This window comes from Micrococcales bacterium, from assembly GCA_016703125.1.
GTDB lineage: Bacteria > Actinomycetota > Actinomycetes > S36-B12 > UBA10799 > JADKAV01.
In genome coordinates this window covers 1-213,858 of record JADJCR010000006.1, presented here as the reverse complement: position 1 = coordinate 213,858, position 213,858 = coordinate 1, and the positions used below count along the sequence as shown (strand labels likewise).

198 protein-coding genes, 2 tRNA genes, 2 rRNA genes and 13 pseudogenes are annotated in these 213,858 nt (G+C 68.2%); 154 read left to right on the top strand and 61 right to left on the bottom strand.

Annotation, left to right across the window (positions count from 1 at the left end; genetic code table 11):
- The 4 genes from IPG68_11775 to IPG68_11760 form a co-directional block, all read left to right on the top strand.
- A 23S ribosomal RNA gene (locus IPG68_11775) occupies nt 1-423 on the top strand; the annotation flags it as partial.
- A 72-nt stretch (nt 424-495) separates the two neighbouring features.
- Nucleotides 496-612: ribosomal RNA gene (gene rrf, locus IPG68_11770) — 5S ribosomal RNA — on the top strand.
- A 413-nt stretch (nt 613-1,025) separates the two neighbouring features.
- The gene (locus tag IPG68_11765; GenBank protein ID MBK6763891.1) at nt 1,026-1,676 is read left to right on the top strand and encodes a hypothetical protein; all 651 of its coding nucleotides are present in this window, start codon (nt 1,026-1,028) and stop codon (nt 1,674-1,676) included.
- A complete protein-coding gene (locus IPG68_11760) occupies nt 1,673-2,542 on the top strand; it encodes an HAD-IIA family hydrolase (GenBank protein MBK6763890.1) in 870 nt (289 codons plus the stop codon). Before IPG68_11765 ends, IPG68_11760 begins: the two co-directional genes overlap by 4 nt.
- Here the strand turns inward: IPG68_11760 and IPG68_11755 are convergent.
- Nucleotides 2,516-2,854 carry an SCP2 sterol-binding domain-containing protein gene (locus tag IPG68_11755; GenBank protein ID MBK6763889.1) on the bottom strand — a complete coding sequence of 113 codons (339 nt, stop codon included), beginning with the start codon at nt 2,852-2,854 and terminating at the stop codon, nt 2,516-2,518. The genes IPG68_11760 and IPG68_11755 overlap by 27 nt on opposite strands.
- A 123-nt stretch (nt 2,855-2,977) precedes the next feature.
- Here IPG68_11755 and IPG68_11750 point away from each other — a divergent pair, with 123 nt between their 5' ends.
- The 18 genes and pseudogenes from IPG68_11750 to IPG68_11665 all read left to right on the top strand — a co-directional run bounded on the left by IPG68_11750 (nt 2,978) and on the right by IPG68_11665 (nt 19,094).
- Complete coding sequence (locus IPG68_11750) at nt 2,978-3,646, top strand: hypothetical protein (GenBank protein MBK6763888.1); 669 nt, start codon at nt 2,978-2,980, stop codon at nt 3,644-3,646.
- Nucleotides 3,646-3,795, top strand: coding sequence for a hypothetical protein (locus IPG68_11745; protein MBK6763887.1), 150 nt, complete (start codon nt 3,646-3,648; stop codon nt 3,793-3,795). The genes IPG68_11750 and IPG68_11745 overlap by 1 nt, the downstream gene beginning before the upstream one ends.
- Nucleotides 3,770-4,549: a TlyA family RNA methyltransferase gene (locus IPG68_11740; GenBank protein ID MBK6763886.1), complete on the top strand. Its 780-nt coding sequence runs from the start codon at nt 3,770-3,772 to the stop codon at nt 4,547-4,549. Before IPG68_11745 ends, IPG68_11740 begins: the two co-directional genes overlap by 26 nt.
- Nucleotides 4,546-5,337: an NAD kinase gene (locus tag IPG68_11735; protein ID MBK6763885.1), complete on the top strand. Its 792-nt coding sequence runs from the start codon at nt 4,546-4,548 to the stop codon at nt 5,335-5,337. Before IPG68_11740 ends, IPG68_11735 begins: the two co-directional genes overlap by 4 nt.
- Nucleotides 5,334-6,984: pseudogene (recN, locus tag IPG68_11730) on the top strand (DNA repair protein RecN). Before IPG68_11735 ends, recN begins: the two are co-directional and overlap by 4 nt.
- A 113-nt stretch (nt 6,985-7,097) precedes the next feature.
- Nucleotides 7,098-8,737 (top strand): annotated as a pseudogene (locus tag IPG68_11725) (CTP synthase).
- Entirely contained in the window at nt 8,730-9,419 is a 690-nt protein-coding gene (locus IPG68_11720) for an NUDIX hydrolase (GenBank protein ID MBK6763884.1), read from the top strand. Before IPG68_11725 ends, IPG68_11720 begins: the two are co-directional and overlap by 8 nt.
- Nucleotides 9,419-10,534 (top strand): alanine dehydrogenase, encoded by a 1,116-nt coding sequence (ald, locus tag IPG68_11715; protein ID MBK6763883.1) that lies wholly within the window; start codon nt 9,419-9,421, stop codon nt 10,532-10,534. The genes IPG68_11720 and ald overlap by 1 nt, the downstream gene beginning before the upstream one ends.
- Nucleotides 10,535-11,446, top strand: a complete 912-nt coding sequence (locus IPG68_11710; protein ID MBK6763882.1) for a site-specific tyrosine recombinase XerD — start codon at nt 10,535-10,537, stop codon at nt 11,444-11,446.
- Between the two features lie 272 nt (nt 11,447-11,718).
- Complete coding sequence (locus IPG68_11705) at nt 11,719-12,423, top strand: segregation/condensation protein A (GenBank protein MBK6763881.1); 705 nt, start codon at nt 11,719-11,721, stop codon at nt 12,421-12,423.
- A 109-nt stretch (nt 12,424-12,532) separates the two neighbouring features.
- The gene (locus tag IPG68_11700; GenBank protein MBK6763880.1) at nt 12,533-13,030 is read left to right on the top strand and encodes an SMC-Scp complex subunit ScpB; all 498 of its coding nucleotides are present in this window, start codon (nt 12,533-12,535) and stop codon (nt 13,028-13,030) included.
- Nucleotides 13,031-13,753, top strand: a complete 723-nt coding sequence (locus IPG68_11695) for an rRNA pseudouridine synthase (GenBank protein ID MBK6763879.1) — start codon at nt 13,031-13,033, stop codon at nt 13,751-13,753.
- A gap of 10 nt (nt 13,754-13,763) precedes the next feature.
- Nucleotides 13,764-14,129 carry a chorismate mutase gene (aroH, locus tag IPG68_11690; GenBank protein ID MBK6763878.1) on the top strand — a complete coding sequence of 122 codons (366 nt, stop codon included), beginning with the start codon at nt 13,764-13,766 and terminating at the stop codon, nt 14,127-14,129.
- Nucleotides 14,122-15,174, top strand: a complete 1,053-nt coding sequence (locus IPG68_11685; protein MBK6763877.1) for a prephenate dehydrogenase — start codon at nt 14,122-14,124, stop codon at nt 15,172-15,174. Before aroH ends, IPG68_11685 begins: the two co-directional genes overlap by 8 nt.
- A gap of 100 nt (nt 15,175-15,274) precedes the next feature.
- On the top strand, nt 15,275-15,940 hold the full coding sequence (locus IPG68_11680) for a (d)CMP kinase (GenBank protein MBK6763876.1): 666 nt from the start codon (nt 15,275-15,277) through the stop codon (nt 15,938-15,940).
- The gene (gene der / locus IPG68_11675; protein ID MBK6763875.1) at nt 15,937-17,391 is read left to right on the top strand and encodes a ribosome biogenesis GTPase Der; all 1,455 of its coding nucleotides are present in this window, start codon (nt 15,937-15,939) and stop codon (nt 17,389-17,391) included. Before IPG68_11680 ends, der begins: the two co-directional genes overlap by 4 nt.
- Before the next feature lie 456 nt (nt 17,392-17,847).
- A tRNA-Pro gene (locus IPG68_11670) sits at nt 17,848-17,921 on the top strand.
- 615 nt (nt 17,922-18,536) lie between these two features.
- On the top strand, nt 18,537-19,094 hold the full coding sequence (locus tag IPG68_11665; GenBank protein MBK6763874.1) for a hypothetical protein: 558 nt from the start codon (nt 18,537-18,539) through the stop codon (nt 19,092-19,094).
- Between the two features lie 135 nt (nt 19,095-19,229).
- Here IPG68_11665 and IPG68_11660 read toward each other — a convergent pair.
- Nucleotides 19,230-20,524: pseudogene (locus IPG68_11660) on the bottom strand (IS1380 family transposase).
- Between the two features lie 172 nt (nt 20,525-20,696).
- Between IPG68_11660 and IPG68_11655 the strand changes: the two are divergent.
- Complete coding sequence (locus tag IPG68_11655; protein MBK6763873.1) at nt 20,697-21,059, top strand: methyltransferase domain-containing protein; 363 nt, start codon at nt 20,697-20,699, stop codon at nt 21,057-21,059.
- A 247-nt stretch (nt 21,060-21,306) separates the two neighbouring features.
- Here IPG68_11655 and IPG68_11650 read toward each other — a convergent pair whose 3' ends face one another.
- A complete protein-coding gene (locus IPG68_11650; protein MBK6763872.1) occupies nt 21,307-21,696 on the bottom strand; it encodes a Uma2 family endonuclease in 390 nt (129 codons plus the stop codon).
- 83 nt (nt 21,697-21,779) lie between these two features.
- Between IPG68_11650 and IPG68_11645 the strand changes: the two genes are divergently transcribed.
- From IPG68_11645 to IPG68_11615, 7 genes are all read left to right on the top strand, one after another.
- Nucleotides 21,780-22,307 carry a heme-binding protein gene (locus IPG68_11645; protein MBK6763871.1) on the top strand — a complete coding sequence of 176 codons (528 nt, stop codon included), beginning with the start codon at nt 21,780-21,782 and terminating at the stop codon, nt 22,305-22,307.
- 32 nt (nt 22,308-22,339) lie between these two features.
- Nucleotides 22,340-24,064, top strand: coding sequence for an ABC-F family ATP-binding cassette domain-containing protein (locus IPG68_11640; GenBank protein MBK6763870.1), 1,725 nt, complete (start codon nt 22,340-22,342; stop codon nt 24,062-24,064).
- 690 nt (nt 24,065-24,754) lie between these two features.
- Nucleotides 24,755-25,408 carry an electron transfer flavoprotein subunit alpha gene (locus IPG68_11635; GenBank protein ID MBK6763869.1) on the top strand — a complete coding sequence of 218 codons (654 nt, stop codon included), beginning with the start codon at nt 24,755-24,757 and terminating at the stop codon, nt 25,406-25,408.
- The gene (locus tag IPG68_11630; GenBank protein MBK6763868.1) at nt 25,405-26,406 is read left to right on the top strand and encodes a 4Fe-4S dicluster domain-containing protein; all 1,002 of its coding nucleotides are present in this window, start codon (nt 25,405-25,407) and stop codon (nt 26,404-26,406) included. Before IPG68_11635 ends, IPG68_11630 begins: the two co-directional genes overlap by 4 nt.
- Before the next feature lie 88 nt (nt 26,407-26,494).
- Nucleotides 26,495-27,304 carry an isocitrate lyase/phosphoenolpyruvate mutase family protein gene (locus IPG68_11625; GenBank protein ID MBK6763867.1) on the top strand — a complete coding sequence of 270 codons (810 nt, stop codon included), beginning with the start codon at nt 26,495-26,497 and terminating at the stop codon, nt 27,302-27,304.
- A 75-nt stretch (nt 27,305-27,379) separates the two neighbouring features.
- Nucleotides 27,380-29,497: a beta-lactamase family protein gene (locus IPG68_11620; GenBank protein ID MBK6763866.1), complete on the top strand. Its 2,118-nt coding sequence runs from the start codon at nt 27,380-27,382 to the stop codon at nt 29,495-29,497.
- Between the two features lie 260 nt (nt 29,498-29,757).
- Nucleotides 29,758-30,315: a hypothetical protein gene (locus tag IPG68_11615; GenBank protein ID MBK6763865.1), complete on the top strand. Its 558-nt coding sequence runs from the start codon at nt 29,758-29,760 to the stop codon at nt 30,313-30,315.
- A gap of 402 nt (nt 30,316-30,717) precedes the next feature.
- On the opposite strand, the gene IPG68_11610 is transcribed toward IPG68_11615, so the two are convergent.
- Nucleotides 30,718-31,953 (bottom strand): DUF222 domain-containing protein, encoded by a 1,236-nt coding sequence (locus tag IPG68_11610; GenBank protein ID MBK6763864.1) that lies wholly within the window; start codon nt 31,951-31,953, stop codon nt 30,718-30,720.
- Nucleotides 31,954-32,269: 316 nt separating this feature from the next.
- Entirely contained in the window at nt 32,270-33,160 is an 891-nt protein-coding gene (locus IPG68_11605; protein ID MBK6763863.1) for a helix-turn-helix domain-containing protein, read from the bottom strand.
- Nucleotides 33,161-33,260: 100 nt separating this feature from the next.
- On the opposite strand from IPG68_11605, the gene IPG68_11600 reads away from it, so the two are divergent.
- Nucleotides 33,261-34,310 carry an alcohol dehydrogenase catalytic domain-containing protein gene (locus tag IPG68_11600; GenBank protein ID MBK6763862.1) on the top strand — a complete coding sequence of 350 codons (1,050 nt, stop codon included), beginning with the start codon at nt 33,261-33,263 and terminating at the stop codon, nt 34,308-34,310.
- Nucleotides 34,307-35,197, top strand: a complete 891-nt coding sequence (locus IPG68_11595; protein ID MBK6763861.1) for an aldo/keto reductase — start codon at nt 34,307-34,309, stop codon at nt 35,195-35,197. The genes IPG68_11600 and IPG68_11595 overlap by 4 nt, the downstream gene beginning before the upstream one ends.
- 193 nt (nt 35,198-35,390) lie before the next feature.
- Here the strand turns inward: IPG68_11595 and IPG68_11590 are convergent, their stop codons facing one another.
- Complete coding sequence (locus tag IPG68_11590) at nt 35,391-35,531, bottom strand: hypothetical protein (GenBank protein ID MBK6763860.1); 141 nt, start codon at nt 35,529-35,531, stop codon at nt 35,391-35,393.
- A 347-nt stretch (nt 35,532-35,878) separates the two neighbouring features.
- Here IPG68_11590 and IPG68_11585 point away from each other — a divergent pair, with 347 nt between their 5' ends.
- Nucleotides 35,879-36,241, top strand: a complete 363-nt coding sequence (locus tag IPG68_11585; GenBank protein ID MBK6763859.1) for a 1-acyl-sn-glycerol-3-phosphate acyltransferase — start codon at nt 35,879-35,881, stop codon at nt 36,239-36,241.
- Here the strand turns inward: IPG68_11585 and IPG68_11580 are convergent.
- Nucleotides 36,238-37,560, bottom strand: coding sequence for an amidohydrolase (locus IPG68_11580; GenBank protein ID MBK6763858.1), 1,323 nt, complete (start codon nt 37,558-37,560; stop codon nt 36,238-36,240). The genes IPG68_11585 and IPG68_11580 overlap by 4 nt on opposite strands.
- Nucleotides 37,561-37,759: 199 nt before the next feature.
- Between IPG68_11580 and IPG68_11575 the strand changes: the two genes are divergently transcribed.
- Nucleotides 37,760-38,248: a hypothetical protein gene (locus IPG68_11575; protein MBK6763857.1), complete on the top strand. Its 489-nt coding sequence runs from the start codon at nt 37,760-37,762 to the stop codon at nt 38,246-38,248.
- A gap of 6 nt (nt 38,249-38,254) precedes the next feature.
- Here the strand turns inward: IPG68_11575 and IPG68_11570 are convergent, their stop codons facing one another.
- Together IPG68_11570 and IPG68_11565 are read right to left on the bottom strand one after the other, a co-directional pair.
- Nucleotides 38,255-38,614 (bottom strand): hypothetical protein, encoded by a 360-nt coding sequence (locus IPG68_11570; GenBank protein ID MBK6763856.1) that lies wholly within the window; start codon nt 38,612-38,614, stop codon nt 38,255-38,257.
- A 78-nt stretch (nt 38,615-38,692) separates the two neighbouring features.
- Complete coding sequence (locus tag IPG68_11565) at nt 38,693-39,349, bottom strand: hypothetical protein (protein ID MBK6763855.1); 657 nt, start codon at nt 39,347-39,349, stop codon at nt 38,693-38,695.
- A gap of 95 nt (nt 39,350-39,444) precedes the next feature.
- On the opposite strand from IPG68_11565, the gene IPG68_11560 reads away from it, so the two are divergent.
- Complete coding sequence (locus tag IPG68_11560) at nt 39,445-39,672, top strand: ribbon-helix-helix protein, CopG family (protein MBK6763854.1); 228 nt, start codon at nt 39,445-39,447, stop codon at nt 39,670-39,672.
- A pseudogene (locus tag IPG68_11555) lies at nt 39,669-40,034 on the top strand (type II toxin-antitoxin system VapC family toxin). The gene IPG68_11560 and the pseudogene IPG68_11555 overlap by 4 nt, the downstream one beginning before the upstream one ends.
- A gap of 41 nt (nt 40,035-40,075) precedes the next feature.
- On the opposite strand, the gene IPG68_11550 reads toward IPG68_11555, so the two are convergent.
- Nucleotides 40,076-40,912 carry an alpha/beta fold hydrolase gene (locus IPG68_11550; protein MBK6763853.1) on the bottom strand — a complete coding sequence of 279 codons (837 nt, stop codon included), beginning with the start codon at nt 40,910-40,912 and terminating at the stop codon, nt 40,076-40,078.
- A 96-nt stretch (nt 40,913-41,008) separates the two neighbouring features.
- Between IPG68_11550 and IPG68_11545 the strand changes: the two genes are divergently transcribed.
- The 3 genes from IPG68_11545 (at nt 41,009) to IPG68_11535 (ending at nt 45,420) form a co-directional block, all read left to right on the top strand.
- Nucleotides 41,009-41,614 (top strand): TetR/AcrR family transcriptional regulator, encoded by a 606-nt coding sequence (locus IPG68_11545; GenBank protein MBK6763852.1) that lies wholly within the window; start codon nt 41,009-41,011, stop codon nt 41,612-41,614.
- An 86-nt stretch (nt 41,615-41,700) separates the two neighbouring features.
- Nucleotides 41,701-43,788, top strand: a complete 2,088-nt coding sequence (locus tag IPG68_11540; GenBank protein ID MBK6763851.1) for a beta-lactamase family protein — start codon at nt 41,701-41,703, stop codon at nt 43,786-43,788.
- A 147-nt stretch (nt 43,789-43,935) separates the two neighbouring features.
- Nucleotides 43,936-45,420, top strand: coding sequence for an alpha/beta fold hydrolase (locus IPG68_11535; GenBank protein ID MBK6763850.1), 1,485 nt, complete (start codon nt 43,936-43,938; stop codon nt 45,418-45,420).
- 25 nt (nt 45,421-45,445) lie between these two features.
- Here the strand turns inward: IPG68_11535 and IPG68_11530 are convergent, their stop codons facing one another.
- On the bottom strand, nt 45,446-46,621 hold the full coding sequence (locus IPG68_11530; protein MBK6763849.1) for a M23 family metallopeptidase: 1,176 nt from the start codon (nt 46,619-46,621) through the stop codon (nt 45,446-45,448).
- 182 nt (nt 46,622-46,803) lie between these two features.
- Between IPG68_11530 and IPG68_11525 the strand changes: the two genes are divergently transcribed.
- The 3 genes from IPG68_11525 (at nt 46,804) to IPG68_11515 (ending at nt 48,619) form a co-directional block, all read left to right on the top strand.
- On the top strand, nt 46,804-47,028 hold the full coding sequence (locus IPG68_11525) for a hypothetical protein (protein MBK6763848.1): 225 nt from the start codon (nt 46,804-46,806) through the stop codon (nt 47,026-47,028).
- Nucleotides 47,025-48,005 (top strand): alpha/beta hydrolase, encoded by a 981-nt coding sequence (locus IPG68_11520; GenBank protein ID MBK6763847.1) that lies wholly within the window; start codon nt 47,025-47,027, stop codon nt 48,003-48,005. Before IPG68_11525 ends, IPG68_11520 begins: the two co-directional genes overlap by 4 nt.
- A 68-nt stretch (nt 48,006-48,073) precedes the next feature.
- Nucleotides 48,074-48,619 (top strand): dihydrofolate reductase family protein, encoded by a 546-nt coding sequence (locus IPG68_11515; protein MBK6763846.1) that lies wholly within the window; start codon nt 48,074-48,076, stop codon nt 48,617-48,619.
- Nucleotides 48,620-48,720: 101 nt separating this feature from the next.
- Here the strand turns inward: IPG68_11515 and IPG68_11510 are convergent, their stop codons facing one another.
- Complete coding sequence (locus tag IPG68_11510; GenBank protein ID MBK6763845.1) at nt 48,721-49,734, bottom strand: NAD(P)-dependent alcohol dehydrogenase; 1,014 nt, start codon at nt 49,732-49,734, stop codon at nt 48,721-48,723.
- Nucleotides 49,735-49,820: 86 nt separating this feature from the next.
- Here IPG68_11510 and IPG68_11505 point away from each other — a divergent pair, with 86 nt between their 5' ends.
- A complete protein-coding gene (locus IPG68_11505) occupies nt 49,821-50,474 on the top strand; it encodes a GAP family protein (protein ID MBK6763844.1) in 654 nt (217 codons plus the stop codon).
- Nucleotides 50,475-50,509: 35 nt separating this feature from the next.
- On the opposite strand, the gene IPG68_11500 is transcribed toward IPG68_11505, so the two are convergent.
- A complete protein-coding gene (locus tag IPG68_11500; protein MBK6763843.1) occupies nt 50,510-52,018 on the bottom strand; it encodes a GGDEF domain-containing protein in 1,509 nt (502 codons plus the stop codon).
- Between the two features lie 131 nt (nt 52,019-52,149).
- On the opposite strand from IPG68_11500, the gene IPG68_11495 reads away from it, so the two are divergent.
- Both IPG68_11495 and IPG68_11490 read left to right on the top strand, forming a co-directional pair.
- Nucleotides 52,150-52,362, top strand: coding sequence for a hypothetical protein (locus tag IPG68_11495; protein ID MBK6763842.1), 213 nt, complete (start codon nt 52,150-52,152; stop codon nt 52,360-52,362).
- A complete protein-coding gene (locus tag IPG68_11490) occupies nt 52,338-53,021 on the top strand; it encodes a hypothetical protein (protein MBK6763841.1) in 684 nt (227 codons plus the stop codon). The genes IPG68_11495 and IPG68_11490 overlap by 25 nt, the downstream gene beginning before the upstream one ends.
- Here the strand turns inward: IPG68_11490 and IPG68_11485 are convergent, their stop codons facing one another.
- The 6 genes from IPG68_11485 to IPG68_11460 form a co-directional block, all read right to left on the bottom strand.
- On the bottom strand, nt 53,022-53,456 hold the full coding sequence (locus tag IPG68_11485) for a hypothetical protein (GenBank protein MBK6763840.1): 435 nt from the start codon (nt 53,454-53,456) through the stop codon (nt 53,022-53,024). It abuts the gene before it with no gap.
- A gap of 101 nt (nt 53,457-53,557) precedes the next feature.
- The gene (locus tag IPG68_11480) at nt 53,558-53,830 is read right to left on the bottom strand and encodes an ankyrin repeat domain-containing protein (GenBank protein MBK6763839.1); all 273 of its coding nucleotides are present in this window, start codon (nt 53,828-53,830) and stop codon (nt 53,558-53,560) included.
- A 43-nt stretch (nt 53,831-53,873) separates the two neighbouring features.
- Nucleotides 53,874-54,428, bottom strand: a complete 555-nt coding sequence (locus IPG68_11475; protein ID MBK6763838.1) for an SWIM zinc finger family protein — start codon at nt 54,426-54,428, stop codon at nt 53,874-53,876.
- Nucleotides 54,425-54,703, bottom strand: a complete 279-nt coding sequence (locus IPG68_11470) for a hypothetical protein (GenBank protein ID MBK6763837.1) — start codon at nt 54,701-54,703, stop codon at nt 54,425-54,427. The genes IPG68_11475 and IPG68_11470 overlap by 4 nt, the downstream gene beginning before the upstream one ends.
- A gap of 5 nt (nt 54,704-54,708) precedes the next feature.
- A complete protein-coding gene (locus IPG68_11465) occupies nt 54,709-55,851 on the bottom strand; it encodes a hypothetical protein (GenBank protein MBK6763836.1) in 1,143 nt (380 codons plus the stop codon).
- Entirely contained in the window at nt 55,803-56,999 is a 1,197-nt protein-coding gene (locus IPG68_11460) for a hypothetical protein (protein MBK6763835.1), read from the bottom strand. The genes IPG68_11465 and IPG68_11460 overlap by 49 nt, the downstream gene beginning before the upstream one ends.
- Before the next feature lie 304 nt (nt 57,000-57,303).
- Between IPG68_11460 and IPG68_11455 the strand changes: the two genes are divergently transcribed.
- The 3 genes and pseudogenes from IPG68_11455 (at nt 57,304) to IPG68_11445 (ending at nt 59,812) form a co-directional block, all read left to right on the top strand.
- On the top strand, nt 57,304-58,746 hold the full coding sequence (locus IPG68_11455) for a glycosyltransferase family 2 protein (GenBank protein ID MBK6763834.1): 1,443 nt from the start codon (nt 57,304-57,306) through the stop codon (nt 58,744-58,746).
- A 4-nt stretch (nt 58,747-58,750) separates the two neighbouring features.
- Nucleotides 58,751-58,948: pseudogene (locus tag IPG68_11450) on the top strand (hypothetical protein).
- Between the two features lie 153 nt (nt 58,949-59,101).
- Complete coding sequence (locus tag IPG68_11445) at nt 59,102-59,812, top strand: hemerythrin domain-containing protein (protein MBK6763833.1); 711 nt, start codon at nt 59,102-59,104, stop codon at nt 59,810-59,812.
- On the opposite strand, the gene IPG68_11440 is transcribed toward IPG68_11445, so the two are convergent.
- Nucleotides 59,767-62,211 (bottom strand): AAA family ATPase, encoded by a 2,445-nt coding sequence (locus IPG68_11440; protein MBK6763832.1) that lies wholly within the window; start codon nt 62,209-62,211, stop codon nt 59,767-59,769. The genes IPG68_11445 and IPG68_11440 overlap by 46 nt on opposite strands.
- Complete coding sequence (locus tag IPG68_11435; protein ID MBK6763831.1) at nt 62,159-63,094, bottom strand: winged helix-turn-helix domain-containing protein; 936 nt, start codon at nt 63,092-63,094, stop codon at nt 62,159-62,161. The genes IPG68_11440 and IPG68_11435 overlap by 53 nt, the downstream gene beginning before the upstream one ends.
- A 66-nt stretch (nt 63,095-63,160) precedes the next feature.
- Here IPG68_11435 and IPG68_11430 point away from each other — a divergent pair, with 66 nt between their 5' ends.
- Nucleotides 63,161-63,640, top strand: coding sequence for a hypothetical protein (locus tag IPG68_11430; GenBank protein MBK6763830.1), 480 nt, complete (start codon nt 63,161-63,163; stop codon nt 63,638-63,640).
- Here IPG68_11430 and IPG68_11425 read toward each other — a convergent pair.
- A complete protein-coding gene (locus IPG68_11425; GenBank protein ID MBK6763829.1) occupies nt 63,598-64,278 on the bottom strand; it encodes a response regulator transcription factor in 681 nt (226 codons plus the stop codon). The genes IPG68_11430 and IPG68_11425 overlap by 43 nt on opposite strands.
- Complete coding sequence (locus IPG68_11420; protein ID MBK6763828.1) at nt 64,275-65,477, bottom strand: hypothetical protein; 1,203 nt, start codon at nt 65,475-65,477, stop codon at nt 64,275-64,277. Before IPG68_11420 ends, IPG68_11425 begins: the two co-directional genes overlap by 4 nt.
- Nucleotides 65,478-65,623: 146 nt before the next feature.
- On the opposite strand from IPG68_11420, the gene IPG68_11415 reads away from it, so the two are divergent.
- Both IPG68_11415 and IPG68_11410 read left to right on the top strand, forming a co-directional pair.
- Nucleotides 65,624-65,947 (top strand): hypothetical protein, encoded by a 324-nt coding sequence (locus IPG68_11415; GenBank protein MBK6763827.1) that lies wholly within the window; start codon nt 65,624-65,626, stop codon nt 65,945-65,947.
- Nucleotides 65,948-66,326: 379 nt separating this feature from the next.
- On the top strand, nt 66,327-67,145 hold the full coding sequence (locus tag IPG68_11410; protein ID MBK6763826.1) for an alpha/beta hydrolase: 819 nt from the start codon (nt 66,327-66,329) through the stop codon (nt 67,143-67,145).
- Nucleotides 67,146-67,157: 12 nt separating this feature from the next.
- On the opposite strand, the gene IPG68_11405 is transcribed toward IPG68_11410, so the two are convergent.
- The 7 genes from IPG68_11405 to IPG68_11375 all read right to left on the bottom strand — a co-directional run bounded on the left by IPG68_11405 (nt 67,158) and on the right by IPG68_11375 (nt 73,892).
- Complete coding sequence (locus tag IPG68_11405; GenBank protein ID MBK6763825.1) at nt 67,158-67,712, bottom strand: hypothetical protein; 555 nt, start codon at nt 67,710-67,712, stop codon at nt 67,158-67,160.
- Nucleotides 67,712-68,380 carry a hypothetical protein gene (locus tag IPG68_11400; protein MBK6763824.1) on the bottom strand — a complete coding sequence of 223 codons (669 nt, stop codon included), beginning with the start codon at nt 68,378-68,380 and terminating at the stop codon, nt 67,712-67,714. Before IPG68_11400 ends, IPG68_11405 begins: the two co-directional genes overlap by 1 nt.
- Nucleotides 68,381-68,388: 8 nt before the next feature.
- Nucleotides 68,389-69,741 (bottom strand): multicopper oxidase family protein, encoded by a 1,353-nt coding sequence (locus IPG68_11395; GenBank protein ID MBK6763823.1) that lies wholly within the window; start codon nt 69,739-69,741, stop codon nt 68,389-68,391.
- Nucleotides 69,742-69,918: 177 nt separating this feature from the next.
- Nucleotides 69,919-70,398: a hypothetical protein gene (locus IPG68_11390; protein ID MBK6763822.1), complete on the bottom strand. Its 480-nt coding sequence runs from the start codon at nt 70,396-70,398 to the stop codon at nt 69,919-69,921.
- 270 nt (nt 70,399-70,668) lie between these two features.
- Nucleotides 70,669-71,322 carry a response regulator transcription factor gene (locus IPG68_11385; protein ID MBK6763821.1) on the bottom strand — a complete coding sequence of 218 codons (654 nt, stop codon included), beginning with the start codon at nt 71,320-71,322 and terminating at the stop codon, nt 70,669-70,671.
- A complete protein-coding gene (locus IPG68_11380; protein ID MBK6763820.1) occupies nt 71,319-73,478 on the bottom strand; it encodes a hypothetical protein in 2,160 nt (719 codons plus the stop codon). Before IPG68_11380 ends, IPG68_11385 begins: the two co-directional genes overlap by 4 nt.
- 174 nt (nt 73,479-73,652) lie before the next feature.
- Entirely contained in the window at nt 73,653-73,892 is a 240-nt protein-coding gene (locus IPG68_11375) for a DUF2892 domain-containing protein (protein MBK6763819.1), read from the bottom strand.
- Nucleotides 73,893-73,955: 63 nt separating this feature from the next.
- On the opposite strand from IPG68_11375, the gene IPG68_11370 reads away from it, so the two are divergent.
- Both IPG68_11370 and IPG68_11365 read left to right on the top strand, forming a co-directional pair.
- Nucleotides 73,956-75,164 carry an aminotransferase class I/II-fold pyridoxal phosphate-dependent enzyme gene (locus IPG68_11370; protein MBK6763818.1) on the top strand — a complete coding sequence of 403 codons (1,209 nt, stop codon included), beginning with the start codon at nt 73,956-73,958 and terminating at the stop codon, nt 75,162-75,164.
- A gap of 94 nt (nt 75,165-75,258) precedes the next feature.
- Nucleotides 75,259-75,672, top strand: coding sequence for a peptidoglycan-binding protein (locus IPG68_11365; protein ID MBK6763817.1), 414 nt, complete (start codon nt 75,259-75,261; stop codon nt 75,670-75,672).
- Between the two features lie 186 nt (nt 75,673-75,858).
- Here the strand turns inward: IPG68_11365 and IPG68_11360 are convergent, their stop codons facing one another.
- The 4 genes from IPG68_11360 to IPG68_11345 form a co-directional block, all read right to left on the bottom strand.
- Nucleotides 75,859-76,233, bottom strand: a complete 375-nt coding sequence (locus IPG68_11360) for a hypothetical protein (protein MBK6763816.1) — start codon at nt 76,231-76,233, stop codon at nt 75,859-75,861.
- A gap of 615 nt (nt 76,234-76,848) precedes the next feature.
- Complete coding sequence (locus tag IPG68_11355) at nt 76,849-77,328, bottom strand: cupin domain-containing protein (protein ID MBK6763815.1); 480 nt, start codon at nt 77,326-77,328, stop codon at nt 76,849-76,851.
- A 216-nt stretch (nt 77,329-77,544) separates the two neighbouring features.
- Nucleotides 77,545-77,985: an SHOCT domain-containing protein gene (locus tag IPG68_11350; protein MBK6763814.1), complete on the bottom strand. Its 441-nt coding sequence runs from the start codon at nt 77,983-77,985 to the stop codon at nt 77,545-77,547.
- A gap of 254 nt (nt 77,986-78,239) precedes the next feature.
- On the bottom strand, nt 78,240-79,499 hold the full coding sequence (locus IPG68_11345) for an AAA family ATPase (GenBank protein ID MBK6763813.1): 1,260 nt from the start codon (nt 79,497-79,499) through the stop codon (nt 78,240-78,242).
- A 419-nt stretch (nt 79,500-79,918) separates the two neighbouring features.
- Here IPG68_11345 and IPG68_11340 point away from each other — a divergent pair, with 419 nt between their 5' ends.
- The 4 genes and pseudogenes from IPG68_11340 to IPG68_11325 all read left to right on the top strand — a co-directional run bounded on the left by IPG68_11340 (nt 79,919) and on the right by IPG68_11325 (nt 82,985).
- Nucleotides 79,919-80,749: an alpha/beta hydrolase gene (locus IPG68_11340; GenBank protein MBK6763812.1), complete on the top strand. Its 831-nt coding sequence runs from the start codon at nt 79,919-79,921 to the stop codon at nt 80,747-80,749.
- Between the two features lie 3 nt (nt 80,750-80,752).
- The gene (locus tag IPG68_11335) at nt 80,753-81,595 is read left to right on the top strand and encodes an alpha/beta hydrolase (GenBank protein MBK6763811.1); all 843 of its coding nucleotides are present in this window, start codon (nt 80,753-80,755) and stop codon (nt 81,593-81,595) included.
- 79 nt (nt 81,596-81,674) lie between these two features.
- A pseudogene (locus tag IPG68_11330) lies at nt 81,675-82,509 on the top strand (SDR family oxidoreductase).
- Between the two features lie 5 nt (nt 82,510-82,514).
- Nucleotides 82,515-82,985 (top strand): CYTH domain-containing protein, encoded by a 471-nt coding sequence (locus tag IPG68_11325; GenBank protein MBK6763810.1) that lies wholly within the window; start codon nt 82,515-82,517, stop codon nt 82,983-82,985.
- A gap of 64 nt (nt 82,986-83,049) precedes the next feature.
- Here IPG68_11325 and IPG68_11320 read toward each other — a convergent pair whose 3' ends face one another.
- Nucleotides 83,050-84,708: an anion permease gene (locus IPG68_11320; protein ID MBK6763809.1), complete on the bottom strand. Its 1,659-nt coding sequence runs from the start codon at nt 84,706-84,708 to the stop codon at nt 83,050-83,052.
- A gap of 386 nt (nt 84,709-85,094) precedes the next feature.
- Between IPG68_11320 and IPG68_11315 the strand changes: the two genes are divergently transcribed.
- Complete coding sequence (locus IPG68_11315) at nt 85,095-85,379, top strand: hypothetical protein (GenBank protein ID MBK6763808.1); 285 nt, start codon at nt 85,095-85,097, stop codon at nt 85,377-85,379.
- On the opposite strand, the gene IPG68_11310 is transcribed toward IPG68_11315, so the two are convergent.
- The 5 genes from IPG68_11310 to IPG68_11290 all read right to left on the bottom strand — a co-directional run bounded on the left by IPG68_11310 (nt 85,380) and on the right by IPG68_11290 (nt 90,417).
- Nucleotides 85,380-86,180: an ABC transporter permease gene (locus IPG68_11310; GenBank protein MBK6763807.1), complete on the bottom strand. Its 801-nt coding sequence runs from the start codon at nt 86,178-86,180 to the stop codon at nt 85,380-85,382.
- A 7-nt stretch (nt 86,181-86,187) separates the two neighbouring features.
- Nucleotides 86,188-86,964 (bottom strand): ABC transporter permease, encoded by a 777-nt coding sequence (locus IPG68_11305; protein MBK6763806.1) that lies wholly within the window; start codon nt 86,962-86,964, stop codon nt 86,188-86,190.
- Between the two features lie 169 nt (nt 86,965-87,133).
- A complete protein-coding gene (locus IPG68_11300) occupies nt 87,134-88,333 on the bottom strand; it encodes an extracellular solute-binding protein (GenBank protein ID MBK6763805.1) in 1,200 nt (399 codons plus the stop codon).
- Between the two features lie 12 nt (nt 88,334-88,345).
- Complete coding sequence (locus IPG68_11295; protein MBK6763804.1) at nt 88,346-89,566, bottom strand: ABC transporter ATP-binding protein; 1,221 nt, start codon at nt 89,564-89,566, stop codon at nt 88,346-88,348.
- Between the two features lie 197 nt (nt 89,567-89,763).
- The gene (locus IPG68_11290; protein ID MBK6763803.1) at nt 89,764-90,417 is read right to left on the bottom strand and encodes a DsbA family oxidoreductase; all 654 of its coding nucleotides are present in this window, start codon (nt 90,415-90,417) and stop codon (nt 89,764-89,766) included.
- An 86-nt stretch (nt 90,418-90,503) separates the two neighbouring features.
- Between IPG68_11290 and IPG68_11285 the strand changes: the two genes are divergently transcribed.
- The 3 genes from IPG68_11285 to IPG68_11275 all read left to right on the top strand — a co-directional run bounded on the left by IPG68_11285 (nt 90,504) and on the right by IPG68_11275 (nt 94,637).
- On the top strand, nt 90,504-92,132 hold the full coding sequence (locus IPG68_11285; protein MBK6763802.1) for a hypothetical protein: 1,629 nt from the start codon (nt 90,504-90,506) through the stop codon (nt 92,130-92,132).
- Nucleotides 92,133-92,506: 374 nt separating this feature from the next.
- Nucleotides 92,507-93,841, top strand: coding sequence for an FAD-dependent oxidoreductase (locus IPG68_11280; protein ID MBK6763801.1), 1,335 nt, complete (start codon nt 92,507-92,509; stop codon nt 93,839-93,841).
- Between the two features lie 37 nt (nt 93,842-93,878).
- Nucleotides 93,879-94,637 carry an SGNH/GDSL hydrolase family protein gene (locus IPG68_11275; protein MBK6763800.1) on the top strand — a complete coding sequence of 253 codons (759 nt, stop codon included), beginning with the start codon at nt 93,879-93,881 and terminating at the stop codon, nt 94,635-94,637.
- A gap of 7 nt (nt 94,638-94,644) precedes the next feature.
- Here IPG68_11275 and IPG68_11270 read toward each other — a convergent pair whose 3' ends face one another.
- Both IPG68_11270 and IPG68_11265 read right to left on the bottom strand, forming a co-directional pair.
- Entirely contained in the window at nt 94,645-95,394 is a 750-nt protein-coding gene (locus IPG68_11270) for an aquaporin family protein (GenBank protein MBK6763799.1), read from the bottom strand.
- Between the two features lie 34 nt (nt 95,395-95,428).
- On the bottom strand, nt 95,429-96,058 hold the full coding sequence (locus tag IPG68_11265) for a hypothetical protein (protein ID MBK6763798.1): 630 nt from the start codon (nt 96,056-96,058) through the stop codon (nt 95,429-95,431).
- Nucleotides 96,059-96,098: 40 nt separating this feature from the next.
- Between IPG68_11265 and IPG68_11260 the strand changes: the two genes are divergently transcribed.
- Both IPG68_11260 and IPG68_11255 read left to right on the top strand, forming a co-directional pair.
- Nucleotides 96,099-96,428: a cupin domain-containing protein gene (locus IPG68_11260; GenBank protein ID MBK6763797.1), complete on the top strand. Its 330-nt coding sequence runs from the start codon at nt 96,099-96,101 to the stop codon at nt 96,426-96,428.
- Complete coding sequence (locus tag IPG68_11255) at nt 96,392-97,138, top strand: hypothetical protein (protein ID MBK6763796.1); 747 nt, start codon at nt 96,392-96,394, stop codon at nt 97,136-97,138. Before IPG68_11260 ends, IPG68_11255 begins: the two co-directional genes overlap by 37 nt.
- 316 nt (nt 97,139-97,454) lie before the next feature.
- Here IPG68_11255 and IPG68_11250 read toward each other — a convergent pair whose 3' ends face one another.
- Nucleotides 97,455-98,396, bottom strand: coding sequence for a YihY/virulence factor BrkB family protein (locus tag IPG68_11250; protein ID MBK6763795.1), 942 nt, complete (start codon nt 98,394-98,396; stop codon nt 97,455-97,457).
- 81 nt (nt 98,397-98,477) lie between these two features.
- On the opposite strand from IPG68_11250, the gene IPG68_11245 reads away from it, so the two are divergent.
- From IPG68_11245 to IPG68_11225, 5 genes are all read left to right on the top strand, one after another.
- Nucleotides 98,478-98,789, top strand: coding sequence for a hypothetical protein (locus IPG68_11245; protein ID MBK6763794.1), 312 nt, complete (start codon nt 98,478-98,480; stop codon nt 98,787-98,789).
- A gap of 12 nt (nt 98,790-98,801) precedes the next feature.
- Entirely contained in the window at nt 98,802-99,965 is a 1,164-nt protein-coding gene (locus IPG68_11240; GenBank protein MBK6763793.1) for a monooxygenase, read from the top strand.
- A gap of 21 nt (nt 99,966-99,986) precedes the next feature.
- On the top strand, nt 99,987-101,381 hold the full coding sequence (locus tag IPG68_11235; protein ID MBK6763792.1) for an amidase: 1,395 nt from the start codon (nt 99,987-99,989) through the stop codon (nt 101,379-101,381).
- A 25-nt stretch (nt 101,382-101,406) separates the two neighbouring features.
- Nucleotides 101,407-102,930, top strand: a complete 1,524-nt coding sequence (locus tag IPG68_11230) for a DUF1298 domain-containing protein (protein MBK6763791.1) — start codon at nt 101,407-101,409, stop codon at nt 102,928-102,930.
- 89 nt (nt 102,931-103,019) lie between these two features.
- Complete coding sequence (locus tag IPG68_11225) at nt 103,020-104,069, top strand: TerC family protein (protein MBK6763790.1); 1,050 nt, start codon at nt 103,020-103,022, stop codon at nt 104,067-104,069.
- Between the two features lie 7 nt (nt 104,070-104,076).
- On the opposite strand, the gene IPG68_11220 is transcribed toward IPG68_11225, so the two are convergent.
- Together IPG68_11220 and IPG68_11215 are read right to left on the bottom strand one after the other, a co-directional pair.
- Nucleotides 104,077-104,382 (bottom strand): AzlD domain-containing protein, encoded by a 306-nt coding sequence (locus IPG68_11220; GenBank protein ID MBK6763789.1) that lies wholly within the window; start codon nt 104,380-104,382, stop codon nt 104,077-104,079.
- Complete coding sequence (locus IPG68_11215; protein MBK6763788.1) at nt 104,379-105,050, bottom strand: AzlC family ABC transporter permease; 672 nt, start codon at nt 105,048-105,050, stop codon at nt 104,379-104,381. Before IPG68_11215 ends, IPG68_11220 begins: the two co-directional genes overlap by 4 nt.
- 84 nt (nt 105,051-105,134) lie before the next feature.
- Between IPG68_11215 and IPG68_11210 the strand changes: the two genes are divergently transcribed.
- The 13 genes from IPG68_11210 (at nt 105,135) to IPG68_11150 (ending at nt 116,586) form a co-directional block, all read left to right on the top strand.
- A complete protein-coding gene (locus IPG68_11210) occupies nt 105,135-106,217 on the top strand; it encodes a hypothetical protein (protein ID MBK6763787.1) in 1,083 nt (360 codons plus the stop codon).
- An 80-nt stretch (nt 106,218-106,297) separates the two neighbouring features.
- Nucleotides 106,298-106,969 (top strand): hypothetical protein, encoded by a 672-nt coding sequence (locus tag IPG68_11205; GenBank protein MBK6763786.1) that lies wholly within the window; start codon nt 106,298-106,300, stop codon nt 106,967-106,969.
- Nucleotides 106,970-106,978: 9 nt separating this feature from the next.
- Nucleotides 106,979-107,563 carry a CDP-alcohol phosphatidyltransferase family protein gene (locus tag IPG68_11200; GenBank protein ID MBK6763785.1) on the top strand — a complete coding sequence of 195 codons (585 nt, stop codon included), beginning with the start codon at nt 106,979-106,981 and terminating at the stop codon, nt 107,561-107,563.
- Nucleotides 107,560-108,366 carry a DUF881 domain-containing protein gene (locus IPG68_11195; GenBank protein MBK6763784.1) on the top strand — a complete coding sequence of 269 codons (807 nt, stop codon included), beginning with the start codon at nt 107,560-107,562 and terminating at the stop codon, nt 108,364-108,366. The genes IPG68_11200 and IPG68_11195 overlap by 4 nt, the downstream gene beginning before the upstream one ends.
- Complete coding sequence (locus IPG68_11190) at nt 108,363-108,695, top strand: small basic family protein (GenBank protein MBK6763783.1); 333 nt, start codon at nt 108,363-108,365, stop codon at nt 108,693-108,695. The genes IPG68_11195 and IPG68_11190 overlap by 4 nt, the downstream gene beginning before the upstream one ends.
- Nucleotides 108,692-109,357, top strand: a complete 666-nt coding sequence (locus IPG68_11185; protein MBK6763782.1) for a DUF881 domain-containing protein — start codon at nt 108,692-108,694, stop codon at nt 109,355-109,357. The genes IPG68_11190 and IPG68_11185 overlap by 4 nt, the downstream gene beginning before the upstream one ends.
- A 10-nt stretch (nt 109,358-109,367) precedes the next feature.
- The gene (gcvH, locus tag IPG68_11180; protein MBK6763781.1) at nt 109,368-109,751 is read left to right on the top strand and encodes a glycine cleavage system protein GcvH; all 384 of its coding nucleotides are present in this window, start codon (nt 109,368-109,370) and stop codon (nt 109,749-109,751) included.
- A gap of 60 nt (nt 109,752-109,811) precedes the next feature.
- The gene (locus IPG68_11175) at nt 109,812-110,297 is read left to right on the top strand and encodes an FHA domain-containing protein (GenBank protein ID MBK6763780.1); all 486 of its coding nucleotides are present in this window, start codon (nt 109,812-109,814) and stop codon (nt 110,295-110,297) included.
- On the top strand, nt 110,294-110,968 hold the full coding sequence (locus tag IPG68_11170; protein ID MBK6763779.1) for a MerR family transcriptional regulator: 675 nt from the start codon (nt 110,294-110,296) through the stop codon (nt 110,966-110,968). Before IPG68_11175 ends, IPG68_11170 begins: the two co-directional genes overlap by 4 nt.
- A gap of 56 nt (nt 110,969-111,024) precedes the next feature.
- Entirely contained in the window at nt 111,025-111,519 is a 495-nt protein-coding gene (locus IPG68_11165; GenBank protein MBK6763778.1) for a bifunctional nuclease family protein, read from the top strand.
- A gap of 133 nt (nt 111,520-111,652) precedes the next feature.
- On the top strand, nt 111,653-112,216 hold the full coding sequence (locus IPG68_11160; protein MBK6763777.1) for a MerR family transcriptional regulator: 564 nt from the start codon (nt 111,653-111,655) through the stop codon (nt 112,214-112,216).
- Nucleotides 112,149-115,007 (top strand): aminomethyl-transferring glycine dehydrogenase, encoded by a 2,859-nt coding sequence (gene gcvP, locus IPG68_11155; protein ID MBK6763776.1) that lies wholly within the window; start codon nt 112,149-112,151, stop codon nt 115,005-115,007. Before IPG68_11160 ends, gcvP begins: the two co-directional genes overlap by 68 nt.
- Before the next feature lie 25 nt (nt 115,008-115,032).
- A complete protein-coding gene (locus IPG68_11150) occupies nt 115,033-116,586 on the top strand; it encodes a cation:proton antiporter (protein ID MBK6763775.1) in 1,554 nt (517 codons plus the stop codon).
- Between the two features lie 10 nt (nt 116,587-116,596).
- Here the strand turns inward: IPG68_11150 and IPG68_11145 are convergent, their stop codons facing one another.
- Nucleotides 116,597-117,079 carry a hypothetical protein gene (locus IPG68_11145; GenBank protein MBK6763774.1) on the bottom strand — a complete coding sequence of 161 codons (483 nt, stop codon included), beginning with the start codon at nt 117,077-117,079 and terminating at the stop codon, nt 116,597-116,599.
- 51 nt (nt 117,080-117,130) lie between these two features.
- On the opposite strand from IPG68_11145, the gene IPG68_11140 reads away from it, so the two are divergent.
- The 18 genes and pseudogenes from IPG68_11140 to IPG68_11055 all read left to right on the top strand — a co-directional run bounded on the left by IPG68_11140 (nt 117,131) and on the right by IPG68_11055 (nt 136,209).
- On the top strand, nt 117,131-117,583 hold the full coding sequence (locus tag IPG68_11140; protein MBK6763773.1) for a DUF4442 domain-containing protein: 453 nt from the start codon (nt 117,131-117,133) through the stop codon (nt 117,581-117,583).
- Between the two features lie 120 nt (nt 117,584-117,703).
- Entirely contained in the window at nt 117,704-119,617 is a 1,914-nt protein-coding gene (locus IPG68_11135) for a threonine--tRNA ligase (GenBank protein ID MBK6763772.1), read from the top strand.
- Entirely contained in the window at nt 119,617-120,132 is a 516-nt protein-coding gene (locus IPG68_11130; GenBank protein MBK6763771.1) for an HIT domain-containing protein, read from the top strand. The genes IPG68_11135 and IPG68_11130 overlap by 1 nt, the downstream gene beginning before the upstream one ends.
- A gap of 936 nt (nt 120,133-121,068) precedes the next feature.
- A complete protein-coding gene (locus IPG68_11125) occupies nt 121,069-121,671 on the top strand; it encodes a CDP-alcohol phosphatidyltransferase family protein (GenBank protein MBK6763770.1) in 603 nt (200 codons plus the stop codon).
- Nucleotides 121,668-122,597: a phosphatidylinositol mannoside acyltransferase gene (locus tag IPG68_11120; GenBank protein MBK6763769.1), complete on the top strand. Its 930-nt coding sequence runs from the start codon at nt 121,668-121,670 to the stop codon at nt 122,595-122,597. The genes IPG68_11125 and IPG68_11120 overlap by 4 nt, the downstream gene beginning before the upstream one ends.
- Nucleotides 122,594-123,768 (top strand): annotated as a pseudogene (locus IPG68_11115) (glycosyltransferase family 4 protein). Before IPG68_11120 ends, IPG68_11115 begins: the two are co-directional and overlap by 4 nt.
- The gene (locus tag IPG68_11110; GenBank protein MBK6763768.1) at nt 123,768-124,325 is read left to right on the top strand and encodes a hypothetical protein; all 558 of its coding nucleotides are present in this window, start codon (nt 123,768-123,770) and stop codon (nt 124,323-124,325) included. Before IPG68_11115 ends, IPG68_11110 begins: the two are co-directional and overlap by 1 nt.
- 49 nt (nt 124,326-124,374) lie before the next feature.
- Nucleotides 124,375-125,271: a pyridoxal 5'-phosphate synthase lyase subunit PdxS gene (gene pdxS / locus IPG68_11105; protein MBK6763767.1), complete on the top strand. Its 897-nt coding sequence runs from the start codon at nt 124,375-124,377 to the stop codon at nt 125,269-125,271.
- On the top strand, nt 125,265-125,870 hold the full coding sequence (pdxT, locus tag IPG68_11100; GenBank protein ID MBK6763766.1) for a pyridoxal 5'-phosphate synthase glutaminase subunit PdxT: 606 nt from the start codon (nt 125,265-125,267) through the stop codon (nt 125,868-125,870). Before pdxS ends, pdxT begins: the two co-directional genes overlap by 7 nt.
- Nucleotides 125,867-126,619, top strand: coding sequence for a YebC/PmpR family DNA-binding transcriptional regulator (locus tag IPG68_11095; GenBank protein ID MBK6763765.1), 753 nt, complete (start codon nt 125,867-125,869; stop codon nt 126,617-126,619). Before pdxT ends, IPG68_11095 begins: the two co-directional genes overlap by 4 nt.
- Before the next feature lie 216 nt (nt 126,620-126,835).
- Nucleotides 126,836-128,470 carry a DUF1298 domain-containing protein gene (locus IPG68_11090; protein ID MBK6763764.1) on the top strand — a complete coding sequence of 545 codons (1,635 nt, stop codon included), beginning with the start codon at nt 126,836-126,838 and terminating at the stop codon, nt 128,468-128,470.
- A gap of 93 nt (nt 128,471-128,563) precedes the next feature.
- Nucleotides 128,564-129,058: a crossover junction endodeoxyribonuclease RuvC gene (gene ruvC / locus IPG68_11085; GenBank protein ID MBK6763763.1), complete on the top strand. Its 495-nt coding sequence runs from the start codon at nt 128,564-128,566 to the stop codon at nt 129,056-129,058.
- Complete coding sequence (ruvA, locus tag IPG68_11080; protein ID MBK6763762.1) at nt 129,055-129,666, top strand: Holliday junction branch migration protein RuvA; 612 nt, start codon at nt 129,055-129,057, stop codon at nt 129,664-129,666. Before ruvC ends, ruvA begins: the two co-directional genes overlap by 4 nt.
- Nucleotides 129,663-130,708, top strand: a pseudogene (ruvB, locus tag IPG68_11075) (Holliday junction branch migration DNA helicase RuvB). The gene ruvA and the pseudogene ruvB overlap by 4 nt, the downstream one beginning before the upstream one ends.
- Nucleotides 130,709-130,721: 13 nt before the next feature.
- On the top strand, nt 130,722-130,985 hold the full coding sequence (locus IPG68_11070; GenBank protein ID MBK6763761.1) for a preprotein translocase subunit YajC: 264 nt from the start codon (nt 130,722-130,724) through the stop codon (nt 130,983-130,985).
- 3 nt (nt 130,986-130,988) lie between these two features.
- Entirely contained in the window at nt 130,989-132,704 is a 1,716-nt protein-coding gene (gene secD, locus IPG68_11065) for a protein translocase subunit SecD (GenBank protein MBK6763760.1), read from the top strand.
- Nucleotides 132,704-133,839: pseudogene (gene secF, locus IPG68_11060) on the top strand (protein translocase subunit SecF). The gene secD and the pseudogene secF overlap by 1 nt, the downstream one beginning before the upstream one ends.
- A 300-nt stretch (nt 133,840-134,139) precedes the next feature.
- Nucleotides 134,140-136,209 carry a bifunctional (p)ppGpp synthetase/guanosine-3',5'-bis(diphosphate) 3'-pyrophosphohydrolase gene (locus tag IPG68_11055; GenBank protein ID MBK6763759.1) on the top strand — a complete coding sequence of 690 codons (2,070 nt, stop codon included), beginning with the start codon at nt 134,140-134,142 and terminating at the stop codon, nt 136,207-136,209.
- Nucleotides 136,210-136,216: 7 nt separating this feature from the next.
- Here the strand turns inward: IPG68_11055 and IPG68_11050 are convergent, their stop codons facing one another.
- Nucleotides 136,217-137,482, bottom strand: coding sequence for a DUF349 domain-containing protein (locus IPG68_11050; GenBank protein MBK6763758.1), 1,266 nt, complete (start codon nt 137,480-137,482; stop codon nt 136,217-136,219).
- Between the two features lie 7 nt (nt 137,483-137,489).
- A complete protein-coding gene (locus tag IPG68_11045) occupies nt 137,490-138,320 on the bottom strand; it encodes a peptidylprolyl isomerase (protein MBK6763757.1) in 831 nt (276 codons plus the stop codon).
- 105 nt (nt 138,321-138,425) lie between these two features.
- On the opposite strand from IPG68_11045, the gene IPG68_11040 reads away from it, so the two are divergent.
- The 14 genes and pseudogenes from IPG68_11040 to IPG68_10975 all read left to right on the top strand — a co-directional run bounded on the left by IPG68_11040 (nt 138,426) and on the right by IPG68_10975 (nt 154,929).
- Nucleotides 138,426-139,142 carry an MBL fold metallo-hydrolase gene (locus IPG68_11040; protein MBK6763756.1) on the top strand — a complete coding sequence of 239 codons (717 nt, stop codon included), beginning with the start codon at nt 138,426-138,428 and terminating at the stop codon, nt 139,140-139,142.
- Nucleotides 139,139-140,394: pseudogene (locus IPG68_11035) on the top strand (histidine--tRNA ligase). The gene IPG68_11040 and the pseudogene IPG68_11035 overlap by 4 nt, the downstream one beginning before the upstream one ends.
- 1 nt (nt 140,395) lies before the next feature.
- On the top strand, nt 140,396-142,138 hold the full coding sequence (gene aspS, locus IPG68_11030) for an aspartate--tRNA ligase (GenBank protein ID MBK6763755.1): 1,743 nt from the start codon (nt 140,396-140,398) through the stop codon (nt 142,136-142,138).
- Nucleotides 142,138-143,432: pseudogene (locus IPG68_11025) on the top strand (replication-associated recombination protein A). The gene aspS and the pseudogene IPG68_11025 overlap by 1 nt, the downstream one beginning before the upstream one ends.
- Before the next feature lie 87 nt (nt 143,433-143,519).
- Nucleotides 143,520-143,774 (top strand): hypothetical protein, encoded by a 255-nt coding sequence (locus IPG68_11020; protein MBK6763754.1) that lies wholly within the window; start codon nt 143,520-143,522, stop codon nt 143,772-143,774.
- Nucleotides 143,775-143,783: 9 nt separating this feature from the next.
- Nucleotides 143,784-146,443, top strand: a pseudogene (gene alaS, locus IPG68_11015) (alanine--tRNA ligase).
- A complete protein-coding gene (ruvX, locus tag IPG68_11010) occupies nt 146,443-146,901 on the top strand; it encodes a Holliday junction resolvase RuvX (protein ID MBK6763753.1) in 459 nt (152 codons plus the stop codon). The pseudogene alaS and the gene ruvX overlap by 1 nt, the downstream one beginning before the upstream one ends.
- A complete protein-coding gene (mltG, locus tag IPG68_11005; protein MBK6763752.1) occupies nt 146,898-147,998 on the top strand; it encodes an endolytic transglycosylase MltG in 1,101 nt (366 codons plus the stop codon). Before ruvX ends, mltG begins: the two co-directional genes overlap by 4 nt.
- On the top strand, nt 147,995-148,798 hold the full coding sequence (locus IPG68_11000) for a shikimate dehydrogenase (protein MBK6763751.1): 804 nt from the start codon (nt 147,995-147,997) through the stop codon (nt 148,796-148,798). The genes mltG and IPG68_11000 overlap by 4 nt, the downstream gene beginning before the upstream one ends.
- Nucleotides 148,799-148,848: 50 nt before the next feature.
- Nucleotides 148,849-149,853, top strand: a complete 1,005-nt coding sequence (locus IPG68_10995; GenBank protein MBK6763750.1) for a roadblock/LC7 domain-containing protein — start codon at nt 148,849-148,851, stop codon at nt 149,851-149,853.
- Between the two features lie 6 nt (nt 149,854-149,859).
- Nucleotides 149,860-150,729 carry a hypothetical protein gene (locus tag IPG68_10990; GenBank protein MBK6763749.1) on the top strand — a complete coding sequence of 290 codons (870 nt, stop codon included), beginning with the start codon at nt 149,860-149,862 and terminating at the stop codon, nt 150,727-150,729.
- Nucleotides 150,726-152,390: a Flp pilus assembly complex ATPase component TadA gene (gene tadA / locus IPG68_10985; GenBank protein ID MBK6763748.1), complete on the top strand. Its 1,665-nt coding sequence runs from the start codon at nt 150,726-150,728 to the stop codon at nt 152,388-152,390. The genes IPG68_10990 and tadA overlap by 4 nt, the downstream gene beginning before the upstream one ends.
- 170 nt (nt 152,391-152,560) lie before the next feature.
- Complete coding sequence (locus IPG68_10980) at nt 152,561-153,712, top strand: type IV pilus twitching motility protein PilT (protein ID MBK6763747.1); 1,152 nt, start codon at nt 152,561-152,563, stop codon at nt 153,710-153,712.
- The gene (locus tag IPG68_10975) at nt 153,709-154,929 is read left to right on the top strand and encodes a type II secretion system F family protein (GenBank protein ID MBK6763746.1); all 1,221 of its coding nucleotides are present in this window, start codon (nt 153,709-153,711) and stop codon (nt 154,927-154,929) included. The genes IPG68_10980 and IPG68_10975 overlap by 4 nt, the downstream gene beginning before the upstream one ends.
- A gap of 9 nt (nt 154,930-154,938) precedes the next feature.
- Here the strand turns inward: IPG68_10975 and IPG68_10970 are convergent, their stop codons facing one another.
- Entirely contained in the window at nt 154,939-156,168 is a 1,230-nt protein-coding gene (locus IPG68_10970) for a DUF222 domain-containing protein (protein MBK6763745.1), read from the bottom strand.
- Between the two features lie 106 nt (nt 156,169-156,274).
- Between IPG68_10970 and IPG68_10965 the strand changes: the two genes are divergently transcribed.
- From IPG68_10965 to nusB, 17 genes are all read left to right on the top strand, one after another.
- Nucleotides 156,275-156,943 carry a histidine phosphatase family protein gene (locus tag IPG68_10965; GenBank protein MBK6763744.1) on the top strand — a complete coding sequence of 223 codons (669 nt, stop codon included), beginning with the start codon at nt 156,275-156,277 and terminating at the stop codon, nt 156,941-156,943.
- 184 nt (nt 156,944-157,127) lie between these two features.
- Nucleotides 157,128-157,532 (top strand): prepilin-type N-terminal cleavage/methylation domain-containing protein, encoded by a 405-nt coding sequence (locus IPG68_10960; protein ID MBK6763743.1) that lies wholly within the window; start codon nt 157,128-157,130, stop codon nt 157,530-157,532.
- Nucleotides 157,533-157,625: 93 nt separating this feature from the next.
- Nucleotides 157,626-158,945, top strand: a complete 1,320-nt coding sequence (locus tag IPG68_10955) for a prepilin-type N-terminal cleavage/methylation domain-containing protein (GenBank protein MBK6763742.1) — start codon at nt 157,626-157,628, stop codon at nt 158,943-158,945.
- Nucleotides 158,942-159,652, top strand: coding sequence for a prepilin-type N-terminal cleavage/methylation domain-containing protein (locus IPG68_10950; protein MBK6763741.1), 711 nt, complete (start codon nt 158,942-158,944; stop codon nt 159,650-159,652). The genes IPG68_10955 and IPG68_10950 overlap by 4 nt, the downstream gene beginning before the upstream one ends.
- A gap of 10 nt (nt 159,653-159,662) precedes the next feature.
- Nucleotides 159,663-161,783, top strand: a complete 2,121-nt coding sequence (locus IPG68_10945) for a hypothetical protein (protein ID MBK6763740.1) — start codon at nt 159,663-159,665, stop codon at nt 161,781-161,783.
- Nucleotides 161,784-161,832: 49 nt separating this feature from the next.
- Nucleotides 161,833-162,600 carry a prepilin peptidase gene (locus tag IPG68_10940; GenBank protein ID MBK6763739.1) on the top strand — a complete coding sequence of 256 codons (768 nt, stop codon included), beginning with the start codon at nt 161,833-161,835 and terminating at the stop codon, nt 162,598-162,600.
- Between the two features lie 70 nt (nt 162,601-162,670).
- Nucleotides 162,671-163,714, top strand: a complete 1,044-nt coding sequence (pilM, locus tag IPG68_10935; GenBank protein MBK6763738.1) for a pilus assembly protein PilM — start codon at nt 162,671-162,673, stop codon at nt 163,712-163,714.
- The gene (locus tag IPG68_10930) at nt 163,711-164,472 is read left to right on the top strand and encodes a PilN domain-containing protein (protein MBK6763737.1); all 762 of its coding nucleotides are present in this window, start codon (nt 163,711-163,713) and stop codon (nt 164,470-164,472) included. Before pilM ends, IPG68_10930 begins: the two co-directional genes overlap by 4 nt.
- A complete protein-coding gene (locus IPG68_10925; GenBank protein MBK6763736.1) occupies nt 164,469-165,176 on the top strand; it encodes a hypothetical protein in 708 nt (235 codons plus the stop codon). The genes IPG68_10930 and IPG68_10925 overlap by 4 nt, the downstream gene beginning before the upstream one ends.
- Nucleotides 165,177-165,178: 2 nt before the next feature.
- Nucleotides 165,179-165,862 carry a hypothetical protein gene (locus tag IPG68_10920; GenBank protein ID MBK6763735.1) on the top strand — a complete coding sequence of 228 codons (684 nt, stop codon included), beginning with the start codon at nt 165,179-165,181 and terminating at the stop codon, nt 165,860-165,862.
- Between the two features lie 49 nt (nt 165,863-165,911).
- A complete protein-coding gene (aroC, locus tag IPG68_10915; GenBank protein ID MBK6763734.1) occupies nt 165,912-167,081 on the top strand; it encodes a chorismate synthase in 1,170 nt (389 codons plus the stop codon).
- A complete protein-coding gene (locus tag IPG68_10910) occupies nt 167,078-167,581 on the top strand; it encodes a shikimate kinase (GenBank protein ID MBK6763733.1) in 504 nt (167 codons plus the stop codon). Before aroC ends, IPG68_10910 begins: the two co-directional genes overlap by 4 nt.
- Nucleotides 167,578-168,651: a 3-dehydroquinate synthase gene (locus IPG68_10905; protein ID MBK6763732.1), complete on the top strand. Its 1,074-nt coding sequence runs from the start codon at nt 167,578-167,580 to the stop codon at nt 168,649-168,651. Before IPG68_10910 ends, IPG68_10905 begins: the two co-directional genes overlap by 4 nt.
- Entirely contained in the window at nt 168,648-169,082 is a 435-nt protein-coding gene (aroQ, locus tag IPG68_10900; GenBank protein ID MBK6763731.1) for a type II 3-dehydroquinate dehydratase, read from the top strand. The genes IPG68_10905 and aroQ overlap by 4 nt, the downstream gene beginning before the upstream one ends.
- Nucleotides 169,082-170,161: an aminopeptidase P family protein gene (locus IPG68_10895; GenBank protein MBK6763730.1), complete on the top strand. Its 1,080-nt coding sequence runs from the start codon at nt 169,082-169,084 to the stop codon at nt 170,159-170,161. The genes aroQ and IPG68_10895 overlap by 1 nt, the downstream gene beginning before the upstream one ends.
- Nucleotides 170,162-170,172: 11 nt before the next feature.
- Nucleotides 170,173-170,736 (top strand): elongation factor P, encoded by a 564-nt coding sequence (efp, locus tag IPG68_10890; protein ID MBK6763729.1) that lies wholly within the window; start codon nt 170,173-170,175, stop codon nt 170,734-170,736.
- Nucleotides 170,736-171,149, top strand: coding sequence for a transcription antitermination factor NusB (gene nusB / locus IPG68_10885; protein ID MBK6763728.1), 414 nt, complete (start codon nt 170,736-170,738; stop codon nt 171,147-171,149). The genes efp and nusB overlap by 1 nt, the downstream gene beginning before the upstream one ends.
- 14 nt (nt 171,150-171,163) lie before the next feature.
- On the opposite strand, the gene IPG68_10880 is transcribed toward nusB, so the two are convergent.
- A tRNA-Leu gene (locus tag IPG68_10880) sits at nt 171,164-171,237 on the bottom strand.
- Nucleotides 171,238-171,297: 60 nt separating this feature from the next.
- Here IPG68_10880 and IPG68_10875 point away from each other — a divergent pair.
- Both IPG68_10875 and IPG68_10870 read left to right on the top strand, forming a co-directional pair.
- The gene (locus IPG68_10875) at nt 171,298-171,876 is read left to right on the top strand and encodes a response regulator (protein ID MBK6763727.1); all 579 of its coding nucleotides are present in this window, start codon (nt 171,298-171,300) and stop codon (nt 171,874-171,876) included.
- A gap of 123 nt (nt 171,877-171,999) precedes the next feature.
- Entirely contained in the window at nt 172,000-173,286 is a 1,287-nt protein-coding gene (locus tag IPG68_10870; protein MBK6763726.1) for an ABC transporter substrate-binding protein, read from the top strand.
- Nucleotides 173,287-173,458: 172 nt separating this feature from the next.
- Here the strand turns inward: IPG68_10870 and IPG68_10865 are convergent, their stop codons facing one another.
- The 4 genes from IPG68_10865 to IPG68_10850 are packed head-to-tail and all read right to left on the bottom strand — an operon-like array spanning nt 173,459 to nt 177,356.
- Complete coding sequence (locus IPG68_10865; GenBank protein MBK6763725.1) at nt 173,459-174,229, bottom strand: ABC transporter ATP-binding protein; 771 nt, start codon at nt 174,227-174,229, stop codon at nt 173,459-173,461.
- Entirely contained in the window at nt 174,229-175,113 is an 885-nt protein-coding gene (locus tag IPG68_10860; protein ID MBK6763724.1) for an ABC transporter ATP-binding protein, read from the bottom strand. Before IPG68_10860 ends, IPG68_10865 begins: the two co-directional genes overlap by 1 nt.
- Nucleotides 175,103-176,086, bottom strand: coding sequence for a branched-chain amino acid ABC transporter permease (locus IPG68_10855; protein MBK6763723.1), 984 nt, complete (start codon nt 176,084-176,086; stop codon nt 175,103-175,105). Before IPG68_10855 ends, IPG68_10860 begins: the two co-directional genes overlap by 11 nt.
- 4 nt (nt 176,087-176,090) lie before the next feature.
- Complete coding sequence (locus IPG68_10850) at nt 176,091-177,356, bottom strand: branched-chain amino acid ABC transporter permease (GenBank protein ID MBK6763722.1); 1,266 nt, start codon at nt 177,354-177,356, stop codon at nt 176,091-176,093.
- Between the two features lie 183 nt (nt 177,357-177,539).
- Between IPG68_10850 and IPG68_10845 the strand changes: the two genes are divergently transcribed.
- Nucleotides 177,540-178,112 carry a GNAT family N-acetyltransferase gene (locus tag IPG68_10845; protein ID MBK6763721.1) on the top strand — a complete coding sequence of 191 codons (573 nt, stop codon included), beginning with the start codon at nt 177,540-177,542 and terminating at the stop codon, nt 178,110-178,112.
- Here the strand turns inward: IPG68_10845 and IPG68_10840 are convergent.
- A complete protein-coding gene (locus tag IPG68_10840; GenBank protein MBK6763720.1) occupies nt 178,081-178,452 on the bottom strand; it encodes a hotdog fold thioesterase in 372 nt (123 codons plus the stop codon). The genes IPG68_10845 and IPG68_10840 overlap by 32 nt on opposite strands.
- A 121-nt stretch (nt 178,453-178,573) precedes the next feature.
- Between IPG68_10840 and polA the strand changes: the two genes are divergently transcribed.
- Nucleotides 178,574-181,216, top strand: coding sequence for a DNA polymerase I (polA, locus tag IPG68_10835; GenBank protein ID MBK6763719.1), 2,643 nt, complete (start codon nt 178,574-178,576; stop codon nt 181,214-181,216).
- On the opposite strand, the gene IPG68_10830 is transcribed toward polA, so the two are convergent.
- A complete protein-coding gene (locus IPG68_10830) occupies nt 181,202-182,446 on the bottom strand; it encodes a hypothetical protein (GenBank protein MBK6763718.1) in 1,245 nt (414 codons plus the stop codon). The genes polA and IPG68_10830 overlap by 15 nt on opposite strands.
- A 28-nt stretch (nt 182,447-182,474) precedes the next feature.
- Between IPG68_10830 and IPG68_10825 the strand changes: the two genes are divergently transcribed.
- From IPG68_10825 to IPG68_10815, 3 genes are all read left to right on the top strand, one after another.
- Nucleotides 182,475-183,845 (top strand): hypothetical protein, encoded by a 1,371-nt coding sequence (locus tag IPG68_10825; protein MBK6763717.1) that lies wholly within the window; start codon nt 182,475-182,477, stop codon nt 183,843-183,845.
- Complete coding sequence (locus IPG68_10820) at nt 183,839-184,174, top strand: hypothetical protein (GenBank protein MBK6763716.1); 336 nt, start codon at nt 183,839-183,841, stop codon at nt 184,172-184,174. The genes IPG68_10825 and IPG68_10820 overlap by 7 nt, the downstream gene beginning before the upstream one ends.
- A 563-nt stretch (nt 184,175-184,737) precedes the next feature.
- Nucleotides 184,738-184,878: a DUF2613 family protein gene (locus IPG68_10815; GenBank protein ID MBK6763715.1), complete on the top strand. Its 141-nt coding sequence runs from the start codon at nt 184,738-184,740 to the stop codon at nt 184,876-184,878.
- Nucleotides 184,879-185,038: 160 nt separating this feature from the next.
- Here IPG68_10815 and IPG68_10810 read toward each other — a convergent pair whose 3' ends face one another.
- Complete coding sequence (locus tag IPG68_10810; protein MBK6763714.1) at nt 185,039-186,064, bottom strand: glycosyltransferase family 4 protein; 1,026 nt, start codon at nt 186,062-186,064, stop codon at nt 185,039-185,041.
- A gap of 130 nt (nt 186,065-186,194) precedes the next feature.
- Here IPG68_10810 and IPG68_10805 point away from each other — a divergent pair, with 130 nt between their 5' ends.
- From IPG68_10805 to IPG68_10775, 7 genes are all read left to right on the top strand, one after another.
- Nucleotides 186,195-186,914, top strand: a complete 720-nt coding sequence (locus tag IPG68_10805; GenBank protein ID MBK6763713.1) for a class I SAM-dependent methyltransferase — start codon at nt 186,195-186,197, stop codon at nt 186,912-186,914.
- Entirely contained in the window at nt 186,911-190,993 is a 4,083-nt protein-coding gene (locus IPG68_10800; protein MBK6763712.1) for a DUF3367 domain-containing protein, read from the top strand. Before IPG68_10805 ends, IPG68_10800 begins: the two co-directional genes overlap by 4 nt.
- Before the next feature lie 1,251 nt (nt 190,994-192,244).
- Nucleotides 192,245-193,306 (top strand): DUF3068 domain-containing protein, encoded by a 1,062-nt coding sequence (locus tag IPG68_10795; GenBank protein ID MBK6763711.1) that lies wholly within the window; start codon nt 192,245-192,247, stop codon nt 193,304-193,306.
- A gap of 174 nt (nt 193,307-193,480) precedes the next feature.
- Nucleotides 193,481-194,953, top strand: coding sequence for a 30S ribosomal protein S1 (gene rpsA, locus IPG68_10790; GenBank protein MBK6763710.1), 1,473 nt, complete (start codon nt 193,481-193,483; stop codon nt 194,951-194,953).
- A 151-nt stretch (nt 194,954-195,104) separates the two neighbouring features.
- Entirely contained in the window at nt 195,105-196,868 is a 1,764-nt protein-coding gene (locus tag IPG68_10785; GenBank protein MBK6763709.1) for a hypothetical protein, read from the top strand.
- Entirely contained in the window at nt 196,865-198,727 is a 1,863-nt protein-coding gene (locus tag IPG68_10780) for an acyltransferase family protein (protein MBK6763708.1), read from the top strand. Before IPG68_10785 ends, IPG68_10780 begins: the two co-directional genes overlap by 4 nt.
- 93 nt (nt 198,728-198,820) lie before the next feature.
- Nucleotides 198,821-199,825, top strand: a complete 1,005-nt coding sequence (locus tag IPG68_10775; GenBank protein ID MBK6763707.1) for an acyltransferase — start codon at nt 198,821-198,823, stop codon at nt 199,823-199,825.
- Here IPG68_10775 and IPG68_10770 read toward each other — a convergent pair.
- Entirely contained in the window at nt 199,776-200,366 is a 591-nt protein-coding gene (locus IPG68_10770; GenBank protein ID MBK6763706.1) for a dephospho-CoA kinase, read from the bottom strand. The two genes, IPG68_10775 and IPG68_10770, sit on opposite strands and share 50 nt — an antisense overlap.
- Nucleotides 200,367-200,424: 58 nt before the next feature.
- Here IPG68_10770 and IPG68_10765 point away from each other — a divergent pair, with 58 nt between their 5' ends.
- The 4 genes from IPG68_10765 to IPG68_10750 are packed head-to-tail and all read left to right on the top strand — an operon-like array spanning nt 200,425 to nt 204,918.
- Nucleotides 200,425-201,132, top strand: coding sequence for a molybdopterin-dependent oxidoreductase (locus IPG68_10765; protein ID MBK6763705.1), 708 nt, complete (start codon nt 200,425-200,427; stop codon nt 201,130-201,132).
- A complete protein-coding gene (locus IPG68_10760) occupies nt 201,104-201,823 on the top strand; it encodes a cytochrome b/b6 domain-containing protein (protein MBK6763704.1) in 720 nt (239 codons plus the stop codon). The genes IPG68_10765 and IPG68_10760 overlap by 29 nt, the downstream gene beginning before the upstream one ends.
- Nucleotides 201,824-201,832: 9 nt before the next feature.
- Entirely contained in the window at nt 201,833-203,935 is a 2,103-nt protein-coding gene (gene uvrB / locus IPG68_10755) for an excinuclease ABC subunit UvrB (protein ID MBK6763703.1), read from the top strand.
- Entirely contained in the window at nt 203,932-204,918 is a 987-nt protein-coding gene (locus IPG68_10750) for a TerC/Alx family metal homeostasis membrane protein (protein ID MBK6763702.1), read from the top strand. Before uvrB ends, IPG68_10750 begins: the two co-directional genes overlap by 4 nt.
- A 129-nt stretch (nt 204,919-205,047) precedes the next feature.
- Here the strand turns inward: IPG68_10750 and IPG68_10745 are convergent, their stop codons facing one another.
- The gene (locus IPG68_10745) at nt 205,048-205,701 is read right to left on the bottom strand and encodes an MBL fold metallo-hydrolase (protein MBK6763701.1); all 654 of its coding nucleotides are present in this window, start codon (nt 205,699-205,701) and stop codon (nt 205,048-205,050) included.
- Nucleotides 205,702-205,710: 9 nt separating this feature from the next.
- Nucleotides 205,711-206,415 carry a DUF1275 domain-containing protein gene (locus tag IPG68_10740; GenBank protein ID MBK6763700.1) on the bottom strand — a complete coding sequence of 235 codons (705 nt, stop codon included), beginning with the start codon at nt 206,413-206,415 and terminating at the stop codon, nt 205,711-205,713.
- A 165-nt stretch (nt 206,416-206,580) separates the two neighbouring features.
- Here IPG68_10740 and uvrA point away from each other — a divergent pair, with 165 nt between their 5' ends.
- From uvrA to IPG68_10725, 3 genes are all read left to right on the top strand, one after another.
- A complete protein-coding gene (uvrA, locus tag IPG68_10735; protein MBK6763699.1) occupies nt 206,581-209,418 on the top strand; it encodes an excinuclease ABC subunit UvrA in 2,838 nt (945 codons plus the stop codon).
- A 69-nt stretch (nt 209,419-209,487) separates the two neighbouring features.
- Nucleotides 209,488-209,925, top strand: coding sequence for a Rieske (2Fe-2S) protein (locus tag IPG68_10730; protein ID MBK6763698.1), 438 nt, complete (start codon nt 209,488-209,490; stop codon nt 209,923-209,925).
- A gap of 10 nt (nt 209,926-209,935) precedes the next feature.
- Complete coding sequence (locus IPG68_10725; GenBank protein MBK6763697.1) at nt 209,936-210,574, top strand: hypothetical protein; 639 nt, start codon at nt 209,936-209,938, stop codon at nt 210,572-210,574.
- A 15-nt stretch (nt 210,575-210,589) separates the two neighbouring features.
- Here the strand turns inward: IPG68_10725 and IPG68_10720 are convergent, their stop codons facing one another.
- Nucleotides 210,590-211,162, bottom strand: coding sequence for a hypothetical protein (locus tag IPG68_10720; GenBank protein ID MBK6763696.1), 573 nt, complete (start codon nt 211,160-211,162; stop codon nt 210,590-210,592).
- Nucleotides 211,163-211,198: 36 nt separating this feature from the next.
- Here IPG68_10720 and uvrC point away from each other — a divergent pair.
- From uvrC to IPG68_10705, 3 genes and pseudogenes are all read left to right on the top strand, one after another.
- Nucleotides 211,199-213,114 (top strand): annotated as a pseudogene (gene uvrC / locus IPG68_10715) (excinuclease ABC subunit UvrC).
- Nucleotides 213,111-213,332, top strand: a complete 222-nt coding sequence (locus IPG68_10710) for a hypothetical protein (GenBank protein MBK6763695.1) — start codon at nt 213,111-213,113, stop codon at nt 213,330-213,332. Before uvrC ends, IPG68_10710 begins: the two are co-directional and overlap by 4 nt.
- Nucleotides 213,293-213,858, top strand: a 566-nt coding sequence (locus IPG68_10705) for an RNase adaptor protein RapZ (protein ID MBK6763694.1), incomplete at its 3' end; no start/stop codon positions are given. The genes IPG68_10710 and IPG68_10705, both read left to right, overlap by 40 nt.

Genomic DNA, 213,858 nt, shown 5'->3' with positions numbered 1-213,858 from the left:
TATCGACGGGATGGTTTGGCACCTCGATGTCGGCTCGTCGCATCCTGGGGCTGGAGTCGGTCCCAAGGGTTGGGCTGTTCGCCCATTAAAGCGGCACGCGAGCTGGGTTTAGAACGTCGTGAGACAGTTCGGTCCCTATCCGCCGCGCGCTAGGGAGTCTTGAGAAGGGCTGTCCCTGTACGAGGGACCGGGATGGACGAACCTCTGGTATGCCAGTTGTTCCGCCAGGAGCATGGCTGGTTAGCTACGTTCGGAAGTGATAACCGCTGAAAGCATCTAAGCGGGAAGCACGCTTCAAGATGAGGGCTCCCACAGGGTTGACCTGGTAAGGCCCCCAGCTAGACGACTGGGTTGATAGGCCGGAAGTGGAAGCACGGTGACGTGTGGAGCTGACCGGTACTAATAGGCCGAGGACTTGACTCACATATATTTCTGCACGCGTTCACTATGCGGTTCCCGAGATACGGTCGGGAACGATTGATATCTCCATAGAGTTTCGGCGGCAATAGCGAAGGGGAAACGCCCGGTCCCATTCCGAACCCGGAAGCTAAGCCCTTCTGCGCCGATGGTACTGCCCTGGTGACGGGGTGGGAGAGTAGGACGCCGCCGGACATTCTTTCCGATGGGGGGCCGTAAGGCCCCCCATCGATGTATTTGTGGAGGTTCACATGGCCCATGAGTCCGGTAGAGACCGGCGTCCGCCCCGTGCTGGCGGGCCCCCCGCTGGGACTAGGCGCGGAACGCCCCGCCCGGGTCCGCCCAAGGGGCGCGGGAAACCTGATCCGAAGGGCGCCCGCAACCCCCCGCCTGATGACAAAGGTGAATGGAAGCGCGGTCCCAAAGGCGACCGCAAATCCGGTCCCACGGGTGACCGGAAGCCTGATGACAAAGGTGAATGGAAGCGCGGTCCCAAAGGCGACCGGAAGCCGGCAGATTCCCGGTGGAAAGGCCCCAAGTCTCAGCCTGAACGTAAGGGTCGGCCTTCGCGCGAGCCGGTTGACCCGGAACGTGACACCTCCAACGACGTGGCATGGCCCGAGGAGATCTTCGAGCTCGAACTCGACCCGGAACTCTATGCCGAACTCGAATCCTTCGGCGGGCGCACGTCGACCCTGTCCAAGCACCTGCTCAGCGTCCAGGTCCTGGCCGAGAGCGATCCGGAGGCGGCCTACCAGCACGCACTGCGCCTGCGCACCCGGATCCCGCGCTCGGCCCTGACCCGACAGACCGCATGCATCGCGGCGTACCGCGCAGGGCACTACAAGGAGGCGGTGAAGGAGGAGGCGGCCTACCGCCGCATCAGCGGTGCCTTCGACCTCGTGCCGATCGCCGCGGACAGCGAGCGGGGACTCGGCCGCCCGCAACGCGCTCTGGACATGGTGACGCAGTTCGAGTCGGAGAAGCTGGACGCGGACACCCGCACGGAATTGTTCATTGTGGCCGGGGGTGCGCGACGGGACCTCAAGGACGACGACGCCGCCCGCGTGCTTCTGCAGAAGGCGGTCCGCGCGGCCAAGTCGCCCATTGCGATGGCCCGCTCCCGTTTTGCCCTCGGCGACCTGCTCGCTGACCAGGGGGATGTGGAGCAGGCCCGTAAGTGGCTGCAGAACGCCATGGACATCGACGAGGAAGGGTCCTGGACAGACGCGGCGGGGCGACTCCAGAGTCTGGCATGACCTACGACTGTCTGTTCGTCGACCTCGACGGCGTGGTGTACCGCGGCCGGGAGGCCGTGCCGCACGCGGTGCCCGCCCTGTCGGCATTCGGCGCCCAGGTGTTGTACGTGACGAACAACGCCAGCCGCACCCCACAGGCCGTCGCCGAACAGCTGGCCGGCTATGGCCTGCGAGTCGCTGCAGAAGACGTCGTCACGTCCGCTCAGGCGGCAGCGGCACACCTCGCGACGCTCGTACCCGCCGGAGCCCGGGTGCTCGTCACCGGTGGGGAGGGCCTCGTGCAAGCCGTCACCGCGCAGGGTCTGCGGATCGTGCAGTCGGCGGACGAGGCTGACGCGGTCGTGCAGGGGTTCTCGCCGAGACTGGCGTGGAGGGACCTGGCCGAGGCCTCCTACGCGGTGGCCCGTGGCGTGGCGTGGGTGGCATCCAACTCCGACATGTCGGTGCCGACCGCCCGCGGTATCGCGCCTGGTAACGGGACATTCGTGGCCGCTGTGGCCTCGGCCACCGGTCGCGCACCCATAGTCACCGGCAAGCCGCACGAGCCGATCATGCAGCTGGCGCGGTCGCGTGCTCATTGCGAGCGACCCCTGGTGATCGGCGACCGCCTGGACACCGACATCGCAGCGGCCAACGCCGCAGGGATGGACTCGCTGCTGGTCCTGACCGGTGTGAGTACGTGGCAGGAATTGTTGGTCCTGCCCGTGGCTGACCTGCCGACCCGCGCCGCCCCCGACCTGCGGGTACTCAGCGGTTACACGGACAGACAGACTGACCTGCTGGACGAGTTGCTGGTGCGCCGGCGTGATGGGCAGGACGTGGGACCGACAGTCCAGGCATTACATCAGTTTGCGAAGCCGCAGTAGATCTCGCAGGCTGGCGTTGAGTCGCAGGCGACCGGTCGCCCAGGCGTGGGAGAAGGCCAACCGCTTGTCGGTCAGGTCCAAGAGGTCATCGCTGTTCATGGTCAGGCGGATGTTCGCCTTGGGGACGCGGCCCTGTTCGATGTCAATGAGTTGACCGTCGTGCAGGCGGCCGTGGAAGCTCACGTCGAGGTCTAGCAGCGTGAGTTCGACGGTACGGTCCGGGATGCTGTCCCGGCGTTCTTCATGCGGGTACTCGTCGAGGCGTGCGGCGAGGACGGCCAGTGCCGCCTCGCACTGCTCGACGGACGCCATCTGCACGCTCCCTGAAGTCCTGGCCACTTGAGTGACGCTACCTGGCGGGTCATGTCCCTACGGGGATTGACATGACCGCTGAAGTAGCGTTGATGTTATCGCCGACATGGAAGGCCAGACATCGTGAAAGAGACGCTGCGCAGTTACATGCAGCTGGCGGCCGGTCTGCTGGAGTCCGCATCCGAGCGTGCCAAGGAGTCAGCCTCCGACTTGGTCAACCAGGGGGTGGAGGCCGGAACGAAGGGCCCGGAGGTGGTCTCCTCGCAGGTGCAGGGCATCGCGGAGGACCTGATCGAGCAGGGCCGGACCAACCGGGAGTTGATGATCGGACTCGTCCGCACCGAGGTGGAGCGGGCAGTGGGTCGTATGGGATTCGTGCGCGAGGAGGAACTCGCCGCCGTCCGCAAGCACGTGGAGCGCCTCGAGCGCCAACTGAACCAGCGCGGTGACCAGGCGTCGGCCGCGGCCAACCTGGCCGTCTCGACGGCGACCTCGGCCGTGCCGGTGGCGACCAAGGCCGCCGGGCAGGCGGCTGCCATGGCCACCGACACCGCCGTGAAGGCTTCCCGGGTGGCGGCTGGCACCGCCCGGACCGCAGCACGTTCGGCTTCGAAGGCCGCTGCGCCCCGGGTCGCGCAGGAACCGCCGGCGCCCGCGCCCGCGGAGAGGGCCCCGGCCAAGAAGGTGCCGGTGAAGAAGGCGCCAGTCAAGAAGGCGCCAGTCAAGAAGGCACCTGTGAAGAAGCCGCCGGCGAAGAGAACGGCAGCCAAGAAGACCCCGGAAGGCCCCTGATGGTGGACATCGATCGCGTGAACGAGATGGTCGGGCAGGCCGAACAGGCCGAACAGGCCGACCGCTACTCCCGGCTCGTCGACATCCACGACGCGCTGCGGGTGGCCCTGGCTGAGACTGACGGTGACGCGTCGGCGACTGGACGCTGAACTCGTCCGTCGCGATCTGGCGCGGTCACGACAGCACGCGTCCGAACTCATCGCCGGTGGCCGGGTGCGGGTCAACCGCATGGTCGCGACCAAACCCGCGACCCAGGTCGAGGACTCCGCACCGATAGTCGTCGACGCGGGGGAGTCCACATACGTGTCGCGGGGTGCACACAAACTGCTCGGGCCCCTGGCCGCGTTCGGACTGCAGGTGCGTGGCCGGGAGGCCTTGGACGCCGGTGCCTCCACCGGGGGGTTCACCCAAGTTCTTCTGGAAGCCGGCGTCAACCACGTGGTGGCCGTGGACGTCGGGTACGGCCAGTTGGCGTGGAGCCTGCAGCGGGACCCCCGGGTCACCGTCCTCGACCGCACCAACGTCCGGCATCTGACTGGCGAACACCTGCCCTACGCCCCGGATCTCGTCGTGGCGGACCTGAGTTTCATCTCCTTGACCAAGGTGCTCCCGGCCCTCTCGCAGATCTGTGCGCCGGATGCCGACTTCGTGGTGCTCGTGAAACCGCAGTTCGAGGTGGGGAAAGGCCATGTCGGCAAGGGCGGGGTGGTCCGAGATCCGGCCCTTCACGGCGACGCCGTGCGGCGGGTGGCTAGTGCTGCGGCCGAACTGGGATACGGCGTGGCCGGGCTGTGCCGCAGCCCGTTGCCCGGTCCGAGTGGCAACATCGAGTTCGTGATGTGGTTGCGGCGCGGGGCGCCGGCGGTGGAGGACGCCGCCGTGGAGGAAGTGGTGACGCCATGACTGTGCCGGAGAAGGTGCTGCTGGTCGTGCACCCGGGCCGTCCTGCGGCACTGCAGATGGCCGCGCAGTGCGCGGCGGGCCTGCAGGTGCGGGGAGTCAAAGTGGTCGCGCTGCCCGAGGCCCCCGACGGCCTGGATGTGCCCCGCAGCGAAGTGGCCGACCCCGTCGACCTGGTGGTCGTGTTCGGCGGGGACGGCAGCATCTTGCGGGGCTCGGAGATCGCACGCACCCACGACGTACCCCTGCTTGGGGTGAATCTGGGGCACGTGGGTTTCTTGGCCGAGCTCGACGAGGAAGAGGCGGGCGGCATCGTCGACCACATCGTGGCGGGGAACTTCGTGATCCAGGAGCGCATGACCCTGGACGTCAGCGTCCTGCGGGAAGGGGCGCTGATCGCCTCCTCGTGGGCCCTGAACGAGGCGAGTATCGAGAAAGCGGCCCCCGAACGGATGATCCAGGTCGTGGCGGAGGTCGACGGCCGGCCCTTGAGCGAATGGGGTTGCGACGGTGTTCTGTTCGCCACCCCGACCGGTTCGACGGGCTATGCGTGGTCGGCAGGCGGCCCGGTGGTCTGGCCCACGGTGGAGGCGATGCTGCTGGTACCGGTGTCCGCACACGCCTTGTTCGCCCGGCCCATGGTGGTGTCGTCGTCCACCGCGCTGGCGCTGGAGGTGCTGCCCGGTTCCCCGTCGGCGGTGCTGTGGTGCGACGGCCGCCGGCTGGTCCCGCTGGAACCCGGTGACCGCGTCGAGCCCGTGCAGGGGTGGAGCGGGCGGGGCCGCCCGTGATCGTCGAGTTGCGCATCGAGCACCTGGGCGTGATCGCCTCGGCGACGGTGCGGCCCGGCCCGGGTTTCACCGCACTCACCGGGGAGACCGGGGCCGGCAAGACCATGGTCCTCAGTGCACTGGAGATGCTGCTCGGTGGTCGCGTCGACTCCGCCATCGCGGAGGACGCCAGCATCCAGGGGCTGTGGGAGGTGCCCGCGGGCAGCCCCGCGGTGCAGATGATCCGGGATGCCGGTGGCGCCGTTGACGACGGCGAGTTGCTCCTGGGGCGCACCGCCACGAACGGTCGTTTGCGCGCGTTCGCCGGTGGGCGCATGGTGCCAGCGACCCTGCTGGCCGAGATCGGCGAGCACCTGGTCACGATCCATGGTCAGACCAGCCAGCAGCGCTTGCGGAATCCCAGCGCACAACGGCGTGCGCTTGATCGCTATGGCGGCCCCGATCATCTGCATCTGCTGGCCGAGCACCGGGCGGCGTTCCGGGACTGGCAGCGCGTGGCGGATGCGCTGCAGGCCGCGCGGTCGGGCCAGCAGCAGAACCATCAGCGGATGCTCTTCCTGCAATCCGCCCTCGAGGAGATCGAACGGGCGGACCCGCAGCCGGGGGAGACCGAGGCGCTGCGCACCGAGCACAACCGACTGGCCAACCTCGCCGACCTCACCGCGGCCACGGCGGCCGCCGGGCAGGCTGTGCTTGGCGACGACACGGGGGAGTCACCGGGAGCCGCCCATCTGCTGCACCTAGCGGCCCGCGACCTCGCGGGTTTCGACGACCCCGAGTTCGCAGCCCTGCACGAACGGCTGGTGTCCCTGGCCGAGGAGGTCTCTGAGGCGGGCCGCCAGATCTCAGGGCTCGGCGACCAGCTGGCCGACGAGCCCGGCCGCCTCGAGTGGCTCAACCAGCGGCTCCACGAGCTGTCCGTGCTGCACTCGCGCTACGGGCCCGACGACGTCGCGGTTCTGCAATGGGCCAAGGAGGCCGCCGCCGAACTCGTGGCATTGGGCGGGCAACGACCTCGAAGCCTTGGCCGACCAGGAGGCAAGGCTCAGGCGGCTGCTGGACAAGGCGACCTCGGCATTGAGCGCCTCCCGGCGCGCGCTGGCCGAACGTCTGGCCCACGAGGCCACAGCGGAGCTGCAGCAGTTGGCGATGCCCAACGCGGTCCTTGCGGTGAGGGTGGGCGATGCCGAACAGGGTCCCGAGGGTGCCGACGACGTCGCCTTCCTGCTGGCTGCCCATCCCGGCGCCACGCCCGCTCCCATCGGCAAGGCGGCATCTGGCGGTGAACTCAGCCGGATCATGCTCGCGCTGGAGGTGGTGCTGGCCGACACCGATGCCGTCGGGACGTTCGTGTTCGACGAGGTGGACGCCGGTGTCGGGGGCGCCGCAGCGACGGCGATCGGCCGGCGCCTGGCCGCCCTGGCCCAGCACGCCCAGGTCATCGTGGTGACGCATATGCCACAGGTCGCCGCGTTCGCCGACACCCACCTGTGGGTACACAAGCAGCAGGATCGCGAGATCACGGTGTCGGACGTGCGCGAGTTGGCCGAGGAAGAACGGGTCGTGGAGATCGCCCGGATGCTGGCCGGGCACGAGGACTCACGGCACGCGCAGGAGCACGCCAGGGAACTGCTCGCCCGGGCGTGATCGTCGGGGGGCGCCCCCAACGTGGCGGCCGTGCGTCGGATCCGGGGCGGCAACCAACAAACCTTGCGAGTGTCTGCCCGGCATGGGCCGGTGAGCCGGTAGTCTGGTCACCCGTGGATAGCCCGGGTTCTGCCGTACACGTATTCGTCACCGGAGGCGTCGCCTCCTCGCTCGGCAAGGGGCTGACCGCCTCATCGCTGGGCCAGTTGCTCACTGCCAGGGGCCTGCGGGTCACCATGCAGAAACTCGACCCGTACCTCAACGTCGATCCGGGGACCATGAACCCCTTCCAGCACGGCGAGGTGTTCGTCACCGACGACGGCGCGGAGACCGACCTGGACATCGGTCACTACGAGCGCTTCCTCGATCGAAACCTCGCCAGCATCGCCAACGTCACCACCGGGCAGGTGTACTCCACCGTCATCGCCAAGGAGCGCCGCGGCGAGTACCTCGGGGACACCGTGCAGGTCATCCCGCACATCACCAACGAGATCAAGTCGCGGATCCGGGCCATGGCCACGCCGGACGTCGACGTGGTCATCACGGAGATCGGCGGCACCGTCGGCGACATCGAGTCGCTGCCATTCCTGGAGGCGGCCCGGCAGGTCCGCCATGACCTCGGCCGCGACCGCTCCTTCTTCCTGCACGTGTCGCTGCTGCCGTACCTCGGGCCGTCGGGGAGTTGAAGACCAAGCCCACCCAGCACTCGGTGGCCGCCCTGCGCAGCATCGGTATCCAGCCCGACGCGCTGGTGCTGCGCGCCGATCGGCAGGTGCCGGACAACATCAAGCGCAAGGTGTCGCTGATGTGCGACGTGGATCAGGAAGCGGTCGTCGCCGCCGTCGACGCGCCGAGCATCTACGACATCCCGCGGGTTCTGCACTCCGAGGGGCTCGACGCCTACGTCGTGCGCAGGCTCGGGCTGCCCTTCCGGGATGTCGACTGGACCTCGTGGGGCGGGCTGCTGGAGCGCGTGCACAACCCCGCACACTCCGTGGAGATCGCCTTGGTCGGCAAGTACGTGGACCTGCCCGATGCGTACCTGTCGGTGACGGAGGCGCTGCGGTCCGGTGGGTTCGGCGAGAACAGTGCGGTGCGGATCCGCTGGGTGGCCTCCGACGACTGCGCTACCGAAGAGGGCGCGAAGCAGGCACTCGGCGACGTGGACGCGGTGTGCGTCCCCGGTGGGTTCGGCGTGCGGGGGATCGAAGGCAAACTCGGCGCGATCCGCTACGCGCGCGAGAACAAGATCCCCACGTTGGGGCTGTGCCTGGGACTGCAGTGCATGGTCATCGAGTTCGCCCGCGACGTGGCCGACATGACGGACGCGAACTCCGAGGAGTTCGACGCCGAGACCACACACCCGGTGGTGTCCACGATGACCGACCAGGCGGAGGTGGTCAGTGGCGAGCGGGACATGGGTGGGACGATGCGGCTGGGGCTGTACCCCGCGCAGCTCACCCCGGGCAGTGTGGTGGCGCGGGCCTACGGCGAACTGGCCGTCGATGAGCGACACCGCCACCGGTACGAGGTCAACAACGCCTTCCGGGAACCGCTTGCCGAGGCGGGACTGGTGTTCAGCGGCACCTCGCCGGACGGCCGGCTGGTGGAATTCGTCGAACTGCCCGAGGACGTCCACCCGTACTTCGTGGCCACGCAGGCTCACCCGGAGTTCCGCTCCCGCCCGACCCGGCCGCATCCGCTGTTCTCGGGGCTGGTGCGCGCGGCGCTGCGCCGGCAAGCCGATGGATGAGGTCTGGCACGGCGCGGTCCAGGACGGGTTCGAGGACCATGAGGTGGTTGCCAGCACGACGCGGTTCGGCGGGGCGGTCTGGGACGTGCGCTCCGACGAGGTGCGCATCGGCGACCACACAGTCACTCGGGACTTGGTCGTCCACCCTGGCGCGGTGGGGATCATCGCCCTCGATGAGCACGACCGGCTGCTGCTGATCCGGCAGTACCGGCACCCGGTCGGCGCCTACCTTTTCGAACCCCCGGCCGGGCTGCTCGACACGCACAGGGAATCCGCCCTGGAATGTGCCCGCCGCGAACTCGTGGAAGAGGCTGGGCTCACGGCGGGTGTGTGGCATGTGCTCATCGACTTCCTCAACTCCCCGGGCGGGACCAGCGAGACTTTCCGCTGCTACCTGGCCCGTGATCTCGACCGGCATCCCGAGGGCCGGGCGCACACCGGCGAGGCGGAGGAGGCGCACCTGCCGCAGGCATGGGTCGACCTCGATGAGGCCGTGCGACTGGTCCTGGCCGGGCGGATCCAGAACCCCACAGCGACCAACGGCATCCTGGCCGCGGCCGCTGCGCGCGCCCGGGGGTGGGCTGATCTTCGCCCTGCTGAGGCGCCCTGGCCTGTGCGAGACTGGGTCGAATCGCTGGGAAACGTGCGCACACCGCAGGTGGGGCGCGGAACGGATGGCTGATGCGTATAGGTGTTCCGTCTGAGGTCAAGCAGCAGGAGTACCGGGTGGCCATCACCCCCGCCGGGGTCCAAGAACTCCTGCGACACGGGCACAGCGTGGTCGTCCAGGCCGGGGCCGGTCGGGGGTCCTCGCTGCCGGACGAGGAGTTCGAGGCGGCGGGTGCCAGCATTCTTCCCACTGCGGCACAGGTGTGGGGCGCGGCGGACATGGTGGTGAAGGTCAAGGAACCGATGCCCAGCGAGTACGGGTTCCTGCGCGACGACCTGGTGCTGTTCACCTATCTGCATCTGGCCGCCTCCCGGGAGTGCACCCAGGCCCTGCTCGACAGCGGCACCACAGCCATTGCCTACGAGACGGTGGAACTGCCCGATCGCAGCCTGCCGCTGCTGGCGCCGATGTCGGAAGTCGCCGGCCGGCTTGCCCCGCAGGTGGGGGCGCAAGCGCTGCTGAAGGCAAACGGTGGGCGTGGGGTGTTGCTCGGCGGTACCCCGGGGGTCCACGCCGGGAAGGTCGTCGTGATCGGAGCCGGTGTGGCAGGGCAGAACGCCGCGGCGATTGCGCTGGGCATGCAGGCGGAGGTGTTGCTGCTTGACCGCGACGTCGCCCGACTGCGCGACGTCGACGCGATCTACCAGGGGCACATGCAGACGGTGGCGTCCAACCAGTACGAGATCGAACGCTGCGTGCTGGACGCGGACCTGGTCATCGGGGCGGTCCTCATCCATGGCGCGAAGGCGCCGCGCTTGATCAGCAACGAACTGGTGTCGCGCATGAAGCTGGGATCGGTGCTCGTGGACATCTCGATCGACCAGGGCGGGTGTTTCGACGACTCCCGTCCCACCACCCACGCGGACCCGACGTACGGGGTGCACAACAGCCTGTTCTACTGCGTGGCCAACATGCCCGGGGCCGTGCCCCACACCTCGACCTGGGCGTTGACCAATGTCACGCTGCCGTACCTGCTGGACCTGGCCGACTTCGGCTGGGAACAGGCGTGCCGGGATGACCACGCACTCGCGCTGGGCCTGAACACCCACGCCGGTGCAATCACATACCAGGCCGTGGCCGATGCGTTCGGCCTGCCGAGTGTGTCGTTGGAATCCGTGCTCGGCTGAGTGGTGGTTGCGGTCCGGGAGGGGATCGACGCCTACCTCGAGCACGTCATCGTGGAGCGGGGCCTGTCCGTCAACACCGTGGCCGCCTATCGGCGCGACCTGGACCGGTTCGCGGTGTGGCTCGACCAGGTGGGCATCGACGATCTCGCTCGCGTGACCGGAGGGCAACTCGGCGATTTCGTGACATGGGCATCGCGGGACGCAGCCCTGAGCGCCTCGTCGGTGCGCCGCACGGTGAGCAGTGTGCGGGGCCTGTTCAAGTACCTGGGGGCGGAGGGCGAACTGCCCGTCGACCCGACCGAGGACCTGGCCTCCCCGAGCATCCCGATGCGGCTGCCGAAGGCGCTGACGGTGTCGGACACGGTGTCCATGGTCGAGTCGTGCGACCCCACCACGGTGCCGGGCATCCGGGACCGTGCGCTGTTGGAGTTCCTGTACGGCAGCGGTGCGCGTATCAGCGAGGCGGTCGATCTGACCCCCGATGCGCTGGATCTGGAGGACCGCTCGGTGTTGCTGCGGGGCAAGGGCGGCAAGCAGCGGCGGGTCCCGATCGGGTCCTACGCCGCAGACGCGCTGGAGGGGTATTTCGTGCGTTCGCGGCCGGCGCTGGTGGCCAAGCGAACGTCTGTGCCGCGGGAGGTGTTCCTCAACCTGCGCGGTGGCCGGTTGTCCCGGCAAAGTGCCTACGCCATCGTCACGGCGGCTGCGAGACGGGCCGGGGTGCCGGACGTGTCGCCGCACACTCTGCGGCACTCGTTCGCGACGCATCTGCTGGAGGGCGGCGCGGATGTCCGGGTGGTCCAGGAGTTGCTGGGGCACGCTTCCGTGACCACGACGCAGATCTACACGAAGGTCACGATCGACCGGCTGCGGGAGGTGTACGCGGAGTCGCATCCGCGGGCGCTGCGGTGACGGGTAGCCGGGCCGAGTGCCGGGTCGTTGTGACGAAGGTACGGCGCGCCCTGGCCGAATGCGACGATGGTGGCCGGTCGAGGGCCGGCGGACCGCGCACCTTCGTCGCAAAGCGGGCCTGTGGCCTGCACTTTCGTCGCAACAGCGGCGGTGTGTGGCTACCGGGAGTTCGTCACGCAGCGGGTTACGGTGGCGTGGTGACCGCAGCGCCCCTGCACGAGGAGCCCACGGGCTTCGCTGTGCATCTGGAGGAGTTCTCCGGGCCGTTCGACATGCTGCTGCAACTGATCTCCAAGCACAAGCTCGAGGTCACCGAACTGTCCCTGAGCACGGTCACCGACGAGTTCCTGCGGTACATCCGCCAGCAGGGTCAGTCGTGGGACCTCGAGGAGACCAGCCACTTCCTGGTCGTGGCCGCGACGCTGCTGGATCTGAAGGTCGTGAAGCTGCTCCCCGGCGCTGAGTTGGAGGACGAGGAGGATCTCGCCCTGCTCGAGGCGCGGGACCTGCTGTTCGCCCGCCTGATGCAGTACCGGGCGTACAAGGACGTCTCCGCGATCTTCGCGCAGATGATGGCCGACGCCCCCACGATGCTGCCGCGCACGGTGGGGCTGGACCCGGACCTGCACGGCCTGCTTCCCGATGTGGTGCTGGGCCTGGGCCCCGACGCGTTCGCCGCGCTGGGTGCGGTGGCGCTGACGCCGAAACCCGTGCCGCAGGTCTCGACCGACCACGTGCACGCCCCAGCGGTCAGCGTGGCGGAACAGAAGCAGATTCTGTACGACCGGCTGGAGGTCAGCCGTCGGGCGACGTTCCGCGACCTGATCGAGGACGCCGACAACCGGATGATCGTGGTGGGCCGGTTCCTGGCCCTGCTTGAGCTCTTCCGCGACGGCACCGTCCGCTTCGAGCAGGAGAAGGCCTTGGCCGAGTTGACCATCGTGTGGGAGGACGACAGTGACCCATCGGGTGATTGATCTCACGGACCGGCTCGGTCCACAGGCCTCGGAGGTCGAGCCCCATGATCTCGGCGCGCCTTCGCTGGCCGCTGCCGTGGAGGCGCTGCTGCTGATCGCCGACGAGCCGATGTCCGCCGAGGATCTCGGGGTGGCGCTCGACACCCCGCCTGACGAGATCACGGCCACCGTCGAAGGGCTGCTCAGCGAGTACGCGACGTCCGGTCGCGGTTTCACGATCCGCCGGGAGTCCGCAGGATGGCGTTTCGTGACCGCCGCCGAATGCTCGGAACTGGTGAGCCGCTACGTCAAGGACGGCCAGTCCGCGCGCTTGTCGCAGGCAGCGATGGAGACCCTGGCGGTGGTGGCCTACCGGCAGCCGGTGTCGCGCAGTTGGGTCAGCGCGATCCGCGCGGTGAACGTCGACGGGGTCATGAAGACGCTGGTCACCCGCGGGCTGATCACCGAGGTGGGGCACGACGCGGAGAGCGGTGCGGTCCTGTACGCCACCACCGAGTACTTCCTGCAGCGACTCGGGATCGCCTCGCTGGACGAACTGCCGCCGGTCGCCGACTACTTGCCGGACCTGACCGACCTGGATTCACCGGAACTCACCGGCGAGATCTGAGTGGACGGCGAGCGACTGCAGAAGGTCCTCGCCGCCGCCGGCGTCGGCAGTCGCCGGGTGTGCGACCAGCTCATCGCCGACGGGCGGGTCACTGTCGGCGGCCGGGTGGCGGTGCTCGGGACGCGGGTCGACCCGCAGACTGCCGTGATCCATGTGGACGGCACCCGGATCCCCACCCGCAGCGAGATCCTGGTCCTGGCCTTGCACAAACCGCGCGGCGTCACGTCGGCGATGAGTGATCCCGGCGGCCGTCCGTGCGTCGGGGACTACGTCGCGGACCGCCCGGAACGGGTCTTCCATGTAGGGCGTCTCGACGTGGACACCGAGGGCCTGCTGCTGCTCACCAACGACGGGGAACTTGCCAACCGCATCGCCCACCCCTCGCACGGGGTGTCGAAGACCTATGTGGCCACCGTTGAGGGCCGGGTGGACGCGGGTCTGCGGGCGCGACTGCGCAAGCCAGTGGACCTCGACGACGGACCCGTGACGGTCGACCAGTGCCGGATCGTGGCCGCTGCCGACGACCGCAGCGTCGTGGAGGTCAGCCTGCACGAGGGGCGCAACCGCATCGTCCGGCGACTGTTCGACACCCTCGGCCATCCCGTGCAACGACTGGTGCGCACCCAGGTCGGCCCGGTGCGTTTGCGCGGCCAGGCCGCGGGGCAGATGCGCGAGTTGGATGGGAAGGAACCGCAGCGTTTGTACCCCGAGGTCGGCTTGTAGTCTTCGTTTTGTGGCTGTACGAGCGGTGCGCGGAGCGACCCAGGTGTCCGCCGATGCGCGCGAACCGATCATGGACGCGGTCGGGGAGTTGGTCACGCAGATGCTGGCTGCCAATGCGGTGGATCCGGCGGACGTGATCAGTGTGATCCTCACCTCGACCCCTGATCTTGTGTCGTGCTACCCGGCCACCGCCGCCCGCCTGGCGGGGCTGGAGGACGTGCCCCTGCTGTCGGCCACCGAGGTGGCGGTACCGGACGCGATGCCACGGGTGGTGCGCGTGATGGCACACGTCGACTCGGACCTGACCCGCGCCCAGATCCAGCACGTGTACCTGCGTGGCACCGAGAGCCTGCGGCGAGACACCGCCGATGACTGAGATCCTCATCCGGGGTGCCGGCCTGCTGGGCACCTCGCTGGGTCTGGCACTGTCCCAGACCGGAGCGGTCGTCCACTTGGAGGACCTGGATCCGAAGACCGTGCGCACCGCCGAGGCGATGGGCGCCGGATCGGGGCAGCCCTGTGCCGACCCGCGCACCGTGTTCATCGCGGTCCCGCCGGACCAGATTGCGGCCGAGGTGGATGCCGCGTTGCGCCGGTTCCCGCGAGCCACGGTCTCCGACGTGGGCAGCGTCAAGTCCGAACCGATCGCGGCCCTGCGCGACAGTGGCGCGGACCTCAGCCGCTATGTGGGTGGGCACCCGATGGCTGGCCGTGAGATCTCCGGCGCGGCGGCCGGTCGCGGCGACCTGTTCGAGGACCGGCCCTGGATCCTCACCCCGATCGCCGAGACCGATGCCACGCGGCTGGCGGAGATCACGGGGTTCGCCGAGAGCCTGCACGCCGTGGTGCGCATGATGGACCCTGACGAGCACGACCGCGCAGTGGCTTTGTGCTCGCACGCCCCGCAGGTCGTCGCTTCCCTGCTGGCCGGTCAATTGCTCGGGGCCTCCGCCGCCGATGTCAGCGTCGCCGGGCCCGGGGTGCGGGACACCACGCGGATCGCGGCCAGCGACCCGGTGCTGTGGGCGCAGATCCTGCTGGCCAACGCCGACCACGTCGAGGTGTACCTCGACCAGTTCGCGGCCGACGTCGAGCAGTTCCGGGCGGCGCTGCTGAAACGCGACGCCGTGGGTGTGCGGGACCTGCTGGACAAAGGGGTGGCCGGTCGTGGCCGCCTGCCGGGGAAGCACGGTGGCGAGGCCGCGGACATGGCCACGGTGTCGGTAGTCATCGAGGACGCCCCCGGCCAGTTGGCGGCGCTGTTCGTGCGAGCCGGGCACGCGGATGTCAACCTCGAGGACGTTCGCATCGAGCACACGCTGGGCCGCCTTCGAGCCATCGCGCACCTGGTGGTGCGCCCGCACAGCGAGCAGCGGTTGCGCGAGTCGCTGACGGCCGGTGGGTGGCGGCTGCGGGGTTGAGGTGTCCGGGAGTGTCAGTACACCGACTCCCCGGTGTACCTTCCTCTCCCGCCTTCGGTCGCTGACCCCGCGGGCGTGACCCACAGGTAGGCTCGCAGATATGCCCGTTGTCATCGTCGCCATCGACGGTCCGTCCGGCTCCGGCAAGTCCAGTGTCTCCAAGGGCGTCGCCAGTCGGCTCGGGTACGACTACCTCGACACCGGCGCGATGTACCGGGCCGTCACGTGGTGGGCGCTGGACAACGGGATCGTGGAGGCGGACGTCCCCGGCCGGCTCAAGCAGTGCGTGCTCACCAGCGGCACCGATCCGCTCGCCCCGACCATCGCCGTCAACGGCGTCGACGTCTCTGAGGCCATCCGCACACCGGAGGTCACCGCTGCGGTAAGTCGCTTCAGCGCGATCCCCGAGGTGCGCACAGCGCTGGTCGGCATGCAGCAGAAGGTCGCGCGTGACGCGGCCAGTGGTCTGGTGGCCGAGGGCCGGGACCTGGGCACGGTGGTCTTCCCGCAGGCGGACCTGAAGCTTTACCTCACCGCGGACGTGGCAGCTCGGGCACAGCGGCGGGCCGCCGAGGACGCGCAGCGCGGGCACGACGCCGATGTGGCCCTGACCCACGAGTCGCTGGCCGCACGTGATGCCGCGGACAGTGGTCGCGCGGTGTCCCCGTTGCAGATCGCTGAGGACGCGGTGGAGGTCGACGCCACGGACATGACCTTGCCCGAGGTCATCGACCACGTCACGTCGCTGGTACAGGAGCGCACATGAGTGAGCAGATGCCCGGCGATGAGGTGTACGTCGACGACATCGCCGGCGACGACACTGACGTTGAGGCGCTGACCGAAGCCGCCCAGGAGATCGCCGAGCGCGAGTACGCCGAGGTCGAGGTCGTCGAACCGGTGCAGCCGATGCTGCCGGTCGTGGCGATCATCGGGCGGCCCAACGTCGGCAAGTCGACCTTGGTCAACCGGATCATCGGGCGCCGGGAGGCGGTCGTCCAGGATGTGCCCGGAGTGACCCGCGACCGCGTCCGCTATGAGGCGGAGTGGAGCGGCCACGACTTCCAGCTCATCGACACGGGTGGATGGGAGCACGACGCCGTCGGCATGCGTGCGGACATCGCGGCCCAGGCCGAACGCGCGGTGGACGAGGCCGACGTGGTCGTGTTCGTCGTGGACGCCAAGGTGGGCGCGACGGATGCTGACGAACGCGTCGTGCCGATCCTGCGCCAGGCGAAGAAGCCGGTGCTGCTCGCCGCGAACAAGGTGGACGACGCGGGGACCGAGTCCGATGCTTCCTCTCTGTGGTCCTTGGGCTTGGGGGAGCCGTTCCCGGTGTCGGCACTGCACGGACGGGGCAGCGGTGACCTGCTGGACGAGATCGTCGCACGGCTTCCGGAGGAGGGGTCGGGGCAAATCGTCCGCGGCCCTCGCCGGGTCGCCATCGTCGGCCGCCCGAACGTGGGCAAATCCTCGCTGCTCAACAAGGTCGCCGGCCACCAGCGTTCCGTGGTGGACAGCGTCGCCGGGACAACCGTGGACCCTGTGGACGAGGTCGTGACCATCGGCGGGCAGGAGTGGCTGTTCGTCGACACTGCGGGCATCCGCCGGCGGGTCAAGGAGGCCAGCGGCCACGAGTACTACGCATCGATCCGCACGCAGCGAGCCATCGAGCGGGCCGAGGTCGCGCTGGTGGTCATCGACGCCAGCGAGCCGATCTCCGAGCAGGACATCCGGATCGTGCAGATGGTCGTCGACGCGGGGCGGGCGCTGGTCATCGCCTTCTCCAAATGGGACCTCATGGACGACGAGCGCCGCCGGGAACTGACCCGCGAGAAGGACCTGGACCTCGTCGGTGTGCCATGGGCTGAGACGATCAACATCTCCGGGCTGACCGGCCGGGGCGTCGACCGGATCGGCAAGCACCTGCAGCGTGCCCTGGATTCCTGGCAGACGCGGGTGTCGACAGGGCGCCTGAACTCGTTCCTGGCGGATCTAGTCGCGTCACATCCGCACCCGGTGCGCGGCGGCCGGCAGCCGCGGATCCTGTTCGGCACCCAGGCGGCAGTGCAACCGCCGACGTTCGCGATGTTCACGACGGGCTTCCTGGAGCACGGCTACCGGCGGTACCTGGAGCGGCGGTTGCGCGAGGAATTCGGGTTCGTGGGGACGCCGATGCGGATCAACCTGCGCATCCGGGAGAAGCGCAGGCGGCGGTGACGGTCGTGTAGCTTCGCGGATCGCTCGACCCCTGCGCCGTTGCGAGCCCTTGTCGGTTACCCGCCAGCGATCCGCGGCAATCGGTACCGTTCGTAAGCGGCAAGGTGGATCGCATGCAGGCCACCGACTGCGGCGACTGGGAGCAAATAGTTGCTGAGATGCCATCGATGATGAAGAAGTCGCCAATCTCGTCGGGGTGGATATTCTGCGTCTGCGACGACAGGTTGAGAGATGGACCTTCCAGGTGTGCCCCACCCGCACCTTCGTCGTCTTCACCTGAACTCGGCGGATACCCGGGAGGGGCGTGGTGGGAAGCAGTCTCGTGGGGGGGAGGTGACGCGATCGGGTGGTCACGACGCCGGTTTCACGCCGGTGCGGACGTGGAGTCCTCGCGGGGGTCCCACAAATTCGCGTCCGGCTCATGGGTATTCTTTGGGAGCACGCGTTCGCGTGTGGCGGGCTGTAGCGCAGCTTGGTAGCGCACCTGACTGGGGGTCAGGGGGTCGCAGGTTCAAATCCTGTCAGCCCGACGCGCAAGAGGACCCGGGAAACTTCCCGGGTCCTCTTGCGCGTTCGTGATTGCACTGCGGGATTTGGGAGACCGCTCGCCGGAGGCGAGTGGTCGGTTCCTTTCAGCCCGACAAGTGAGGCCTCTGTCGGGAGGACATTCTGTTGAGGGGCTTCGTCGGTGAGGCACGTGGAGTGGACCCACTGTTTGATGTCACAGGGCACACCGGGTACCTATCTGAACCTGCAGGTTCTCAGGAACTCCTCGTCACCGGAGATTGACGGTCACGGGCAGTGCGTATCCGCATAGAGCGGCACATCGCCGATGAGCAGGTACCTGCTCCACCGAACTACCCCTCGCCCCGCAACCGTTCCAATGACTGCGTCAGGGTGATCGCGTGGCCAGCAACTGGCGATCTGCGCTGATGAGTGTGCATCCATGCTCGCGGGCGGCCGCTGCGAATGCGGCGTCGTCGAGGCGACTCCGGCTGGATCCCTGGCCATTCCGGGGAGCATGGTCGCCACAGTTCCGCCGCACGAACCCCAGGTCGCATGAGTGCCGTCGGGCCTCCAGGGGCCTGGTCTCCCCGTACGATGCCAGGGTGCAGTTGCCTGGCCATGGCAGGGCGGGAGGTGTGATGAAGTTCCGCGGCGTACTGGTGGCCGCAGCCGCGGCAGCAGTGGCAGCCGGGGTCGGGCAGCGCATGGCCCGCGGACGAACCGGGCGCGCTGCTGTTGAGTTGCCCGGCACACCGGCGATCATGCCTCTCCTCGCGTGTCCCCGCTGCCACGGGTCCCTGACCCAGGACGCCGGGGGACAAGCATTCGCGTGCCCGGTGTGCTCACGTACCTATCCCGTGGACGACGGGATCGTGCACTTCATCGAGTCAGCCGAGATGAGCGGTCAGAACCGCCGGTTCGCCCACCTCTACGACTGGTTCTCCTGGGTCTACACCCCGTCCATGAGAGTGTCCTTCGCGTTCATCGGCATGACCGAGCGGACGGGCCGCAAACAGGTGCTCGACCGGCTCACGCCCCGCAACGGTCGGGTGCTCGAGGTCTCCGTCGGATCCGGCCCCAACCTGCCGTACCTGCTGGATCGCGCCGATGTCGCAGAGGTCCACGGCCTGGACATCTCGATCGGACAACTCAGGCGCTGCCGCTCCTTAGCCTCGATCCACCGTTCAGTTCCGTGAGCCGGGTGTCTGAGGCTTGATCGGTGGTGATGCCCCGGGTTCTGGCTGGTGGGCGTGGCGGATCTGCCGGTCTTCACCGGCCTTTCCTCGGAGGTACCTTCCATGCTCGATGGGGTAGTGGCTTGAGTGCTGGGGTCAGGTGGTCATGACCGCGGTCCAGACCCTTTGCCAGTGGGGCCGCCAGGTCCAGTCCCGAGGCAGCCGCAGCCTGAGCCGACGCGCGGAGCGGGCGATGCGTGCTGGCAGGTTGATGATCCGGGTCCGGATAGTCGCGGTGGTCGCCTTGACCAGGGTGCCGCCGGCGAGCACGCCGAGGGTGCGGGTGAGGTTGAACGCGATCGCCGCGCAGACCAGCCAGGCGGCGTTGGCCGCGAACTTCCCTGACGGCAGGTGCGCCAGCGCGGAGCCCTTGAGATCGGCGATGACCTGCTCGATGATCGCGTGCCCGCGGTGGGTCGACTCGGCCTGCACGAGCGGGGCGGTGCTGTTGGTGAACAGGGCGTGGAACCGGTAGGCGGGAAACAGCGGATCCTGCAACTTGCGCAGGTTGCGTTCCGGGATCCGGCGCACGATCAGCCGGGCCATCACGTGCTTGGCCGCCGGCCGGGACGCGAACGCGGTGAACGGGATCTCGGCGATCTCCGCGGCCGAGATCAGCTCGCCGGTGTCGGGGTCCGGGATCGCCCACGGGTACTCGATCCGGGTCCACGCGGCATCATCAATCGTGGCGATCGCCGCACGCACCCGCCGGTTCAGTGGCATCCCCACGCTGAACTGGGCACCGGCCGTGGACACCGCCTGCAGGATCGCGCTGGAGCAGTAGGCGGAGTCCGCGCGCACCAGAATCTCCCCGCCGCCTCCGCAGCGGCGGGCGGTGGCGATCGCATCTCGGAGCATCCGCACCGCGCCGTGCGCGGAGGGGGCAGCGCCGCGGCGCAGCCGGGTCGCGGCGATCACCGGCGCGGCGTCCGGGGTGCTGATGGTGGCCAGTTGGGCGTTGAGCCCGCGGATCTTGGTGTAGCCGAATTCCGCGCCCTGCTTACCCGGTCCGTAAACCCCTTGACGGTGTCATCGATATCGATCAGGCAACCGGTGCCGATGCCGGGCAGTAGCGGCGCCACCTGCGCGAGTCCGGTCAGGGTCCGGGAGGCGACCGCGTCCAACTGCCGGACGTGCCCGAACGTGAACCCGCGCAGGAACGTGCCCAGCGTCGACGGGGCCCGCACCCCGGTGAACACCCGTGCCGCCCCGGCGCGGCGCAGCACGTCCAGGTCGTCGATGCTGTCCGCCCCGGCGGCCATCCCCGCCACCAGGCTCATCACCTTCGCCCCCGCGTTGGACCCGGCCGTCACATGCTCGTCGGCCAGGTCGGGAAGGCCGACCTTCTCGGCCAAACGCAGCGCCGGGACCAGACCGGCCGACACGACCAGATTCGGTTCATCGAACGACGCCGAACACCGCGCGGGTGTGAGACAGTTGCATCTACGAGATGCCCCTCTCCTTGTGGAATTGGAAGCGTAAGAATCCCATTCTCCCCAGCAGCGGGCATTTCTACGTCACCGCGCCGCATACCCAGCAAGATCACCGGTGGATTGAGGCTTAGTGCGGCGACACGGTTGGTTCGTCCCGCTGTACCTGGCGGCAGCCGAGTCCCTGCCGTTCCGGAACGACTGCTTCGACACAGTCCTGCACGTCGGGGGAATCAACTACTTCAACGACAAGGCCCGCGCGATCGCGGAGATGGTCCGGGTGGCCAAACCGGGTGCTCACATCGTGATCGTCGACGAGAAGGAGCGGGCGGCGAGGGCCTACGAGCGCACGTTGCCCGGCTTCAAGGGGTCCTTCGCCACAGATCGCCCGGCGGTGAACGCCCCGGTCGACGCGGTGCCGCCCGGCATGGACAACATCGTGCTCTCGGACTTGTGGCGGGGCTGGTTCTACTGCCTCGAGTTCGACAAGCCTTAACCGACGGGTGGACCAGCCCGTTCCCCGCTAATCGCTGAGTCGCCCCGTGTGCCACCGACCACCAGCAGCGGCTGACGGACGTCTGGGTCCAGTCGCGATCAGCCATACGCCAACCTCGACGGGATCACCCCCACATCGAACGGCCTACTGATCCTGGGCACCTCGTGATCACGCGTAGGCGGTCTGCTCGTACTGTCCGTGAACCAACTCCAAGGACGGCGACCGCGCGCTCGCTGGGATCAGCTAGTCAGTAGTGGGCAACACCGGACTCCTCGTAGAGGCTGCGTTTGGGCCCCTCGTCCAGCCACGCGGTGGACGGTGACCGGACCTCCACGACGAGCAGTGGTGCCGCCTGCAGATCTCGTTCGGTGAACGCGGTCCGCGGGGCTACGACGATGTCGGGTTCGACGACGTGGGGACCGATCACGACGTCATAAGGAGCCATCACCGCCTTCAGGTCGGTGCCCTCTGTCGCTGCGTGCAACGTCCTGGCCAGAGCGAAGGCGAAGTCCTGATGGGCCATCCCTGGGGAGGGTGCTATTACGCACGCCTCATCGATGAGTTCGTGTCGCAGGCAGTCGTCAGGCAGGGCGTCGAAGTCAGCCTGGGTGAGCGTCTTGCTGGCCATGAAAGCCATTGGTGCCGCCTTCGTTTTCACCCCGTCCAGTCCCGGCTGCTGCCCCGCGCCAGTCGGCGTACCGTGGGGAAGGGGTGATACCCATGACCGAACAGCAACCGTACGAGGTGCTCAAGCAGTACGCGGGATTCGAACTGCGGCGCTACCCCGAGCACCTTGTCGCCGAGGTGGACGTCACCGGACCGTTCGGCGTGGCGGGCAACCTCGCCTTCCCCCGACTCGCTCGCTACATCGGCGGGCACAACCGGGCCTCGCGCAAAGTCGCAATGACCGCGCCGGTGGTTCAGGAACAAGACCCCAGAAGCGGGGTGTTCGTCGTCGGTTTCGTGATGCCCTCCGACCTCGCAGCAGACGATGTGCCCGAGCCTGAGGACACCTCCGTACGGACACGGTTGGTGCCTGCGCAGACCGCCGCCGCGTTGACATTCTCAGGCCGCTGGTCACGAAGCTCTTACGAAGCGCGAACCAAGGAACTGCTCAACCTGGTGGCCCGGGCAGGACTGACAGTGGCGGGCCGGCCTCGCTACGCCCGGTTCGACCCGCCATGGACACCGTGGTTCCTGCGCAGGAACGAAGTGGTCATCCCGGTCAGGAACCCGGCCGGGACCTGACCGGTGAGGGCACTGAGCTCTACCGTGGGTCCGTGGGCCACATCGACGTATCCGGCGTTCGCTACGAGTTGCCGGATGGCCGGGTGCTGCTTGACGACGTCTCCTTCCGGGTGGGCGACGGGCAGAAGGTCGCGCTCGTCGGGGCCAACGGTTCGGGCAAGACGACGCTCCTGCGCATCATCACCGGTGACGTCGGCGCCCACGACGGTGCAATCGCCCGTTCCGGCGGACTCGGGGTGATGCGGCAATTCGTCGGTCAGGGCGTGGTGGACGAGCAGATCGCGGACCCCACGGTGGCGGATCTGTTGCTCTCGGTGGCTCCGCCGCGCGTGCGTGGCGCTGCCCGCGCCATCGAGCGGTGCGAGTTGGCTCTGATGGAAACAGACGACAACGCGACCCAGATGAAGTACGCCGAGGCACTGGCGGAGTACGCCGAAGCCGGCGGCTACGACGCCGAGGTGACCTGGGATGTCTGCACGATATCTGCGCTGGGGATGCCGTACGAGAGGGTCAAGTACCGTGCGCTGGCCACGCTGTCCGGCGGGGAGCAGAAGCGGCTGGTGCTGGAGTACCTGCTCGCCGGCCCGGACGAGGTGCTGTTGCTCGACGAACCTGACAACTACCTCGACGTGCCCGGGAAGGTCTGGCTGGAGCGGCGCATCAGGGAGTCGGACAAGACGATCCTGTTCATCTCCCACGATCGGGAGTTACTCGCCAACACCGCAACTCGGGTCGTCACAGTGGAACTCGGCGCGGCGGGTAACAGGGTCTGGACGCATCCGGGCGGCTACGCCACGTACCACGATGCGCGGCGGGACCGGTTCGCCAGACTGGACGAACTGCGCCGGCGCTGGGACGAGGAGCACCAGAAGCTCAAGACGCTGGTGACCACCCTGCGGCAGAAGGCCTCCTACAACGACGGGCTGGCCAGCCGCTACCAGGCGGCCCAGACCCGGCTGCGGAAGTTCGAGGAGGCCGGCCCGCCCACCGAACAGCCGCGGGAGCAACGGGTCACCATGCGTCTGACCGGAGGGCGCACCGGCAAGCGGGCGCTGGTCTGCGAGCACCTCGAACTACGGCTTCCGGACGCGGACTTGATGCGTCCCTTCGACCTCGAGGTCTGGTACGGCGAGCGGGTGGCCGTCCTGGGTTCCAACGGTTCCGGCAAGTCCCATTTCCTCCGCTTGCTCGCCGCGGGAGGCTCGGAGCCCGACCTCGAGCACTCGCCAGTCAGTGACACCGACATCGCCCCCGTGACGCACACCGGCATCGCCCGACTCGGCGCTCGGGTGCGACCCGGATGGTTCGTGCAGACCCACGAGCACCCCGAACTTGCGGGACAGACCCTGCTGCAGATCCTGCATCGCGGTGATCGTACCCCCGATGGCCGCGGGCGCTCCGGGATGGGTCGCGAGCAGGCCACCCGCGTCCTCGACAGATACGAGCTCGCCCACGCCGCCGAGCAGAGCTTCGATGCGCTCTCCGGCGGTCAGCAGGCGCGGTTCCAGATCCTGCTGCTGGAACTGTCCGGTGCCACGATGCTGCTGCTCGACGAGCCCACAGACAACCTCGATGTGGAGTCGGCGGAAGCCTTGGAGGAGGGCCTGGCCGCGTTCGAGGGCACTGTGCTCGCGGTGACGCACGATCGATGGTTCGCCCGCGGGTTCGACCGGGTTCTGGTGTTCGGCGCTGACGGTGTGGTCTACGAGTCCGATGAGCCTGTATGGGATGAGCAGCGGGTGCAGCGTGCGCGGTGAGAGGCACGTGCGTTGATCCCCATGAGAGTCTGTTCATCGGTGGGAAGCGACCATGATGCGAACTGTGAGAACAAGCGTGGACATCCCGCCGCGTCACCAGCCACTGTCGGCCACGTCGGCTGACCTCATTGTTCGGAGCCGGCCATCCATTGGGGAGCCTGGCACGATCTCGACCGACCCGATCAGCGGTCCTCCGACGCTGGCCTTGGGGCGTCGCATGACGTCCGAAGACCTAGCAGAGGCGCTGCACGACGAATGAGCCGCGCCCACCTGGCGTCGCCTGGCCCAGACTGCTGAGGGGCGCACTCTGCATTTGGTCGCTGCGTAAGCGTGGGACGGAGCGACCGAGGCCCGCTCTGCCGCCCGATTGGGCAGATGAGACTCGCGCAACGCGGGTGTGTTCCGCGCTACCTGGGAGAGATCCCGTTACCCGGGAGCGAAACGGAGCGGTTGGATCTCTAACCGTTGTACGTGTCTCTCCCAGGTCCGGCAGGACGTCGGCTTCTCCGATAGTCGTGCACCGCGGTCTCGCGGACCCTCCAACGAGGGCATGGATTCGTTAGACTCGGCAGTGACGGTGGAGGACAAGGAGGTCCGTCCATCAGGGCAGTCGTCATCTACAAGTGGGCTCGCGATGCATCCGCGGCAATTGTTCGCGCGGACGGCGCGGTGGAGTGGCGTAACGCCAAGATGACGCCCGGTGAGGATGATCCCGCGGCTCTGAGTGCGGCCAAGTCGATCGCCGAGGCTTCCGGCGGTGAGGTCGTCGGGCTGACTATCGGCGACGGCGACGCCAGTTGGGCATTGGCCCGGGGAGTGCAGCAGGCGTTCTCCATCACCGGCGCTGTGAGCCTGCCCGACAACGCGGCCACGGCCGCCATCCTTGCCGCAGCGGTGGGCCGGATCGGTGGCGTCGACGTGGTAGTGATCGGCGACTCGAAGCAGGACCCCGGCGTCGGACCCGCGTTGGCCGGTCTGCTCGGCTGGCCCGCCGTAATGGCACTCGTCAGCGCCACCGCCGAGGACGGGCGCGTTGCTGCGATCCGTCGGGTCGGTGCCAAGCAGGAGACGTTCAGTATTGCCCCGCCGGTGGTCCTCGGGGTGGCCGCCGAGTCCGACCTGGAGACCACGCCCGGGATGAAGGAACTGCTCGCTGCCCGCAAGCGGCCCCTGACCCAACTGACAGTGGCCGATCTCGGTATCGACATCGCCCATGCCGTGACGAGTCGCGGCACGCAGAAGCCCGATGTCACGCCGGCCAGGGTCTTCGAGGGTGAACCCGCAGTGGTCGCAGAACAACTGCTCTCCGCTCTGCGTGCCGAGGGAGTGCTATCAGGACGATGAGGGCGGACACCTGGGTCTTCGCGACCGACGAGAGGCAGTGGGCCGGCATGCTCGCCGCAGTCGACGGGCTGGGGGGCCGGGTGACTGCCGCCGTGGTGGGGTCTCGCGAGTTGGCCGATGCCGTGGCGGCCACGGGGCCTGACGCGGTGCTATGGGTCGAACCGCCGCCGGATGCTCCCGCTGAGGCGTTCGCGCCCGCGCTTGCCGCGGCGGCGGAGCAGGCGCGCCCCCGAGTGCTGGTCAGCACGGCCGACCCGGCCGCCCGCGCGCTGCTCGGGTCGGCGTGCGGCCGCCTCGGAGCCGCCCTGATACCGGGGATGATCGACATGGCGGCGCAGGGGGACGAGGTGATCGTGCGGCGCTGGGCCATCGGCGGGGAGGTGGCTGAGACGTACGCCGTCGCCGGCCCGATCGCAGCCGTCTTCGCCGGTGAGGACGTCGAGTCCGCGCCAGGCCGTGCTGCCGAGGTGGCGACCCTCGATGTGCCGCCCACCGACATGTCGGTCGTGCGCAGTGTCCCGACCACGGTCGCCACGGGGGTGAACGACGCGGCGCGCGTGGTGGCGTTCGGGCGGGGAGTGCAAGCGAAGGGCGACATGGCCCTCATCGAGCGACTGGCCGCTGCGCTCGGTGCCGAGGTCGCCTGCTCTATGCCCATCGCCGACGACCTGCACTGGATGGACAAGGCCCGCTACATCGGCCGTTCCGGCCAGCACATCGCTCCTGCGCTGTATCTCGCCATCGGCATCGCGGGGGCCCCACAGCACATGGAGGGCGTGCGCGACGCCCGGATCGTGGTCGCGATCAACAACGACCCCGGAGCGCCCGTCTTCCGGCTGTGCCCCGCACATGTATACACGGAGGAGCCCGACGGAACGCTCTCCGTGGCCCACGCGGCCTGCATGGAGTGCGGCACCTGCCTGGCGGTGGCGGCTCCCGGATCGCTCACCTGGCACTATCCCCGGGGCGGATTCGGAGTCGCGTTCCGGGAAGGCTGATGCTCCAGGCCCCAGGTTCTCGCTCAACACCTTGGTGGCTGGATCGGACTAGACTGCAAGCCCCGGGGGCGCGGCGACGAGGTGTGACATGAACGTCCATGACGATCCGGTGGTTGCGTTCCACCGCCTGCACTTCTCGGGATGCTTCGTGATGCCGAACCCGTGGGACGTGGGGAGTGCTCGGGCCTTGGAGCAGATGGGCTTCAAGGCGTTGGCCACGACGAGTGCCGGCTTCGCGTGGACGCTGGGTCGCACCGACAACCACCAGGTCACACTCGATCAGGCACTCGAGCATCTGCGCGCCGTCGCCGGAGCCGTGCAGGTGCCGGTGAACGCTGACTTCGAAGGCGGTTTCGCGGTGGATCCGACACACGTCGCGGCGAATGTGAAACTGGCGGCGCAGACAGGGATCGCCGGGCTCTCCATCGAAGACTCATCGGGCGACGAGGCTGACCCGCTCTTCGAGTTCGAGCTGGCTGTGGAAAGGGTTGCCGCCGCGCGGCGGGCGATCGACGAGAGCGGCACCGGGATCGTTCTCACCGGCCGGTCCGAGGGGTTCGTCTGCGGGCGCCCCGACATTGACGAGACGATCAGAAGGCTGCGCGCGTACGCCGAAGCGGGCGCCGACTGCCTCTACGCTCCGCGGATCGACAAACTCGAGCACGTCGCCGCGATCGTCTCCGCGGTGGCACCCAAGCCGGTGAATCTATTGATCAATTCTCCGTTCACGGATGTCGCGGAGGCGGCGGAACTGGGCGTCCGGCGGATCAGCGTGGGGGGCACGCTCGCGCGAACCGCATGGGATGGATTCCTGAAGGCGGCGAGGGAGATCGCCGATCAGGGGACGTTCACGCAGTTCGAACACCTACCCAACGTCGACGCGCTTCTTGGCCGCTGACGGATTGGGACGGACCGCCCTGCCGGCGGCCGCACACTCCACGACACCGTCACGGCCTCGTCTAGGGTCAAGGACATGCGCGCAGCCCTGCGTGACATGAAGGGGCTGACGAAGATGCACAAGATCCTCATTTCAGCGATCGCCACCGCGACCCTGCTCGGGGGGGTGCCCGCGGCCCAGGCCTCGGAGATCGCGAAGAAGCAACCTGCACCCACATTCACGACGACGATCAAAGAGGGTCGCAAGGCGGTCCGGGCAGCACTCAAGCAGACCAAGTCGACCTCGGCGTCCGTGGCGCTGGTTTCGAACGGCAAGGTGGTGTGGAGCCAGACCTTCGGCCGCGTCAACACTGCGGGTAAGAAGCCGTCGCCGACGACCATGTACGGCGTCGGGTCGGTGAGCAAGACCGTGACTGCGATGGCGGTCATGCAGTTGGTGGACGCCGGCAAGGTCTCCCTCGACGCCCCAGTGGTGCGCTACATCCCGGACTTCTCGATGAAGTCGCCGCAGTACCGACAGATCACTGTTCGGATGCTGCTCAACCATTCCGCCGGGCTGCCCGGCACCGACTACGCCAATGGGATCAGTTACCGGCCGATATCCAGTTATGTCGACGGCGTCCTGTCCGGCTTGCGTACCTCGCGGTTGAAGACCACGCCGGGCGCGATGAACGTGTACTGCAACGACTGCTTCACCTTGGCCGGCGTGGTCGTCGAGCGGGTCTCGGGGATGCCGTTGCCGGACTACGTGGCGAAGAACATCTTCAAACCGCTGGGCATGAAGCACTCGGTCTACCCGACCTCGTTGCCGTTGTCGGGGACCGCCGCGCCCGTCATCGAAGGGGGGAAGAAGCAGCCGTTCCAGGTCACCAACATCCTCGCCTCCGGAGGCCTCCTTTCGACACCCAACGACATGGCCCGACTGGCCATGGTCTTCACCGGCCAAGGGGTTGTGGGCGGCAAGCGCATCCTCTCCAGTGCGGCCGTGGAGCAGATGGCGGTGGATCAGACGACCACCACCTTGGAAGCGGCGCCGCCGAGCGCCTTCCGCTACGGCCTCGGCTGGGACACCGTCCAGGATCCCGCGTTGAAGTCGGCCGGTGTCCGTGGTTGGACCAAGGGCGGCGACCTCGTTGATTACCACGCCGGTTTCGTGATCGCCCCCGATCAGGGACTGGCAGCCATTGTCGGGGGGGCCGGCACCACGTTCAGCTCGTCCAGCGCTGAGGCCATCGCGCAGACCGTGCTGCTCAACGCCCTGGTCGAGACCGGCGCCATCAAGAAGATGCCGAAGCAGCTCGGCGGCGAGCCCGCCAAGGACAAACCGACGCCGAAGCAGGTCAAGAGGATGACGGCGGTCTACCTGGCCCAGGGCGCGAGCCTCAAGGTGACCGAGGGCAAGAACAGGTCGCTGCGGCTCTCACTGCTTGCCGACGGCGAGTGGGTGCGGCAGCCGGGCCGTCTCGTGCGGCGGGCAGACGGCGCATTCTGGTCCACCGAGGTCCCCGGACGATCGATCAGATCGGTCAGGGCCTGGGATCGCACCTACTTGGTGATGCGTAGCATCGGCGGAACCGGGACTTTCCGCACCGATCACACTCTCGGCCAGCGCACCCGGTCGGCGGGGTCGCTGCCCGCCGCTTGGAGCCAACGGGTGGGCCAGAGATGGTTGCTGTCCAACGAGGATCCGAGTTCTGTGAACTGGACACTCTCGGAGCCCGGGGTGAAGATCACGGCAGTGCCTGGCCTGTCGGGCTACCTCGTGGCTGAAGGTGCGCTCATCGCGTCCGTCCCCTTCGCCGCCACGGCCAGCGACAGCCTCGGCTCGATGTTCCTCGAGATCCCGTTGCTGTCGGGAAGGGACCTGTACGACTTCGACTTCTCGAAGCGTGACGGCGAGGAGTACCTCACGTTCAGCAGTAGTGTTCTGCGGCCCGCCGCGACGGTCCCCAGCCTCGTTGCCGGCAGCAATGCGATCGCCATCGGCTCGCAGGGGTACGTCGAGTGGTACAAGGTCCCCAACGCCTCGAATGTGACCGTCTCGGGCCAGAGCAACTGGAAGCTCTTCGACGACAAGCTGTCGCTGCTCGACTCCGGCGGGGCAGAAACGGCAACCAAGCAGGCGCCCGCAGGGGCGTACATTGCGGTCTTCGGTCCGGCAGGGAGCACCGCGACTGTGGTGGTCGGTTCATAGGAGAACCACGTGAAGTGCTCCACATGACGGGAGGCGACGTCCCGCGGTGCGCGGACGACCAGGTGCTCGTAGCCCCGCTGCTCGATCGCCCTCAAGGGATCCTCCTTCCGGACTCCGCACTCAAACGGTAGCGCTCCTGTCCTTCGCGAAGGGCGCACCGGCCGAGTCCGTCCCCGCCCTGCCGGAGGGGATGCGGAGGGCCTGCGAGGCATCCTGACGGAACGCCCGGATCGTTCACCCGGACGGGCCGGGTGGTTGGCGTGCACAGGCCCCCCGGACTGCTGATGGCCCTCGCTGCCGGCCTCGCGGTGGAGGACCAGCGACGTGGGCATCGCGGGCGCAGCAGGCACTATCGCCGTGTTCGTCATCGTGAGCAAGAAGACTCCGAGCAGCCCGAGCACGACCGCGGCGACTCTGGTGTTGTTCCGCTGCAGCCACTCGCGGGCGTACCCAGCGAGTGCAGGCTGCGATCGATCCCGGATGTCGACGGCACGACGGCCACGGCCTACGGGCACCCGCTGCTGCACATGGGCCGGACCGACCCCTTCGCGACGAACGCCTGGATCGACGGGATCTGGGCCATCAACTACGAGCCGTCGACATACGGCTGCCGGGCGCCTCCGCCAGGGGCGGTCCGCCACAGGCGGGGCGGAACCCCTGATGGTGTTGATCAGGCCGACGGCAAGGCCGTGTTCGAGGTACCCGTGCCGGTCGTCATCCCCGCGAACGCCGTTCTGGATGCCGGACTCTCCGTCACCTGCGGCTACGACGCCGACGGCAACGCGATCCAGGCTCGGCGCCCACGGACTTCGTGGTGAGCGGGTCGGTGTTCCCCAGCACGGTCGCCGGGATGTTCTCCTTCGACGTGTCGGTGGTTTCCTCTGGGGAGTCCGGTGGCCTTATGGCTGTACTCCCCAGGGGTTCCTAACGGCCAGCAAGTCACGGTCGAGGCGCAGACGGCCGGAACGGGACCGTGGACGTGCATCGGGAGCGCACCCATCGCCACGGGCGGCGACGGGGAGAACGGTCGGCTGTGGGCGCGCCACATCGACAACTGCCTGGCCGTCACCGAGGATCCCGACTGCCTGCCCACGCGTCCCACAGTCATCGAGGCTGGCTCAGGCTTCACGCGCGCCCACCCGAACCTCGGTCGTACGACGATGGTCCGTCGCACTGGTCTCGCAGCGGGTTGCGGGCACAGTGCACATTTGGCCGGGCTGTCAGGCCCGGACTCCTGCTGGGGGTCCGCGGTTGACGTGGAGTTGGGGGATCCCGGCCGGGGTCATGGTGATTGTGAACCGGCCGTGGTGCAGGTCGTGGTGGCATCTGGAGCACAGGAGCACAAGATTTGACAGGTCCGTCAAACCACCGTGACGCCAGTGCAGGATGTGGTGGGCTTCGCAGAACCGGGGTGTGCGCCCGCAGCGTACGCAGCCGCGGTCGCGGGCGATCAGCGCCGCCCACTGCGACACTGTGGCGCGGCGTTTGGTGCGGCCCATCGCCAGCGGCACGAACCCGCCCGTGGTCTTCGTCCCGAAGATGATGGTGCACACCATGGTGCAGGTGAGCAGGTCGAAGGAGTCGGCGGTGATCGGGCTGCCGTCGGTGAGCACCGCCCGCTGGGCATCGGGCAGGTCGTCGGCGTCGATCAGCACCGACAACCCAGAGGTGCCCAGCGGGCTGCGGTTGGCCCCGGCCGCCGCGGCCATGGCCGCCAGGGCGTCCGCGCGGCGCTGCGGCAGCGTCTCGGTGGCGTCGACACCGGCATCCCGGGCAGCGCTGAACTGAGCCAGCAGCTCGGCCAGCCGGGCCCCTTCCACATCGTCGAGTAGCCCGGACAGCCGCCACATCCCCGACGGCCGGGCAGACAGGCGCACACACCGGCGGGAGCGCTGCTCGGCGTGCGACAACTGCCCGTGGGTGCCGTCCTCGGCATCAGCGATGACCTGCAGCACGTGTCGGGTCTCCCGCGGGTCGGTGGCCGCGGCCAGCCCGACCGCCGCCGCCACAGTCTCCGCGCGCTGTTTGAGGCCCTGCGTGGTCGCCAAGACCACCGACACGTGCTGGCCGGACACCCGGCCCTGCTCGAACGCCTGCGCCAACTCCGGGAACGACCGCAACTCCACGGCGGTCTGCACGAGCGCCGACCCCGCCTGCACCGTGGCGCCGGTCGCCGCGGCCACCAACGTGCCCGTGGTGCCCGCGCCCAGCACCCGGGAATCCTTCTGCACATCAGCCACCTGGCCACCGAACTCAGGTAGGACTGCAACCGGTTGGTCAACACCGCCAGCGTCGCCATCGCCCCCCGCCCGCTCCTCCGCGCACAACACCTCCGGATCCGGCAGGTCATCGATCAGCGCGGCGATGCCATCGAGGGCCGCAGGATGCACGGTCGGCAACTTCGACCGGATCCGCGCCCGCCGCGACGCCCCCCGCGACACCTCGAAGAACCCCATCCCACCTCCCCTCACCTGACCCCACGCTACGAGCAGGGTGCAACAAGGTCGGAGGCCCGAAAGCAGGCCTGGGGACAACCGCCACAGGGTGGATCCTCCCGCCAGTACTGCAGGATCCCGCCGAAGACAAGCACGCCGCCACCGTGGTCGATGAGTCAGCGAGCGGGACTAGCCACCCCGGCGTGGGTCAAGTTTGAACTGAATCATTTGACCGAGTGGACGCTTCGTTTCAACGTACGGCGCGGCTCGGTGTCCCGGGCCCGCCGCGGGTCAGAAGCATCTGAACGGCTACCTCGATCATCTCCGGCGGCCTGGGCTACCTGGTCTCCGCTGCTTCGGTGGGGAGGTTCTCCTGCGACGCCGCCCATGAGCCGAGCAGTCTGAGGCCGTCCGCCGTCGGCGTACCGGTGGCGGCGGTGTAGACGTTCAAATGCAGCCCGGGCTCGGAGGGCAACTCCATCGATTCGAAATCGAGGTCGAGCTGACCGACGACGGGGTGGCGCAGGCGCTTGCGGCCGCTGCGGTGGAACTGGACGTCGTGTGAGGCCCACCGCTGCCGGAACAACTCGGAACCGGTGGAGAGCTCGCCGACGAGCAGAATGAGGTCTTGGTCGTGCGGGTTGCGGCCTGCCTCCAGCCGCAGCATCGCCGCAGCGTCGTTGGCGATGCGGTCGTAGTCGACGAAGAACTCCCGGGCTTCGTCGGGCTGCAGGTACACAAACCTGGTGGTATTCGCCGGGCGGCGGGGGTCGGCCAGGACGGGGGAGTACAGCGCCCTGGCCAACTGGTTCATCGCCAGAATGTCGTGCCTGCCGTTGCGCACCCAGGCGGGGGCGTCGGTCATCGCATCCAGCACCTGCTGGATCGCCGGACGGACACGGTGCGGCGGGGTGCGCTTCCGGCGGCTGGAACTGGGACCGCTCTCCCGGGCCAGCGCGAAGAGGTGGGTCCGCTCGGCCTCGTCGAGCTTGAGCGCGTTCGCGAGCGCGTCGAGGACGCTCTCGGAGGCGCCGGCGAGGCTGCCACGCTCCATGCGCACGTAGTAGTCGACCGAGACGCCGGCGAGCATCGCGACCTCCTCGCGGCGCAGCCCCTTCACGCGGCGGTTCCCGCCGTACGCCGGGAGGCCCGCCTGCTCAGGGGTGATCCGTGCGCGCCGCGTGCTGAGGAACTCGCGAATCTCGCTGCGAAGGTCGATGCCGGCCATGACTCCACCGTAGGCGTCGGAGCCAAAGGGAGGGAGGCACTCGCAGTACCGGTCACGACAGGCACTCCCGCCGATGCGGCCGGGGGCGTTTGATGAAGGCATGCGAGCCACCTACATCTACGGCGCGGGCGACGTCCGCGTGATAGAAGCCCCCGATCCGACCATCCAGCAGCCCACCGACGCGCTGGTGCGCGTGGTGCGGGCGTGTGTCTGCGGCAGCGACCTGCACCCCTACCACTCCATGCCGAGCTCGACCGACGGCTCCCCCATCGGCCACGAGTTCATCGGCGTTGTCGAGGAGGCAGGCGCCGAAGTCACAACGCTGAGGGCAGGCGACTTCGTGATCGCCCCGTTCGCGGTCTCCTGCGGCAGTTGCGAGTTCTGCCGTGCCGGCCTGCAAACCTCTTGTGCCAACGGCGGCTTCTGGAACGACCCCCGCGTCGGTAGCGCTGGCGGCCAGGCCGAGGCGGTCCGCGTCCCGCTGGCCGACGGCACGCTGGTCAAGGTCCCTGGCGTGGACGCCGAAACCGACGAGGCGCGGCTGGCGAGCCTGCTCACCCTCTCCGACGTCTACGGCACCGGGTGGCACGCCGCCGTGCGCGGCGGAGTGACCGAGGGCAGCACCGTCACCGTCATCGGAGACGGCGCCGTCGGCCTGCTCGCTGTGCTGTCGGCGAAGCAACGCGGCGCGCAGCGGATCGTGCTCATGGGCCGCCACCAGGTGCGCACTGACCTCGGCCGCGAGTACGGAGCCACCGACGTGGTCGCCGAGCGCGGTGAGGAAGGCATCGCAGCCGTACGGGAGCTGACTGGGGGCGGCAGCCAGATCGTGCTCGAGGCGGTCGGGCACATGCCTGCGTACACCCAAGCCGTCGGGATCGTCCGGCCCGGCGGTGTCATCAGCCGCGTTGGCGTCCCGCAGTACGACGAGGCACCGGTCGGGTTCGGCAGCCTCTTCGGCCACAACATCACCCTGACCGGAGGGCCCGCCCCGGTCCGTGCCTACATCGAACAACTGCTGCCCGCCGTTCTCGATGGCACCGTCGATCCCGGCAAGGTCTTCGACCGCACTGTCGGCCTGGATGACACCCCGAAGGGCTATGCGGCAATGGATGACCGCACCGCCCTGAAGGTTCTGGTGCAGCCATGAGCGCGAACGTTCCCCTGCTGACGCTGAACAACGGCGTGCAGATCCCGGCGCTCGGGTTCGGCGTGTTCCAGACCCCCGCGGAGCAGACCATCGAAGCCGTGGAGGCGGCCCTCGCCACCGGCTACCGGCACATCGACACCGCAGCCGCGTATGGCAACGAGCGGGAGGTGGGCGGGGCGATCCGTCGCTCGGGTCTCGACCGCTCGGAGGTGTTCGTCGAGACCAAGGTTTGGATCACCGACTACGGCTACGACCGGACGCTGCACGCATTCGACAAGAGCGCGGGCAAATTGGGCATCGACCAGATCGACCTGCTGATCCTGCACCAGGCCCTGCCAGACGAGTTCGAACTCACCATCGGCGCCTACCGGGCGCTGGAGCAGTTGCTGACCGACGGCAAGGTGCGCGCGATCGGCGTCAGCAACTTCATGCCCGACCATCTGTCCCAGCTGATGGACGTGACGTCGATCGTGCCGGCGGTCAACCAGATCGAGGTGCACCCCTACTTCCGGCAGTCCGAGCTTCTCGCGGTCAACACCGAGCTTGGGATCCTGTCCCAGGCATGGTCGCCCATCGGCGGAATCACCTTCTACCGCGACGGCTCCCACGCAAGCACCCTGGAGAACCCGGTGATCGGTGAGATCGCGGCCGCTCACGACAAGACGCCGGCCCAGGTGATGTTGCGCTGGCACCTGCAGCAGGGCCGGCAGGCCATCCCGAAATCGGTCACGCCCTCGCGGATCGCGGAGAACTTCGACGTCTTCGGCTTCGAGCTCACCGCCGATCAGCTCGCTGCGATCGACGCCCTGGACACAGGCGTCCGCGGCGGGCCCGAGCCGGAGCAGATCACCCGGGCGGCGTTCGGCCGCGACATCCCCGAGGCCTGAGGAGCGAGTCGTGGAGATCGACCCACGCCGCCCGACCGGAAGAATCCAACACAAGACAGGAGAGCGCGTATGAACAGGCGCATGCTCGGAGCCGACCTGGAGGTGTCGGCGATCGGGCTGGGGTGCATGGGCATGAGTTCGAGCTTCCCGCCCTTCCGTGCTCCTTCGCGTGACCGGCGTCCGTTGGTCACACCTAGTCCCGACAGAACTCGTTTCCCTCCGGGTCGGCCATGACGATGTGCCCCGCCTGCAGCGGAGGGGCAGGCTCGAGGCGCTGGAGGCGAGCGGCGCCGAGAGCGACGAGCCGGTCGGCTTCCGCTTCGAGTGCGGTAATGCGCTCAGCGACCCAGGAGATCAACCAGTCCCTGGGGCTTCGTCGTGATCAGTTCGGCTCTGCTGTTCCCCGTAGCCGTGGTCATCTGGGCGGTCACCGCGCCGTTCGACCGGCGCCGGCGCGCGCTGCACCTGTTCACCTGCTTCTGGGCGTCGCTGTACGCGTGGCTGAATCCCGCCTGGCGGGTGACGATCCACGGCCGCGACCTCATCGAGCGCGACGCCAACGCACGTGCACGTGGCCAATCACCTGTCGTTGCTGGACATCCTGGTTCTGTTCAGGCTGTTCACCGACTTCAAATGGGTGTCCAAGGCCGAGATCTTCAAGGTCCCGGGTGTCGGCTGAACATGCTGCTGAACGACTACATCCCGTTGCAGCGGGGCAACCGGGACAGTGTCGTCCAGATGATGGAGCAGATTGAGCAGGCGCTCGCACAGGGGAGTTCGCTCATGATGTTCCCCGAAGGAACTCGCTCCGCCACCGGCGAGTTGAAGGCGCGCAAGACCCGAGCCTTCGAGCTTGCCGTGGCAGCGCAGGTGCCGATCGTCCCGATCGCGATCGAGGGCACCAACAACGCGTTGCCCAAGCATGGGTTCGTACGGCGTGGCCGCCACGACATCACGGTGACGGTCTGTGCCGCCGTTCGAACCTGGGACCTCCGTGGAATCGGCCACGGAGACGGCACCCGGATCGCGGAGGTTGTTGGCTAGTCACGCCGCCCGCGGACCCGTGCCGCGGCGGCGCGGCCCTGCGCAAGGATCTCCTCCTCGCCAGGAACACGGCGGCCGGCCATCAGCACCCGGCCGTCGCAGATGACGGTGTCGATGACGCTCGAGTCGGCCGCATACACCAAGTTGGACTCCAGGTTGTGATCCGCGACCAGGCTCGGTTGGTCCAGGTCGATAAGGAGCGCATCGGCCAGCCGTCCCTCAGCGATCTCGCCGCCGTCGATCCCGAAGGCGCGCGCGCCGGCGACGGTGGCCATCGCGAACATCTCGTGATCGGGGGCCTCGGTCGGCGACCCGGAACGGATCTTGGCCGACAGCGATGCCAGTTTCATCTCGGTGAGCATCGACAGGGAGTTGTTGCTGGAAGCGCCGTCGGTGCCCAGTGTCAGACGGATGCCCGCAGCACGCGCGGCGGCGTGGTCGAACTGGCCGCTGCACAGCTTCATGTTCGACGTCGGCAGGTGCGCGATGACCGCGTCGCGTTCAGCCAGGATGCCCCGATCCGCATCCGCCAGGTGCACGCAGTGCGCCAGGATGCTGTGCGCGCCGGTGACCCCGAGGTCGTCCAGATATGCGACCGGGGACCGGCCGGTCTGCGCGAGGCAGTCCGCGTTCTCCTTGCGGGTCTCGCTCACATGGATGTGCAGCAACCGGCCCGACTCCGCCGCAGCCTCGGCCGCTGCGCGCAGCATCGCCTCCGGCACCGCGTACACCGAGTGGGGTGCCTCGCAGAGCTGGATCCGGTCCGGCAGATCAGGTGCGAGCTCCAGGAGTTCGGCGTTGCTGCGCTCGCTACGCGGGTTGCGCGTCCCTTCAGGGCCGGACAGGTAGAGCATGCCGATCGCTGCCCGCACACCCATCTCGTCGGCAGCCCGGGCAGTAGCGGGTTGATCCCAGTACATGTCATTGAAGAAGACGGTCCCCGACTTGATCATCTCGAGGATCGCGACCCGGCTGCCCGCGTAGATGTCGTCTGCCGTCAGTCGCGCCTCCGCCGGCCAGATGTGCTCGGTCAACCACTCGGCTAGTTCCACGTCGTCGGCGTAGCCGCGCAGCAGGGTCATGGCCGCGTGCGTGTGGGAGTTGTAGAACGGCGCAACGATAGCCTTCCGGCCGTGACACCGGATCACGTGGTCGAAGTCGCCGGTCTGCTGCCGGCCGATGGACTCGAAGCGGTTGCCCGCGATGACCACGTCGGTCCTGCGGCCGCCCAGGAGCACGTCGCTGATGAGCAGTCGAGTTCTCACCGCAGTCTGCTTCCGCGTGGCACTGTTGTCGACGCGGTGAGGTTCGCACGGCATGAGCGCACTCCGCCAAGAGGTCCCTGCATGTACCACTGTTCGGACCGCCGGATCGGTGCCGCGCAGTCCTCGGAGCGGTCGTCAGACACACAGCGATGGTAGGCGATCCGCGACGGCCTTGCCGTATGGCACCGGCCCGACGGGGTAGCCTTGAAGAAGGGTTCGGAGGGGACACCCGCGTGGTCGGAAGGAGTCGTCGATGACGATCGAATACCCCTATGGGACGACGGAGCGAATCCTGTCGGTCATCCCGAACGTGACTCTGAGGGCCGGTTTCCTGGGGGTGAAGAGCCGCCAGCACTCCCTGGTGATCACCAACAACCGCATCCTGTTCGCGCGCATCACAGTCGATCGGATGAAGGAACTGTCCGACCAGGCGCGCGGCGAGGCCAAGGATGAGGGCAAAGGGCGAATGGGGCAGTTGATGGCCAACCCGCACGTCTACGACAGACTCGTCCAGCGCTACCTTCAGACGGGACCGGACGGGGTGCTCGCGGACAACGCCGCGAACTTCGCAGTCGACCGGGCCACCGTGTCCAAGGTGAGAGTGAAGACAACCGCCGGGCCCGAGGGTGGTGTCGGATCGGACATGTTGATCCTCAAGACGACCGGCAAGACCTACAAGATCACGCTGGGCGGCTCCAAAGCCGCAGCAAGGCAGGCCCTCGAGTCCGCCGGACTGATGTAGACGCCGTCAGTTTGCGCTCACAGAGGGCAACTGGATCGGGGGGAGCGTCGGGAACGGCATTTGCCCGATCCATCGCTTCTTGAACGTCACGATCGCCTCGTCCTTCGCGCAGCGAACCGTCTCGATCTGTTTGTTGTTCGTGATGGGGTAGTAGCCGCAACTGAAACCCTTCGACGGCCCTGTGCGCTTCCAGCCCTTGGCGACTTTGCGCGCTGTCGCGCAACTCGTGTTGTCGGCCTTCAGTTTGGTGATCTTCTGCTTGGGAACCCCATCGCAGGCTTTGGGAGCGGCCGACGCCGGCGCGGGCAGTGCAGTGGCGGCGACGACAAGGGTGGCGGTGAACGCGAGGGACAGCAGTGGCTTCATGGCGCAATGGTTCCATGCCGGTGCTGGGTGCCGAACGAATCCCCGCTGGAACCCGAGCCGGAATGGGTTCTCAGAGTGTCACTGCACCGAGCCCACGCGCTGCACGCTGAACGCCCAGGAGGCCACCGACACGCTGCCGGATGCGCCACCATCCAGGAACTGCTTGGTGTACACGCGCAGCGTGTGTTCGCCGGCGGGCAGATCCGCCAGAGTCCCGAAGAGTGTCAACTCACGCGTTGTCGGCCCCCCCGGGCTGGAGACGCTGCTGCCGAACCCGCTGCCCCTGAGGGGTTGGCCGTCGATCGCCAGCGCCCAGTTCGTGCCGCAGTTGTACGTGGGGCTGTCCGGGCCGTCGCAGGTGATCGTGATGCTCACGGAGGTGGAGGCGAGGACCGGCCCGGACTCCGGCACCGTGAACGTCTGGGGGTAGCCGGCGACCGTGTAGCCAGTGAGGTCGGGGGTGTTCTGCGTGCTCGTCGGACCGGCCGTGCCGGCAGCGGCCCAACTCGGGCCAGCTGCGCCCCGCTCGCCCGTGTCGCCCTTGGGGCCCTGCGGACCCGGTGCGTTCAGCTTGCTCCGCAGGGGCTTGGACAGGTCCTTCGCCTTGATGGTGCCGTTCTTGATGTCCTTGCTCGTGATGAGGCGGGCAGCGGTCGCCGTGCCAGCACTGGCAAGGAGCAGGCCGATGATGAACGCGATGACGGCGGTGCGCCGACGGGCGAGGAATGCGGCCATGGAGGACCTCCCAAATCGATGTACCGCCATTGTCCGCCGAGGCAGCGCATTCACGGCCCTGGACCCAGTCACTACACACTGACTAACATGAGCATATGAGCCACAGATTGCAGGTCCTCATCCCAGAGGAGCTGGATCTGGCACTGGCTCAGGCCGCAGCGCGTGAACGTGTCTCCAAGGGGGAGTTCGTGAGAAGTGCCATCGAGGCCGCGCTAGCACAGCGCATCGCCGACGCGGACCCCGTGGCCACGCTGGCAGGGATCAACGCACCCACCGCGGACATCGAGCAGATGGTCGCCGAGATCGACGCGCGGTACGGATGAAGGTCTTCGTCGATTCGAACATCCCTATGTACGCGGCCGGGGCGCCTCATCCGCACAAGGATCCTTGCCTGCGGTTCCTGGGCCGCGTCCAGCGCGGCGAGATCCACGCGGTGACCAGCACGGAGGTTCTGCAGGAGATCTTGCACCGCTACCACCGGCTTGGCCTGCCGGAGGTAGCCGGCACGGTGTATGCCCTGATGGTCCAGCTCTGCGCCGAGGTCCTGCCCGTCACCCTCGCCGACACCGACAGGTGCCTGGACCTCCTGCGCGAGCACGGCGGATCCGTGCGGGACGCGCTGCACGCGGCGGTCATGCGCACCAACGAGATGGAGGTGGTGGCCACGTACGACATGGGGTTTCGATGCGTACGGGGTTCGGTTCTGGTCCCTCGACTAGCCCCCGCTCAGTCGACGCGGGCGGCTCCTGCAGGATGGATTGCCCAGAACTCGCGCACGCAGCCGCTGAACTCGGCGGGTGCTTCTAGCGGCACGAGATACGCGGCACGGTCGATCACGTGGCTGGATCCGCGCGGGAGCAGGGCCGCGGCCGCCCGCACCTGCTCCGGTGACCAGTCCGGGTGGTCCGAACCGGTGATGAACAGAGTGGGCACCTGCACCTCGGGAAGCAGGGGAGTGAGGTCGGGTCGTCTGAGGGAGATGGAGACCACGGCATTGGCCATGCCATGTCGATCAGCGCGCATGAACGAGTCCCGGACGAGGTCGGCAGCGGGCGTGTCCTCGGCACGGGTCGATTCGGAGAGCAGGGCCTCGACCACAGCGTTGGTGAGGTAACCGACGGGGCCGAGGAGCCAGTAGACGGCAACCATCGCTTGGGTGCTCAACCTGCCGGACAGCGGGTACGGGTGGACCGGGGTCCCGGCCGTGACCAGGGTTCGGATCCGGTCCGGATGGCTCGCCGCGAACACGATCCCGACGTGGCCTCCCCACGCGTTGCCGACCCAGTCAACAGGGCCCTGGACACCGATCATGTCGAGGATCTCCAGCGCGGCCTCGGCGCAGTCCAGTATCGAGTAGCGATGGCCGGCGTCGCCGCTCCCGCCATGGCCGGGTCCCCTCACATTGATGAGCCGCCGGTCCCGCGAAAGGTAGGGGACGACGCGCTCCCAACTGCGTTCGTCGACGAACAGGCTGTGCCAGAGCAGGGCGGCCGGAAGGTGGTCGCCAGCGTCCTGCACGTCCACTCGCAGCGTGCCCACCCGGGTCGGTACGAGCTGTGACATCGGAGCCTCCAGTGGTTTGACGGCCGGCGTCCCCGACATTACGATGAACGCAATATTCAGTCAATAGACCATTCAGTCAATTAGTAGGGGAGAGGGATGGCGCGGAGGCCGTATTCGATGACGGTGCGGGCTGCCCGGGCCGCAGGCACCCGCGAGCGAATCGTGGACGCAGCCCTGGCCAGTTACCGCGAGCGCGGTATCGGTGCCACGAGCCTGCAGACTGTCGCCCGCCGGGCCGATGTGTCGCCCGCGACGATCCTGAATCATTTCGGAACGGCCGAGGAACTCGCTCGCGTTGTGGTGTCGCGCCTGACCGAGGACATCCGGATTCCCGACGACCGCGAGTGGACCGAGTCCGGGCATGCCCCGCGGGTGCGGCGCCTGGTCCGGGAGGTGTTCGCGTTCTACGACCGCAGCACGCCGTGGTTCGAGGTCTTCCGGTACGAGATGGACAACCAGGCGCTGCGCGACGGGCAAGCGAACTTCTGGGAGGCGGTCGGTGCGTTGTACACGCGGGTCCTGGGTCCGGCGCTGGCCGACGATCGTGTGCGCAGCGCGGTATTCGGACTCACGCACCCGGTCACGCTGAACACGTTGCGTCAGGCCGGCCTGTCGCTCGACGATGCCTCGGCGCTGGTGGCCGAGACTGTCTTGCGGCTTGTCGCGCCAGGCACCGACAATGGACCGAGCCTGTGGTCCTGATCGCGGCCAGACCGGGCATCACCACCCTGCGTCGCTTAGGGTCGATCTCGTGCACGCAGCCCTGCGTGACGTGAGGGGCTGACGAAATGCGCATCACCAAGATCCTGCTGGCCACCGTCGCCACCGCGACGGTCCTTGGCGGCGTGCCCGCCGTCCAGGCCTCGGAAACCGCGAGCAAGCAACCGGCTCCGACGTTCACCACGACGATCAAGGAGGGCCGCAAGGCGGTCCGGTCCGCGCTCAAGCAGACGAGCGCAACCTCGGCGTCGGTGGCGCTGGTCGCCAACGGCAAGGTGGTGTGGCGCCAGACCTTCGGGCGCGGCAACACCGCCGGCAAGAAACCCTCTCCCAAAGCCATGTACGGGGTCGGATCCGTGGGCAAGACGGTCACCGCGATCGCCGTCATGCAGTTGGTCGACGCCGGTAAGGTCTCCCTCGACGCACCTGTGGTCCGCTATATCCCGGACTTCAGCATGGCGTCGCCGCAGTACCGGCAGATCACCGTCCGGATGCTGCTCAACCATTCCGCCGGGCTGCCCGGCACGGACTATGCCGACGGGGTCACCTACAAGCCCGTAGGTTCCTACGTCGACCGAGTCCTGCGCGGCCTGCGGGATTCACGGTTGAAGACCACACCGGGTGCCATGAACGTGTACTGCAACGACTGCTTCACGCTGGCGGGACTGGTGGTGGAGCGGGTCTCCGGCGTGCCGTACGCGGACTACGTCGCCAAGAACATCCTGAAACCGTTGGGCATGGAGAACTCGGTCTATCTGACCTCGACGCCGCTGCCCCGCAATGTCGCTCCGGTCATCCAGAAGGGGAAGGTCGATCCGCTCCAGGTCCCCAACATCCTTGCTGCGGGCGGCATGCTGTCCACCTCTGACGACATGGCCCGGCTGGCCATGATCTTCACCGGAGACGGTGTCGTCGGGGGCAAGCGCATCCTGTCGAGTTCCGCTGTGCAGCAGATGGGCACCGATCAGACGACCACGACCCTGCGGGCCGCGCCGCCGAGTGCCTTCCGCTACGGGCTCGGTTGGGACTCCGTCGAGGACCCCGCGCTGAAGTCCGTCGGGGTCCGCGGCTGGACCAAGGGCGGCGATCTGGTCCAGTACCACGCCGCCTTCATGGTCGCGCCGGACCACGGGCTGGCGGTGGTTGTCGAGGGCGCCGGACTGACCTTCAGTTCGGGCAGTGCAGAGACCATCGGGGCGACCGTACTGCTCAATGCCCTGGTCGAAACCGGTGCGGTCAAGCAGATGCCCAAGCCGATCTCCACCGACAAGCCCGCCAAGGACAAGCCGACACCGAAGCAGGTCAAGCGGGTAACCGGGATGTACCTGGCGCAGAACGTGGCCGTCAAGGTGACCGAGGGCAAGGGTCGATCGTTACGGTTCTCGCTGCTGTCCGACGGCACGTGGGAGCGTCAACCAGGTCGGTACGTGCGACGGGCCGGGGGAGCCTTCTGGGCCACGAAGAACCCGGGTCAGTCGATCAGGTTGGTCAAGGCCTGGGATCGCACCTACCTTGTGTCACGCGCGATCGGGGGAACGGGGACGTTCCGCGCCCAGGCGACCATCGGCCAGCGCGTGCGGCCGGGGGGATCGTTGTCGCCGGTCTGGCGCAATCGTGTGGGCAGCCAGTGGCTGCTGGCCAACGAGGATCCGAGTTCGATCTTCTGGAGCTTCGGCGGTCCGCCTTCCGTCGAGATCGCAGACATTCCAGGCCTGTCCGGCTACCTCCTGGCCCGGGGGGCGCTCGTCGACTCGGTGCCGTTCGATGCCATGGCCAGCGACAGCTTCGGATCGATGTTCGTCGAGGTTCCGCTGATGACGGGGCGGGACATGTACGACTTCGAGTTCTCACAGCATGACGGGCAGGAGTACCTGAGGTTCAGCAGCAGCCTCCTGCAATCGGCTGCGACTGTGACCAGCCTCTCCGCCGGCAGCAATGCGGTCACCGTCGGCGCAGAAGGTCATGTCGAGTGGCGCCGGGTCCCCAGTGACTCGAACGTGACCGTCTCCGGCCAAGGCGAGTGGAAACTCTACGACGAGAAGTTGTCGCTGCTGGAGTCCGGTGCGGGAGCCACGGCGACCACCGAGGCGCCGGCAGGGTCCTACCTGGCGGTCTTCGGTCCAGCGGGGAGCAAGCCCACTGTCGTGGTGCAGTAGGGCCGGGTTCCGGAGACTATCCGCGGTGTCGCCGCGCGGGTAGTGTGGGGGATCCGCTGTGAAGGGATGCTCCTCATGACCACAGTGCGGCCGACGTCCCTTGTTCGGTGGCGGCTTGGCCTTGCCTCCGTTCTGGCGGTGGCGCTGGTGGCCGCGACTCTGATCGGTGGTGTTGCGGCCGGCAGCGTGCCGGACTCGCCGTCTCCAGCGATGTCCATCACTTGGCGCAGTTGCGGGGAGCGACTTGAATGCGCCCGGATTCGCGTTCCGCTGGACTGGGATCGGCCCCGTGGACGCACGATCAGCCTGAAGGTAATCCGCCATCTCGCCAGCCGTCCCGACCAGCGACTCGGCTCGATGTTCATCAACCCGGGTGGGCCGGGGAGTTCGGGCGTCGGACTGGTGAAGGGCGCGGGCGACGATCTGGACGGCTGGGGGGATGGCCGGTTCGACGTGGTCAGCTGGGATCCCCGCGGCACCAACGCCAGCACGCCGGTGCGCTGCTTCCGCAACGAGAGGAGCGCGGCGAGGTTCTGGGCAGGTGTTTCCATCCCCACGACCACGGCGCAGTCCCGGTCGTTCCGGCGCAAGACCGCCTCGCTGGCGCGCCGGTGCGGACAGGTCAGTGGTTGGCTGCTGCCCCACATCTCGACTGCGGACACCGCGCGTGATCTCGACCACCTCCGTGGCCTAGTCGGCGATCGTGAACTGACCTACGTGGGACTTTCCTACGGCACCTTCTTGGGGCAGACCTACGCCAACATGTATCCGGGGAGGGTCAGGGCGATGCTGCTCGACGGCATTGTCGACCCCGTGCCGTACGTCCGCAACGCGGAGGCGCGTGCCGCGAGCAGTGTGAGCGGAGCCGATGAGGTCTTCGCGAAGTTCCTCGACCTGTGTCGGCGAGCCGGTCCTGACCGCTGTGCGCTCGCAGGTAGGGCCCGCCCGCCTGCGAAGCTCGTGCACCGACTGTTCCAGCGGGCACGGCGCTCACCGGTTCCGGCCCCCGACGCCAGCCCGCCCGGGGTTCTGAGTGAGGGCGACCTGTTGCTGTCGCAGTTCGAACCGCTGCGCAATCCGGCCCTGTGGCCTGCGAACGCGGCGGCGCTGAGCGCGGCGCTGAGCGGCGACGCGTCAGCCCTCCACATCGGAGCCAGCCCGTTCCTCACTCCTGCAGGCTGGGCAGGCGCGTCAACGTCCGCGGCGATCCAGTGCGCCGATGCCCCGGCGAGCAAGGGGTTGGGGGCGTGGCCGCAGGTGATCGGACGCCTCAACCGGATCAGCCACATGCAGGGCAGGGTGAACGGCTGGTGGCTCTGGGCGCCCTGCGCTGCATGGCCGGTTGCCGGACAGGACAACTACCGCGGGCCGTGGAACGCCTCGACCAAGAACCCCATCCTGCTGATCGGCACCCGGTACGACCCCAATACGCCCTACCACAACGCGGTGCGTGCCCAGCGCCGTCTGGGTAATGCCGTGTTGCTCACACATGACGGCTACGGCCACGTCAGCTATCAGGATTTGAGCGAGTGCGTCGAGCGGGCGCGCGTGGAGTATCTGGTGGATCTGATCACGCCGCAGCCGGGCTCGGTGTGCACGCCGGACCAGCGGCCTTTCGCATCTTCCGGCTAGCGGTCCGCGGGTCAGGCCGGGCTTGTCAGCGGAAGGACACGACGTCGAGTCCGGTGAAGCCCTGATCACGGCGATCGCCCGCCCCTGATCGATCGAACAGTACCGGCGTACCCTCCCGGTCGGCGTCGATGAACGCCTCCAGAGAAGGTGCCCGTCCGTCGAAACGGAACCGGTGCACGACGAACGGCAACCCATCCGCGTCGAGCAGGGACGGCCGACTCATCAACTGGAAATGCAGGTGGGGGCCGGTCGTGGCACCGGAGTTCCCGAGCCTTCCCAGGACCTGCCCCGCCTTGATCCGTTGGCCGGGACGCACCCGCACTGTCCCCGGCTTGATGTGGGCATACGCCGCGTACACGCCGCGAGCGAGTCTGATGATCACGTGGTTGCCGTCTGCCGCCGCCAAGCTGACGGGTTCCGGAGCATTCGGGATCTGGTCGGGATAGCGATCGACGGCCGCCACGACCGTCCCGTCACCGACGGCCAGGAGGGGCTGACCGTAGTTGAAGTAACTGGAGTTGCGCGAGGGGTTGCCGCGCCCCGAGACGCCGCTGCGATCGAGTTGGGCCGAGAAGTCGACGGCGAATCGCTGACCCAGTTCCAGACGGCCGTTGACCGGCTGCAAGGCCCGCCGGTGGCCGCCGACGATCGCTACCCACCTCTTCCCGCGCAGCGGCGGTGCGATGACCCTCGCCGCATTTGGTGCGACCTCGACGCTCTTCGAGGTGTCCGTCACCTTGGGGCCCACAGGCAGACCCTCCGGAAGGGACACCGTAAGGCGCTGCTTCACGCGTGTGGGAAGCGAACTGCGCCTGCGAAACGTCAGATCGATCCAGACCGGCACGACTGCGTGTGACTCCAGCATCCGAGTGGTCGTGGCGTCCGCCCATCCCATCGCGGATTCCAGTGCCTTTCCGGACAGCCGCCGCACAAGGTGGCCGCCGCCGTCGAGCACCTCGACCGAGTTCACCTCAACGGCCAGCGGGCTGGCATTCATCAGCAGGACTTCGTACTGAAGATGGACGCGTCCGTCGTCGCCCTCGAACCAGCGTGGCTGTGCCTGCACCTTCTGGATCACCGGGGTGAACTTCTGGGCACTACGGGTCACGGAGAGGTCCGCCTCACCAAGGGCGGGTCCTGCCACGAGCCCCGCGCCCACCGTCAGAGCGACAAGCGCGCTCAGGACGCCGCGGGTGACCATTCGGTCATCGTGGCACAGGACAAGGACCGTAGCGACCTCCTGCGCGGGGTGACTACTGTGGCCCCCTGAGGGCTGCGTGGCAACTCTCGCGACGGATTGGAGATGCCGTGGCGGCTTCACGAAGTCGGAAGGCAGAGCGCCATGGCCGTGCTCGTCGCAGCAGGGTCAGCACTGCTGGTCGCGTGCTCGGGCAGCACCAGTCCCACGTCCTCGGCAAGTTCGCAGGCAGCCACCGCCGACCCCGCATGGTTGCGCCGATCGAGAAGGTCGCGCGTGAGGCGATGAGCAAGCATCACCTCCGGGCGCTCATCGTGCAGGTCACGAAGGACGGGCAGAAGGCGCTCACCACCGCACTCGCCCCCGACCAGGCGCTGGCTGCGTCACCGAGTGAAGGGTCGGAGAGGTGACCGGGCGCGGGATGCCCACAATGGCCGGATCGGCGTTGCTGGCGTGCGCAATCGTGACAGGCGGACTGGTGGCGCCGGCAGCCGCCGAACTGCGCGCCGGTGAGGCCGTGGCAACGACGACCCTGCACGGCCACAAGGTCGGTGCCTTCGCCAAACGGGTCGTGATCCCGGGTGGGCGCAAGATGTTCCTGCGCTGCCGCGGCACTGGGAGCCCCACGGTGGTGCTGGAGGCTGGCACCGGTGACCTCGGAGCGATCTGGAGCATGGCGCCCCTCGGGCCGGGTCGAGCGGTGTTCCCCGCGGTCGCCCGGTTCACCCGCGTGTGCACGTACGACCGCCCAGGCACGTACCTGCTGCCCAACCGGCGCAGTCGCAGCGACCCGGTCGCGATGCCGCGCAGCGCGCGTGACATCGTCGGCGATCTGCGCACGCTGCTGCGCTCCGCCGATGTGCCAGGACCATACGTGCTGGTCGGGCATTCGTACGGCGGTATGGTCGCCCGCCTCTACGCGACCACCTATCCACGCGCAACTGCCGGCCTGGTGTCGGTCGATGCCCAGAACGAGGACTTCGTCGCCGCGTACAAGGACTTCCTGACGCCCGAGCAGTACTTGGCCGCTGTGCTGAACCCCGGGCCGCCGCCCGGCCTCGAGGACTACTCAGCACTTGAGCGACTCAGCCTCGAGACCAGCGCCGCACAGGTACAGCAGGCGCAGGCGGACACCCCGCTGCGGCGGATGCCGGTCGTGGTTCTGTCCCACTCCCGGGATCTTCCGAACCCGTTCGGGTTCCCACCTGACTGGCCCGTCGCTGAACTGGAGCGCGCGTTCCAGGACTCCCAGGACATGCTGGCCGAACTCGTCCCGGGCGCCCGCCACGTGGTCGCGACCAAGAGCGGGCACTACATCCAGCTCGAGCAACCACGGCTGGTGACCCGCGCCATCCGCGAGGTGGTCCGGGCTGCCCGCAGCCGCTGAGCGCGTCGGCTTGATTCGTCGCTGCATGTACTAAGCCCACAGGGCGGCACCCAGCGTAGGCTCCCGGCATGCGGCCCCTTCGGTACTCCATCAACATCACCCTCGACGGATGCTGTGACCACCGCACGGTCATCCCCGATGAGCAGTTGCACGTCCGTGCGATGGAGAAGCTCGTGCAGGCCGACGCGCTGATCTTCGGCAGGGTGACCTACCAGATGATGGAGCAGGCTTGGCGCCTCCCGCAGCAGAGTCCAATGCCGACATGGACGGACCCCTTCGCCCGTACGATCGACGCCGCGAAGAAGTACGTCGTGTCGAGCACCTTGAACAGCGTCGACTGGAACGCCGAACTCATCCGAGGCGACCTGCGCAGTGCCATCGTCGATCTCAAGCGGGAGCCCGGTGAGGGACTGTACGTGGGCGGGGTGATGCTGCCGATGGCATTGGCGGAAATGGGGTTGATCGATGAGTACGAGTTCGTGGTGCATCCCGTGCTTGTGGGGCATGGTCCGTCCTTGTTCGCCGGGCTGTCGAAGCGTGTGGATCTGAAGCCGGTGGGCAGGCTGGACTACGACTCAGGAGCTGTGGCGCTGCGGTACGTGCCCGCGACCTGAGCTGTCGACGGGCGCACGCGATCGGCGGCGTTGGAGTTCGTTCACCGCGTTGGACAACATACGTGTGTTCTCCAACCCGGCGGAAACGTCGCGGCCAGTGCTCACACAGTGAGGATCACGCGGCCCTTCGCTGCCCCCGTGGCCAGGTAGTCGAGGGCATCAACGGCCCGTTCCAAGGCGAAGACCCGCTCGTCGACCACCGGGCGGATCCTGTGGTGGGCCAGGAGGTCGACGAGGGTTGCCCAGTTCTCATCCCGGGAGTGGCCGCTGCGGATGCCGGGAAGTTGCTTCACGACCGGGGAAGCGGCCATGAGCGGCAGCACCCGCCCCAGGCTGCCGAGCACGCGGTGACCCGAGCGGCCGTAATGGTCGTGACCGATGAACACGAAGGTGCCATCCGGCTCCAGCGCTCGCCGGACCTGCCGGAACGAAGCCTGCGACACGATGTCGAACACCATGTCGTAGCGAACGCCCATGCCGGTGAAGTCCTGCTCCGTGTAGTCGATGACGTGATCGGCACCGAGTTCGCGCAGCAGGTCGAGTTTCTTGGGGGCATCGACGGCGGTGACCTCCGCACCGAACACCTTCGCGAGTTGCACAGCCCACACCCCGACCGCGCCGCCTGCTCCGTTGACCAGGACCCGCTGACCGGCGCTGACCCGGCCCTGGTCGCGCAGGTTCATCAGGGCGATGAGGGCGGCGGTGGGAACGGCCGCTGCCTCCTGGAATGACAGGTGGTCCGGGATCGGCGCCAGCAGGGATGCGTCGACGGCCGCGTACTCGGCGAACGTCCCGGCGTTGCTCCACTGGTTGTTGCCAGTGACCTCGCCGAAGACCCGGTCGCCGGGCGCCACCCGGCCCACCCCGGCGCCTACCTGGACCACCTCGCCGGCCAGGTCCGTGCCGGGCACGGTTTGCCTGGGTGCCCGGACTCCTGCCCCCATGAGCCGCAGGACGTACGGGATCCCGTTGACTGCATGCCACACGTCGGCGTGCACCGAGGTGGCCCGCACCCGCACGAGCACATGCCCGCTGCCGACGGCCGGTCGCGGGACCTCCCGGACGCCGAGCACCTCGCGGTAGGGGCCGTAGCGGTCTTGGACGATGGCGCGCACTGTGTCCTCCTCCGGTGCTGTGTCACAGACCCTACGCCGCGGACGCTTGGCAGGACTGGGTGGGACTGGCGCCCCACAATGGCCGGGTGGCGACTTTGATCATGGAGATCCTGCCCTTCGCTATCGGGGTGTTCGCGTCGCCGTTGCCCGTCATCATGGCCGTCGTCTTCCTGTTCACGCCGCGTCCGCGCCCGACGTCGGTGACGTACGTCGTGACCTGGGTGCTGGGCGTCACGGCGGCGACGGTGGTCTTCGCGCTGCTCGCGGGGCTGATCGATGACCAGGAGCAGACCCGCGGGTGGGCGGCTTGGCTACGGGTCGCGCTGGGCGCGGTGCTGGTGCTGATGGCCGTGAAGATGTGGTCGGGTCGGGGTGCGCAGTCAACTCCCCGCTGGCTGGCGGCGATCATGGACGCCGGGCCGCGGGAGGCCGTCAGGTTCGGCGTGCTGATGTCGGCGGCCAACCCCAAGGAACTTCTGATGGCCCTTGCCGCCGGGCTGGCGGTGGGGACCAGCGATGTGGGGATCGCCGGCTCCGCAGGCGCCATCGTCGTGTTCGTCGGCGTGGGTGCTGCCAGTGTGGTGGCACCGCTGGTCGTGTTCCTCGTGGGTGGCGACGGCACTCTGGAGCGGCTGAGCACCGCACGTGAGTGGCTGCAGCGGAACAACGCCGCAGTGGCCGCGGTCGTGCTGGCGTTGATAGGGCTGTTCCTGCTCGTCGGCGGGCTGGCCAAGTTGTAGACCGGGCGCGCTGGAGGAGGCGTCCACGTTGCGCGCTAGGCCTCCACCTCCAGCCGATCGGGCTGGTGTGCCACAACGCGGTCGCGGCCGCTGGACTTCGCCGTGTACAGCGCCTGATCGGCGCGCTGGAGGGTCTGGACGATGGGCTCGTCGGGTGCACGTTCGGCACACCCGATGGAGACGGTCTGGCCGACCGGAGTCGCCGCGCGCAGGCGGTCAAGCACAGGTCGTGCGTCGTCCAGCTGAAATCCAGGCATGAGAGCCGCGAACTCCTCACCGCCATAGCGGGCGAGCAGTGCAGGTGGTGCCAGGCATGCGGCCCATACCGGGGCGCAGGCAATCAACAAGTTGTCGCCCTCGGGGTGCCCGTGGCGGTCGTTGTATGCCTTGAAGTGGTCGAGGTCGAGCATTGCCACGGTCAGCGGTATGCCTTGCTCCGCACTGCGATCGGCAGCACGACCGAGGGCGAAGTCCCAGGTACGCCGGTTGGGCAGGCCGGTGAGCCCATCCCTGCGCGCCAGGTCCGACAGCAGGGCGGATTGCTGCTCGACCATCGAGATCAGAATCAACGACCCCCACAGGATCAGCAGGATGACGGCGATGGATGCCACAGCCAGCAGGCGCGCCCCCGATCCGACCTCGCTCCACACCGAGTAGGCGAGCAGTGACGGTGCCGTCAACGCAGCCACCGCCAGACCGATGAGACGGGCCTTGGTGCGATGTGTGCTCCGGGCGCGCCTGGCGATGCCAGCGGCTCCCCGGGCCGTGGCAGCTGCGGCGATCAGCAGGTTGGATGCCAAGTACAAGACGTCCACCCAGGATGGGGCGGACTCCACCACGCCCTGCGCGACGAGGCTCTGGAAGACCAGGTCCGCTGTCAGCGTCAAGGCGATCGCGACAGCCACCAGGCTCAGCGCCAGATTCATGCGCTCCACGTCGATCAGCAGGCGGATCATCACCGAAAGCGCGACCACGTCGAGCAGGGGGTAGGCGACGGCCATGGCCGTGGACAGATCGTATACCCCGCTGTCGTTCAGCATCGGCACGACGACCACGGTGGCCACCAAGCACGCCGCGGCGAGCGTCATGACGGCGGTGTCAATCCACGTCTCCCGGTTGTGCCCCGATTGCCGTCGATGGACCAGGATGACCAGTGCCGTGATGAGTGCCAGGTAGGACGCGAAGTACAGCCCGTCCGCGGCGCTGGGGAACGGCTCCATGTCCCAGTGGTACTGGTACACGTCGTACACGACGTCACCGGACGCGGTCAGCAAGACGTACACACACAGGCTCCACCAGACGGCCCTCGCACCCGGCGGCATCCTGACCGCGGCCCACAGCATCACGAGCACGGCCGTGGCGTTGGAGGCATGAAGAAGGATCACATGTGCCGGTGTGCCGGCAGGCATGACCATCGCCAGCAGGCACACGACCCCGATCAGCCATACGCCGAGCGCCCAGCGCCGCTGCACTGCGGTGTCGATGGCGCGATGCATGGCCGGGACGGCACCGGGACGTGGACCGTCAGCGACTGCCTCGTCCATAGCGGACCACCACCTCGTCGTCATCGGGCGGCTGGGCGTCCGCCTCGGGAATCTCATCGGCACGAACGCGCGGCCGCTGGAGGGGATCACGCCCAGATGAGCCGCCATGGGCATCCGTCATGGTGCTGCCAGTGAACGCAGAGGGCTCCACCGACAGCGTTCCCGGCGTCGTGCCGGGGCGTACGCTGGAAGTGTCCAGCAGGAAGTGGTGGGTGATGGTGGGCGAGTACGGCGGTCCCGGCGAACCGGCGTGGTCCTGGGGTTCGCTGCTGCTGTCCACCCACGCGCCGGCCCCGCTGTGGGTTGGGATCCTGCTGGGGTGCTGGCGGCCCTCGCCACCATGATCGGATGGCTCATGGCTGCGGCCAGGCGCTCGTGGCCCCCCCTGATCCAAGCCTCCGGGCTCGTCTTCGCTGCTGTCGCGATGACGGCTCTGGCCGCGCTGGAGATGGTGCCGGACGCGCGAGCATCCGGCTTGTCCACCGCAGAAGTGAGTTGGCTCTTCCTGCTCGGCTCCGGCGTCGCCCTGGCCACGCTTCTGGTCGTCCGCAGGGTGTTCTCCGCCCATTCCCACCTGGCGCGCACCGCCTTGGTGGTGGCGCTGGTCATCGGCTTGCACAACATTCCCGAGGGCAGCATCACGGTGACCGTGGCAATGCTCTCGCTGGACGCGGCGGTGTTGAGCATGGTCGTCATCGCGTTGCAGAACATCCCTGAGGGCCTCGCGGTCGCGGCGCCGGTGATCGCCGCCGGCGGCAGCCGCCGACGGGCATTCGCCTTCACAGCGATCGCAACGGGTGGAGAGATCCTCGGCGTCCTGATCGCCGCGCGGTACGCCGCCGTGATGACCCCGCAGCACGTCGGCACCCTGCTGGCCGTCGTCGCGGGGGTGATGGTCACGATCAGCGTGGTCGAACTGGTGCCCGCGGCGCTGCGGATCGTGCGGCTCAGTGGTCCCCAGACCCGCCGCGGGAGTCGCCTGCCGGACGCTGTGGCCGAGTGATCAGCCGGCGGCGGCCGTGACGAGATCGACGACCCGCTGCTCCACGGTCGGGGTCCAGTCGATCAGCGCGTAGGAAATCGGCCACATGTCGCCATCGTCAAGGTGGGCGTCCTCCTGGAAGCCCAGGGTGCAGTAGCGGTACTTGAACTTGCCGGCGTCCTGGAAGAACACCACGACCTTGCCCTCGGCGTTGGCGTAAGCGGGCATGCCGTACCAGGTCTTGGGATTCAGATGCGGGGCGTAGGTGGTCACGACCACGTGCACCCGCTCGGCCAGCGCACGGTCTCGCGGGGCCATGGCGGCAATCCGGTCGAGGAGGGTCTGCAGACCGTCGGCCTTCTTGGCGCCCTTTCGTCCCTCAGCGCGCAGTTCCGCCGCGCGTTGCTTCATGGCCGCCACTTCCTCCTGGGTGAAACCGTTGCCCCGGTCGTCCATCGTGTGACCTTTCGTTTGGTGTGCTCGGTTCATGGTGTCCCCGGGACCGTTCGTCAGACAAGGGTCAGTCGCGAGTGTGACGCCGTGCTGTCGCGGGCAGGTCACCGCCGTCGCAAGGCCATCCCGACCTGGGCTGCGGCTTCGGTGGGTGTGACGCCGTCGAACTCCGACAACAGGTCCGGGTCGGCCCCGTTGTCCAACAAGTACTGCGCGACCTGCTGCTGACCGGACAAGATCGATGCCACCAGGGGGGTGGACATGAACTCGGGGTGCGCGTAGTTCACGTCGACCCCCATCTGCACGTGGTATCTCACCAGTTCGAGGTCGCCGTCGCGGGCAGCGAGGTACAGCTCTTTCCAGTTCCCACCCGACATGAAGTTCCTCCGTTCTCGTGACCTCAACCGCGTGTGTTGTCGCTCAGCGGTGGGGATATGGGACCACACTTTCCGCGCGGCTGAGCAATTCCTGCGGGTCCACCAGCGGCGGCGTCGCCCGCAGCGCGACCAGTTCCTCGGACTCGAGCGGATCCACCAGCGGCACCTCCCCGGCCTCGACCCCGGCCCACCGCGTCCGCATCCCCTCGTCGTTGTCCAGCAGGAACGCGGCGACGTAGGCCAGCGCCGCGGCGTGCTTGCACCAGTCGTAGTCGCAGGTGTAAGGACATGTGCATTCGGCAACCACCCGGTCGGACCCGGAGATGGTCACGGCCTGCAGGTGCACGAGGTAGGGCCGGCGATCGCTGCCCTGGATGCGCGCGGTGAAACTGCCCGGCTCGCACTGCACGTCGATGACTTGGCCCTTGCGGGCGTAGGTGCGCCCCCTGGCGAGGATCGAGGGGTTGGTCTCCATCAAAGCGGCGTCGACGAGGTCCTGGGCCTCGGGTCGCGTCACGTTGCCCGGCTTGGCCACCGTGACACCGCCCTCGACCGCGAGCCGGGGCGCAGCTTCGAACCAGCCGCCGCGGCGCCTCATGCGAGCACCCGCTCGCGCACCAGCGAGACCAGATCGCTCAGTTCGCCATCGGTCATCTCGGTGATCGCGGCCTCGGTGGAGCGGACCACGGTCGATGCCAGTGCCCGCTTGCCGGCCAGTGCCTCGTCGATGCGTTCCTCGATGGTTCCCGGGCAGACGAGCACGTGCACCATCACCTTCTGATTCTGGCCGATCCGCCACACCCGGTCGGAGGCCTGATCCTCCACAGCGGGGTTCCACCAGCGATCCAGGTGGATGACGTGGTTGGCCCGCACCAGCGTCAGGCCTGTGCCGCCGGCCTTGAGCGATGCGATGAGGATCGGGGCCGTCGGGGAGCGCTGAAGGCCGCCACCGTCCGGGAGCGGGCAGTGCGACTGTCCGAACCGGTAAGGGTGGCCACCTCCACGCCCAACTCCGTGCGCAGATGCGCCGCCAAGTCGGAGACGAACGAGGCGAACTGCGTGAAGACGACCACGGCCTGGCCCTCGTCGATGACCTGCCCGCACAACGCCACCAGCCGGCTGATCTTCCCGGATCGTTCTCCGAGGCCCCGGCGGGACTCGGTGAGCAGGGACGGGTGGACGCAGATCTGCTTGAGCCGCGAGATGCCGGCCAGCACCGCTCCCCGGCGGCCCATCTCCGGCTTGCCCGCCTCCTTCTGGGCGGCAGCGGCGCGCAACTGCTCGAGTGCGCCCATCATGTCGGCGACCACGGCCTCGTACGCGCCGGCCTGCTCGCGGGTCAAGGTGCAGTCGTCCCGGATCACTTCGCGGTCGGGCAGGTCGTCCAGGATGCCCGGGTCGGTCTTGGTGCGGCGCAGGATGAACGGCGCTGTGACCGCCCGCAGCCGGGCCAGGTCCTCCTTCTCGCCGTTGATGTACAACTCCTTGAAGCGCTTGCGGCGCGGCAGCAGGCCGGGATGTGCGAACGCCATCAGCGACCACAGATCGCCGAGGTGGTTCTCCACGGGTGTGCCGGTGACGATCAGCCGGTGCTTGGCGTCGAGGGCGCGCGCCGCTCGCGCGGCGTGCGTGTCCGGGTTCTTGATGGCCTGCGCCTCGTCGAGCACGACGCGGTGCCAGCGGATCTCCGCCAAGGTCTCGTCGCGGGCGAGCAGACCGTAGGTGGTGACCACGACATCGGCATGTAGTCGTTCGGTGACGTGCCCGCGGTCCGACCCGTGGAAGGCCGCCACGGTCAGGTCCGGGGTGAACTGCTCGGCCTGCCGGGCCCAGGTGTCCACGAGCGTGACCGGACACACCACCAGAGTCGGCCCGGGATGGTCGACCTGGATCCAGGACAGGACCTGCAGGGTCTTGCCCAGTCCCATGTCGTCGGCGAGGACCCCCCCGACCTCGTTGTCGGCCAGCCAACTCAGCCACTCCAGACCCGCGTGCTGGTAGGGACGCAGCGTGGCGTCCACCCGCGGCGGGGGAAGTGAGCGTGCGGGCTTGAGGCCGGTCGGCAGGACCTGCCGGGCGTCGAGTTCGATGCCTTCGAAGGCCGGGTCCGTGAGTAGGTCTGCGGGGAGACCGGTCGCTGCAGCCGTCGCAGGAGCGCCGCGAGACGTTCAGCATCGCGGGGGCCGATGCGCAGCCACCTGCCCCGCACCGACACAAGTTCCGACTTGGCGGCGGCCAGCCGCAGGGCGTCCTCAGCGGTGACCTCCACGCCATCGATCAGGACCGAGGCTTCGAGGCCGAGCTGGTCGATGGCGAACAACCCGGGCCCTTCGCCGGAGCGGGACAGCCGACGGCGCACTTGCTTGGCCCGCAACAGCCCGCCCGGGGCGATCACGTCGAAGCCGGCACCCTGCAATCTGGGCGCGACCCGGTCGACGAAATCAAGGACGCCGGATGGTTCCAGCACGATGGTCCGGGACAGGTCCGGCAGTTCCGTTCCCCAGGCCCGGCGCAGCATCTCCAGTTCGACCGATCTCCAGTGGTCCCAGTCGCATCCGTCGAACATCTCCGGCTTCGCGTCATGCAAAGGCAGGCGGGTGGTGGGCTCGTCGAGCCGTATGGCCAACAGGGCCAGGGTCCACTGGTCGGGGTCCGGGGGTGTGAGCACCACGGCGACGCGGGCGTTGGCACCCCGGCGTGCCACGACGTGCCGGGCCCACGCCGTGGCCGCCGTGCGGGACGCGGGATCGAGGTCCGCGTCGGCGCCGACGCGCGCCGTGGCCACGGTGTCGATGAGACCCTGCAGGACCGCGGCGGGATCGTCGGCGACGACGACGCCGGCTGACAGGCATTCGGCCGTGGCGGCCGCCAGCGTCCGAGCCCGGTCGGGCCCGGGTGCGGGCCGCCACCGCCCGTCCGGCAACGGGACCGCGAGGTCGTCGGTCGCGGCATTGACCGCCGCGACGAGCCGAGCCAGGGCCAGTGCCCGGGGGCTGGGGTCGGAGTCGAGGCGCACGGCCAGGAAGGGCCCCAAGTCCGTGCCGAGGGGGGCGGGCCAGACCCGGTGCGGGGCCATTCCCCCGGGGATGGGCAGCGAGCGCAGTTCACCGGGACCGCCCCCGGGGACCGTGGCCCATAGGCCCTCAGCGTCGAGTCGGACGTCCAGCACGCATTCACGGTAACGGCGGGCCCCGTTCTGTCATCGCCGGGCCGGTCCCGCCGTGGTGGGCACGAGGTTGGGACCGATCACGACGTCATAAGGCGCCGGCACCACCCGCTCACCTCCCAGAGCGCCCTAAAGTCACCCCCCTGCGCTGGCCGATGCCTTCATGGAGGAGGCAGCGAAGATGGCGAGGAACCTACGGCGGACTGCGACTCCCTTCATCCCCACTGTGCAGGGCAGCAGTGCCGGTACCGTGGAGCGCACCCAACCGGACAAAGGTCAGGGTGCGCTGCGCCGCAGCCGGCTGCGGATGGACCGGGCGGTTGGCGTGGTCGTTCTTGCGATCGCTGCGGCCGCGGGGGTCATGCTGTGGCTGGCACTGGCATTGTCCAGCCCCGATCGCCGGACGCCGCCGGCACAGGGCGTGCTGTTCGAGACTTGGCGTGTGCTCTACGACACCCAGGCGCCGTCGTTGAGTGTCTTGCTCATGGCCGTCGCGGTCGCGCTCTTCTTCGCAGCGATCGTCGCGGCCATGGAACGTACGATCGCCAACCGTTACCGGACGTCGGAGAACTCCGGTGAAACCCCTTTGGCGCCGAAAGTCGTCATGGAGCAGACCTACGGGGTCTATCACGGACCGGTCACCGTCACGGTGCTGATACCCGCGCACAACGAGGAGGACAAGATCGCCGACACCCTGCGTTCGCTGCAGGAGCACGACGATCCTCCGGACCGGATCATTGTGGTCGCGGACAACTGCACCGATGGGACCGTGGAACTGGCGCGGGCAACCGGCGTGGAAGTCGTCGCCACTGTGAACAACACGAAGAAGAAGGCCGGGGCGCTCAACCAGGTGCTTGCCGGGATCCTGCCCGATCTCGGTGAGAACGACACGGTGATGGTCATGGATGCCGACACTGTGCTGGACCGCGGCTATCTGAGTGCCGCGCGGGCCCGGATGACCGCGGACCGTGCGTTGATGGCGGTCGGTGGCCTCTTCTACGGCGAGGACGGCGCGGGCTTGTTGGGTCAGTTCCAGCGCAATGAGTACACCCGCTACAGCCGCGAGATCAAACGTCGTCGTGGCAGGGTCTTCGTGCTCACGGGGACCGCCTCGATGTTCCGGTCACGGGCGCTGAAGACGATCGCGGAAAGTAGGGGGACCCTGCTGCCGGGCCATCACGGCGACGTGTACGACACCGAGGCGCTCACCGAGGACAACGAATTGACGATCGCCCTGAAGTCCCTGGGGGCGTTGATGATCTCCCCGGACAAGTGCCGCGTGGTGACCGAGGTCATGCCGACGTGGCGGGCGCTGTGGCACCAGCGGTTGCGCTGGCAGCGCGGGGCCCTGGAGAACCTGGGTGCCTATGGGGTGACACCGCAGACCACCCGCTACTGGGCGCAGCAGTTGGGCATCGGCTACGGCGTACTGGCGCTGACCGCCTACCTGTTGTTGCTGGTCGTCATGGTCGTGGCCCTGGATCAGTGGGTGTGGTTCCCCTTCTGGATCGGGATCGGCACCGTGTTCGCCGTCGAGCGTGTGGTCGCCGTCTGGCGTTCGACCTGGCAGGCCAAAGTGGTGGCGGCGATGCTGTTCCCCGAGTTGTTCTACGCGATGTTCCTCAACGTGGTGTACGTGAAGGGGGTCTACGACATCATGACCGCGAAGACGGCCCAGTGGGGTCATGTGGCGCGGGACGCCAGTGGTGGGGTCGTGGTGAAGGCGGATGTCGATGCTGCGCGCGCATGAGGTGATGGCCGGGCTCGTGCTGCCCGAGAGCACGCTGACGTCCTTCTGGTTCTCGGTCCTGGCGGCATTCGTGGCGATCAACACTGTCATGTACGTGGCGTTGGCCGTGGCGAAGATCCTGCCGAAGATCCACCCTCTGGACTGGCTGCCGCGCACCTACGTGCGGTCACAGACGCGCAGCATTTACCCGGAGGACGAAGAGCACGCGGGCATCCGGCCGGTGCCCGCCTGGCAGCGAGGGCTTACCCCGCCGGTTCGCGACTGAGCGATGCCCTTGCGCCCGGACTCCACCCGGACGCAAGCCGGACGCAAGCGCGGGCTCCCAGGCTGGACGCACCAGCCGAAGGAGCAGAACATGAGTCAGCAAGTGCAGCAGGGATCGAAACCGCAGTTGAACCTGCCTGGACAGTCAAGCGTGGCCGAGGGTCCGCGCGACCACTCGGGGATGTACATCATGCACTACGCCTTCCGGCGCGACCTGGCGAACTTCACGTCCGCGGTGCAAGGCACCCCGCTCGGCGACCGCGACGTCTGGGAGGCGATGGCGGCTCGCTGGCTGAGGTTCGTCGGCGTCCTGCACCACCACCACAGCGCCGAAGACACCTACTACTGGCCCGTCCTGCGGGAGGCTGCCGCGCAGCGTGGGACCGGCGCAGACGCGCAGATCCTGGTCGCGATGGAGGACGAACACGCCGGGATCGATCCCTCGCTGGCGGCCTGCACGGCCGCCTTCGACGCCGTCGTGGACCACCCCTGTGAGGACCACCGCAACGCGCTGGCGGTGCGACTGGCCGCGCTGCGGGAGATGCTCGCCGAGCACCTGCGACACGAGGAGACCGAGGCGCTCGCCCTCGTCCAGCGGGTCGTCACCGCATGCCCCCCGAGATGTCCAGGGAGTTCTTCGCCGAGGCGGGGCCGGTGTACGCGCTGCTGCACCGGATCTCGGCCGGCAGGTTCGCGCGGCGCGAGCACATCGCCTTCCGTTACAGCGACACCCCCGCACTCTGAGCGGGGGATGGCTCAGAAGCCGGCACGCTGGCGCTGCCCCAGCAGCCAGTCCGTGTAACGCGTGAGACCCCAGGCCGACGCGAGCGTGAGCGCACGGTCGGCGGCAGTGGTCGCCGCGGCGCCGTTGCCGACTGTGGCCTCGGCCATTGCCAGGTAGCCGTCGGCAGGGCCGAGTACGACCGAACTCCCGGACAGCGCGATCCGTCCGGAGTAGCGGCGCAGCCACTGGGCAGCCTGTGCGGCCAGAACTGGGTCGTCGAGTTCGTGCGCGATCTCCGCGCGTGCGGCGGCGGTGTGCACAGTTCCCCAATCGTGCTGCACGGGTGGCAGTCGGTGGCGGTCCAGCAGCGAGCCCAGTTCCTCGGCGTGGTGGGAACGGGCGAGGATCTGGAAAGCCGCGTCGAGGGCGAATTTGGCCGACGGGCCCTCCAGCAGGGGCCCCACCAGTCCGGCGAGTCCGTCGGCGACATCCGGATCCCAGAGGCCGACGGAGTAGTTGATGCCGAATTCGACGAACTCGCTGGCCAGCAGCGTGGCGCCGCTGTGAATCTCGCGCATCCGGCCCGACAGGCCGGCGACGTCGTCAGCGTCACCCCGCATCGCTGCGAGGTTCAGGTCCATGAAGTCGAGCACGAACTCCGCGAAGTACAGCCGGCGTCGCCGGGCGATGGCGGCCGCACGGCGGGAGTACTCCTCGTAGGCCGCGCGCTCGCCCAGTTCGATGGCGTTGGTGGCCATCGTCACGAGCCCGATCGCCGCCCCGAGCTCGTCGCCGTGGCGGCGGGCGGCAGTGACTTCTTCGGCGGCGAGCATCTGGCGCTCGTCCAAGCGGTCCGATCGCCAGATCGCCAGTGACGCTGTGCGGGCCGCCCACTGGAGCAGGGCCGGATCGTCGAGCCGCCGGGCCATCGCCATGCCCTCATCGACGAGGGCGTCGATCTCCGCGTGGGTGCCCGGCGCGTAGTACAACTGGCAGGACAGTGCCAGCATCAGGGTGCAGCGCGTGGCACTGTCCTGCCCGCCTGACCGGGCCAGAGCTGCGCGCAGGTCGTCGACGAGGTCCTCATCGACCGTCTCGTACTCCTGGGAGGTCCATACGCTGCTGCGGGTCAGCTCAGCAGCAGCCCGGGCGACGCGCTCGGGGTCGTCAGATGCCCGGGCGATCGCAACGGCCTCGCGGGCGCTGGTGAGGACAAGGTCCCATCGCGCCGCCAGGGAGGCGACCGTCGCCAGGTCGACCAGGAGGTCGTATCGCTCGGCGGTGGTCGCCCGCGGATCGAGGCGGTGAGCCGTGATGGCGGCCACCAGCAGGTCGATCGCCTCGGTGTGTGCGAAGGAGCGGCGGGCCTGCTGTGCCGCGGTACCCGCAGCCCGCCACGCCCGATCGGCGTGGACCGGTCCGGCTGCCAGCCAGTGGTGGGCCAGCTCGAACGTGCGGTCATCGGGCCCGCCCGCATCGGCCGATTCCAGGGCGTGAGCGATCCGGGCGTGGACCCGGGCCACACGCGAGCGGGAGTAGGAGCGCACTACCGCGTCCCGGGTCAGAGCATGCTCGAAGGCGAGCCTGCCGTCCCCGTCGTCGCGGATGATGCCGGTCTGGCGAGCGGCGTCGAGGTCTTCGTCGATGTCCTGTGGCGCCTGCCCGGTGGCCAGCGCCAATGTCAGCAGGGAGTGTTCTCGGCCCAAGGCGGCGGACACCAGCAGTAGTTCGCGGGTCGCCTCCGGGAGCTGTTCGAGTCTGCGTGCCACAACTTGTTGCACCGATGCCGGGACCTCTTGGCTGGGGTCGGAGAGCCGCGCCAGTTCGATGAGGAAGAAGGGATTGCCACCGGTGCGCTCGTACCACGCGTCGACGTGATCCGGCGAGATGCCCGCTGCCACGGTCTCGAGCAGCGACCGCGCCTCACCTGGGTCCAGGCCGGACAGTTCGATGTGCTCTGCTGCGTGGCGGGCGAGGGTGACGCCGAGATCGGCCAGCACTCCGGCGGGCTGCGGCCAGCGTCGCCTGGTCGTGAGGATCATGAGCCGTTCCCCGGCGGTGTTCGCGACGAGATGGGCGAGGGCACGCAGGGAGGCGGTGTCGGCCCAGTGCAGGTCCTCCAGGACGACGAGCACCGGGCCGTCGGTCGCCTTCTGCAGGACCGTGCGAGCCAGTGCGTCCTGCAGTTCGAATGCCCTCGACTCCTCGGTCTGCCCGCCGCTGTCCAGTTCGAACGCGCCGGAGTCGAGGGAGTCCAATACGGCATGCCACGGCCACAGCGGTGGAGCGCCGTCGTCCTGCGAACACCGCCCCACGGCTGTCAGGAACCCACGCTCAACGGCTCGCTGGACGGTCCACTCGACGAGACGGGTCTTGCCCATGCCGGGATCCGCCACCACGATCGCCGCGGCGGGCGATCCGCCGTCAGCCGTTGTCAGCAGACCATCGAGGAGCTGGAGTTCCTGACGGCGCCCCACCAGATCCCAGGTCCAGCGCGTCGATCGACCGGGCGAACCTGGGGCCGCTGGCGGCGTTGCCGGGGCCAACCATGACGTGAGAGCCGGGTCCTGTCGCAGAATGCTCGCCTCGAGTTCGCGCAGTTCGGGTCCCGGATCGAGCCCGAGTGCCTCGTTCAGCAACCCACGCACATCGCGCAGGAGGCGAGCGCGTCCGCCTGCCGGCCGGCCGGGTCAGTGCCAGGGCGTGGATGGCCCACGCGCGCTCTCGCAGCGTCTCCTGCGAGATCATCTGCTCGCTGTGGACGATGACCACCTGATGCTCCCCGAGGGCGAGCAGCGCCAGCGCCCGGTCCTCCTCAGCCAACACCCGCGTCTCCTCGAGAGCCGCGCGCTCAGCGAGAACATCGGGGTGATCCGGCAGGTCGGCGAAAGCCACGCCCGCCCACATCGACAACAACGACTCCAGCGCCTCCACGTGATCTACCACCTCTGTGCGGGAGGGCCAGGAGGGGTCTGCGCCCGAGGTCAGCTGGCTAGCCAGCGGTGCCAGTTGGCGATGTCGTGCCCGGATCTCGTCGGTGAAGTGCGCGGCGTCCACATCGTGGCGGGGGAGGTCCAGCAGATAGCCGTCGTCGGTGGTGAGAAGGACGGTCGGGTGCGCCCGCGGAGCGAGGTCTGGCTCGAGGGCGCGCCGAAGGGTCGAGATGTAGGCGTGCAGCGTGCCGTGCGCCCCGGGTGGCGGGTCGCCGCCCCAGACGAGTTCCGCGAGGTGGTCGGCCGGAACCATCCGCCCCGGGGTCAGCGCCAGAGCGGCCAGCACGCTGCGGCGTTTGCGGGGGCCGAGGTCCGTGGGGCCGTCGGGCCCGATCACGCCGGTCCCACCCAGAACGCGTACTCGCACGGGCGTCACGATAACGTCCCTGGGCGACACAAGCCGAACGCAAGCCCCCGGCGTGACGCTGCTGCCATGAGCATTCAGAACACCGCGCGTGCGTCATCCGCCGCTGCCGCCACCCCGACCCCGAGCCCGCTGGTACTGGCCCTTGGGGCGCTGCTCGTCGCCGACTTCGTCGGGGGCCTGATCGCCGTCGGCACCGGGCTCAACTCCTGGGGCGACGCCTGGGGGAGCAGAGCCCTGCTCGCGGCGCCACTGCCGATGATTGCGGCGCAAGTCCTGCTGTGCTGGTTGGCCCTGCGGTTGCCGGGCCGACGAGCCGCGGTGGCGGCGGGTCTGCTCACCGTCGCCTGCCTGGTCAGCGTGGTGTCCGGCTTGTTCGACGGCGGATTGCGGCACGCCGGTCTCACCGGCGGGACGCAAGCCTTCCAGATCCTGCTGCTCACCGTCACTGGTGTGGTGGGGGTGATGGCTGCCAGCCGTGGTGTGGAGACCTGGCGGTCGGCGTCTCAGAACTGGCGCCGACCAGGTTCGAGGAGGCCGGTCTCGTAGGTGTAGACCACCGCATGCACCCTGTCCCTTACACCGAGTTTCATCAGTATCCGCTTGACGTGGGTCTTCACTGTGCTCTCGCCGAGGTACAACCGTTGGGCGATCTCCCGGTTGGCCAGGCCCTGGCCGATGAGGATCAGCACCTCCCGCTCCCGGTCGGTGAGCCGGTCGAGTCCATCGCTGGTGACGTCGGTGGGGACGCCGGAGTGCGTGGTCGTGCGGGCGAACTCGTGCATGAGCCGCCGCGTCACGGAAGGTGACAGCAGCGCGTCGCCGGAGGCCACGATGCGGATGCCGGCCAGGAGATCCTCGGGGCGGGTGCGCTTCAGCAGGAAGCCACTGGCCCCGGCCCGCACCGCCTCGTATACGTAGTCATCGAGTTCGAACGTGGTCAGGATGATGACGCGGACGTCATCCGACGCGCTGGTGATCCGGCCGGTCGCCTCGAGGCCGTCCGTGCCGGGCATGCGGATGTCCATGAGCACGATGTCCGGTGACAAATCCCGGGCAAGACTCACCGCATCCTCCCCGTTGGCTGCCTCGCCGATGACATGCAGATCGTCCTGCGTCTCGATCATCATCCGTAGGCCGGCTCGCACGAGCGTGTCGTCATCGACGATGAGCACCTCGATCGTCATGTGGCCGCCGGGTGCTGGTCGTCGATGTGCGTCGGTTGGGCGAGTTCGAGGGGGAAGATCGCCTCGACGGCGAAACCGCGCGGCTCACGCGGCCCTGCCTGCAGCCGGCCGCCGAGGATCTTCGCCCGCTCCGTCATGCCGACGATGCCCCGTCCACCGTGGCCGGGAGGCTGTGCGGGTCGGTCTGTCCCGTCGTCGGTCACCAGCATCCGGAGTTGTGTCCGCGTGCAGGACACGGTGACGTCCACGTGTGTGGGCCCGGCGTGTTTGAGGGCGTTGGTCAGGGACTCCTGAACGATGCGGAAGGCAGCCGCGGCCACATGCCGACCGACCGGCTGATCACAGGTGATCCGCAGCGTGATGTCCGCGCCTGCCCTGTTGAGTTCAGCGACCATGGGTTCAATATCGGCGATACCTTTCACGGGACTCCGCTCGGCGGCCTTCGGGTCGTTGAGCAGACCCAGCATGTGATCGAGGTCCGTGAGCGCGTCGCGCCCTATGGTCTCGATCTGAGTGAGCGCGTCGAACGCCTTGTCGGGCTGGCGGGACAGCCGGGCGGCCCCGGCCTGCAGAACCATGACGTTGACCGCATGTCCTACGGCATCGTGCAGTTCACGGGCAAGGCGGGACCTCTCCTCGGCGATGGCGGCGGCCGCCACCTCATCCCGCCGTGCCTCGAGGTCGTCGACCGTGCGCGCGAGCCGGGCGGTCCGCACCTGGTTGCTGTGGATGCTGGTGCCGACGAGCCACCCCAGGCCGAACAGCAGGAACCACACCACGATGATCAGCGGATCGGGCTCACCGGGTCCGTAGAACGTGGCCGTGGACAGCGCGACGGCAGCGGCGGCCACGATGGTCGCCGAAACCCGTGCAGGACGGCTGACGGCCACCGAGTAGGCGAAGAACGGGATCGCCAGCGGCGCGTTGCTGTCGCCCTGGGTCGCGCTGGCCACCAGGTACAGCACGGTGGCGGCGACCAAGGAGGTCACGGGGAACAGACGCCGCACGAGCAGGAGGGCATTCGGCGCGAGGGCGAGCAGCCACCCAGCACCCACCACCGGTCCGTACTGATCGACGTAGGCCTCGCTGCGCAGGGAGACCACGGTGATCCAGGTGAATATTGCCGCGAGGACGGCATCGGCCACGAACCACCAGGGGTTGCTCTGGAGGTCGCGGTCGCGTCGTGTCCACCGGGCCACCGCCTCACACTACCGCCGCGACGGGGTCCCTCCGTCCCCCTGCGGGGGGACCGCGGGTACCCCGCGGGGGGACATGAGATCCGAGCGTTCGGGGGGATGTCCGGACAGTCGCGCAAGAGCACTGTGGAAGTGGAGGGAGTCGCATCATGAGGACGAACCAGCAACACATCATCGAAGAGCCGGCAGTCGTGGGCCTGGCCGAGCAAGGCCCTGATCGCCGCGTGTCAGTGCCGGCCGCCATCATCGTCACGACGACATGGGCGGTGGCCGCCGGGTGGTGGATGCCGCGCGGGCCGCTGACGACCACCGCCGCCATCGCATCGATCCTGGTCAGTGGGGGGGTCGGGGCGCTGGCGGGAATCCTGGTGCGCAGCCTCTGGGCGATGGCACTCGCGCCGGTGATCTTCGTCGCGGTCTTCGAACTGACCCGGATGGGTGTCGAAGGTCCGATGGTCGATGGATCCACCTGAGCACCTACGGAGCTATCGCGGTGATCACGGGCCGGGGATTCCACGCCCTGCTGACCCTGTTGCCGATGGTCATCGGCGCGGCGCTGGGCGCGGGCATTGTCCGGGAGCGGACGTCAGGTGGGTGGAAGGTGGCCGTGGGGCGGCTCGGAGTTGTCGTCGCGGGACTGGCGCTGCTTGCGGTGATCGCTGGCTTGCTGCGACCTGCGACGACCGCGCCGGTACTGGGGGCGGACGGGCAGGTGGTGCCCGGTTCGGTCGCGGAGCTCACCAGCGTGGATGTGGGGGGTCACGATGCGAGGTTGTTGATCCGCGGTGTCAGCACGGACAACCCGGTCCTCCTCTTCCTCGCCGGTGGCCCGGGCGGGCGGAGTTGGGCGCCATGCGTCGCCACCTCCCTGACCTCGAACGTCACTTCACGGTCGTCACCTGGGATCAGCGCGGGGCGGGCACTGCGTACGAGGAGTTGGACCCGACCGCGACCGTCAGTGTGGACGGCTACGTCGCCGACACGATCGCGGTCACCAACTACCTGCGCGACCGCTTCGGGCAGGATGCCATCTACTTGCTGGGGCAGTCCTGGGGGACGACTCTGGGAGTACTGGCCGTCCAGCAACAGCCCGATCTCTATCGGGCATTCATCGGGACCGGCCAGATGGTCAGCCAACTGGCCACCGACCGGATCTTCTACGAGGACACGCTGGCATGGGCGGCACGGACGGGCAGGGACGACCTGGCCACCGAACTCGTCGATGCCGGCCCGCCGCCCTACGAAGCCATGTTGCGCTACGAGGCCGCCCTGTCCCATGAGCAGGACGTCTATCCGTACGACCACAGCGCGAACTCCGAAGGCGCCGGTCAGATGTCGGAGAACCTGCTCGTCGAGGAGTACGCCCTGATCGACCAGGTGCATGTTCTCGGTGCGTTCATGGACACGTTCGCCGCGCTGTATCCGCAGCTGCAGGAGATCGACTTCCGGACGTCGGCCACCGGCTTCGCCGTCCCCATGTTCTTCGTTCAAGGCGCCCACGAGGCGGATGGGCGCGCGGAGCCCTTCGCCGAGTGGTACCCGATGATCGATGCGCCGATCAAGGACCTCGAGGTGCTGGACACCTCGGGACACCGCCCCATGTGGGAGCAGCCCGACGAGTTCATCGACTACATGGTGAACACGGTGCTCGCGCAGACCGCGGACTCATGAGCGGCCCCCCGCTCACGCGACTGTGAAGCCCACGACCAGGAACAGCAGGTAGAAGGCGAACGGCGGCAGGTCCCCGAAGCGGACGTACGCCACTGCGAAGAGGGCGTCGGCCGCGAGAGTGAACCAGCCCAGCCAGTCGGGCCAGTCCCCGAGGAGCAGTCCGACGCCCAGTAGGCCCAGGCCGGCGAAGGTCGACCAGATGTAGGCGGCGAAGGGCCAACCCGGAAGGCGTCCCATCGCGAACTCGCGCGGATCCACTGCCCTGCGGTACACCGACCACGACCAGGCCAGCGCCCCCACGACGAGCAGTGCGCAGGACACGGCAAGCCAGGCTCGGGCGGCGGCGTGGCCGCTGGCGGCGAGGGCGCCGACGCCGAGGGCGGCCAGCAGAGCGCCGAGGGCGTAGAGCGGTTGGCTCAGCCGCCACCACAGGAGGTGTTCGGAGAGCAGGCGCCACTTCTGTTCACGATCGGGTTCGGTGAACACCCGCGGCACCCCGATCGCCGCCCCGGCGATGAAGGTCGCCGAACCGGCGATCAGTGCTGTGGCGGCGGTGGTGTCGGCCATCAGCCCTCCCGTGACCGCGTCCGGTCGGGTTGACCCATCGCCCGTGACAGGGCGATCTGCCAGACCGGAAACACGGCGAAGGCTGCGAGGCCCAGGGCCGCCCCCGGTACGCCGATGACGTACTGGGCCGTCGAGCCGCGGGGCATCAGCGCGGCGAAACCCACCAGAGGGACCGCGGCGAGCGCGGCAGTGCCCGCGAACTCGCCGACGCGGCCGAGCCGGCCGGGCAGCCGACGGGTCAGTCGACCCCAGCGCCCCGCGCTGCGCAGCCATGCGAACTGCGCCAGGATCACGGGGATCGCGACTACTGCTTGGACCTCGAACGGGATCACCTGCGCCACCAGCAGCACGGAGGCGCAGGCAAGGGCGCAGTTGCCCCCGATGAGCGCGCCGGTGAGCAGCGGTAGCCGGCCGGGCCGGCGCAGGAGGTCGCTCACGCCCATGGCCATCGGGATCATCGCCACGGTCGAAACCGCCCCGACGACGTCGTTGGCCGGCCCGGTCCAGTCGTAGGAGTGGTTGCCGGGCAGGGCCACCGTCCACAGCGCCAGCAGCAGGCCGTTGGCGGTGCAGCCGGTCACCCCGGCGACCAGTGCCCAGCGTTCGACACGGCGCCGTATGTGTTCGTCGGCGCCGGACAGATCAGTGCGCGCCTCGGTCGTCGACATCAGTTCCCTCATTCTGGTTCGTTATCGTGCTGCCCACGGATCACGAAGGGGGTCGCCACGCCCTCGTACATCAGATGCGCCGTCAGGCCCTGGGCTGCATGCGGAAGGTTGTGGCAATGGTCCATCCAGATCCCGGGGTTGTCGGCGAGGAAGGCGACCTCGTACGTCTCGCCGTTCTCCACATTGAGGGAGTCCACCCACCAGGGACTGCCGGTCGACGGCTGACCGTCGCGGGACAGGACGAGCATGTGATGGCCGTGTAGGTGCATGGGATGCACCTCGCCGCTGGCGTTCGTGATCGTGAACTGGCCCACCTCGCCCTCGCGGATCATGAACATCGGCATGTCCGGGTACATGTGTCCGTTGACGGTCCACCACATGCCGGGCTTGCCGTCCAGCAGCCCTGGACGCCGATCGATGTCGTACCGATACCGCCGGTCGGGGGTGTAAGGATCGAAGCCGGTCTGCTCGGCGGCCGGGTCGCCGTAGGTCAGGAAGTCCACTTGTTGCCTCGGGGCGGGCACTGTCGGGGCCGGGCCATCGCCCACGAGTAGGGATGCGCCCGCGACCTCCACCCGCGCGGCCCCCGTGTCAGGCACGCGGATCTCCAGATCGGCGCGTCCGCCGGCGGTGACCAGGACCGACTCGCCTTCGACGACGTCGGGGCCGTTGAGATCCCGGCCGTCGACGGCCACCACCTGGAAGGGTGCCCCGGCAACCCACACGGGCGCCGGCCCGGGGTCGGTGTTGACGACCCGGACCCGCACGGAGTCGCCCGCCTCGGCGGGCACCCGGCTCTCCCCGGCGCGCCCGTTGATGGTGCGGACCCCTGCGTAGGTGTGCAGGAGGGCGACCGTGTCGGACGTATCTTGGCCCCGAGGGCGCACGACCAGCGCGCCGAAGAGCCCGCCGAGAGTCTGCGCGTGGGACACCTGGTGCGAGTGATACCAATACGTGCCGGTGTCCTGCGCGACGAAGCGGTAGACGTGGTCACCGCCCGGGGGGATGGCGTCCTGGGTGACACCGGCCACCCCGTCGGCTGCGTTCGGGACGTCCACGCCGTGCCAATGCAGAGTCATCCCATCGCGCACGTTGTCGTTGTGGACGCGGACTTCGACGAGCTGGCCCTGGACCGCCTCGATGGTGGGCCCGGGCGACGTGCCGTTGAGCGTGAAGCCCTCGATCTCACGGCCATCGGCCAGCCGTACGATGCCCTGGCCGGCATGCAGGTCCACCACGACGTCCGCAGCCCGGTCCGGATCGGCCACGAGGCTGGTGAGGCTGATCCCTGGAGCCCCGTCGGGCCCGGTGCCGTGCTGGTGTCCCGCCATCGGCGCCCCGCCGGTGTCGACGCTGCCCATGGACGTGACGCTGTACGCTGCCGGGAGCCGGCTGCTGAACCACACGCCCGCGACGACCGCCACCACGGCCAGGCCGATCACGGCGGGTATCAGCGTCTTGGGGCGCACCTGCCCGAGCCCCTGGAAGCCGGCCGTGGACTCCGAATCCGGCTCCAGAGGGGTCACGGGCTGCTCCAGTTACGCCGACTGCGTGATGGTTGCAGGCGTCGTGCCCACCGGGGTTTCCAGCTTCCCGGCCAGGCGCGCCGCGTACATCGCCGCAGCAAAGATGAACAGGGCGTTCATCCCGTGCAAGAGGCCAAGAATGGGCATCCCGCTGGCGGATAGGCCCATGAAGATCTGCACGGCGATCAGCAGCAGCACGATTCCCGCCCACATCCGCGCCCCCGCGAAACCGGCTCCGAACGACACCCCCAGGAAGATCAGGGCGACCAGGGGCAGCAGCATCATGCCGTTCATGCCGTGGATCATGAATCCGATCACCTCGGCGAACGGTGATTCCCCACCTTCCTGGGCCGCCTCCACGAGTGCTTTGTCGATGACCCCGCCCTCGTCGATGAACTTGGATTCTCCGGATACGGCCAGAGCCATGGCACCGGCCTGCACTACGACCAGTGCGCAGATGACCCACGCGATCACTTGATATGCCTTACGCACCAGACACCCCTTCACCTTCCGATGCCGGATACGGATTCCGGCAATGGGCCCACGATGGCGCCGATCCGTCCCGGGTGTCATGGGCGTTGTCCCGTCCGGCCCGGGCAATATGGTGCTCAGGACTTCAACGGGCGCGCAGCGGAGGGCCCGGATTCACCAGGTTGGAGTCTGTGCACGAGGTTGGAGGATCCACGCGTGGGTTCTCCAACCTGGTCCAGGTTCTCCAACCTCGCGCCTGGCGCGCACTGCCCGGGCCGGCGATACGCGGGTTCAGCTGTTGCGGCCCTCCCGGGCCTTGGCGATGGCGTCGGCTCGATGGGCGACGCCGAGTTTGGTGAAGATCGATGACACGACGTTGCGCACCGTCTTCGGACTGATGCCGAGTGCCGCGGCAATCGCGCTGTTGTCGCGGCCGCGGCACATCAGGTTCAGGACCTCCCGCTCACGAGGGGTCAACTGCGACAGGGGTCCGTGTTCCTGCTGCAGCGTCGTGAACCAGTCGGACATCCGCTCGCCCAGTGCTGCGGAGAGAACGACGCCGCCGTCGGCGACCGTCCGGATGGCGCGCAGAATCTGCCCGGGGTCCGCGGATTTCACCAGGTAGCCCCGCGCCCCGGCTTTCATCGCCTCGAACACGGCATCGTCGTTGCCGTACATGCTCAGCACCAGCACAGCGGTACGCGGCGCGCGCGAGGACAGTTCGTGCAGCGCCGCCATCCCGTCGACCTGGGGCATCTCGATATCGAGCACCAGGAGGTCCGGTTGGAGCGTGGCCACGAATTCGATCGCCTCAGCTCCGTTCATGGCCTGGCCGACGACTTCGAGACCTTCCTCGGTGCCGATGAGCCCGGCGAGCCCCTCCCGGTACACCGGATGGTCGTCGGCGATCACAACCCGGAGGCGCCGCGGGGGTGTGTCGTTCATGTGGCACCCCCGACCGGGATCTGGGCACACACCCTGGTCCCCGGCGATGCGTTCGACACGGTGCACGACCCACCGAGTTCCGCCGCACGTTCCTGCATGCTCAGGATGCCCACTCCCTTGACTGCGTTCGCTGGCAGGCCGCGCCCATCGTCGGTGACGGTCAGGCGCACGCAGTCCGAGGAGACCGACAGGTGCACGGTACAGGCGCAGGCATGAGCGTGCCGGGAAGCGTTGGTCACCGCGGCGACGGCGATCCGGTACAACGCAGCCTCCACAGCCGCACTCATGGGTACGGTGGTCAGCGGGCCGTCGGCGACGAACGAGACGACCGGATCCTGCACCGACTGTGTGTAGCGTCGCAGCGCTGCTTCAAGCCCGTATTCGTCCAATGCGGGGGGCCGCAGGTTGTAGGCGAGTTTGCGCAGGACCTCGGCGGCCTGCGACGCGTCAGCGGACATGCTGGAGAGCACCGGGTCGATGTCCGACGAGCCGGCACCGGACCGAGTGATGTTCCGGCGCACGGTTTCGGCCCGCAGGGACAGGGCCGCCATGGTAGGTCCGACCTCGTCGTGGAGGGTGCGTCGCAGCGCGCGGCGCTCCTCCTCGCGAGCCACCACGATGCGCTCGCGCGACTGCTGCAACTGCAGGACCAGTCTCTGCTCGTGCAGCCCGGCACCGATCTGCCGGGCGATGTCGGCCAGCAACCGGCGCTCCGTACCGGAGAAGCGTTCACCGGCCCCTCGCGCCGCCACTTGCAGCGCGCCTTCATCCTGACCTGCATGGTGCGCGGCGAACTCGACGCAGCCATTGGCCACAGCGGCCGGGTCGCCCGACGCGATGGCCCGGCCCTGCCGGTCGGTGATGACGACGAAGGGAGCCCGCAAGGCCCTCCGGATGTCATAGGCCACTTTGGCGTCAGGGGCGCCTCTGTCAGTGATGCCCTCCGCGACGCGGCTCAGGGCCGCATAGGGTTCGTCGCGATCTCCGTAGAAGACCCGGTTGACCGAGCGTTCCAGCCTTACCCGGACGGGATTGACAATGATGGCTACGAGCAGCGCGCCGATCACCGCCACCTGGCCGGGTGCCAGGGCGTTGAAGCCCGCGGCGAGGATCGCGCTCGTCGACAGGTACATGACGATGGCCGCGAGTGTGAGCCCGGAATAGACCAGGGTGCGCGCCAGCACCACATCGAGGTCGAAGAGCCGGTAGCGCGCCATGGCGATCCCGAAGCCGGCCACGAAGAACAGACCGGGGGCACCTATCAATTCCGGCGGCAACAGACTCTGCCCGGCTATCAGTTGCGGGACCATCCACAATGCCAGCGTCAACACTGCGGCTACGCAGAAGGAGCCGGCGACCCAGAGCAGTTGCTGGCGCGGCACCGATCCGGGAACCACCTGGGAACTGCAGTTCAGCCGGACTCCGAGGATGGCCAGGCTGGCGGCGAGTGCGGTGACCGTCAAGGACATCTGGACGACGATGGCCGAGTGCATCCACCCAGTGAAGGTTGTCGACGTCGCACCCAGCAGCAGTGCAGCCAGTGTCCACGCGGTGACTGGCACCAGACAGGCTCCGGTCACGACCATGTATGCCCGACGCCGCAGCAGGGGAGTGGGGAAGACCGCCGCCCACGCCAGTCCCGCTCCCCACGCCAGCAGGTACATCGGCAAGGTGCCGCCGGCGAAGGCCCATCGCGAGGGTCCGGCGAAGGCATCATGCGCGGGCAGCCCGACGATGGTGATGATCGTGCTTCCCAACAGCGCACCGGACATGACGACCGCTATGCCCGCCGCACGCTCGGTGGGCCGTCGCCACGAGGCGTAGAGGGCGAGCGCGAAGAACCCGACGACGAATGCCAGGGTCCAGACAGACTCGGAGAGCCGCTGCGTGATCAACGGACCCGACGGGTCCAGCGGTAAAGTCACGACCTGACCCGACCCGGTGGTCAGCAACGCGCTGTCCCCGGCGACGCGGGCACCGATCACTGTGGTCCCGGGTTGCAGCGCGCAGGCCGCGTCGGTCAATGGCCGTACCCCGGCCTCACTCCAGTCCTGCGGCGAGGGGGTCAGCCAGGTGCACTCGGAAGGGGTGACCAGACGCCACACCAGGTAACCGACGCCGAACAGAACCGGAAGAATGCCTCCAGCCTGCAGCACCCGCGATGCTCTTTGATCGTTGACCACAACGACCTCCCGCGAGGTGTCCCGACGCCATCCCCTACTGTGCCCGCAACAACCAGCCGGGCGCTAGAGGGTGGGTGTGGCCCTTTTCAGTGGGGGCCACGGCGCCTCGCGGCTCACGCGGTGGCTACATCGGCTCCCGCTACGCCGTCACTGGCCGGCTGGGACCGGGCGGGTCGACACCCCCAACACGGTGTACAGCGGGCAGTAGCCGGTCACGGCCGTGACACCTGCGACGGCAGACACTCCGAGCAGGGTGGCGCCGACCGGGGTCAGGATCCCCCCGACGGCAAGTCCGGTGCTCAACGCGGTCACAGAGATTCCAGCCCGGATGGCGCGGTCGAGGTCGGATTCGTTCTTGGTCACGGTGTCTCCTTCTGGTCGCTTCATAGGTGGAACAGAGATACCCACCAGGGGTATTCCCATTCTCCGCGGCAACCTTTGTGCGAACATCTGAGGGTGCTTGTGCAGAACCCCTTGGAGCAACTGGACCTGCAGCAGTTGCGCCAGCGCACGAGCGTCAAATGGCGTGCGTACCCACCCGACGTCCTGCCCCTGTGGGTCGCGGAGATGGACGTCATGCCCGCAGACCCGATCGTCCGGGCTCTGCGTGACGCCCTCGAGACCGGGGACACCGGCTATGCCCACGGGCCGGAGTACCCGCGCGCCGCCCAGGAGTTCGCGTCGCGGCAATGGGGATGGAACGGCTTCCCGGCGGAGTCTGCGAAGAGCGTGCCCGACGTGATGATGGGGATCGTCGAGGTGCTGCGGCTCGTCACCGAGCCTGGCGATCCAGTGGTGGTGAACTGCCCGGTCTACCCACCGTTCTACGCATTCGTGACCAGCGCCGGGCGGGAGGTGGTGGAGTCACCGCTCACCACCGGCGGGCGCATCGACCTCGAGCGGTTGGGCGACACCTTCCGGACGTTGTCGCGTACGCACTCCCGGATCGCCTATTTGATGGCCAGCCCGCACAACCCGACCGGGGCCGTGCACGCCCGGGACGAACTGCAGGCTGTGGCGGAACTGGCTCAGCGATACGCGGTGCGCGTGGTGGTCGACGAGATTCATGCGCCGCTGGTCATGCCGGGCGCCAGCTTCGTCCCGTACTTGAGCGTGGCGGGGTCGGAGAACGCGTTCAGCGTCTTGTCCGCCTCGAAAGCGTGGAACCTCGCGGGGCTCAAGGCGGCCCTGGCGCTGGCAGGTCCGGATGCACGAGCCGACCTCGCACGCATGCCCGAGGAGGTCGGCCATGGCGCCAGCCACCTCGGGGTCATCGCGCACACGGCCGCGTTCCGGGACGGTGGGCCATGGCTCGATGCCCTGCTGGCAGGCCTGGCGGACAACCGGGACCTGCTGGGTCGGCTGCTGGCCGAGACGCTGCCCGACGTCGGCTACGCACCGGCGCAGGGGACGTATCTTGCCTGGTTGGACTGTCGGCACCTGGGCATGCATGAGGCGCACCGGCAGCGCCCCGGCGTGGTCTCGGCACTCGAAGGGCCCGCCCGCTTCTTCCTCGACCACGCCCACGTGGCGCTCAGTTCCGGTCACGTGTTCGGCACTGGCGGCGCAGGGCATGTGCGGCTCAACTTCGCGACCTCGCAGGCCATTCTGACCGAGGCGGTGGAACGGATGGCGGCAGCGGTCGACGGCGATCGTTGACCGCCGCCTGCTGGCGGTTGCGCGAGCGCGGCGGGGGGCAAGCAGGTGCACGAAGCCGGTTTCCGGGCGTACCCTGAGCCCGCGAGGTGATCCCATGCAGGTGCAGGCGATGGCGATCTCAGGTGTGGTGCTTGGGGCGCTGCTCGTACCTGCGATCCCCGCGACGGCCACGGAGGCGGCGGGGTTGCAGGTGTGCCACTTCCCGCAGGACCCGCTTGATGCCGCTCGGCCCAACCCGGTGTACCCCTTCCACTTCCTGCTGACGACGCGGCTGCAGGACACCGAAAACCGCAGGGTTCGCAAGGCGGTGCGCAGCGTTCAAATGGTGCTGGCGCGCATGGGCATCCGCGATGGCGCGGGGCGGGAAGTCGTGGCGGACGGCTCGTACGGCCCGCGGACGGCATCGGTGGTGCGACGGTTCCAGCAGCGCAAGGACCTGACGGTCGACGGTGCCGTGGGTCCGCAGACCTGGCGCCGACTGTCCAGGTCCTGCTGGCTGTTCCACTGACTCAGCCCGGGCAGGTGTGCAGGATGCTGCTCGCCTCCCGGCCCCGATGCTCCCGCCGGCCCCGCGGTGGTCCGCCTCAGACCGCTGTGGCGAGGCGTTCTGGGGTCACTCGCGTCGTTGTCGGGTAGCGGCTCACGGGATTTCCAAGGTCGCGATGGCCATGGTGGCAGCCCGGTCGCGACGTACTCAGGGCTCGTTCCGCCGGCCCTGGCAGTTGGCCAGCAGCGAAACCAGATGGTCCCGGGCGCGACGAACATCGACGGCCTGTGCATGTCTGCCTACGTCGTCGAGATGCGAAGCATGTGCGGCCAGTTCCTCGGTCTCGGTGACCACAATGGAGCGCGCCTGGTCCTGGCTGAGGGCGCGACGCGGCGCCTCCGCCGCCCCGACGCCCGCTGCCGCCCCGGCGACGTGGGCCGAACCCTCAGCAACCCGTGACGCGGGGACGGCCTGGGCATTCGCAATCGCCGCCAGCGTCGAGCGCAGTGCCGACACCAGGGTTCTCTCCCGTTCCCGCATAGCGTCGCGCAGGTCGTTCTGCAGACATTCGGTCAGAGTCACGATGGGCAGTCTGCCTCGTAACCGAGATCCGCGTCGGGAGGTTAGCCGCAGCTGGCAGTGGCCCGCATCGGCACCGCAGTCGCCCTGTTCCCCCGGTGCGCCGCGTCGACGAGGCCATAGCGCTCGGATTCGTGGCCGCCCGGCGTTCGAGCGGTTGCATGCGGCTGGGTGGTCCTCCCGGTGGTGATGGCGGTCGGATTCCGGTGAGCCGGCTGAAGGCGGGAGCGTGTTCAACCGTGCAGTATCGCTCCCGGGTGCGGAAAGCGCGCGCTCCCGGGTCCGCCCAACCGTAGGCGGGAGGGTTACCTCAGGGCGGGAGCGATGCAACCGTGCCGGATCGCTCCCCGGTGTACGTATCGCTCCCCGGTGTAGAAAGCGCGCGGGCCGGGGTCCGCCCAGCGGTAGGCGGGAGTGTTACCTCAGGGCGGGAGCGTTGCAACCGTGCTGGATCGCCCCGGGTACGGAAGTCGGCGGGGCCGGGTCCGCTCGGCTGAAGGCGGGAGGGTTACCTCAGGGCGGGAGCGATGCAACCGTGCAGGATCGCTCCCGGGTGTACGGATCGCTCCCGGGTGGAGAAAGCGCGCGCTGGCCGGGTGCCACCGAGCAGGCGGCGGGCTACCCGGCGTGTTCGTCCTGTGCGCCGCTGCCCGGCTGCACCGTCCACTCCGGCGGCTCGTCCTTGCCGGACTCCTCGTCCCGTTCGGCGTCGTCGGCAGTGGCTTGCACGATCCCCTTGGCGTGGTGAACCGGCGCGTAGACCGCATAGAGACGCATCGGTTCGTCGCCGGTGTTGATCACGTCGTGCCACATGCCCGCGGGCACGGTGATCGCCCACCCGTCCTCGACCTCCTTCTCAAAGGCCAAGTCGTCCTTCGTCGGTCCCATGACGACGCGGCCGTGGCCGGCATCCAGTCGCAGGAACTGGTCGGTCTCGGGATGTGCCTCCAGGCCGACCGACTCCCCGACGGGGATGGACATGAGGGTGATCTGCAGGTACTTGCCGGTCCACGCCACCGTGCGGTAGTTGTCATTGCCGGTGGTGGCGGTCTCCAAGTCGAAGACGCTGGGGTCGGGGCCGTTGTCGTTCACAGTCATGGTTGAACCTCCTGCTGCGAGCCTATGCGGCCGAAGCCACGATTTCACCGGATACCAGGGACCCGCAGCGAGTGTGGATCAAACGCCAGATCCGGGGTACACAGGCGGGTCAGCCGCCAGCGATCTGCTGGAAGATCCACACCCCCACCGTGATGCCGACGAGGATCGCGATGAGTTGCACGATCGCCATCGCCGCCTTCGTGCCGTTGGAGTTGTTCACTGGTCCTCCAGGATCCGCTGCTTGGCCGCGGCGAACTCCGCGTCGGTCAGTGCCCCGGAGGAGTGCAGGACCGCGAGGCGTTCGAGGGCGGCGGGGAGGGAGTCCTCCTGCGCGGGTGGCGGCGGGCTCGTTGCACGGCGGGGGAAGTCGGCAGCGCGCACGCCTTGCGGGTACGGGTCCATCGGGGTTTCGCTGGGGGCATCGGCCCACAGCAACTGCTTGGCGATGTCGCGGTTGACCAGCCCCAGCAGTGGGAAGCCGCCCATGATGACGAACACGATCCCGCAGATGATCCAGCCCCAGACCAGACCGTCGGACCCGTCGGGCGGGTTGAGCCCGTACTCCCAGAAGTTCCAACCGAGGCTCAGGAACAGCGCCGACCACGTGAGCAACGTGAGACGCGGGCCGGGCAGTTTCGACGACGTGACCGCATACATCCACACACCGACGAGGCCGCCGATGATGCCGAGCGGAAGCAGCGCGGCTGTGCCCTCCGGGCATTCGTTGGCGATGACGTAGGGGCCGCCGCTTGCGCAGTACCCGCCGATGTCCATGACGGCGCGCATGCTCAGGAACACCAGGGTCAGCCCAGTCGAGATGATGACCAGGCCGAGGAACATGATCACGATCCGGCGGGCGGTCGTCGCGTTCATGGCTCCATGATGCCGGGCAGCAGTGACGACCGGAGTGATCACCGCCCCGTGGCGCCGACGTCCTCGGCGGTGAGGGTCCGCATTTGGTCCAAGCTCACCTCGGCCACATCGCGCAGCCGCCACGCATGGTCGCGCACGGCGGCCTCGAAGATGTTGCGCACCGTCCGCGCGTTGCCGAACTCGGGAGCCGCGGCCAGTTGTGCGAACAGTCGGCGCACCGGTTCCTGCGCATCGTCGGCGAGCACGTAGTCGGCGCTCTGGCACATCCGCTGCAGGATCTGCAGCAGTTCGTCAGGGGTGTAGTCGGCGAAGGTGATCGTCGTGGGGAACCGCGACTCCAGGCCGGGATTCGCGGCGATGAACTCCGCCATGTTCGCCGGGTACCCGGCGACGATCACCACGAGGTCGTGACGGTTGTCCTCCATGCCCTTGACCAGGGTGTCGATCGCCTCGATGCCGAAGTCGTTGCGGACCAGTCCGTAGGCCTCGTCGATGAACAGCACGCCGCCGAGCGCCTTGGTGATCTGCTCCTGCGTCTTGATCGCGGTCTGGCCGACGTAGCCGGCGACGAGTCCCGCAGCGTCGACCTCGAGGAGGTGGCCGTCGCGCACCACGCCTAGAGCGCTGTAGATGCGCCCCACGATGCGCGCCACAGTGGTCTTGCCGGTTCCCGGATTGCCGACGAACACCAGATGACGGCTGACGGTGGGATTGCGCAGGCCCGCCTCCTCCCGCATCTGCGCGATGCGGATGAGTTGCACCTGTTGGTTGATCTCCCGTTTGGCGTCCTCGAGGCCGACCAGTGCTTCGAGGTCGTCGAGGGCCTCGCCGACGGTTTGCGCGCTGGCGGTTTCGGCCGGGTGCGCGGGGGCTGGTGCTTCCTGCGGGGCAGCGGGTTCGAGACGCGTGTTGCTGATCGGGGCCGTGCGGGTCAGCGTGGCCGCGATCGCGCTGGCGGCGCGTCCGGCGGCCGCATCCGACGGCGAGAACTGCAGGCAGGCCAACCGGGTCACCTGCACGAGGAACAGCGCGTAGGCCTCGACCTGTTCGGCATGGCCCGCGGCGGCGAGGGCTCGCAGTGTCGGGGGAGCGGTGGTCCGGAATCCCCGGCCCTGTTCGGCGAGGGCGGCGACCTCCGCGCGCGTCCAGCCCAGGTAGGCGGCGAAGCGGTCGAGGTTGGCCGCCGCGTCGTCGCCCGCGGACAGCAGCGCCGCGCTGGCCTGGAAGGCCTCCCTCCGCACCGCCGCCGGGTCGTCGAACACGGGTGTGGAGTCGGCGACGAACTGCTTGAGATCCACGGGTACCGATCGTAGAGGTGATTGAGCCGCAGGTGCGCGGTCCGGTTCGCCGCACCGGGCACCTATCTGGCGCTGTGGCCGCATACGCAGCAAGCCGACGGGTAGGGGCACTACGACCGCGATTCGCGACATGTGAGGCACGCCTCATGGGCCCATCCTTGGGCCAAGTGGCGTAATGGGGTACATTAGGTTAACGAACGGTGAACAAACAAGAACGTTCACATGACAGACCAAGGAGGTGCACAGTGAAGATCCTTCGATCGCTGTTGTTCCTGGACTGCACGCCCCGTGTGTTCTGGGCCGAAGTAATCCACGACCGCTGACGGTCCCAACCGACTTCCCCGCACAGGGCCACCGCAGGCGACTCGCCCGCGGTGGCCCTGTCGTCGGTCGGGGCAGCCGTGGGGGACAATGCGGGAATGAAGCACAGCGAAGAGACGCACAAGGCCGCCGACGGGGCCGAGATCTACCGCCAGCAGTGGCTGCCCGACAACCAGCCGCGCGGTGTGGTCTGCCTGGTCCACGGACTCGGGGAGCACTCGGGGCGCTACGGTCACCTCGCGCAGCGGTTCACCGAGCAGGGCTTCGCGGTGTTCGCCCTCGACCTGCGGGGTCACGGCAAGACGAGTGGCAAGCGCGGCGACCTGCGAGTCCCGGCAGCAATCGCTGACGTCGGCGAGCTGCTCGACCAGGCCACCACCCAGTTCCCGGGAGTGCCGGTCTTCCTGTACGGGCACAGCCTCGGCGGTCTGATCACGATGACGTACACGATGCAGAACCACCCCGACATCACCGGGCAGATCGCCTCCGCGCCCGCGCTGGACAGCGAGTTGCGCGAACAGCGCCTGAAGTTCACCCTGGCCAACGTGCTCGGTGGCATCGCCCCCGGGATCATCATCCCCACCGGCCTGGATGCTGACGGCGTCAGCCGCGACCCGGCGGTCGTGGAGGCCTACAAGAACGACCCGCTGGTGCACGACAAGGGTTCTACGGGCCTGGCCAAGCAGACCTTCGCCGCTATGGACGTGATCATGGATCAGCGGAGCTTCCCGCTGCCGCTGCTGATCATCCACGGCACCGCCGACCGCCTCACCGTCCCGGCGGCGAGCAAGACCTTTGTGGAGAACATCGAGGGTGACGTCACGCTCATCGAGTACGAAGGCATGTACCACGAGCCCCACAACGAGCCTGAGCAGGAAGAGGTGTTCGCGGACGTCCTGGAGTGGATGCAGGCGCGCCTGCCAGCCTGAGCCATGCCCCAGGTGACGCTGCCCGGGGGTCGGGTCCTGGCCTATCGGGAGTACGGCGATCCGCGTGGCATGCCCGTCATCTGCAACCACGGCGGGCTGCTGTGCGGCCAGGACGTCTCACCGGCGCACGCTGCGGCGCTGTCGCTGGGCGTCCGACTGGTCTCCCCGGATCGTCCTGGCGTCGGTTCCTCGACCCCTGAGCCTGGACGCCGCACCGCCGACTGGGCCGTGGATGCCGAGGCGCTTGCCGACCACCTGCACCTCGAGCGGTTCGGGGCCTACGGGTGGTCCATGGGTGGGCAGTACGCCTTGGCGCTCGGTGCGCTGCTCCCACGGCGCACCTTCGCGGTCGTGGTCGTCGCGGGCTGCCTGCCCCAACCAGCACCGGCTCAACTCAACCCAACCGACCGGCGTTTCCTGCGCCTGTCGAGTGCGTCGCCCGCTGCGGCCGCGGTGGCATTCGGCGCCATCCGGACCATGGCCCGGGTCACCCCGGGACTCGTGGTCTCCATGACCGCGAGAACTCTGTGTCCGGCCGATCGTGATGTGCTGGGCCATCTGCCCGCCGGTGCTTTCGCAGAATGGATGGCCGCGGCTATGAGCGTCGCGTCGGGCATGGTCGAGGAGTACCGCGCGCTGGGCCGGTCCTGGGGTTTCGCCCTGCGCGACGTGCAGGCTCCCACCACGTACTGGCAGGGCGGCCGCGACACCCTCGTGTCCCCGCTGTGGGCCCGTGACCTCGCACGGTCCACGCCGTCCGCGCAGTTGCGGGAGGTGCCCGGCGACGGCCACTTCCTGGCGTACCGGCGCTGGCACGAGGTGCTCGCGCCGTTCGCGGCCGTCTGACGGCCGACCAACCGGCAGGGATCGCAGGTAGGGTCGAAACGTGGGTCGAAACGTGGGTCGAACAGAGGCGGAGGGTGCAATGAAGAGTGTCGAGGGCAAGACGGTCCTGGTGACGGGAGCGGCCATGGGGCTGGGCAAGCTCTTCGCGACGAAGGCGGTGCAGGAGCGGGCCGCAACGGTGGTCCTGTGGGACGTCAACGAGCAGGCGCTGGTCGAAACCGTCGAGGAGCTGCAGGCCGCCGGCGGCACGGTTCACGGTTACGTCGTGGATGTGTCCTCCCAGGATGAGATCGCGGCGAAGCGCGGCACTGGTGCTCGACGAGGTCGGCCCTGTCGACGTGCTGTTCAACAACGCCGGCATCGTGCGCGGCAACTCGTACTTCTGGGAGACCGAGGATGCGTCCCAGATCCAGCTCACCATGGCCATCAACTCCGTGGCGCCGATGCTGGTGGCCCGTGAATTCCTGCCCGGAATGATCGCGAAGTCCGGCGAATGCCGCATCGTCAACATCGCGTCCTCTGCGGGCCTGGTGTCGAACCCCCGCATGGCGGTCTACGCCGCCTCCAAGTGGGCGGCCATCGGCTGGTCGGACTCCGTACGACTCGAGCTCGAGCAGGCCGGGCACGACCATGTCAAGGTGACCACCGTGTGCCCCACGTACATCAACACCGGCATGTTCGACGGTGCCAAGAAGATGCTGATGACCCCGATGCTGGAACAGGAGGAGGTCGTCGATGCGACCTGGAAGGAGATGCTGCGCGGCGGTCCGTTCCTGCTCATCCCGTGGACCGCCAGACTGAACAAGGTCCTCAGCGGCATCCTGCCGGTCGGCATCCGCGACTTCGTCCTCGACAAGGCGGGCGTGTACCACTCGATGGAGGAGTTCCACGGTCACGACGACGACTTGAAGTAGCAGCCATGGGTGTCGAGATCGAGCGCAAGTACCTGGTCGTCGGGGATGCCTGGCGCGCCCAGGTGGTGTCGGCCACGCGGATCGTCCAGGGCTACCTGGCACGCGGTGAGGTGACCGTACGCGCCCGGATCCGGGGGGACCGGGCCTACCTCACGATCAAGGGCCGCAGCCAGGGGATCGCGCGCAGCGAGTTCGAGTATGAGATCCCCGTGCCGGATGCCGAGGCGATGCTGACCGAACTGGCCGAGGGGCCGGTGGTGGAGAAGACCCGGCACCTCATCGATGTCGGCGGGCACACCTGGGAACTCGACGTGTTCGCCGGGGCCAACGAGGGCCTGGTGATGGCCGAGGTCGAACTGGCGGATGCCGACGAGCAGTTCGACCTGCCGCAGTGGGCAGGAGAAGAGGTCTCCGACGATCCCCGGTACTACAACGTGAACCTCGCGCGGGAACCCTTCTCGCAGTGGGGACCCTGACCGCCTGCGGGATGCTGTGTCCAGTCGGCGACCAAGTGGCTTCCGGTGAGACCCGCGAGGGTGTTCACAGCAGCAGGCCGTACGTCACGGCGATCACGCTGACCAGCGACACGGCTACCAGGGGGATGCCGAACTTCACGAACGAACCCATGCGGTAGGCGCCGGGCTGCATGACCATGAGGTTCGACTGGTGGCTGAACGGGTTGATGAAGGTGAACGAGATGCAGGTCCCGATCAGTGCCAGCACCATGAGCGGGTCCACGCCGAAAGCCGTGGCCAACGACAGCCCGACGGGTGTGAGGATGGAGGCCGCGGCAGCATTGGTGGTGATGTTCGTCAGCAGGGTCGTCGCGACTGCGAGGGTGACCACCAGGGCCGTGATGCTGCCCGCCGACACCGATGTGATGGCATCCGAGATCAGGTCGGCCAAGCCGCTCTCCACGACGATGGCGCCGAGGCCCACGGATCCGGCCAGTATGAACAGCACGTTCCAGTCGAGAGCCCGCACGGCCGACCGGGGGGTCAGCACACGGGTCACCACCATGAGCACGGCACCGGCGAAGGCCGCGACCTCCACCCGGGCCAGGCCGAAGGTGGCCGCCACGATGACGGCTAGCAGGATGCCAAGCGCGATCCACGTGCGAGTGGGTTGCGGCACCTTGCCCGCGGCGTCCTGCCAGAGGCCGATGTCGGAGTGCTCCTGCAGTGCCTGGGTGCTCGCGCAGGTCAGGTAGATGGTCGCCCCGGCACTCGCCGTGGTCTCCCGCAGCGGTTCGCGCGTGCGAGCGGCGATGACGTGCACATCCCCGTGCTCCTCCAGGTCGCCGAGCGTCCCGGGTTCGCCCGGAGCCAGAGAGGCCGCGTACAGATGCTGGGCGGACAGTCCGAAGCGGGGGCTTCCCCACAGATCGGCCACCCCCTGCTCCGTGGCTTCGAAGACCAGGACGTCCCCGGCGGCCAGCGTTCGCTCCGGGGCGAGTGCCTCGCCATCGCGCACGATGCTCACCAGGGCGTACTGCTGGGTACTGGCCACCCCCAATTCAGCAGCGCGCCGGCCGACGCCGATCGCCCGTTGTGCCACTGGCAGTTCCACCCGCCACTCGCGCTCGGTCTCCACCGCTTCCTGCCGCCCGCTGAAGGCACGGGGGGAGGCGATCAGCAACCACACCCAGCCGACCAGCGCCACAGGCACCGCGACTGCGGCGAAGGAGAACATCCCGACATCCACCCCGTAGTCACCGGCGATGCCTGCGATGAGCAGGTTCGAACTTGTGCCGATCAACGTGGTGGACCCGGCCAGGGTGGTGATGTGGGCGATGGGTAGCAGCACTTGTCGGGCCGGGATCCCACGGGTCTGCTGCAGTTCCTTGACCGCCGGGATGAGCATCGCCACGATCGGCGTGGTGTTGATCGTGGCGCTCGTGATGCCCACGGGGACCACGAGTCGGCGCAGGGTCTGCCCGGCCGTTTGCGCAGTACGCAGGAGGCGCCACGCCGCCCGCGACACGACTCCCGTGTGGATCACACCCTTCGCGATGACCAGCATGGCGGCCACGGTGATGACACCGCCGTTGCTCAGCCCCGCGAAGAGCGTCGCCGGTGGGGCCACTCCCGTCACGCCAGCGACTGCCAACCCGCTGGCGAGGGCCAGTACCGGGGGTACACGGCCAGAGGCCATGGCGACCAAGGTCAAGATGACGATGGCGCCCGCGAGGTAGATCATCCGTGCCTCCCAGGTGTGGACGTGAGGTTACCGAAAGGTGAACGCTCCGGGCCAGTCGGCTCGTGCCGGCCGGCGGGGGGTTGCGCTCTATCGGGGAGCGATGCGGACGTTGGGGAGCGGTTCAACCGGTGTGTTTCGCTCCCGGGTGTCCGTTTCGCTCCCGGGTTGGGCTGGAGTGCTCCCGGTCCCTGCCGGCGGGGGTTGTGCTCGATCGGGGAGCGATGCGGAGCGATGCGGACGTTGGGGAGCGGTTCAACCGGTGTGTTTCGCTCCCGGGTGTCCGTTTCGCTCCCGGCTTGAGCTGGAGTGCGGCAGGCGCCGGTTCGCGCCGTGACTGCGCGATGCCCACTTGGCGGCCTCCAAGACGATGGTGACCGGCCTGCAGATTGCGGAACCCTCTACCGACCCCCCGGCCGAGGATCGCCCGCCCGTCGGCCGGGACGAACAACCCTGGTGGTTCATCGTGGACTCCGGCGGCGCTGCTGCGGGGGTCACTGCACAGGCTCAGGGCGTTCCCGGGTCTGCGCGACGTCGGGGTGCTCGTCGCGGCTGAGACTCCGCAGGAGTACCGCTCCTACCTGACCCCCGGCGGGTCCGCCTCGAGCGAAGCGGGGCTCAGCGAACTGGCCGACGGCCTGCTCCATGTCCGGTACCGGGTCCTGCCCGCCTGATCACACAGCGCTGCGGGCAGCATCCTCGGACAGTCGCTGAGCCAGGTAGATGGGCAGGATCGAGATCACCACCAGCGCGGCGGCGACCACATTGACGATCGGCGCCTGCTGCGGGCGGAAGAGGTTGTTGAAGATCCACAGAGGGAGTGTCTGGATACCCGGACCGGCGGTGAACGTGGTCACGATGATCTCGTCGAAGGACAGCCCGAAGGCCAGCAGTGCTCCGGCCACGATCGCCGCGCGCATGTTCGGGAAGACGACGTGCCGGAACGTGAAGGCGCGGGTGGCGCCGAGGTCCATCGACGCCTCCACGATGTCTCCACCGAGCCGGCGCAGACGCGCGGAGGCGTTGTTGAACACGACCACGATGCAGAACGTGGCGTGCGCGACCACCAGGGTCAGGAAGGTCAGGCCGCCCAGGAAGGAGGTGAACATGGTGTTCAGGGCCAGACCGGTGACGATGCCTGGCAGGGCGATCGGCAGCACGACCAGCAGGGAGATCGTGTTGTGGCCGAAGAAGGTGGTTCCCGACAGTGCGAACGACACGAGTGTGCCGAGCACCAGCGCGATCGCCGTCGCGCAGATCGCCACGACGATCGATGTGACCAGGGCCTCCCGCACGCCCTGGTTGTCGATGGCCCGGCTCCACCACTCCAGCGTGAATCCGGGGGGCGGCCAGGTGAACGTCAGGCTGGTGTTGAAGGAGTTGATCAGGATGATCAGCAACGGGACGTAGATGATCGCGCTGACAAGCAGGAAGAACCCACCCAGCAGCCACCGCGTGCGTCTGGTCATGGTCATGGTCGCCTCACAAGTTCTCCAGCGCACCGGTGCGGCGTACCGCGGTCAAGTAGCCGATCATGATCACCACGGACATGCTGGCCACCGCGGCCGCGAACGGTAGATCCGTCGAAAAACTCTGATACACCACGTTGCCCAGCATCTGAGCCTTCCCGCCAACCAGTTGCACGGTGATGTAGTCACCCAGGCTCAGGGAGAACGTGAAGATCGACCCTGCCACCACCGCGGGGAACACCAGGGGGAGCAGCACCCGGCGGAAGGTGGTGGCTGAGCCGGCGCCGAGGTCGGCAGAAGCGTCGAGCAGGGACTGCGGCACGTTCTGCATGCCCACGTACACCGGCAGGATCATGTACGGCAGCCACAGGTACGTCAGTACGACGACGACGGCCAGCCATCCGTAGCCGGGGGAGAAACCGAACGTTGATTGCAGCACACCGCCCTCCGGACTGAAGATCACGCGCCAGGCGTACACCTTCACGAGGTAGGAGGCCCATAAGGGTGTGAGCATCAGCGCCACGAGCAGGGGCTGCCAGCGTGCAGAAGCCACGCGTGCCATGAAGAAGGCGATGGGGACCGCCAGCACCAGGCACACCAGCGTCACTGCCGCCGCCACCCCGAGCGTGCGCAGTGCGACGGTGACGTAGGCGGGGTCGGTGAACAGGCGCTGGAAGTTCTCGGTGGTGAAAGACCGCACCAATTCCCCGGTGAAGGAATCCGTGGTCCAGAAGGCGGTAAGGAACAACATCGCCAGCGGCACGATGTACAGCAAGACCAGCCAGGCCATCGGCGCGGCCAGGAGGCCGGCGAGGCGCACGCCCACGTGGCGGTGCACGTAGGCCTGCCACCGGCGGACCGGGCTGGGGGCGGCGGCGGTGGTCACCACATCTCCTGTCTAAGGGTCTGGGACCGCGTGCCGGCGGGGAATCGGGCCCGCCGGCACGCAGTCACGCAGGTCAGCTCGAGCGCAGGCTCGTCCAGGCCGCCACCCAGTCCTTGTAAGGAACACAGGTGACGTCAGTGCGCCCGTCGAGGCACTTCTCGGTGGGTGTCGTCCAGTACCACACGTTGGTCCAGAAGTCCTCGGTGTCGGCGTGGAACTGCGTGCAGTGGTCCTCGTTGGAGGTCAGAGCGCAGGACTTCTCGTTGGCCGGGGCCTCACCGAAGTACTCGGCGATCTCGGCGTTGACCTCCGGCGAGACGATGTAGTCCAGCCACTGGTAGGAGCAGTTGATGTTCTGCGTGTCCTTGGCCACCATCCAGGTGTCCGACCAGCCGGTGGTCCCCTCGTCGGGCTTGACCGCGCCGACCTTCTCGCCGTCGGCGTTGGCCACGTTGGCGGTCAGCTGCCAGCCCTGGCCCTGCACGATGGAGCCGGTGGCCAAGCCGTTGGCCTGCTTGGCGTAGTCGGCCCAGTACTCGGCGACCAGGGGCTTCTGCTGCTCGAGCAGTGCGATGGCTGCATCGAACTGGGTCTGGTCCAACGAGTAGGGGTTCTGGATCCCGAGATCGGGTTTGGTGGCCATCAGGTAGACGGCGGCGTCGGCGATGTAGATCGCGTCGTCGTAGGGAGCGACCTTGCCGGCCAGCGGCGAGTCAGCCTCCCACATGTCCTTCCAGGACGTGGGTTCGGTCTGCTGGGCCTCCTGGTTGAAGAGCAGGAGGTTGGCCCCACGACCATGCGGGATCCCGTAGTTGACGCCGTCCACGGTGTTCCAGGCCTTGTCCTTCAGCCCAGGGAAGATGTCGGCGTAGTTGGGCACGAGCGAGGTGTTGACCGGCTGGACCAGGTCGCCGTACACCATGCGCAGGGAGGCGTCCCCGGACGCCGAGACGACGTCGTAGCCGCCCTTGTTGAACAGGTCGAAGGCCTCGTTGGACGTCCCGAAGGTCTTCACGTCCACCTGGCAGCCGGTCTGCTCCTCGAAGGGGGTGACCCAGTCGACGTCGGGGTCGGTGGAACCGTCCTCGGCGTAACCGGGCCAGGCGAGCACGCTCAACTGGCCTTCGCCCTCACCGACCGGGCCCGCGAAGGCCGATGCCGAGGGAGCGGCCGGGGAGGCGCTCGACGATCCGTCGCTGTCCGAGCCACCACAGCCGGCCAGGGCGAGGCCGGCGACGGTGACCCCGGCGCCGATCTTCATCCATTTCTTCATGAGGTTGTCCTCCTAGAGGGTGTGCGATGCGCCGCCGGAGTGGGCGGCGCCGGATGGTGAGTGTGCGGATTCGGCCACCGGGTAGGCCGCCGCTGTGTCCCAGACGAGGGTCACCGCCGTGTCCACCGCGGCGACCTCGTCGGCGTTCTGGCGGTTCGGCAGGTGCGCGGTGAGCAGGTGCCCGGAGTCCATGCGCACGACGTACTGGGTGCCCGAACCGAGGTACACGATGGAGTCGACCGTGCCGGTGGCGGCGGTCTCGCCCGGTCCGGCGGGTGTGCCGCCCGGCCGCAGGTGCAGCTTCTCCGGCCGCAGACTGTAGGTGCCGGACCTGCCGAGCACATCCCGGGCGGCTGCCCCCGAGAGAAGGTTCGTGGTTCCGACGAATCCCGCTACGAACTCGGTGGCCGGCTGTTCGTAGATCTGCGCAGGCGTGCCGACCTGCTCGATGCGACCGTTGTTGAACACTGCCACCCGGTCCGACATGGTCAGCGCCTCCTCCTGGTCATGGGTCACGAAGATGAACGTGATCCGCACCTCGCGCTGGATGTCCTTGAGTTCGATCTGCATCTGCTGGCGCAACTTGAGGTCGAGCGCCCCCAGTGGTTCGTCCAACAGCAGGACCCGGGGGTTGTTCACGAGTGCCCGCGCCAGGGCCACCCGCTGACGCTGCCCGCCGGACAGTTGTCTGGGCCGCCGGTCGGCGAAGTCGGACAGCCGGACCCTGGCCAGGGCCTGCAGTGCGCGCTCCCGGCGCTGCTGCTTCGGCACCTTCTTGACCTTCAGTCCGTACTCGACGTTCTGCACCACACTCAGATGCGGGAACAGGGCGTAGTCCTGGAACACGGTGTTCACGTCCCGGTCGAACGGGGGGACCTTGGAGACGTCCCTGCCGCCGAGTTCGATCGTGCCGGTGGTCGGTAACTCGAATCCGGCGATCATGCGCAGGACGGTGGTCTTACCCGAGCCGGACGGGCCGAGCAGTGTGAGGAACTCCCCGTCGAGCACATCGAGGTCGACCCCGTCGACGGCCACCACGGCCCCGCCGAACTCCTTGCGCAGCGCCCGGATGCGGATGGCGGGATCGCCGCTGAGCGACGCCTCGGGTGTTTCGGCCACGGCTACCACTTCCGGTGGGTCTGTGTACGGGTTGTGTTCGAGATGTGCTCGGTCACTGTAACGCACGCTTTGCGTCGCAGCGGGTGTATTCGGGCGGGCATTTCGTGCGGACATTTCGGGGTGTGGGCCTGATTCCGTCGCAGGTGTGAGTGGCGAGCTGTCCGGGGCGCACCCTCGTGCGTCGTGTGGTGCGTGCAGTTGGTTGACGTTCAGGAGTCGCTGAGCGTCAACCAACTGCTTGAGGTCGATCAACCGGTGGCCTGCGCATGGTGGCAAACCCGTGGTCGAAGGCACGAGGCCGGGGACGGCAGTCAGGGAGATGTGCGAGGCGCCTGCGCAGCGGTGGCCAACGCCCTGCCGAGAGCCTCCGGTGGCTGCGCTCCGGCCACGCCGTAAGTGCCATCGAAGACAAAGAACGGCACCCCGCTGATCCCGTATGCGCGGGCCTGACGGATGTCGGCCAGCACCTCCTCGGTGTAGGTACCGGCGGACAGCACCTCCCGCACCTCGTGGGCATCGAGTCCGGCCTCGGCGGCGAGTTGTGCCAGAGAGTCCGTCTCGAACACCGACCGGTTCTCGGTGAAGTGCGCCGCGAAGAGGCGGCCCGCCACCTGCGGCTGGAGGTTCCACTGCGCGGCGAGGTGCAGGACACGGTGGGCGTCGAGGGTCTGACCGGTCAGCGAGTCCTCGAGGTGGAACTGCAAGCCAACGGTGGCCGCCACTGCGGTGACCTGTCGCATCATCATGAGGGCCTGATCACGCCCGCCGCCGTACCGCGCGGCGAGGTGATCGACGGCCGACACCGGTTTCTCCGGGGCGCCTGGATCCAGCTGGTAGGCACGGAATTGCACTTCGACATCGCCGTCGAATCGCTCGATCGCCTGCGCCAGATTGGTGGTGCCGATGTAGCACCACGGGCAGACGACGTCCGACCAGATCTCCACCCTCACACCGCGATCCAACACCACCTGTCGTTCGCCCGCGCAGCAATCGGTCGGATTCAGCCCCTGCGGCTGACTCCGGCGCCACCCATCAAGTAGAACTAGCGCTTATGGCACTGAAGACAGTCCTGCTTCCCGCCTCGCTGGTGTGCGCAATGTCGCTGCTCGCCCCGCAGGCGGTGATGGCGGACATCGGCGACAACCGCCCTCCGGGTGCCGATCCGGTCGTGTGGGACAACTACGTGCAGACCTACCGGGAGGGCCCGGACTGGTCGCCCACCGGGACGGTGGTGGCCGATTCGGGCTTCCGACCTCATCCTGACGGTTTCAGTTTCTTCAACACCGGCGTACCCGACTCCTTCAACAACGCGATGTTCGGCACCTCCGTGAACGGCCCGAAGAACATGGACGCCGACGCCATGCGCTCGCTGATGGGCAAGCGGGTGTGCCTGGAGAAGCAGGATGCCGGCCCCTGCACCCTGACCCTGGCGGCCAAGCAGTGGATGGTCAGCGCGAATCAGTCGATGGCTGGGGGACACTGCTTCGGTTTCGCGAGCACCGCCGCAGAACTGTTCAACCGGGTGCTTTCGCCCGCGCAGTTCCAGCCCGGTGCGCAGGACACCTTCGACCTCGGGCTGCAAACCCCGGTTTCCCGGAAGATCGCCCGCAACATGGCCTCCCAGTTCGCGATGGACGTCATGGACTACCGCACGTCGCCACGGGAGGCGGTGGAACTGCTGAGGAAGGCCTTGGTGCCCGGGGCCACGCCGTACACCCTTTTCATCCTGTGGGGTGGCGGTGGACACGCGCTGACGCCCTACGCGCTGTACGACAAGGGCGACGGCAAGTACGACATCGCCGTGTACGACAACAACTACCCCGACGCGCAGCGGGCCATCCGGGTGGACACGCGGAAGAACACCTACCGCTACCTGGTGATGACCAACCCCAACGGTGACCCGGAGATCGCCAGCGGCGTGATCGGGCTGGTACCCACCGACGTCATCGCCGGGAAGCAGGAGTGCCCGTTCTGCCCCGGATCGAACGAGACCACTGTGCAACTCACCCCCGTGAGGTCCAAGGTGCCGATCCGTACGAAGGTCACCGACCTGGACGGCAACAAGATCCCCGGGGTGACGGTGAAGAAGCCGACCAACCCCTGGCAGCCCGGCCAGAAGTGGGAGTTCCCCACCTACGTGGTCCCCAAGAAGCAGAGCTTCATCGTCGCCATCGACGCCAGGCGCAGCAAGGTGCCGGTGCGGACCAACGTGCTCGCCGTCACCGGTCAATTCAGTGTGGGTACGGCCGGCGCCACGGTTCCCGCGCGCGGTGCCGGAGCAGTCGGACTGATTCCGCAGAAGGGCCTGATCGTCTACGGCACCGACCGCGCCGCCGATCTCGGTGCCCTGGCGTTCGTCGACGACCGGCCCACGCTGCAGGTGGAGGTGCTGGCCAGTACCGAGTCCGCCGGCGGCCCCTTCCTTCTTGGGCAGCTCAACGAACGCCAGAAGAAGGTGGTGCTGTTCACCCCGGACGGCCGCCGGGGTACGGCCACGGCAGCGGCCGCCCTGCAGTACGTGGGCAGCGACGGCCTGCCCATGGAGGTCCGGGCCGGGATCGACGCCGTGCTGCCGCGGAAGTCGCGCCTGGTCGTGGACTACTCCGCGTGGAGCCCCAAGAACCGGCGCGGCGTGGTGGCGTATGTGAAGATCGGGGCCGCGAGCGGCCGGTGGCGGTGAGCTTCGGAGGTAGGCCGCCGGGCCGCGGTTGCTGTACCGGGGAGGGGTGCGTACATCGGGGAGAGGCCGCACGGTGCGTTTCGCTCCCGGGTTGAGGGGTCTCACCCGCCTTGAGCTGGGACCCCGGCGGTGGCTGTGGTTGCGGTTCGCCGGGCCGCGGTTGCTGTACCGGGGAGAGTTGCGTACATCGGGGAGTGATTCTGCACGGTTGGATCACTCCCGGGTTGAGGGGTCTCTCCCGCCTGAGCTGGGACCCCGGCGGTGGCTGTGGTTGCGGTTCGCCGGGCCGCGGTTGCTGTACCGGGGAGTGGTTCTGCACGGTTGGGTCACTCCCGCCTTGGGTTGGGATCCGGAGGCGTGCCAGGAGTAGCCTCCTGACCGTGGACGACTTCGCGAGCAAGAGCTTCTGGCTGGGGGCGGACAGCTACACACCCGGGCCTTCCCTGGCAGGCGACCTCGAAGTCGATGTGGCCATCGTCGGGGCCGGGTTCACGGGCATGAGCACCGCATTCCACCTCCATCAGGCCGATCCGGGACTGCGGATCGCGGTGCTGGAATCCGATGTGGTCGGGTACGGCGCCAGCGGGCGGAACGCCGGTTTCTCGATGACCAAGATCGGCATGATGCACAGCTTCACCGCCACCCGCTTCGGGAAGGCGAAGGCCAAGGAGGCCCACCTCTACGCCGACCGCGCCGTGACCCTGCTCAAGGATCTGGTCGAGGACCTCGGGCTGGACTGCGACTACGAGCACAGCGGTTTCCTCTGGGTCGCCACATCCGAGAAGTACTCGCAGCGGCTGCTCAAGGAGATCGCCCTGGTCCACCGCCTGGGCATCACCGGGATCAACCTCATCGACCACGACGAACTGACTGCGCGGGTGGACAGCCCGCTGTATGTGGGCCCGGCATGGTGGGAGCCGAACACCGGCATCCTCAATCCCGCCAAGTTGTCCCGCGCCTGGCGCGGCGTCCTGGACCGCGTGCAGGTGCCGGTCTACGAGAACACACCGGTGACCGAGGTCGTCCCCGGCTACGGCCGGACCCGCGTCGTCACGCCCCGGGGGACCGTCACCGCACGCAAGGTGGTGCTGGCGACCAACGCCTGGTCGCACGAGTTCGCCCAGTTGACCCGCAAGCAGGTGCCGGTCTGGACCTACATCGTCCTGACCGAACCGCTGACCGACGCCCAACGAGAATCCATCGGGTGGGCCGGCCGGGAGGGCGTGGAGGATTTCCGCGACCTGGTGCACTACTACCGGTTGACCGCGGACAACCGGCTTCTCATGGGCGGCCGGGACGTGGCACTGGGCGACGGCCGGTCGATGGGGTTCGACGACAGTCCGGCCACGTGGCGCCGCCTGCGGGAAGACGTCCAGTCGATCTTCCCCGGACTGCGCGGAGTGCAGTTCTCCCACATGTGGGGCGGCCCGGTCTCCGCCACCCTGGACATGTTCCCGGCCATCGGATTCGCCGGCAGCCGCGACATCGTCTACTCCATCGGCTGCGTCGGGCACGGGGTGTCGACGACGCATCTGAACGGTCAGACGATCCGGGACCTCGTGCTGGAACGCGACACCGAACTCACTGACGTGTTCTTCGTCAACCGGAAGGTCGCGCCCTTCCCACCCGGCGGGCTGGGGCACAAGGTGGCGGAGCGGATCGCCGGTTTCCTGCGCTGGGAGGACCGCCGGCTCGACGTCTTGGGTTGACACCGGCGTTACCTTGGGTCCCGGAGGTTTCGGGCAAATGGGGTGGAAACGCTATGTCGCCTTGGGCGACTCGTTCACCGAGGGCGTGGGGGATCCGCGTCCGGGCGGCCGGGAGCGGGGCTGGGCGGACCGCGTGGCCGAGTCGCTGGCCAGGGAGGACCAAGAGCTGCGCTACGCGAACCTCGCCATCCGTGGCCGCAGGCTGGCCGGCATCGTCGAGGAACAGGTCCCGGCTGCCGTGGGGCTGGAACCCGACCTGGTCACCGTCGCCGGCGGTGTGAACGACGCCTTGCGGCGGCACTGGGACCTGGCCGCCATGGCAGGGGACCTGGAATCGGGCGTGCGGGCACTGGCGGGCACCGGCGCTGACGTGGTCATCGTCACCTACGGCCGGCCGTCCAACCGATCGCGGGTGATGGGGGCGGTGGAACGGCGCCTGGCCGACTACCGCGAGGTGACGTTCGAGATCGCCGGACGCCACGGGTGCCGCGTCGTGGATTTCTGGGACCAGGGGGCATTCGACGATCCGCGGTTCTGGTCGCAGGACCGGCTGCATCTCAATCCGGTGGGACACCAGCGGGTGGCCATGGCCGTGCTGGACGCCCTCGGTCTGCCGAGCCCGGTCCCGTGGTGGCAGCCGCTACCCCCGGTGCGGCCACTGCCGCCGGTCACTCGCCTCGGCCGTGATGTGGCGTGGGCGGGCAAGCACCTGGCCCCCTGGCTGGGCCGCCGGGTGAGGGGTCGCAGTTCCGGGGACGGGGTCGTGCCGAAACGCCCGCACCTCGATCCGGTTTGAGTGCGCGTCAGTAGTTCACGACGTAGAGCCCAGCTGCGCACGCGGCCCCCAGCAGCGGGCCGACGATCGGCACCCAGGCGTACCCCCAGTCGATCTTCTCCTTGCCGTGCAGCGGAAGCAGGGCGTACGCGATCCGCGGGCCGAGGTCGCGGGCCGGGTTGATCGCATATCCTGTGGCGCCGCCCAGACCCGCTCCGATCGCGACGACCGCGAACGCCACGCCGGCATAGCCCAGGCCGATGTTGCCGAGGTTGGGGGCCTGGCCCTCTACCGCAGGCTGCCACGGGGCCTGCTGGATGATCCAGTAGACGAGCACGAACGTCGCGATCGCCTCGCTGACCATGTTCCAGCCGAGGGCCCGCACGCCGGGCTTGGTGTAGAAGATGCTGCCGGTGGTGTGCGGCTCGTCGTGGTCGTCGAACTGCTTCTTGTAGACCACGTACACGGCGAGCCCGCCGACGATCGCGCCCGTCAACTGTCCGAGGACGTACCAGGGCACCGTCGACCAGGCGACGTTGCCGGTGATGGCCAGGGCCAGCGTGACCGCGGGGTTGAGGTGAGCGCCAGATTCCCACGCGACGCTGGCGCCGACGAAGACCGCCATGCCCCAGCCGAAGGCGGTCAGCATCCAACCTGCGGCACCGAAGCCCAGGCTCTTCGGTAAGGAACCCAGCGCGCCGATGCCGCAGCCGATGAGGACCAGGATGGCGGTCCCGATGAACTCGTTGGTGGTGATGGTCTGGAAGTTGTGCAGCATGCACGGTGTCTACCAGGAACCGCCCCAGCGGCGCTCAGTTGATGAGGTTGATCGCGTGACTGACCGTCACGAGGATTGTCACCAGGGAGACCGTGGACTGCACCGTGAACAGGAACTTGGCCCGGTGGCTCAGGGGCATGGTGTCGGTCGGGGAGAAGGCGATGATGTTCGTGTACGCCGTGAACAGGTAGTCGGGCAGCAGCGGTGTCCAGGTCATACCGGCGGCCTGCTGCGGGAACTGGAAGTCCAGGTCCTTCGCCTCGCCGTGGGCCCGAGCCTGTGGGCCGCCGCCGTCGGTCCACCAGTACACCAGTCCGAAACTGAGGACGTTGATGGTGAGCACCCCGAAGCCCCCGAACAACAGGGTGGCGCCGTCGTTGTCCTCGCCGCGCAGCATGGAGATGAACAGCAGGCTGGCGTTCAGGACGCTGGCCATCACCAGGAAGGAGAGGTATGAGGTCACCGCCCGGTGCATGCGTCTTGACTGTGCTCCCGAGGCTTGCAGGAAGAACAAGGCGGCGGGCACGCCGATCACTTCCACGGCCGGGATGAGCCACCTGGCACCGATGGTCACCTGGTCCGGAAGCAGCATCTGGATGGTGGCGATGGCCAGCACGACCGCTGCGACCAGGTACGTGGTGTTGCGGTCGGCCTTCTGGGACATGGGGGGAATCTACTGTCCGCACGGGTACTGTGGGGCCGTGATGGTCCCCGAACCGCACACGCTCACGGACGTTCCCACCTGGGAGGGTCCGGGCGAGGTTTCACACACCCTGTGCCAGGGCGGCGGAACGACTGTGGAGCGGATCGTGTCCCGCGGCCACACCACCGACTGGTACGACCAGGACCACGACGAGTGGATCCTGGTGCACGACGGCGCCGCCCGGCTCGAACTCGGTGACGGGTCCGAGGTGGGCCTCACCGCTGGTCAGCACATGCTGCTGCCAGCGCACTGCCGGCATCGGGTGACCTGGACCGATCCGGACACGTTCACGGTTTGGGTGGCCGTACACCTTCCGGTGGCTTCGCCGTGATCGCCGCCGCACCACCCCCGCAGCCGTGCGAACTGCCGCTCGGCGCCACCTACCGGGTCGACGAGCGCAAACATCAGCAGGTCGTCATCGCCCGTGGTCATTCGCGGCGCTCCAGCCACGCGACCGTGTCCCGCTGGCAGTGGGCAGACGGCTGCTGGACGCGGGTGGGCAGTACCCCGGCGCGCAACGGGGCGCGTGGCTGGCACCACAAGCCGTGGGACTGGAGCTATCTGTCGCCGATCGGCGTGTTCGGCCTCACCGATGCGGGTGGCCGGTTGCGCAAGCCGTCGGGGACGCAGTTGCCCTACGACCGGTCCCGGGCCGGCTTCCAGGGCCCGCCGGGTGGGGAGTGGGTGTTCGACTACGTGGTGGCGATCAACTTCAACCGGGTCCCCGGGCGCTCGCCGCTGGACCTGACCCGCCCGAACCCCAAGATCAAGGACGGCGGCATCTGGCTGCACGTGTCCGGTCGCGGGGCCACGCGCGGGTGTGTGTCGATCAGCCGGGGCCAGATGCGCACGGTGCTGCGGTGGCTGGACCCGGCGCAGCACCCGGTTATCGTCATGGGGCCGCGAGGGAGTTGCGCTCCTAGGGCGCGGGCCGGCCCGGCCGGGCCGAAGCGGGGAGTGATGCGGACGGTCGTTTTCTCTCTCCCGGATGGAGGTTTCGCTCCCGGTGGCTTTGGGGTTCGGCCGCGCGCGCCCGGCTGAAGCGGGGAGTGATGCGGACAGTGGGGAGTGATGCAACCGGTCGTTTTCGCTCCCGGATGGAGGTTTCTCTCCCCGGTGGCTTTGGGGTTCGGCCGCGCGCTCAGCTGAAGCGGGGGTGATCCGGACAGTGGGGAGTGATGCAACCGGTCGTTTTCGCTCCCGGATGGCTTTGGGGGTTCGGCCGCGCGCGCTCCAGTTGAAGCGGGGAGTGATGCGGACAGTGGGGAGTGATGCAACCTGTCGTTTTCGCTCCCGGATGGAGGTTTCTCTCCCGGCTGGGGTTGTGGGCCATGAGCGGCTCGGCGCCGCCCCACACTCACCAGCGAGCCTGCGCGTCCTGCGTCGTGACCGCGATGCCTGCCACCAGGCAAGCCGCCAGGTAGAGCATCAGCACCTCCAGGTACAGCACCAGCAGCATGGCGATGGGCGCCGCGAACGCGCCGTACTGCGGCTTACCGATCGACCAGGCGATGATGAACGACAAGAGGTACTTGAGGATCTCGATGCTGACGGCCCCGAAGACCGTTGCGATGAGCCGGGGCCGGCGAGCCGGCCGGATGCCGCCGAAATGGCCGAGCAGTAACCAGACGATCACCGCACTGAATCCCAGCGAGAGCAGGGCGGTCAGCCCGAGGAGCACGACCGTCCAGAAGTCGCCTTGCAGACCGAGCAGGGCCAGCACCGGCTTGGCGAACCCGGAGATCAGGATCGAGGGGACGAACGACAGCCCGATGAGAGGAACCAGGAGCAGCATCCAGCCGAGTAGCCGCAGGCGGGCGACCACGAAGTTCCGGGGGTCCTTCGGGGCGCCGTAGATCAGGTGCATCGAGTTGTTCATGGCGACCATGGCCCCGCTGCCGGAGTAGAGCAGGACGAGCAGACCCACCAGGGACGTCGTCTGGCCCACCTCCTGCAACTGCTGCGCGGAGATCCCGTTGTCCCCGACCAGCCCCGGGAACGCCTGGTTCACGGTCTCGGTCACGGTGTTGGCCAGTTCCTCGCCGCCGATCAGGGCTGCGAGCCCGAACGCGAAGACCAGGATCGCGAACACCGAGAGGAACACGTAGTAGGTGGTGCCTGCGGCAAGCAGGGTGACATTCGCGTGGCTGAACCGCAGGAAGGCACGGTACCCACTGCCTGCGGCATCCCCCTTGCGATCGACCTTGGCCAAGGTCGGGTCGACGTCCTTGGGGAGTGGGTCGGTGCGTTCACCGGGGATGGGCGCCGGCCGGGCGGGCTCGTACTCGGTGCTGGTCATGCTGGCCTCCGGACGGATCGGCTGATGGAACCTAACCATGGATACCCGGGGATCGGCACAGGATGCGTCACACTGCTCAACATGACCGACCGCGCGGGGCACCGCCCCTTCATCGTGGCGATCCTCATCCTGCAGGTGCTGCAGGTGCTCTCCCTGGCCGCTTGGCTGTTCGCCTCCGTCTTCGCGGTGGCGGCCTTGGGGGAGGACAGGGCCAACGCCGGAACGTACCTCGCGGTGGGGACCCTGTTGAGTTACCCGTTGTGGCTGGCTGGGCTCGGGGTCGCCACGTGGGCGCTCGTGCGGCGCGCAGAACCGGGTTGGGCGCTCGCCGTGGCGGTCTTCGCCAGTCTGCCGGTGATCCTGCTGCTGGTGCTGACACTGCTCACGATGTGACTACGGTGGACCATGCGTGGCATCTGGTGGCTGATGGCCGCAGCCCTTCTCGTGAATGGTTGCGGCGCCTCGGTGCCGCCGGCCGCGACACCCGTGACCTCCGAGGCCGGCCACGACGGGCACTCGGCGGCAGCGGTCGCCCCGGTCTCCCTCACTGCCGGTGAGGGTGAACGGATCGTGACTGTGGCGGTGCCGGTCGACTTCCGCCCCGAGGCCCCGACCGGTGCCACCGACGAGTACCGGTGCTTCGTGGCGGACCCCGATGTCGACGGCGCCGTGTCCATCACGGGGGCGGAGTTCGTGCCGGGCAATCCGGCGATCGTGCACCACGCGATCCTGTTCGCTGCCTACCCGGAGCAGGTCGAGGCCGCCGAACAGCTCGATGCCGAGGACCCCGGCCCGGGGTACGAGTGCTTCGGAGGCTCCCGGTTGCCCGCCCGCGGCGGGGTGCTGGCAGGCCTGGACCAGTCCGACTGGATCACGGCCTGGGCGCCGGGTGGTGACGCCACGCAGATGCCGCGCGGCTACGGCAGCCGCTTGCCTGCGGGCTCCCGGATCGTCATCCAGATGCACTACAACTTGCGTTCCGAGCAGGGTGTGGACAACACGCAGGTGCGGCTGCGCGTCACCGGGCAGAAGCGCAAACCGTTGCAGACCATGTTGCTCCCGGCGCCGGTGGAGTTGCCGTGTGCTCCGGGCGAGACGGGACGGCTGTGCAACCGCACCGATGCCGTGGACGATGTGGTCAGCCGGTTCGGGGCCGGCAGTGGCGCCACGATCGCGGGCCTGCAGTTGCGGTGTGGGGGCGATCCGGACAGCCCGCGCGCGGGGCGGGTGCAGACCTGTGACCGCCCGGTGACCTCGGCGGCCAGGATCTTCGCCGTCGCCGGGCACATGCACCTGCTCGGCCGGGAGATCTCAGTCACCCTCAACCCCGGACGATCCGACGAGCAGGTTCTGCTGGACATCCCGAATTGGGACTTCGACAAGCAGGGCGCGATCCCGTTGCCCGAACCGGTCGGTGTGCAGCCCGGCGACGTGCTGCGGGTGCGCTGCAAGCACGATCCCGCGCTGCGCAGTCAGTTGCCGGCGCTGGAGGGCACCGAACCGCGTTACGTGGTGTGGGGTGAGGGCACCACCGACGAAATGTGTCTGGCCATCGTCCTGAACGGATGAGGCCTGCGTAGCATCGACGCCATGCGCATCAGCACCTTCACCGACGACGCCCTCGGGGACTTCGACACCGTAGGCCTGCGTGACGCTCTGGCCGGCGGCGACGTCAGCGCCGGTGAGGTCCGCGCCGCCGCCATGGCCCGCGCGCAGGCCGCAGACCGGCTCAACGCCGTCGTCACCTGGGTGGAGGCGCAGGAGACGCGCGGCGGGGAGTTCGCCGGTGTGCCGGCCTTCGTCAAGGATAACGAGGACATCGCCGGCTACCCGACCACATTCGGGTCCCGCGCGGTGCCCCGACAGCCGGCCGAGGCGCCCACCCGGTTCGTCGCACAGTGGGATGAACTGGGGTTCCAGACCCTGGGCAAGTCGGCGCTGCCCGAGTTCGGCCTGACCGCCACCACCGAACCGCTGGATCACGGCCCGACCCGCAACCCCTGGCACCTGGACCACACCACCGGGGGGTCGTCGGGCGGTTCCGCCGCGCTTGTGGCAGCGGGCGTCGTCCCGATCGCACACGCCAACGACGGGGGAGGTTCCATCCGCATCCCGGCGGCATGTTGCGGACTGGTGGGCCTCAAGCCGTCGCGCGGGCGGCTCATCGACCCCGAGGCGATGGATCAAATGCCGGTGAAGATCGTCACGCAGGGGGTGCTGACCCGGTCAGTGCGCGACACCGTTGAGTTCTACCGGGCGATGGCCCGCATCCACCCGGCCGACCATCTGCCGCCGATCGGCGCCACGGGTGACCCGGGCCGACTGCGGATCGCGGTCGTCACCCAGGGGGTGGCTGGGCTGCCCGTGGACCACGACGTGACGCAGGCAGTCGCCGCTACGGCGGCGCTGTGCGAGACACCGGGTCACGACGTCGAGTCGATCGACAACCCCTTCCCGGACCAGATCGCGCAGGACTTCCTGCGGTACTGGGGCATGCTGGCGTTCTCGCTGCAGCGCTTCGGTGGCCAGCTGTTCGGCAAGGAGTACGACCCCCGCCTCCTCGAGCCGTTCAGCATCCACTTGGCCAAGTTCTTCTCCTCAGTGGCGGTCGGGTTGCCCGGGTCCCTGCGGCGGCTGCGCCGATTCCCGCAGGTGTACGACGATGCGATGGGTGAGTACGACGTGATCCTCTCGCCGGTACTGGGCTCGGCGCCGGTTCCCCTCGGATACATCGGCCCGGAGGTCGAACCCCGGGAGCACCTCATCCGGTTGCTGCGCCTGGCATCGTTCACAGCCCTGCAGAACGTCGCCGGCACGCCCGGCATCTCGCTGCCGATGGCGATGTCGGCTCAGGGCGTGCCGATCGGGGTGCATGCGGCCGGGCGATACGGGCAGGAGCAGGTGCTGCTGGACCTCGCCGCCTCCCTGGAGGAAGCCCAGCCCTGGGCGCGGATTGACCGGACTCCGGCGACGGAGCAGGCGTAGATTTGAGCCGTAGACGGGAGCAACAATGACGACAGCGTCGATGAGTGTCCAGGACGCCCTGTGGCTGACGATGGACCGGCCCAACAACCTGATGGTCGTGGACGGTGCCATGGTTCTGCGCGGGACCCCCGCGCTGGCCGACGTCCGCGCAGTGCTGGAGGATGCCGTCGAGCGGTTCCCGGTACTTGGGCGCAAGGCTGTGCGTTCCGGCCTGGGCTGGGCCTGGGAGGACGACCCCGACTTCGATCTGGACCGGCACATCCACGAGGTCGCCCTCGAGCCTGGCACCGAGATCGACGCCCTCCAGCGCTTCATGGCCGAGCAGCGCTCGCAGCCGTTGCCGAAGGACCGGCCGTTGTGGATCGGGTTCCTGCTCAGCCCGCTCACGCTGCCGGACGGGACCGTCGGGTCGGCCTGGATGACGCGCTTCCACCACGCCATCGCCGACGGGGTGCGCCTCACACAGGTGCTGCTCGGACTGTGCGAGGCGCAGGACGCCAGTATCGGGGCGGTCGTGGCCCGCAGTGGCGTGCAGGCCGGGGAGGCAGCCAGTCCCACCGAGGAGATCGGGCGGGTGGCGGTGCACGCCGCCGAAGAGGTAACCCACGTCGTGGAGCACGGAGTCGGTGATGTCGCTGCCAGCGCCGTCCGGGCCGTGCGAGACCCCCTGTCGGCGCTCGTCCACCTGCCGGGCCGGGCGCTGGGCGCGGCGCGGGCCGGGGTGCACGGCGTGGAGGAGGGGCTGGCCCTGGTGCGCCACCCCGACCGGCTCATGGACGCCCTGGAGGTGCTGGGCGTGGAACAGCACCGCAGCATCAACGACCTGTCGTCGGTGACGAAGATTGCGCTGTCGACCTCTGATGACACGGTCTGGAGCGGTTCGCCGGGAACGACGAAGGCCGTGGCCTGGTCACAGCAGGTGCCGCTGGAGGACATCAAGTCGCTGGGCCGGCGCTCCGGAGCGACCGTGAACGACGTGCTGCTGGCGGCCATCTCCGGCGGCCTGCAGCGGTTCCTGTCCGAGCACGGCGAGCAGTTGCGCGAGGTGTCCTGGATGGTGCCGGTGAACCTCAAGCCGTTCGAGGACAACCTGCCCGAGGAGCTCGGCAACTTCTTCGCCCTCGTGATGCTGCCGATGCCCCTGGACGAGCCCGATCCCAAGGCCCGCCTGGAGCAGATGCACCAGCGCATGCACCGGATCAAGCACAGCGACGAGGCGGTACTCACATTCGGACTGCAGCGAGTGGTCTCGATGTCGCCCGGCCAGATCGCCTTCTTCCTGACGAACTTCTTCGCGAACAAGGCTGTGGGCGTGCTCACGAACGTGCCCGGCCCCGCAGGGCTGTTGCGGTTCGCCGGCGTGGATCTGGACCAAGTGGTCGGCTTTGCGCCCTGCAGCGGCAACCAGCCCATGACCGCGACGATCTTCAGTTATAACGGCGGGGTCACCATCGGATTCGCCACCGATGCAGGACTGCTGCCCAACCCTGAGAAACTCGTGCGCTACGTCATGGAGGAACTTGACACGATGGCCACCGAACTGGCCTGATCGCGGGACCCAGAGTGAGCGATTGCCGAAGTGTACTTCCGGTGGGTGTCTGTTGCGGCGCCCAGGCACTCTGACAGACTGGAGCAATGATGCTGCCCGCAGCCGCAACCGGCGGCGGCGAGCCCACCTTGTACGTACCGGCCTGGCTCTGGGCCCTCACCGTGGGGATCGTCGTCCTTCTGATCGCCTTTGAATTCGTGCAGGCCACGCGCAATCCGCACGAGGTCAAGATCCGTGAGGCCGCCATCCAGTCGGTCATCTACGTCGCCATCGCCATCGCGTACGGCGTTTTCTTCGCGTGGTGGACCAGCGACCAGCCCACGCCGCAAGGCGGGTCCTACGGCCTGGAGTACTTCGCGGGATGGCTCATCGAGAAGAGCCTGTCGGTCGACAACCTGTTCGTCTTCGTCATCATCATGAGCACGTTCGCGGTACCCAAGATCTATCAGCAGAAGGTGCTGATGGCCGGGATCGCGGGGGCCCTGGTCCTGCGGACGATCTTCATCTTCGTCGGTGCGGCCGCGCTGGAGGCGTTCGCCTTCACGTACGTGATCTTCGGGGCGTTCCTCATCTACACAGCGATCAGCCTGGCCCGGCACCGCGACGAGGAACCGGAGTTCAACGAGGGCAAGGTGGTGCGGCTGGCCAAACGCTTCCTGCCCTTCACCGATGAGTACGACGGCGCCCACCTGCACACGCGCGTCAACGGCAAGCTCTACGGCACCCCGCTCCTGCTGGTGATGATCGCGATCTTCGCCACCGACATCATTTTCGCGCTCGACTCGATCCCCGCGGTCTACGGCGTCACGAACGAGCCGTTCATCGTCTTCGCGGCCAATGCCTTCGCGCTGCTGGGCCTGCGGGCGCTGTACTTCCTCGTGGCGGGTCTGCTGGACCGGCTGGTCTACCTGTCCCTGGGGCTCGCAGTGATCCTGGCTTTCATCGGGGTGAAACTCATCCTCGTTTTCTTCGGGGTACACATCGACATCTGGGTCTCACTGGGCTTCATCATCGGGATTCTTGCCATCACCACCATCGCCTCGCTGCTCAAGGTGCGCAAAGACCCCTCCGCCACCGCGCACGCCGGAGCCATCCCGGGTTTCGAGACCAAGAAGAAGGACGGCAAGGCGTCCGAGTGACCTGCGCTCACCCACCGAGCGCGCGGATCAGCGCGGCGGTGGCGGCGCCCACCACGACCACCACGAGGAACGGCGCGCGCAGACTCAACGCGACCCCGGCCGCCATGACAGCGGCCACCCGGGCGTCGATGCTGATAGCCGTTCCCGAACCCAGCGTCACCACCGCCAGCAGCGCCGCGAGCAGTGCCACGGGGACCATCGCCACGAGTTGCGACACCATCGGCTTGTCGAGGAAGCGCTCTGGCACCACGAACCCGAGAGCCTTGAGCGCGTAGCACGCGGCGCTGGCCAACAGGACGGTCGCCCACATCATGAGGCCCTCCGCAAGAACACGAGTGGCACCAGGGCGGCGCACAGGACCGGCAGACCGGGAGACAGCACCGGGGTCAGTGCCGTTCCCACCACGGCGGCCACCAGTGCCACGCCCAGCAGGCGGCGACTGGTGATCTGCGGCCACAGCAGCGCCAGGAACGCCGCGGGCACCGCCGCATCCAGCCCGTAGCGTTGCGGGTCGCCAATGCTGCTGGCTCCAAGCGCCCCGACCAGGGTGCCGATGTTCCACAGCAAGAACACGCTGATCCCGGTGGACCAGAAGGCTAGAGCAGGCCGTGGTTCGGGGCGGTCGTAGTGCGCCAGGGCCATTGCTGTGGACTCGTCGATGGTGAGGTGTGCGGCGGGCACGGCGACCAGCCCGGACGGCTGCAGGATCTGCCGGATGCGCAGACCGTAGAACATGTTCCGCAGGCCCAGCAGTGTGCTCCCGGCCACCGCAGCCAGCGCCGAACCGCCACCGGCGAGCACAGACACCAGTGCGAACTGCGAAGCGCCGGTGAACATCAGCGCGCTCAGGGCGACCGTCTGCCACACCGAGAGCCCCGACGTCACGGACAGGGCACCGAAGGAAACGCCGTAGGCCCCAGTCGTGGCGCCGATCGTGATCGCCTCGATCACCACGCCCCGGGCGGTGTCGTCGGCACTCACGCGACGCCGCGGCCCAGGCACGCCCAGCGCGCACAGGTGGGTTCCATGCGAGGCAGTATGTCAGCGGCGGCTACCGTGGAAGGTATGGCAGGTCTGCGGTCCGTCGGGCTCGCGGTGGTCTTGGCACTGGCAGGTCTGATGACTCCCGGTGCTGCTCTGGCCCGCGACGAGGTCGTCCGGCAGAGCCCCATGGACGCTGACTACCTCCTCCGGGATGCGTCCGGGCACTGGGCCGCGCCGCGCTGCATCGGGGACGGGGTCTCCGGCCCCCGCGTGCAACCGGTGTTCGTGTACCGCAAGGGCACCGCGAACCGTTTCGAGCGCTTCCGTGCCACTCTGCAGCGCTCCACGGATCTCACCACCGGGATCTTCGAACGCTCATCCGACACCCGCCGGACCGTCCGGTGGGTTCACGACGCGTCGTGCCGACCGGTGATCTGGCAGGTCGCCGTCCCCACGGCGAGGAGCCACGACCTGGTCAGCCTGCGCCGGTACCTCGAGGACCGGCAACCCCGCTTCCGGCGCACCGACCGCGTCTACAGTCTGTGGGTCGACTCCACGACCAGTCCGTCGTGGTCGGGCCTGGGCGACGACCGCTGGTCGGCCACGTGGAGTTCCTCGTGGGGGTTCGTGTGGGTGGACGCCCATGAGCTCGTACACGCCCTGGGCGCGATCTGGCCGAGCGCCCCGCACTCTACGGGCAAGGCGCACTGCTACGACGCGTACGACCTCATGTGCTACTCCGATGGCGGGCCAGGGTGGCGCAAGGTCACGGTGTGCCCGGCGCCGCAGGCGCGCTACCGCCTCGACTGCGGTCAGGATGACTACTTCGCAGTGGCTCCCCGCCGTGGATCGTGGCTGGCGCGGCATCCGCGCGCGAACGTGGCCAACTCCCGCTTCCTCGCGAAGGTGCCCGCGCTGGTGCTGCCCGCTGAACCCGCGGCACCGGCGCAGGTCGCCCGCTTGATCGACCGCGTCACCTGGGTGTCGCTGCCGGGCACCAGGTACGACGTCGGTGTGCGCGAGCCGGGCGGCTCGTTGCGGTGGTTGGCCCAGGACGTGGTTTCCGGGGATTACCCCCTGGCGCGGATCGGCCCCGAGTCCCGGGTGTTCGTGCGTGCTGTCAACGCCGCCGGCTTCTCCCCGTGGGTTCGTGCGGGCGGGTGAACCGCCTTAGTCCATGACCGGATGCAGACACCTCGCGGCGCCTGCGCCCGGGCGTGCGGTCCGGCGATTACGGTGAACAGATGAAGAGACTCGTGCTGGGAATCCTGGGTGCGGTGCTGGGGCTGGTGGGGATCGGCCTGATGGGCGCCGGGGCGGTGCTGTTCGGGATCTTCGGCACCGATGGGCAGGCGAGGATCCCGATCGGCTCTGTGACCTCCGAGGTCGGCCGGGCGGTGGTGGTGACGGACTTCGAGATCAGCAGTGACGCCCCGCTGCCCGTGGAGGAGGACTGGTTCGACGTCCGGCTCGAGGTCACCGGCAACGAGTCGCTGTTCGTCGGCGTCGCCCCGAAGGTGGACTCCCTGGACTACTTGCAGGGGGCCCCGTACGAATTGGTGACCGGCATCGACAGCACGTCGGACACTGTCAACCAGACCAGCATCCCGGGTGACCGTGTGCCGGAGGCGCCGGCCCTGCAGCCGTTCTGGGCCGACCAGGCCTCCGGACAGGACGTCACGGTCGCTTGGCCGGTGTCCGACGCCGAGACCACGCTGGTCGTCATGAACGAGGACGCCTCCCGGGGTGTCGACGGTCAGGTCTCGGTACTCGCCACGGTCGCGTGGGCCGGCAGCGCCGCCATCGGGATGGCCATCGCGGGCCTGGTGATCATCGGCATCGCGATCTGGGTGCTCGTGCTGGCATTCCGCGCCGGCTCGGGGGAGTCCGCACCGCAGTTCCCGCCCGCCGCCTAGGCTGGGCGCGTGGAGGTCCAGTCGACGCAGGTCCAGACGGATCGGGTGCTCACGGTACCCAACATCCTGTCGGCCTTGCGCCTGCTCGGGGTTCCGTTGTTCCTCTGGCTGATCCTGGTGCCAGAAGCCGACGGCCTGGCCGTCGCGGTGCTGATGCTGGCGGGGTTCACGGACTGGCTCGATGGCTTCCTGGCCCGTCGCTGGCACCAGATCTCCCGTGTGGGCCAGCTGCTGGACCCGGTTGCCGACCGCCTGTACATCCTGGCGACGTTGGTCGGGCTGCTGTTGCGCGGGATCGTGCCGTGGTGGTTCGTGGTGCTGCTGGTGTCGCGTGACGTCATCATGAGTGTCGTCCTGGCGGTCCTCAAACGACGAGGGGTCACCGGTCTTCCGGTGCACTTTCTCGGCAAAGCAGCGACCTTCTGCCTGCTGTACGCCTTCCCGCTGCTCCTGCTCGGTGACGGCACCGGATCGCTCGCCCAGACCGCCAACGTCTTCGGATGGGCGTTCGCCGTGTGGGGCACCGCGCTCTACTGGTGGGCCGCGGTGCTGTACATCGGCCAGGCCCGGCGGATCATGGCGGCCGCACGGTGAGTGGTCAGCGGCCGGCGAGCCTGCTCGACCGGCTCCTGGCGGAGGCGCAGGCCGACGACTATGCCCTGGCCGAGCAGCGCTCTCCGACCACGCAGGGGAACCCGGTCATCGCCGCCGTGCTCTTCGCCGTGATCGGCATGCTGCTGGTCACCGCCTTCTGGCAGCGGCAGAACGTGCAGCCCGCGGCCGAGCAACGCCGCGACGATCTGATCAGCCGGATCGACCGGGCGACGCAGGGCGCCGGGGAGTCCCAGCAGAAGACCGCGCAGCTGCGGGCCAGCGTGTCCCAGCTCCAACAACTGGCCACCGGCGGGCTCGGTGAGCAGTTCTCCGAGCAGTTGCGCTCCCTGGAAGTGGCGACCGGTTTCGTGGCTCTCACCGGGCCCGGTGCGGTCGTGACCCTGGACGACGCGGAACCGCCCCTGCCGCGCGGCGTCGAACCCGCGGAGGCCACGGTGCTGGACATCGACATGCAGATGGCCGTCAACGGTCTGTGGGAGGCCGGCGCGCAGGCCATCGCCATCAACGACGTGCGCCTGACGTCGGCCACGGCGATCCGCACCGCCGGTGAGGCGATCCTCGTGGACTACCGTCCCCTGGAGCCGCCCTACCGGATCGTGGCCATCGGCCCGGCGGAGCTGGCCGACCGATTTGAAGAGGGTCAGAGCAGCAAGGATCTGGCGCAGTTGGGAACCGACTACGGCATACAGTCGGAGGTGACGGCGGCCGACTCGGTCGACGTCCCGGCGTCCACGGCGAATCTGCCGCTGCAGGCCGAGATCCTGAAAGGGGGAGGGTCATGATCGCCCTCATCGGGTTGATCGTCGGGATCATCCTCGGTGTCGTGTTCTCCCCGGACGTGCCGACTTGGATGGACGCCTACCTGCCCGTGGCCGTCATCGCCGGTCTGGACGCGGTGTCCGGCGCGCTGCGTTCCATGCTCGACGGCAACTTCTCCGACAAGGTGTTCGTGGTGTCCTTCCTGGGCAACGTCGCGGTCGCGTGCGTGCTCGTGTGGCTGGGCGACCAGTTGGGGGTCGGGGCACAGATGTCCACCGGGGTGGTGGTCGTGCTGGCGATGCGGATCTTCGCCAACGCCGCGGCCATCCGGCGCAGGATGTTCAAGGCATGAGGACGCGCCAGTGGGGCGTGGCCATCGTCTGCGTGCTGATCGGCATCGGAGCGGTGGCAGTGGTGCGCGGGCAGGGCGCCGACGAATTCCTGGCGACTGCGCGCGAGCCCGACCTGGTCCGCCTGTTGGACGACCTGCAGTCCCGGCAGACGCGGTTGGACGGTGAGATCCTGCGCCTCCAGGCCGCCGAACAGCGACTGCGCACGGGAACCTCGGCCGAAGCGCTTCAGGAGACCCAGCAGCGGGCAGACTCCTTGCGCGTCCTGGCGGGCACGACGGGCGTGCGCGGTCCGGGGATCAAGATGCGCATCGACGGTCAGGATGCCTTCTTCGCCTCCGACTTGCTCAACACGGTGCAGGAGTTGCGCGACGCCGGGGCGGAGGCCATCGAGGTCAACGGCAATCGGGTGGTGGTGGACACCTGGTTCGCCGATTCCGGCGACGGGATCTCGATCAGTGGCACGGTGGTCGGCGGTCCCTACGAGATCACCGCGATCGGGGGCCCGAGCACCATGGCCACCGCCATGCGCATCCCCGGTGGGATCGCCGACACGGTGGAATCGCAGGACGGTTCGATCGTCATCACCGAACTCGACCGCGTGGAGATTCTCAGCACGGTGAACCTGCCGGAGGCCGACCCGAACGTGTCGGTGACCGACTAATCTTCGGGGTATGACACCTGACGATCGGCGCTTCACCCGAGAACACGAATGGGTCCTTCCGCTGGAGAACGGCAACCTGCGGATAGGCATCACTGACTTCGCCCAGGACGCGCTCGGTGATGTGGTCTTCGTGGCGCTGCCGGAGGTGGGGGCCGATGTCAGCGCCGGCGACGCCATCGGGGAGGTCGAGTCGACCAAGAGCGTGAGCGAGATCTACGCGCCGGTCGCGGGCACGGTGGTCGCGCGCAACGACGCGGTGGAGACCGCGCCGGAGACCGTGAACGCCGACCCCTACGAGGGGGGCTGGCTGTTCGTCATCGAACCGGCCGACCCGGACGCGGCAGAGGCGCTACTGTCTTCCACGGACTATGACGCCCTCGTCCAGAAAGACTGATACCACCGGAGTCTGACTCTTCGGTTAACGTAGAGGCTTCTGGTGTCCGTGAGGAGTGCGGTGAGCAACGAATGTGCGCGGTGCGGGCGTCCCTTGGAGCCCGAGGACCGCTTCTGCTCGGCATGCGGGACGCCGCGTGCGCGTAACGAGGAGGACCCGACCGGTGCGGTGGTCGTCGACGAGCGCGACACCGGCCCGGTGCCGGTGGTGGCGGGTCTGTCCGGGCTGACCAAGGGGATGAGCGTCATCGTCGTGCAACGTGGCCCGGAGATCGGGCAGCGGTTCGAACTGACCGGCGACCGACTGTCGGTCGGTCGGGCCGCTGACGCCGACATCATGCTCGACGACGTCACCGTCTCCCGGCATCACGCGGAGTTCGTGGCCGACGGCGACGGGTGGGCGGTCGTGGACATGGGCTCGTTGAACGGCACGTACGTGAACCGCACGTCCGTGGAACGACACCAACTGACCTCCGGTGACCTCATGCAGATCGGCAAATTCCGCCTGCAGTACCTGCACGCTGACGAGGACCACCTGACCGAATGACTACTACGCACTTGATGGGCATCGGTGAGACGGTCTCGTCATTGCGGCCCGAGTTTCCCGACGTCAGTGTGAGCAAGATCAGGTTCCTGGAGTCGGAGGGTCTGGTGGCGCCGCTGCGCACGCCATCGGGATACCGCAAGTACACCCCCGCACACCTCGAGCGGATCCGCTACGTGCTGACCATGCAGCGCGACCACTATCTACCGCTGAAGGTCATCGCAGAACACCTCGACGCGCTCGACCGGGGCCTCACGGCGCCGGCACCGGCGGACTCGACCCCTCAGCCGACCATGCCGGAGACGACCGGCTCCGATGTGTCGTCCCTGGACACCGGCGTGCGCCTCAAGGCCGGCGAGATCTGCCGGGAGTCCGGCCTCAGCGCCGAGGATCTCGCCCAGGCGGTTGCCCTCGGCCTGCTGCCGGAGACCACCGATTACACACTGGACCACGTCGAGGCCGCGCGCAGCCTCGCGGCCCTGCGCGACTGTGGCGTACCGGTGCGCAACGCCCGTCCGGTGTACCTCGCCGTGCGCCGGGAGGTCGATCTTCACACTGCGGCACTGGGGCAGCCGAGGTCGGGTGAGAGTGACGAGCAGTACACCGAACGCGCGCGGGAACTGGCCTCGGCACTGGTCCGGGTACACGTGGCGGTGATGCGTTCACAGCTGTGACCCGGCGCCATCCGCGCGAGGGTGTCGCAGCGTCAGCGGGGGCGTAGAGTGAATCCGTGCGAGCCGTGGATGTCGTGGGTGTGCGGGTCGAGATGCCCTCCAATCAGCCGATCGTGCTGTTGCGGGACAGCGAATCCAACCGGTTCCTGCCCATCTGGATCGGCGCCGTCGAAGCGACGGCGATTGCTTTCGCCCAGCAGGGGGTACAGCCGGAACGGCCGCTGACCCACGATCTGCTCCGTGACGTCATCTCCGCTCTCGGACGCACAGTGACCCGTGTGGACATCGTCGATCTGCGCGACGGGATCTTCTACGCCGAACTCGTCTTCGACAACGGGGTCACCGTGTCCGCACGTCCCTCCGATGCGATCGCGCTTGCACTGCGGACCGACTCCCCACTGTTCGCCGCGGAGCACGTTCTCGACGATGCGGCCATCGACATGCCGTCTGAAGCGGACGAAGAGCCCGAAGATGAGGCGGAAGTCGAGGCTTTCCGCGAATTCTTGGACCATGTCACCCCGGAGGACTTCGAGGGCGGCAGCGCCCAATGACTAAATGTCAACCTCAGGTTGAGACATTGCGGGTATCCCGCCGGGCGTGTCGGTCGCGTCGTTGCGGGCCGTGCCCCTAAGTTTGCGATAGCGCAGTTCGCAGGCAATCTCGCAGGACAGCCGAGGAGAAACCATGAACGAGGCACTCGCCAACTCGTCTGCAGTCCCCGAGGTGGTGCAGCAGGAACTGTTCGCCGACGACTTGCACGTACCCGACGATGCCGGGTACCGGGCGCCCGTCGTGGCCAAGATCGTGGGAATCACCTACCGTCAGTTGGACTACTGGGCACGCACGGGGCTGGTGGAGCCGAGCCTGCGCACCGCCGCCGGCTCCGGCTCGCAGCGGCTGTACAACTTCCGCGACATCGTCACGCTGAAGATCGTCAAGCGGCTGCTGGAGACCGGCGTGACGTTGCAACAGATCCGCACCGCTCTGGAACACCTGCGATCCACCGGCGTGACCGACCTGTCCCAGATCACTCTCATGAGCGACGGGGCCAGCGTCTACGAGTGCCGCAGCGCCGAGGACGTCATCGATCTGGTTCACGGTGGGCAAGGAGTGTTCGGGATCGCTGTGGGTGCTGTCTGGCGGGAGGTGGAGAGCGATCTCGCCTCGCTGCCGGCTGAGCGTGCAGACGGCAGCATTACCGTGGTGGACGACGAGTTGTCGCGCCGCCGCTCCCGCAAGATTGGATAGTCCTACGTTCACCGAACGCCACATCGGTCCCGCCCCCGCGGACCTCACCCGCATGCTCGAGGTGCTGGGGTATGACGACCTCGATAGCCTCATCTCGGCCGTGGTCCCGCCGGACATCCGGACCGACCGCCCCCTGGACCTGCCGGCGCCTGCCGATGAACCGGAGACCCGCCAGTTGCTGCGCAACATCGCTGCGCGCAACCACCCCCGCACATCGATGATCGGGCTGGGGTACCACGCGACCGTCACCCCGGCCGTCATCGAGCGCAACGTGCTGCAGAACCCAGCCTGGTACACCGCCTACACCCCCTACCAGCCGGAGATCTCGCAGGGCCGGCTGGAAGGCTTGCTCACCTTCCAGACCCTCGTCGCCGATCTCACCGGGCTGCCCGTCGCAAACGCCTCCTTGCTCGACGAACCGACCGCCGCGGCCGAGGCCATGGCTCTGGCACACCGGGTCGGTCGCGGCGACACGTACGTCGTCGACGCCGACCTGCACCCCCAGACCCTGGCGGTCCTGGCCACCCGGGCCGAGCCAATCGGGGTGCGGATCGAGGTCCTGGACACCACGGCGTCCGTGCTGCCCGAGGCGTGTTTCGGGGCACTCGTGGGCTATCCGACGGGCACTGGCCGGGTTCGCGACCTCCGGCGCCTGGCCGAACAGGTTCACGAGGTCGGTGGGCTGCTCACCGTGACCTGCGACCCGCTGGCCCTCGTGGTGCTGCGGGCGCCGGCGGACCTGGGGGCGGACATCGTCGTGGGGTCCGCACAGCGTTTCGGCGTGCCGATGGGTTTCGGCGGCCCGCATGCGGCGTTCATGGCGGTGCGCACCGGACTGGAGCGGCAGCTGCCCGGCCGCATGGTCGGAGTGAGCGTGGACGCGGCCGGACACCCGGCTATGCGCCTGGCGCTGCAGACCCGTGAGCAGCACATCCGCCGGGACCGCGCGACATCGAACATCTGCACGTCACAGGTGCTGCTCGCACTTGTCGCCGCCTTCTACGCCCAGTACCACGGTCCGGCGGGACTGCGGCGGATCGCCGAGCGGGTTCATGAGCGTGCCACCACGCTCGCCGCTTCCCTGCAGGCCCACGGGCTGGCCGTGTGGCATGAGGAATTGTTCGACACCGTGGTGGTGAGCCACGCCGATCCGGCCGCGGTGCTCGCCGCGGCCGCCGTCCGCGGGATCGACCTGCGACTGCTCGACGGTGCGGTGGGCATGACCTGCGACGAGACCACCTCCGAGGCCGACGTGGACACGGTGTTGGAGTGTTTCGGGGCCCGACGCGTCCCGGGGGACTCCCGCATCCCGGCTGATCTCCGGCGCCGCGACGACATCCTGGACTACCCGGAGTTCGGCGCTTACCACAACGAGACCGCGATGATGCGCTACCTGCGGGCGCTGTCGGACAAGGACCTCGCGCTGGACCGCACGATGATCCCGTTGGGGTCGTGCACCATGAAGCTCAACGCGGCCGCGGAGATGGAGGCGATGACCTGGCCGCAGTTCGCGGGTCTGCACCCGTTCGCCCCGGCCGAGGAGTCCGCGGGCACCAGAGAGATGATCGGTGACCTCGAGCGGTGGCTGGCCGCGGCCACGGGCTACGACCGGGTCAGTGTCCAGCCCAACGCCGGCTCCCAGGGCGAGTTCGCAGGGCTGCTGGCCATCCGTGGCTATCACCGGTCCCACGGCGACGATCAACGCACCGTGTGCCTGGTGCCCAGCAGTGCCCACGGGACCAACGCCGCCAGCGCGGTGATGGCCGGCCTGCGGGTGGTGGTCGTCCGGTGCACCGACGCCGGCGACGTGGACGTCGATGATGTCCGGGACAAGGTCGCCGAACACGGTGACCGGCTGGCCGCGATCATGTTGACCTACCCGTCGACGCACGGGGTGTTCGAGACCGGCCTGCGGGCGATCTGCGACCTCGTGCACGGCGCGGGTGGGCAGGTGTACGTCGACGGTGCCAACATGAACGCCCTGCTCGGGCTGGTGCGCCTGCCGGACGTGGGCGCCGACGTGTCCCACCTCAACCTCCACAAGACGTTCTGCATCCCGCACGGGGGCGGTGGTCCGGGGGTCGGGCCGGTGGCGGTGAAGTCGCACCTGGCCCCATTCCTGCCGGGTCATCCGCTGGTGCCCGAGGCAGGTCCGGTGGGGCGCGGGCCCGTGTCCGGAGCGCCCTGGGGCAGTGCGGGCGTTTTGATGATCCCGTGGGTCTACCTGCGCCTGATGGGCGCCGAGGGGCTCACTCAGGCGACCAAGGTGGCCATCGCTTCGGCGAACTATGTCGCCCGCCGGTTGTCCGGGCATTTCCCTCTGCTCTACTCCGGTGCCAACGGCCTGGTCGCCCACGAGTGCTTGCTCGACCTGCGGGAAATCACCCGCACGACCGGGGTCACCGTGGACGACGTCGCCAAGCGCCTCATCGACTTCGGCTTCCACGCGCCGACCATGTCCTTCCCGGTCGCCGGAACCCTCATGGTGGAACCCACCGAGAGTGAGGATCTGCGCGAACTCGACCGCTTCTGCGACGCGATGATCGCCATCCGTGCCGAGATCGACCGGATCGCCGGCGGGGAGGTTCAGGTGGCGGACAGCCCGCTGCGCAACGCTCCCCACACCGCGGAATGCCTCGTCGACGACTGGGACCGGCCGTACACCAGGCGGGAGGCGGTGTTCCCAGCGGGCACGCCGGACAAGTACTGGCCGCCCGTGCGCCGCATCGACAATGCCTACGGCGATCGCCACCTGCACTGCACCTGTGCGCCGGTGACCGACTACGCCTGAACGCCCGTCGCTACGCTGCTGACCCATGTCCACTGCCGATATCTTCGACATCGGCAGTGCCGTGGTCATCGCCGTGCTCATCGCGGGTTCCTGCCGCAACCGGGGATGGTCCACGGCGATTCCGCTGCTGCTGGCCGGGATCTTGCTGGGGCTGGCCCCATTCGGCCCGGAAGGGGTCGCTGAGCCCGAGTTCGTGCTCGTGCTCGTGTTGGCCCCGTTGGTGTTCGGCGAGGGGCTGACCAGTTCGATCGTGGACCTGCGCCGGGTGAGCCGGCCGGTGATGGCCCTCGCCGTCGGGCTGGTCGTCTTCGGTGCCGTCGTCGTCGGTTTCATCGCGCAGTTGGCCATCCCCGGCATCCCGGTGACGATGGCCTTCGCCCTCGGAGCAATCCTCGGTCCCACCGACGCGGTGGCGGTGTCGGCCACGGCGCGCAAGGCCGGCCTGCCGCGCCGGCTCGTCAACGTGCTGGAGGGGGAGAGCCTGGTCAACGACGGCACCGCCTTGACCCTCCTGCGCGTGTGCTCAGTGGCCGCCGCGGCCGGCAGTGTCACCGCCTCCGAAGGGGCCCTGATCCTGGCGGCCTCGGTGCTGGGCGGTGGTCTGGTGGGGCTCGGGGCGGGCCTGCTGCTGATGTGGATGGTCCGGCGTTCCCGGGACACGACGGTGGCCAACGGGACGATCCTGCTGGCCCCGCTGCCCATCTATCTGGCCGCCGAAGCTGTCGAAGGATCGGGGATCCTGGCCGTGGTGGTGGCCGCGCTGGTGGTGGCCCACGGCACCTCGAGCGTAGTGCGGTACACCGGCCGGCTGCAGGCGACCAGCTTGTGGCTGACCATCACCTTCGTGCTGCAATCCGCGGCCTTCTTCCTCGTCGGGCTGGAGATGCCGCTGGTCATCGAGCAGATGCCGTCCTCGCAGATCCGGACCCTTCTGTACGCCGTCCCGGTGATCTTCCTGTCGCTGGTCGCCGCGCGTTTCGTCTTCGTGTACTTCATGACCCGAGGCAACGCTCGCGGCGACCGGGCCTGGCTGGTGGCCGCCTGGGCGGGCACCCGCGGCCCGGTGTCGGCGCTGGCGGCCTTCACGCTGCCCGTCACCACCGACGCGGGGGTGAACATCCCCTACCGGGAACTGGTCATCAGCATCACGTTCGGAGTCGTGCTCCTGTCGTTACTGGTGGCGCCGACCGTCGCCTGGCTGGCGAGGGCCGTGAACCTGCCGCACGACGACGACACTGCTGTCAAGCGCCGGGTCCGGGTGTCGCTGGCGCGGGCGTCGCTGGACCGGCTCGAGCAGATCGAGGAGACCTCGCAGCGTACCGGCGATCCGTTGTCACCCGACCTTGTCGAGCGCCTGCGGTCTGCGGCCGAGGAGCGGCTGAACCGCGCATCGAAGATCGCCGACCTCGGTGACGCGCCGCGGCCGGCCTCCCATACCGCTGTCAAGGAGATCGGCGCGGAGATGATGCGCGCCGAACATGAGGAACTGCTCCGGTTGCGCGACCGGGAGGGGCTGCCCGACGAGATCGTGCGCGAGGTGCAGCAGGAGATCGACGTGCGGATCCGGGCCCTCGGCTGAGGGCGTCGGCTCAGGTGCGGCCCTCGGTCTCCTGGGCCTGCTCGAGCAGGTCCAGTTGGCGCGGTTCATCGCGCATCCACGTGGCGTGCAGGACCGGCAGTCCCAGTTCCTGCAGGTGCGCCACGACTCTGTCGTCGTCGTCGATCACCGCCACCAAGTCGTCCTGCGCGGCGATCCCGCCGATCACGTCGGCCTTGTAGAAGCGCGCCGGTCGGCGGTCGTGGTTCGGGCGCATGTGCAGGGGGCCGTCGGGCAGGCCGTGGCGCGCGAGCCAGTCCTGGGTGTCCCGCCGCCACCGCCGGGGGCGGCCGGTGACGTAGACGATGGTGGAGCCGGCAGCCTGCGCTTCGTGCAGCGCCTGGCGGCCCTCCTCAAGTACCGGGTCGAGGACGGCCGCGGCGAAGAAACCGTGCCAGTCCTTGGGGTGGCTCTGCAGGTGGTGCAGGCGATGCCGGACGTCAGCGAGCACTCCGTCGATGTCGAAGACTGTCACAACCACCCCCCGACCGTAACGGGTCGAGCCCGGACGTGGAATGCTCGCGGCATGGATTTCGAGGCCGTTGAAAAGGGCATGCCGACCCTGGTCCCCATGGTGGGCACCCTGAACCTGGAGTTCCAGCAGCTCGACGAGCACACCGCAGTGATGCGGCTACCGGATCAGCAGCCCTATCACAATCACATCGGTGGCCCCCACGCCGGCGCGATGTTCACGCTGGGGGAGTCGGCCTCGGGCGCGCTGGTGCTGGGGAACTTCGCCGACCACCTCAATGTGGTGACCCCGCTGGCGGTGGAGGCCAAGATCGCCTACAAGAAGATCGCGATGGGGCCGGTCCTCGCCACCGCGGTCATGACCCGGTCGGTGGCCGAGATCCTGGCGGAGATGGAGGGTGGCACCCGCCCGGAGTTCCGCGTGGACATCACCATCGCCACCGAGGACGGCACGGTGACCGGTGAGATGCACGTGCTGTGGACGCTGAAGCGCAACAAGAGCGCCTGACCACCGGCCGAACTCGGACAGGTGGTCGGGGCCCGGCTCACTAGACTGGTCACAGATCCCGCTATCAGGAAGGCCAGCGCCGTGTCCCTCGATGTCATCGTGTCCGCAGAGCCACGTTCCGTGCCTGCGGGCACCACGGCGGCCGACCTGTTCGCGGAGGACCGCACCGTGGTCGTCGCCCGGGTCAACGGCGAACTCAAAGACCTCGCCCACGAACTGCGGCCGGGTGACATGGTCGAACCGGTCGGTGTCGACGAGCCTGACGGCCTTGCCGTGCTGCGGCACTCCAGCGCGCACGTCCTGGCCCAGGCGGTGCAGGACCTGTTCCCGACGGCCCATCTGGGCATCGGCCCGCCCATCAAGGACGGCTTCTACTACGACTTCGGTGTGGCCGAGCCGTTCCATCCCGACGACTTGGCCCGCATCGAGAAGCGAATGATCGAGATCCTCAAGAGCGGGCAGCGTTTCTCTCGCCGCGTGGTGACCGAGGCCGAGGCGCATCACGAACTCGCCGCGGAGCCCTACAAGATCGAACTGATCGGCAAGAAGGGCGGCAACAGCGACGAGATCATGGAGACCGGTGGCGCGGAACTCACCGTCTACGACAACCTCGACCGCACTGGCGCCGTCTGCTGGTCGGATCTGTGCCGGGGCCCCCACGTGCCGAGCACCAAGTACATCCCGCCGAACGCGGTCAAAGTCATGCGCAGCGCCGCCGTCTACTGGCTGTCCGACGAGCGCAACCCGCAGTTACAGCGCATCTACGGCACGGCCTGGCCGAGCAAGGACCAACTCAAGGGATACCTGACTTTCCTGGAGGAGGCCGCCCGGCGTGACCACCGCAAGCTGGGGTCGGAGCTGGACCTGTTCTCGTTCCCGGAGGAGATCGGATCCGGGCTGGCGGTCTTCCACCCCAAGGGCGGGATCGTGCGCAACGTGATGGAGGACTACTCCCGCCAGCGGCACATCGAGGCCGGGTACGACTTCGTGAACACCCCGCACGTGACCAAAGCGGCCCTCTACGAGAAGTCCGGGCACCTCGACTGGTACGCCGACGGCATGTACCCGCCGATGGACATGGACAACGCGCAGTACTACCTCAAGCCCATGAACTGCCCGATGCACAATCTCGTCTACGGCGCCCGCGGGCGCTCGTACCGGGAACTGCCGCTGCGCCTGTTCGAGTTCGGGACCGTGTACCGCTACGAGAAGTCCGGCGTGGTGCAGGGGCTCACCCGTGCCCGCGGTTTCACCCAGGACGACGCCCACATCTACTGCACCCGCGAGCAGATGCCCGAGGAGCTAGACGCCCTGCTGACGTTCGTGCTCGACCTGCTGAAGGACTACGGCCTGAGCGACTTCTACCTCGAGTTGTCCACCCGCGACCCGGAGAAGAGCATCGGCACGGAGCAGGAGTGGGACGAGGCGACCGCCATCCTGTACGAGGCAGCCAAGCGGCAGGATCTCGAACTGGTCCTCGACGAGGGGGGTGCGGCCTTCTACGGCCCGAAGATCTCGGTGCAGGCCAAGGACGCGATCGGGCGGACCTGGCAGATGTCGACCATCCAGGTGGACTTCCAGCTGCCGCAGCGCTTCGACATGGAGTACCAGGCCGCCGACGGCAGCCGGGAACGCCCGATCATGATCCACCGGGCCCTGTTCGGATCCATCGAGCGTTTCTTCGCCGTCCTCCTGGAGCACTACGCCGGCGCCTTCCCGCCATGGCTCGCGCCGGTGACGGTGATGGGCATCCCGGTCGCCGATCACCACCAGGAGTACCTGCAGGGGATCGCCGCGCGACTGCGGGTGGCTGGGATCCGCGCGGAGGTGGACACCACATCCGACCGCATGCCCAAGAAGATCCGCAACGCGCAGAAGCAGAAGGTGCCGTACATGCTCATCGCCGGCGACGACGACATCGCCGCGGGGGCGGTGAGTTTCCGATACCGCAACGGCGAGCAGCGCAACGGGATCCCGGTCGTCGAGGCGATCGCGGAGATCGTGGCCGCAGTAACCGAGAAGCGGCAGGTCTGATGGCCGGCGCCTCGGCGTGGGACCGGTTGTGGACGCCCCACCGGATCGCCTACATCAAGGGTGAGAACCGGCCGGACCACCAGGAGGCCGGGGACGACTGCCCGTTCTGCCGGGTGCCGGGCCTCGACGACGCCGAGGCGCTGATCGTGCATCGCGGGGAACGGGTCTATGTGGTGCTGAACCTGTACCCCTACAACCCCGGGCACATGCTGGTGTGCCCCTATCGGCACATCCCGGACTACACCCAGTTGACGCCGGAGGAGACCGCGGAGTTCTCGGCATTCACCCAGCACGCCATGACCGCCATGCGGGCGGTCGCGGGGCCGCAGGGCTTCAACATCGGCATGAACCAGGGCGCCATCGGTGGCGCCGGGATCGCCGGGCACCTGCATCAACACGTCGTCCCGCGCTGGGGCGGGGACACGAACTTCATCACCGTCGTGGGCGGCACCAAGACCATGCCCGCACTGCTGGAGGAGACCCGGGAGTTGCTGGCGCAGGCCTGGCCCGGCTGAGCCGGGTTCAGCTCCCGGCGATGAGCAGCGTGCCGGCGGCCACCGGTGGTTCGATGTCCGCGGCGGCGAGCGCACCGGGCTCGAGGTGCGACACCAGGCCCGGCTCGCCGAGGCTGGCCAGTGCGGTGACCCGGACGCTGCTGGTGGTCGTGCCCGCCAGTGCCATGGCCCGACCGACGGTCAGGCCCTCGGGACCGGCGACCACCACCGCCCGTTCGGCGTGCGACGCCAGCACCGTCGTCGCCGACGGCACTTGCCGGTCGGGGGAGGTGCCGGGCCAGCCAGTCCACGCCGGCCCGGCTGTGCGTGTCCAGGGTCACCGCCACCGCCAGCAGCCCCTCGCGCAGCGCGTCCAGCGGGGGCATACCCGCCGCATCGGCCTCATCGAGCCAGGTGTTCGTCTCCGCCTCGACGGCCTGCACGAAGTCCTCGCGGGGCTCCTGCACGTCGCCGCCCGGGAACCACTGCTCGCCACTGATGACGTCCAGCACGCCGATCACCGCCTCGCCCTCGTCCAGTAGCGGCAGGGTGGTCACCAGCACGTCCTCCTCGAGCACCCGTGCCGCGATGGCGGCGGCCTCGTTGACGTCGAGTGACAGCGCAGTCAGTTCGTACACGGCCACATAGCGGGCCTTGCCGGCCTCGGCGGACAACTGCCAGTACTCCAGGAACGTGCCATCCACTCCCTGAGCCGCGCTGAGCAGGTGCACACACGCATCCGCGGCTGCCACCGCCGACGCCGCCGCGGCCGCCGGCAGTCCCGCGGGAAGGGCGACCGCCCCGGCGCCGGCCTCCCGCAGGTGGTTCACCGTCCAGCGGACGCTGGGTTCGTGCAGGCCGAAAACCAGGGCCACGGGCGCGCCGGACGTCAGAGGGGACACCTCGTGACTAATAGCATGAGTGGGTACCACCACGCTGCTTCGAAGGGACACGCGCATGCTGAATCAGACCAATGCGCGTGCCGCGTTGGCCAAAGTCGTCGAACCGGTGGCCCGCGGACTGCTGCGGATCGGGTTGTCCCCCGACGCCGTGACGGTTATCGGCACGGTCGGCGTCAGCGGTTCCGCCCTCTACTTCTTCCCCCGCGGTGACTTCGTGCCGGGCATCCTCGTGATGGTGCTGTTCGTATTCTCCGACATGCTCGACGGCACCATGGCGCGCCTGCAGGAGCGGACCGGCGTCTGGGGCGCCTTCCTGGACTCCAGCCTCGACCGGGTGGCTGACGGCTTCATCTTCTGTTCGGTGCTGATCTGGGCGGTGCGTACCGAGTCGATCTGGGTGCAGGCGGCCGCGCTCGTGTGCCTGGTGGGGGGCTTCCTGATCTCCTATGCCCGCGCCCGTGCCGAGAGCGTCGGGCTGGACTGTGCTGTGGGGATCGCCGAACGGACCGAGCGGATGCTCATTGTGTTGATCCCGGCGTTCCTGTACGGCCTGGGGATCCCGTACATCCTGCCCGCAGCGCTGTTCGTGCTCGCGGTGCTGGTGATGATCACCGTCTGGCAGCGCTTCGCGCACGTGTACCGGCAGGCGATGGCATGAACGTCCAGGACGAGGTCACCTACTGGGCCTACGCCACCGGGTGGCGGATCGTGCGCGCCCTGCCGGAGAAGCAGGCGTACGCGACGTTCGACCGTTTCGCCGACCTCGCCTGGCGCCGGCGCGGCAAGGGTGTCGTGCAACTGGAGAAGAACCTGCGCAGAGTGCTCCCTGACGCCTCGGACGCCGACATCCGGGAGGTGTCCCATGAGGGGATGCGCTCCTACCTGCGCTACTGGTGCGACGCGTTCCGGATGCCGTCGTGGAGCCGGGAGGAGATCACCCACCGCCACCGCGCGATCAACGCCCACTACCTCGAGGATGCGCTCGCCGATGGCCATGGAGTGGTGTTCGGCGTCCCGCACGCGGGTAACTACGACCTGACCGGGGCCTGGGCCAGCGTCCACTTCGCCCAAGTGATCAGCGTGGCTGAGCGACTGAAGCCCGAGCGGCTGTACGAGGAGTTCCTGGACTTCCGGCGGGCCGTGGGCATGAAGATCCTGCCCCACGCGGGGACTGAGGGTGTATTCGAACAACTCGTGGAGCTGGTGCGGGGCAACGGGCTGCTGGCCCTGCTGGCCGACCGCGACCTGAGCCGCAACGGCGTGCAGGTGGAGTTCTTCGGCGAGCCGGCGAAGATGCCCATCGGTCCGTCGGCGATCGCGATGCTGACCGGTGCGCCGCTGCTGGCCTGTGCGCTGTACTACGAAGGACCGCGTGCCCACGTGCACGTCTTCCCGCCTGTCGAACGCCCCGCCGGGGACTGGATCGGGGCCGACCGGTTCGACGAGGACTTCCTCGTCGCCGCGCAGGCCTTCACCCAGTCCATGGCCGTACGCCTCGAGGAGGGGATCCGCCGCCACCCCGGGCATTGGCACATGTTGCAGCCAGTGTTCCTCTCCGACCTCGACTCGCGGGCGACGCGGTGAGGGTCGGGATCGTCTGCCCCTACGACTGGACATCGCCCGGCGGGGTGAAGGCCCACGTGCACGATCAGGCCATCGCATTGCAGCGCCTGGGCCACGAGGTCAGCGTGCTGGCCCCTGTCGACGACCACGACTACCCACTCGAACCGTTCGTGGTCGATGGCGGAACACCGGTGTCCGTGCCCTACAACGGTTCGGTCGCCAAGGTCAACTTCGGGCCGGTGTCGGCCGCCCGGGTGCGGCGGTGGATCAAGGAGGGGGAGTTCGACGTCCTGCACGTGCACGAGCCGGCCAGTCCCACTCTGAGTGTGCTGGCCTGCTGGGCGGCGCGCGGACCGATCGTCGCCACCTGGCACAGCTCCCAGACCCGCTCGCGGGCTCTGACCGCGGCGTACTACCTCGTGCAGACAGCCATGGAGAAGATCTCGGCCCGGATCGCAGTGAGCGAGGAGGCCAGGCAGACGCTCGTCAAACACCTGGGAGGGGACGCTGTGCTGATCCCCAACGGGGTCACCTGCGCCGAATACGAGGACGCCGCCGCCTTCCCTGGGTACCCCCGCGAGGGGCCGACGCTGTTCTTCATCGGGCGCATCGACGAGCCGCGCAAGGGTCTGCAGGTACTGCTGGCGGCCATGCCGGCCATCATCGCGGCGCATCCCGGCGTGGAGTTGCTCGTCGCGGGGCCGGGGACCAGGACGAGGCGGCCGAGGACCTCTCCGATCAGGTACGCCGCCACGTTCGCTTCCTGGGACTGGTCAGCGACGCGGACAAGGCGAGCGCGTTCGTCAGCGCCGACGTGTATGTGGCGCCGAACACCGGGGGTGAGAGCTTCGGGATCGTCCTGCTGGAATCGATGTCGGCAGGGACACCGGTCGTGGCCAGCGACCTCGAGGCGTTCGCCCGGGTGCTCGAGGACGGGCGGTCCGGGGTGCTGTTCGCCACCGGCGACCCACATGCGCTGGCCGCCGCCGTCAACGCCCTGCTGGCCGACCCGCGGCGGCGTTCGGAACTGGGAGCCGCCGGGCACGCGCGCGCCCGCCAGTTCGACTGGGAGGTGGTCGCCCGCGAGATCGAGCAGGTCTACGAGAGTGTCACAGTCAGCGGCGAGACTGTGGAGAACGACATGCGGGGACAGTTCGTCGGACGACTGGCGCGGCCACGGGACGATGGCTGATGGACATCGCTGCGGTCATCATCACCTTCGCGCTCGTCGCGGTGGTCGTGCTGTACCTGTCGCAGACCGCCGCGCGCCTGGACCGCCTGCACCACCGCGTGGACACCTCCCGCACGGCCCTGCAGGGCCAGTTCATGGAACGGGCGAACGAGATCCTGTCGTTGGCCAGTTCCGGCCGGCTCGACCCGGCCACCACGGTGTTGCTCGCCGACGCCGCCGACGGCGCATTGGCGCAGGCCCGTGCCACCGGTACCGACTTCCCGCCGCCGCGATGTGCGGCCGAGAGCGCCCTGACCAAAGCCTTGGATGCCGCAGTGGCGGCTGGCCTGGTCGCCGAGATCGCCGAACAGCCCGACGGCGACAAGATCCTGGCGGACATGTCCGCTGCGGTGCAGAAGGCCGCCTGGTCGCGGCGTTTCCACAACGATGCGGTGCGCTCGTGCCTGGCGGTGCGCCGGCAGCGGACGGTGCGCTTGTTCCGGCTGGCGGGGTCGGCTGGTCTGCCGCACACCGTCGAACTGGACGACGAAGTCCCTTCCGCCCTCCGCAGTAGGTGAAGCCGGGGATCGCCCCTACCATGGAAGGCAGACCTGAAAGGAACCCCTGATGAGTGATCCCACGCACGTGACCGGTTCTGCCCGCGTCAAGCGAGGCATGGCCGAGATGCTCAAGGGCGGCGTGATCATGGACGTGGTGACCGCCGAGCAGGCCAAGATCGCTGAGGACGCAGGTGCCGTGGCCGTGATGGCCCTTGAGCGGGTGCCTGCGGACATCCGCTCCCAGGGTGGCGTGGCACGCATGAGCGACCCGGACCTGATCGACGGCATCATCGAGGCGGTGTCCATCCCCGTGATGGCCAAGGCCCGGATCGGGCACTTCGTGGAGGCGCAGATCCTGCAGTCCCTCGGCGTCGACTACGTCGACGAGTCCGAGGTCCTGACCCCCGCGGACTACGCGCACCACATCGACAAGTGGGCTTTCACAGTGCCGTTCGTGTGCGGCGCGACGAACCTTGGCGAGGCCCTGCGCCGCATCACCGAGGGGGCGGCGATGATCCGCAGCAAGGGTGAGGCCGGCACCGGCGACGTGTCCAACGCCACCACCCACATGCGCACGATCCGCGACGAGATGAAGCGCCTGACGAGTCTGCCCGAGGACGAGCTGTACGTGGCTGCCAAGGAACTGCAGGCGCCCTACGAACTGGTCGCCGAGGTGGCCCGCGCCGGTAAACTGCCCGTGGTGATGTTCACCGCCGGTGGCATCGCGACCCCGGCGGACGCGGCGATGATGATGCAACTCGGCGCGGAGGGCGTCTTCGTCGGCAGCGGCATCTTCAAGTCGGGCAACCCCGCGCAACGGGCTGCGGCCATCGTGGCGGCGACGACCCACTACGACGACCCCGACATCCTGGCCAAGGTGTCGCGCGGGCTCGGCGAGGCGATGGTCGGGATCAACGTCGAGGAGATCCCGGAACCGCACCGCTTGGCCGAACGCGGCTGGTGACCCCACGGGTAGGCGTTCTCGCGCTACAGGGTGACTTCCGCGAGCATCTGCGGATGCTGGACGACTGCGGTGCCGATGCGGTCAAGGTGCGCACCGCCGCGGATCTGGCCGCAGTCGACGCACTTGTCATCCCGGGCGGGGAGTCCACGACCATCGGGATGCTCATCCAGCGCAACGATCTCGAGGGCCCGCTGCGGCAGGCCATCGCCGGCGGACTACCGGTCCTGGGCACGTGCGCGGGCATGATTCTGCTGGCCAGCGAGGTACTCGACGGCCGGCCCGACCAGTTGGCGCTCGGCGCCATCGACATGACCGTCCGCCGAAACGCCTTCGGCCGGCAGGTCGATTCCTTCGAGTCCCCGGTGGTGGTGCCATCGTTGCCCGGGCCGCCGATCACGGCGGTCTTCATCCGCGCGCCGTGGGTGGAACGGGTGGGAACCTCGGTCGGCGTCCTCGGCACCGTCTCGCTGGACGACGGCTCGGTTAGAATCGTCGCGGTCCGACAGGGCAATGCCATGGCCACCGCGTTCCACCCCGAGGTGACCGACGACGTTCGATTCCACGCATTGCTGGTGGACATGGTTCAGGAGGATGCATGAGCGGCCATTCCAAGTGGGCGACGACGAAGCACAAGAAGGCGGCGATCGACGCCAAGCGCGGCAAACTCTTCGCCAAGCTCATCAAGAACATCGAGGTGGCTGCCCGCACTGGTGGCGGCGACCCGGAAGGCAACCCCACGCTGTACGACGCCATCCAGAAGGCGCGGAAGAACTCCGTCCCGATGGACAACATCGACCGGGCGATCAAGCGCGGCTCCGGCGCGGAGTCGGGGGCAGCGGACTGGGAGACGATCATGTACGAGGGGTACGGGCCGAACGGGGTGGCCGTGCTCATCGAGTGCCTGACCGACAACCGCAACCGTGCCGCCGGTGAGGTCCGGGTCGCGATGAGCCGCAACGGTGGTTCGATGGCCGACCCCGGGTCGGTGTCGTACTTGTTCACCCGCAAGGGCGTGGTGATGGTGCCCGCCGCCGGTCTCGGCGAGGACGATGTGCTGACCGCGGTGCTCGACGCCGGGGCGGAGGAGGTCAACGACCTCGACGGAGAGTTCGAGGTGATCAGCGAACCGGGTGACCTGGTCGCGGTGCGCACCGCGCTGCAGGACGCGGGCCTGGACTACGACTCGGCCGAGGTCCAGTTCGTCCCCAGTGTGACTGTCCCGCTGGAGGCAGACGGCGCGGGGAAGATCTTCCGGCTGCTCGAGGCGCTCGAGGACAGCGACGATGTGCAGAACGTGTACGCGAACTTCGACGTGTCCGACGAGGTCATGGCCCAGATCGACGCCTGACGGTTGAGCCAGGGGCGCGGCGGTGAAGCTGCGCCGTTTGCTGTACCCGGGAGTGTTCGGTACGTCGGGGAGAGTTCCAACCGTGCACGATCGCTCCCCGGTGTAGGTGTCGCTCCCGCCTTTGGCCCGTGGCCGGCGGCGGTCTCCCGGGTGGCGGTGGGGAGCGCGACCCTGCGGAGCGGGGATAGCGTAGGCATAAGCGTTCACAAGGAGGAAGTGTGGCCACCAGCCCAGATAGCCCGGCGCCCGCGCACGGGAGCAAGTCGGCCCCGGCCAGACCCGCCGCGAAGAAGACCCGCGAAGAAGCCCCGCCAAGAAACCGGCGGCGAAGAAGACCCCGCGAAGAAGACCCCCGCCAAGAAACCGGCGGCGAAGAAGACCCCCGCCAAGAAAGCCCCCGCCAGGGCCCGCAAGCAGCCTGCCCCGCTGCGCGGGAAGCAGGCGACCGTGGAGGCTAAACGCCTTTCCGGGTGGGACTTCGCAACCTGGCGGATGGCCACCGACGACCCGGTGATGCGTTCCACGATGATCGGACTGCTCGTCCTCGAATCCAGCCCCGACTGGGCGCAGCTCACGAAACGCTTCGAGCGCGCCACCCGCTTGGCCCCGGTGCTGCGGTCGCGTGTGGTGGAAGGTCCCATCGGACTGCAGACCCCGCGCCTGGTGGTCGACCCCAACTTCGACCTCTCGTTCCACATGCGCCGATTCAGCATGCCGAAGGGCTCGACCTGGGCCGATGTGCTCGAGGACGCCCGCCGGCAGAGCATGGCCGACTTCGACCGGGATCGCCCGCTCTGGCGGGCCACCTTGCTCGAGGGTCTGCCGGGCGGTCGTGCGGCGCTGATCATGAAGTTGCACCACGCCATCGCCGACGGTCAGGGGGCGGTGCAACTGGGTCTGGCCCTGTTCGACTTCGCTCCGGAGGGTGTGGAACTCGGGCCGATGCCAGAGGCCCCCGAGCCGGCTGTGCTCGACACCACCGGCTTCCTGGAGGCGGTCATCCGCAACAACGTCGGCTGGGTGGCCCGAACCGCCGAGGACGCGATCCGCGGGCTGGGGCCGCTGACGATGGAGGCGGTCAAGAACCCTGGCGACATGATCAGCCGCGCACGGCGCACAGCCGGCTCGGTCATGCGCTTCACGCGGGTGCCCTTCGGCCCGCTGTCGCCGATCATGCAGCAGCGCAGCATCAACTACCACTTCGACACCATCGACATGGACTTCGCGGCGTACCGAGCCGCGGCCAAGAAGCGCAACCGCAGCGTCAACGACCTGTTCCTGGCGGCGATCAGCGTCGGCATGCACCGCTATCACGAACGCATGGGCAGGCCGGTCGACGAGTTGCGCATGAACATGCCCATCTCGCTGCGCAGTAGCGGTGACGACGCGGCCAACTCGGTGACCATCGCCCGCTTCGAGATCCCCATCTCCAACGTCATCGACGACGTGCTGGAGGCCGCGGCGCAGACGGTGCGCAGCTGGCGGGCCGAGCCAGCCCTGCGGCTGGCGGACAACCTCGCCGAGTTCTCGCGGTTCCTGCCCCCGGAGTTGTTGTCGGCAGCCGCTCAGACCTCCGACCTCACCGCCTCCAATGTGCCCGGCGTGCCGGTGCCGGTCTGGCTCAGTGGCGCCAAGATCGAGCGCATGTACCCGCTGGTGGCCACGATCGGGGCGGCGATCAACATCACGATGCTCACCTATGCGGGCGTGGCCAGTGTCGGGATCAGCACCGATGACGCCGCTGTCGACGACCGCGATGAACTGGTGCGCAGCTTGCGCTACGGCTTCCGGGAGGTCATAGGTCACCCGGTCATCGCCGGTAACCCGCTGACGTTGCCGACCAGCACCTGAGCGCCCGTCAGCGCGGCGTGGGCGTGTCACGCCGCTGGCGCCCGCCGGGCCGCGGTAGTCTGCCGAACAGTTGTACGAGCGAAAGGCCGCCGTGTGCGCGTATTGGCCGTTGACCCCGGGCTGACCCGGTGTGGTGTCGCCGTCGTCGAGTTGCGCCCGGACGGCCGCACTCGCGCGCTGCTGGCCGAAGTGGTGCGCACCGATCCCGACCAGGCGCATGCCGCCCGCCTGCAGCAGGTCTTCGACGCGGTGCGCGAGCACCTGCATACCAGCGGAGCCGAGGTTCTCGTCGTCGAGCGGGTGTTCAGCCAGCACAACGTGCGCTCGGCAATGGGCACCGCGCAAGCAGCCGCCGTCTGCATGCTGGCCGCCAACCAGTTGGGACTGCCCGTCCATCAGCACACCCCGACCGAGGTCAAGGCGGCCGTGACCGGCTCGGGGCGTGCCGACAAGGCTCAGGTCGCGTTCATGGTGGCCAGGATCCTCGGGCTGGGGGAGGTACCCAAACCGGCCGACGTCACCGATGCGCTGGCGCTGGCGGTGTGCCACATCTGGCGCTCCCGGACCCGCGCGGGGGTGGGCGTGTGATCGCGTCAGTGCGCGGCCGTGTCCTGCACCGCGGCACCGACGAACTCGTCGTCGACGTCGGAGGTGTGGGCCTGTCCGTGCTCGTCACACCTCGGACCGCCGCGTCCGCGGATGTGGGGCAGGAATTCCTGTTGACCACCGCGCTCGTGGTCCCCGAGGACAGCCCCACGCTGTACGGATTCGCCGGTGCTGGTGAGCGGGAGGTGTTCCACACGGTGCAGACGGTGTCCGGTATCGGACCACGTTTGGCCATGACGATGCTCGCGACCTTGTCCGCGGACCAGATCCGGGCTGCCATCGAGGCCGAGGACGTCGGCGCGCTGATGGCCGTGTCCGGGCTGGGGCGCAAGACCGCCCAGCGCATCATCGTGGACCTCAAGGACAAGCTCGGCGTGCCCACGAGTGCGATCCCGGTGAGCGCCGGTGGGCAGACCACGTGGCGGGTGCAGGTCACCGGAGCACTCACCGGTCTGGGGTGGTCGGCAGTTCAGGCCCAGCAAGCGGTCTCCACGGTCGCGGCTCTTCCCGATGCCGCCGACCTGCCGGTCCCCGAGGCTCTGCGGCTGGCGCTGCAGGTGCTCGACCACACTCCCGCGGTGACACCATGACCGATCCGTTGGTGTCGACCGGTGCCGACGATTCCGAGCGGCTCGTGGAGGGCGCACTGCGGCCGGCATCGCTGCGGGACTTCATAGGGCAGGAGCGGGTCAAGGACCAATTGCGCCTGGTCCTCTCCGCCGCGAAGCAGCGCGAGCACGTCGCCGACCACGTCCTGCTCAGTGGTCCGCCGGGGCTGGGCAAGACCACGCTTGCCATGATCATCGCCGCCGAGTTGGGCAGCGCATTGCGGCTGACCAGCGGCCCGGCGATCACCCACGCGGGGACCTGGCGTCGATCCTCACCGCCCTGCAGCCCGGGGATGTGATCTTCATCGACGAGATCCACCGGCTGTCCCGGCCGGCCGAGGAAATGCTCTACATGGCCATGGAGGACTTCCGTGTGGACGTGGTGGTGGGCAAGGGCCCGGGCGCCACGTCGATCCCGTTGGACTTGGCGGCGTTCACGCTGGTCGGCGCCACCACGCGCTCCGGACTGCTGCCCGGCCCGCTGCGCGACCGGTTCGGGTTCACCGCTCACATGGACTTCTACGACCCGAAGGATCTGCAACGCATCGTGGAGCGTTCGGCCGGGCTGATGGGGATCCACGCGAAGCCCGATGCCCTGGCCGTGATCGCAGGTCGTTCGCGTGGAACCCCGCGGATCGCCAACCGCTTGTTGCGCCGGGTGCGTGACTACGCCCAGATCCACGGCGACGGCACGGTGGACGTGCCCGCCACGCAGGCCGCACTGGCGCTGTTCGAGGTGGATGCGTGGGGTCTGGACCGCCTGGACCGGGCCGTGCTGGCAGCGCTGGTGCACAGTTTCGGGGGAGGGCCGGTCGGGCTGTCGACCCTGGCGGTGGCTGTCGGGGAGGAGTCGGAGACGGTCGAGACGGTCTGTGAACCGTTCCTGCTGCGCTCCGGATTCCTCGCCCGGACCCCCCGCGGGCGCATCGCCACGGGGAAGGCCTACGGGCTGCTTGGATTGCCGGTTCCGGGAGGCGATGGTCAACTCACCCTGACCGACGCACCGGACGTCGCGCCGGGATAGGTAGGATCGGGCAGTGGAATTGCTCATCCTTGCACTGCCGGTGGTGTTCCTCATCGCTGTGTGGATCTTCACGATCCGGCCCATCCGCCAGCGGCAACGGGAGGCTCTCGCGGCCCAGCAGGCGGTCCATGAGGGTGCCCGGATCATGACCACCGCGGGCATCTACGGCACGGTGGCCTGGTTGGACGAGGAGAACATGGGCCTCGAGGTCAGCGACGGGTGGTCTCTGAAGTACGCACGCGCCGCAGTGGCGACCGTGCTGAACGACGAAGGGTAAGACGTGGCTGCGACAGCACGACCGAGTCCGTGGCGCCCGCTGCTGGTACTTCTGGTCATCATCATCGGTCTGACCGTGTGGGCTTTCTGGCCCGGTACGCAGAGCACGCCGCGTCTCGGCCTGGACCTGCAGGGCGGCACGCAGGTGATCCTGGTGCCCAAGCAGGCCGAGGGCAGCGCGCCGATCACCAACGACCAGTTGCAGCAGACCGTCGAGATCATCCGTCAGCGCGTGAACGGCTTCGGCGTGGCTGAGGCCGATGTGGCGATCCAGGGCTCGGGTGGCGACGCGGCCATCGTGGTCTCGGTGCCGGGTGTCAACCAGCGCGAGATCGCCGAGCAGCTCAGCCAGACCGCATTGCTCGACTTCCGTCCGGTATCCACTGTGGTGGAGCCCAGCGTCATCGATCCCAACACACTGCAGCCGGCGGACACGACGCCGGAGAAGAAGACCAAGAAGAAGAACACCAACAAGAACTCGGCCGACGGCCAGGCCACTCTGGCCGAGACCACACCCAGCCCCAGCACCAGCCCTTCGCCTAGTCCGAGCGCGACCGACGGTGCCGACCAGCAGGCAGACACTGCGCTGCTCCCGCCGGTCGAGGGCGACAACCAGAGCGACCCCGCGCTGGAGGACGCGCTGCTCAACCTGGACTGCACTAGTGAGGCCAGCCGGCAGGGCGGCAAGCCCGACAACCCGGACAAGTGGATCGTCACGTGCGACCGGGAGGGGACGGCCAAGTACCTGCTGGAGCCCGCCTTCATCAAGGGCACCTCGATCACCAACGCCACCGCCGAACTTGCGCAGGGCGGTGCCGGCTGGGTGGTCAACCTGGAGTTCGACGGTGAAGGCGCCGACTCGCTGTCCGAGATCTCGAACCGGCTGGTGAGCCTGCCGGCACCGCAGAACCAGTTCGGCATCGTGCTGGACGGGCTCGTGGTCTCCGCGCCGTACTTCCAGGACCCCATCAACGACGGCCGCGCTCAGATCAGTGGCAACTTCACCCCGGAGGAGGCCAAGAGCCTCGCCCAGGTGCTGAAATTCGGGGCCCTGCCGCTGACCCTGGACATCGCCTCGGTGGAAACTGTGACCCCGACGCTGGGGTCGGACTACCTCAAGGTCGGCCTGATCGCCGGTGCGCTGGGTCTCGCCCTGGTGATCCTCTACCTGATGTTCTACTACCGTGCGCTGGGTCTGGTGGCCGTGGTGTCGTTGATCCTGGCCGCGATCATCACCTTCCTCGTGTTCGTCATCCTGGGCAGGCAACTGGGGCTGGCGCTCACCCTGGCCGGTGTGGCCGGTGCGATCGTCGCGATCGGCATCACGGCGGACTCCTTCGTCGTGTACTTCGAACGAATACGTGACGAGATCCGTGAAGGACGCAGTCTGCGGGCGGCCTGTGACGCCGGCTGGGACCGCGCCCGGGGCACCATCTTGGCCGCGGACTTCGTGTCGCTGCTGGCGGCCCTCGTCCTGTACTTCCTGTCGGTGGGTGCGGTGCGCGGCTTCGCGTTCGTGCTGGGGCTGACCACGTTGATCGACGTCATGGTCGCCTTCCTGTTCACCCGGCCGATGGTGACGCTGCTGGCACGCAACCGTTGGTTCACCAGTGGGCACCCGCTCACCGGGCTCGACCCGCGGCGCCTGGGTGTCGAACACATCGCCGGGCAAACGACGTCCCGCCATGCGGACAAGCACGCTGACAAGGTGGAGGTCTGATGTCCCGCTTCGGCGATCTCGGCGGCAAGCTCTACCGCGGTGAGGTCTCGTACAACATCGTCGGCCGCAAGAAGATGTGGTACATGATCTCCGCGGCCCTCGTCCTGTTGGCCATCGCCGGGATCCTGTTCCGCGGCCTCAACCTGGGCATCGAGTTCAAGGGTGGCGCGGAGTTCTACGTGCCGAGCACGAACTGCACCATCCAGGATGCCCGCGAGGCGATCGACGGTGCCGGGGTCGAGGTCGTCGCAGTGACCGAGGTGGAGCGGACAACATCCGCGCCCAGACGCCGACGGTTCCGCAGGAGCAGGGCGGCGCGGTGGTGGACGCGCTGGCGCAGACCTGCGGCGTGCCCACCGATCAGATCTCCAGTCGCGACGTCGGCCCGACCTGGGGTGGTGAGATCACCCGTACGGCATTGGTGGCGTTGGGTGTGTTCCTCGCGCTGCTGGCCGTCTTCCTGACGGTGTACTTCCAGTGGCAGATGGCGGTCGCGGCCCTGGTGGCGCTGGTGCACGACATCGTCATCACCACCGGCATCTACGCACTGGTCGGCTTTGAGGTCACCCCGGCCACCGTGATCGGACTGCTGACGATCCTGGGCTACTCGCTGTACGACACGGTGGTGGTCTTCGACAAGGTCAAGGAGAACACTCGCGGCGTCACCGGGCAGAGCCGCTACACCTACAGCGAGCTGGCGAACCTGGCGCTGAACCAGACGATCATCAGATCGATCAACACCAGCATCGTGGCTCTGCTGCCGGTGGCTTCGATCCTCTTCGTCGGCGCGTTCCTGTTGGGTGCCGGTCCCTTGAAGGACTTGGCGCTCGTGCTGTTCATCGGCACCGCGGTGGGAACGTATTCGTCGATCTTCGTCGCCACGCCGGTGTTGTGCCAGATCAAGGAGCGCGAGCCCGCGATGCGCGCGCTCTCCTCGCGGGTCCAGAAGCGCCGTGCCTCCCGGGGAGATTCGGCGACGGTGGCCGCGACGACCGGGGCGGAGGAATCCAGGGCCGGAGTCAGCGCCGCCACTGGCCAGATGGCGCCCTCGGTGGATCGTCCGCACCGGGCGAACCGGGATCCCAACGCGCGCGTGCAGCCCAGGCGACAGACCCGGTCGAAGCGGCGTCACTGACACGGGCATCCACACCGACGGTTGCTGCCGTTGGGCAACTGTGAGCCCAGCCCGTAAACTCGCGCTATAGGGCAAGGCGGTGACATCGTGGCGCGGGAGACGATCCAGACGTCGGACGCAGACGACGAGTCTGTGCTGACCGCGGCCAGCCTTGTCCAGGACGTGCCCCGGCGCCGGCAGTTGCTGTCGCGGCTCACCGGGAGTTCCCGCACCGCTGTACCCGAACTGGAACCGCTGCTGCGCACGCTGCGCCAGTTCCATCCCAGGGCCAACCGGCAGGTCGTGGAACGCGCCTACCTGATGGCCGCACACCTGCACGCGGACCAGAACCGGCGCAGCGGCGAGCCCTACATCACGCACCCGCTGGCGGTGGCCACGATCCTCGCCGAACTGGGCATGACCCCCACGACGCTGGCGGCCGCCCTGCTGCACGACACGGTGGAGGACACCGGCTATTCGCTGGACCGGCTGCAGGAGGACTTCGGGGACGAGGTCGCCCGCCTGGTCGACGGCGTCACGAAACTCGACAAGGTCACCTACGGCGAGGCATCGGCGGCGGAGACCGTCCGCAAGATGGTCGTGGCGATGGCCCGCGACATCCGGGTGCTGGTGATCAAACTCGCCGACCGTCTGCACAACATGCGCACAATCCAGTGGCTACCGGAGAAGAAGCAGCAGAAGAAGGCGCGCGAGACCCTCGAGATCTATGCGCCCCTGGCGCACCGCCTGGGCATGAACACCATCAAGTGGGAACTCGAGGACCTGGCCTTCGCCACCTTGTACCCGAAGATGTACGACGAGATCGTGCGCCTGGTGGGCCAGCGCGCGCCGTCCCGCGACGAGTACCTCGGTCAGGTCATCGCCGAGATCGAGGACGAACTGAAGGCCCACCGCATCCGCGCGAAGGTCAACGGCCGGCCGAAGCACTACTACAGCGTCTACCAGAAGATGATCGTGCGGGGCCGCGACTTCGCCGACATCTACGACCTCGTGGGCGTGCGGGTGCTGGTGGATTCCTTGGCGGACTGCTACGGGGTGCTCGGTCTGCTGCACGCGAAGTGGAATCCGGTACCCGGCCGGTTCAAGGACTACATCGCCAGCCCTCGCTACGGGGTCTATCGGTCCCTGCACACCACGGTGATCGGACCGGAGGGCAAGCCCGTCGAGGTGCAGATCCGGACCCAGGAGATGCACCAACAGGCTGAGTACGGGGTGGCGGCGCACTGGCGGTACAAGCAGGGGCGCAGCGGGACCGATGCCGGCCCCGACGAGTTCGCGTGGTTGCGGCAACTGCTCGAGTGGCAGCGTGAGACGGAGGACCCCGACGAGTTCCTCGACAGCCTGCGGTACGAACTGGGCACGGGGGAGTTGTTCGTGTTCACGCCGAAGGGCGATGTCATCTCCCTGCCCGCAGGTGCCACCCCCGTGGACTTCGCCTACTCGGTGCACACCGAAGTGGGGCACCGCACCATCGGTGCGCGGGTGAACGGCAAACTCGTGCCGCTGGAGTCGAGGCTGGACAACGGTGACACCGTCGAGATCTTCACGTCCAAGACGCAGGGACAGGGCCCATCGCGCGACTGGCTGAACTTCGTGGCCTCGCCACGGGCGCGCAGCAAGATCCGTGCGTGGTTCTCCCGCGAGCGCCGCGAGGAGGCCGTCGAGCACGGCAAGGACTCGCTGTTGCGCGAACTGCGCCGGCGGTCGCTACCGATGCAGCGCCTGCTGAACACCCCCGACCTGCTCGCCATCGCGGCGTACTACCGGATGTCCGACGTCAGCGCGCTCTACGCTGCGATCGGCGAGAACCGGGTTGATGCGGCCGTCGTGGTCGATCGCCTCATCGCCGGACGTGGCGGGACCGAGGCCGCGGCTGACGACACCGAGGAGGAGATCCCGCCACCGTCGATCCGCTCCGGACCCACCGGCGACCCCGGCGTCGTCGTGGTCGGTGCCGACGACGTGTGGGTGCGGTTGAGCAAGTGCTGCACGCCCGTGCCCGGCGACGACATCGTGGGGTTCGTCACGCGCGGCAACGGCGTGTCGGTCCACCGCCGGGACTGCGTGAACTACCCCGAACTCGCCCAGCAGGAGGATCGGCTGGTCGAGGTCAACTGGCGTCCCAGCGCTGAGTCGGTGTTCCTCGTCAACATCCAGGTGGAGGCCCTCGACCGCGCGCGCCTACTGTCCGATGTGACACGGGTGTTGTCCGACCACCACGTGAACATCCTGTCGGCCAGTTCCACCACGAACCGCGACCGCATCGCGATCTCCCGCTTCACCTTCGAGATGGCCGACCCCGCCCATCTCGGAGCGGTGCTCAAGGGCGTGCGCAGCGTCGAAGGGGTCTTCGACGCGAAACGCGTCTAGCGCCGCCCTACAGCGTGGAGAGACTTTGCTCTGCCGACTCGAGCATGAGGCGCTGCTGGGCGAGGCTGTGCTCGGCGTCGGCGATCTTGGCAGTATCCCCGCTCTCCTGTGCCGCGGCCAGAGCCGCCTCCAACTTGGTCACCGACGCCCGGTAGGCGTCGACGAGCCCCTGCGCGCGGTCGCGGATCTCCGGGTTGGTTCGCCGCCACGCCGCCGTCTCGGCAGCGCGGATCGCGTCATCGACAGCACGTAGGCGCTTGTCCAGTTTCGGCTTGTCGGGTCGGGGCACGTGGCCGATGTCGGCCCATTGACCCTGGATCTCCCGGAACGTGCGCCGCGTGGCTTTGGCGTCAGTCACCGGCAGCAGCGCCTCGGCACGGGTCAGAAGGTCCCGCTTCCGCGCGAGGTTCTGCTTCTGTTCGTTGTCGCGGGTGTTGAAGGTCTCCTTGCGAGCGCTGAAGAACGTCTCCTGGGCGCCGCGGAACCGCTGCCACAGCGCGTCGTCGTCCTTCTTGCCGGCGAACCCGGCCTTCTTCCATTGCTCCATGAGATCGCGGAACGCCGCGGCGGTGGTCGGCCAATCCGTGGAATCGGCCAGCGCCTCCGCCTTCTCTGCCAAGTCGGTCTTCGCCGCGATCGCGGCCGCTCGCCGGCGGTCCTGCTCATCGCGGTGCACCTTGCGGGCCTTGTCGAACGTGCGCCGGGCCGTGCGGAACCGCTCCCAGAGGGCATCGGTGTCCGTGCGCTGCTCGACGGACGGTTTGGGCAGGGCCTTCCACTGCTCCACCAGTTCGCGGAACCGCTCACCGGTCTGCTTCCACGACGTCGAGGTGCTCAGTTGCTCGGCCTCGGTGACGATCGCCTCGCGGGCCTGCTGGGCCTGCTCGCGGGCCTGTTTGCGCTCCTCTTCGAGGATCTGCTGGCGGATGTTCGCCAGTACCTCCAGCTGACCGATGCGCGCCATCAGCAACGCGATGTCGCCGACGAAGGCAGGTTCCTCCAGTGCGTGCCGGGCCTTCCCGGCCACGGCCTGCGCGTCGCGCGGGGAGCACTTGTTGTCGGCCAGGCGGGTGGCGGTCAGTTCCAATGACTGGGAGAGGTCGTTGTACCTGGCCGCGTAGTAGTGCAGTGCCTCTTCCGGGGTGCCCGCCGCGTACTGGCCGACCTCGCGCTCGGTGCCGTCGGGCAGTCGCAGGTACACCGTGCCGTCCTCACCGACGCGGCCGAAGTGCTCAGCCGGCGCGGGGCCGGGGGTGGGTGTCTGCTCGGTCATGATGTCCCTAGCTCTCGATCGCGGCTGTCTTGATGACAATGGGCTGTGCCGGCGGTCCGTCCGATGCATCCGATGATCCCGCCTCGACCCCGGCGGCTGCAACGTACTTCACGACGTCCAGGCCCTTGGTCACGGTGCCGACGATCGAGTAGTTGGGGGGCAGGCTCGTCTTCTTGTACACAATGAAGAACTGGCTGCTGGCGGTGTCGGGCCCCCGGTTCGCCATGGCCACAGACCCGGCCGGGTAGGTTCCCTGCTCCCCGGCGGGCAGGTTCTCGTCCGGCACGGTGAAGCCCACGTCGCCGCTGCCGTCCGCCCCGGGGCTGCCGCACTGCAGGACGAAGATGCCCGCAGTGGTGAGCCGGTGACAGAAGTTGCCGGCGTAGTACCCCTGATCGGTGAGGAAGGCCAGGGCGTTGACGTTCTTGGGGGCGGCTGAGGCGTCGAGCGCGATGGTGATGCGTCCGCAGTTGGTGTTCAGTACCCAGTTCGGGGTCCCCGTGAGGTCCATGTCGGCGGGCTTCTTCCACGTCCGGGTCTCAGGGCGTGGCTGCCCGGGGTCGGTGCACGTCACACCGGCGGGGGTCGCCACCGGACCGGGGGTGGGGCTGGCGGTGTCCGAGGTGGACGGTGACGCCTCCGGCTCGGCCTCGGCGCCTGCCTGCTGGGAGGAGTCCGGCCAGGCGGCCCACGCGATCCCGCCGACCACTACCAGGCCGGCGGCCCCGATCCCGATCAGCCGGTTACGGCGCGCCCGGCGGGCAGCTTCCGCGCGACGTTGTGCCTGGCGTTCCGCCTTGGCGTGCGCCAACTGCTTGCGTCGCTTGTCGTTCGACATGTTGCCTCCCTCCCGGACCCGCGCACCCGAGTGCAGGGTGGCTAGAGGGAGTCTACGTGCCGCCGGGAAAGGGCCGGGCCGGACGTCACGGATAGGCTGGTGTGTGTGCTGATCGCAGGATTCCCGGCCGGACCGTGGGGGACGAACTGCTTCGTCGTCGCCACGGGTGCCGGCAGTGAATGTGTCGTGATCGATCCGGGCAAGGACGCCATGGCCGGCGTCGACGAGGTGGTGCGGGAGAACCGTCTGCAGCCCGTCGCGGTGCTGGTCACGCACGGGCACCTGGACCACATGTGGTCGGTGACCCCGGTGTGCGAGGCCCGCGACATCCCCGCCTACATCCATCCCGCCGACCGGCACCTGCTGGCCGACCCGATGGCCGGGATCTCCGGGGACACCCGGCTGATGTTCGAGCAGATGACCGGGGGGCGCCTGGAGTTCGCCGAGCCCGACGACGTGCGGACCCTGCAGGACGGCACGCAGGTGGAACTGGCCGGTCTCAGATTCGGTGTGCGCCACAGCCCCGGGCACACGCCGGGGTCGACGGTGTTCCTCACCGACGCCCAAGCGGACATCCCTCCGATCATGTACTCCGGTGACCTGCTGTTCGCCGGGTCCATCGGGCGCACCGACCTGCCCGGCGGGGACACCGCGGCGATGATGCGGTCACTGGCCGACGTGGTCCTCGGGCAGCCCGAGGAGATGGTGGTGCTGCCCGGACACGGCCCGCAGACCACCATCGGCCAGGAACTGCGGACGAACCCGTTCCTCGGGCAGGCGCGCGAGGAACACCTCGACGCCCCTCCGGGGAGGGGGCTGTGAGCGGTCTGCAGGCCCCGCGCGGGGTCCCCGAGTACCTGCCGCCGGATTCCGCGGACTTCCTGGCGGTGCGCAACACTCTGGGCCGGGCCGCTGAACTCGCGGGATACGGCTACATCGAACTGCCGGTCTTCGAGGACACGGCGGTGTTCGTGCGTGGCGTCGGGGAGAGCACCGACGTGGTGAGCAAGGAGATGTACACGTTCACCGACCGCGGCGACCGATCCTTGTCACTGCGGCCGGAAGGCACGGCCGGGGTCATGCGTTCGGTCCTCGAGCACAACCTGCACCGCGGCTCGCTGCCGGTGAAGCTGTGGTACGCCGGGCCGTTCTTCCGGGCTGAACGCCCCCAGCAGGGTCGCTACCGGCAGTTGCAGCAGGTGGGTGTCGAGGCGATCGGGGTCGACGACCCACTGCTGGACGCCGAGGTGATCGCGATCGCCGACGAGGGCTACCGCCGGCTCGGGCTGCGCGGCTATCGGCTGGACCTGTCCTCGATCGGATGCCGGACGTGCCGGCCCGCCTACCGAAAGGTGCTCAAGAAGTTCCTCGCCACACTGCCGCTGGACGATGCCACCGCCGAGCGCGCGGCGCTGAACCCGCTGCGCGTGCTCGACGACAAGCGCCCGCACATTCAGGCCCTGCTGGCCGAGGCGCCGTTGCCGCTGGATCACCTGTGCGACGACTGCCGGGAGCACTTCACCCATGTGCAGCGCGCCCTGACCGCACTGGGGTGCGGTTCGTTGTGAACCCGCGGCTGGTGCGCGGTCTGGAATACTCCACCCGCACCACCTTCGAGTTCGACCACCCCGCGCTGGGCGCCCAGTCGGGGATCGGCGGCGGCGGGCGGTATGACGGGCTGATGGCATCCCTGGGCGGCCCGGACATGACAGGCATCGGGTTCGGCCTGGGCACCGACCGGACCCTGCTCGCCTGCCGTGCCGAAGGGATCAACCCCGGCGCGGGACGGGTTGTGGAGGTCTTCCTCGTGCCACTGGGAGAGGCTGCCCGCGACGCAGCATCCACGCTGGCCGGACGGCTGCGCGCCGACGGTGTGCGCGTGGACATGGCCTACGGCAGCCGCGGGTTGAAGGGCGCCATGAAATCCGCAGACCGGTCGGGTGCCCGCTGGGCGATCATCGTGGGGGACAAAGAACTGGCCAGCGGCCAGGTCCAGATGAAGGACCTGGACAGCGGCACTCAGCACAGCATCGGCCTCGACGACGTCGTCGGCCAGGTAATGACAGGAGAATGACGTGAACCGAACCCCCGCCGGAAGCCTGCGCGCCGGTGACGCCGACCGTGCGGTGACCCTTGCCGGTTGGGTTGCGCGGCGCCGCGACCACGGCGGGGTGGCGTTCCTGGACCTGCGGGACGCCTCAGGTGTCGTGCAGGTGGTCGTGCACGACGAGGCCGCGCACGGCCTGCGTGCCGAGTACTGCATCCGCGTCACGGGGACGGTCCGGGTGCGCCCCGAGGGCAACGAGAACCCCGACCTGCCTACCGGTGCGGTGGAGGTGATGGCCGACGGTGTCGAGGTGCTGTCCGCGGCGGCGCCGCTACCGTTCCCGATCGACGAGCACGTCGAGGTCGGGGAGGACACCCGCCTGCGCCACCGGTACCTGGACCTGCGGCGCTCCTCGCAGGCCACCGCGCTGCGCATGCGCTCGAAGGTCAACCAGATCGCGCGCGACGTGCTGCTCGCGCAGGACTTCGTGGAGGTGGAGACGCCGACCCTCACGCGCTCCACGCCCGAAGGTGCCCGCGACTTCCTGGTGCCGGTGCGCCTGCAGCCGGGTCACTGGTACGCACTGCCGCAATCTCCGCAGTTGTTCAAGCAGTTGCTGATGGTCGCCGGACTGGAGAAGTACTTCCAGATCGCCCGCTGCTACCGCGACGAGGACTTCCGGGCCGACCGGCAGCCGGAGTTCACCCAGCTCGACATCGAGATGTCCTTCGTGGAGCAGCAGGACGTCATCGACGTCGGCGAGGCGGTCGTGCGGGCGTTGTGGGAGGGGGTGCTCGGATACGAGATCGGCGAGATCCCGCACATGACCTACGCCGAGGCGATGCGCCGCTACGGGTCCGACAAGCCCGACCTGCGGTTCGGCCTCGAACTCACCGAACTGACCGACTACTTCGCGCAGACCCCGTTCCGGGTGTTCCAGGCGCCGTATGTGGGGGCGATTGTGATGCCCGGCGGCGGTTCCCAGGCCCGCCGGGCCTTCGACGCGTGGCAGGAATGGGCCAAGCAGCGCGGCGCGAAAGGGCTGGCATACGTGACGGTGGCCGAGGACGGCACGCTGGGCGGGCCGGTCGCCAAGAACCTCTCCGATGCCGAACGCGACGGCCTGGTCACGGCGGTCAGGGCCGACCCCGGCGACTGCATCTTCTTCGCCGCAGGCAAGCCCACGGAAGCCCGCGGTCTACTCGCAGCCACCCGCGACGAGATCGCCCGGCGGCTCGGCCTCATCGACGAGTCCGCATGGTCCTTCGTGTGGATCGTGGACGCGCCCCTGTTCGAGGAGGTGGATCTCGACGACGGCACGACGGCCTGGACGGCGGTGCACCACCCCTTCACCTCGCCCAACGCCGAGTCGTTGGCGACCTTCGACACCGATCCGGGTCCGGCACTGGCGTGGGCCTACGACCTGGTGTGCAACGGCAACGAGATCGGGGGCGGGTCGATCCGTATCCACCAGCAGGACGTGCAGCGGCGCGCGTTCCAGGTGCTCGGCATCGGCGAGCAGGAGGCCGAGGAGAAGTTCGGATTCTTGCTGGAGGCCTTCAAGTACGGGCCGCCGCCGCATGGCGGGATCGCGTACGGCTGGGACCGGATCTGCATGCTGCTGGCCGGCGCCACCTCACTGCGGGACGTCATCGCCTTTCCGAAGACCGGTGGCGGGCAGGATCCGCTGACCGGCGCGCCGGCACCCATCACCGCCGAGCAGCGCGCGGAAGCCGGGATCGACTTCGTGCCCGAGGACGCCGCGCAGTAGTGGCCGACCTGTTCGACGCCAACGCCCCCGCGCAGCCACTGGCCGCGCGCGTGCGGCCGACGGCCGTGGACGAGGTGATCGGCCAGTCGCACCTGCTGGGCCCGGCGTCACCGCTGCGCGCCCTGCTCAGCGACCCGGATGCTGCGACGTCGGTGATCCTGTGGGGTCCGCCCGGGACCGGGAAGACGACCTTGGCACGGCTGGCCGCGGAGGTGTCAGGGCGGCGGTTCGTGGCGCTGGCAGCGGTCAGCGCCGGGGTCAAGGAGGTGCGCGCCGCGATCGAGGACGCCCGGGAGGTCGGACGGGCCCGCGGGGAGCGGACGATCCTGTTCATCGACGAGGTCCACCGGTTCTCCAAGACGCAGCAGGACGTCCTGCTGCCGGCCGTGGAGCACGGCTGGATCACGCTGATCGCCGCCACCACGGAGAACCCCAGCATGAGCCTGGTCAGCCCCCTGCTGTCGCGTTCGATGCTGCTGGTCCTGCAGGCGCTGACCGATGATGAGGTCGCTGCCGTCGTGGACCGCGCCCTGACACACCCGGACGGCCTGCCGGGCGTCACGGTGACCGATGACGCCCGTGAACTCATCGTGCGTTTCGCCGGTGGGGACGCCCGTCGCGCACTGACCGCACTCGAGGCAGCCGCCGGCCCGGGGCCGGAGGTGACGTCCGAGGTCGTACGCGCGATCATCCCGCAGGTCGCCAACCGCTACGACCGCAACGGCGACCTGCACTACGACGTGACGAGCGCGCTCATCAAGAGTGTGCGCGGCAGTGACGTCGACGCCGCGCTGCACTACCTGGCCCGGCTGGTGGCCAGCGGCGAGGACCCGCGTTTCATCGCTCGCCGACTGGTCATCCTGGCCAGCGAGGACATCGGTCTAGCCGATCCCACGGCCCTGCCGCTGGCGATCGCGGGCCTGCAGGCGGTACAACTCATCGGCCTGCCCGAAGCGCGGATCACGTTGGGCCATGTCGTCATCCACCTGTGCCTCAGCCCCAAGAGCAACGCTGCCTACATAGCCATCAACGAGGCCCTCGCCGACGTCGAATCAGGGCGCATCAGCCCCGTGCCGGCCATGCTGCGTGACGGCAGCCTGAAATCCTCAAGGGCCACCGGGGCCGGCAGGGGTACCGCTACCCGCACGACGAGGGTGGCTTCGTCCCGGTGCGCTACGTGGCCGAACCGATCGTGAACCGCCGCTATTACCGGCCGACCGACCGCGGCGCCGAGGCCAGGGCTGCCGCCGCGATGGAGCGCCTGCGAGCGGCGTTCGACGGTGAGGAGCTGTGACGCCGGGCGGGAACGTCAAGGGTGCGCCGCGCCCACGACTCCGGCCGAATACCCAGCACCCGGGAGGGGCCTGCGTACACTGACCGGGTGAGTCGACTCTTCTGGATCGGGGTCGGTGCCGCCGGCGGCATCGTGGCCTACCGCAAGACCACGCAGACCGTGCAGGACGTCCGGCAGCGGTCGTTCCGCGAGAACCTGTCGAAGGTCGCCCGCACCGCGACCAACGTCGCAGCGTCTGCGCGGTACCTCGCGGCGTTGTCCGCCGACGAGCAGACGGCCGAGGTCGTCGACATCCGGCGGGCGCCCGCTGCCCGCAGGGAGCAGGCGTCGCCCGGCAACTAGGCTGACCCCATGGAGTCTGCCGAGATCCGACGTCGGTTCCTCTCGTTCTTCGAGGAGCGGGGCCACACCGTGGTGCCCAGTGCCTCACTGCTGCTCAACGACCCCACGCTGCTGTTCGTGAACGCCGGCATGGTGCCGTTCAAGCCGTACTTCCTCGGCGAGGCGGTAGCTCCCTACAAGCGGGCCACCAGTGTGCAGAAGGTGGTGCGGACCCTCGACATCGACGAGGTCGGCAAGACCACCCGGCACGCGTCGTTCTTCCAGATGTGCGGCAACTTCTCCTTCGGCGACTACTTCAAGGAAGGCGCCATCCCCTTCGCGTGGGACTTGCTCACCAGGTCCGAGGCCGAGGGTGGATACGGCTTCCCCGAGGAGAAGTTGTGGGTCACCGTCTTCGACGACGACGAAGAGGCGGCCGGCATCTGGCAGCAGGAGGTGGGCCTGCCAGCCGATCGGATCCAGCGCCGCGGGCTGAAGGACAACTACTGGCACATGGGCGTGCCCGGGCCGGGCGGTCCGTGCTCGGAGATCTACTACGACCGCGGTCCGGCCTACGGCGTCGCCGGGGGACCGGTCGCCGATGAGGACCGCTACCTCGAGGTGTGGAACCTCGTGTTCATGCAGTTCGAGCTGAGCGCGGTGCGCTCCAAGGTGGACTTCGACATCGCGGGGGAGTTGCCCGCCAAGAACATCGATACCGGCCTCGGCCTGGAACGGATGGCGGCCATCCTGCAGGGGGTCGACAACATCTACGAGATCGACACCACCCGCGCCACCATCGACACCGCCGTCGAGATCACGGGCCGCCGCTACGGCCGCGATCATGACGACGATGTGGCGCTGCGGGTCGTCGCCGACCACGCGCGCACTTGTGCATTCCTCATCGCCGATGGTGTCCTGCCCGGCAACGAAGGGCGTGGGTACGTCCTGCGCCGGTTGTTGCGGCGGGTGGTTTTCAACATGCGACTGCTGGGGGCCCACGAGCCGGCGATGTCAACCCTCGTCGGCAGCGTCATCGCCGCGATGTCCCCGCAGTACCCGGGGCTGCTCACCGACGCCGGGCGTATCGAGACGATCGCGGTGTCAGAGGAGGAGGCCTTCCGGCAGACCCTGCGGTCGGGCACGACGGTCTTCGACACCGCTGTGGCCAGGACGAAGTCCAGTGGCGCGGCGGTGCTGTCCGGTGCAGACGCGTTCGCCCTGCACGACACCTACGGCTTTCCCATCGACTTGACGCTCGAACTTGCCGCCGACCAGGGGCTGGAAGTGGATCGGGATGGCTTCGCCGAACTGATGGGCCAGCAGCGGCAGCGGGCCAAGGCGGACTCGGTGGCACGCAAGGCGGGGGTCACGCCACTGACCGCCTACCGCGAGGTGATGGAGGCGGCGGGTCAGACCGAGTTCACCGGGTACGACCAGTGGGAGTCCGAAGCCGGTGCGCGGTCTGCTGCGCGACGGGGAGTCGGTCGCCTCTGCGCGCCGGCGACGTCGTCGAGGTGGTCCTGGACCGCAGCCCCTTCTACGCCGAGGCCGGCGGGCAGCTCGGTGACCACGGGCTCATCCGTCTCGGCGATGGCACGACGCTGCACGTCGACGACGTGCAGACCCCGGTGCCCGGTCTGTGGGTTCACCGCGCCCGGGTCCTCGACGGCGAGGCTGCGGTCGGTGCCGAGGCGATGGGCGTGGTGGACGTGGAACGCCGGCGGGCGATCTCGCGGGCGCACACCGCGACCCACATGATCCACAAGACGTTCCGGGAGATGCTCGGGGAGACCGCTACCCAGATGGGTTCGGAGAACGCCCCCGGTCGGCTGCGGTTCGACTTCCCCTACCCGAAGGCCGTGCCCGACAGTGTCCTTCGCGACGCCGAGGCGCGAGTGAACGCGCTGCTGCTCGAGGACATGACTGTCACCGCGCGGTACATGAGCCAAGCGCAGGCACGGGACCTCGGGGCGATGGCGCTGTTCGGGGAGAAGTACGGCCACACCGTGCGGGTGGTGTCGGTCGGGGACTGGGCGCACGAACTGTGCGGTGGCACCCACGCCCATCGCAGCGGTCAGCTCGGGGTGGTCTCCTTCATCTCCGAGGGTTCGATCGGATCAGGCGTGCGGCGGGTCGAGGCCCTGGTCGGGTCCGACGCCTACCACTACCTGGCCCGCGAGCACCTGCTCGTCTCGGCCCTCAGCACGATGCTCAAGAGCCCCCGCGAGGATCTGGTCGAACGGGTGGGCGCGACCGTCGACAAGTTGAAGAACGCCGAACGCGAACTCGCCCGCCTGAAGCAGCAGGCGATGATGGCCAACCTCGACACCATCCTGGGTGAGGGTTCGCCGGTCGGCGCCTTCCGGTTGTGGACCTTGCAGGTGCCCGATGGCACCGACGGCAAGCAGTTGCGCGAGATCGCGCTGGCGGGTGTCCGCCGGACCACGCATCCCGCGGCCGTCGTGGCGGCGGCGGTCGCCGACGGCCGGGTCTCCCTCATCGCCGCGGTCAATGCTGCGGGTCAGGACGCCGGCCTGTTCGCCAACGACCTGCTGAGTTCTGCGCTGCCGTCGGTGGAGGGTCGCGGCGGGGGTAAGCGGGACGCTGCGCAGGGCGGGGGCTCCGACCCGACAGGCATCCCCGCGGCGTTCGCAGCCGCGGAGGCCTTCGTTCGCGGATTGGGCTGATGCGACCAGGGGTCCGGCTGGCGGTCGATGTCGGCTCGGTGCGTGTGGGTGTCGCCCGCAGTGATGCCACGGGGATGCTGGCCGTCCCGGAGGCGACCCTCGACGGGCGCAGGGATTGGGTTGCGCAGTTGGCCACGCTGGTGGCCGAATACCAGCCGATCGAGATCCTGGTCGGCCTCCCCTTGTCGCTGGACGGCCGCGAACATGCCGCGGCGCAGCGGGTGCGCGACGTGGTGGATCGGATCCGCGAGGCCTGCCCGCAGACACCGGTGCGACTGGTCGATGAGCGGTTCACCACCACCACCGCGTACGCCCAGTTCCGCGAGGCCGGCCGGTCGGCCCGCAAAGGCCGTGATGTCGTTGATCAGGCAGCCGCTGCCATCATGTTGCAGACTGCTCTGGACACGGAACGTGCCACTGGGGCTGCCCCGGGGGTGCTGGCGAACGGAAACGCATGAGCGAGCTCGGCTTGAACATGGAGGTGGAACCTCCACGGGGGTCGGACCCTGACAAGAAGGGTCGGGGTGTCCTCGTGCTTGCCATCCTGGTGTTCCTGGCCGTCATCGCGGCCATCGGGGTCCTGGTGCTGCGCCAGGAGATCCTGCCCGGGACCGGCCGGAACTACGACGGGGCCGGCACCGGCCGCGAGGTCATCGTGCATGTGCAGGAGGGCCAGACCCTTTCCGACATCGGCGACACGCTCAAGGATGAGGGCGTGGTGGCCAGCGCCCGGTCCTTCATCGATGCGGCTGCCGCCGACGACCGTTCCCAGACGATCGGCCCGGGCTACTACCGGCTGACCGAGCGGATGAGCGCGCAGGCCGCGCTGGAGGCCATGCTGGACCCGGCCAATCAGGTCGTCACCAGGGTCGTCGTCCCCGAGGGCCTGCGCGAGGACCAGGTGGTCAAGCGGCTCACCAGGGCTTCCGACATCCCCGCTGCGCGCTTCAACGCAGCGATCCAGGACGCCGCGCAACTGGGCCTGCCGAAGTTCGCCAAGGGCAATGCCGAGGGGTTCTTGTTCCCGGCCACGTACCAGTTCCCACCCGGCGCCAGCGCCCGGACCATGATCGAGGCCATGATCACGCGGTTCAACGAGGCTGCTGAGACCCTGCAACTCGTCCCGCGTGCCAAGCGCACGGGGTACTCCCCCTACGAGGTCATGATCATCGCCAGCCTCGTACAGGCCGAAGGCCATCCGGATGACTACGGCAAGGTCTCCCGCGTGATCTACAACCGGCTGGCAGCGGGGATGCCCCTGCAGTTGGACGCGACGGTCAACTACGCGCTGAAGTCCTCGGAGATCAACCTGTCCAGGCAGCAGATCCGGACCGCATCGCCGTACAACACCTACCGCAACAAGGGTCTGCCGCCCACGCCGATCAACCAGCCGGGGGAGGCTGCTATGCAGGCGGCGCTCCAGCCGGATGACGGTGACTGGCTGTACTTCGTGTCCGTGAACCCCGACACCGGTGAGACCAAGTTCACCGCGGACTACGACGAGTTCCTCGTGTTCAAGAAGGAGTTCGAGGACTACGTGGCCAAGCAGTCATGACGCGCAATGCCGCCGTCCTCGGCTCGCCGATCTCCCACAGCCTCTCACCGGCCCTGCACCGTGCCGCGTACCAGGCGCTGGGCCTGGAGTGGCATTACCACCGGATCGAGGTCGACATCGACGACTTGCCGGCGTTCGTCGAAGGCCTTGACGAGTCCTGGGTGGGCCTGTCTCTGACGATGCCGCTGAAGGAGGCGGTCCTGGAACTCGCCCGCCAGGTCGACCCCACCGCTCGGGCGACCACATCGGCCAACACTCTGCTGCTGCCGCAGCGGCAGGTGTTCAACACCGACGTCGACGGGATGGTGATCGCCCTGCGGCGAGCCGGCCTGGCGCAGACGCCGGGATTCGCCGGGACGGTGCTGGGGGCGGGGGCGACTGCGCGTTCGGCAGTGGCGGCGCTGCACTCGCTGGGGGCGGCGGAGGTCCACCTGCTGGCTCGCCGGCCGCAGGCGGCAGTTGCAGCCCGGGCGACGGCCGAGGCGCTGGGAGTGGTCCTGCACGTCCATGCATTCGACGAGACGACGTGGCTGAACGTCCCGCTGGTGCTGTCCACGGTGCCCGCCGGGGTGGCCGACGCCTTGGCAGGCGCGGTTCCAGCGGCCGCGGGGTGGCTGCTGGACGTCGTGTACTCGCCGTGGCCGACGGTGTTGGCTGCGGTGTGGGAACGCGCAGGCGGCACCACCGTCTCCGGCTTGGAGATGCTGCTGGCCCAGGCCGAGCGGCAGGTGGAGCTGATGACGGGCCGGTCGGCGCCGACCGCGGCCATGCGCGCCGCGCTCCCCACAACCCACGCCTGACCTGCCCGATCGGCCATACTCGTAGCTACTCGTCGAAAGGAAGCCACCAGATGGCCGACATTGAGATTCCCCATCCCGGTGCGTCCGAGATCATCACCCGTTTGCTCAGTGATGCCATGGGTGAGCATCCGGATGTGCAGTGGCTGGGACTGGTCTCCGAGGACGGTTTCGCCATCGCTTCCGAGGGGTCAGTGTCGTTCAACGACGATGCGGTGGCGGCCGGGGCGGTGCGCATGATGATCGAGGTACGCAAGATGGCCAAGGCGCTGGGGCAGGCGGGCACCTCTCAACTGTTCCTCGAGGGTGGCGAGAGCGGGATCTGCGTGATCGACAAGGACCCGTGGGTGCTCGTCGTCATGGGGGCGCCGGACGTCCCCATCGGGCTGCTGCGGTACGAGGCGCGGGAGATCGCCGAGGCGTTCCCGATCGGCTCCCGGCCCGCACTGCCGGCCGAGGAACAGGACGACGTGCCGGAGCCTGCTGACTGGGGCGACGTGGCAGTGGACGAGCAGCCCGCGTGGGACCTCGACGAGCAGATGGCGGACACGACCGTCACCGAGACCGACGGCGACCCTGAGATCCGGTGGGCCGATGAACCGACCGGGATGGACACCGCCGTGGGCCCGGCGACGGCGGATTCTCCCGATGGACACGACATCTTCGGCGATGCCGGCACCGAAGATGTGGAGGAGTTGGAGATGCCCTCCACGGGTGCCGACGACTTCTCCGACTGGGTGAGCGAGACCCCGGAGCCGGTGGCCGAGTCCATGTTCGACCTGGCGCCGGACGAGCAGACCCCGGCGAGTTTCGAGATGCCCGCCGTGGCGGATGAGACGGCCACCTCCTTCGAGTTGCCGGCCGATGAGCCACCCTCCTTCGACCTTTCGCCGGAGCCGGCGTCCCCGTTCGACCTGCCGGCGCCGACCGGTCCCGGCTTCGCCGAGGGGTTCGACTCTGGGTTCGACGAGTTCGCTGACCTTCCGGCGCCCACTGGTCCGGCCATCGACCTTCCGGCGCCAACTGGCCCTGCTTTCGAACTACCCCCGCCCGAGTAGGCCGCCATGCTGCTGTCCGGCTCGCTCGAAGCCTTCCGCGTCCAGGACCTCCTGGCCCTGGTGGGGCGCAAGCCTGGTCAGTGGCTGATCAGCATGCGCGGTGGACCCCGCGGTCGTTCGGCGTTCATCGGGCTGCGTGACCGGGCGGTGGTGGGTGTGTCGGCGGACACCACCCGGCAGGACCTGGCGCGGCGCCTGGTCCTGGAGGGGGCAGTGGGCACGACCGGACTGGCACAGGCTCTGCGCCGGGCACAGGATTCAGGACTCGGGTTGCTGCGGGTACTTGTCGATAGCGACATCGTGGAACCGGCCATCCTGCCCGTTGTCGTGCGCCAGCACATGGTCAGTGCCCTTGCGTCACTGACACACTGGCGCACGGGTACGTTCCAAGCCGACGTCGTCGATCAGGTGCCCGACGATGTCGACGCCGCGCTGCCGGTGTCGGAACTGGGGTCCGAAGTGGGCGCCCTGCTGCGGCGCTGGCGTCCCGCATCGGACATGGTCGGCGGCCCGAACACGGTCATGGCCGCCTACCCCGGTCGGGTGCCGGATCGTCTGCGCGGCCTGCACTCGTTGATCGACGGCCACCGGACCGTCGCCGACCTCGTGGACACCTCGGGGCACGGGGACATCGGTACGGTGGTCGACCTCGCAGCGCTCATCGGGGCCGGATGTGCAACGCCCCTGACGGGATCCATGGGTGCTCTCGAACAGAGACTCGCGATGTTGTCCGCGCTGGAGGCGCCTTCGCAGCCCGCCCGACCGGCCGGGCCCAACCTGTCGGTCATCCCCGGCGGGGCGCAGGCCGCCGATGACGAGGCCGAGGCCGAGGACGACCTGCTCACGACGTTCCTCAAGGGGGTGCGCGGGGTATGAAGCAACTCGGCGACATCCTCCTCGCGCAGGGCCTGATCACCGGGGACCAGTTGGAGAAGGCCCTGCTGGAGCAGCGCACCGCCGGACACTCATTGGGCAGGGTTCTCATCGACCTCGGCATCCTCACCGAGTCACAGGTGGTCCAGGCGCTCGCCGCTCAGATCGGGATGCGGTTCGTCGACCTGACGGAGGTCACACTCGACGGTGCGGCGCTGACCAAGGTGCCCGGCGCGGTGTGCCGGCGGCACAGCGCCATCCCGATCGCCTTCGAGAAGGGCCGGCTGGTGGTGGCCATGAGCGACCCGGCCAATGTCTTCGCGGTCGACGACATCCGGTCGGCCAGCGGGATGAGCGTGGTGCCGGTCGTGGCGACCCGCACGGACGTACACGCAGCCCTGGACCGCCATTACCGTGCCGACGGCGAACTCGACGAGCTCACGACCGCGTTGGACCTCGAGGAGGAGGACGATGACCTCGCGTCCATGCGGGAGGTCGTCGAGGACGCGCCCATCGTCAAGTTCGTGAACCTGTTGATCACGCAGGGGATCCAGGACCGGGCCTCTGACATCCACCTCGAGCCGACCGAATACGACGTGCGAGTCCGCTTCCGCATCGACGGCGTGCTGCACGAGGTGATGCGCTCGCCGAAATCGATCCAGTCCGGCGTCATCAGCCGGTTGAAGATCATGTCGGACATCAACATCGCAGAGCGCCGGATCCCTCAGGACGGCCGGCTCAGCGTCACGACGAACGGTCAGAAGATCGACCTTCGCGTGGCGACCTTGCCCACCGTGTGGGGGGAGAAGATCGTCCTGCGGATCCTGGACAACTCCACCGCGATGCTCGACCTGGCCGATCTCGGTTTCCGCGATGTCAACTACGAGCGCTATTCGGCCAGTTTCGGCAAGCCCTACGGGATGATCCTGGTCGTCGGGCCGACCGGGTCCGGCAAGTCGACGACTCTGTACGCAACGGTGAACATCCTGAACCGCCCCGAGGTGAACATCATCACGGTGGAGGACCCGGTCGAGTACCGGCTGCCTGGCGTCAATCAGGTGCAGACGCACACGAAGGCCGGGCTGACCTTCGCCGCCGCTCTGCGATCCATCCTGCGGTCGGACCCCGACATCGTGCTGATCGGTGAGATCCGCGACCACGAGACGGCCCAGATCGCGGTGGAGTCGGCGCTCACCGGTCACCTCGTGCTCAGCACCCTGCACACCAACGACGCCCCCAGTGCCGTCACCCGGTTGATCGAGATGGGCATCGAGCCGTTCCTCGTCGGTTCGGCCCTCGACTGTGTGCTGGCCCAGCGCCTCGCGCGGCGGCTGTGCTCGAAGTGCAAGCAGACCTACCAGCCCACGGCCGCGGCGTTCAAGGCGGCCGGGTTCGCCCTGGAGGAAGGTCAGCAGGTGCCGACGATCTACCGGGCCGTCGGGTGCTCGGTGTGCTCGCGTACTGGGTACAAGGGCCGGGTGGCGCTGCACGAGGTTCTCCCCATCACCGAGCGCATCGAGCGTTTGGCGGTCGAGCGGGCATCATCGGCGCAGATCGCCGTCGCGGCCCGCGAGGAGGGGATGCAGACGCTGCGCCAGGACGGTCTGGCCAAGGTCCTGGCCGGGGTGACCAGCCTGGACGAGGTGCTGCGGGTCGTGGTCTAGCCCCGGAGTGTCACCGGATCGCTCCCTGATGTCTGTGTCGCTCCCGGGTTGGGCCGGTGGCCACCTCAAGGAATCCCGGCCTTCTGCCGACACCGACGGAGTACCGCGCGGGAAGGATTCGGATGTCCATGCACAACGCTCCGCCGACGGCGGCGCCCCGGGCGGCCGGGATGCCTCGCCCCCCGGCGCCGCAGCCCCAGCAGCCACAGGCTGCCCCCGCGCGCCCGACCACGGAGCAGACCGTCCGCACGGGCGACATCAGCCTGATCCAGGCGCTGGAGGCCATGCTCGCGGTCGACGCCAGTGACCTGCACCTGACGGTGGGGGCGGCTCCCACGGTCCGGGTCGCCGGTGAGCTGCGCCCGCTGCAGGGGGCGCCGAAGTTGGACGCCCCATCGCTGCAGCGGGTTCTCTACGCCATGCTCACCCAGGCGCAGCGGGAGACCTTCGAGGAGGAACTGGAACTCGACTTCTCCTACGCCCTGCCCGGGCGAGCCCGTTTCCGCGTCAACATGTACAAGCAGCGCGAATCCGTCGGGGCCGCCTTCCGCATGATCCCCTTCGAGATCAAGAGCCTCGAGACCCTTGGCATGCCGCCGGTCGTGGCGAGTTTCGCCAGCCTGCCACGTGGGTTCGTGCTCGTGACCGGACCCACCGGTTCCGGCAAGAGCACGACGCTGGCGGCGCTCATCGACATCGCCAACAGCCAGCGCCGAGACCACATCATGACCGTCGAGGACCCGATCGAGTTCCTCCACCGCCACCGCAGTTGCCTGGTCAACCAGCGCGAGGTGGGGACCGACACGCACTCGTTCGCCGAGGCGTTGAAGCACGTCCTGCGGCAGGACCCGGACATCATCCTGGTCGGCGAGATGCGTGACTTGGAGACGATCCAGGTGGCACTGACCGCGGCCGAGACCGGCCACTTGGTCTTCGCGACCCTGCACACGCAGGATGCCGCGCAGACCGTCGACCGCATCATCGACGTCTTCCCGCCCCACCAGCAGCAGCAGATCCGCCAGCAGCTCGCAGGGACCATCCAGGGGATCGTCTGCCAGACACTGTGCAAGAAGCGCGATGCCACCGGCCGGGTGGTGGCTGCGGAGGTGCTGGTGGCCACCGCGGCCATCCGCAACCTCATCCGGGAGGGCAAGACCCACCAGATCTACTCGTCCATGCAGGCCGGCGCCCAGTACGGGATGCAGACCCTGGACCAGAACCTGGCGGAGTTGGTCCGCAGGAACGACATCACTTACGACGAAGGCATGGAGAAGTGCCAGCACGTCGAGGACTACATGCGACTGACCGGGAGGACCCGATGAGTCTTGCCACGTTCGACTACCAGGTGCGCGACCGGGCGGGGAAGGTCGTGCGTGGCCGCATCGATGCCGAATCCCCGGCCGCGGTCGCCACGAAGCTCAAGAACATGGGGTACGCCCCGATCTCCATCAGTCAGGCCAATGCCGGTCTGAACAAGGAGATCAAGATCCCGGGGACGGGCAACAAGGTCAAGTTGAAGGACCTGGCGATCGCGTCCCGGCAGTTCGCGACGATGATCAACTCGGGTCTGTCGCTGTTGCGCGCGCTGTCGATCCTGTCGGAGCAGACGGAGAACAAGCACCTCGGCGAAGTGTTCGCCTCCGTCCGGCTGTCGGTCGAGCAGGGCTCGTCGCTGTCGCAGGCGCTCGGGCACCACCCCAAGGTCTTCCCGCCGATCATGGTCAACATGACACGTGCCGGTGAGACCGGCGGATTCCTGGACCAGGTGCTCATGCAGTTGGCCGACAACTTCGAGGCAGAGGTGAAACTGCGCTCGAAGATCAAGTCGGCGATGACCTATCCGCTGGTGGTGTTCGGCTTCGCCATCATCTCCGTGACGGCCATGCTGCTGTTCATCGTCCCGATCTTCGCGGACATGTTCGACACTCTCGGCGGTACCCTGCCGCTGCCCACCCGGGTTCTGGTCATGCTGTCGCACGGCCTGCGGACCTTCATGCCGTTCATCCTCGTGGTGCTCATCGTGAGCATGATCCTGTGGAAGCGGTACAAGAACGAACCGCGGGTGCGCGACGTCGTGGACCCGCTGAAGCTCAAGACCCCGGTGTTCGGCCCGTTGTTCCAGAAGGTGGCTCTGTCCCGCTTCAGCCGCAACCTCGGCACGATGATCCACTCCGGGGTCCCCATCCTGCAGGCGCTGGACATCGTGGCGGACACGACCGGCAACGTCGTGATCGCCCACGCGGTCCACGACGTCGAGGTCTCCGTGCGCCAGGGTGAGTCGCTGGCCAAGCCACTGCTTGAGCACCCTGTGTTCCCGCCCATGGTTGTACAGATGATGGCGGTCGGCGAGGACACCGGTTCGCTGGACGCGATGCTGCACAAGATCTCGGACTTCTACGACAATGAGGTCGAGGCCACGACGGAGGCATTGACCTCGCTCATCGAGCCGATCATGATCGCGTTCGTCGGCGCGATCGTCGGCGCGATGATCGTCGCCCTGTACATGCCGATCTTCAAGGTGTTCGACCTGATCAAGTGACACCAGCCCCTATCCGGTGCGGATGGGTGGTGGCCGGGTGGTGTGGATGGTCGGGATGTGGTGGCTGCTCATGGTGATGGTGTAGTGGCCGAGGTGCAGGTCGGCGTGACATCGACTGCACAGCAGGCACAAATTTGACAGGTCTGTTAAGCCGCCGTGGCGCCAGTGCAGGATGTGGTGGGCTTCGCAGAAGCGGGGGGCGCGTCCGCAGCGGATGCAGCCGCGGTCGCGGGCGATCAGGGCGGCCCACTGCCCGCGGGTGGCGCGGCGGGCGGTGCGGCCCATGGCCAGGGGCACGAACGTGTCGCCGTGGGTCCGGCCGAGGATCAGGGTGCAGATCGCGGTGCAGGTCAGCCGTTCGAACGCTGCCCTCCCGATCGGGGTGCCGTCATCCAGCACAGCCCGGGCGCTGTCGTCGAGGTGCTCTGCGTCGACCAGGACGGTCAGCCCGCTGCTGCCTACCGGGCGGGTGCTGGCCATCCCGGCGGCCACGATGTCGCCCAGGGCGTCGGCGCGGCACTGCGCGGTGGTGCGGGGGTCTCCGGGGCCCGGCCGATCGGTGAAGACCCCGAGGGCGTCGCGTAACCGGTGGCCCTCGACCGAGTCGAGGTAGCCGTCGAGGCGGAACAGCCCGTTGGACTGCTCGGTCAGGGTCAGCCCGCGCTTGTCGCGCTGCTTGGCGTAGTCGCGGTCGGGCTGTTCGGGGCGGTCCTGGGCGATCAGCACCCCGGCCACCGCCCGTAGTTCCGCAGCGTCGGTGGCCTGGGCCAGCCCGACCAGTACCGGCTCGATCTCGGCGAAACAGCCCAGGTGCGCCTTCGCCCGGGTCAGCACCATGACCGCAGCTGTGCCGATCCGGCCGTCCCGGAACGCTTGTGCGGTGCCGGGCATGTCCCGCAGCGCCCGCGCGGAGGCGGCCGTTCCCGAGCCCACCGCCGGGGTTTGCCCGGTCGCGGCGGCTACCAGGGTGCCGGTCGTGCCGGCGCCCAGCACCCGGGCATCCCCGGCAGCATCAGCCGCCCCCACCACCGCGGTGGTGTACCCGTCCAGGGCGTTGCGCAGCGTCTGGACAGCGGTCATGGTGCCGGCCCGTTCCTCCGCGCACATCGTCTCCGGATCCGGCAGGTCGTGGACACGCTGCAGCAACTCGTCGAGAACCGCGGGGTGGTCGGTGGGAAGGCCCGCGGCGATCCGAGCCCGGCGCTGCGCACCCCGCGACACCTCGAAGAACGACCCCACAACCCCACCTCGATTCGAACAGTTCGAACCTATCCCGAGGGTGTGACACCGCACCAGACTGCACCCATGATCTGTGGACAACGGGCCATCCGCGTAGCGTGACGATGTGCATGTCTATCTCGTGCGACATGGGCAGAGCCATGTGAACCTCGGCGATCTGACCATCACCCACCGCGATGAGCCGCTCACCGATCTGGGCCGTGAGCAGGCCAGCCGGGCGGGGGAGTGGATCGCCGACAACCTGACGATCAACGACTTCTACGCCAGCAGTGTCGCCCGCACGGTGCAGACGGCCGAGATCATCGGCTCGGCCATCGACAAGTCCCCGACCCTCACGGACGGGCTGCGCGAAATCGGCACCTGTCGAGCGGATGGGATGCCAATCCCCAGTGCGGAGTTTGAGCCGTTCACCCCGGATCTATGGGGGACGCTGGACCCGTACACCCCGGTCACGGCGACGGGGGAGAGTTGGATGCAGTTCCGGGCCCGCGTGGGTGCGTTCGTGGAGACGCTGGTCCCTTCGGCCCGGCGCCACCAGGTCGCCGGGGCCGAGCCGGCACTCGATCCCCGCCGCGTGTTGCTCGTCGCCCACGCGGGAGTCATCGAGGCGATCTTCGAGTACATCTTCGAGAAGGGCCCGTGGTCGGTGGTGGAGGTGGACACCCACCACACCGGCATCACGCACATCGAGCACCATCCGCAGCCGAACCGCCCCGGCTGGCGCCTGCACTACCACAACCTGACGCACCACCTGACCGACGAGATGCGCACCTGACTGTCGCCCGATCGCCGGGTGCGTTCACCCGATTGGGCGCAGGGCCCGCGCGCCCGCAACGGATCGACTAGGCCGAACGGGTGACAAGATCATCAGGCCGCTGGACTGGGCCATCGCCGCTCCCGATACAGCAAGTGTCATTGCCATCGGGGTGTGACGACCCCGCATACGAAAGGGAACAGCAATGTTCGCACGACTTCTTGCGGCACGGAAGGACGAAGAGGGCTTCACCCTCATCGAGCTCCTGGTCGTGATCATCATCATCGGGATCCTGGCAGCCATCGCCATCCCCGTGTTCCTGAACCAGCGCGCAAGCGCCGCCAAGGCCGCACTGACCTCCGACGCACGTAACGGCGCCGTTGCGGTCGAGACGTTCTTCACCGAGAACCAGTCGTACCCGGCCAACCTGGCCGCGGTCCAGGCTCTCAACCCCTCGGTGTCCACGAACAACGGGGTGCTCGGTTACACGACCACGGGCACCGCATTCACCTACTGCGTGCAGGCCACCTCTGGTGCGGCGACCGGATGGTCCGTCACCTACGACTCCGCGGCCGGCGGGACTCAGCCTCCTGCCCAGGCAGCGTGCTGATCAACCTCCACCCCAGTGGGACCCCGCTCCGGCGGGGTCCCACTGCTGTCGTCCACCCTCAAGCAATCCGCCATTCGGGTCGATGTACTCACCGTGAAGCTCACGAGTCGGTTGTCTGCTGCCGCCGGGGACGACGGCTTCACGCTCGTGGAGATGATGGTGTCACTGGTGATCCTCGCGATCGTGTCCAGCGGATTCGCCTACGGCCTCACGCTGGCCATGGTGACCACCCGTGACGACCGGGCCCGGGTCCAGGCCTCCAACCTCGCCGCCCGCGAACTCGAGATCGTCCGCAACGAGTTCGGAGCCTCGAAGACCGCACCCACGGAGCTTGCCGCAGTCAGTCAGGTCACCAACCCCCATGAACTCCCGGGGCAGACGGCCGGTCAGCCGCTGGACCTCGACGGCCGGAAGTTCACGGTGGTGCGGACCGTGGAGTGGTTGCCTTCGGGAACGGGCACGAGCCCGTGTGATGGCGGATCGGCCGTGACCTACCCGTCGCTGGGGGTGAACGTCCGCGTGTACTGGCAGGACAGCGGAGAGACGCGCGACGTCGAGTCGAACACGGTGCTCACGCCACCGAAGGGAACGCTGGCCAGTGTCCAGAGTTTCATTGCAGCGAAGGTCACGGGGGCCGACGGCACCGGTGTGGCGTCACTGCCGGTGGACATCAGTGGACCGGGTGGTGCCCAGACCCGTGTGACGGCCGGCGACGGGTGTGCGGTGTTCGCCCTGAGTTCACCAGGCAACTACACGGTGACCCTCGATGAGCCCGGGTACGTCAGTTTCGACGGCCAGGCCACGACCTCGAAGCCCGCCACGGTGGCCAATGGCTCCATCCAGGTGGTGCCGTTCAGTTACGACGCTGCTGCCACCATCGACCTCGAGTTCGCCGTCGACGGTGACCCGCCCGGATACGGCCAGCCGGACCCCGACGCGTCCGTGGTCCTGTTCAACGCCGGCCTGCCCACGATGGGCAAGAAGGTGGTCGACAGCGGCGTCGCGACGGCCGGCGGCCTGTGGCCGTTCCCGGACGGGTACTCGGTATGGGCTGGGACATGCGAGCTGAACGATCCCGCGACCAGTGGCGGTGCCCGGCCGACCCCGGTGCGGCCCGATCCCGGGGAAACGGTCCAAGCGACAATTGTCCTGCAGCCCGTACAGGCCACTTTCCTCGACGATGACGACCTGCCCGTGGCCGACGCCGAGGCCGTCGCCGAGATCCAGGACACGACCGGATGTCGTGAGACGCAGTTCACGCTGGGGACCACGGATGCCGACGGGGTCGTCCGCGGGGCACTGCCGTACGGCAACTGGACGATCCGGGCAGGCGGCTACGAGGTCGTCGCAGACATGCCCGCCGACGGCTCCGTGACCTATCCGCTCCAGGTGCCGGAAGGGGTCGGAGGATGACGACGGAACGCCGGCGCGCCGACGAGGGCGTCACGCTCATCGAGATGATGGTCGTGGTGTCCATCCTCGGCGTCATCATGGCCATCGTCACCGAAGGCTTGCTGGTCGCTCAGCGCACGATGAATGAGAATGCGACTCGCCTCGACGGGTTGTCGCAGACGAACCTCGCGATGGAAGGGGTCACCCGTGTGCTGCGCACCGCCATCCTGCCGTCACAGGTGCAGGCGACCTGCACCAACTGCGACGTGGCCGCGTTCATCGCCGGGGATGCCCGATCCGTGCAGTTCTACGCGAACGTGAACAACGACGCCATCTTGCCGACGTCCGGCACCACCGACTTGGGGCCGCGCCGGGTGACCTACGCGGTGAGCAGCGAGGGCGAACTCACCGAAACGGTGCAGAAGCCCAACCCCCACAGCGTCACCGACTTCAACTACACCTATTGCACGCCGGGACCCGGATGTCCCATGACAAGCCGTGTCCTGGCCCGGAACGTGGAGGACGGCACGATCTTCACCTACTACGACCGGGACGGCAGCGTGATCGCCCCGCCACTGCAGTCGTCGACCTCGAAGCTCAAGTCCGTCGATGCCATCGACATCGTGCTGAAAGTCGACCCCTCCGACCGCACGAATCCCGCGACCGTGACCGCGCGGGTCACCCTGCCCAACGCCGATTCCCTGATCCAGCCCACACCGACGCCCTGAGGAGGTGATCATGATGATGTCTGAGCAGCCCGCCATCCGCGACCGTGGTGCCGCCATGATCATGGTGATGGGGATGATCTCCATCATGACTGTGGTGGTGGCCTCCGCCCTCGCCTACGCCGTCAACGTCGCCCCCCAGGTCCGCCGTGACGAGAACTGGCAGGCCGCACTGGCTGCGGCGCAGGCCGGCGTCGACGACTACCTGGCGAGACTGAACCGGACTGACGCCTACGCGATGACCGTGGACTGCGACAACGTGGCCCTCAAGGGCCCCAAGGCCGAGGCCAACAGTTGTGGCTGGAACAGCGGCACCGCACCGGGCTGGGTGGATGTACAGGCCGGCAACACCACTGCTGGGAGGTTCCACTACGACGTCAATACGGCGAACTTCTGGAAGGACGGCTCGGTCTGGGTCGAGTCGACCGGCAGGGTGCGCGGGGTCTCGCGCACCATTCAGGTCCGTGTTGCCCGTGGCGGCTCCACCGACTTCCTGTACTACACGGACTTCGAGGACGCCGACCCGCAGAACACCGTCGCCTACCCACCGGGCGGGACCAACTCGCTGTCCACCGGTGGAGCGAGGTATGACGTCTGCGGTCGTAGCGGCCCGTCGCTGGCGACGTACTGGTGGCAGGGTGGACCCCGTGTGACCTCTGACGACTGCGCGGAGATCCAGTTCGCCGGCAACGACGTCCTCGATGGCGACGTGCACTTCAACGACACCCCGCTCATGGGCGGTTCGGGCAGCAGTCGGCCGCGGTTCCTCAAGGGGTTCGAGGTTGCCGATCCGGCGTGCACCGAGACCGCCGGCCGGCCGGACGGCAGCGGAGTCGGCACCAACGCGGGCAAGGGGAAGTGCTGGCGCAGCACCTCGTCGACCAACCCCTACGTGGGGACCGCCGGGGCCCGTCCGGCATTGCAGTTGTACCTGCCGGACAACTCCGACAAGTTCGTCACCTACCCCGGCTGCAACTACTACGGCGACACCCGCATCCGGTTCAACAGCAACGGCACCATGACTGTCTGGAACACGACCAGCGCCGGGCAGGATCTCAAGGGACCTGGGTCGCCGTCGGACCTGAACTGCGGGAACGCCTCGCAGTTCGTCCCGGCGTCCGGTCAGAAGTACCCGGGCACCGGTCAGACGGTGACGATGCCGGACGAGTTGGTCATCTACGTGCAGGCCGCTCCCTCGGGCTCGGCCACCTGCGTGCCCGGCCAGGTCGTCAACGGGACGACCTCGGGCAGCACGTCCAACGATGTGATCCCCACCGGCACCGGGACCACCTCCGCGGACGTCACCGACATCAGCTACTACGATCCGTCCTCCAGCGCGTACACCATCACCAAGAAGTGGAAGAAGGTCAGCGGCACGTGGGTCCTGGACAGCACCTTCGTACCCAACCCACAGCGCGGCACCGAGGTCCCCACCGGGGACAACCACCCGACGACGTTCGACTGCGGGCTGGGCAACGTGTACATCGAGGGCACAGTCAAGGGCCGGGTGACGATCGCCGCGCAGAACAACGTCATCGTCACCAACGACCTCGCGATCAGCAGCAGCGCCAAGGGGAACACGCCGATCGGACCGGACATGGTCGGGCTGGTGGCCGCCAACTCCGTGGTGGTCTACCATCCCGTGTCGCGCGCGATCTCGTCGACCACCGAGCAGTTGACCAGCACGGTGAAGAGTCCCAGCAACCTCAGCAAGACCTGTCCTGCGAACAGCAGCACCAACATCTCCAGTCCCAACTCGGGCGGGTCCAACAACAACACCATCACGTGCACGTGGAGAACGACGAAGACCCGCGGCACGTCCTACAGCAACATCAGCTACCCGGGATTGACCTCGTCGTCGGGCACGCGCTGGGTCTACGCCGCCATCCAGACGCTGCAGCGCAGTTTCTGGGTGCAGAACTACAACCGGGGCGCCGACCTGGGCCGGCTAGCGGTCCGCGGCTCCATCGCCCAGAAGTGGCGCGGAGCGGTGGGAACGTCCGGTGGCACCGGCTTCGACAAGGACTACTCCTACGATGCCCGTCTACAGTTCGCCTCTCCGCCGTACTTCCCGCAGTGGACGAACGCGGCTTGGGGGTCGAAGGTCACAGGTGAGCTGAAGCCACGCTACTGATGTCCACAGGCCCGCCCGGGGGCAGTGCCCGCCCCACTAGGCTGCACCCGTGATCGTGGTCGCGGGGATACTGGGGCTGGCCATCGGCTCGTTCCTCAACGTGGTGGTGTGGCGCCTGCCTCGGAGGGAGTCGTTGTCGCACCCCGGATCCCACTGCCCCTCGTGCGGGCATTCGATCCGCCCGTATGACAACATCCCGGTCGTCTCGTGGCTGCTGCTGCGGGGACGCTGCCGGGACTGTGGTGACCGGATCTCCGCGCGTTACCCGCTGGTGGAGGCCGGCACGGGACTCGCCTTCGCGATGACGGCGGCCTGGGTGGGCTGGTCGGTCCTGCTGCCTTTCGCGCTCTGGTTCGTCGCTGCGTGCATCGCCCTGCTGCTGATCGACATCGCCCACCACCGCCTTCCCAACGTCCTGACCTTCTCCACGTATGCCGTCGTCCTCGTGGGCTTCGCCCTCACCGCGGGCCTGGAGACGCAGTGGACGGACTTCCGGCGTGCGCTACTCGGTGGGCTGGCGTTCGCCCTCTTCTTCGCCGTCATCGCCCTGCTCTTCCCCCGCGGCATGGGCTGGGGGGACGCCAAACTCGCCCTGTCGCTGGGCAGTGTCATGGCCTGGACCGGCTGGGGGGCCCTGGTCGTCGGCGGGTTCGGCGCCTTCCTGCTGGGTGCTGTCTGGGGGGTCTCTGCGATGGTCGTGGGCAAGGCCGGGCGCAAGAGCGCACTGCCGTTCGGTCCCTTCATGATCATCGCGGCCTTGGCAGCAGTGGTGTGGGGCACCCCGATCGCGGATTGGTACGCGGGCCTGCTGGGCTGATCGGTATTCCGCACTCAACAATTCGGTGGTTCGCGCCGATGCCACGGTGAAGCGCGGAATGGAGGTTGCCGTGGGCAAGGCGAGAGTGGGCCTGGAAGTGGGTTCCTCGGGTGTGCGCTTGGCCATCGTGGTCAAGAGCCGCTCCGGACCTTCCTTGCACCGCATCGGCTACGTGCCGCTCCAGCCCGGCATCGTGGTCGACGGCGATGTGGTGGACGTGCGCGGCCTCGCCGCTGCGATCGGGCACCTCGTGAAATCCACCAAACCCGGTTCGAAGAACGTGCATCTGGGACTGGTCAGCCAGCGCATGGTCGCGCGCCAGGTGGACCTGCCCTGGGTCCCGCCCAAGGAGTTTGAGAAGGCCTTGCCGCTGCTGGCCGGTGATCTGCTTCCCATGCCCGTCGAGGACTGTGTCCTGGACTTCCTGTCGTACGAGGAGGTCCTCGACGAGGACGGTTCGCGGATGGTGCGCGGCCTGCTCGTGGCCGCCGGCGAAGAGGGCGTGCTGCAGATGGTCGACGCGGTGGAGGACTCGGGGCTGCGCGTCGTCTCGGTGACGCTCACGCCGCTGTCCACCTTGCGAGTCGTGGCAGACTCCCACGCGGCAGGCCCGGAAGCGGTGTTCGACATCGGCAGCTCCATGACCAGCGTGACCATCCAGGAGCACGGGCAACCGCACTTCGTGCGCATCCTCAGCAGGGGGGGACGCGACATCACCTCAGCCCTGTCCGACCAGATGGGCATCACCGAGGCCGAGGCGGAACGCTGGAAGATGGCGCTGCCGGGCATGTGGGCGGCCATGAGCCAGGCGGACCGCTCCGCCACCGAGGTGGCCATGCGCACGGCGTTGTCCGATTTGGTCACCGACATCCGCACCTCGGTCGACTTCTTCAAGACCAGTGAAGGCCGCCCGATTGAGCGTGCCTACGTCGTCGGCGGCGGCGGTGCCACTCTCGGTCTGGTCCCGATCCTCAACGGTGTGCTGCGCGTGCCAGTCGAGGCCGCGACGGCACAGAATGTGCGCAACGGGCGTTCGCTGTCCGCTGAGGAGGTCGCGTACGCCGCGAGCCCGGCGTCGATGGCGGCCGTGGGACTGGCAATGGGGGCGGCATGACCACCTCGTACAACCCCGCATCGCCGACCGGTCATGACCAGCCCGGTGGCAGTGACCAGGAACGGCTCGTGCGGGTGGCCACCCCACAGGCCGGTCTGGACGCACTGCTCAACCGCCGCGAGTTCCCCCTGCCCGACCTCATGCCGCCGGCCATCGTGCTACGCCGGGCCGTGGGGCAGTCCAAGCGCATCGTGGCCATCGTCGGCCTGACGCTGCTCGGGGTGCTGGCGTTGCTCTACCTCGTCGGGCGCATGGAACTCGCGTCGGCCAACGCGCAACTGTCGGCATCCCAGCAAGCACTGCGCAGTGCGGAGGCGGACAAAGCGCAGTACGCGGAGGTCCCGGCGGTCTACGCGGCGGTGGATGCAGCCCGTTACGAACTGGCCCAGGCCATGGGCAACGAGGTGCAGGTAGCGCGACTGGTGACGCAGTTGGCGGCCGTCACGCCGGCCAATGTGTCCCTGACGCAGGTGTCCATGATGATCGGTGATCCCGAGGCGGGCAGCGGGACGACCGCCACGCCGTCGACCGACCAGACAGCCGACCTTCCGGTGGGCACCGTGACCTTCGCCGGGGAGGCGGCCAGTTTCAACGACGTCTCGGCGTGGATCGACGTCCTGCGGGCCACACCGGACTACCAGAACGTGATCCTCACCGAGGTGTCGCGCGACAGCACAATCGGGATCTACACCTTCAGCAACACCGCGGAGCTGACCGACCAGGCGCTGTCCGGCCGGTATGTGGAAGGTGCACGATGAAGAACAACCCGCGCTTCTGGCTGATCGGCGGCCTGCTCGGCGTCATCCTGCTCGCCTACGTCGTCTGGATGGTCGCCGTGAACCCGGTCTACAGTTCGGTGTCGCAGACCAAGCAGCAGGTCACGACCACCAACGAGAAGACCGACGCCACGGTGGCCCAGACCAAGCAACTCGCGGCACAGGAGGAGGATCTCCAGCAGCAGATCGACGCCCTGCAACGGATCCGCGCCAAGATCCCCAAGGACGTCGACGTCCCCAAACTCATGCGCACGATCCAGGCGGAGGCACGCGCCGAGGGCGTGGAACTGGACTCCCTGCAGCCGGGTCAGATCACGCTGTTCAAGGTGAAGCCGACCCCGACCCCGTCGGCCTCGGACTCCGAGAACAACGGTGAGTCGCAGGCTCCGGCAGCCCCGGCTCCCAACCCCACCAACCTCGGGCAGGGTGTCGCCCCCAAGAACACAGGCGTCGCCTACGTGCCGATGACGCTGGCCGGTCAGGGTTCGTACAACTCGATCAAGCAACTCATCGCGCGCCTCGAACAGCAGCAGCGCGCGTTCCTGGTCACCAGCCTCGACATCAGCCGCAACTCCGGGCAGACCGGATCCGCCGGGCCGCTCACCTTCACCATGCAGGCGCGGGTCTTCGTCCTCAACGGTGATGATGTGCGCCTGCCCGCGGACCTGCGCACAGGAGGTGAGTGACCATGTCGGAGTACCTGCAGGAGAACCGGCGCGCAGTCATCATGCTCGTGGTGGCCCTGTGCGTCGCGGCACTCGGCGGGCTGTACCTACTGGTGGGTGGCGGTGGCGACGACGCGCAGGCCGAGGAGCCCGTGCCACACGCCTCACCGACCGCCTCCCCGACGATCGAGCCTGTGGAACCCGTGCAGCCGGTGACCGATGCCGTCGTGACCACAGTGGTCAGCCGGAGCAACCCCAACCCCTTCACCCCACTGGAGGGCAGCGAGGACGACGCCAACGATCCCGGCACCTCGACCCCACCGAAGAACACGGGTGCGTCGCCGTCACCGTCCCCGTCACCGACGACCAAGACCTCCCGCAACGCCCCGAAGATCGACGGCTCGTCGACATCAGACTCCACGAAGCCCTCGGACTCCGACAGCAAGAAGAAGAAGGTGGATCCTGTCCCCAAGCCGATCGACAAGGGCAAGGACGCCGAGGACTCCGTGCCGGTGACGGTCCTGTCGCTGGAGGACGACTTCATCGTCGCCCGCGTGGACGGTGACCGCACCCGGCTGTACCAGTCGGTGCCAGGCGTGCAGGGCGTGACCTACGTGTCGCCGCTGGGCGGGAACTGTGTGTGGCTGGAACGAGCTGAGAAGCCCGCCCGGGTGAGCGTCTGCCGGGGCACCACAGAGCGGCTTTGATCCGCCGGGGTGCCCGCCGGCCGTCGGCCCGCATGACACGATATGAACCATGCTCAGATGGTTGACGGCAGGGGAGTCGCACGGGCCGGTGCTCACCGCGGTGCTGGAAGGGATGCCTGCCGACGTCGCCGTCACCACCGATGATGTTGCCGCCGGACTGGCGCGCCGACGGCTCGGATACGGTCGGGGCGCCCGGCAGAAGTTCGAAGCCGATGACGTGAGCCTGCTGGCCGGCGTCCGGCACGGGCGCACGCAGGGCGGGCCGATCGCCATCAGCGTGGGCAACTCGGAATGGCCGAAATGGGAGCAGGTCATGGCCGCCGACCCCGTGGCCGAGCAGGTGCTGGCCGGGCTGGCCCGCAACGCCCCTCTGACACGGCCCCGCCCCGGCCACGCCGATCTCGTGGGGATGCAGAAGTACGGTTTCCACGACGCCCGGCCGGTGCTGGAGCGGGCCAGCGCCCGTGAGACAGCCGCCCGGGTGGCCCTCGGGGTCCTGGCCAAGGCGCTGCTGGAGCAGGCCGCCGGGGTGCACGTCTTCAGCCATGTGGTGCGGATCGGCAGTGTGGCCAGCGCCGGGCCGCCGCCGGTCTTCGCCGACCAGGCCGCCATCGACGCCGACCCCGTGCGCTGTGCGGACCCGCAGACCGGCCGGGCCATGGTGGCCGAGATCGACGCGGCCAAGGCCGACGCCGACACCCTCGGGGGAGTCGTCGAGGTCATCGCCGAGGAGCTGCCGCCGGGGCTGGGGAGTTACGTCCACGCCGACCGTCGCCTCGACGCCCGCTTGGCCTCGGCGCTCATGGGCATCCAGGCCATCAAAGGGGTGGAGGTCGGTGACGGCTTCGCGTTGGCCGGCATGCGTGGCTCGGCCGCCCAGGACGAGATCCTGCTGGTCGACGGGGAACTGACCCGGGAAACCGGCCACAGCGGCGGTACCGAGGGGGGCATGTCCACCGGCGAGCCGTTGCGCGTGCGGGCAGCGATGAAACCGATAAGCACCGTCCCCCGGGCGCTGCGCACCATCGATGTCGCCACCGGCGAGCCGGCCACCGCCATCAACCAGCGCTCCGACGCCTGTGCGGTCCCGGCCGCCGGGGTCATCGCCGAGGCCATGGTGGCCCTGGTGCTGGCCGATGCTCTGCTGGAGAAGACCGGGGGCGACAGCCTGCCGGAGGTGCGCCGCAATCTGGCTGCTTACCTGGACAGTCTGCGGTGAGCGCCCGGCTGGCACTGATCGGGGCGCCTGGCGCCGGGAAGTCGGCCGTCGGGGCGCTGGTGGCGGACATGTGGGGCGCCGACTTCGTGGACACCGACACTGAGTACGAGCGCAGGTACGGCCACAGTGTCGCTGAGGCCGTGATCGACGATGAGGCGGCTTTCCGCGTCGCGGAGGAGGCACTCGTGCTCGCGGCCCTTGACGCCGACGGCGCGGTGGTCGCGGTGGGCAGTGGTGCGCCGATGTCGCCCCGGGTCCGCGAGGGACTGGCGCCGGTGCCGACGGTCTGGCTGGAGGTGGGCCTGGTGGCCGCCGCGCGCCGGACCGGCCTGTCCGGGTCCCGGCCCGTGGCCATGGGCAACGTCCGCGGTCAGTTGCACGACATGCTGCAGCAGCGCGCCGAGGTCTACCGGCCGGCGGCCCGGCACACAATGCCGACCGACGACCGGGATCCGGTGCAGATCGCCGAAGAAGTGGTCAGATGGGAGGCCGGTCGATGACGCAGACGATCGAGGTCCGGGGCGCGAGCAGCTACCCGGTGGTCGTGGGTCGTGGCCTGTTCGATCACGTGCTGGCCAGCATCCCGGCGACGGCTTCCCGGGTGGCGGTGATCCACCCGCGGGCACTGCGGGCCACCGGGGAGCAACTGCGCGGGGATCTGTCGGTGGAGGCCATCTCCATCGAGATCCCCGACGCCGAGGACGCGAAGAGCGTCGAGGTGCTGAACTACTGCTGGACCGTGCTGGGCGACAACGGTTTCACCCGCAGTGACGCCCTGGTCGCCGTGGGCGGCGGCACCACGACCGACCTTGCCGGCTTCGTCGCCGCCACCTGGTTGCGCGGGGTGGCGATCGTGCAGGTGCCGACGACGTTGCTGGCCATGGTGGACGCGGCGGTGGGCGGCAAGACGGGCATCAACACCGCCGCGGGGAAGAACCTCGTGGGCGCGTTCCACGAACCGGTGGGGGTGGTCTGCGACTTGGACACCCTTGCCGAACTGCCCCGGGCGGAGATGATCTCCGGGCTGGCGGAGGTGATCAAGGCCGGGTTCATCGCCGATCCGGCGATCCTGGAACTGGTGGAGGCTGATCCAGAGGGGATCCTCTCGGCAGCGTCCACTGCGCTGGAGGAGGCCATCGTGCGTGCCATCCGGGTGAAAGCCGATGTGGTGTCCGGCGACTTCCGCGAGTCCCTGGACGTGGCCCTGGGCCGCGAAGTGCTGAACTACGGGCACACCCTCGGCCACGCCATCGAGCGCAACGAACGCTACCGCTGGCGCCATGGCCCGGCCATCGCGGTGGGCATGGTCTACGCCGCCGAACTGGCCCGCCTTGCCGGGCGACTGGGCGACGACGTGGTCGACCGGCACCGAGCGGTGCTGACGTCGGTGGGCCTGCCCACGACCTACGACGGGCAGTTCCCGCGACTGCTGGACGCGATGATGCGGGACAAGAAGACCCGTGGTGACACGTTGCGGTTCGTCATACTGTCCGATGTGGCACGCCCCGAGATGCTCGTCGGACCCGACCCCGCGCTGGTCGCGGCCGCGTACGCGCAGGTGACCCCATGACGATCCTTGTTCTCAACGGGCCGAACCTCTCGCGTCTTGGCAGCCGGGAGCCGGACGTGTACGGATCGACCGACTTCGAGCAGCTTCGCCAGTCGGTGATGGAGTACGCCGCGACGAAGGGCATGAAGGCCGATGTCCGCCAGACCGACTCCGAGGCCGAACTGATCTCGTGGTTGCACGAGGCCGCCGATGGCAGGCTGCCGGTCATCCTCAACCCGGCCGCGTTCACGCACTACAGCTATGGCCTGCGCGACGCTGCTGCGCAACGCACGGCACCGCTGATCGAGGTGCACATCTCCAACCCCGCGGCACGCGAGGAGTTCCGGCACACGTCGGTCATCGCCGGGGTGGCCAGCGGGACCATCGCCGGCTTCGGTGTCGCGTCGTACCTGCTCGCCGTGGACGCCCTGGCTGCCCTGGAGACAACCTGATGAGCGTGCTTCCCCGGCGGCGCGACCTCCTGCGTGAGCGCATGGCACGCGCCGGTTGCGAGGCGCTGCTGGTCACGGATCTGACCGACGTGCGCTACCTGTGCGGGTTCTCCGGCTCCAACGCAGCATTGCTGGTGACGGCGGACACCCTGGTGCTCGCCACCGACGGCCGTTACCGGGTACAGGCTGGACAGGAAGCGCCCGACGCGGAACTCGTCGTCACGCGACGCCTGATCCCCGACCTGCTGACCGGGGCCGGTGAGCGCGGCTTCGCCACTGTGGGCTTCGACGCGGCGACGGTGCCGGTGGCGGCGTGGCGGCGGGCGGGCGAAGACGTGCCGGAGGTCGAGCTGGTGCCCACGGACGTCGACATCTCGGGCCTACGGGCAGTGAAGGACGAAGACGAGCTCGACCTGGTGCGACATGCGTGTGCCATGAGTGTTCGGGCACTGAAGCGACTGACCGACGAGATCCAGGTGGGCATGGCTGAGGTCGAGATCGCGCGTCGCCTCGAACTGCTGATGGGACTCGAAGGCGCGGAGGACCGGGCTTTCGACTCGATCGTCGCGGGTGGCCCGCACAGTGCCATCCCGCACCATCAGCCGACCGATCGGCCGATCGTGCCGGGCGACTTGCTGAAGATCGACTTCGGGGCGCGCTGCGAGGGCTATCACGCTGACTGCACCCGCACCTTCATCGTCGCCGCCGAACCCGAGCAGTGGCAGGCACAGATCCATGACGTGGTGGCCCGCTCCCAACGGGCCGGGATCGCCGCGCTCGCGCCTGGTGCGCAGTGTCAGGACGTCGACCGTGTGGCGCGCGAAGTCATCGTCGGGGCCGGCTTCGGGGAGCACTACCCGCACGGACTCGGGCACGGAGTCGGTCTGCAGATCCACGAGGTGCCGTTCCTCGGCCCGACCTCCACCAATACAGTGGAAGCACGGGTTCCGCTGACGGTGGAACCCGGGATCTACCTCCCCGGGCGGGGCGGGGTACGCATCGAGGACACCGTGATCGTCTTCGATGATGGCGTGGAGATCCTCACAGATTTCCCTCGCTCCCTCGCGAGGGTTGGATAAGGAAGAACGACGTGGCGACGACCAACGACTTGAAGAACGGCCTTGTGCTCAACCTCGACGGGCAACTATGGACGGTGGTGGAGTTCCAGCACGTCAAGCCCGGCAAGGGTGGTGCCTTCGTGCGCACCAAGGTCAAGAACGTGCTGTCCGGGAAAGTCGTGGACAAGACCTTCAACGCCGGTGTGAAGGTGGAGACCGCCAACGTCGACAAGCGCTCGATGAGTTACCTGTACAACGACGGCGACGACTTCATCTTCATGGACGCCACGACTTACGACCAGATCCCGGTCCCGGCCGTCACCGTCGGTGACGCAGTGAAGTACCTGCTGGAGAACCAGGAGGCGATCGTCGCGCTGCACGACGGGACGCCTTTGTACGTCGAGCTTCCGGCCAGCGTCGAACTGGTCGTCGAGTACACCGAGCCCGGACTGCAGGGCGACCGGTCCACTGGTGGGACCAAGCCCGCTCGGCTCGAGACCGGTGCAGAGGTCCATGTGCCGTTGTTCCTCGAGTCCGGCGCGAAGATCAAGGTGGACACCCGCGACGGGTCGTACCTGGGTCGCGTGACGGGTTAGTGTCCGCACGCAGCAAGGCCCGCCGCCGGGCGGTGGAGGTCCTGTACGAGATGGACCTGCGCCAGCAGACCGCACAGCAGGCGCTGGAGTCGCTGGCCTCCCGGATGCAGGCGGAGGTCAACGAATACACCGAGCAGATCGTGCGCGGGACGGCTGCGCACGCCGAGCAGATCGACGAGACAGTGTCCACCTATGCCCAGGGCTGGACGCTGGACCGGATGCCGGCCGTCGACCGGGCCATCCTGCGGGTGGGAACCTGGGAGATCCTGTGGGGGGACGTCCCCGACGCGGTGGCACTTGCGGAGGCGGTGCAACTGGCCAACGATCTGTCGACCGATGAGTCCGGGCGGTACATCAACGGCGTGCTGGCGCGCGTGCAGTCGGTGAAGCCACGGATCACGCTGGGGGAGTAATACCCGTGTCGGTGTGCCCTCGGTGGGATTCGAACCCACACTGCCAGGATTTTGAGGCCTGTGACTCTGCCGGTTGGTCTACGAGGGCGTGCGGAGTCCATGGTATCGGCGGCCCGACAACTCGACGACGACGGGACGAGGACACGCCATGACCCAGGATCCGCTGCGAGTGCTGGTGGCCGAGGACGAAGCCCTCATCCGCATGGATCTTGTGGAGACCCTGCAGGAACTCGGGTTCGCGGTCGTGGCAGCTGTGGGCGACGGCCGCTCCGCGGTGCACCAGACGCAACTGCACGCACCGCAGGTGGCCCTCCTGGACATCAAGATGCCCGACATGGACGGCTTGGCTGCGGCCTCCGAGATCATCGCCCTGAACACGACGGCCGTGGTGATGCTGACCGCGTTCAGCCAGCCGGAACTCATCCAGCGCGCCGTCGCCGCCGGAGCCATGGGCTACCTGGTGAAGCCGTTCCAGCCGGACGAACTCCGGGCTGCGCTGATGGTGGCGTGGCAGCGCTACCGCCAACTGCGCGACGAACAGCTACGGGCCCGCGAACTCGAGCAGAGCCTGGCGGACCGGAAGACCATCGAAAGGGCACGTGGAATCGTGCAGGAACGCCTGGGCGTCAGCGAGGACGAGGCCTACACGTGGCTGCGAAGGGCAGCGATGGACCAGCGACTGCCGCTGGTGGAGGTGGCCCGGAAGATGCTGAGCGCCGATTCCTGAAGCGACGGCTGTCACGGATCGGCAACATGTGCCCGAGATGGTTTGTCTATGGGTCGAATGTCCGTAAGGTGTACTCCATTCGGTGCGACAGTCGCACCGAAAACTACGCACAAGGGCAGGTATATGTCCCGACCGATCATTCTGCGGTCGCTTGTGGTGGTGGGTGCTGCGAGCCTGGCGCTGGCTGGGTGCAGCAGCGACTCCGGCTCGACAGAGTCCTCCGCAAGCCCGTCCGCAGAGTCTTCCGCCGCCCAGGGCGACGGCACCCTGAAGATCGGCACCCTGCTGCCGCAGACGGGGTCGCTGGCATTCCTCGGACCGCCCGAGTTCGCTGGTGTCGATCTGGCCGTCCAGGAGATCAACGACGCCGGAGGCGTGAACGACCAACCGGTCGAGTCCGTCGTGGGCGACTCCGGTGACACCTCGACCAACATCGCGTCGCAGACCGTCGACCGGCAGTTGTCGCAGGGCGTGGACGCCATCATCGGTGCCGCCTCCAGCGCAGTGTCGCTGACCGTCATCGACAAGATCACCAGCGCGGGTGTGCAGCAGGTCTCCCCGGCGAACACCTCGCCGGAGTTCTCGACGTACCCGGACAAGGGTCTGTACGCCCGCACCGCCCCGCCGGACACCTTCCAGGGCCAGGTCCTCGGTGACCTCGTCGCCGGCGACGGCAACACCACCGCCGCGATCCTGGCGCTCGACGACGCCTACGGCACAGGCTTGGCGTACAACGTCGAGAAGGCGTTCACCGCTGCCGGTGGCACCGTTTCGTCCAAGCAGATCTACGACCCCAAGGCGGCGTCGTACGAAGCTGAGGTGTCCGAGGCCAAGGCCTCGAACCCCGAAGCCGTGGTCCTGATCGGGTTCGACGAGTCGAGCAAGATCGTGCAGGAGATGATCAAGCAGGGCATCGGCCCGGACAAGGTTCCGCTGTACCTGGTGGACGGCAACCTGTCCAACACCCTGTACAAGGACCTGCCGAAGGGCTCCATGGAGGGCACGCAGGGCACCCTGCCGGGCGCCGAGGCGAGTGCGGACTTCCAGGCCGAACTGAAGGCGATCAACCCCGACCTCAAGGACTTCTCCTACGCCCCTGAGGCCTACGACGCCACGATCATCATCGCCCTGGCCGCCCAGGCCGCCGGCAACGACAGCGGTCTGGCGATCGGTGACAACATCAAGCAGGTTTCCGCTGAGGGTGAGAAGTGCACCAGCTACCAGCAGTGCCTCGATCTGCTGAAGGAGGGCAAGGACATCGACTACGACGGCAAGTCCGGCCCGATCGACCTGAACGACGTGGGTGACCCGAGCAAGGCCGTCATGGGTGTCTACACCTACGGTGCCGACAACACCTACACCCGGACGGGTTCCGAGGAAGGTGACGTTCCGGACGCCTCGCAGGGCTGATCCGGTTCACAACGCACGGTGCCCGTCCCCTCCGGGGGACGGGCACCGTCGCGTTAAGGGGACACGCACGGGCTGGGAGTGCGGCCAGAGGCCTCCGGTGGACGCGCGGTCACCATCTGGCTTTTCCGGGACCCGCTGCTGGCCAGACCTGACCGCGCAGGAGGCCGGGGCGTCAGACCTTGGCCAGGGTCCCCAGGTACAACTCGACCACCTTGGGGTCGTTGGCCAGTGCCCTGCCAGTGCCGGTGTAGGCGTTGCGCCCCTGGTCGAGCACGTAGGCACGGTCGCAGATCTGCAGGCAGCGCCGCGCGTTCTGCTCGACCATGATCACGGTGACGCCGGTCTTGTTGATGTCCTTGACCCGCACGAACGCCTCGTCGGTCAGCGCCGGGGACAGGCCCGCCGATGGCTCGTCGAGCAGCAACACCTTGGGCTCCATCATCAGGGCGCGGGCCATCGCCACCATCTGGCGCTCGCCGCCGGACAGCGAACCGGCGCGCTGTTTACGGCGGTCGCGCAGTGCAGGGAAGAGCCCGGCCACCTCGTCGAACCGGCGGTGGAAGGCCTTGGGTTCCTGGTAGGCCCCCATCTGCAGGTTCTCCTCGATGGTCAGCGACGGGAACACGTTGTTGTTCTGCGGCACGAAGCCGATTCCCATGCTCACGAGTCGGTCGGCGCGCTTGTTCGTGATGTCCTTGTCGTCGAACGTCACCTTCCCGCTGCGCACCTTCACCAGCCCGAACAAGGACTTCAGGAGCGTGGACTTGCCGGCGCCGTTCGGACCGATGATGCCGACGAGCTCGCCGCGTTGGGCGTACAGGTCGCAGCCGTTGAGGATGTTGACGCCGGGGAAGTACCCGGCGATCACGTCGTCGATGCGGACCAGCGCGCCCTCGGCCGCCGCCACGTGCACGTCGCGGCCTTCGATCGTGGTGCCGGTCATCAGGCCTCCTCGGTCTGGGCGGTGAGGGCGACCCCGGAATCCGTGAGCGGCTTGTCGTGGTGGGTGCCCAGGTAGGCGTCGATGACCGCATCGTCGCCCATGACGTCGTGCGGCGGGCCTTCTGCGATCACCTTCCCCTGGCTCATGACGATGACCCAGTCGCTGATGTCGCGGACCATGTCCATGTCATGCTCCACGAACAGCACGGTGGTCCCGGCCGCACGCACCTGCCGGATGTGGTCGAGCAGGCTCTGCGTCAATGCCGGGTTGACCCCGGCCATGGGCTCGTCGAGCATCACCATGTCGGGTTCGACCATCAGCGCCCGTGCCATTTCCAGCAACTTGCGCTGGCCACCGGACAGGGAGCCCGCAAGATCATCCTGTTTGGGTGCGAGGTTGAAACTCTCCAGAAGTCGCAGAGCTCTCTCCGAGATCTCATCCTCCTGCGCGCGCCAGAGGAAGGGGAAGAACGACGCGAAGAGTTTCTCGCCGCGCTGATGCTGTGCCCCGAGCCGCATGTTCTCCATCACCGTCAGACGGCTCAGCGCCTTCGTGAGTTGGAAGGTGCGCACCATGCCGAACTTCGCGACCTTGTGCGGCCGCACCCCTGCCAACTGGCGGCCCTCGAAGGTCCACCTGCCGTGGTTGGGCCGGTCGAAGCCGGTCAGCAGGTTGAAGAACGTCGTCTTGCCCGCACCGTTGGGGCCGATGAGCGCGGTGATCGTGCCGCGCTGGACCTCTACGTGATCGACGTCCACGGCGACCAGGCCACCGAAGTGACGCTGCACGGCGTCCACGACGAGGATGGGGTCGGGCTTGGCCACGCCCGGCTCGTGAGGAACGTCCTTGAGCGCATCGACGAGGTGCCGGAGGTCATCGGGCATCGAGACTCAACTCCTTCTTGTCGCCCAGGATCCCCTGCGGGCGGTAGATCATCAAGAGCATGAGGCTCAGGCCCAGGATCCAGTAACGGATCTGGCCGACCTGGTCGCTGCGGATGAAATCGATCGTGCCGCTGGAGACGAGCCCCGCCAAGGCGCCGTCAATGAACACCAGCAGGAACCAGAACACCACCGACCCGACGATCGGTCCGAGCACCCGGGCGGCGCCACCGAGGATGAGCACGGCGTACGCGAAGAAGGTGAGGTCCGTGCTGTAGTAGTCGGGCTGGATGGACTGGAAGGCGATGGCTGCGATGAACCCGCCGAAGCAGCCCATCACGCCACCGATGATCAGTGCCTGCAGTTTGTAGGAGTAGACGCTCTTGCCCAGTGACCGCACCGCGTCCTCATCCTCGCGGATGGCCTTGATCACCCGGCCCCAGGGTGAGCGCATCAGCAGGAACACCAGGATCGACATGATGACCACGAGGACCCACCCGACCGTCACGATCCACGCGTCGTTCTCACTGAACGTCGCCGGCCCCAGGCTCAATGGCCCCGAGTACGGGTTGATGGTGTAGAAGTCGTCGGCGAAGCGGTTGATGCCATCGGATCCGCCGAACACCGGGTCGAAGGTCACGGACCGGAACACAAGTCGCAGGATTTCCGCGGCCGCGATCGTCACGATGGCCAAGTAGTCAGCCCGCAACCGCAGGGTCGGGACACCGAGCAGCAGCGCCAGCAGGACCGCTGCGGCGATGCCCACCAGGAGGCCCACCCACAGGCTCCAGCCGGCGTAGGCGATGGACACCCCCAGGCCGTAGGCCGCGACGGCCAGGAAGCCGGCTTGGCCGAAGTTCAGCAGACCGGTGTACCCGAACTGCACGTTGAGGCCGATGGCCGCGAGCGCGAAGATGACGGCCTGGATGCCGATCCCCTGCGTGAGGGCCTGGCTGAAGACGTTTCCCCAATCCATGGCGTCACCCGATCCTCTCGCTGCGGCCCATGATGCCCTGCGGTCTGATCATCAGGATCACGATCAATACGGCCAGTGCGCCCACGTTCTTCAACTCCGACGGGATCACCAGGGTGGACAGCTGGATCATGGTGCCCACGATCAGCGAACCGACGATGGCGCCCGTCGCAGTTCCCAGCCCGCCCAGCGTGACACCGGCGAAGATGAGTAGGAGCAACTGGAAACCTTCGATCCAGTTCACGCCCAGGGAGAGGCTGTAGATGATGCCGGCCAGCGCTGCGAGCCCCGCGCCCGCCATCCAGATCACGGAGATGACCCGGTTCACGTCGATGCCCGATGCGGATGCCAGGGCCGGGTTGTCGGCGATCGCGCGTGATGCCTTGCCGACCCGAGTCAGCCGCAGCCACAGGACCGTAGCGATGAGCACCACGATCGCCACGATGGCCCCGATCAGGGCCTTCGGGGTGATGTCGACAGGGCCGATGACCAGGCCGGCTTGCCCGGCGTACGACGCGTACTGCCGCGTGCTGCCGCCGAAGAAGAACAGGTACACGTACCGGAGCAGGATGCCCAGACCGATCGAGATCACGAGCATGGCGATCAGCCCGGTCCCGCGCTTGCGCAGCCAGCGCCAGAAGAACCGGTCCTGCAGGTAGCCGAACAGCGCCCCGGCTGCAACGGCGCCGATGGCGGCCACGACGAAGGGCAGCCCCAGCAGATTGTTGAAGAAATACGCCATCAGGGCCCCGAAGGTCACCAGTTCGCCATGGGAGAAGTTGGTCAGCCCGGTGGTCCCGAAGATCAGGCTCAGGCCCACCGCAGCCAGAGCGATCGACAGACCGAGGATGAAGCCGTCGGTGATCAACTGCAGGGCCCGGTCGAGGGTCGATTCCGACGCCACGCGGGCCTCACCGGTGGGGAACAGAACGGATTTCGACTGGCCAGGACCGACAGTGACCTCCGCAGAGGTGCGCTCGGCGTTGGTCAGCGCCACACCTTCGGGAAGCGTCGCCGTGTCCAGGGTCACCGTGTAGGTGCCGGCGTCGGGTACCTCCACCAGCCACTTGCCGTCGGCATCTGTGGTCGCGTCCTCGGTGAAGCCCGCTTCGTTGGAGACGTTGAGCGTCACATCCGGCAAGCCCTCGGTCCCGGACTTGATCACCCCGCCGATGGTCTCGCCCGCAGCGAAGGCTGCAGATGCGCCACCGAGCAATGCCCACAGGGCGAGAGCGGCCGCGCTGAAAGCCAGCAGCAGTCGTCGCACGCGCATACCTCGACTTTCCTCAGTCAACAGAAATGGAGTCCGTCCGTGTGGGTCAGTGTGACAGAACATCCCACCAGGACGGCTCCCAATCTAGGGCGTGCCGTGATCAAAGTCGATCACTTCCTGAATACGACGTGATAGCTCGTGACGGGTGAAAGGCGCTCGGCGGTGCCTCGTACCCTGGAAGGGATGGAGGTGACCATGGGGATCGCGGTCCGGGACGTGGCCATGTCCGATCTGGAACAGGTGGCGGGGCTGTGGGAGCGCGCATGGCAGTCCTCCGGACGGCGCAAGGCCAGCGTCCCACTGGCATTGTCGTTGGACCGGTTGCGCCGCAGGGTCGAGGCCGCGGCAGGTGGCGGGTTCCGGTTCCTGGCGGCGTGGGACGGCGACACGGCGACCGGTATCGCAACGGTCTCCCTGACCGACGGTGGTCCGCTGATGGATGCGCCGGGGGTTCACATCCACGTCCTGCACGTCGACGACGCACATCGGGACCGGGGCGTCGGAACCGCGTTGCTGCGCGAAGTCACGGACTGGGCGAACTCGATGGGATCCGACCAGATCGTCGTGGACATCCCGCCGGCTTCCCGGCAGGTGGCGCGCTGGTACGCAGGCTGGGGGTTCGGCCCCTACTTGCACCGGCGGGTGGCGACGACCGCCGGCATCAGGCGCCGACTCGGGGGGCCGTCGTCCGTGCGGGTCCCGCGTGGCCACCGCATGGGCGCGCTCACGGGGCTGCGTCGCGCAGGAGGCAGGTGAGCCGGCCGGTCGCAATGCGGCGGCCCTCGTCGTCGAGCACCGGGATGATGTACGAGGCCAGCGTCCCCCCGACGTGCACCGGTTCGGTGCGTGCGGTGACGTACCCGGTGCGCACGGCGCGGTGGTGCGAGACGCTCAGTTCGATCCCCAGTGAGAGTTTGCCCCGGCCGGCCAGGGCCGCAGCCACCGATCCGATGGACTCCACCAGTACCGCCGTGGCGCCACCGTGCAGGATCCCGTAGGGCTGGGTGTTGCCGGCCACGGGCATGCGCCCGACCACCGCACCGTCTTCGATCGTCATCTCGATGCCCATGGTCTCGGCCAGGGCGCCCATGCCCATGGCTTTGAACTGCTCAGGCCACGAATCAGTGCTCACAACTCCACCGTAGGTGTCGCCCTGCCCCGACCGGGTCGGCGGTACCGAGTCGCCTGCCGGCGGCACGGTCCTAGACTCGCAAACGATGAACGAGTCCCGGTCGCGCTTACTGCTCCTCGATGGACATTCGCTGGCTTATCGCGCCTTCTACGCGCTGCCGGTCGAGAACTTCAGCACCACCACCGGTCAGCCGACCAACGCGGTGTTCGGGTTCACGTCGATGCTGATCAACGCTCTGCGTGATGAGAAGCCGACGCACATCGCGGTGGCTTTCGACGTGTCGCGCCAGACGTTCCGCAGCGAGGCCTTTCCGGAGTACAAGGCCAATCGCTCCAAGTCGCCCAGTGAGTTCGCCGGGCAGGTGGACCTCATCAAGACCGTTCTGGCGGCCATGGGTATCACCGAGATCTCGGTGGACGGATACGAGGCCGATGACGTCATCGCGACCCTCACCGGCCAGGCAGAGGCGGCGGGTATGCAGGTGCTCATCCTCAGCGGTGACCGCGACGCCTTCCAGCTCGTGGACGACGACACCACGGTGCTCTATCCGAAGCGGGGGGTGTCGGATCTGGCGCGCATGGACCCGGCGGCTGTGCAGGACCGCTACGGCCTGGCGCCCGCACAGTACCCGGACTTCGCGGCCTTGCGCGGTGACCCGTCGGACAATCTGCCCAGCATCCCGGGGGTGGGCGAGAAGACCGCTACCAAGTGGATCACCCAGTTCGGCTCGCTGGACGCACTCATCGCGCACGCCGACGAGGTCCCCGGCAAGGCGGGCAGCGCCCTGCGCGAGCATCTGGGACAGGTGATCACCAACCGGCAACTCACCGAGTTGGTGCGCGACGTTCCGCTGGAGGTAGGAGTCGAGGACCTGCAGCGGGCCCCCTTCGTGCGGGAACGCGTCCACGAGATCTTCGACAGCCTGCAGTTCCGCGTCCTGCGTGATCGGTTGTTCGACACTCTGGGCGACGACGTCGAGCAGCAGGCCACGGTGCCGGCGCCGCAGGTCTCCATCACCGACGTCCCCGAGTCGTGGCTGCTTCGGCACGGCGGTCCCGGACCTTACGGCGTGCACGTGGTCGGCGTCTGGGGCGGGGGTACCGGGCGGGTCGACCGGGTGGCGGTGGCCGCCGGCGATGGCACCGCAGCGATCTTCGACGGCATGCCCGACGCCCTGCGCACCTGGCTGGCCGACCCCGGCGCCGGCAAGGTGCTGCACGACGCCAAAGGCCCCCTGCTGGCATGTGCTGCTGCCGGTGTCGAGTTGCTCGGGCTCGTGGGCGACACGGCCCTGGAGGCCTACCTGTTGCTCCCCGGCCAGCGCTCCTTCCCACTGGCGGACCTGACCGCCCGGTTCCTGCACCGCGACCTCGTGGTGCCCACCGGCAGCGACCAACTGACCATGGACGGGCTGGACGACACCGCCGACCAGGAACTCGCCGACAGCGCCGCAGCTGTCCTGGAACTGCATTCAGAGCTGTCGAACCAACTCGGGCCTGTGGGCCGCGCCTTGCTGGACGACATGGAACTGCCGCTGGAGCACGTGCTGGTCGCCATGGAGCGGGCCGGGATCGCAGTGGATCTGCAGCGGCTGCACGACCTGCGGGACGGGTTCGACGCGCAGATCGCCGACGTGACCCGGGAGGCCCACCACCTGGCCGGCCGGGAGTTCAACCTCGGCTCGCCCAAACAACTCCAGGAGATCCTGTTCGCCGAGCGGGGGCTACCGAAGACGAAGAAGATCAAGACCGGGTACACGACCGACGCCGAGGCGCTGAGCACTCTGTACGCCAAGACCGAGGACCCGCTGCTGGAGTGCCTACTGGTCTGGCGGGACAAGAGCAAACTGCGCCAGACGGTGGCAGGCCTGATCCCGCTGGCGGACGCGGGCAGCCGCATCCACACGACGTACAGCCAGACGATCGCCGCCACGGGGCGATTGTCGAGCACCGACCCGAACCTGCAGAACATCCCGGTGCGCACCGCGGAGGGACGCCAGATCCGGGCCGCGTTCGTCGTCGGCGAGGGCTACGACTGCCTGCTGACCGCCGATTACAGCCAGATCGAGATGCGGCTGATGGCGCACCTGAGCCAGGACGCCGGGCTCATCGAGGCGTTCCGGTCGGGGGAGGACCTCCACAACACGGTGGCGTCGAAGGTGTTCGGTGTCGAAGTGGATGCGGTGGACGCCGAGCAGCGCAGACGGATCAAGGCGATGTCCTACGGGCTGGCCTACGGTCTGTCAGCCTACGGGCTGTCGCAACAGCTGGGTATCGCCACCGACGAGGCGGCGGCCATGATGGACGACTACTTCGCGCGTTTCGGCGGGATCCGCGATTACCTGCACGAAGTGGTGGAGAGGGCACGGGTCGACGGCTTCACCCAGACCCTGTGGGGCCGGCGGCGTTATCTCCCCGATCTCAACAGCGACAATCGCCAGCGACGGGAGATGGCCGAGCGGATGGCGCTCAATGCGCCCATCCAGGGAAGCGCTGCCGATCTCGTGAAGGTCGCCATGCTGAACGTCGATCAGGCGCTGCGGGAGGCGGGACTGAGCTCCCGGACGCTCCTGCAGGTGCACGATGAACTGGTCCTGGAGGTCGGTCCCGGCGAGCAGGAGCAGGCCACCGCGCTGGTGGTGGCGGCCATGACCGGTGTGAAGGAACTCCGGGTTCCGTTGGAGGTGTCCGTGGGTATCGGTCCCGACTGGGACTCAGCCGCCCACTGAAACGTCCGCGCTGACCGGGACGTCGCGCTCCTTGATGAGTCGCCACACCCCGATGGCCGCGACGACGGCCACGACCGCCAGCATGCTCACGGCCACCTGTCCCACGGTCTCGTGCCACACCGCCACCAGGGCGACCAGGACGGCGCACCCGGCCCAGATGACGGGGATGAGGCGCCGGTCCCGGATGGCGACGAGCCCGAACACCACGAACTGCAGCAGGGCGCCGCAGGCGCCGATGAGGGCGAACAGCGGCAGCAACCCGGCCATGTCCGCGTACTCCGGGCCGGCGATGATGGCCACGACCAGTCCGGGCGCCGCCCAGATGGCGAGCGTGCACAGCAGCCCGATGCCGGTCACCACGCCCAGTCCGACCATGGTCGTGCGGCCGCGGCGGGCATCCACCATGCGGGCGTAGGCCATAACGGCCACGAACTGCGGCAGCCACGTCACCACCTTTGCGACGATGATGCCAACCCCATACTGACCGGCCTGGTCCGGTGTGAGGAAGACGCGGCCCAGCACGATGTAGAGGTTGGTCAGGGCGAACAGTGCGAGCATCGCGTACGCAGCGGCCGGGATCTCCCGCAGCATCGTCGAGTGCTGCGCCTCGCCGCCGCGGAAGTCCCCCCGCACGAGCAGCCAGCAGAGCAGGGCACCGAGTGCGCTGCCCGCCGCCAGGCCGAACATGCCGCCGGCCAGACTCGCCACCGCCACCAGTACCGCGATGGTGACCAGCGCCTTCGGCACCCCGACGGCCAGGTAAACGCTGGCCAGTCGGACATGCTGCTCCTGGCCCTGCGCGATGCCGAGTGCCCCTCCCATGACCGTGAGCGGGAAGAAGGTGAGGGCCAGCAGCAGGTAGGTGGCCGGGGAGTCCAGGCGCAGCGCGAGCCCGATGAGCGGGGAGATCAACAGCCAGAACGCCGTGGTCAGTGCCGCGGCTTGCAGACTCGTCCGCCAGGCGGCGGCGGTTTCATCGCGCCGGTGCGCGGGGTCGCTGGCCACGATGTGCCGCGCCGTGACGGCTTGCGTGGCCAGGGCGACGGTGTTGCCGATGAGCAGCAGGGCGAGCAGTGCCTGGAATGCGCCGAACTGCGCCGCGGTGAGCACTCGCGCAGCAACCAGGGTCTGGGCGTAGGCCAGTACCTGCCCCACCCCCAGCGCCACCGCGACGAGCAGGCCGCCACCCACGAGTCGCTGGGTGCCGGTGTTCGTGTCATCGCCGCCCATGCCGCCTCCCGGATGCCACCCTAGGCGAGTGCCGGAAGCCTGGAAGCGACACGCCCTGCTGGTGTGGTCCTGCGTGCTCACCGGTCTGGCCGTGGCGCCGCTGCTGGCACCGGGCTACGTCCTCCACCTCGACATGGTGTTCGTCCCGCAGCAGACTTTGTTGCCCTGGAACGTCGGCATCGGGGCCGGGTTGCCCCGCTCGGTCCCGCAGGACGCGGTGGTGTCGCTGCTGGCCGGCCCGCTGCCCGGGCAGATCCTGCAGAAGGTGGTGCTGACCTCGACGCTGATCCTCGCCGGCGTCGGCGCCGGCCGGCTGGCAGGGGGTCGGCGCTGGGAGCAACTGGCGGCGGCGTCGCTGTACCTGTGGTCGGCCTACTTGGCCGCCCGCTTGCTCATGGGGCACTGGGGGCTGCTGTGGGCCTACGCCTTGCTGCCGTGGGTGGTGCTGGCGGCCCGGCGCGCACGCCGAACGGGGTCGGTGTGGCTGGTGGTGTTCCTGTGCGGAGCGGGGGCCCTCGTCCCGACCGGCGGGATCGTCCTGGCGCTGGCGGGGATCCCACTGGCGCTCGGACCCGGCAGCCGGGTGCGCCCCCCGCTGCGCTGGGCGGGCGGCCTACTGGTGGTGCTGCTCAACGCCCCATGGTGGCTACCTGCGGTGCGCAGTCCCGTGACCGACGTCTCGGATCCGCTCGGGCTGGTGGTGTTCGGCGCCCGCGCCGACGGTCCCGGCGGCGTGCTGGGCAGCGTCCTGGCCGGTGGCGGGGTGTGGAACTCACAGGCCACGCTCGGGTCGCGGACGACGTGGTTCGCCCTGCTCGCCACGCTCGTGCTGGTGGTGCTGGCACTTCTCGGCTGGTCCCGGTGGTTCGCTCGGCAGCGCGGTGAGGCTGTGTGGATCGGCGTCCTGGCGATCGGTGGTCTGACATGGGCCTGGTTGTCCGGGGTGGCGGGGGAGCAGGGATGGGCACAGGCGCTCATCGGTGGTCCTCCCGGAGGCGGCCTGTTGCGCGACGGCCAGAAGTGGAGCCTGTTCTGGGTGCTGCTCCTGGCGGTGTGTGCCCCGGCCGGATTGACCCGCCTGTCCCGACGGGCGGTGCCCTCCCTGCAGGTCTTCCTGGCCGTCGCGCTGGCCCTGCTGCCGCTGGCCGCCATGCCTGACCTCGCGTGGGGTGCCTTCGGGCGCCTGCGCCCAGCCGATTACCCGGCTGCGTGGACCGCGCTCCGGGGGCAACTGGCCGCCGCCCCGGGGCCGGGCGATGTGGTGTCCCTGCCGTGGGCTGCCTTCCGCCGGTACGCCTGGAACGGTTCAGGGGTGGTCCTGGACCCGCTGCCGAGGTTCTCACTCGCACCGTCGTCTGGAACGACCAACTGCCGGTCACCGTGGGTGGCCAGTTGGTGAAGGTCGGGGGCGACGACCCCCGGGCTGCCGCCGTGGGCCGCGCGATCGACTCGGGGCGGCCCTGGTCGCCGGTGCTGGCCGAGCAGGGGATCCGGTGGATCGTGGTGCAGACCGATCAACCGGCCGCGTCGCGACCCCCGGACCTCACCGGCACGACGGTCGTCTGGTCCCAGGGTGATCTGGAACTGCGTGAAGTCGCCGATCAGATCCGGGTCCACCGCCCCCGCGATGCCGCGGTGGTAGCCGTGGATGTGGTCGCGGCGGCGCTTCTGGTGGGCTCAGCGGGGATGGCGTGGCGCGGCCGTCGCGACCAGCAGACGCCGGTGTGACCGCGGGGGTCCGCGCCATCCGCATCCGGGAGCAAAACGTACAGGCGGGAGCGAAAACGACCGGTTGTATCGCTCCCGGGTTGCGGTTTCGCTCCCGCCTGCGGCTGGTCCGGGTCCGGGGTGCGCGCTGTCTCCACGGGGGAGAGTTGCGTACGTCGGGAAGCGATCGAACCGGTCCTTCTCGCTCGGCGGTTTCGCTCCCGGGTGTACCTTCCTCTCCCGCCTTGCGGTTTCGCTCCCGGGTGTACCTTCCTCTCCCGCCTTGCGGTTTCGCTCCCGCCTTCGGCAGGTGCGGTGGCGGTGTGCGCGCTGTCTCTACGGGGGAGAGTTGCGTACGTGGGGGAGCGATCGAACCGGTGCGTTTCGCTCCCGGGTAGCGGTTTCGCTCCCGGATGTACCTAACGCTCCCGCCTTCGGCAACAGCGGCGGCGCGCCCCGGCCACCAGTCGTGGTCACCGGAAGACCGCTCCAACCCGCCCGTGTCGGACCAGGATGCGCCACGCGTGCGGCAAACGTGCTACTTTCGTCGCGCAGTCGCTTCATCTCGATAGGGAGGCTTTCGAATGGGTGGTCCCGCAGGCGCAATCATCGCCGCTGTGGTTGGTGCGGTCCTGGCCATCGGTGCCGCATTCGGCATCGCAAGTTCCCAGAGCGCCACGCCGGCGCCGGTCGACAAGCCGTTTATCGTTTACGGCGACAGCTGATCCGTCCGCGTCGTCGGAGCATGTTCCCACGTGTCCTGACGGCGCTGGGACGACCGTCACCCTGCCGCCGGCAGCAACTCCTGCCACATCGCTGAGCACTGCCGCGAACGCTTTAGCGGTGGCTGCCCAGGTAAATTCTTCCGCCCGCTTCCGGGCCTCTTCACCATGTGCTGGCCCCTGACCGGTTCCGACAGCAGGTCGTCCAGGGCGCGGGCGTAGTCAGGACGTCGCCATCCACCAGCAAGCCGGTGGTCTCGTGCTGTATCGACTCCCCGACACCGCCGGCATCACGGTATGCCACCGCCGGAACGCCGTGGGTGGCCGCCTCCATCACGACGATGCCCCATCCCTCTTTCAAGGAGGGCAGCGCCAGCAGCCAGGCAGAGGCGTAGACCTGGTGCTTGGTCTTCTCGTCCACGAATCCCAGGAAGTCCACCATGTCCGTGACGCCCAGGGTCTGGGCCACGTGCCGCAGGCGGGGCGACCACCAGCCGTCACCGACCACGGAAATCCGCAGGCCCGGATGGCGGCGGCGCAGGATGGCACCGGCCCGCAGCACGTGTTCCACGCGCTTGTGCGGCACGAGCCGGCCCACCACGGCGATGTGCGGGTGCCCGGAGCGCTCCACGTCCAGTCCGGGCGCAGCCTCGATGCCGTTGTGGATGACCTGCACCCGCCGGGCACTGACTCCGAGCCCGCCGAGTTCCTCGCGTGTGCACTCGGACACGGCCACGTAGGTGCAGTCCCGGTAGAGCCGCGGAGCGAGCACCGACTCGATCCACCAGCCGATGCGGGAGCGCACACGGTCGTAGACCACCGGCCACTGCTCGCGGTGCACGTGGTGGACGAGCACCACGACCGGGGTGCCCCCGGCGACCGCCCGGGACATGAACGGGATCCCGTTCTGCACGTCGATGATGACGTCGAGGTCGCCGAACTGCCGGCGGCGCACCCGGCGGACCGCCTCACCGTAGACGCTGAGTTTGGTGCCGGCTCGGATGAAGCGCACCCCGTCCACAACCTCGGTCGCGGCCGCGCCGTCGTACATCGCGCAGAAGATCGTGACGTCGTGTCCGGCCGCAGCCAGCGAGCGCGCGACGTTCTCGACGTACACCTCGGAACCCCCGCCCTCGGGGTGTCGGGTGTCGCGCCAATTCAGGAACAGCACGCGCAGGGGGGTGGACATCGACAGCAAGCCTCCTCGTTCGAGACACGGTACCGTCACCCGGTCCACTCCCGCGGCTTGCGTGTCTTAGGTTCTAACGGTGACCACTGAGCCGATCTCCGATGAGCGCGCCCGCCGGGGTCTGCGCCAGATGGCCACGTGGTCGCGTGCGTTGCGGCTGTTCCGGGATTTTCAGGTCGAGCAGTCCGATCCCGACCGCTTCTACGGCACCATGGCGCGCGACTCTGTGGAGCAGCTGTCGCAATTGGCCGATCTGGGCGGCTCCCGCGTGCTGGATGTCGGGGGCGGTCCAGGCTACTGGGCCGACGCTTTCGCGGCTGCCGGGGCCACCTACACCCCGTTGGACGCCGACGCCGGGGAACTGGCGCTGCACGGGCGCACACCACTGCCGGGCACGGTGATCGGCGACGGCCAGCGGTTGCCCTTCCGTTCTGAGGCCTTCGACCTGGTGTATTCGAGCAACGTCGGCGAGCACGTACCCCGACCGTGGAGCATGGGCGACGAGATGGTCCGGGTCTGCCGTCCTGGCGGGTTGGTGTTCTACTCCTACACGCTGTGGTACGGCCCGTGGGGTGGGCACGAGACAGCCCCCTGGCACTACCTGAACGGTGACTTCGCGGCCCGCCGCTATGCCCGCCGGACCGGCCACCGGCCCAAGAACATCTACGGGGAGTCTCTGTTCCCGGTGAGCCTGCGACAGGGGCGGAACTGGGCGCGGTCGCAGCCCCACGCCGACGTCGTCGACATCATCCCCCGCTACCTTCCGGCCGGCTTGTTCTGGGTGCGTTCGGTGCCAGTGGTGCGGGAGGTCCTCATGTGGAACGTGGCCCTCATACTGAGGAAACGATGACCCTGCTCGACGACCCCTCGCGGGCTGAGGCGCCGCCTGCGCCGCCGCGGGCACGACCGGTGTGGCGCGCCCGGGTGGTGGCCGTCTGCCTCGCCCTGGTCACGCTGGCGTTCCTGCAGGACCCGGGCCGCATCGCCGCCGACACCAAACTCGACCTCACAGTGGACCCCTGGGGGTTCCTCGGGCGATCGCTGCACCTGTGGGATGCCGAGGGGTTCTTCGGGCAGTTGCAGAACCAGGCCTACGGCTACCTGTGGCCTATGGGGCCGTTCTTCGGCGTCGGGCAGTCGCTGGGACTGCCGGCGTGGGTCGTGCAGCGACTCTGGTGGTCGCTGATCCTGGTGGCGGCGTTCCTGGGGATGTACCTGTTGCTGCGGGCGTTGGGGATCGGTGGCGGCTGGCCGCGCATCCTCGCCGGGCTGGCCTACGCCTTGGCCGTGCGTCCGCAGTCGGCCATCAGTGCGGTGTCGGTCGAGATCTGGCCGATGGCTGTCGCGCCGTGGGTACTTCTACCGTTGGTGCGCGGCGCGACGAAGGGCAATGTGGCGCGCGCGGCAGCCCTGTCCGCGCTGGCGGTCACAGCGGCCGGTGGCGTCAACGCGGTGGCCGCCGGTGCGGTGCTGCCCTTGGCGCTGTGGTGGCTACTCACACTGGAGCCCGGGCCGCGCCGGCGTCAGTTGCTGTCGTGGTGGAGCGGTTTGACGGTGCTGGCCATCCTGTGGTGGTTGATCCCGCTGGTCGTCCTAGGCCAGTACTCACCGCCCTTCCTGGACTGGATCGAGTCTGCGAACTTCACCACGTCCATCACCGATCCGACGACCGTGCTGCGGGGTGCGGACCACTGGTTGGCGTACCTCGGTTCGGCATCGGTGTGGAAGGCCGGGTGGATGCTCGCGACCTACCCCGCGTTCGTGATCGCCACCGGCGTGGTCGCTGCCGCCGGCATGGCTGGACTGGCCATGCGCTCGCTGCCGCACCGGGCCTTCCTGGTCGGCGCGACGGTTGCGGGCGTGGTGCTCGTCGGGCTGGGACACACCGGGGTCATGTCGGGCCTGGGCAGTGAACAGATCCAGACCCTGCTCGACGGTCCTGGCGCGCCGCTGCGCAACGTGCACAAGTTCGACCTCGTGGCGCGCATCCCGCTGACCATCGCCTTCGCGCACGTCCTGACCACGGTCTGGCCCCGGGCTGCTCGGCCACGCTGGCGGGTGCTGGTCACTGGGGTGCTGGTGGGGGCCCTGGTCGCCAGCTGGTGGCCCGCGGTCTCCGGCCAACTGGCTCGCGGGCGGACCTACGTCGCCCTGGCGGACCACTGGCGGGAAGCCTCGTTCTGGTTGAACGAGGTCGCCGACCCCGGTCGGGCCCTGGTCGTCCCGGGGGCGTCTTTCGCGGATTTCGTGTGGGGCCGCACGCAGGACGAACCGTTGCAGGCCCTGGGCGGCTACCCCTGGGGTGTCCGCGACGCGGTGCCGCTGTCCAGTGCTGGGAACATCCGGATGCTGGACGGCCTGGAGGCGCGACTGGAGTCGGGACGGGGAAGCCCAGGAATGGCGCAGTACCTGGAGCGGATGGGCGTGCGCTACCTGGTGGTGCGCAACGATCTGTCGGCACGCGGACAGGCGCCGATGCCGATCCGGGTGCACCAGGCGATCGACACCAGCCGGGGACTGCGGCGGGTGGCGTGGTTCGGGCCGATCGTGGAACGGGCGGGGGGAACCCAGGTCATCGCGGACGAAGGCATGCGGGTGAGCTACCCGGCGGTCGAGATCTACGAAGTGACCGCCAGCAACAACGCACCCGACCCGCGTGTGCTGCTGCGCCCGGCGGACACAGTGCTCGCTGTGGATGGGAGCCCGGAGGCCCTGCTCTCACTGGCTGACGAGGGGGTCCTGGGGAACCGGTCCACCGTCCTGACCGGCGATCCGCAAGCGGATCTACCGGCGGCGGCGGGGATCGTCAGCGACACCGACCGCCGACGGGAGATCACTTTCGGCTACATGCGGGCCAACGAGTCACCCACCCTCACCCCCGACGCGGATTACGTCCAGAAGCGGGCCGTCCACGACTACCGGGTGTTCGGCGACGCGGGCGACACCGTGGCACTGCCGGGACTCACCTTCGACGCCAGCAGTTCGGCCTCGGATGTCGACGCCACCTGGCGGCAGCCACGTGGTGCCACGCCGGCGGCGGCGATGGATGGTGTGCTGGACACCTACTGGCGACCAGGTGCGCTCAATGAGAAGGACTCCTTCTGGGAGGTCGAGTACCCGCAGCCGGTGACCCTGGGCGAGACGCTGGATCTAGCACTCCTCAACCGCGGAACCAAGCAGGACACGACCATCCCCTTGGAGATCACGACCGACAACGGCACCACCAGCGTCGATGCCCAGGACCGCTCGGCGTGGCAGACGGTTCTGATCGCCGCCGGTCCCACTACTTCCGTGCGGATCGCCGTCGCCGATGTCTTCCGCCAGCCGCTATTGGGCATCCGCGAAGTGCGCCTGCCAGGCGAGGGCGTGAGCACGCTGCGACTACCGGACGCCGTCAGCGGCGATGCGATCCTGCTCACGGCCCGTCCGGGGGACGCGGGGCAGTGCGTCCCCCGTGACGAGGACCTCATCTGCTCCGACGGCCTGGGACGCTTCTCGCAGGACCGACCAGGACTGTTCCGGGTTCTCGACCTGCCGTCGGCGATGCCGGTACAGCCGCGCATCGCCGTGATCCCGCGGGACTCGGCAACGGTGGCAGACGCGATCGCCCGGGTCTCGGCAGTGGGTGTGGCAACCACCTCGGTGCGAACGCCCGAAGTGGCCGGTGCTCCGATCTCGGCATTCGATCGCAGGCTCGGCACCACGTGGCAGGCAGCCCCGGAGGACAAGCAGCCGGCCATCACCATCACGTTGCCGCAGGCCCGGATGCTGCGCGGGATACGACTGGTGAACCGGCCAGGCGTGAACGCATCGTCGCCGCTGGAACTGCAGGTCGAGGCGGGGGGCGTGACGAACCAGGGTTTCACCGACGAGCGGGGCCTCTTCCGCTTCGACCCGGTGAACACTGACTCCGTGACCGTCCGCTTCCTGACCGCCAACCAGGTCCGATCGCGCTCCGAACTCGGTGAGATCAGTCTGCCGATCGGGGTTTCGGAGATCGGCCTGCTCGGCGGCGACGACCTGCGCCGGCCGTTGCCCGCCGATGCCATGGTCACCCTGCCGTGCGGCAGCGGCCCCTCGATCGAGGTCGACGGCGAACGCGTCGCCACCACGTCGGTGTCGGCCCGGGTGGCGGAGTTCGTGGACGGCGGCTCCCTGCCGGCGCAGTTGTGTTCGCCGAGGGTGGTGCTGCCGGCGGGGCAGCACGAACTTGCGGTGCGCAGTAGTCAGGCGTTCCAACCAGTAGTGGCACTGTTCGCCGAGCAGAGCCTCTACGGGCCCACGGGCCGCCCGGAATCCCCGCAGGTGGACACCTGGTCCGACACGCGACGCGTCGTGGACCTCTCGGAGGCCGATGAGGACCGGATTCTGGAGATGGCGGAGAACTTCAATCCCGGGTGGACCGCAACTGCGGGGGATCAGGGTCTGCGGGCCGTGCGGGTGGACGGCTGGAAGCAGGCATTCGTGGTGCCGGCAGGGATCTCCGGGCCGGTTGACATCACCTTCGCACCGGACCGTACATACCGCTTTGGCCTGCTGACCGGCTTGCTCACGGCATTGGTGGTGGTTCTGGTCGCCCTGCGGCCGCCGCGCCTGCGGGTCCGTGCGGCAGCCGGGACCCGGGCCCTCCCACGAGTGCTCCTGGGCCTAGTCGTGCTCGGGGTGCTGCTGACCCTCGGGCCCTGGGGCCTGGCGGCGTTCGGCGCCGCCGTGCTGGTGGTGCGGCGTCGGTCGCTGCCGTGGGTGACCTTCACGGGCGTGTTCATCGCGGCCGTGCTGGCTGCTCTGGTCGGGATCAGGCCGGGGTCCGCGGTGACGGTTCTGCAGGGGATCGCGCTGGCGGTGGCGTGGGCAGGGATCGCCCTGGCCGGATTCGGTGCCACCAGCGCCACGTCGAGTGCGAGTAGCTCTGTGCCGGACGCTCGATGACGACGTAACTGACGTGTGCGCAGGCGATCGTGCCCGCCACGGTCAGCGGCCAGAGCAGCCAGAACCATCCGCTGAATCCCGGTATGCCTAACAGGTGGGAGGCGGTCTCCAGGACGAACAGGTGCCACAGGAAGATGCCGTAGGAGATGGATCCGAGGTAGACCATGAGCGGTGAGGCGAGGAACCGGCGCCATGCCCCCCAGCCGTCGGTGCCGAGGAAACCCGGCATCACGAACATGGCGGCCGCTGCCAGGTACAGGTAGTGACGCGCGAACGCCTGTGAGGTCGACCCCTCGCCGAAGGTGTAGGGGCCGGCCACCGGTGTGGCCGCCAGGAGGAAGAAGGCACCTGCCATGAGCAGGCAGGTCGTGACATCGTCGGCCAGGTCGTTCAGGCGCTGCATCCAGCGTGGTGGGTCGGGCAGCCGCAGGCGGTTGTGCACCAGCGCGAAGAACATCCCCACCGCGAACCAGTCCATGAAGTTCGGCAGCCACATGTTGACCACACCGAACTGGTGCACCGCCGGCACCAAGGTGCGCGTGGCCAGCCACAGGAATGCGACGCCAACAGCGGTTCCCAGCACCCACAACTGGCGGCGGACGCTGGCATCGATGTCACCGCGGTGACGCCGGCCCACCAGCCACGCGATAGCCGGTAGCACGAGGTAGAACGACAGTTCCGTGGCCAGTGACCAGCTCTGGGTCAGGCCGTTGATGAGCAGGTCCGGCCAGTAGATCTGCGTCAAGGTGAGATGGGCGAGCCAATGCTTGGGATGCACCTCGATGCCGGGCATGACGGCGAGCACCATGACAACCAGCAGCAGGTACGCCGGCAGGATCCGCCACATGCGGCGCCGGAAGTACGTGCGGGTACTCGGCCACCTGGTGTCGCGCATCGCGGCCTGCGACCAGGGCCGGAACAGCAGGAAGCCGGAGAGCAGGAAGAACACCGTCACACCGATGTCGAGACGGGACAGCGCGTGTCCCCAGGCCGTGGCCACCACGACACCGGAGAAGTACGCGACGTGCGTCGTCACCACGACGAGCGCGGCGATCGCCCGGTAGCCATCGAGGGTGCTGAAGCGGTGGGGGACCACCGTGTCGATCGCGAACAACTCCGACAACTGCCGTTGGAGTCCCCTGAGCACCGACCCAGAGTACTTGTTTACGGGCGTGTCTCCGGATAGTGATGCGAAACGCATCCTGAATCCGATAGCGTCTGCGGTGCTGATGGTGTGCCAAACGTGGAGGCGTGATGAAGCGAGTAGTCGGGTTGATCCTGCTTGCGCTTGGGGTGATGATGCTGGTTCTGGCCCCATTGCTCAGGTTCTATGTGCTGCCGAGTGCGGCCAAGACCCCTGTTGACCAATACAGCGAGTCGCTGTCGAACGTCGTGTTCGAGCAGAAGCTCAACCCGAGCAAGGTGGCGGAGGGCGACCCGGATCCGTACGACCGGAACATCGAGGCGACCCAGTACGTGTACGTCCGCGGTGACGTGCCAGCCTCCGAGCAGCCTGAGGCCAAGTCGCAGGACCTCGCGGTCTTCGACTACTTCCAGCGCGTCAACGACAACGCCACCGGCGACCTCATCGACGCCAGCACTGCACGCTATGCGTTCGACCGCGTCTCCTCGGAGTTGGTGGACTGCTGCGGTGCCAGTGTCAACGACGAGCCGGTGAACATGACCGGTGCGATCCTCCCCGTGAAGTTCCCCTTCGACGTCCAGCAGCAGGAGTACCAGGTGTTCAACACCAGTACTCTCGCTGGCGCGCCGGCAGTCTTCCAGGGCGAGGAGGAGAAGTTCGGCATCAACACTTATGTGTTCAAGTCCGAGGTGCCGCCGACCAAGGTGGGCACGCTCGAGGTGCCGACCGCATCCATCCCGGGTGAGGACGAGGACGCGGAGGGCAACACCGTTCTCGATGAGATGTACTCGGTCGTCACCTCCTACTGGGTTGACCCGGTGACCGGTCAGATCGTCGCCGGTGAGTCCACGGAGGATTCCACCTTCGACCTCGACGGTGAGACCAAACTGGTGAAGGCCAAGTACACCGGCACCAACGGCACCCAGGAGGGCGCTGACGACATCGCCGCCCTGGCCAGCCAGGTGAAGATGGTCGGGACGACAGCACCGCTGGTGTTCGGGGTCCTGGGCCTGGTGTTCCTGGTCATCGGCTTGCTGCTCCTGCGCGGCGGGAACAGGGACACGGCGGCAGGTGCCCGTGACGAGGACATGGTCCCCGCCGGAAGTGGCTCGTCCGGCACTGCCACCCAGGTGCTCGACGACGCCAGTAAGAAGCCGGATCAGACCTGAGTCTGGGCCTCCAGCAGTTAGGGGCGGTCGGCCTTTCGGGGCCGGCCGCCCCTTCGCTATGCTTGTCCGGGGTCTTCGGACTCCCGCAGCGTCATGCCGTGGAACCCGGACCGATGGGCTCCACTCCCAGGGTGCGACGCGGCGACCTACGAACAGACCGGCTACCGACACTCCATGACTGACAACCCCGACATCACCGCTGTACCCACCTCTTCCTCGGCCAGGCAAGTGGCCGTCAACGACATCGGAGACATCGCCGCACTGCTGGCCGCCATCGATGAGACCATCAAGGACTTCAACGACGGAGACATCGTCGAGGGCGTCATCGTCAAGGTCGATCGCGACGAGGTCCTGCTCGACATCGGGTACAAGACCGAGGGCGTCATTCCGGCCCGGGAACTGAGCATCAAGCACGACATCGATCCGTCGCAGGTCGTCGAGGTCGGCGACCGCGTCGAGGCACTGGTTCTCCAGAAGGAGGACAAGGACGGCCGTCTGATGCTGTCGAAGAAGCGTGCCCAGTACGAGCGCGCCTGGGGCGACATCGAGAAGGTCAAGGAAGCTGACGGAATGGTGACCGGGACGGTCATCGAGGTCGTCAAGGGCGGGCTCATCGTCGACATCGGCCTGCGTGGCTTCCTGCCCGCCTCCCTGGTGGACATGCGCCGCGTGCGCGACCTGCAGCCCTACGTGGGCCAGGACATCGAGGCCAAGATCATCGAGCTGGACAAGAACCGCAACAACGTGGTGCTGTCCCGCCGCGCGTTCCTCGAGCAGACCCAGTCCGTGGTCCGGACCGGCTTCCTGAACCAGTTGCAGAAGGGACAGGTGCGCACCGGCGTGGTGTCCAGCATCGTCAACTTCGGCGCGTTCGTGGACCTCGGTGGCGTCGACGGCCTGGTGCACGTCTCGGAGTTGTCCTGGAAGCACATCGACCACCCGCAAGAGGTCGTCGAGGTCGGCCAGGAGGTCACTGTCGAGGTGCTCGACGTGGACATGGACCGCGAGCGCGTCTCGCTGTCCCTGAAGGCCACGCAGGAGGACCCCTGGCAGCACTTCGCGCGCACCCACGCCATCGGCCAGGTCGTGCCCGGCCGCGTCACCAAGTTGGTGCCGTTCGGCGCGTTCGTGCGCGTGGCCGAGGGGATCGAGGGCCTGGTCCACATCTCCGAACTGGCTGAGCGTCACGTCGAGATCCCCGAGCAGATCGTGACGGTCGGCGACGAGATCTTTGTGAAGGTCATCGACATCGACCTCGAGCGCCGCCGCATCTCGCTGTCGCTCAAGCAGGCGAACGAGGACGCCGGTGCCGAGACCACGGACGAGTTCGACCCGTACCTGTACGGCATGCCGGCTTCTTACGACGAGCAGGGTGCCTACATCGGTCCGGAGGGCTTCGACCCGGTGAGCGGGGAGTGGAAGGCCGGTTTCGAGGACCAGCGCACCGAGTGGGAGCAGCAGTACCAGGAGGCCTACCAGCGCTGGCAGCAGCACAAGGAGCAGATCACCGAGGCCAAGAAGGCCGACGAGGAGGCCGAGGCCTCCGGTGACTACACCGCTGCCCCCGTGGAGCCGTCGGGTTCACTGGACGACGACGCCAACGAGGCGCTGGCCGCGCTGCGGGAGAAGTTGCAGAGCGAGGGCTGACCTCGAGACACACGCGAAGGGTGTGAGCGCCGGTCTGGCCGGGGCTCACACCCTTCGCGTGTACCTGGGGGGCGCCCCGCAAGTCGTCGGATAGGGTCACCGTGTGCCCGGCCCACCTCCACGATTCGATGTGCGGCTGCTGTCTTGGACAGTGGCGTCGCTGGTTGTGGTGGTAGGGCTGAGGGCGCTTCTCTCACTGCGCGGTTACCTCTACATGGACGATTTCGCCTTCCGTTACTGGGCGGCGACGTCACCGCTGGATCTCGACTACCTGCTGCGCTCATACGGAGGTCACGTCAACCCGGTGGGCCTGCTCATCCAGTGGGTCGCGCAGCACACCGCACCGGGTTCGTACCTCGTGCTGGCTATCTCCTCCCTGGTCATGTACGCCGCCGCCCTTTCACTCTTCGCGGGGATCCTCTGGCGTCTGACGCGGCGGCCGGCAGCGATAGTGCTGGGGGTCACGCTCGCCGGGGTGAGCCTCTTCGGGTTCGAGGTCACAGTCTGGTGGGCGGGTGCGATCTACGCGGGCCCGTACCAGGTCTTCCTGCTGGCATGTCTGCTGGCGGCCATGAAGGGTGTGGCGGGCGGCAGCAGAGCGTGGTCGATAGCGGCCCTGGTGTTCGGCGCCGGTATGGTGCTCTCGTTCAGCCGGGGCAGTGCGGGCCTCGTGCTGGTCTGGTTGTTGGTGGCCTCCTTGCCGTTGCACGATGGCAAGCCGTTGGGCGTGCGTGGTTGCATCCAGCGTGCGCCCCGGCTCTGGGCGGGTCTGCTCACCGTCGCCGTGGCCGGCGGTCTCCTGGTACTCGCCAATGCCGGGCGCATCGACCGACCGGGCCTTTCCCTCGCCACTGCCCTGAGGTACATGTGGGATCTGCTCGTCCTCAACATCCTGCCTGCCATCTGGGGGGGACCCTGGCGCTGGTTCGAGCTGCCCAATCAACAATGGCCGCCGATCCTCGCGAACCCGGCGCCGATGTGGTGGGCGGTCTGGCTGGCCGGGTTCGTTTCCGTGCTGGCGGCTGTGGGCCTCTGGATTCGTCGGCCGGCACTGCGACAACTCCTGCTGGCCCTGCTCGCCTACACCGGGATCGTGCTGATGCTTGCGGCGTACGCCCGGGCCGGGTCGGTGGTGGCCAGTGTTGCGTACCGCTACACCTTCGATCTCGTGTGGCCGGTTGCGCTTCTCGCAACGCTGGCCGTCGTGCCTGTGTTCGGGGAGGTCCGCAGGGTCTCCCGGCCTGGATTCGCCGTCCTGTGCGGCATCATCGCTCTGGCGATGTGGTCGACCCTGGTTCCGGCGAGGGACTGGGCGGGCAACCCGACGAAACAGTACATGGCCAATGCCGCGACCGGCTTCGGACTCATCACGGACGGTCGCGTGCTGGACCAGGGTGTGCCGTTCGACCTGATCCATCCGGTGCTCATGGCCCCGTACGCGAACGCCCGCACGGTGATGACCCCGCAACCCGGCGCGCCGGAGTTCGTGGGGTACGCAGAGCAGACGATGTACGGGTTCGCCCCCGACGGCCGGGTGGAAGAGCAGGACGTCGAAGGGCCGGCGTCGCTGACCGGTCCGGACGCGGACTGCGGATACCGCATAACCGACATCCCCCGGACCATACCCCTGGACGGCCGCTTGATCGCGTGGGGTTTCTACGCGCGGGTGGCCTACTTCAGTGGGACTGACACGACCCTGAATCTTGCTGTGGGGGGCCAGATCCACACGGTTCCGCTACGCGCCGAGGGACTGCGCGCGGTGTACTTCCCGGTGTCCGGTCCCGGCGAGGAAGTCCTCGTCTCGGTGGGGACGCCCGGGGTGGTGGCGTGTATAACCGATCTGCGCATCGGCAACCGGATCTCCGCGCAGACCGGGGAACAGGTGCCGACACCGATCACGGAGTTGATCCGGTGAGTTCGACCACCCGGGAGCACTTGGATCAACCAGCACCCGAGAGCCGGCCTGTGACGTCCGTGCGGGTCGCTTCGCTGGACGGCATCCGTGCCATCGCGGTCCTGGCCGTGATGTTGTTCCATTTCGGGCAGGGGTGGATCCCCGGCGGCTACATGGGCGTGGACGTGTTCTTCGTCCTGTCCGGCTTCCTCATCACGACGCTGCTCGTGCAGCGCGCGCCGGAGCCGTTCGCGGCCAAACGCTTCTGGGAACGCAGAGCCCGCCGGCTCTTCCCGGCGCTGGCGCTCATGCTGGCGGTGGTCTTCCTCTACGCGCTGACTGTCCCGGCCCTGGAGCAGTCGGCCATCCGTGGCCAGGGGCTGGCCACCATTTTCTACGTCAACAACTGGTGGCTGCTGGCGAGCGGTTCCACGTACTTCGACGATTTCCAGGACCCATCACCGCTGCTGCATACGTGGACGCTCAGCGTGGAGGAGCAGTGGTACGTCCTGTTGCCGGTCGGGCTGCTGGTGCTCATCGCCATTCGCCGCTTCCAATGGTCCAGCCTGGTGAGGCTGTTCGCCGTCCTCGCGGCGCTGTCGTGCGGATGGACGGTCGCGCTGGCCGCACACGGTGCATCTGTCGACCGGCTCTACTTCGGCACCGACACCCGCGCCCAGCAGTTGCTGCTCGGTGGCCTGCTGGGCGTGTTGGGCGCCCGGGCGGCGGCCGAGGGCAGGTCACGTGTGTCGCTCGCACGCGGAGGCGCTGGAGCCCTCGGAGTGCTGGGACTCCTGGGGCTGATCGCCATGTTTCTGCTCTGGCCGGAGGGGCGCTGGGTCGCAGGGCAGTTGCCCCTGGCCGCACTGGCCAGCTGTCTGCTCATCATCGGGGCGCTGGATCCCACGACGCGGGTGAACCGCTGGCTGTCGGTCGGTCCCCTGGCGGCCATCGGCCTCATCAGTTACGGCCTCTACTTGTGGCACTGGCCGATTGCGGTGATGATCGGCGGCGACCAGACGAACGTCCCCACGCCCCTGCGCACGATGCTCACTTTCGCCGTCGCCACCGCCTCCTACTTCCTGCTCGAGAAGCCCATCCGCAGTGGCCGGGTCAACATCCGCTGGTTCCTGGCCCTGCCCGTGGTCCTGGTCCTGATGGCCGTGGTGTGCACCCCCAAGTCGTCACAAGCCACCTATGCGCGCGCTCTGCCCGAACATGCCGCACCCCCGTACAGCGGCAGCGGTGTCAGCACTTTCTTCCTGGGGGATTCGGTATCCGGCTCCTTGTGGCTGCCAGCAGCCGGTGAGCCCCGCTCCGACATCGCCGTGACCGGGTCGTTCCTGCTGAGCTGTCCGCTGTTCGACCTCGATATCGTTGCTGGCGGCAAGGTGGTCCGCCCCGATGAGGGCAAGGACTGCCCGGCGTGGGAGAACCAGTGGCGCAGCGACATGCGGACGCTGCAACCGGACGTGGCCGTATTCGTCGGCACCAGTTCCTGGCAGTTCGACGTCCTGGACGAGAACGGGGACCTGCAGCCGTTCGGCTCCCCGGGGTACACCGATCGGGTCAGGAGGGCTCTGGACTCGGCGCTGGGCAGTTTCACCGCCGGCCAGGTCGCGATCACCAGTGTTCCGTGCACGACTCTGCCCAGCAATGTCGTGAACGACCCCAAGAACGACCGGACCCGGACAGATTTCCTGAACGGCCTGTTGCGCGACTACGCGCAGGAACATGGGTATTCGTTCATCGACTTGGGTGCGATCACCTGTGCCCCTGGCAACGAGGATCTGTACATCGACGGCCTCCACTTCACCCCCGCCGGGGCGCTGAGCGTCTGGGAACTGCTGCGGCCCGAACTGCTCGCACTGACACGGTGAGAACATGACCGCATGACCGGCGCTTAGGCTCCTGCCCGCCTGGCGTACAGTCCCGCCCTCGACGGCCTGCGCGCGATCGCGGTGGTCTCGGTCATGCTGTATCACGGCGGCGTGGCAGTGGCGTCCGGCGGCTTCCTCGGCGTCGACGTGTTCTTCGTCCTGTCCGGCTTCCTGATCACGACGCTGCTCCTGCTCGAGTTCGAAGCGACCGGGCGCTTGGACCTGCCGGCCTTCTGGGGCAGGCGGGCGCGACGGTTGCTGCCTGCGCTGTTCCTCGTGCTGGCGGGTGTGCTGCTGTACGCCGCCTTCCTGCGCGGCGAAGCGGCGGCGTCGGTGCGGGCCGACACGGTCGCAACGCTCTTCTACGTCAGCAACTGGTGGTTCATCGCGTCGGGCAACTCGTACTTCGAGCAGTTCCAGGATCCGTCGCCTTTGGCGCACACCTGGTCCCTGGCCATCGAGGAGCAGTGGTACCTGCTGCTGCCCTTGGCTCTTGTCCTGTTGTTGCCGCGGGTCCGGTCGCGCTCCGCCTGGGCAGCGATCTTCGCTGGGCTCGCACTCATGTCCACCGCCGTGATGTTCGTCCTGCACACCCCCGGCAGCGACCCGTCGCGGGTCTACTACGGGACGGACACCCGGCTGCTGGCGCTGCTGTCCGGGGCCTTCCTCGCGTGCATCCTCACCCCGGGTGCTGTCGAATGGTTCCGCACCCCGGCGCGGTGGCTCGCCCCGGTGGCCCTGCTCGCAGTGGTCGGCGTGATGGTGGTGGCCTCTGACCGCTCCGAATGGCTCTACGCCGGCGGTTTCCTCCTCGTGGCGGTGATCAGCGCGCTGCTGCTGGCCTCGGTGGTCCGGGTGGTGGAGTCTGCCTTTCTCCCTTTTTTTCCCCCGCCCCGGCGCGACATCCCGATCATCGATCCGGGCCCGTTCCTGTGCGACGACGGCCGGTACCGGGCCGAGATCGACGGGGTGTCGTTGCACACCGACGGCGTGCACTTCACCGAGGAGGGCGCCCACCTCTACTGGGAGTGGCTCGGACCCCGCCTGGTCAGGGCCGCTCGGACACCTGGGGCCACGCCTGCAGCACCTGCGCCTTGAGGTCAGCCAGGCTGCCCGAGTTGTCGAGCACGACGTCGGCGATGGCGAGGCGCTGATCGCGGGAGGCCTGGGCGGCGATTCGGGCGCGGGCGTCGCGTTCGTCCAAGCCGCGCTGCATGAGCCTGGCCACACGGATGTCGTCCGGAGCATCCACCACCACCACGAGGTCATAGGCATCCTGCATGCCCAGTTCGGCGAGCAGAGGGACGTCGTGGACGAGCACTGCGTCGTCGGGCAGCGCTGCCACGAGTTCAGCCGTGCGGGCCGCGATGCGGGGGTGGGTGATGGCGTTCAGCCGCTCACGGGCGGCGGGATCGGCGAAGACGACGGCCCCCAGTGCGGCGCGGTCGAGGGAGCCGTCAGCGGCGAGGATCCCGGTCCCGAACTGTGCGACGAGCTCTGCGAGGCCGTCGGTGCCCGGCGCGACCACTTCGCGGGCCAGGGCATCGGCGTCGATGACGTGGGCGCCGAGATCCTCGAGCATGCCCGCCACGGTCGACTTACCGGAGCCGATCCCTCCGGTGAGGCCGATACGCCGCATGGGTCGAGCGTAGTCGCTGGCGGGTGGTGACAGGTTGCTTCCACCGGCGCATGATTGCCTGGTGGACGAATCCCCCGATGGGACCCCCGTCGGTCGACGGGTGGTCCTCGGGCTCCTGGGGCTCGCGGGGCTCGGTGTCGCGCTGGGCTCGAGAGCCAACTCGGCGTTGAGTGCGGTCGCGGCCAACGACCCGACCGGGCTGACCGGCCTGATCCCGGGAGGCGGCCGGTTCCGCTTCTACTCCGTCGCGGGACCGGTCAAGCAGACCCTTGCGTCCGACTACCTGCTGCGCGTCGATGGTGAAGTCGAGCACCCGATGGAGTTCACATACGCGGATCTGGCTGCCCTTCCGCGGACCCGGCTGACCACGGACGTGCAGTGTGTCACTGGATGGCGTGTCCCTGACGTCGAGTGGGAGGGGGTGCTGCTGTCGCACATCCTGGCTCAGGTGAGGCCGAACACCGCGGCGGCGGCACTCGAGTTCGGCTCTGCCGACGGGATCTACACCGAATCCCTGACCCTGGAACAGGCACAGCGGCCCGATGTGCTGGTGGCGACCCACCTGGAAGGGGAGCCGCTGAGCAACGATCACGGTGGTCCGGTGCGTCTCTACGTGACGCCGATGTACTTCTATAAGTCCTGCAAGTGGCTCGACCGGATAACCCTGACCACCGCAGTCATCCCCGGCTATTGGGAGGAACTCGGCTACGACGTCGACGCCTGGGTGGGGAGGTCGAATGGCAGAGACGACGTACCCACCGTCTGACCGGATGCGGCGGTTCACCGCCGGGGAGCGTTGGCTGCACCTGTCGTTCGGCATGCTGATGGCGCTCCTCATCGCGACCGCGGCGTTCCTCTACGTTGACCCGCTGAGTGCGATCGTCGGCAGACGGGCGCTGCTGGCGACCGTCCACTTCTGGACCGGGTTGCTGCTGCCCGTCCCTGTGTTGGCGGCGGTCACACTGTCGCCGGCATTCCGCTCCGACGCACGGCGGCTCAACCGGTTCCAGCCTGCCGACTGGGTGTGGCTGCGGGCCGCACTGCGACTCGACACATCGCAGCCTTCCGGCAAGTTCAACGCGGGCCAGAAACTCAACAGCGCCTTCGTGCTGGCCGCCACCATCGTGTTGTTCGGGACCGGGCTGATGCTCCACTTCTTCGAGCCCCTGCCGGACAACATCCGCACCGGCGCCACCTTCGTCCACGACATGTTCGCACTGGCGGTCGTGGTGATGGGGGTGGGGCACTTCTGGATGGCATGGCACGATCCGCAGGCCCGCCTGGGCCTGCGGACCGGCTACGTCCCACGGTCCTGGGCCTCGCGCAGACACTCGTTGTGGGAGCAGCCGGCCCCTGGACGCTGGGAGCTTGCTGGTGAAGAAGAGGCACGGGAGGTGTCAGAAGGTCACCACGAGGAGCAGGATGGCAGCGCCGGGCCTGTCTCACCCCCCGCGTAGCGTGGCACCATGGCCCGACCCGTCACCGACCTCCAGCGCACCGTCGCGCCGTTCCAGGTGGTCAGCGAGTACCAACCGGCCGGTGACCAACCGGCCGCCATCGAGGAGATCACCCGCCGCATCCGGGCCGGGGCACAGGACGTCGTCCTGCTCGGCGCGACGGGCACCGGCAAGAGCGCGACGGCCGCCTGGATCGTCGAGAGGCTGCAGCGCCCGACTCTGGTGATGGCCCCGAACAAGACCCTGGCCGCCCAGCTGGCCAATGAGTTCCGGGAACTGTTGCCCGACAACGCCGTTGAGTACTTCGTCAGTTACTACGACTACTACCAGCCTGAGGCCTACATCCCGCAGACGGACACCTTCATCGAGAAGGACTCCTCTATCAACCAGGAGGTGGAGCGTCTGCGGCACAGCGCGACCAACAGCCTGCTCACCCGCCGGGACGTCATCGTCGTGGCGACAGTGAGTGCCATCTACGGACTGGGCACCCCCCAGGAGTACGTGGACCGGATGCTGCGGTTGCGAATCGGCGACGAGGTGGACCGGGACTCCATGCTGCGCCGACTCGTGCAGATCCAGTACGCGCGCAACGACCTGTCGTTCACGCGCGGGACGTTCCGGGTGCGTGGCGACACCGTCGAGGTCTTCCCGATGTACGAGGAGCACCCTGTGCGCATCGAGTTCTTCGGCGACGAGGTCGAACGGCTCATGACGCTGCACCCGATCACCGGCGAGATCCTCACCGAGGACAACGAGTTGTACGTCTTCCCTGCGACCCACTACGTGGCCGGCCCGGAGCGGATGGCGCGGGCGATCGTGGGGATCGAGGAGGAACTCCAGCAGCGGCTGGCCGAACTGGAGCGCGCCAACCACCAGCTCGAGGCGCAGCGCCTGCGGATGCGCACCCAGTACGACGTCGAAATGATGCAGCAGGTCGGGTTCTGCAACGGCATCGAGAACTACTCCCGGCACATCGACGGCCGGGCCCCCGGGTCCGCCCCCAACTGCCTGCTCGACTACTTCCCCGAGGACTTCCTGCTCGTGATCGACGAGTCCCACGTGACGGTGCCCCAGATCGGCGGGATGTACGAGGGTGACATGAGCCGCAAGCGCAACCTGGTGGAACATGGGTTCCGCCTGCCCAGCGCCATGGACAACCGGCCACTGCGCTGGGAGGAGTTCGTCGAGCGGATCGGGCAGACCGTGTATTTGTCCGCGACGCCGGGTCCTTTCGAACTGAGCAAGGTCGGCGGCGATGTCGTTGAGCAGGTCATCCGGCCCACAGGTCTGGTGGACCCCGAGATCATCGTGAAGCCGACCCGCGGTCAGATCGACGACCTGATGTCGGAGATCCAGGCTCGGGCGGAACGCGACGAGCGGGTGTTGGTGACCACGTTGACCAAGAAGATGGCCGAGGATCTCACGGACTACCTGTTGGAGAACGGCATCCGGGTGCGCTACCTCCACTCGGAGGTCGACACGCTGCGCCGGGTCGAGTTGTTGCGCGAACTGCGCCTCGGCGAGTACGACGTGCTGGTGGGGATCAACCTCCTGCGGGAGGGGCTGGACCTGCCGGAAGTGAGCCTGGTGAGCATTCTGGATGCCGACAAGGAGGGGTTCCTGCGTTCGGAACGCAGTCTGATCCAGACCATCGGCCGGGCAGCCCGCAACGTGTCCGGGCAGGTTCACATGTACGCGGACACCATCACGGCTTCCATGCGCACCGCGATCGACGAAACGAACCGGCGGCGGGCCAAGCAGGTCGCCTACAACGAGCGGATGGGCGTCGACCCGCAACCGATCCGCAAGAAGATCGCGGACATCACCGATCTGCTCGCCCGGGAGGATGCCGACACTCAGGAATTGCTGGCCGGCTCCGGTCGGGGTCTGAGCAGGGGGGTCGGGCGCAAAGCACCAGCTGCCGATGTCGGCCGTCACGCCGCGGCACTGGCCTCCATGCCCGCACAGGATCTGACCGATCTGATAGAACAACTCACGCAGGCCATGCACAACTCCGCGGAAGAGTTGCAGTTCGAGGTGGCCGCGAGATACCGCGACGAGATCGCCGAGTTGAAGAAGGAGCTCAGGGGCATGCAGGACGCCGGGTCGTGACCGTTCCGGCGTGGCTGTGGGCCGGGACGCTGGCGCTTTTCGTCGTGCTGTTCACCATCGACTTCCTCATCGTCGGCAGACGCCCTCACGTCCCCAAGACCCCGGAACTGCTGCGCTGGCTCGGTCTCTTTGTCGGCAGTGCCGTGTTGTTCGGTCTGTTCCTGGCATGGCAGTTCGGCTCCGACATCGCCGTGCAGTTCTATGCGGGCTGGCTCACCGAGTACTCGCTGAGCGTCGACAACCTCTTCGTGTTCGTGCTGATCATGGCGCGCTTCTACGTGCCCCGCCACCTGCAGCAGTACGTGCTGATGTGGGGCATCATCATCGCGCTGGTGCTGCGCGGCATCTTCATCGCCCTCGGTGCCGCGATCATCGCGCAGTTCTCCTGGGTCTTCTATGTCTTCGGGCTGTTCCTGATCATCACGGCTTTCCGGTTGGCCACTCACGGCGAGGACGACGACGAGGAGTACAAGGAGAACAGCATCGTCCGATTCGTCGCGCGGCTGGTTCCCGTGGCACAGGAGTTCGATGGCACTCGCATGCGGACCGTCGTGGACGGGCGGCGCATGTTCACCCCGATGCTGGTCGTGCTGCTCGCGATCGGCACCACCGACCTGCTGTTCGCACTGGACAGCATCCCCGCGATCTTCGGACTGACGAAGATCCCCTTCATCGTCTTCACGGCCAACGTGTTCGCACTGATGGGTCTGCGCCAGTTGTTCTTCCTGTTGGGCAACCTGCTGGACCGGCTGGTGTTCCTGAGCCTGGGTCTGGCCGCGGTCCTCGGGTTCATCGGTGCCAAGTTGATCCTCGAGGCGATGCACGAGAACTCCGTGCCGTTCCTCAACGGTGGCGAGCCCTTCGACGTCCCCGTGCTCTCCAACTGGCTCAGCCTGGCGGTGATCGTGGTGATCCTCACGGTGACGGTGGTGGCCAGCCTCTTGCACGAGCGGTACGTGCAGGATTCGGACGTGGACGAGTAACTGGCCCCGTGGTCCAGGACCCCGGTACTTGCGGGCAGTGGCCACGCTTGGGTTCGCCGACCTCGCGCCTCGCCAGCCGCCGGGCCCGGAACGGCGCCCGCCACTGTGATGGTCAGGCGGCGGGAGCGGTCACCAGCGCCGGGCCTTCCATTCCGGCAACGAGGGCCGTTCGGCTCCTAGCGAGGTGTCGTGACCATGGCCCGGGTAGACCCAGGTCTCGTCGGGCAGCCGGCCGAAGATCTTCTCGCTGACTGCCTCGAACAGCGAGTCGAAGTCCTCCTCGGTCCAGGTCTTCCCCACCCCGCCCGGGAACAGGCTGTCACCGGTGAAGAGGTGGGGTTCGCCCTGCGGGTCGTCGTACAGCAGGGCGATGGATCCGGGAGTGTGTCCGACGAGATGGATGACCTCAAGTGCGCACTCACCCACGGCGATCGTGTCGCCACCCCGCACCGTCCGGTCGATGGGGGCACCGAGGGCCGGGGCGTCGTCGGCATGGGCGATGCTCACCGCGCCGGTCGCGTCCAGAACCTGCCGCAGGGCTCCCCAGTGATCGGGATGGGCATGGGTGGTCACGACCGTGGCCAAACCGTCCGCCCCGATAAGCCCGAGGATCCGTTCGGGCTGCGCCGCGGCATCGACGAGCAGTTGCTCGCCCGTGCGTCGGCAGCGCAGCAGGTAGACGTTGTTGTCCATGGGCCCGACGGCCAACTTGGAGATGCTGAGCAGGCCCAGTTCGTGGACCTGTGCGGGTCCACCCACCCGCGTCTTCCCGGTGTACGTCATGGCGCCAACCTACTCTGCGGAGCCGGCACTCTCCCCGCCGTTGCGAGCCCGTCGGTCGTCCGCCAGCGCCAGGGCCAGTGCCACAACGGTGGGTGCTAGAGCGGTCAACGTCGGGTCGGTGGTGCCGAAGACGCCCGAACCCCACAACAACGCCCCGGCGAGGAAACCCGTGGTGATCATGATGGCCGGCAGCACGGGTTTGGTGGCCCTGCGGCGTTCCGCTGACGTCTGGAATGCGGTGTGCACAGTGGTGAGCACCGCGCCGGTGTTGGCCGTTATCCACCCCTGGATCGCGGGCGTGCGATACACCGCGGTGGCCAGTCCGGCCAGCGCCGTGCTGGTCAGCGGGACGAGGACCTGCGGCGGGCTGTCGAGCACCTGGCGCATCAGCATGGTGAGCAGCATCAGGCAGACCATCAAGCCCAGCGGGAGGGCCATTTGCCGCCAGCGCTGCCCACGCAGCGACCGTTGCAGCAGGGTGGCCGCGGCCACTCCGACCGCGGCTCCGAACAGCGACAACCCGGCCAGCGCCGCGTGCTCGGGGTCGTGGGGGAGGTCGGTGCCCAGAAGGACGAGATTGCCTGCCTGATTCGAGGTGAACACGCCGTACTCGGCGTAGGAGTAGGCGTCGATGACACCGACGGTCCACGACAGTGCCAGAGCCGCCAGCCATGGTCGGGAGAAGAAGCGCCAGGTGTCGCCGCCGTCGGTCACTCACAGACCGTAGCGTCCCGTGCCGACGCCGGTCGGCCTTCTGAGCCACCGGCGGTCGCGGCCGGGCTGACAACCCGGAACGCCGCGCGGTTGCGGAGGCGGGGCACTGAAGGTCTCGCACAGCCTTCGGCATGCGGTGTCGCACCCGGTGGTTAGCCTTATGTGGTGCAAGACCGACTGATCGTTCGTGGTGCGCGAGAGCACAACCTCAAGGACATCCACGTCGAGTTGCCGCGGGACGCGCTGATCGTGTTCACCGGGCTGTCCGGTTCCGGTAAGTCGAGCCTGGCCTTCGACACCATTTTCGCCGAGGGCCAGCGCAGGTACGTCGAATCGCTGTCGGCCTACGCCCGGCAGTTCCTCGGGCAGATGGACAAGCCGGACGTCGACTTCATCGAGGGTCTGAGCCCCGCGGTTTCCATCGACCAGAAGTCGACCAGCAGGAACCCGCGTTCCACGGTGGGCACGATCACCGAGGTGTACGACTATCTGCGCCTGCTCTACGCGCGGATCGGGCATCCCCACTGCCCGAAGTGCGGCAAGCCGGTGTCGCGGCAGACCCCGCAACAGATCGTCGACCAGATCCTGGGTCTTCCCGATGGCACGCGCTTCCAGGTCCTCGCTCCGATCGTGCGCGAACGCAAGGGCGAGTTCGTGGATCTGTTCCGGTCCCTGCAGAGTCAGGGCTTCGCCCGCGTCGAGGTGGACGGGCGGACATATGCCCTGGATGCCGTGCCCAAACTGCGCAAGCAGCTCAAGCACTCCATCTCCGTGGTCGTCGACCGGCTGGTGGCGAAGTCATCCGCCCGGCGCCGCCTGACCGACACGGTGGAAACGGCCCTGCGCCTCGGCGGCGGTGTGGTCGTCATTGACCGGGTTGACGTGGAGCAGGACGATCCGCAGCGCCAGACCACGTTCAGTGAGCACCTGGCGTGCCTCGACGACGGTCTGAGTTTCGAGGAACTGGAGCCCCGCAGTTTCTCCTTCAACTCGCCCTTCGGCGCGTGTGCGGAGTGCAGCGGGCTCGGCACCCGGATGGAGGTCGACCCGGAACTGGTGATCCCGGACCCCGGCCTGAGTCTGGAGGACGGTGCGCTGGCACCGATGGCGAGCGGCAGTTCGGCCGAGTACTTCCAGCGGCTGATGAACGCTCTGGCCGAGGAGCTGCACTTCGACATGCGTACGCCCTGGGAGGATCTCGGCGAGGACGTGCAGCATGTCCTGCTGCACGGGCGCGGCGATCAGGTGGTGGTCAAGTACCGCAACCGGTTCGGCCGGGAGCGCGAGTACTCCACCGGCTGGGAGGGGGTCGTCCCCTTCGTGGAGCGCCGGCACGCCAACTCCGAGTCGGACGCACAGCGGGAGCGGTTCGCCGGCTACATGCGCGACATCCCGTGCCCGAGTTGTCACGGGGCCCGTCTGAAGCCGTTGAGCCTGGCGGTGACCATCGGCGAGAGGAACATCGCCGAGATCGCGGCGATGCCCATCGCGGACTGCGCGGCGTTCCTGGAGGACCTGGAACTCGACGATCGGGAGGGCCAGATCGCAGCCCGGGTGCTCAAGGAGGTCAACGCGCGGCTGCGGTTCCTCATCGACGTCGGCCTGCACTACTTGACGCTGGACCGGGCCGCGGGAACCCTGGCCGGCGGTGAGGCCCAGCGGATCCGTTTGGCCACACAGATCGGCAGCGGCCTGGTGGGCGTGCTGTACGTGCTGGATGAGCCGAGTATCGGCCTGCACCAGCGTGACAACCACCGCCTGATCGAGACGCTGCTGAGGCTGCGGGACCTGGGGAACACACTGATCGTCGTGGAGCACGACGAGGACACGATCCGCGCGGCGGACTGGGTGGTCGACATCGGACCGGCCGCTGGTGAACACGGTGGCCAAGTGGTGGTGTCGGGGACGCTGAAGGACCTGCTGAGCAGCAAGGACTCCGTGACGGGGGCCTACCTGGCGGGCCGCCGGAGCATCGAGGTGCCACCTATCCGGCGGCCGGTGGATCCGGGCCGCGCCCTCACCGTGCACAACGCACGCGAACACAACCTCCAGGACGTCACCGTCGACTTCCCGCTCGGCGTGCTCGTGGCCGTGACCGGCGTGTCCGGGTCCGGCAAGTCCACCCTCGTCAACGATGTGCTGTACACGGTGCTGGCACGGGAGCTGCACTCGGCGCGACGTGTCCCGGGACGCCACCGCACCGTGACGGGCGTGGATCACCTCGACAAGGTCGTGCACGTCGACCAGGGCCCGATCGGCCGCACCCCGCGTTCGAACCCGGCGACCTACACCGGCGTCTTCGATCGCATCCGGCGGCTGTTCGCCGAGACCGAGGAGGCGAAGATCCGTGGGTATCTGCCGGGTCGGTTCTCCTTCAACGTCAAGGGCGGGCGCTGTGAGGCGTGCACAGGTGACGGCACCTTGCGCATCGAGATGAACTTCCTGCCGGACGTGTATGTGCCGTGCGCGGAGTGTCATGGCGCCCGGTACAACCGCGAGACCCTCGAAGTGCATTACAAGAGCAAGACCATCGCCGAGGTGCTCGACATGCCGATCGAGGAGGCCGCCGAGTTCTTCGCCGCCATCCCTGCGATCAGCCGCCACCTGACGACCCTGGTGGACGTGGGGCTGGGCTACGTGCGTCTCGGCCAACCCGCCCCCACTCTTTCCGGCGGTGAGGCGCAGCGCGTCAAGCTGGCCAGCGAACTCCAGCGGCGCTCGACCGGACGCACCGTCTACGTCCTCGACGAACCGACGACGGGTCTGCACTTCGAGGACACCCGGCGGCTCCTGGGCGTCCTGCATTCGCTGGTCGACAAGGGCAACACGGTGATCGTCATCGAGCACAACCTCGATGTCATCAAGACCGTGGACTGGATCGTCGACCTCGGGCCCGAAGGTGGCAGTGGCGGGGGGATGCTCGTCGCCCAGGGCACCCCGGAGGAGGTGGCAGCCGATCCTGCCAGTCATACCGGGAAGTTCCTGGCACCCCTGCTGGGGTAGCGCGCCACGCCCGGCGGCTGCCGGGCAGCGGCGCGCGCATCGCTTAGGCTCACTGCAAGGAGGTACTCCATGTCCGACCTCACTCGTCGCAATGTCCTGGCCGCCGGCACCCTCGGGGTGGCTGGCGCCGCGCTCGCCGGCTGTTCGTCGGGGGAGGAAGCATCCCCGACGCCGCAGCCTTCGTCCCCGCCATCGGCCACACCCGCGGAGTCCGGTGCCGCGCTGATCGCTGCCACCGACGTACCGCTCGAGGGTGGCGTCATCATCGAATCGGGGCAGACCAAGGTGGTCATCACCCAGCCGCAGCCGAACGAGTACGTCGGCCTGAGTGCGGTCTGCCCCCACCAGGGCTGCCTGGTCAACCAGGTGGCGGACTCATTGATCACGTGTCCCTGCCATGGCTCGGAGTTCTCCATCACCGACGGATCGGTCGTGCAGGGTCCCGCCCAGACCGGATTGACCAGCGTCCCCGTCAAACTCGACGGCGACCAGATCGTCCTGGCCTGACCTGCCCACCGTGACCGAACCCGAGGAGGACCCGCTTGCCCAGCGCCTGCCGACGATCCTCGGTGGGGTACTGGCCACGCTGGCCATCGTGATCAGCGGCCTGTGGATCAGCGGGAAGACCGGGTTGCCGTCGCCGCAGGCAGTGCTCTCCCAGGCCATCCCGCACTCCCAGCCGGTCCTCTCCGGCCCGGTCTATGCCATCGGCGACTCGGTGCTCCTGGGAGCGAAATCCTGTCTGCAGGACACCATCGTGATCACGCGCGCGGCGGAGAACCGCACGATGCGCGAGGGTGCCCGGCGCATCGAGACGAAAGCCGCCGCGGGCACCCTGCCTCCGCGCGTGGTCGTGGCCCTTGGCACCAACGGACCCTTCGGCTTCAAGGTGCTGGATCGCGTCATGCGGGCGGCGGGAACCGAGCGATCCGTGTACTGGGTGACCGTGGAACTGCCCGAGGTCGACAAGTACGCGTACGAGGACGACATCAACCGCCGGATGCGGGCAATGCCGGGTCGATGGCCCAACGCGCACGTCATCGACTGGAACGCCAGCGTGCGGACCACGGCCCTGTACCCCGACGGGATCCATCTGAACCCGGAGGGCTGCCAGACCTACGCGACGCTGATCACCGAGGGTGTCGCCAAGGTGTGATGTCCGCTGGGGGCTCTAGCGCTGGGCGAGCAGTGCGCGGACCGCGTCGGCGATCATGCGACCCCGGACCCGGTAGCCGGCAGGGGTCAGGTGGATGCGGTCGCCGGCCAGCAGACGGGGGTGCTGCCGGATGTAGAGATCCCAGCGCAGCACCGCGAGTTGCGTGGACCTGGCGTCCAGGGTGCTGAGCATGCGGTTGACCTTCCCGTAGGCCGGGGAGCGCCACACCGACACCCACAGCACCGGGCGTTGCCCCGCCCGCTTCAGCGTGGTCCTGACGTGACGGCGCATCGCGGTGGGACTGGGGGCGTCGTTGGTGCCCAGTGCGACCACCCACACGCTGGCGTTGCGCCCGGCGCGCAGACGACCCACGCCGGTGGGCGTGTTGCGCCCCACCTGGGCGTCCACGGTGATCCGACGGAACTCCGAGCGCAGGTTGGCCTTGATGGCCGCGGAGGAGCCGACGGTCAGGGAGTCGCCCTCGACGAAGAGCATGCCCGCGGGGGCCGGGGCGGCGGAAACCGTGGCAGGGCCGAGCGTCACCGCGGACGCTGCGAGCGCGGCGGCGACCGCCAGGTGAACTCGCATGTCAGTCAATCCTCTGTCTGTCTTAGCCTGGGACCTGTGGCAGACCCGTCGTCATACCGGCCGCCGGCGGGCAGCATCCCGCCTCTACCAGGTGTTTATCGTTTCAGGGATTCCGACACGCGTGTTGTCTATGTGGGAAAGGCCACAAACCTGCGATCCCGGCTGTCGAGCTACTTCCGGCCTGCGCGGTGGACTGGGTGGTGGTCGACTCCGAGACCGAGGCGCTGCAGCTGAGTACCAGTGGATCAAGCAGTTCGCCCCACGCTTCAACGTCAAGTACCGCGATGACAAGTCTCTACCCCTACCTGGCCATCACGATGGCCGAGGAGTACCCCCGGGTGATGGTCATGCGGGGGGACAAACGCAAAGGGGTGAAGTACTTCGGTCCCTACGCCCAGGCCTGGGCGATCCGGGAGACGGTCGACCAGTTGCTGCGCGTGTTCCCAGTGCGCACGTGCAGCAACGGCGTGTTCCGCCGGTCGGCGCAGATGGGCCGGCCGTGCCTGCTGGGCTACATCGGAAAGTGCAGCGCTCCCTGCGTCGGCCGCATATCCGACGACGACCACCGTGCCCTCGCCGCTGACCTGGTCTCCTTCCTGGGCACCGGCACAGATCGGTTCATGAAGGAGCTCGAGCAGCGCATGCGAGCGGCCTCCGCCATCCAGGACTACGAGACCGCGGCCCGGCTGCGCGACGATCTGGGGGCCTTGCGCAAGGCCATGGAACGGTCCGCGCTGGTGCTGCCCGCAGACACCAGCGCTGATCTGGTCGGCTATGCCGAGGACGACCTCGAGGCGGCCTTCCAGGTCTTCCACGTGCGCGGCGGCCGGGTGCGCGGACAGCACGCATTCGTCGTGGAGAAGGTCGCCGACGAAAGCCCGCGCGAACTCGTCACCGGCGTGATGCAGCAGCTCTACGGCGATGACGAGGCGGATGTGCCGGTCGAGGTGCTAGTCGAGCAGTTGCCCGAACCGGTGGTCTCCGAATGGTTGGGGCAGAAAGCCCGACGCCGAGTGACCGTGAAGACCCCGCAACGTGGCCAGAAGCGAGCCCTGCTGGACACGGTCGCGACGAACGCGGCCCAGACGCTGCAGGCACACAAATTGCGCCGCGCCGGGGACCTGAGCACGCGCGCGGCGGCGCTCGAGGAGATCGCCGAGGCGCTCGACATGTCGCAGGCACCTTCCTTGCGCATCGAGTGCGTGGACATCTCGAACCTGCAGGGCAATGACGTGGTGGCGTCCATGGTGGTCTTCGAGGACGGCCTGCCCCGCAAGTCCGACTACCGCCGCTTCGCCATCCGCGGGGTGGCCGGTCAGGATGACGTCGCCAGCATCGCGGAGGTCGTTCGCCGGCGCTTCACCCGGTACCTGGCCGAGCGATCGGAGGCGACCGACATCGAGTTCGGCCCGGCCGGCGGTGCCGCCGACGAGCGCAAAGCCTTCCGGTACCCGCCGCAGTTGTTGCTCATCGACGGTGGCCGGCCGCAGGTGTCGGCAGCGCAGTGTGCACTGCGCGACCTCGGCATCGATGACATCGCGGTGGCCGGCCTGGCGAAACGGCTGGAGGAGGTCTGGGTCCCGGGAAGCGAGGATCCGGTCATCCTCTCCCGGCGCAGTCAGGGTTTGTACCTGCTGCAGCGGATCCGCGACGAGGCCCACCGGTTCGCGATCACCTACCACCGCCAGAAGCGCAGCCGCCGCCTGTCCACCAGCGTGGTCGAGGACATTCCGGGCGTCGGTCCGGCGCGTCGCAAAGCTCTCATGCGGGCCTTCGGGTCACTGACCCGGCTGCGCAAGGCAACGCCGGAGGAACTCGCCGCCGTGCCCGGGATCACCGAAGAGCTCGCCGGGGTCATCCGGGCCCACCTGGCTGCGGAGACCGTGGTCCCGGCCGTCAACGTGACGACCGGTGAGGTCATTGAGGATGATGGCCCCGGGAGGACCGTATGAACGACCCCGACTTCGAAGTGCTCATCGTGACCGGCATGAGCGGTGCCGGCCGCAGCACCGCCGCACGGGCACTGGAGGACGCGGGGTGGTTCGTCGTCGACAACCTGCCGCCGTCGCTGCTCCAGTCGACTATCGACCTTTGCAGCCCTGTCCCGACGTCCAGCGGCTCGCGGTGGTCGTGGACGTACGTGGCGGACCGCTGTTCTCCACGCTGGTGAGCGTCACGCAGGCGCTGCGGGAGGCTCACGTGAACGTGGGGATCCTGTTCCTCGAGGCCTCCGAACAGGTGCTGGTCCGACGGTTCGAGTCCTCCCGGCGCCCCCACCCGCTGCAGGAGGACGGCACGCTGCTCGACGCGTTGCGGGAGGAACGCGAGCGGCTGCGGTCCTTCCGGGCCGGCGCTGATCTGGTGGTGGACACCTCAAGCACGTCGGTCCACGATCTGCGCCGCATCATCGAGGCCAACTACCGTGGCCCCGGTCCTGCCAGAGTGCGGGTGTCGGTGCTCAGCTTCGGTTTCAAGTACGGGATCCCCGTGGATGCCGACATGGTCGCCGACGTGCGGTTCCTGCCGAACCCGTACTGGGTCCCGGACCTGCGCGAGCAGACCGGCAAGGACACCGAGGTGAGTGACTATGTGCTCAGCAGGGAGGGAGCGCTCGATGTCCTCGGGCATTACGCCGCGATCGTCAATCTCGTGGCGGACGGCTACGTGCGGGAGGGCAAGCGCTACCTGACGATCGG

Excerpts from the sequence above, each read along its gene's own strand:
- IPG68_11760 (MBK6763890.1), top strand. The coding sequence starts at position 1,673 with ATGACCTACGACTGTCTGTTCGTCGACCTCGACGGCGTGGTGTACCGC.
- IPG68_11755 (MBK6763889.1), bottom strand. The coding sequence starts at position 2,854 with ATGGCGTCCGTCGAGCAGTGCGAGGCGGCACTGGCCGTCCTCGCCGCA.
- IPG68_11745 (MBK6763887.1), top strand. The coding sequence starts at position 3,646 with ATGGTGGACATCGATCGCGTGAACGAGATGGTCGGGCAGGCCGAACAG.
- IPG68_11735 (MBK6763885.1), top strand. The coding sequence starts at position 4,546 with ATGACTGTGCCGGAGAAGGTGCTGCTGGTCGTGCACCCGGGCCGTCCT.
- IPG68_11720 (MBK6763884.1), top strand. The coding sequence starts at position 8,730 with ATGGATGAGGTCTGGCACGGCGCGGTCCAGGACGGGTTCGAGGACCAT.
- ald (MBK6763883.1), top strand. The coding sequence starts at position 9,419 with ATGCGTATAGGTGTTCCGTCTGAGGTCAAGCAGCAGGAGTACCGGGTG.
- IPG68_11705 (MBK6763881.1), top strand. The coding sequence starts at position 11,719 with ATGCTGCTGCAACTGATCTCCAAGCACAAGCTCGAGGTCACCGAACTG.
- IPG68_11700 (MBK6763880.1), top strand. The coding sequence starts at position 12,533 with ATGTCCGCCGAGGATCTCGGGGTGGCGCTCGACACCCCGCCTGACGAG.
- IPG68_11685 (MBK6763877.1), top strand. The coding sequence starts at position 14,122 with ATGACTGAGATCCTCATCCGGGGTGCCGGCCTGCTGGGCACCTCGCTG.
- IPG68_11680 (MBK6763876.1), top strand. The coding sequence starts at position 15,275 with ATGCCCGTTGTCATCGTCGCCATCGACGGTCCGTCCGGCTCCGGCAAG.
- der (MBK6763875.1), top strand. The coding sequence starts at position 15,937 with ATGAGTGAGCAGATGCCCGGCGATGAGGTGTACGTCGACGACATCGCC.
- IPG68_11665 (MBK6763874.1), top strand. The coding sequence starts at position 18,537 with ATGAAGTTCCGCGGCGTACTGGTGGCCGCAGCCGCGGCAGCAGTGGCA.
- IPG68_11650 (MBK6763872.1), bottom strand. The coding sequence starts at position 21,696 with ATGGCTTTCATGGCCAGCAAGACGCTCACCCAGGCTGACTTCGACGCC.
- IPG68_11645 (MBK6763871.1), top strand. The coding sequence starts at position 21,780 with ATGACCGAACAGCAACCGTACGAGGTGCTCAAGCAGTACGCGGGATTC.
- IPG68_11635 (MBK6763869.1), top strand. The coding sequence starts at position 24,755 with ATGACGCCCGGTGAGGATGATCCCGCGGCTCTGAGTGCGGCCAAGTCG.
- IPG68_11630 (MBK6763868.1), top strand. The coding sequence starts at position 25,405 with ATGAGGGCGGACACCTGGGTCTTCGCGACCGACGAGAGGCAGTGGGCC.
- IPG68_11625 (MBK6763867.1), top strand. The coding sequence starts at position 26,495 with ATGAACGTCCATGACGATCCGGTGGTTGCGTTCCACCGCCTGCACTTC.
- IPG68_11620 (MBK6763866.1), top strand. The coding sequence starts at position 27,380 with ATGCGCGCAGCCCTGCGTGACATGAAGGGGCTGACGAAGATGCACAAG.
- IPG68_11610 (MBK6763864.1), bottom strand. The coding sequence starts at position 31,953 with ATGGGGTTCTTCGAGGTGTCGCGGGGGGCGTCGCGGCGGGCGCGGATC.
- IPG68_11605 (MBK6763863.1), bottom strand. The coding sequence starts at position 33,160 with ATGGCCGGCATCGACCTTCGCAGCGAGATTCGCGAGTTCCTCAGCACG.
- IPG68_11600 (MBK6763862.1), top strand. The coding sequence starts at position 33,261 with ATGCGAGCCACCTACATCTACGGCGCGGGCGACGTCCGCGTGATAGAA.
- IPG68_11595 (MBK6763861.1), top strand. The coding sequence starts at position 34,307 with ATGAGCGCGAACGTTCCCCTGCTGACGCTGAACAACGGCGTGCAGATC.
- IPG68_11585 (MBK6763859.1), top strand. The coding sequence starts at position 35,879 with ATGCTGCTGAACGACTACATCCCGTTGCAGCGGGGCAACCGGGACAGT.
- IPG68_11580 (MBK6763858.1), bottom strand. The coding sequence starts at position 37,560 with ATGCCGTGCGAACCTCACCGCGTCGACAACAGTGCCACGCGGAAGCAG.
- IPG68_11575 (MBK6763857.1), top strand. The coding sequence starts at position 37,760 with ATGACGATCGAATACCCCTATGGGACGACGGAGCGAATCCTGTCGGTC.
- IPG68_11570 (MBK6763856.1), bottom strand. The coding sequence starts at position 38,614 with ATGAAGCCACTGCTGTCCCTCGCGTTCACCGCCACCCTTGTCGTCGCC.
- IPG68_11565 (MBK6763855.1), bottom strand. The coding sequence starts at position 39,349 with ATGGCCGCATTCCTCGCCCGTCGGCGCACCGCCGTCATCGCGTTCATC.
- IPG68_11560 (MBK6763854.1), top strand. The coding sequence starts at position 39,445 with ATGAGCCACAGATTGCAGGTCCTCATCCCAGAGGAGCTGGATCTGGCA.
- IPG68_11550 (MBK6763853.1), bottom strand. The coding sequence starts at position 40,912 with ATGTCACAGCTCGTACCGACCCGGGTGGGCACGCTGCGAGTGGACGTG.
- IPG68_11545 (MBK6763852.1), top strand. The coding sequence starts at position 41,009 with ATGGCGCGGAGGCCGTATTCGATGACGGTGCGGGCTGCCCGGGCCGCA.
- IPG68_11540 (MBK6763851.1), top strand. The coding sequence starts at position 41,701 with ATGCGCATCACCAAGATCCTGCTGGCCACCGTCGCCACCGCGACGGTC.
- IPG68_11530 (MBK6763849.1), bottom strand. The coding sequence starts at position 46,621 with ATGGTCACCCGCGGCGTCCTGAGCGCGCTTGTCGCTCTGACGGTGGGC.
- IPG68_11515 (MBK6763846.1), top strand. The coding sequence starts at position 48,074 with ATGCGGCCCCTTCGGTACTCCATCAACATCACCCTCGACGGATGCTGT.
- IPG68_11500 (MBK6763843.1), bottom strand. The coding sequence starts at position 52,018 with ATGGACGAGGCAGTCGCTGACGGTCCACGTCCCGGTGCCGTCCCGGCC.
- IPG68_11485 (MBK6763840.1), bottom strand. The coding sequence starts at position 53,456 with ATGGACGACCGGGGCAACGGTTTCACCCAGGAGGAAGTGGCGGCCATG.
- IPG68_11480 (MBK6763839.1), bottom strand. The coding sequence starts at position 53,830 with ATGTCGGGTGGGAACTGGAAAGAGCTGTACCTCGCTGCCCGCGACGGC.
- IPG68_11475 (MBK6763838.1), bottom strand. The coding sequence starts at position 54,428 with ATGAGGCGCCGCGGCGGCTGGTTCGAAGCTGCGCCCCGGCTCGCGGTC.
- IPG68_11455 (MBK6763834.1), top strand. The coding sequence starts at position 57,304 with ATGGACCGGGCGGTTGGCGTGGTCGTTCTTGCGATCGCTGCGGCCGCG.
- IPG68_11445 (MBK6763833.1), top strand. The coding sequence starts at position 59,102 with ATGAGTCAGCAAGTGCAGCAGGGATCGAAACCGCAGTTGAACCTGCCT.
- IPG68_11430 (MBK6763830.1), top strand. The coding sequence starts at position 63,161 with ATGAGCATTCAGAACACCGCGCGTGCGTCATCCGCCGCTGCCGCCACC.
- IPG68_11425 (MBK6763829.1), bottom strand. The coding sequence starts at position 64,278 with ATGACGATCGAGGTGCTCATCGTCGATGACGACACGCTCGTGCGAGCC.
- IPG68_11415 (MBK6763827.1), top strand. The coding sequence starts at position 65,624 with ATGAGGACGAACCAGCAACACATCATCGAAGAGCCGGCAGTCGTGGGC.
- IPG68_11410 (MBK6763826.1), top strand. The coding sequence starts at position 66,327 with ATGCGTCGCCACCTCCCTGACCTCGAACGTCACTTCACGGTCGTCACC.
- IPG68_11405 (MBK6763825.1), bottom strand. The coding sequence starts at position 67,712 with ATGGCCGACACCACCGCCGCCACAGCACTGATCGCCGGTTCGGCGACC.
- IPG68_11400 (MBK6763824.1), bottom strand. The coding sequence starts at position 68,380 with ATGTCGACGACCGAGGCGCGCACTGATCTGTCCGGCGCCGACGAACAC.
- IPG68_11395 (MBK6763823.1), bottom strand. The coding sequence starts at position 69,741 with ATGGGCAGCGTCGACACCGGCGGGGCGCCGATGGCGGGACACCAGCAC.
- IPG68_11385 (MBK6763821.1), bottom strand. The coding sequence starts at position 71,322 with ATGAACGACACACCCCCGCGGCGCCTCCGGGTTGTGATCGCCGACGAC.
- IPG68_11375 (MBK6763819.1), bottom strand. The coding sequence starts at position 73,892 with ATGAAGCGACCAGAAGGAGACACCGTGACCAAGAACGAATCCGACCTC.
- IPG68_11365 (MBK6763817.1), top strand. The coding sequence starts at position 75,259 with ATGCAGGTGCAGGCGATGGCGATCTCAGGTGTGGTGCTTGGGGCGCTG.
- IPG68_11355 (MBK6763815.1), bottom strand. The coding sequence starts at position 77,328 with ATGACTGTGAACGACAACGGCCCCGACCCCAGCGTCTTCGACTTGGAG.
- IPG68_11350 (MBK6763814.1), bottom strand. The coding sequence starts at position 77,985 with ATGTATGCGGTCACGTCGTCGAAACTGCCCGGCCCGCGTCTCACGTTG.
- IPG68_11340 (MBK6763812.1), top strand. The coding sequence starts at position 79,919 with ATGAAGCACAGCGAAGAGACGCACAAGGCCGCCGACGGGGCCGAGATC.
- IPG68_11335 (MBK6763811.1), top strand. The coding sequence starts at position 80,753 with ATGCCCCAGGTGACGCTGCCCGGGGGTCGGGTCCTGGCCTATCGGGAG.
- IPG68_11325 (MBK6763810.1), top strand. The coding sequence starts at position 82,515 with ATGGGTGTCGAGATCGAGCGCAAGTACCTGGTCGTCGGGGATGCCTGG.
- IPG68_11320 (MBK6763809.1), bottom strand. The coding sequence starts at position 84,708 with ATGATCTACCTCGCGGGCGCCATCGTCATCTTGACCTTGGTCGCCATG.
- IPG68_11310 (MBK6763807.1), bottom strand. The coding sequence starts at position 86,180 with ATGACCATGACCAGACGCACGCGGTGGCTGCTGGGTGGGTTCTTCCTG.
- IPG68_11305 (MBK6763806.1), bottom strand. The coding sequence starts at position 86,964 with ATGGCCTGGCTGGTCTTGCTGTACATCGTGCCGCTGGCGATGTTGTTC.
- IPG68_11300 (MBK6763805.1), bottom strand. The coding sequence starts at position 88,333 with ATGAAGAAATGGATGAAGATCGGCGCCGGGGTCACCGTCGCCGGCCTC.
- IPG68_11295 (MBK6763804.1), bottom strand. The coding sequence starts at position 89,566 with ATGTCCGCACGAAATGCCCGCCCGAATACACCCGCTGCGACGCAAAGC.
- IPG68_11285 (MBK6763802.1), top strand. The coding sequence starts at position 90,504 with ATGGCACTGAAGACAGTCCTGCTTCCCGCCTCGCTGGTGTGCGCAATG.
- IPG68_11275 (MBK6763800.1), top strand. The coding sequence starts at position 93,879 with ATGGGGTGGAAACGCTATGTCGCCTTGGGCGACTCGTTCACCGAGGGC.
- IPG68_11270 (MBK6763799.1), bottom strand. The coding sequence starts at position 95,394 with ATGCTGCACAACTTCCAGACCATCACCACCAACGAGTTCATCGGGACC.
- IPG68_11265 (MBK6763798.1), bottom strand. The coding sequence starts at position 96,058 with ATGTCCCAGAAGGCCGACCGCAACACCACGTACCTGGTCGCAGCGGTC.
- IPG68_11260 (MBK6763797.1), top strand. The coding sequence starts at position 96,099 with ATGGTCCCCGAACCGCACACGCTCACGGACGTTCCCACCTGGGAGGGT.
- IPG68_11250 (MBK6763795.1), bottom strand. The coding sequence starts at position 98,396 with ATGACCAGCACCGAGTACGAGCCCGCCCGGCCGGCGCCCATCCCCGGT.
- IPG68_11245 (MBK6763794.1), top strand. The coding sequence starts at position 98,478 with ATGACCGACCGCGCGGGGCACCGCCCCTTCATCGTGGCGATCCTCATC.
- IPG68_11240 (MBK6763793.1), top strand. The coding sequence starts at position 98,802 with ATGCGTGGCATCTGGTGGCTGATGGCCGCAGCCCTTCTCGTGAATGGT.
- IPG68_11235 (MBK6763792.1), top strand. The coding sequence starts at position 99,987 with ATGCGCATCAGCACCTTCACCGACGACGCCCTCGGGGACTTCGACACC.
- IPG68_11230 (MBK6763791.1), top strand. The coding sequence starts at position 101,407 with ATGACGACAGCGTCGATGAGTGTCCAGGACGCCCTGTGGCTGACGATG.
- IPG68_11225 (MBK6763790.1), top strand. The coding sequence starts at position 103,020 with ATGCTGCCCGCAGCCGCAACCGGCGGCGGCGAGCCCACCTTGTACGTA.
- IPG68_11220 (MBK6763789.1), bottom strand. The coding sequence starts at position 104,382 with ATGATGTGGGCGACCGTCCTGTTGGCCAGCGCCGCGTGCTACGCGCTC.
- IPG68_11210 (MBK6763787.1), top strand. The coding sequence starts at position 105,135 with ATGGCAGGTCTGCGGTCCGTCGGGCTCGCGGTGGTCTTGGCACTGGCA.
- IPG68_11205 (MBK6763786.1), top strand. The coding sequence starts at position 106,298 with ATGAAGAGACTCGTGCTGGGAATCCTGGGTGCGGTGCTGGGGCTGGTG.
- IPG68_11190 (MBK6763783.1), top strand. The coding sequence starts at position 108,363 with ATGATCGCCCTCATCGGGTTGATCGTCGGGATCATCCTCGGTGTCGTG.
- IPG68_11185 (MBK6763782.1), top strand. The coding sequence starts at position 108,692 with ATGAGGACGCGCCAGTGGGGCGTGGCCATCGTCTGCGTGCTGATCGGC.
- gcvH (MBK6763781.1), top strand. The coding sequence starts at position 109,368 with ATGACACCTGACGATCGGCGCTTCACCCGAGAACACGAATGGGTCCTT.
- IPG68_11170 (MBK6763779.1), top strand. The coding sequence starts at position 110,294 with ATGACTACTACGCACTTGATGGGCATCGGTGAGACGGTCTCGTCATTG.
- IPG68_11160 (MBK6763777.1), top strand. The coding sequence starts at position 111,653 with ATGAACGAGGCACTCGCCAACTCGTCTGCAGTCCCCGAGGTGGTGCAG.
- IPG68_11150 (MBK6763775.1), top strand. The coding sequence starts at position 115,033 with ATGTCCACTGCCGATATCTTCGACATCGGCAGTGCCGTGGTCATCGCC.
- IPG68_11140 (MBK6763773.1), top strand. The coding sequence starts at position 117,131 with ATGGATTTCGAGGCCGTTGAAAAGGGCATGCCGACCCTGGTCCCCATG.
- IPG68_11130 (MBK6763771.1), top strand. The coding sequence starts at position 119,617 with ATGGCCGGCGCCTCGGCGTGGGACCGGTTGTGGACGCCCCACCGGATC.
- IPG68_11125 (MBK6763770.1), top strand. The coding sequence starts at position 121,069 with ATGCTGAATCAGACCAATGCGCGTGCCGCGTTGGCCAAAGTCGTCGAA.
- IPG68_11120 (MBK6763769.1), top strand. The coding sequence starts at position 121,668 with ATGAACGTCCAGGACGAGGTCACCTACTGGGCCTACGCCACCGGGTGG.
- IPG68_11110 (MBK6763768.1), top strand. The coding sequence starts at position 123,768 with ATGGACATCGCTGCGGTCATCATCACCTTCGCGCTCGTCGCGGTGGTC.
- pdxS (MBK6763767.1), top strand. The coding sequence starts at position 124,375 with ATGAGTGATCCCACGCACGTGACCGGTTCTGCCCGCGTCAAGCGAGGC.
- IPG68_11095 (MBK6763765.1), top strand. The coding sequence starts at position 125,867 with ATGAGCGGCCATTCCAAGTGGGCGACGACGAAGCACAAGAAGGCGGCG.
- IPG68_11055 (MBK6763759.1), top strand. The coding sequence starts at position 134,140 with ATGGCCGCACACCTGCACGCGGACCAGAACCGGCGCAGCGGCGAGCCC.
- IPG68_11050 (MBK6763758.1), bottom strand. The coding sequence starts at position 137,482 with ATGACCGAGCAGACACCCACCCCCGGCCCCGCGCCGGCTGAGCACTTC.
- IPG68_11045 (MBK6763757.1), bottom strand. The coding sequence starts at position 138,320 with ATGTCGAACGACAAGCGACGCAAGCAGTTGGCGCACGCCAAGGCGGAA.
- ruvX (MBK6763753.1), top strand. The coding sequence starts at position 146,443 with ATGCGACCAGGGGTCCGGCTGGCGGTCGATGTCGGCTCGGTGCGTGTG.
- mltG (MBK6763752.1), top strand. The coding sequence starts at position 146,898 with ATGAGCGAGCTCGGCTTGAACATGGAGGTGGAACCTCCACGGGGGTCG.
- IPG68_11000 (MBK6763751.1), top strand. The coding sequence starts at position 147,995 with ATGACGCGCAATGCCGCCGTCCTCGGCTCGCCGATCTCCCACAGCCTC.
- IPG68_10995 (MBK6763750.1), top strand. The coding sequence starts at position 148,849 with ATGGCCGACATTGAGATTCCCCATCCCGGTGCGTCCGAGATCATCACC.
- IPG68_10990 (MBK6763749.1), top strand. The coding sequence starts at position 149,860 with ATGCTGCTGTCCGGCTCGCTCGAAGCCTTCCGCGTCCAGGACCTCCTG.
- tadA (MBK6763748.1), top strand. The coding sequence starts at position 150,726 with ATGAAGCAACTCGGCGACATCCTCCTCGCGCAGGGCCTGATCACCGGG.
- IPG68_10980 (MBK6763747.1), top strand. The coding sequence starts at position 152,561 with ATGCCTCGCCCCCCGGCGCCGCAGCCCCAGCAGCCACAGGCTGCCCCC.
- IPG68_10975 (MBK6763746.1), top strand. The coding sequence starts at position 153,709 with ATGAGTCTTGCCACGTTCGACTACCAGGTGCGCGACCGGGCGGGGAAG.
- IPG68_10960 (MBK6763743.1), top strand. The coding sequence starts at position 157,128 with ATGTTCGCACGACTTCTTGCGGCACGGAAGGACGAAGAGGGCTTCACC.
- IPG68_10950 (MBK6763741.1), top strand. The coding sequence starts at position 158,942 with ATGACGACGGAACGCCGGCGCGCCGACGAGGGCGTCACGCTCATCGAG.
- IPG68_10945 (MBK6763740.1), top strand. The coding sequence starts at position 159,663 with ATGATGATGTCTGAGCAGCCCGCCATCCGCGACCGTGGTGCCGCCATG.
- IPG68_10930 (MBK6763737.1), top strand. The coding sequence starts at position 163,711 with ATGACCACCTCGTACAACCCCGCATCGCCGACCGGTCATGACCAGCCC.
- IPG68_10925 (MBK6763736.1), top strand. The coding sequence starts at position 164,469 with ATGAAGAACAACCCGCGCTTCTGGCTGATCGGCGGCCTGCTCGGCGTC.
- IPG68_10920 (MBK6763735.1), top strand. The coding sequence starts at position 165,179 with ATGTCGGAGTACCTGCAGGAGAACCGGCGCGCAGTCATCATGCTCGTG.
- aroC (MBK6763734.1), top strand. The coding sequence starts at position 165,912 with ATGCTCAGATGGTTGACGGCAGGGGAGTCGCACGGGCCGGTGCTCACC.
- IPG68_10905 (MBK6763732.1), top strand. The coding sequence starts at position 167,578 with ATGACGCAGACGATCGAGGTCCGGGGCGCGAGCAGCTACCCGGTGGTC.
- aroQ (MBK6763731.1), top strand. The coding sequence starts at position 168,648 with ATGACGATCCTTGTTCTCAACGGGCCGAACCTCTCGCGTCTTGGCAGC.
- IPG68_10895 (MBK6763730.1), top strand. The coding sequence starts at position 169,082 with ATGAGCGTGCTTCCCCGGCGGCGCGACCTCCTGCGTGAGCGCATGGCA.
- IPG68_10875 (MBK6763727.1), top strand. The coding sequence starts at position 171,298 with ATGACCCAGGATCCGCTGCGAGTGCTGGTGGCCGAGGACGAAGCCCTC.
- IPG68_10870 (MBK6763726.1), top strand. The coding sequence starts at position 172,000 with ATGTCCCGACCGATCATTCTGCGGTCGCTTGTGGTGGTGGGTGCTGCG.
- IPG68_10865 (MBK6763725.1), bottom strand. The coding sequence starts at position 174,229 with ATGACCGGCACCACGATCGAAGGCCGCGACGTGCACGTGGCGGCGGCC.
- IPG68_10860 (MBK6763724.1), bottom strand. The coding sequence starts at position 175,113 with ATGCCCGATGACCTCCGGCACCTCGTCGATGCGCTCAAGGACGTTCCT.
- IPG68_10855 (MBK6763723.1), bottom strand. The coding sequence starts at position 176,086 with ATGGATTGGGGAAACGTCTTCAGCCAGGCCCTCACGCAGGGGATCGGC.
- IPG68_10850 (MBK6763722.1), bottom strand. The coding sequence starts at position 177,356 with ATGCGCGTGCGACGACTGCTGCTGGCTTTCAGCGCGGCCGCTCTCGCC.
- IPG68_10845 (MBK6763721.1), top strand. The coding sequence starts at position 177,540 with ATGGAGGTGACCATGGGGATCGCGGTCCGGGACGTGGCCATGTCCGAT.
- IPG68_10840 (MBK6763720.1), bottom strand. The coding sequence starts at position 178,452 with ATGGGCATGGGCGCCCTGGCCGAGACCATGGGCATCGAGATGACGATC.
- polA (MBK6763719.1), top strand. The coding sequence starts at position 178,574 with ATGAACGAGTCCCGGTCGCGCTTACTGCTCCTCGATGGACATTCGCTG.
- IPG68_10830 (MBK6763718.1), bottom strand. The coding sequence starts at position 182,446 with ATGGGCGGCGATGACACGAACACCGGCACCCAGCGACTCGTGGGTGGC.
- IPG68_10815 (MBK6763715.1), top strand. The coding sequence starts at position 184,738 with ATGGGTGGTCCCGCAGGCGCAATCATCGCCGCTGTGGTTGGTGCGGTC.
- IPG68_10810 (MBK6763714.1), bottom strand. The coding sequence starts at position 186,064 with ATGTCCACCCCCCTGCGCGTGCTGTTCCTGAATTGGCGCGACACCCGA.
- IPG68_10805 (MBK6763713.1), top strand. The coding sequence starts at position 186,195 with ATGGCCACGTGGTCGCGTGCGTTGCGGCTGTTCCGGGATTTTCAGGTC.
- IPG68_10800 (MBK6763712.1), top strand. The coding sequence starts at position 186,911 with ATGACCCTGCTCGACGACCCCTCGCGGGCTGAGGCGCCGCCTGCGCCG.
- rpsA (MBK6763710.1), top strand. The coding sequence starts at position 193,481 with ATGACTGACAACCCCGACATCACCGCTGTACCCACCTCTTCCTCGGCC.
- IPG68_10775 (MBK6763707.1), top strand. The coding sequence starts at position 198,821 with ATGCTGTATCACGGCGGCGTGGCAGTGGCGTCCGGCGGCTTCCTCGGC.
- IPG68_10770 (MBK6763706.1), bottom strand. The coding sequence starts at position 200,366 with ATGCGGCGTATCGGCCTCACCGGAGGGATCGGCTCCGGTAAGTCGACC.
- IPG68_10760 (MBK6763704.1), top strand. The coding sequence starts at position 201,104 with ATGGCAGAGACGACGTACCCACCGTCTGACCGGATGCGGCGGTTCACC.
- uvrB (MBK6763703.1), top strand. The coding sequence starts at position 201,833 with ATGGCCCGACCCGTCACCGACCTCCAGCGCACCGTCGCGCCGTTCCAG.
- IPG68_10745 (MBK6763701.1), bottom strand. The coding sequence starts at position 205,701 with ATGACGTACACCGGGAAGACGCGGGTGGGTGGACCCGCACAGGTCCAC.
- IPG68_10730 (MBK6763698.1), top strand. The coding sequence starts at position 209,488 with ATGTCCGACCTCACTCGTCGCAATGTCCTGGCCGCCGGCACCCTCGGG.
- IPG68_10720 (MBK6763696.1), bottom strand. The coding sequence starts at position 211,162 with ATGCGAGTTCACCTGGCGGTCGCCGCCGCGCTCGCAGCGTCCGCGGTG.
- IPG68_10710 (MBK6763695.1), top strand. The coding sequence starts at position 213,111 with ATGAACGACCCCGACTTCGAAGTGCTCATCGTGACCGGCATGAGCGGT.